The sequence below is a fragment of the Symbiopectobacterium purcellii genome (genome assembly GCF_019797845.1).
GTDB classification, from domain to species: domain Bacteria; phylum Pseudomonadota; class Gammaproteobacteria; order Enterobacterales; family Enterobacteriaceae; genus Symbiopectobacterium; species Symbiopectobacterium purcellii.
This window is the reverse complement of sequence record NZ_CP081864.1, coordinates 1-230,686: the sequence shown is the minus strand read 5'-3', so window position 1 is coordinate 230,686 and position 230,686 is coordinate 1. Positions and strand designations below refer to the sequence as shown.

Below are 230,686 nucleotides of genomic sequence, written 5' to 3'. Positions count from 1 at the left end.
CGGGTGGTATGACGATGTGCTGATTCGAATTTGCGAATATTTCCAAACCATCCCGACCTTTCTGTTTTCAATGGTGCTGGTCGCGCTGCTCTCTCCGTCGCTGGGCAGCGTGGCGCTGGCAATCGGCCTTACGTCATGGACCGAAATTGCGCGTCTGACCCGCGCCGAAGTGTTCAAAATCCGTCACGCCGATTATGTACTGGCCGCCGAAACCATGGGCATCTGCCATCTCAGCATCGTGCGTCAGCACATCCTGCCGAACAGTGCCGCGCCGGTCATCGTGATGATTTCCGTGGTGATTGCCCATGCCATTCTGGTCGAAGCCGCCCTCGCGTTTCTCGGTCTGGGCGATCCCAATACCGTGTCGTGGGGCGCGATGATTCGCAACGCCAGACCGCTACTGAGAACCGCCTGGTATCTCATCGCACTGCCGGGATTGGCAATCTTTATCACCGTCATGAGCTTTACGTTGTTAAGCAACGGCCTTACGGACCTGCTCAATCCACATAAGGGTAATCCGCATAAGGGGGTAACAAAATGACCGCACCGCTGCTTCAGGTTCAGGATCTCAGGGTTGCGTTTTCGGCCCATCATGCGGCACCGCAGCGCGTGGTGCACGGTATCAGTTTCGATCTTTTCGCTGGTCAAACGTTGGCACTGGTGGGGGAATCCGGCTGTGGTAAAAGCGTGACCGGCCTGACGTTGATGGGGCTATTGCCCGAGGCGCACAGCAGCGGACACGTCTTGCTGGGTGGCACCGATATTTTGCATACCACGCCGCGCCAGCGCCGTCAGCGCGGTGGCCCGGCATTGGCAATGGTATTTCAAGACCCGATGAGCGCGTTGAACCCGGTATTAACCATTGGCAGTCAGTTGGTTGAGGCAATCCTGGCCGCCAGTTCACTTTCCCAGCGCGAGGCCAAGACGCGCGCACTCGATCTGCTGCTGCAAGTGCGAATTCCAGAACCCGAACGCCGTTTTAACGAATATCCGCACAAGCTCTCTGGCGGGATGCGCCAGCGGGTGGTTATCGCACTGGCACTGGCTGCGCGTCCGGCCGTATTGATTGCCGATGAGCAGACCACCGCACTGGATGTCACCATTCAGGCCCAGATACTGCAACTGCTGGTGAGCCTTAAAGACGAACTGGACATGTCCCTGTTGCTGATTACCCACGATCTGGGCGTGATCGCCGAAACGGCCGACCGCGTCGCCGTGATGCGCCACGGCGTCATCGTTGAAGAGCAGGATGTGTTTTCCTTTTTTGATGGCCCACGCCACCCCTATAGCCGCCAGTTGCTGTTGGCGCGCCCCCAACCGCGTGCGCGTCACGGCACAAGGCCACGCCTCCACAGCATCAATGATGTCCGCAACACCGAGGAGGCAGCGTAATGTTACAGGTGCAAGATTTACAGGTGACCTACCCCACCCCGCAAGGCAAGGCGTATGCCGTCAATGGCATCAACCTTGAGGTTGCAGCGGGCGAAACGGTCGGTATTGTCGGTGAATCCGGCTGTGGCAAATCCTCATTGGCTCGCGCCGTGATGCGGCTGTTGGAACCGAGTGCCGGGCGCATTGTGATCGGTGACGTGGACGTAACCTCACTCCCGAAACGCAAACTGCGCCCGTTGCGTCAACGCATTCAGATGGTGTTCCAAGATCCGGCTGCATCCCTCGATCCGCGTTTCACGGTGGGACAACTGATTGGCGAGCCGTTAACGCTGACGGAAAAACACCGGGCTACGCGCGATAAACGCGTGCTGGCATTGATGGATGACGTCGGGTTACCCGTTGCGCTGTTCGACCGTTTCCCACACCAGCTTTCCGGCGGGCAGCGTCAGCGGGTCGCCATTGCACGCGCCATCGCACCCCGTCCGGACATCATTGTGCTGGATGAGCCGGTCTCCGCACTGGATGTCTCGTTGCAGGCGCAGGTATTGAATTTGCTGGTGGATTTGCAGCAGCAATACCGTATGGCATACCTGTTTGTCAGCCATGATATCGGTGTGGTGCAGCACATGGCGGACCGGATCGCGGTGATGTATTTGGGACGCATTGTGGAAATAGCGCCTTATGCCGACATTATGGAATCACCGCAGCATCCTTACACTCAGGCATTACTTCAGGCGATCCCGGTGATGGACCCGCGCCGTTCACGCATTGCCGATAAACAGATACTCACCGGGGATGTACCCAGTCCGCTCACTATCCCCAGCGGGTGTGCGTTCCATACCCGCTGCCGTTTTGCGACCGATCGCTGTCGCCGCAGCGTGCCACCCTTGCATTCCAGCGGTTCGGATTCTCTCGTTGCTTGTCATTTATCCGCACCGTCAACAGAAAGCCCGTGAAATCACAACAATAAAAGCCTTAACCACGTATTACACACCAGTAAGGGGAAATTTCATGCCTAAGTACATCCGTTTTCTAAAGGACATTCGTTTTCTGACACGCCTGTTAATAGGGACTCTGCTGTTGGGCGGCAGTCTGGCCTACGCCGCCGAACCGGTGCGCGGTGGCACACTGATCGCGGTCATCAATCCAGCACCGAGCGTGTTGAGCAGTGCCATTAACAATCATTTCTCGGTTAACGCGGTATCGCCCAATGTGTTCGATGGTCTGCTTTCTTACGACAAAGAGATGAACCCGCAGCCGAGCCTGGCGCTGAGTTGGGACACCTCCGCAGACGGTCTCTCCGTGCGCTTCAACTTGCGCCCCAATGTAAAATGGCACGATGGCGAACCCTTTACTTCACAGGATATTCGTTACAGCGCGTTGGAACTGTGGAAAAAACTGCACCCACGTGGACGTACCACCTTTGCCAATCTGGTGGATGTAGAAACGCCCGATCCACTGACAGCGATCTTTAAACTGTCTCAACCGTCACCGATCTTGCTCAGCGCACTGAGTGCGGCAGAATCGCAGGTATTGCCCGCGCATCTGTATCAGGGCAGCGATCCGCTGAAAAACCCACACAATATTGCGCCGATCGGCACCGGTCCGTTCCGTTTTGTGAGCTGGCGTCGGGGCGAGTTCATCGAGTTGGCGCGTAATGAAAACTATTGGGATCAGGGCAAACCCTATCTCGATAAGCTGATTTTCCGCCTGATCCCGGACGATGCGTCACGCGCTGCGGCGTTTGAAACCGGAGAGGTAAAATACGGTCCGTTCGATCCGGTTCCACTGGCCGATATTGCCCGGTTGAAAAAAAATCCGACGCTGAAAATTACCAGCGAAGGCTATAACTGGCTCTCGCCATTCTTTACCTTTGAATTCAACACGCAAGACCCGATTCTGCGGCAAGTCAACGTGCGACAGGCGCTGGCGTACGCGATTGACCGTCAGGGCTTGATCGACAGTGCGTGGTACGGCATTGGTAAAGTGGCTACCAGCCCTGTTCCGCATTATCAAAAATATTTCACCAATGATGTGCCACATTATGCCTATGACGCCAAGAAGGCGGAGCAACTGCTGGATGCGGCAGGCTACCCGCGCGGTGCCAACGGTGAGCGCTTCTCGCTGTTCTTCGACTATGAAGGTAATAATGAATCCTTGCAGAATACCGCAGAGTTTTTGCGCCAGAACCTGAAACAGGTCGGTGTAACGCTAAAACTGCGCACACAGGATACCCCAAGCTACTACCGTCGAATTTACACCGATTATGATTTCCAAACCCGTGCCGGGCAGTTCTCCGCGATGATCGATCCGGCCATGGGGCTATACCGCCTGTACGGCACTGACTCGATTGTCAAAGGTGTGCCCAACACCAACGGGGCGCGTTATTCCAACCCGACGTTGGATGCGATTATCAAAACCACACAAACCGATACTAACCCCGCTAACCGCCTGAAGGCGTTCCATGAATGGCAACGCATTGCGATGACAGATTTGCCTAACCTGCCGCTGTTCGAGTTACAGCGGCAGACCGTATACAGCGCGCACCTGCACGGCATCAGCGACACGCCAGACCAAACTTTCAGTTCACTGAAAAATGTCTGGCTGGATAAGGAGGGCCAGTAATGGCGCCCCACATTGCCGTTGTCGGTGCCGGCGCGGTGGGTGGGTTCATTGGTGCGCGTCTGGCCGCGGCGGGAGAAAACGTGACGCTTATCGACCGCTGGCGGGAACACGTAGACGCGACACGGCGCAACGGCCTGCGCATTGACGGTGCCGTGCCGCAGGATAACGCCATCGTACCGGTACGAATTCTGGCCGACGACGAGATTGACAGTCTGAAGGCACTGCCGCCACTCGATATCGTCTTCATCAGCGTGAAATCCTATGACACGCGCTGGGCTGCCGAAGTCGTGTTGCCCTATCTTCACGCGGATGCCGTGGTTATCTCGGCACAAAATGGCTGCAACGAGGCGACGCTGGCTGAGATTGTCGGCGCGCCGCGAACGGCTGGATTGATCGCCGCGCGCATCGGCGTTGAGCTCTCGGCGCCGGGGGTGATTCGCCGCCGCGTGGTACGGGGCAGCCCCGGTATTGATGTGTTTCGCCTCGGAGAATTGGACGGGCAGCGCAGTGCGCGTATCGAAACGCTGGCAACGTTGCTGCGGCAGGTGGATTCCGTCGCGGTGATTGATAATCTGGCTGGGGAGCGCTGGTCGAAACTGGCGGTCAATGCGATGCGCAATGGCGTTTCTGCTGCCACGGGATTGACCATTGATGCGTTGGACAGCCACCCGCAACTGCGGCGTTTTTCCATCGAGGTGGCGGGCGAGGCGGTGCGCGTCGGGCAACGGTTAGGCTACTCACTGACGGCGCTCGGTGTCATTCCCGCCGCACTATTTGCCGCCGCCGCAGACGGCAGTGCGACCGCGTTTGCGGAGATCGAACAGCGCCTGATCGATGCGGTGCAGCGCGGCGCAGCCGGACAACGGCCGTCCATGGGTCAGAATATTGTGAAAGGTCGCCGCACGGAAATCGATGAGATCTACGGACTGGTTATTCAACGTGCCGCAGAACTCGGCATCCCGGTTCCGGCAAACCAAACGGTGTATGACCGGGTGCGTGCCATTGAAAATGGTACGCTCACGCCCGCACCGGAAAATCTCTTGGGTGCCGTAGAGTAACGGTTATTCACTCAGTGCATCAGGCTGGCGGTGACGGGTCGTTGACTCGCTCACCGCCATCGGCAAGGTTGCCAGCCAATCGGATACTTCTTCAAGGCTTAGCACATCGGCATAGCGCGCATTGAGATCCAACAGGGTGAAATCCAGCAACGACTGGCTGCGATCCCCAATCACTTCGCGCGGCAACATCACATGGAACCCCATCTGGAACGCTTCAATAGCGGTGGCACGAATACTGCCGCTGGCGGTCACGCCGCCCAAAATAAGGGTGTCGATGCCCTGTTGCTTCAGCCACGCCGCCAAATCATGACCATAAAAATCGGACACATAGCAGGTGGAATGATTACGTTCAAAGAGCGCATCGCCCAGCGCTTCATCAATGCGGTTCAGGTAGGCATCTTCGGTCAGCGTGGTAATAAACGGGTATTTTTTACCCCACAGCCAGGAAAAGGGATGCTCTGGCCGATAAACCGTGCGGGTGAACACCGTCGGTAACCCACGCTGTGCCGCCATGGTCAGTAATCGATGTAGCCCCGCTTTATCAAACGGGGTATCAATGGCCAACGTCGAACCAGAATCCATATAGGCATAGGTCACATCCCGCACCAAAATTGCCGCTTTGGAACCAAAGCCGATTTTGTGGGCAAAACCGGTCTGTGAGAAAACACGCTGAATCTCGTTGGCAAGGTAACGGCGCTGGCCGCCGGGGGTGTAAACCACCTTCAGCCCATAGGTTTTGACTTCCCCGTTATCTTCCAGCCGACGCAGCGTGCTGGCGGAGATACCCAGCATTTTAGCCGCATCAGAAACCGTCAATAATTTATCGTACATTACATAGTGTCCCATTGACCGGAAAAGCGTGCTGTAGACAAAACCGGTGCTCCCTGCGCGTGTGATCGCGAGCAGCCTTCTGAAGAGAAGGCTGCTCGCTGCCGTTAACAATCAATAATGGCATCTGATCAACGGCAAGATGTCATCATCTGTTATGCCTGACAGCGTGGCGGCAGGCAAGCATGCCAGTCCGTTATCTGCTGGTAAAGCATACCCAAATCCACCAGCACCTGTTCATTACCGTGACGAGCAACCCACTGCATCCCAATTGGCAAACCCGTTGCAGAAATGCCCACCGGCAGCGCCAAGGTTGGCACGCCCGCGTTGGTAAACGGCATATTGTAAGCGGGAGACCCGGTCGCTGCCAGACCGTGCGGGGCTAATGTCGGCGTTGCAGGCGTCATCAGCATATCCACATCATCGAACAGGGCCGCCAACGCATGGCGATAACGGGCTCGCACCTGCTGCGCCTGTAGATACGCCTGCGCAGAAATAGCCAGACCTTGTTGCAGAAACTCCTGCAAATAGGTACCGAACAACGTAGGCGTCTGCAAGAAGGTGTCGCGATGATAGGCGGCGCACTCGGCCTGCATCACAATATGGTGCGCACGGCAGGCATCGTCGAAACAGTCCGGTAACGTGATACGTTTAAGCTTCACGCCACGCCCAGCCAGGGTATCCATTGCCTGCAAACAGGCCGCACCAATTTCAGCATCCCCTCCGGCATAGTAGGGATGCTCGACGATGCCCACCGTGTAATCGTGTTTCTCGCGCAGTTGCAACGGCGTATAGGGCAATGACAGCGTAGTGTCATCACGCGGATCCGGGCCAGAAAGTGCATTAAACACCAGCGCCGCATCCTCTACCGTCGTGGTAAAGGCCCCTACGTGATCCAGCGACCAACTGGCGGGAATCACCCCTGCCTTGCTGATGCGCCCATAGGTGGCTTTCAACACCGTCACGCCGTTGAATGCCGCCGGGCGAGACAACGAGCCCGCCGTTTGCGTGCCCAATGCCATCAGCGCCATACGCGCCCCCACGGCCGCGGCAGAACCGCTGCTTGAGCCACCGGGCGTATGCGCCGGGTTCCAGGCATTACCGGTCTTGGGCGGCGTCCCCAGATTGGCAAACTCGGTGGTGGTCAGTTTCCCCAGTAGCAAAGCCCCCATGCCATCGAGCTTATCGATCACGCTGGCGTTTTCACTGGAGATATTGCCCTCCAGCACCTTGGATCCGCCTTCCGTCGGTAAACCACGCGTGTGAAAGATATCCTTGGCACCGTAAGGGATGCCAAACAGTGCAGGCTTGCAGGCGATGGCCCCCATTTGTTGATCCAGTTCCAGGGCGCGCTGGCGCGCCCCTTCTTTATCAAGATAGCGCCACGCCTTAATATCGCCGTCGCGTTGCTCGATACGCGCCAGAAAATGGCTCAGCAACTCGCTCGGAGAAACCTTGCGCGCGGCCAGTTGCCGCCGGGTAGCGGCAATCGTGGCAAAGGGCGAGGTATCCAACATGGTTTTCATACCCACTATAGCGTTCATGCCTTCTGTCCTTGTTATGGCTTGGCAGCAAACTGACCGTCAACGATTTGCGTATAAGGTATATCCTGCGTGATGTTGCCGACAAATTTCTGAATATCAATCGCTGTGGTGAAGGCTTCTGGCGAAATGATGGCGTTTGCTGGGTAGACGTTACTGTCAATCATTCGCTGCACCGCCGCATCCACCACACTGCCTTCCAATGCGGCGAACTCCTGACGCGCCACCTGTTTGGCGACATCGGGGTTCTGATGAATAAACGCCAGAGATTCGTTGATGGTTTTAACAAAGCGCGCCACCAGTTGCGGGTTATCAGCAATCATTTTCTCTGAGGTGTTGATGGTAGAGAACGCGTACTCAGGATAGTCGCGAGTGAAATCGTAAATCACTTTCAGCCCTTGCCCCACCCCCTGATCCGCCTGAGGTTCATACACCACGGCGGCATCCGCGCGGCCCGCTAACAGAGGCCCGAGTTCCGAACCGTTTTGCACTTCGTTAATCGCCACATCCGTCTTCGGGTTTAGCCCTGTCTGACCGAGCAGGCGCAGCAACAGCGTGTTAGAGGTTCCCGGTGCCAGCCCCACCACCACACGTTTGCCTTTCAAATCCGCCGGTGAGGTGAATTTGAAATCCGGTTTAGCCACAATCCATACTGGCGCACTGTTGGCCACCGCGCTCACCGCCTTGGCCTTACCGCCCTTCTGCTGAGCGAACCCGACGTGCTCCGGACCGTGTACGGAGAACTGCGCTTCACCGGACAGCACTGCCGCCAGCGCAGTCGGGCCTGAGCCCGCCGAACGAATCGACGTCACGTCTATCTGATTTTTTTCGAAAAACCCTTGGTGTTTGGCAACATAGACCGGTAAGTACAACAAAGAGTGGAACGCCTCCGTCACCAGCACGCGATCGGACTTAGCATCAGCCGCTGACGCATTGACAGAACCCGCTGTAAACAGCGCCGCGCACACCCATGCAACGATTTTATTCATCTCACTTTCCCTCTTAACCAGTTAAGGAACAACGGAACGGATACCACTAGCGATGTGTGTTCTGGCGCTCCCAGGGCAGCAGCCAACGTTGCAGTTGAACCACCACCAGATAGAGCACGATGGCAACCAGCAGCAGCGTAAAGACACCGACCCACACCACATTGAGATTGAAAAGATTGCCTGCGACAAAAATCATTTTCCCCAGACCATAATCGGAAGAGATGAACTCACCGCCGATGTTAGCGATCAGAGCAAAACCGATGTTCAGTCGGAAAGCGGCGATAATCCACGGCAGGGTCGAGGGCACCACCACCTTACGGAAAATCTGGTTGCGATTAGCCCCGAGGGAGCGCATCAGGTTGACCTGACTATCATCAATCTGGTGCGTACCCTGCCACGCGGAGAGCAGCGCCACGACATAGGTGGCGATAAAGGCCAACGCTATTTTGGAAAACAGCCCGGAGCCGAACCAAATGATGATGATCGGTGCCAGAGCAATCTTCGGCAGGCTGTTGAGCGCGATGAAAAACGGGTCGAGAATGCGCGCCAGCGTCGGGGTATGCCACAGCAACAGTCCGGAAAATGAACCGAGCAAGCTGCCCAGCACAAACCCAGTCACAGTGGCATACACCGTGACGTAGGTGTTCTGAATCAGTTCACCGTTACCCACCAGGCGCACAAACTCCTGCCAAATCCCTGCCGGAGAGCCCATTAAGAACGCATTGACCACGCCAGTGTTTACCCCGAACTGCCACAGCGCCACAATGCTGGCAATCAGCAAGGCGCGCCAGCCATTGTCACGCAGTAGCGACAACCAGCGCTTTCTGCGCTGACTTCCCTGACGTGAACGACCCGAGGCCGTTTTATCAGCAACGACGGCAGACTTGTTCATGCATGATCCCCCAGTTGGATATCCATATCAGCCCAGATCGCATCGAAGAAGGATTGGAACTCGGGATCTTTGCGCGCGCCCATGGCAGAACCGTGCCGCTTGGCGAGGCCAATATCGTAGGTTTTCTTGTTCCAGGTCGGCCGCTGTGACATCACGGCAATACGATCGGACATGGCAATGGCTTCACCAATATCATGGGTGATCAACACCACGGTTTTACCGTATTCGTTAAGGATCGTCAGGATCTCCTCTTCCAGCACCAACCGGGTTTGGTAGTCCAACGCCGAGAAAGGCTCATCCAGCAGAATGATGTCAGGATCGATAACCAGCGTGCGGATCAACGCCGCACGTTGACGCATCCCTCCCGACAGCGTGGCAGGGTAAGCGTGGGCAAAATCGCCCAGTCCATACTTATCGAGGTAGGTCATGGCTCGCTCGTGCCGTTCCTTCTTCGGCATCTCGCTGATTTCCAGCCCAAGGCAAACGTTATCCAGAATGGTGCGCCACGGAAACAGCAGATCCTTTTGCAGCATGTAACCCACTCGCCCTTTGCCGGGCATGGCGTAGTACGGGTCGAACACCTGAATTTCGCCCGCTGTCGGAGGCAGCAGCCCCGCGATAATGTTAAACATGGTGGTTTTGCCGCAGCCGCTCGGCCCGACAATGCTGATAAATTCCTGGTGATAAATATCAAGGGAAATGTCTTTGATAACGTCGACTGCGTTATCGTCATGATCCAAAAATTGTTTTTTTACGCCTTTCATGGCAATCGCCACCGCGGGAGCGGCAGGATCGCCAGAAGGCATTTTTTCTCTTGCAGGTGAAAGGGTCATCATACACTCCTGACTAACGGCGTTTCCGACTGCCAAAACGCGAAGCCGGATAACAAGGATGTCGATTGCGCGCACTTCACCGTGCAATAACTTGTCAAACTTGTCTAATACAACAAACTTATCAAACTTGTCATTCTTTCCATCAGGTTGGCATCAACCCGCACCAGCAGGCGAGTACACTGCCCGTCTCTCCCTTTCAGGCATAAAAAAAGCGTCTGCCTAAAAGGCAGACGCTTGATAGGGTTGGCTGAACTCAATAGCCGACGGTAAAGCGCGATTTCAGATGGTTGCCCTGCTCCAGTTCATCCACCAGCGCGACGGAAAAGTCACCCGCCGAAATGGCGCTGTTGCCCGCCTCATCAACCAGCAGGGTATCTGTACCCAAACGGAAGTGCCCGGTGCGCGCTCCCGGCGTAAATAACGCAGAAGGGGACAGGAACGACCATGACAGCTCATCGTGCTGGCGCAGCGTAGCCAGGAATTCAGCGCCTCGTGTGGCTTCCGGGCGATAGGCATCGGGGAAATCTGGGGTATCCAGCAAGCGGGTGCCCGCCACTTCCAACGACCCTGCACCGCCCACCACCAGATAGCGTTTTACGCCCGACTGGCTGACAGCCTCAATCAGTTGCGACGGTTCGACCGCCTGAAAGCGCACCGCACTGATGGCGGCATCATGACCGCGCAGCGCGGCACTTAGCGCATCGCGTTCGCTGACATCTAACGCCAGCGGCGTCACGGCGTCATGCGATGGGATGGCAGCCGTATTACGCGCAATCGCCGTTACCTGATGGCCACGCGCCACCAACTCTTTCAAAATCTCGCTACCGGCCATGCCGGTTGCACCAATCAGGGCAACTTTCATCGTGTTCTCCGTAATCAGACAGTTTACCAAGCTCATCGGTTGAGCTTGCCACTGATCTTAGTGTAAGACATCGCGTGAACAAGATAAGGCCTGATATCCGAGCAGCACTGTTGCAGCATTCGCACCAATATCCAGAAATAGTCTGCGAATGCAGCGGGATTGGTACGAAAAAGGGAGCAATTCTGAGGCATCCCGGCAACCTACCAAACGAGTAGCGCCGGGATGATCGGATCGCTAAAGGCGTATCAGTTGAACGCCTGATTAAGCAGAATGGAGGTGATCACGCCCGTTGCCACCGCAATCAGCACGTAATTACCGTCGATATAACGCCACTGATGGCCTGGCGGAGGGCTGGGCAGGCCATAGCCGCGCCAGTCACGCACCCAGTAGCGATCGCCGCGGTACGGCCCTGGGATCGGATGCCCGGCACGAAAATCATAACCACGCCAGCGGAAATGGTCGCGCCTGTCTTCATAGCGCCCCCAGCCGCCCCTTGGGCCATTATCCCAGCGTGGGCCGTGGCCTCGGCCACGATCCCAACCGGGACCACCTTCGCCGCGCGGGCCGCCATCCCAATGACGTCCCCCTTCGCCTCTCGGGCCATCTGGGCCGTGCGCATAAGCAAAGGAAGCAGAGAGTGGACCGAGAACCAGAGCGGTCATGACGAGCGTCAGAATGGTTTTGCGCATGTGCGTATCCTCAAGATAACGACGGTAGCCGCCGTTGCCGCTACTATCTGCCTTCGCCTCACGCGCGAATATCTCCTGTATTCCTAATTACACGGCCCCTGACGCGACTTTACATTGCTTAACGCTTTCCTCACTCAGTGCCCTTGTGCAATAGCGAAAAGTACGGCCAAAACGCAGAAATCAGCATCTGGGCTATATTCATTTCAGTTCTAAATAATCGTCGAATGTGATTTAGAACCTTATGGCTTACGTCGTAGATTATTTAGCATCGAACGTTATATAACGTTCTCCACTACATAATAGGTAAACGCAATGAAAACACTGGCTTTGGCAGCATTCACTGGCGCACTGTTGATGGCGGGTACAGCAGTACAGGCACAAGACGACCTCAGCGCCATCAAGGCCGCAGGCGTACTCAAAATCGGTACAGAAGGCACCTATGCGCCTTACTCATTCCATGATAAATCAGGAAAACTTCAGGGCTTCGATGTGGATATCGGCCGGGCAGTTGCTGAAAAACTGGGGGTAAAAGCCGAGTTTGTGGAAGGTCGCTGGGACGGTTTGATCGCCGGTGTGGACGCCAAGCGCTATGACGCGGTGATTAACCAGGTGGGTATCACCCAAGAGCGTCAGGCCAAATTTGATTTCTCCAAACCCTATATCGATTCCAAAGCGGTATTGGTGGTGCGTAGCGACAACGATACCATCAAAAGCTTTGCTGACCTGAAAGGCCGTAAATCGGCACAGAGCCTGACCAGCAATTTCTCCAAACTGGCCAGCAGCCACGGCGCTGAAATTGTTCCCACCGACGGTTTCAACCAATCGCTGGAACTGGTGCTGAGCGGGCGTGCCGAAGCAACGTTGAATGACAATCTGTCATACCTGGATTTCAAAAAACAGAAGCCGGATGCCAAGGTCAAAGTGGCAGCAACCGCTACTGAAGGTGATCCTTCAGGAATTCTGGTACGCAAAAACCAACCGGAATTGGTGGCTGCCTTGAATAAAGCGTTGGATGAAATCAAAGCGGACGGTACCTATAAAACGATAGCGGTGCGATACTTTGGGGAAGATATTTCCCAATAATCGTCGCGTTCGAGGTCACTATTGATGCCACCATGGCTACAACTTATGGCAGACTCCTTCTGGAGTCTGCTTTCTGCTGGACTACAGTTTACCGTTCCACTCTCCATCCTCTCTTTTGTGCTCGGGTTAGCATTGGGCATTCTGGTGGCGTTGATCCGTCTCTATGGCCCCAAGCCGCTGAAATGGGTGGCGGATTTTTACGTGTGGGTGATTCGCGGCACGCCGTTGCTGGTGCAGCTGTTTTTAATTTTCTATGGGCTGCCTAATGCAGGCATCACGCTGGATGCCTTTCCGGCGGCGCTGATTGGCTTTACGCTCAATGTGGGTGCTTACAGTTCTGAGATCGTGCGCGGGGCAATCCTTTCCGTGGCGAAAGGCCAGTGGAATGCCGCGGCGTCGCTAGGCATGAATCGGCGTCAAACGCTGCGCTGGGTGATTATTCCACAGTCGATTTTTGTCTCTATCCCGCCCCTCTCCAATACCTTTATTTCGCTGATCAAAGACACCTCGCTCGCCGCCGTCATCACAGTGCCGGAGATGTTTCTGGCCGCCCAGCGTATCGTTTCTGTCACCTACGAACCCTTGATCCTGTATGTGGAAGCAGCGCTGATCTATTTGCTGTTCAGTACGGTACTGAGCAAGCTGCAAACCCGGCTCGAAACCTACTACCAACGCCACATTCCCCACTGATTTCGCCTTCCTGCCTCGTCTTGGGGCAGGTGGCTTTTCCGCGCGCCGTTCGTTCACCCGAAAGTGGGCACTTTGCACCCAAATAGCGCATCTTTTGCAGCAAAGTGCCATTTAAGTGCACCTCAACCGAATAAACCTTATCGCGACGCGGCAATTTTTCTATTTTCTTGTTATTTATCATCAAAATAAATTATTGGCATCGGTTTTGCTTAACCCTGTCACGGCACGCTACCGTCTGACATAACAACGGTGCCGACAGACAGGAATGGTGCAGCCGGATGGCTGCTACCGCACAGCAACACACAACGACTGAGCTACATAGGATCATTATGAAAAGAATGCTACTTTCCACGCTGGTTGCCGGCGCATCCCTCTTCGCCGCCATCAATCAAGCCCATGCGGGTGCAACATTGGATGCCATTCAGAAAAAAGGATTTGTTCAGTGTGGTATCAGTGACGGCTTGCCAGGCTTCTCCTATGCAGATGCCAGCGGGAAATACTCCGGTATTGACGTAGACGTGTGCCGCGGCGTGGCTGCCGCCGTGTTTGGCGATGCCAGCAAAGTGAAATACACCCCGCTGACCGCCAAAGAGCGTTTCACCGCACTGCAATCAGGTGAAGTTGATATTCTGTCGCGTAACACCACCTGGACCTCCTCCCGTGATGCCGGGATGGGCATGCTGTTTACTGGCGTGACGTACTACGATGGCATCGGCTTCCTGACCCACAACAAGGCGGGCCTGACCAGCGCGAAAGAGTTGGATGGTGCGACCGTTTGTATTCAGGCCGGTACCGATACCGAACTGAACGTGGCGGATTACTTCAAAACCCACAACATGAAATACACCCCAGTGACTTTCGACCGCTCTGACGAAAGTGCCAAGGCGCTGGAATCGGGCCGCTGCGATACCCTGGCATCAGACCAGTCTCAACTGTACGCACTGCGTATCAAGCTGAGCAAACCGGCTGAATTTATCGTATTACCGGAAGTTATCTCCAAGGAACCGTTGGGACCGGTAGTACGTCGCGGTGATGAAGAGTGGTTCTCGATCGTACGTTGGACCCTGTTCGCCATGTTGAATGCGGAAGAAATGGGTGTGACCTCGAAGAACGTTGACGCGCTGGCCGCCAAGCCGACCACGCCTGACATGTCTCACCTGCTGGGTCACGAAGGCAACTACGGCAAAGATCTGAAACTGCCTGCCGATTGGGCGTTCAAAATCATCAAGCAAGTTGGTAACTACGGTGAAATTTTCGAACGCAATGTCGGTATGGACAGCGAACTGAAAATCAAACGTGGCCTGAATGAGCTGTGGAACAAAGGCGGTATCCAGTACGCACCAGCAGTGCGTTAATCGCTAACAGAAAGCGGGTGCCGCGCCAGTGTGCGGCACCTCAGTATTCCCGCTTTTTCCGTGTTCCTGCTATTGAGGCACTCGCATGCAACAACGCCCAACCGTGAAACGTGATTTTTCACTATCAAATCCAGCGGTGCGCGCCTGGCTGTATCAACTTCTCGTCATCGTCATTGTGATTGCCGTGGCGGGTTATCTGTTGCACAACACCGTAACCAACCTGGCCCAGCGTGGTATTACCTCCGGCTTCGCGTTTCTGAATAACAGAGCAGGCTTCGGTATTGTCCAACACCTTATCGACTACCAGCAGGATGATACCTATGCCCGCGTGTTTCTGGTAGGGCTGCTCAACACGCTGTTGGTTTCAGCGCTCTGTATTGTTTTCGCTTCGGTGCTGGGCTTTATGCTCGGGCTGGCGCGGCTTTCGGATAACTGGTTGTTACGCAAACTGTCCACGGTTTATATCGAAACGTTTCGTAATATCCCACCGATTTTGCAGATCTTTTTCTGGTATTTTGCCGTACTGCGCAATCTTCCCGGTCCGCGCCAGGCACTTAACACGCTTGATATTGCCTTCCTGAGTAACCGCGGTTTGTACCTTCCCGCCGGAGAATGGGGCCCCGGCGCGCTGGGCGCGCTCTTCGCGTTGCTCATTCCGTTGGTGGTCGGCATTATTCTGTATCGGCGCAATAAACAGATTCACGCGCTTACCGGACAATATCACCGCACCTGGCCTATCGTTCTGGCACTGTTGGTGGTACTCCTTGGCGTGAGCCACGCGCTGTCTGGCCCTGCCCTGCACTGGGATATCCCGCAGTTAAAAGGGTTTAACTTCCAGGGTGGCATGGTACTGATCCCTGAACTGGCGGCGTTGACGCTGGCACTGTCAGTCTACACCTCCGCGTTTATCGCAGAGATCATCCGTTCCGGCATTCAATCTGTCTCCTACGGGCAACATGAGGCCGCTCGTTCCCTGGGGTTACCCAACCCGATCACGCTGCGTAAGGTGATTTTGCCGCAGGCGTTGCGCGTTATCATTCCGCCGTTGACCAGCCAGTACCTGAATATCGTGAAGAACTCGTCGCTCGCTGCCGCGATTGGTTATCCGGATATGGTTTCCCTGTTTGCCGGTACCGTGCTCAACCAGACCGGTCAAGCGATTGAAACCATTGCTATTACCATGTCGGTATACCTGATTATCAGCCTGATCATCTCCCTGCTGATGAACCTGTATAACCGCAAAATCGCGCTCGTGGAACGCTAGAGGCCGCTATGACGACATTGTCACAACCACAACCACACCGTCAGGCGCCACTGTTTGCATTGTGGCACTGGGCCAAAAAGAACCTGTTTTCCAGCGTCCCGAACGGTCTGCTTACGCTGTTCTGCTTCTGGCTGCTGTGGAACATTCTGCCCCCGCTACTCAATTGGACGCTGCTTCAGGCGAACTGGGTCGGTGAAACTCGCGCTGACTGCACCCGCGACGGTGCTTGCTGGGTGTTTATTCAGGCACGCTTCGGCCACTTCATGTACGGACTGTACCCAGCGGAGGAGATCTGGCGCATCAACTTTGCGCTGGTGTTAGGTCTACTCAGTATCCTGCCGATGTTCTGGCGTCGTATGCCGCGCCGTGGGCGCTATATCGCTATCTGGGCGGTGTGCTACCCGCTACTGGCCTGGTGGCTGCTGTATGGTGGATTCGGCGGGCTGACGCGCGTAGAAACGCGCCAGTGGGGTGGGCTGACACTTACCCTGATCATCGCGGCAATTGGTATCGCAGGCGCATTACCGTTGGGAATTCTGCTGGCGCAGGGACGACGTTCAACCCTGCCCGTGGTGCGTATCCTGTGCGTGGTGTTTATTGAATTCTGGCGCGGCGTGCCGCTGATCACCGTGCTGTTTATGTCCTCGGTCATGCTACCGCTGTTTCTCACCGAGGGCACAAGCATCGATAAACTGCTGCGCGCACTGGTCGGCGTCATCCTGTTCCAGTCAGCCTATGTGGCAGAAGTGGTCAGAGGCGGGCTTCAGGCATTACCGAAAGGGCAGTATGAGGCGTCCGCTGCATTAGGGCTGGTTATCCTGCCTCAGGCGCTGAAGCTGGTCATTCCAGGTCTGGTGAATACCATCATCGCGCTGTTCAAGGACACCAGTCTGGTCATCATCATCGGCCTGTTCGATCTGTTCAGCAGTATCCAGCAGGCGACCGTTGACCCTACCTGGCTGGGGATGTCGACCGAAGGCTATGTTTTTGCCGCCATGATCTATTGGATCTTCTGTTTCAGCATGTCGCGCTACAGCCAGCATCTGGAAAAACGTTTTAACACCGGACACAAGTCACATTGAGGCTCTTATGAACCAGAATGCATTAAAATCTGATAACTATATGATCACACTGGACAATGTGAACAAGTGGTATGGCCAATTCCACGTTCTGAAAAACATCAACCTGCACGTGAAGCAGGGGGAGCGCATTGTGCTGTGCGGGCCGTCGGGCTCTGGAAAATCGACCACCATTCGCTGTATCAACCACCTGGAAGAACATCAGCAAGGCAAGATCATGGTTGATGGAACCGAATTGGACGGAGATCTGCGCAATATCGAGAAGATCCGCGCCGAAGTAGGAATGGTATTTCAACACTTTAACCTGTTCCCACACCTGACTGTACTGCAAAACTGCACGCTGGCCCCTAGCTGGGTACGCCATATGCCGAAGAAAGAAGCGGAAGAACTGGCGATGCATTATCTGGAGCGTGTACGCATTGCCGCACATGCCCATAAGTTCCCAGGCCAGCTTTCCGGTGGACAGCAGCAGCGCGTGGCGATTGCCCGCTCTCTGTGCATGAAACCGAAAATCATGTTGTTCGATGAGCCCACTTCAGCGCTCGATCCGGAAATGGTAAAGGAAGTGCTGGATACCATGCTCGGGTTGGCGCAAGACGGCATGACCATGTTGTGTGTAACGCATGAAATGGGCTTCGCCAAAACCGTGGCAGACCGGGTGATCTTTATGGATCAGGGAGAAATTGTGGAACAGGCTGCGCCGGAAGCATTCTTCAGCAATCCGCGTTCAGAACGTACACGTACCTTCCTGTCGCAGATCCTGCACTAAGAGGTATTAAGAAGTATGACGGCCCGCGTCAGGCGTGGGCCGTTTACCGAATACACGCTATTTAAAGGTTGATACCCGCATCGGGAGATCCCATGCGCCTCCACTGCGGATGTAACGACAGCGCCCGGTCCAGCTTTTGGCACTGTACACAAAGGCTTTGCCATTCCATTGCCACGATTTGATGGACCAGCAATCCCCCACGCTACGCCCTCGCATAATCCATCCAATGGCACCATCCTGGTAGTCGTTGGCCATCATACATACGTCAATCAGCTGCGCAGGGCGCTTCATCAGGTTATCCACCAACCAGAATTTGGAACCCCCGTTATAGGCAGCCATCCAGCAAGGCGCGATAACCAGGGACTGTGCTTTATTCAAGCGAGCAATCTGCCAGGGCAAATGGTCACTGTTAAGTTGATCGTCGGTGCAGTCGAAAACATCTGCCCCTACCAAGGTTTTCATCAGCGCTGGTTTGAACCGGGCTAGTTCCTGTGCGGTCATGTCACGTGCCGCTTGGTCTGTGACGGGCGCTTTGAAAATCACCGGGGCAGCAATCGGGGCTTTAACGCCTGATTCCCCCTTCGCCCCCTTTCTATAGATCGCACCACGCGTACCAACACGCCCTTGCACTCTGTCCATGTGTAAAAGAACAGCGCTGGAACCGGCGTTGGAAAGGGGATACTCGGCCAGCTTATCTTTAAACACAATCGGCTTATCACGACGCAGCGCTCGAAGAAAAGCAGCATACTGCGTGGCATTCATACGCCAACGGCTCTTGGTTCTATCCGTGGCCTGCTGCAACACACCCAGTATACGACCATCAATGATCAATTGCGGCGCGCCACGTGTCGCCAGCACTTCATCGTCACCCAACCCATCGCTCAGCATGACCCAATTATCCACCGGCGTGCCAGCGCCAGCTTTACGCGTTAATAAAACGCTAACGCCAAAGGTCACACTGTCGGGAGAATAGCCCGACGCACGACAAGTCAGCGTGTTATCACACACCAGATCCCATTCTTTATGGGTGAAATACACGGAATCATAATTGGCGACAGCCGAGGATATCGTAAGACACAGGGCAAAAAACAGGCCAGCACAGAGCCTCTGTCGAGTCCGGACGCAAAACCGATAAGCAGCATTCATCACTGGAATTCCTTTCCAACGCATGAAGATAGATGTAAACCAAACAAAAAAACCCTCCGTCTTTCGACGGAAGGTTTTTTGTCTATCTGGCAGGGGCGGAGAGACTCGAACTCCCAACACCCGGTTTTGGAGACCGGTGCTCTACCAATTGAACTACGCCCCTAAATAGGGTGGCGGAACGGACGGGACTCGAACCCGCGCCCCCCTGCGTGACAGGCAGGTATTCTAACCGACTGAACTACCGCTCCACCGATACTTTTTCATTACCAGACACCGTCTGATAATCGATATAAAAACCTGGCAGTTCCCTACTCTCACATGGGGAAGCCCCACACTACCATCGGCGCTACGGCGTTTCACTTCTGAGTTCGGCATGGGGTCAGGTGGGACCACCGCGCTATCGCCGCCAGGCATATTCTGTTTCATCTCACCCGTCCTTTCGAGCCAGCAAGACCAATCTGTCAACAAGCTGAATTACGAGTAACGATTCTCTTCATCACCACTCACAACCACCAAAACATCTTCGGCGTTGTAAGGTTAAGCCTCACAGGTCATTAGTACTGGTTAGCTCAATGCATCGCTGCACTTACACACCCAGCCTATCTACGTCGTCGTCTTCAACGGCCTTTTAGCGTCCTCTAGGGACAAGGGAGAACTCATCTCGGGGCAAGTTTCGTGCTTAGATGCTTTCAGCACTTATCTCTTCCGCACGTAGCTACCGGGCAATGCCATTGGCATGACAACCCGAACACCAGTGGTGCGTTCACTCCGGTCCTCTCGTACTAGGAGCAACCCCCCTCAATTCTCCAACGCCCACGGCAGATAGGGACCGAACTGTCTCACGACGTTCTAAACCCAGCTCGCGTACCACTTTAAATGGCGAACAGCCATACCCTTGGGACCTACTTCAGCCCCAGGATGTGATGAGCCGACATCGAGGTGCCAAACACCGCCGTCGATATGAACTCTTGGGCGGTATCAGCCTGTTATCCCCGGAGTACCTTTTATCCGTTGAGCGATGGCCCTTCCATTCAGAACCACCGGATCACTAAGACCTACTTTCGTACCTGCTCGAGCCGTCACTCTCGCAGTCAAGCTAGCTTATGCCTTTGCACTAACCTCCTGATGTCCGACCAGGATTAGCTAACCTTCGTGCTCCTCCGTTACTCTTTGGGAGGAGACCGCCCCAGTCAAACTACCCACCAGACACTGTCCCCAGCCCAGATCATGGGCCCAGGTTAGAACATCAAACATTAAAGGGTGGTATTTCAAGGTTGGCTCCATGCAGACTGGCGTCCACACTTCAAAGCCTCCCACCTATCCTACACATCAAGGCTCAAGGTTCAGTGTCAAGCTATAGTAAAGGTTCACGGGGTCTTTCCGTCTTGCCGCGGGTACACTGCATCTTCACAGCGAGTTCAATTTCACTGAGTCTCGGGTGGAGACAGCCTGGCCATCATTACGCCATTCGTGCAGGTCGGAACTTACCCGACAAGGAATTTCGCTACCTTAGGACCGTTATAGTTACGGCCGCCGTTTACTGGGGCTTCGATCAAGAGCTTCTCCTTGCGGATAACCCCATCAATTAACCTTCCAGCACCGGGCAGGCGTCACACCGTATACGTCCACTTTCGTGTTTGCACAGTGCTGTGTTTTTATTAAACAGTTGCAGCCAGCTGGTATCTGCGACTGCGCAAAGCTTCAGGAGTAAATCCCTACACCTCGCACAGCGTGCCTTCTCCCGAAGTTACGGCACCATTTTGCCTAGTTCCTTCACCCGAGTTCTCTCAAGCGCCTTGGTATTCTCTACCTGACCACCTGTGTCGGTTTGGGGTACGATTCAATGTTACCTGATGCTTAGAGGCTTTTCCTGGAAGCTGGGCATCTGTCACTTCAGTACCGTAGTACCTCGTCATCACGCCTCAGTGTTAACAGTGACCCGGATTTATCAAAGTCACCCACCTACACGCTTAAACCGGGACAACCGTCGCCCGGATGACATAGCCTTCTCCGTCCCCCCTTCGCAGTAACACCAAGTACAGGAATATTAACCTGTTTCCCATCGACTACGCCTTTCGGCCTCGCCTTAGGGGTCGACTCACCCTGCCCCGATTAACGTTGGACAGGAACCCTTGGTCTTCCGGCGAGCGGGCTTTTCACCCGCTTTATCGTTACTTATGTCAGCATTCGCACTTCTGATACCTCCAGCAAACCTCACAGTTCACCTTCAACGGCTTACAGAACGCTCCCCTACCCAACAACGCCTAAGTGTCGCTGCCGCAGCTTCGGTGCATGGTTTAGCCCCGTTACATCTTCCGCGCAGGCCGACTCGACCAGTGAGCTATTACGCTTTCTTTAAATGATGGCTGCTTCTAAGCCAACATCCTGGCTGTCTATGCCTTCCCACATCGTTTCCCACTTAACCATGACTTTGGGACCTTAGCTGGCGGTCTGGGTTGTTTCCCTCTTCACGACGAACGTTAGCACCCGCCGTGTGTCTCCCGTGATAACATTCTTCGGTATTCGTAGTTTGCATCGGGTTGGTAAGTCGGGATGACCCCCTAGCCGAAACAGTGCTCTACCCCCGAAGATGAATTCACGAGGCGCTACCTAAATAGCTTTCGGGGAGAACCAGCTATCTCCCGGTTTGATTGGCCTTTCACCCCCAGCCACAAGTCATCCGCTAATTTTTCAACATTAGTCGGTTCGGTCCTCCAGTTAGTGTTACCCAACCTTCAACCTGCCCATGGCTAGATCACCGGGTTTCGGGTCTATACCCTGCAACTTAACGCCCAGTTAAGACTCGGTTTCCCTGCGGCTCCCCTATACGGTTAACCTTGCTACAGAATATAAGTCGCTGACCCATTATACAAAAGGTACGCAGTCACACCCATAAAGAGTGCTCCCACTGCTTGTACGTACACGGTTTCAGGTTCTATTTCACTCCCCTCGCCGGGGTTCTTTTCGCCTTTCCCTCACGGTACTGGTTCACTATCGGTCAGTCAGGAGTATTTAGCCTTGGAGGATGGTCCCCCCATATTCAGACAGGATGTCACGTGTCCCGCCCTACTCATCGAGCTCACAACCTGTGCATCTTCGTGTACGGGACTATCACCCTTTACTGTGCGACTTTCCAGACGCTTCCACTGACACACAAGCTGATTCAGACTCTGGGCTTTTCCCCGTTCGCTCGCCGCTACTGGGGGAATCTCGGTTGATTTCTTTTCCTCGGGGTACTGAGATGTTTCAGTTCCCCCGGTTCGCCTCATGCCACTATGTATTCATGACATGATAGTGCAACGAATTGCACTGGGTTTCCCCATTCGGGTATCGTCGGTTGTAACGCTTCATATCAGCTTACCGACGCTTTTCGCAGATTAGCACGCCCTTCATCGCCTCTGACTGCCTAGGCATCCACCGTGTACGCTTATTCACTTAACCTCACAACCCGAAAATGTTTCAGGTGTGAAAGCTTGAGAGAATCACAATAGTAGTAGTGAGCCACTATTGCTCGTTTCAATTTTCAGCTTGTTCCAGATTGTTAAAGAGCAAATATCGTAAACACGACTCGTAAGTCATCTTTACGTTATTGTCGGTTCCGCAGAACCGGTGATAATGTCTTTCACTCATTATCGGTATGGCGTCCCCAAGGGGATTCGAACCCCTGTTACAGCCGTGAAAGGGCAGTGTCCTAGGCCTCTAGACGATGGGGACACGAAAACCCGATTAACACAACAGCTCTAATCGGTTCGTATCAGCATGAGTCAGAGACTCATTCATCAACAGGTGCTTTTTGCTCAGCATTTTCATCAGACAATCTGTGTGAACACTTCACAGAATCAGTATCATTAGGTAAGGAGGTGATCCAACCGCAGGTTCCCCTACGGTTACCTTGTTACGACTTCACCCCAGTCATGAATCACAAAGTGGTAAGCGCCCTCCCGAAGGTTAAGCTACCTACTTCTTTTGCAACCCACTCCCATGGTGTGACGGGCGGTGTGTACAAGGCCCGGGAACGTATTCACCGTAGCATTCTGATCTACGATTACTAGCGATTCCGACTTCATGGAGTCGAGTTGCAGACTCCAATCCGGACTACGACGTACTTTATGAGGTCCGCTTGCTCTCGCGAGGTCGCTTCTCTTTGTATACGCCATTGTAGCACGTGTGTAGCCCTACTCGTAAGGGCCATGATGACTTGACGTCATCCCCACCTTCCTCCAGTTTATCACTGGCAGTCTCCTTTGAGTTCCCGGCCGAACCGCTGGCAACAAAGGATAAGGGTTGCGCTCGTTGCGGGACTTAACCCAACATTTCACAACACGAGCTGACGACAGCCATGCAGCACCTGTCTCAGAGTTCCCGAAGGCACTAAAGCATCTCTGCTAAATTCTCTGGATGTCAAGAGTAGGTAAGGTTCTTCGCGTTGCATCGAATTAAACCACATGCTCCACCGCTTGTGCGGGCCCCCGTCAATTCATTTGAGTTTTAACCTTGCGGCCGTACTCCCCAGGCGGTCGATTTAACGCGTTAGCTCCGGAAGCCACGCCTCAAGGGCACAACCTCCAAATCGACATCGTTTACAGCGTGGACTACCAGGGTATCTAATCCTGTTTGCTCCCCACGCTTTCGCACCTGAGCGTCAGTCTTCGTCCAGGGGGCCGCCTTCGCCACCGGTATTCCTCCAGATCTCTACGCATTTCACCGCTACACCTGGAATTCTACCCCCCTCTACGAGACTCTAGCTTGCCAGTTTTGAATGCAGTTCCCAGGTTAAGCCCGGGGATTTCACATCCAACTTAACAAACCGCCTGCGTGCGCTTTACGCCCAGTCATTCCGATTAACGCTTGCACCCTCCGTATTACCGCGGCTGCTGGCACGGAGTTAGCCGGTGCTTCTTCTGCGAGTAACGTCAATAAGCAAGGTTATTAACCTTACTGCCTTCCTCCTCGCTGAAAGTGCTTTACAACCCGAAGGCCTTCTTCACACACGCGGCATGGCTGCATCAGGCTTGCGCCCATTGTGCAATATTCCCCACTGCTGCCTCCCGTAGGAGTCTGGACCGTGTCTCAGTTCCAGTGTGGCTGGTCATCCTCTCAGACCAGCTAGGGATCGTCGCCTAGGTGAGCCATTACCCCACCTACTAGCTAATCCCATCTGGGCACATCTGATGGCGCGAGGCCCGAAGGTCCCCCGCTTTGGTCTTGCGACGTTATGCGGTATTAGCTACCGTTTCCAGTAGTTATCCCCCTCCATCAGGCAGTTTCCCAGACATTACTCACCCGTCCGCCGCTCGTCACCCAAAGAGCAAGCTCTCCTGTGCTACCGCTCGACTTGCATGTGTTAGGCCTGCCGCCAGCGTTCAATCTGAGCCATGATCAAACTCTTCAATTTAAAGTTTGATTTGCTTCTGCAAGAGAAGCGATGCTCAAAGAATTATTACTGTTAGTTCGTAATGAATTAACTGTTGTTCACTCTTCAAGACTTTTATTTTTTAAGCCCGTAGGCTTTACGATAAAGTCCTGTGAGTGCCCACACAGATTGTCTGATTAATTGTTAAAGAGCGTTGCCACATCAACCGTGGCGCGGGAGGCGTATATTACGCTGCACCGCTGAAAAGTCAACGTTAATTTTTCAATTTCGCGTTCGGCTTTCCTGTTTTACTTCTTACTGTTACCACAACCGCGTATCGCTGTTGCCGTGTCAGTGGAGGCGCAGTATAGACACTTCTCGCGCCCTGACAAGGGCTAATTTCAATTTTATTTCTGAGTGTCTACTATTCAGCCAAAAAGCCATTAAAGCGGCAGTTTTTCCAACGATTCAAAGCCGAAACGCTGTAAAACGGGCCACAGGGTCGCTACTTTAGGCGTGATCGTCATGCAATAAGCCAGATTCTTTTCCGTGCTCAGCACCGGTGGCTGCTCCAGGTTAGCGAGATGCCATGCGGTTCTTCTGGCAATTGCCGCCCCGGAATCCACCAGTCGCGTGCCGTTGGGTAACACCAACTGTAACTCTTCAGCCAAAAGCGGGAAGTGCGTACAGCCAAGCACCACAGTATCCGGAGGCTCAGGCAATTTCAGCCACGGGTGCAAAATTTGCTGCAACGCCAATAACGATACGTTATCCCCTTGCAACTTAGCCTCCGCCAGTTCAACTAACTCCGCCGACCCCAGCAGCAATATCTGGCAGTCCGTGGCAAAACGGGCAATCAGTTCATGCGTGTAGGCGCGTTGCACCGTGGCGCGCGTCGCCAGAACGCCGACGATACCATTGCGTGTCAGCTTGGCGGCAGGCTTCACCGCTGGCACTACGCCGACGACCGGGAAGGTAAAACGCTCGCGCAATGCGGGCAGTGAAATGGTGCTTGCGGTGTTACAGGCAATAACCACGGCGGCCAGTTGGTGGCGCTGTTGTACCGCAGAAACGATGTGAACCACACGCTCAACGATAAAGTCTTGCGGCTTCTCACCGTAGGGGAACGCTTCATTATCGAAGGCGTAGATATAATGAAGATCCGGCAGCAACTGCCGAATCTCGTTATACACAGATAACCCCCCCACGCCGGAGTCAAACACCAAAACCGTGGGGCGGGCGGGCAGGTTAGAAGGTGTAGCTTCCGTTGAGATAGTACTCTCTTCCTGCCGTTTGATAGCCATATGCTGTCTCGTACTCTTTATCAAACAGGTTGGCGATTCTACCACGAACAGTAAGATGAGAGGTGACAGGATATGATACTGCGAGGTCTACCGTGCTATAGCTTGGCAAACGGCGCTGCTCTGGGTTGTAAGAACTGGTTGCGTTGTCAAAACGCTTACCGTTGTATTGATAAGCGATATTGACATCGAAATCATACATGGTCCAATCCAACTGATACTTGGCTTTCTGTTTCGCGCGTCTTGCTAGCACTTCGTTATTGGCATCTTTGCGGGGATCAAGATACTCCAAAACAACGCTGTGGCTGAAAATACCCGTGCTGACAGTTCCCGTCCACTCGATACCCTTAATGGTAGCTTTATCGGTATTGAAGTACTTAAAATTCTCATCAGAATCAATCAGATTTTTAATTTCATTGCGGTATGCAGCCAAACGCCAGAAAAGTGGTCCCGTAGTTCCCTCAAGGCCAGCTTCCCATTGACTAGACTCTTCAGGTTTCAGATTGCTATTAGCCCACCATCCGCCATAAAGCTGACCAAAGCTAGGTGCCAGAAATGCAGTGCCATAGGATAAGGTAACGCGATAATCAGGGACGAACTCCCAGCCAGCCGATGTCTGCCAAGTATTATGGCGATCATATTGCGTACTATCATCGGTACGAACAGCCCCCTCCAACGTCAACTGGTCAAAATAACGCTGCTGTGCTGACAAATACAATCCAGTATTTTCGCGTGAATACGTTTCACTGCCCGTGCCCGGTTTTTTCTCTTCTCGACGCCAGTCTGCGCCACCACTGATCGTTCCTGAACCAACCTGGATGGCATTACCCCACAGCACGCTGCGCTGGGTAATCTCTGCAAGTGAATAACCTGTAGAGTAGTTACCATTTGTACTATTAAAGTTATAGTCCTTATAAGTCTGATAGCTCCCTACTAACTGAGAACTCCATCTTTCATGCTGAAAACGTAAGCCCGAATCAAAACTTTTGGAATAGAGTTGGCGTACATCACTATCGCTATCAGAATAAATCCGATCGTAATCAGTTGTGTTGTTGTAACCATAAGAGCGGAAAAATCCCGCCAAATCATCATTGAAGCGATGCTCAACGCTGCCCCAAAGCGATTTGCTGCGAAAACCGTCATTATCTGCATCAGCAGGTACTGTTGAAGAAGGATATACGTTGTATCCCTGGGTTTCGTCAAAAGCACCCGCCAATGTTACCGCTGTATTTTCCCCCAGATGTTGGCGAACACTCCCGTCATAAGTCTGAGTACGTTTTGAACCCACACCAGCCTGCAGTTTTCCACCATCACTTTCTTTTTGCGTAATAATGTTGATAACACCGCCAATGGCCTCAGAACCATACACTGCAGAGCGCGGGCCACGGATAAACTCGATACGTTGGACCAAAGAAACCGGAATCTGGCTGAAATCGATGCTACCGGTCACGCTTGTGGACGCCAAGCGCACACCATCCACCAATACCAATACATGGTTGGAGTTCGTACCTCTAATGAAGAGAGAACTCATTTGCCCACGGCCACCGTTCTGCCCAATATCCACCCCCGGCAAACGACGCATCACATCATTTAGGCTTTTAGGCTGCCAACGATCGATATCTTCTCGAGTCACGACATCAATAGGCGCCAGCACCGTATTCACCGGCTGTTGAAAACGGTTAGCGGTAACCACCATGGTGTTGTTGTCAGTTTGCTGTGCCCAGCCAGAAAAAGCCGTGGCAGAGAGCGCCGCCAGCAGCGATAATTTTTTATAAGACATGTAGTTAGCATCCAAATCACATTGCGGATGCCGCATTACCACAATCGATAGCTCGCGACGATCGTGAACATTGCGACGTAAACCGGCAGGTCTTCGGGCTCGGGTGACATTGCTGTTGCAATCAGAAACGACGACTTCCCACCCGCAGGCAGTGTCTGCATCTACTGCTGTCGTTTCCCTTCCCCTTACCGCTGCGCGTCAGCTCCAGATTCTCACTGGATTCCCTTTTAACTCACACTGCGTCAGTGCACAGTGTAATACCGGCACGCTATGCTACGATGGCCGCTTACGGATGTCTAGACTTCCGCGATGTGAAATTATTATCGCAGCAACAACGCTGGACATCCCTTTGAGATGCCCTACAATCCCGGCCAGTAAACTTCTTTTCCTCTTTTCACCGTTTTGAAGCCGAGAACACCATGACGCCAGAGAACCTGCCCATCGAACAGTATGACGACCTGCTTGCGGAAAAGACGGAACGTCTACGGCAGATGATGGTGCCCTTTGCTGCGCCAGAGCCAGAGGTGTTCCGTTCCCCGGTGAGTCATTACCGTATGCGGGCCGAGTTTCGCATTTGGCACGAAGGTGACGATCTCTACCACATCATGTTCGATCAGCAGACCAAACAGCGGATCAGAGTCGATCAATTCCCTGTGGCCAGTGCGTTGATTAATCAACTGATGCCCCTTCTGCTCGATGCACTGCGCAACGATGTGATACTGCGCCACAAGCTGTTTCAGATTGACTATCTGTCGACGATGAGCGGTGAAGTGGTGGTGACGTTTATCTACCACAAAGCGTTAGATGAGGCGTGGCAACAACAGGCATGCGCGCTGCGCGATACACTGCGCGCTCAGGGATTCGCTCTGCAACTGATTGGCCGGGCAACAAAAACCAAGATCTTCCTCGACAGAGATTATGTCGATGAGCGCCTGCCCGTCGCCGGGCGTGAGATGACCTACCGCCAGGTGGAAAACAGCTTCACCCAGCCCAATGCTGCCATCAATATCCACATGCTGGAGTGGGCGCTGAAGGTTACTGCGGGCTCAACCGGCGATCTGCTCGAACTTTATTGCGGTAACGGCAACTTCTCATTGGCATTGGCACGTAATTTCAATCGTGTATTAGCCACCGAAATCGCCAAACCGTCCGTCGCCGCAGCACAATTCAACATTGCCGCGAACCAGATTGATAACGTGCAGATTATCCGCATGGCAGCGGAAGAATTTACCCAAGCGCTACAGGGTCAGCGTGAATTTACCCGTTTGCAGGGGATCGATTTGTCCGACTATCAGTGCGACACCATTTTTGTCGATCCACCGCGTAGCGGCCTCGACGACCAAACGCTGTCCATGGTGCAGGGTTACTCGCATATCCTCTACATCTCCTGCAACCCGGAAACCCTGTGCAACAACCTGACCCAACTCACGACGACACACCGTATCACTCGTCTGGCACTGTTCGATCAGTTTCCCTATACCCATCATATGGAATGCGGCGTACTGTTAGAGAAGAAGGCTTAACCGCCTTCTTCATCGCGAACACGTGATCATCAGGATGCAGTTGCGTCGTCTACCGGGCGGCGCTTTTTAAGCCGCAAGCCAATCCAGAACACCAACACTACACACAGTAATGAAGGCAGGAAGTTGGAGCCAATCTGTGGGTATTCAACGCGAACCAATGCGCTATACAGCAGCAACCCCAGTAAAAAGCAGGCGGCGGCCAGCAGCGGGATGCCTTCAGGCATCTCAATATTGAGGTAACGCTGGTGCAGGCAGTAAACCGAGAGCACCAGCGCAACCAGCGGAAAGACGGAAAAGGGCACGATTGAACTGAACAAGGCGGCAAATGACCCATTGACCGATAAACCTGCGATCAATGCCAAAACCAGGGTGCCTTTTTCTTGATGAGGGTATTTTGTCATGATGTCTCCCGTAGTTTTCAACACTCAAGCGTTTTAAACACTCAGGAACATGATGGGACGCCTACCGCGTACCGCCTTAACAGAGGGAAACGCCACCTCCGGCTCGCTGCTACGCGTCAGACGTATTCACTTCCTTCTCATGTTCCTTTCTGTACCAGTAGTAAGCCCCTTTGGCAATCAGGCGTAATTGCAGCAACAGGCGTTCTTCCAATTGCCGCCGTTGCTCAAGCCCAACGTCCAACGCCTCTGCGCCAGCGCTAAACACAATCGTGACCATGGCTTCAGACTGGGCTTCCGCAAATTCACGCGGGATATGATTTTCTACTTCGAGATAGTCCGCCAGTTCCGCAATAAAATGCTGGATTTCACGGGCAACAGCAGCACGAAACGCGGCGGAGGTGCCCGAACGTTCACGCAGCAACAGACGGAACGCATTGGGGTTATTGCCAATGAACTCCATAAAGGTGGCGACCGATGTGCGAATAACGCTACCGCTTTTGGCAATGCGCTGGCGTGCCTGTCGCATCAGTTGACGCAACATCAGGCCGCTTTCATCGACCATCGTCAAACCCAATTCATCGACATCGCGGAAGTGGCGATAAAAAGAGGTGGGAGCGATGCCCGCCTCACGCGCGACCTCACGCAAGCTCAGGCTGGCGAAACTCCGTTCGGCGCTGAGTTGACTGAAAGCAGCTTCGATTAAGGAACGGCGAGTGCGTTCTTTTTGTTGTGCTCTGACACCCATATTTTGTGTTCCGACACCCATATTCAGCTGACACCATCCGCTTTCCTCTCCAGAAAAGCACTATAGCAAACTTTACTTGCGACATACTGAGACAAAGTTTTCCATATTGAAAATGAGACAGACGATTGTCATACCAGCAACAGGGATAAATTGGGTTATGAACGCGGCAGTGTTACAATAGCGTTATCGGCTTGTATAAAAACAGGATTACCCTACCATGACACAGCAAGCACAGATTCAGCAACCGTTTGATTATGATGCCATCATCATTGGTTCCGGCCCCGGCGGCGAAGGGGCCGCGATGGGGCTGGTCAAGCAAGGTGCCAGAGTGGCTGTCATCGAGCGATATAACAACGTCGGCGGCGGGTGCACGCACTGGGGCACCATCCCCTCCAAAGCGTTGCGCCATGCTGTCAGCCGCATCATCGAATTTAACCAGAACCCGCTGTATAGCGATAACGCACGCCCTATTCGCTCCTCGTTCTCCGATATCCTACGCCACGCCGACAGCGTCATCGGCCAGCAAACCCGAATGCGTCAGGGTTTTTACGAACGTAATCATTGCGAAATATTTTCAGGCGAAGCGCATTTCATCGATGAACACACGGTTGCCGTGCAGTATCCCGATAATATGCAAGATACGCTCACCGCCGCCCACATTATCATTGCCACAGGCTCACGCCCCTACCACCCGGCAAATGTAGACTTTGCACATCCCCGTATTTACGACAGCGATTCCATTCTGGAACTGGATCACGAACCCCAGCACGTGATCATTTATGGCGCAGGCGTGATTGGCTGTGAATATGCCTCGATCTTTCGTGGTCTGAGCGTAAAAGTGGATCTGATCAACACCCGCGATCGCCTGCTGGCGTTTCTCGATCAGGAAATGTCTGACGCCTTGTCCTACCATTTTTGGAACAATGGCGTAGTCATTCGTCATAACGAAGAGTTCGAATCGATCGAGGGTACCGCTGACGGCGTCATTGTTCATCTTAAATCCGGTAAAAAGATGAAGGCCGACTGCTTGCTGTACGCCAATGGGCGCACCGGCAACACGGAGACGTTAGGGCTGGAAAAAATCGGTTTGGTGCCCGATGGGCGCGGCCAGTTGAAAGTCAACAGCATGTACCAAACCGCGCTGGCACACATCTACGCGGTGGGCGACGTTATCGGCTATCCCAGCCTGGCTTCAGCGGCCTACGATCAGGGACGCTTGGCGGCGCAAGCCATCGTAAAAGGCGATGCCAGTGCACACCTTATCGAAGATATCCCGACAGGGATCTATACCATTCCGGAAATCAGCTCCGTAGGGAAAACCGAGCAGGAGCTTACGGCAATGAAAGTGCCTTATGAGGTTGGGCGCGCGCAGTTCAAGCATCTGGCGCGGGCGCAAATTGTTGGCATGAACGTGGGGAGCCTGAAGATTCTTTTTCACCGAGAAACCAGGCAAATACTCGGTATTCACTGCTTTGGCGAGCGTGCGGCGGAAATCATTCACATCGGCCAGGCCATCATGGAGCAAAAAGGCGAAGGGAATACTATCGAATATTTCGTTAATACAACCTTTAATTACCCAACGATGGCCGAAGCTTACCGGGTGGCGGCACTTAATGGATTAAACCGCCTGTTTTAATGCACTGTCCAAATAGTGCTGCATATGTTCCCGCACAGCGTCCGCCAATTGTTCATAGCGACCGCGCAGTGGCGATCCCGGGCGGTACACCAGCGCGACAGTTCGCTTCGGCTCCGGCTTGTAGCACGGTAAATAACAAACACCATCACGCTGGCGCTCATGAGGCACCGCCAGCGAAGGCAACAAGGTGATCCCACTGCCGGCGGCGACCATGTTGCGCAGCGTTTCCAGGCTGGTGGCACGAAAATGCGTATCTTCATCTGCCCCGGCCTGGAAACAGAATCCCAATGCCTGATCGCGCAGGCAATGCCCGTCTTCCAGCATCAGCAGTTTTTCACCGGCCAGATCGGACATGGCAACACGCTCACGGTTTGCCCACGGATGATCCTTATAAATCGCCAGTTTCATTGGTTCATCAAACAGTGGGACTTCGATAAATGCTTCCGATTCCTTGACCATCGCGAGAATGGCGCAGTCCAGCTTGCCGCTATCCAGATGTGCCAGTAACTGATGCGTCTGAGCTTCATGCAGGTACATTTCCAGCTTAGGAAACGTGCGGTGCAGCATGGGAATGATATGCGGCAGCAGGTAAGGTCCAACGGTGGGGATCAGCCCAATATGCAGCGGACCAGACATGGTCTCTCCCTGTTGGCTCGCCATCTCTTTAAGCACTTTGACTTCGCGCAGCACGGTTCTTGCCTGTTCGACCAGTAGCAAGCCAGCCTGAGTAAACAACACTTTTCTGCTGGTGCGCTCCAATAACATCACGCCCAGTTCATCTTCCAGTTTACGAATTTGACCGCTGAGCGTCGGTTGGCTGACATGACAGGAGTCCGCTGCACGCCGAAAATGACGGTGTTCAGCTAACGCCACCAGATACTCTAGATCCCGAATGTTCATTTATCATTACCCTTAACACGATAGCCAAAAACGATAGGTAGGACACCAATCAATGGTAAGCCCTATCAACAAAGAAAACGTTTGGTTCCCGACAACAACGGTATCTTATCGGTTAAAAAATATAACCAGCGACGGCGTTAAGAAAATGAAATTTGTTTCACTATTGAAATTTTATAAGACCTTCAATGCTGGATAATCATAAGATGCCAAATATTAAAAACACACAAAGCCGACACACTTTACCGAGGTAGTGGTAATAACATAGCGCATCAATAATGACATAATTATTTTACCCTGCAACATATCAATGAAGCTTGAATAAAAAGCGGAATCGGGCCGGCGAGTGACCCACATCGGTAGCGAAATTTAGTACTCCCTCAGCGTCAATCGGGTTAAGGCCCGGAAAAGACAGCAAACTGAGAAAGAATATTAATGAAAATATACCAGCAAGGGAGATGTCACTACTCGCGTTTACCGGCGGATAAACATGTCAGCAACGGTGATATCATTGATATCATTGATATCATTGATATCATCATAAGGTTATGGCGCGTTAAATCAATGCCTGATAATCCCCCAGCATTGCGCACTAAGCGAAAACAAGAACTGGAATCCATATTAAAAGATACGCGGAGATGTTTAGAGATTATTATCAATAATCCTCAAAAACATAACTTCAGTAAAATTCCTCGGCTGGATAAACTAGAGGAAAAAACCTATGGCTATATTCTTGACGAGCGAACCAAAGACTACGATACGGAATCGGATTCTGAGATGTCAGCCTATGAATCAGAGCCGGATCGCAGGGATCGCCCGACAACCAGCAAAGCAATAGGGGGAAAAAAAGGAAAAGAAAAACGCACGAAATGACAGTGGGCAACGGTTACGCACTGCCATGATATAGCCATCATACTTCAAGCTGCAGGCGCGTTGGCTGCACTCATTCACCCGAATTACTTACCTGAGTAAGCCTATCGGGATTCGTTCGCTCGCCGCCTTCCTGCAACTCGAATTATTTAGGGTATCGCTTTTGATCAGTTAACGGCAGGCCTTACACCCAGTGTATGGCAAATCGCATAACTCAATTCCGCACGGTTGAGCGTATAGAAGTGGAAATCTTTCACACCCTCACGGCTGAGGATTTTCACCATGTCCATGGCGATGGCCGCCCCCACCATTTTGCGGGTGTCAGCATCGTTATCCAGCCCATCAAACATGGCCGTCATCCAGTTCGGCACGCGCACGTTCGTCATGGTGGCGAAACGTTGTAACTGCTTGAAGTTGGAAACCGGCAGAATACCCGGCACAATCTCCACATCAATGCCCGTGGCGACGCAACGATCGCGAAAACGTAAATAGCTTTCGACATCGAAAAAGAACTGTGTGATGGCACGATTGGCCCCCGCATCAATCTTTTTCTTCAAGCCGATCAGATCGGCCTGCGCGCTTTTGGCCTCTGGGTGAACTTCCGGATAAGCCGCGACCGAGATATCAAAATCACCGACGCTTTTCAGCAGGCTCACCAAATCGGCGGCATACATGTCCGGTTTGCCCCCTTGCGGCGGTAAATCCCCACGCAGCGCTACAATATGGCGAATACCGCTCTGCCAGTAATCCTGTGCTATTTCAATTAGTTGCTCACGTGAAGCATCGATACAAGTCAGGTGCGGCGCAGCTTCCAGCCCGGTACGTTCTTTGATCGTCTTGATAATGCTGTGTGTACGGTCACGTTCGCCAGAGTTTGCACCGTAGGTAACAGAAACAAACTTGGGTTTCAGGTTGCTCAGGCGGTCAATTGAGTTCCACAGCGTTTCTTCCATTTCACTGGTTTTCGGCGGGAAAAATTCAAAGGAAACATTGATTTGCCCTTGGAGCTCCGCCAGGCTTTGATTCAGCGCTTCCCGCTGGTTTGCGTGAAAAAAACTCATACCCTTGCCACCCTTGTCGTCACGTTACCGTCATAATTTATCGAACGTCTATACGTTTAGACGTCTATATAGAAAATGACGTAATCTCAACCAAGAGTCAACGAATTTCGTTTAAAAGCTGTTGATGATTGCTCAAGGTAAATGAATTTTTTTCATCATACTGTCCCGCCCCGTGTTACAGGGCGGGAACGTCGTTGAAATGTACCGTATGCCCCTGCGCCGTTACCCAGAAAATAGCGTACTGCGGCGTTTCCTGGCTGATGTCAAAACCGGGGACAAAACGCAGCGCAGACTGGTGGTTGGTACCGCGCACCGTAGTAAAGGTGATGCCGCGCCAGTTACCGCTGGCAGGACGGTGCACATGGCCTGCGGCAATGTGCCGTACGTTGCCATAGCGCAGGCAGCATTGATGCAACGCATCGGCGGCGTCCGGTGCCAACCGCACTTCATCCAGCGACGGCAAACCGATAGGCATCGGCAGGTGATGCAAAAACAGCAATACAGCGTTGTTCTGAGCGCGGCGCAGTTGGTCTTCCAGCCACTGTAAGCGCGTGCTGCACAGGTTTCCGGCAACATCACCGCTTTGCAGTGAATCCAGAAGGATCACGCAATAATCGCCGAGGTTCGTGACATTTTGGATAAAACCGTGCTCATCGGACAACGCGGGAAACACCCGCAAAAAGGCCGCTCGGTCATCATGGTTTCCTAACGTCACACGCCAGGGAACCTGTAATGTGGCCAGCGTATCAGCGAGGGCAGCATAAGATGCCGCACTGCCATCATCGGAAAGATCGCCCGAAATAACCACCAGCGCCGCGTCACGCTGGTGCGTATTAATATCCGCAATCGCTGCCTGAAAGTGTTGCAGCGGATCGCGTCCGTGCAACATTCGGCCCGGCGTCGTTAAATGAAGGTCGGAGAACTGAATGATTTTCATGGTTTCCCTCTGTGCATCACAGTTTGTAGCTTGTTCAAGATATTCAGGCCGATTGACGGCGCACCAGTGGCGCGCTGACTTCGGCTTTGCTGTTCGGTGCCTGCGGGTGTGCTTGTCGACGTTCCAGCAACTGTAGCGCCTGTGCCGCCATTACCACCGGATCCTGACGGAAGGTGGTCAGCGAATAGGCATCCCAACCTGCGGCAGGGATATCATCGAAACCGATAACCGCCAGATCGTCAGGGACTGACAATCCACGCTGACGTGCGCAATCAATCACGCCAAACGCCATTAAATCGTTGATGCAAAACACGGCATCCGGCCAATCCAGCGGCGGCAGTGCAAACAGCGACTGACAGGCACCAAGGCCACCGGCGTAGTCTGAATCAACACCACGCACCGTACTCACGTCCAATCCCAGCGTGCGCGCTTCATCGCAAAACGCCTGCTCACGTTCAACAATGTTCGGGGTGGCTGATGCACAACCCATCAGCGCCACCTGCTTTCTGCCGTCAGCGGCGAACAAGCGCGCCGCCGTGCGTGCCGCTGTGTTATTGTCGATATGCACGCTGTCGCAGGCGTCGTCATTGCGTCCAATGACGATCAACGGCTGGCCGTTCAACTGCGCCAGTTCAACAAATTCCTGCGGCGGTGAGCCAGACAACACGATAGTCGCTTCAGCACGATGGCCGAACAGAATCGAACGTGCCGCCGCCATCGCGCCGCGCGTGTGTCCGGTGTTAATCAGCACCGGAATCGAACCGCGCTGAATGAGCGCCTGAGAAAGCGCGGCTACCAGATTGGCTCGAAAGCCCACTTCCGGCTGTGTGACCACCAATCCCACCAAACGGCTACCGTTCGCCAGCAGACCACGCGCCAGATCGTTGACCTGATAACCCAGTTGTTGCGCCGCCGTCATCACTTTGGCGTAGGTCTCTGCCGAGACGCTAGCGCCCGGTGTGAAACTGCGCGACACTGCCGAACGCGATACGCCTGCCCGACGCGCCACATCCTGGGCGCTGACATAACGCTGTTTGTTGATGCTCATTTACCGATCCTCGCCAGCACATCTGCTTTCAGGAAACGTTCCACTACCAGCATGAAAACGAGGGAAGGCACCAGTAATACCAGCGCGGTGATCGACGCAATCTGGTAATTGCCACCCGCCCCGGCGCTGTATAACATCAGCGGCATCATCTGCACATCCGGCGCGCCGACAAAGTAGCTTCCCGTGAATTCATCCAACGATTCCAGAAAGACAAATATGGCCGCCGCCATCAGCCCCGGAAGTGCTTGCGGCAGGGAAATATCGATAAACGTGCGCCACGGACCAGCCCCAATGGAGCGGGCGGCCTGTTCCATCTCGCGGCTGATATCAGCAAACGCCGCTGAAGCAATCCACACCGCAAACACCAATCCGTGCACCGTATGCACCAGCACCACGCCAAACAGCGTGCCGTTCAGCCCCCACTGATAAAACAGGCGAGCGATATTCACGTATACCGTCAGATTGGGAAACGCTTGTGGAATCAGAAAAACCAGCAGAATAACCCCGCGCGCAGGCAATGCCAGCCGCGCCAATGCATACCCGGCGGGAATAGCCAATGCCAGCGAGGCCAGCACGGTGCATATCGCCACCAGTACGCTATTGCCCAGCGCTTCCCAGGCAACGCTGCGCGCCGAGAACACGCGCCGCCAAAAGGCAAAACCCCATTCAGAGGGCAGAAGGTGCGGATAAAACCATTTCTCCGCCACTGCCCACAGCAGCAGGTTAGCCAACGGACCAAAGATAAGAAAAACCAGCACGCCCAGAATAAGCGCCGGGGCAATCCATCCCAATACGCGCCTCATGTTTTCTCCCTCATGCTGATACGCAGATAGATAACCGCAAATACCGCCGTCATCAACAGCGAGATGGCCCCCAGTGCGTTCGCCACGCCGTAATCACCATAGGCATTGATACGAAAGGCAATATTGGCGCTCAACAGCGTCGGGGATTGCGCATTGATCATCAGCGGCACCGACAGCACCGACATCATGGTCACGAAAGACAGAATCAGGCCGGTCAGCAACGTGTGCCACACCTGTGGCACCACAATTTCGAACAGAATACGCAGCCGACCCGCGCCAAGATTACGTGCCGACTCCATCGTTGCACGGTCCAGCGATGCCATCGCGCCAGAGACCAGCAGTGCCACAAAGGGCGTTTGTTTCCAGACAAAAGCAAACACAATACCGCGCCAGTCAAGCCAGTTGCTGGCGCTGGTGAGATCGACGATGCCGACCATATCCAAGGCGCCGTTTAGCCAGCCGTTTTTAGCCAAAAAGGTGCGTAAAATCTGTCCAGTGACGATAAAAGGAATAAACAGCGGCCAGCGATAAACCCAGCGCAGCAGGGCGACCCAACGCGGATTTTCACCCAACGTCAGGTAACCGCCGATCAATACGGAAAACAGGCCAATCAGTAGCGTAGACACGCCAACAATCAGCAATGTAAACAGAATATCCGGGGTATAGAGCGTCAGCGCGGTAACAAAATTCGCCCCGCCGATGCCCTGATCGCTGACAAAGGCTCCGCCAACGGACAGCCCGAGCGGCGCGATAAAGCACAGCGCCACCACCAGCAGCGCAGGCAGCACCAGCGCAATGCCTGCCAGACGAGAAGAAAAAGAAGGGAGTGGTAACATGAGGCTCTCCCCTTCCCGACCAGACAGTCGGGAAGGATGCTATCAATCAGGTCAATAGTGTGGGCGATTACTGCGCCATCGCGTGTTCATAAGCATTGAGGATCGCGGCGTTATACGGAGCGATAGGGAAGGTTTTTCCTTTGGTCGCCAGATCCTGTGGCGAGATATCGGTAAACAGACGCTGCCAGACTTCCGGTTTCAGTTCCGCTTGAACGTATTTGGCATCAATGCCCGGATACCAGTTGAAGCGCTCAACAATGCCCTGGGCCTGTACTTTCGGGCTGGTCGCCAGTTCGACAAACTGCTGGGCCAGTTCACGATTGGGCGCTTGTGCCGGGATCACGTAGTGCATCAGCTGGCCGGGCATGCCGGGAGCAGGCAGAAGGAGTTTAACGTTGTCCGGCAACTGGCCATTGGCTTTCCATGAGTAGAACATATCAACCCACACCGGACCGATAGCAATCTCTCCCCGGCTCAGCATATCCAGCGTACCCGCATTGCCCGGTGTCAGGGTGACGTTTTTATTGAACGCTTTCAGGCGTTCAAAGGCCGGTTGCCATTTCTGTGCTTCCGCTTCTTCAAACGGACCGTTCATCAGCTTATTGGCATCGCCGCCGTAAGCGTAAACCCATCCCATCACAAAGCTGACGCCCGACGCGCCCCCTTTAATGCCGTTATAGCCGAACTGTTTTGGGTGTGCTGCCGCCCACTGTTGCAGTTCGTCATAGCTTTTCGGCGGGTTCGACACCAGCGCCGGGTTATAGGCCAGTGCGGTTTGGCTGCTGAACATCGGCATCACATAGCCTTTGACGTCACTGCCCAACGCTTTGTCTGCTGCTGCCATGGTCACCAACGTGCCGCTCGCAATCGCATCACGGTATTGCAGCAGTTGGCCGCCCTTCACCATCGGGCCGACAAATTTTTCATGCACCACGGCAACGTCGGTATCCCACACTTTGCTGCCTGCGGCTTGTTGCGCGTTAAAGCGCTCGAGGATCTTCTGTGAACCCGCATCCCCCGGCCCAGTACCAACGGCTCTGACTTTGACGCCTGGATGCTGCTGTTCAAACAGCGATCCCAGATAGTCGTTCACATAATCGACCATGTTTTGATCGCCAGCCGTCAGCACGGTCAGCTCTTGCGCCTGCGCGGCAGAAAGTGAAGCGCCCATCATGAGCGTTACAGCAAAAATGCGTTTCATGTCAGTGGTCTCCAGTACAAGATTGGGTAGTCAGGTCGGGAAGAGGATCGTGAGAAGCACAAGCCAGTGATGTTGAAGCGAACGGGGCTGGCGTATCAGACGCCGGAAACAGGAACAGCGCGTCCGCCGGGATCTGCACCTCAACGCGTTGGCCGACGTCATAAGGCGCAGAGGCATGCACCTGCATCCGCCATACGCCACTGACAACCGTGTGCAGCCAATGACCGCCCGGATAGCTTTGTGCCAACACGGTGCCCTGACGCACCAGCATGCCGGGAGCCGCTGGCGGTGCTTGTGTCGCATCGTAGAGTTGTGCAGCGTCGGCGCGAAAGCGCGCCTCTACCGTGCCGGGTTGCAATGTCGCATTCCGAGGCACCAGCGCCGCCCCCTGCGCGTCGCCACGCAGCGTCAACCTATCGCCGTCATAATAGGCCTCCAACATCAGTTGGTTTTCAGCCCCCATAAACGCCGCGACAAAGGCACTGGCTGGGTGGTGGTAAACCTGTTGCGGGCTGCCCGCCTGCATCACGCGCCCTTGATGCAGGATGACGATGCGATCCGCCATCACCATGGCTTCTTCGCGATCGTGGGTTACGTGAATGGCCGTAAGGCCCAGACGTTGCTGCAAGACACGAATCTCGTCGCGCAGTTGCAAACGAATGCGGGTATCCAGATTGGAGAGGGGTTCATCGAGCAGCAAGATATCAGGCTGTATCGCCAACGCTCGCCCCAACGCGACGCGCTGACGCTGGCCGCCAGAGAGCTGTGCCGGTTTGCGCTCACCCAATCCGGTCAGTCCCAGCATATTTTCAAGCTGTGTCACACGACGGGCGATCTCCGCTCTCGGCATGCGACGTAATTTGAGTCCGTAGGCAATATGCTGCGCCACCGTCATATGCGGCCACAGCGCGTAGCTTTGGAACACCAGCGCCATACCGCGTTTTTCCGGCGGATAGTGAGTAATATCCTGGCCGTTGACCAGAACCGCACCCGCATCCGGTGCCGCAAACCCTGCGATAGTGCGCAGCAAGGTGGTCTTGCCGCAACCAGAGGCACCGAGCAGCGCGACAAATTCCCCTTGAGCAATCTCCAGGTGAATATCATTTAAAACAGGCGTAGTGCCGTACCCGGCATGCAGATGCGCGAGCGTAATGTGCGGTGTTAGCGCAGCGGAAGAAGACGTTCTATTTTGCACACCTGTGCACCCAAACAAACCTTTCGATGAAGCCGATTGTCCGGGGTAATGATGTCAACAACGTGTTAACGCCATGACATTTCAGTGACAGGGTGAAGTGGAATAGCGGTGGTCAAAAACCACCGCTAGCAAGAGAAGAGGCCTTACAGCAGTTGAGCCAATCGGTTGAGATCCGACTGAATCGCCCCAGCCGTTACATCGCGTCCGGCGCCCGGTCCGCGAATCACCAACGGGTTGTCGCGATACAAGCGGCTTTCGATCGCAAACACATTGTCACACGGCAGCAGAGAAGCCAGCGGATGGTCCGGTCGCACCGCTTCCACGCCCACGCGCGCTTTGCCGCTGACATCGAAACGGGCTACGTGACGCAGCACCAATCCCATCTCCTGTGCCGCTTCCAGACGCTGTACCATCTGCTCGTTCAGCGAATCGCCATTTTCGAAAAACTGATCGATAGAACCTGCTTCACAGCCCGCAGGCACCAGTGATTCCACCCGCACCTGATTGGGTTCGATGTCATAACCCGCTTCGCGCGCCAAAATCACCAATTTGCGCATCACATCCTGCCCGGAAAGATCGACGCGCGGGTCCGGCTCCGTCAGCCCCTGTTGCCAGGCCTGATCCACCAGTTCGGTGAACGGTACGCTGCCATCAAATTGCAGGAACAGCCACGACAAGGTGCCGGAGAAGATACCGCTGATGGCCAAAATACTGTCACCGCTGTCACGCAGATCGTGCACCGCATAGTTCACCGGCAGCCCTGCCCCCACCGTGGCGTTATACAGCCAGTGACGGCCCGTTTTGGCAAAGGCATCGCGGATCTGGCGATAGCGATCGCCGCTGGATGCGCCCGCAATCTTGTTGGCGCTGATCACGTGAAAACCGTAGCTGGCAAAATCAAGATAGAGATCCGACACCGCTTCACTGGCTGTCACATCCAACACCACCAGGTCATCGTAGGGGTGAGCACGCATCCACAGGAACAGGTCTTCACCATCGCGCTCCTGCGCTTCATCATCAAAGAAGGCCAGCACGCGACTGGCTTCCAGACCGTCGTAGTTCAGCAGGCTACGCGTGCTGTCTACCACGCCCGCCAGCACAAACTCAAAGCCGGTACGTGCCGAAATTAGCGCCTGCTCGCGGGCAAACAGCTCCAGCCAGCGGGAACCAATATTGCCCTTGCCAAACAGCACCAACCCGATCCGTTTTTCCGCGCGGAACAATGAGTGGTGCAAACCGCGAATCAAATGCTCCGTCGGTCCCACGCGCAGCACCGCCACCAGGCTGATGCCATCGTCGGACTGCCAGACAAACTCGATGGGCTGATCTTTTAACTGCTGATAAAAACGGTGGCTGTGCAGCGGGTTACGGCACACGCCAGCCCCGACCATGGCCACCAGTGCTAATCCTTCACGCAACGCGAACGTCACGGGCAATCCGGCCTGTTCCAATGCATGCCAGGCGCTATCCACCACTTCCGAGGTGTAACACAGCTGCACCAGATTGCGATCGGCGTGCACGCCAATCGCCAGCGGACGCACTTGCGCACGGCTGACGTATTGTTCGATCTCTTTGTGTACGCGCGCAAAATCATGCTGTGCAGGAATCTGTACGTCGATCAGGCACACGTCATCGTGGCTGGTGACAATCTTTGCCCCCGTGCCCGACGCTAACACACGCTCAATGCGCGTAGAGCCTTGCTCCGGGTTGTAACTGCAACGCAGTTGCAGATCGATATCGCTCGCAGACACCGGCTGCAAGGTGCGCGCATGCAGCACCGGTGCCGCCAGACGCGCCAGCTCGCTGGCCTCATCAAGGCGCAGCAGAGGCAGCAGACAGGCATCTTTCACCTTACGCGGGTCGGCACTGTAAACACCGGCCACATCGCTCCAAATGGTCACGCGTTCCACACCCGCCAGCGCACCGATCTGCGTAGCCGAATAGTCACTGCCGTTGCGTCCCAACAATACTGTCTCACCGGCCTCGTTACGACTGATAAAACCGGTCACCACCAGCCGTTGCCCCGCATGCTGCGTTAACAACTGTTGCAGCAGCGGCCAGGAGCGCCCTTCATCCACCTGCGGTTGTGCAGCCCGTTCAGCGCGTAAGAAATCGCGCGCATCCAACCAGCTGGCATCGATGTTGCTCAAGTTCAACACCGCCGCCATCAGGCGTGCAGACCAAATTTCGCCGTGCCCCACCACTTCGGCATAAACTGCATCGGTCACGCCGCCATCCAGCAGCGCCGCCAGACGCTCCAGATCGCGGATAAAAAGGGTGGTCAGCCGCTCTGCGGCATCCGCAGGCAGCAAACCGGCAATCAAATCGCTTTGGTAACGCCGTAGTGCCTGCTGCACCTGATGGGCAGAAAGGCGATCGCTCTGGCTCAGTTTCAACCAGCTAATCAGCTGATTGGTGGTACCGCCCGCCGCTGACACCACCATCAAATCGCCGGGGCGGCTGTATTCGGCCATAATCCCCGCGACGCGTTGATAACATTTCACATCTGCCAGACTGCTGCCGCCAAATTTATGCAGTTGGCGGCCAGACACTGCCGCTGATACGCCTAACGCACTCATGCTGCTCCCTCAGTTGCCACCCGGAATGCCCGATCCAGATCGGCCACCAGATCGTCACCGTCTTCAATGCCGACCGAAATACGCAGCAGGGTTTCGGAGATGCCTGCCGCCGCACGCGCTTCCGGTGCCATGCCTGCATGGGTCATGGTGGCCGCATGAGAAATCAGGCTTTCCACGCCGCCCAACGATTCTGCCAGCGTAAACAGTTCCAGCTCTCCCAGGAAACGGCGCAGGGTGTCTTCATCGCCGTCCAGTTCAAAACTCAACATGGCACCGAAGCCGGACTGCTGACGACGCGCAATCTCATGGCCGGGGTTGTTCGGCAGTGAAGGATGATAAAGTTTTTTTACCAGCGGCTGTGTTTGCAGGTAATCAATCAGTTGCAGCGCATTTTTTTGCGCAGCGGCCATACGAGGGCCAAGGGTACGCAACCCACGCAGCAGCAGATAGCTGTCAAACGCCGCCCCCGTCACACCGATATTGTTCGCCCACCAGGCCAGCTCCGTCACCAGCGCCGGATCTTTGGCAATCACCGTGCCGGCCACCACATCGGAGTGTCCATTAAGATACTTGGTGCAGGAGTGCACCACCAAATCGGCCCCCAATGCCAGCGGACGCTGCAACGCCGGGCTCAGGAAGGTGTTATCCACCACGCTGACCGCACCAGCTTCACGCGCAGCCTGACAAATGGCGGCGATATCCACCACGCGCAGCAGCGGATTGCTGGGGCTTTCCACCAGCACCAGTTTCGGTTTCTCTTCCAATGCCGCCGCCAACGCAGCCGCATCGCCCTGATCGACAAATTTTACGCGAAATGCGCCGCGCTTGTTCAAGCTGTCAAACAAACGGTAACTGCCGCCATAGCAATCATGAGGCGCAACCAGCAAATCACCCGGACGCAGAAAAACGGTGCACACCAACAAAATGGCTGACATGCCACTGCTGGTCATCACCGACCCAGCACCACCTTCCAACTCTGCCAATGCACGCTGTACCACATCACGCGTCGGGTTACCGCGACGCGAGTAGTCATGGGCTCTGGGCTGGTTGAAACCGGTGAAGTTGTAGGTGCTGGAGAGATGAATCGGCGGAACCACACAGCCGTATTGTTCATCATCATTAAGTCCGCTACGAACGGCAATCGTTGCTTGTTTACGCGTCATGGTCATTTTCCTAACTGGCGGCAGGGTATAGGCTGTCAAGAGTAATCCCAAGCTCAACGGACGTCAATACATCTAGACTTCTAAACTTCTTTGCGTATAGATTGAGCATTGACGGAAATCCCGTTAGAATTCCCCTCATATCATGACGGTTTTATCTTCCTGACTACTATATTTTTAAGGTATCCCATGGCTGAGTGGAACGGCGAGTATGTCAGCCCTTACGCTGAACACGGTAAAAAGAGCGAGCAAGTTAAAAAGATCACGGTCTCGATTCCGCTTAAAGTGCTGAAAATCCTGACTGATGAGCGCACCCGACGTCAGGTCAATAACCTGCGCCATGCAACCAACAGTGAATTATTGTGCGAAGCGTTTCTGCACGCATTTACCGGCCAGCCACTACCGGATGACCACGATTTGCGTAAAGAGCGCAGCGATGAAATCCCTGAGGTGGCCAAGGCGATCATGCGTGAGATGGGGATTGACCCGGATACGTGGGAATATTGATCTGTCGATCGGGCGATATACGGCTCTGGCGATAGAAACAATAAAGGCACCCTTGGGTGCCTTTATTGTTTATGCTCGGACGCTTATTTTTTGCTGCCCGGCACGCTGAAACGCTTGTTGAAGCGCTCAACACGACCACCGGTGTCAACAACACGTTGTTTACCGGTATAGAACGGGTGGCATTCGCCACAAACGTCCAGGTTCAGATCGTGACCCACGGTAGAATGGGTTTTGATAACGTTACCGCAAGAACATGTTGCAGTAATCGCTACATAATTTGGGTGAATACCTTTTTTCATGGCAAACCTCTGTTAAGGCCGTGTCGCTATCCAGCCCTGTTTCGCCAGACACCACACGAAGTTAAGCACTGTAAGCACAGCACTGTACATTGACGCTCTACGATCAGTATACGCTTCACCATCGCGCCGGTCATTACACCACGCCTAGCAAAGTCGTATAAAGGCGGCGAATCATACAGAAATTAGCCAGCCGATGCAATCAGGTAACACATTTTAGCCTGCAACCTGTACACTGGCGGCGCAAGCCCCCCCATGACGTTCACTGAGCGGTAACCTATCGTACCGTCGGACTGCGCTGGGCAGGGAAAACCGCCTAGCGCCAGAGTTATCAGCCGGAGAAAGCATGTCCATCGTTCAGGTCGCATTGCCCGTGCCGCTGGCACGCACATTCGATTACCTGCTGCCCGCAGGCATGACGCCATCGCCGGGCGTACGCGTCAGCGTGCCCTTTGGCAACCGCAAGGCGATTGGTATTGTCGTGGCGTGCAGCGATCGCAGCGAACTTCCGGTAGAACAGCTCAAATCCATTCACGATGTGCTTGATGCACAGCCTCTTTTCCCTGACAGCCTGTGGCGTATTCTGCTCTGGGCCGTGGGCTACTATCACTACCCGATTGGCGAGGTGTTGTTCCACGCCTTACCGATTTTGCTGCGACAGGGTAAACCGGCCCATCGCGCTCCGCTCTGGCAGTGGTTCGCCACCGAACAGGGCAAAGCCACACCGCTCGCCACGCTAGCGCGTGCGCGCAAACAGCAACAGGCACTGTCGGCCCTGATACAAGGGGCGCTGTACCGCCATCAGGTGAATGAATCCGGTCTGACAGAGACCGCATTGCAGGCCCTGCGCACCAAAGGGTTGTGCGATCTCAAGGCCATCGATGCGGAGGTGCAGGACTGGCGTCACCAGCCCATCACCCATGATGAACGGCTGCGCCTCAATACCGAGCAGGCGACCGCCGTGGGTGCCATCCGCAGCGAAGACAGCCATTTTACCACCTGGTTGCTGGCAGGGATCACCGGCTCCGGCAAAACCGAGGTGTACCTGAGCGCGCTGGAAAACGTGTTATCACAAGGCAAGCAGGCGCTGGTGCTGGTGCCCGAGATCGGCCTGACGCCGCAAACCATTGCCCGTTTCCGCGCACGTTTCATCGCGCCCGTGGATGTGCTGCACTCAGGACTGAACGACAGCGAACGCTTGGCCGTGTGGCTACGCGCACGCAGCGGAGAATCCGCGATTGTCATTGGCACCCGGTCCGCGCTGTTTACCCCGTTTGCCCGTCTGGGGATGATCATCATCGATGAAGAGCACGACGGCTCATACAAACAGCACGAAGGATGGCGCTATCACGCTCGTGATTTGGCCGTGTTCCGCGCCAGAGAGGAAAATATTCCCATCGTGCTGGGCTCCGCCACGCCCGCGCTGGAAACGCTCTACAACGTACAAAACGGTAAATACCGCCAACTCACGCTGCGCAAACGCGCGGGTAACGCGCAACCTGCACGCCAGCATATCCTTGATGTCAAAGGATTACCGCTCACCAGCGGACTGTCACAACCGCTGATTACCCGCATTCGCCACCATTTGGAACACAATAACCAGGTCATCCTGTTCCTTAATCGTCGGGGTTTTTCACCGGTGGTGATGTGTCACGAATGCGGTTGGATCGCAGAATGCCAACGCTGCGAGCACTATTACACTTATCACCAGCAGCAGCGTCAGCTCCGCTGCCACCATTGTGACAGCCAACGCCCGATGCCACAGCAGTGCCCCCACTGCGGTTCAACACATTTGGTGCCGGTTGGCCTGGGCACCGAGCAGTTGGAGGAATCGCTGACTTCGCTGTTCACCGATGTACCCATTACCCGTATCGATCGCGATACCACCAGCCGCAAAGGCATGCTGGAACAGCAACTGGCACAAGTGCGTCAAGGAGACGCACGCATTCTTATCGGCACGCAGATGCTGGCAAAAGGGCACCATTTCCCTGATGTCACGCTGGTAGCACTGCTGGATGTCGACAGCTCGCTGTTTTCTGCCGATTTTCGTGCCACGGAACGTTTTGCCCAGTTGTATACGCAAGTTTCCGGACGCGCCGGACGCGCCGGCAAGAGCGGCGAAGTGGTGCTGCAAACTCACCACCCCGACCACCCGTTACTGCAATTGCTGCTACAAAAGGGCTACGACGCCTTCGCCAGTCAGACGCTGAAAGAGCGCCAGAGCGTGTTTCTGCCGCCCTACACCAGCCACATTCTGTTCCGCGCCGACGATCACGATAACCAGCATGCGCCGCTTTTCCTCCAGCAACTGCGCAACCTGCTGGAAAGCAGCCCACTCAAGGATGATGCGCTCTGGCTGCTCGGTCCGGTTCCCGCCTTGCAACCCAAACGCGCCGGGCGCTTCCGCTGGCAATTGCTGTTGCAGCACCCTTCCCGCGCCACGCTTCAGCGTGTCGTTAAGGCCTCACGCCCGCTCATCCCGCTACTGCCCGAAGCGCGCAAAGTGAAATGGGTGTTGGATGTCGACCCTACCGATAACTGATCGCCGTCGTTAACACACCACGAAAAAATGCGAACGGTGCCGAAATAACGACATTCGTCACATCTTTTATGCAATCTGAGCAGCAAAACTTGCGCGCCATCTGTTAAGAGTGGGCAGAGAAACAGTATCCTTAGCAAAATGGGTGGTATAAGCCTGTCAGGCAAAAAAATCGGGCGGTGTGCGTGCCGCCGTCCTGTTCGCCAATCGCATACGATGCAAGGAGAACCGCGTTGGACTATAAAAATGACACCACGCCGGCGACGATGAAAGACGTGGCAGAGGTCGCGGGTGTGTCGACGGCCACGGTCTCCAGAACGCTGATGAATCCGGAGAAGGTCTCGAGCCAAACGCGTAAGCGGATTGAACAAGCCGTGCTCACCGTGGGTTACGCGCCGCATGCGCTTGCCCGTCACGTAAAACGCAGCGAGTCACGCACGCTGCTCGCGATTGTGCCGGATATTTGCGATCCTTTCTTTACCGATGTCCTGCGCGGTATCGAAGAAACCGCTGCAAAACAAGGCTATCTGGTACTGATTGGTGATTGCGCCCACCAGCATCACAAAGAAAAATCTTTCGTCGATTTAATTATCACCAAGCAGATTGATGGCATGTTGCTGCTCGGGGCCAATCTGCCGTTTAGCGCCAGCAAAGAGGAGCGGCGCAACCTGCCGCCGATGGTGATGGTCAACGAATTCTCGCCCGACCTGGAATTGCCGACGGTGCACATCGATAACCTCACCGCCGCCTTTGATGCCGTTTATTATCTGCACCGACTCGGACACCGCCGTATTGCCTGTATCGCGGGTCCCGAAAACATGCATCTGAGCGAATACCGCTTGCAAGGCTATATTCAGGCGCTGCGCCGCAGCGGCATTCAAGTGGATAATCAGTATATCTATCGCGGCAATTTCAGTTATGAAACCGGCGTGAACGGACTGATAATGCTGATGAAGCACCCGGCACCGCCCAGTGCCATATTTTGCCACAGCGACATGATGGCAATGGGCGTACTCTCTCAAGCGAAAAAAATGAAGTTGGATGTTCCAAAAGACCTGTCGCTGGTGGGTTTTGATGATATAGAGCAGGCGCAATACTGTTTTCCACCGCTCACCACCGTCGCGCAACCCCGTTATGAATTAGGGTGTGAATCCATGCACTTGCTATTGGAGCAGTTGCAGGGTCATACGGTGCCCAGCGGGTCACGGTTACTCAACAGCAAGCTGGTTATTCGTGACAGCACGGCCACGCCAAATTACGCTCGTTATCGGGTTTAAGAATTCCGGTGCTGGTCAAAGTTTTTAGGGTTCAGTAACATGCTCCCTAAATCTTTCATTTCATTTGCAGCGAAACGACAGTGGCACAACGAGATTACGTCAGCCGTGGGCGCTCAGGCGCGCGACGAAAAAAGACAACCAGTCGAAGAGGAAGTTCTTCGTCGGGCGTCTCTAAGTTCATGATAATGCTGGCCGTTGCCGTGCTGGTGACCTTTGCGGGCGGGCTCTATTTTATTGCCAACAACAAGCCTGCCGAGTCGCCCGTGCTACCGCGCAGCGCCACCAACAACGGCAATGGTCTGCCACCGAAGCCGGAGGAGCGCTGGCGTTATATTAAAGAACTGGAGAACCGTCAGTTGGGTGTTCCTGAGCCGACGGCCCCCAATTCCGGTGGAGAAATCAAATCACCGGTCCAACTCACGCAAGAACAGCGCCAACTGCTCGAGCAGATGCAGGCAGATATGCGCCGTGCGCCGACGCAGTTGTCAGAAGTGCCTTATAACGATCAAACGCCGGTGCCACGCTCTCAGGTTACCATCACTACGCCCAAAACCGTGGTGATACCACCGGTAGCAACCACGCCGACCGTGACCCCGCCGCCCGTGAGTACGCGTGCGCCCGTCGCCGCCCCCGTGACACAGCCCACCACGCCGAGACAGGAAACGCCAAAACCGGTGGAAACCGCGAAACAGCCGGAAACGCCCAAACCAGAAAAAGCACAGCGCTGGATGGTGCAGTGTGGTTCGTTTAAAACGCTGGAGCCGGCAGAATCAGTGCGCGCGCAGCTGGCTTTTGCCGGTATTGAAAGCCGCATCGCCAGCAGTGGCGGTTGGAATCGCATCACCTTAGGGCCGTATAAAGATCGCGCTACCGCCGACAAAATGCTATCGCGCCTGAAAGACGCTGGCGCAGCAAACTGCATTCCTCTCGCTGCTGGGGGTTGAAAACGCCTAAGCGGTCCCCATCTACAACATCAATATGCCCCACAGCACTGTGGGGTTCTTTTTCCTTATCTAGCGGGGATCGACACGTGACAACTATAGTAAGTGTACGTCGCAACGGCCACGTGGTGATTGGCGGCGACGGCCAAGCCACATTGGGAAACACGGTCATGAAGGGCAACGTGCGTAAAGTACGTCGTCTGTACAACGACAATGTTATCGCCGGCTTTGCAGGCGGCACCGCTGACGCCTTTACGCTGTTCGAGCTGTTTGAACGCAAGCTGGAATTGCATCAAGGCCATCTGGTCAAGGCCGCCGTGGAATTGGCAAAAGACTGGCGCACCGACCGCATGCTGCGCCGTCTGGAAGCGCTGCTGGCCGTCGCAGACGAAAACGCGTCGCTTATCATCACCGGTAACGGTGATGTAATTCAACCGGAAAACGATTTGATTGCTATCGGTTCTGGCGGCCCGTATGCGCAAGCCGCAGCCAGAGCGCTGCTGGAGAACACCGAGCTCAGTGCGCGCGAGATTGTTGAAAAGTCGCTGGGTATCGCAGGCGATATCTGCATCTACACCAATCAGTTCCACACGATTGAAGAATTAGCCTCCAAGGCGTAAGGAATGACATCATGTCTGAAATGACCCCGCGCGAAATCGTTAGCGAGCTCGACAGCTACATCATCGGTCAGCACAAGGCCAAACGTGCGGTGGCAATCGCATTGCGTAACCGCTGGCGCCGTATGCAACTTTCCGACGCGTTACGCCATGAAGTGACACCCAAGAATATCCTGATGATCGGCCCGACTGGCGTGGGTAAAACAGAAATTGCCCGTCGTCTGGCCAAGCTGGCCAATGCTCCGTTTATCAAAGTGGAAGCCACTAAATTCACCGAAGTCGGCTATGTTGGTAAAGAAGTGGACTCCATCATCCGCGATCTGACAGATGCGGCCATCAAGATGATGCGCCAGCAATCGCTGGAAAAAAACCGCTTCCGTGCTGAAGAAATGGCCGAAGAACGCATTTTAGATGCACTGATTCCCCCGGCAAAAAATAACTGGGGCCAGCCGGAAGAGCCGCAAGAACCTTCCGCTGCACGTCAGGCCTTCCGCAAAAAACTGCGTGAAGGGCAGTTAGACGACAAAGAAATTGAAATCAATCTGGCGGCTACCCCGATGGGCGTTGAAATCATGGCCCCTCCCGGCATGGAAGAGATGACCAATCAGTTGCAGTCCATGTTCCAGAATCTGGCAGGTCAGAAGCAGAAAGCGCATAAGATGAAAATCAAAGACGCCTTCAAGCTGCTGATCGAAGAAGAGGCTGCCAAGCTGGTGAACCCGGAAGAGCTGAAACAGCAGGCTATCGAGTCCGTAGAACAACACGGGATCGTATTTATCGATGAGATCGATAAAATCTGCAAACGCGGGGAAACCTCCGGCCCGGACGTCTCTCGTGAAGGGGTACAACGCGATCTGCTGCCGCTGGTGGAAGGCTGTACGGTCTCCACCAAACACGGCATGGTGAAAACCGATCACATCCTGTTTATTGCCTCCGGTGCATTCCAGGTCTCCAGCCCGTCGGATCTGATCCCCGAGCTGCAAGGGCGTTTACCTATCCGCGTTGAGCTGCAAGCGCTGACCACGGAAGACTTCGAACGCATCCTGACGGAACCGAGCGCATCGCTGACCGAACAGTACAAAGCGTTGCTGGCGACCGAAGGTGTGGATATCGTCTTCACCACGGACGGCATTCGCCGGATTGCCGAAGCGGCCTGGCAGGTCAACGAGCGCACCGAGAACATCGGCGCACGTCGTCTGCATACTGTTTTGGAGCGTTTGATCGAAGAGATCTCTTACGATGCCAGCGAAATGAACGGTCAAACTGTTACCGTGGACGCAGAATACGTGCGTAGTCATCTTGACGAGCTCGTAGCAGATGAAGATCTGAGCCGTTTTATCTTATAATCCCTACAATTCGGATTGTCCTGTTGCGCAAACGCTCTGTTTGGCAAATGATGGGAGGCTTATGCCTCCCATCATTTGCGTTTCTGGCCAGCGCTCATGGACTGGACTTTTCATTCACACATGCATGCGACAGACATTGCATTGAAAAAACGATACGTATCATGACCTTATTAACCCAAAGCAGCAAAACCAAAGCTTGGCTGGACAGCTTGCGTCCGAAAACGCTTCCCTTAGCGTTTGCCTCCATTGTGACGGGCTCCGCCATTGCCAGCTGGCACAACAATTTTAAACCGGGCATTGCTCTGCTGGCACTCCTGACCGCCGGATTGTTGCAAATCCTCTCCAATCTGGCGAACGATTACGGTGACGCGGTAAAAGGCAGCGATACCGAAACCCGTATTGGGCCATTGCGCGGCATCCAAACCGGCGTTATCTCGCTGTCGCAGTTACGTATGGCCCTGATTGTCACCGTGGTGCTAACCATCGTGTCGGGACTGTCGCTGGTTATCATGGCGTGCGAGAAGCCGTCGGATATCGTCGGCTTTCTGATCCTTGGGGTGCTGGCAATGGTCGCCGCCATTACCTATACCGTAGGCAACAAACCTTACGGGTATATGGGACTGGGGGACATCTCCGTCATGATTTTCTTTGGCTGGCTCAGCGTCGCAGGCTCCTATTACCTGCAAACCGGCCATTTCGACAGTATCGTTATGCTGCCTGCCACCGCCTGTGGTCTGCTCGCGACGGCGGTACTGAACATCAACAATTTGCGTGATATCGACAACGATCGGCTTAGCGGTAAAAACACGCTGGCCGTTCGCCTCGGTGCGCAGCGTGCCCGGTGCTACCATTCCCTACTGTTACTGACCGCGCCGCTGTGTCTGGCCCTGTTTGCCATGTTTTATCTGCACACGCTGGCTGGCTGTTTATCCTTACCCTGCCGCTACTGCTCAAGCAGGCTGCCTATGTGCGTCGGGAAATCAGTCCGTTCAGCATGCGCCCCATGCTGGAAAAAACCGTCAAGGGCGCGCTGCTGACCAATTTGCTGTTTGCGGTGGGTGTAATGCTTAGCTAAGCGGCGAGCATTTACTGATACGCATCAAGTTAACATTTGATGATTTTGCCAACACTTGCCTTTAAGGGATATACTCAGGATCCCGGCGGCAAACTGACGTTAATCCGATGAAATACGATACTTCCGAGCTGTGCGATATCTATCACGAAGAGGTGAACGTTGTTGAACCTCTGTTTTCCAACTTTGGAGGACGCACTTCCTTTGGTGGCAAAATCACCACGGTGAAATGCTTTGAGGATAACGGCATCCTCTACGATGTGCTGGAAGAGAGCGGCGTAGGCCGTGTACTTCTGGTGGATGGCGGCGGTGCTGTGCGTCGTGCCTTGATCGATGCCGAATTGGCTCGTCTGGCAACACAAAGCGCCTGGGAAGGCATTGTCGTCTACGGTGCGGTGCGCCAGGTAGACGATTTGGAAGAGTTGGATATCGGCATTCAGGCCATGGCCGCCATTCCAGTGGGTGCCGCCAGTGAAGGGGTTGGCGAAAGCGATATTCGCGTCAATTTCGGCGGCGTGACCTTCTTCTCCGGCGATCATCTGTATGCCGATAATACCGGCATTATCCTGTCGGAAGATCCGCTGGATATCGAATAGTTCGGCAAGCGCGTATTAATAAAAAAGGGCGCAATGCGCCCTTTTTTGACTTTTGCGTTTCTCGCTTAGACTTCTTCCATCTTGCCCAGCAGCGCGCGCAGGCGTTCCTGCCAGACAACCTGCTCTTCTTTCAAGTGTTCGTTTTCACGCACCAGCGTTTCACGGGATTCAGCGGCCTGCTGTACTTCCTGACTCAACTGACCGTTCTTTTCTTTCAGCTCTTCGATTTCCATTTGCAATAATGTAATGGTATCAATCGCCTGCTGAACTTTGGCTTCCAGTTTCTCAAACACTTCAAATGACATTCTTTAACCCCTTTTAATCGCAAGGCACCAATGAGGCGTACTATCTCCCCTTCCCATGCCAATCCCGTTTCACATACGCTCGCTATCACGCTTGCGTTAAGGATGGCACTCCACCAGCACGTCTCTTTCGTTCAGTGTATCGGTAAATTGTATGGGGCTGTCAGGGCGCTGTCTAGCAGGCATCCACTCTGATGGGAGTCTTGATCGTTTTTTTTGCCACCGCAATCAGTGCAAACTGAAATTACGTGCTTGCTTGCATCATAATTTGCACGCTACCTTTCTGCCCACCCGCGCTCATGTTAACAACGTTAACGCCGTCATTAACATGAAACGGGCGTAAGTAACCGTACAGTGGCGCTTTGATAGGCGAATACGCTCATTTTTATGACGAACAACACACATTTTGATTTCGATATTTCTCGTTTTCGAACATTAACGATAAATTCACATCGTCCACACATTTATACAGGGTCGCTCTATGTCAGCGGCCTGAACATTACTCTGTAGCCCCGTAAACAGGAAACCATTATGAGTCAATCAAGAGTGCCAACCTTAAAAGGCCAATGTATCGCCGAGTTTCTCGGCACCGGTCTGCTAATCTTCTTTGGAGTGGGTTGCGTGGCAGCGTTAAAACTTGCCGGTGCCAGCTTTGGTCAATGGGAAATCAGCGCCGTCTGGGGTTTAGGCGTCGCCATGGCGGTCTACCTGACCGCGGCTATTTCCGGTGCCCACCTCAACCCGGCGGTCACTATCGCCCTGTGGCTGTTCGCCTGCTTTGACGGACGCAAAGTGGTTCCTTATATCATTGCACAGGTGGCGGGTGCCTTCTGCTCTGCCGCGTTGGTGTATGGCCTTTATCACAATTTGTTCGCAGATTTTGAACAGACTCACAACATCGTGCGCGGTAGTGTGGAAAGTTTAAATCTGGCGGGCACGTTCTCAACCTATCCGCATCCGCAGATTTCCGTATTCCAAGCCTTCGTGGTGGAAATGGTTATTACCGCCGTACTGATGTGTTTGATTCTGGCGCTCACCGACGATGGCAACGGCGTGCCACGCGGTCCGTTAGCGCCGCTGCTGATCGGTATCCTGATCGCAGTAATCGGTGCCTCTATGGGGCCGTTGACCGGGTTTGCGTTAAACCCAGCACGCGACTTCGGTCCAAAACTGTTCGCCTATCTGGCAGGCTGGGGACAAGTGGCCTTCACCGGCGCGCGTGATATTCCTTATTTCCTCGTGCCGATTTTCGGACCGATCGTTGGGGCATGTTTGGGTGCCTTCGGGTACCGCGCTCTGATCGGCCGTAACTTGCCTTGCGATGTCTGCGAAGTAGAAGACAAAGAAACGCAGCGCACTGAAGCACGCTAAGCGACGCCCACGGCATACGCTTTTTTACCCGCTACACAACAGGATTAGAACCTATGACACCGGAAAAAAAATACATTGTCGCGCTGGATCAGGGTACTACCAGCTCCCGCGCCGTCATACTCGATCATGATGCCAACATCATCGCTATCTCCCAGCGCGAATTCACCCAGATTTACCCCAAAGCGGGCTGGGTTGAACACGACCCGATGGAAATCTGGGCAACGCAAAGCGCTACACTGGTTGAAGTGCTGGCCAAAGCCGATATCAGCTCTGATGAAGTCGCCGGTATTGGTATCACCAACCAGCGTGAAACCACGGTGGTGTGGGAAAAAGAGACAGGCAAACCGATTTACAACGCTATCGTATGGCAATGCCGTCGTACCGCTGATATTTGTGAAACCCTGAAAAAACAAGGCTTGGAAGATTATATCCGTACCAACACGGGCCTGGTGGTTGACCCTTACTTCTCCGGCACCAAGGTGAAGTGGATTCTGGACAACGTGGAAGGGGCACGCGAGCGCGCCAAACGTGGCGAACTGCTGTTCGGCACCATTGATACCTGGTTGATTTGGAAAATGACTCAGGGTCGCGTACACGTGACCGATTACACCAACGCCTCACGTACTATGCTGTTCAACATCAAGACGTTGGACTGGGACGACCGCATGCTGGAAGCGCTGGATATCCCGCGTATTATGCTGCCGCAAGTGCGTCCTTCTTCCGAAGTCTATGGTCAAACCAACATTGGCGGTAAAGGCGGCACGCGTATTCCTATCGCAGGTATCGCAGGTGACCAGCAAGCCGCACTGTACGGCCAGCTTTGCGTTCAGCCGGGCATGGCGAAAAATACCTACGGTACAGGCTGCTTCCTGCTGATGAACACGGGCAAAGAGCCGGTGAAATCCCAGCATGGCCTGCTGACCACCATCGCTTGCGGTCCGCGTGGCGAAGTGAACTACGCGCTGGAAGGTTCCGTATTCGTGGGCGGTGCCTCTATCCAATGGCTGCGTGATGAGCTGAAACTGATCGGTGAATCCATGGACTCCGAATATTTCGCCACCAAAGTGAAAGATTCTAACGGTGTCTACGTTGTCCCGGCCTTTACCGGACTGGGCGCACCTTATTGGGACCCGTATGCCCGTGGTGCCATCTTCGGCCTGACGCGCGGCGTGAATTCCAACCACATCATCCGTGCTACGTTGGAATCCATTGCTTATCAAACGCGTGACGTGCTGGATGCGATGCAGGCGGATTCAGGCACACGTCTGCAATCACTGCGCGTTGATGGCGGTGCCGTTGCCAACAACTTCCTGATGCAGTTCCAGTCCGATATCCTCGGCACCCGCGTAGAACGCCCTGAAGTGCGCGAATCCACCGCACTGGGTGCCGCGTTCCTGGCAGGTCTGGCTACTGGCTTCTGGAATGATTTGGATGAAGTGAAGAGCAAGGCAACGATTGAACGTGAATTCCGCCCCAGCATTGAAACCGTGGAGCGTAACTATCGTTACAGCGGCTGGAAGAAAGCCGTGGCGCGTGCTCAAGCGTGGGAAGATCACGAATAATTCCCGTAGGGAAAACAAAAAGGGCGCAGCGATAGCTGCGCCCTTTTTTATTAACCGGCAACGGGTAATCGCTCAGGCGTCAGCGCATTGATGCAGCGCTGTACCACGCCGTCGACGGGTGAGGCAATATCGACCGCCACCACATCCGGTTCGTCCGCCTGCGGCGTTTCCAGTGCCATAAACTGGCTTTTGAGCAAACTTTCCGGCATGAAATGGCCTTTGCGCTGCTGCATACGCGCTAGCACCAGCGCGTAATCGCCTGTCAGCCAGAGAAAGGTGATGCCATGATTATCTTTTCTCAGCCGATCGCGGTAGCGTTTTTTCAGCGATGAGCAGACCAAAATACCTGTCTCATTCTTTTGTTGCAGGCTAAAGACCACATCGTTCAACCGCTCGAGCCAAGGCTCACGGTCATCATCATTCAGCGCCTGCCCCTGCGACATCTTGAGTATATTGTGACGCGGATGCAGATCGTCACCATCGATGAACTTGGCCCCTAACCGCTGTGCCAACCGCGCACCCACGCTCGATTTTCCTGTGCTGGATACGCCCATGATCACCACGCATTGTCCTGCCATAACGGCTCCTTGTTACATTGCGTGTTTAAACGGCAACCAGCATGCCGCCATCCACAAACAACAAATGTCCGTTAACAAAATCAGAGGCGCGTGAGGAGAGATAAACCGCCGCACCGATCAGCTCTTCCGGGTTACCCCAACGCGCCGCGGGGGTACGTTTACACAGCCATTGGGTAAAGGCTTCATCCTCAACCAGCGCTTTGGTCATGTCGGTTTTAAAATAGCCCGGCGCAATGCCGTTGACCTGAATGTTATAACGCGCAAGCTCAACGCACATACCCCGCGTCAGCATTTTTACCGCCCCTTTTGAGGCAGCATAAGGCGTAATCGTATCTCGCCCAAGCTCACTCTGCATTGAACAGATATTAATAATTTTACCGCGTTGCCGTTTCACCATAAAGCGAGATACCGCCTGAGAAACCAGAAACACGGATTTCTGATTGACGTCGATCACTGCATCCCACTCATTTTCAGGAAACTCAGTGAAAGGGTGACGGCGTTGGATACCCGCGTTATTAATCAGCACGTCGATTGCGCCAATATTTCCCTCAATATCAGCAATGGCGTTATTTACGGCCTGACCGTTGGTCACATCAAAAGCACAGGCATAGGCCACAAATCCGGCATCACGTAATTGGCTGGCAGCATGTTCAGCACGATCGTCGGTAATATCATTGATAATAATATCGGCACCTTGCTCGGCTAACCCTTTGGCCAACAGAAAACCAATACCTTGTGCTGAACCGGTAATAAGGACTTTTTTATTCGTTAACGAAAAAAGATCTTTCATTATGCTTTCCCGATAAATAATAGAACGGCATGTCCTATTGATAGCGATAAGGAACTCAAAACCCACTGAGAAGAGGGCTCAATAAGTGATAATGTGGAGCGCCGCTGTCGTGAAAAATAACAGCGGCACAAATAACATCGCCAATGCCAGACGCCTTATTATCAAACCGGTTTATTGCCAGCAAAACTGTGAGGAAGATCACTCAATATCATGTTACGAAAGGAGGTTACTCTTTACGTGATCCGTTGCGCGTATTTCCACTGGAATATCGGCTACCGTTTGTTTCCCACAGGCTAACACACGAAAAACACTTATTATTTTCGCTCTCATCGCCATGTTACGAGAGGTATTCCAGTAACACGCTTTCCTTTTTCCAGAGCGGCAGTGCATAATCCTCGTTTTGAATCAGGCGACACTCGGGCTTTCCTGCATGAAGAACCAGCGCGTTACGTTACAGGACATCGCACAATTATCAGGCGTCACCAAGATGACCGTCAGTCGTTATCTGCGTACGCCGGATAAAGTCTCGCCTGAAACCGCCCAGCGCATCGCCCAGGTGATGGCAGAAGTGAATTACACCCCCGATGAGCGCAAAGAGGCGACACAAGCGCCTGCCCCGCGCATCGGCATTCTGGTGCCCTCTTTTAATAACCAGATTTTCTCCGATCTGTTGGCCGGGATTGAATCGGTTACCGCGCTGAACGGCTACCAAACGCTGGTGGTCAATTACAACTACGACAAGACACGGGAAGAACAGCAGATCGTTAACCTGCTGTCTTGTAACATCGCCGGCTTGATTCTTACCGACTCCGAGCACACGCTGCGCGCCAACAAATACCTCGATTCCGCCAATATTCCCGTCGCTCAGGTGATGGATCTGGAGCCGCTGCCAGGCCGCATTGTGGTCGGGTTCAACAATACGCAGGCCGCCTATGATATGACGGTGGCAATTCTGGCTAGCGGTAAACGCCACGTGCTCTACTTTGGTTCCATGTCCGATGTGCGCGACCGTAAGCGCTATCAGGGCTATAGCCGCGCCATGCAGGAAGCGGGATTAGAACCGATGCAAATTTCGCCCAACAAGGTCTCATCGGTATCCATTGGCGCTGATATGCTGGCACTGATACGTCAGATGTATCCACAGGTGGATGCCATCTTCTGTACTAACGACGATATCGCCGTTGGGGTGCTACAAGAGTGTCTGCGCCTGTCGCTTAACATACCGGGTCACATCGCGATTTCTGGTTTCCACGGCTTGGATATTGGGCAAGCCACCACACCCGCCATTGCCAGCGTTGTCACGCCCCGTTTTGAAATGGGCAAAGTGGCAACTGAGATATTAATCAAAAAAATCAATAAACTACCAACGATAGAATACGTTGATTTGCATTATCGCCTCTCTCTGGGCGGCACGCTGTAATCGCCCGCCAAATACCTAATCGCCACCAACAGGCGGCGTGATTCGCCGCCAAATGTCAGGCCGATCACGTTGCCGGTAACATCTTTTTTTAACATAATTTACAGTGATGTATGTCACAAAAATAAAAGTGGAAAAAGGTTCTCATATTTACAACGTCAACAATGCCTGATGACAGCGAAGTGCAAAATAAGTATCGGCAACAGTTATATTACCATTGATTAATTAATATTCACTCGGAGCACCTATTTCTAAAATAGATCTCAATGCAAGATGATGTGTATTAATAATACGCATCACGAAAACCCTTTTACATAACATTATGTGCCTTATCATTTGATTTGGCATTCAGGAATGTTTTTCAACATTATCCTGCTGCACGATAAGATGCAGATGATAACAATGCAAAATAAACAGGTAACCATGATGACGACTAAAAAATTAGCTGTTCAGCGTTGGTGGTATTTAATGCCCATCATTTTTATTACCTATAGCCTCGCCTATCTCGATCGCGCCAATTATGGTTTTGCGGCCGCGTCAGGTATCGAGGTGGATTTGGGCATCAGCAAGGGAACGTCTTCACTGATTGGCGCGCTGTTCTTTCTCGGTTATTTCTTCTTTCAGGTACCGGGCTCCATTTACGCGGTTAAGCGCAGCGTGCGCAAACTGATTTTTGTCAGCCTGATCTTGTGGGGGTTGTGTGCCGCCGCCACCGGGTTGGTCAATAATATCCCGATGCTGATGGTGATCCGTTTCATCCTTGGCGTGGTAGAAGCGGCGGTGATGCCCTCCATGCTGATCTACATCAGCACCTGGTTCACCAAAGAGGAACGCTCGCGCGCCAACACCTTCCTGGTACTGGGCAATCCGGTCACCGTGCTGTGGATGTCCATCGTCTCCGGCTACCTGATCAATGCGTTCGGCTGGCGTGAAATGTTCATTATCGAAGGTGCGCCGGCGATTATCTGGGCGTTTATCTGGTGGTTCCTGGTGCGCGATAAACCGTCCGAAGTCACCTGGATGAGTGCACAGGAAAAAGCGGATTTCCAGGCGGTGATGGATGCGGAACAAAAGAACATCAAGCCGGTACGCAACTACGGTGAGGCCTTGCGTTCACGCAACGTGATTATTCTGTGTGCTGTACATGCCTTCTGGAGCATCGGAGTTTACGGCTTTATGATGTGGATGCCGTCGATCCTCAAATCTGCGGCCTCACTGGATATCGTCTCCGTCGGCTGGCTCTCGGCACTGCCTTACTTCGCCGCCATTGTGCTGATGCTGACGGTCTCCTGGCTGTCGGACAAAATGCAAAACCGTAAGCTCTATATCTGGCCTCTGCTGTTGATCGCGTCGTTAGCCTTCTTCACCTCTTACGCCATCGGTGCGCAACATTTCTGGGTGTCTTATGCGCTGTTAGTGGTTGCGGCCGCCTGCATGTATGCTCCCTATGGCCCGTTCTTCGCGCTGATTCCTGAACTGCTGCCTAAAAACGTTTCTGGGGTATCGATTGGTTTGATCAACAGCTTTGGCGCGCTGGGTGCATTCCTCGGCGCCTGGCTGGTTGGTTACCTCAACGGCATTACCGGCAACCCGAGCATGTCCTATAGCTTTATGGCCGTTGCCTTGCTGCTCTCGGTATTGTTAACCATTACGGTTAAAGCACCGGGCAGTGAGAAAAAGGCGCAACTCGCCACTTCACACCGTTAATACGAATGACGCCGCTCTACTGAGCGGCGCAACGTTGTTGGCCCCATAGACCTAAAACAATCATTCCCGCGTAGACGCTGAGGAATCCTCAGAAATTTAGTCCAAGTCTCTTTGTTGTTGCCGTGAATGTTTCGTGCGCGTTAACCCACGCCGTTATTTGCTTCGTACATCGCACGCGCCCGACTCGGGGCGCCTAATCGCCCTCACCCCGATCCCCCTGGCTTTTCGCGCGAAATAACGCTGCTACGCGGTACCTTCGGGGCCCGAACCCACCGACAGGCCGCCAGCGATGACGAAGAGGAGCGCATTCGCAGCTCCCTTGATATCATCCTGCTCCCGCCCGCAGCGAGTGTGTTAAAATCGCGCGCAATTCCCCCTTTTCCTATTACACAACAGACAGGTATCCATGAAACGTGAATTGGCGATTGAGTTTTCCCGCGTGACAGAAGCTGCTGCGCTGGCAGGCTACAAATGGCTTGGCCGTGGCGATAAAAATGCCGCCGATGGCGCGGCGGTGCAGGCCATGCGCATCATGCTCAATCAGGTTGATATCAACGGGCAAATCGTGATCGGTGAAGGTGAGATTGACGAAGCCCCCATGCTTTACATCGGTGAGCAGGTCGGCACCGGCGTGGGCGATGCAGTGGATATCGCGGTCGATCCCATTGAAGGCACACGAATGACGGCAATGGGGCAAGCCAATGCGCTCGCCGTTCTGGCCGTCGGCGAAAAAGATACCTTTCTGCACGCGCCCGACATGTATATGGAAAAGCTGATCGTCGGTCCGCAGGCCAAAGGCGCTATCAACCTGGCGCTGCCATTGGCGGATAACCTGCGCAATATCGCCATCAAAATTGGCAAACCGTTACAGCAGCTTACGGTGATCACTCTGGCAAAACCGCGTCACGATGGCGTGATTGCCGAAATGCAGCAACTGGGCGTGAAAGTGTTTGCTATTCCCGACGGTGATGTCGCCGCCTCAATTCTGACCTGTATGCCTGACAGCGAAGTCGATGTGCTGTATGGCATCGGCGGCGCACCTGAAGGGGTGATTTCCGCTGCGGTGATCCGCGCGCTGGATGGCGATATGCAAGGTCGCCTGCTGGCACGCCATCAGGTTAAAGGGGACAGCGAGGAAAACCGTCGTTTGGGCGAGCGTGAGCTGGAACGCTGTGCAGAAATGGGGATTGAAGCTGGACGCATACTCACGTTGAGCGATATGGCGCGTAATGACAACGTGATCTTCTCGGCTACCGGTATCACCAAAGGCGACCTGTTGGAAGGGATTGCCCGCCGGGGTAACATCGCCACCACCGAAACACTGCTGATTCGCGGCAAATCACGCACTATCCGGCGTATTCGTTCAACACATTATCTCGATCGCAAAGATCCGGCGTTGCATGACTTCCTGCTGTGATCGCATGAAGTCACAAGGGCTATCCCCTAAATAATTCGAGTTGCAGGAAGGCGGCAAGTGAGTGATTCGGGTGAGCGAGAGCAGCCAACACGCCTGCAACTTGAAGTATGACGGGGATATTGCATTGATTGTTTCACTGTTGTTAAAAAATCGCGTATCGTAAAGGCCCTCTCCCCTAGCGCACTGTTTCGTAAGGGGGATGGCCTGAGTGGCCGAAAAACATCAGGAGCAGAGCACTATGGCAGAGTGGGTAACCGGTAACGTTATTCAGGTAACAAATTGGACGGACAGCCTTTTCAGCATTCAGGTTCAGGCGCCAATTGCCGCGTTTACGGCGGGTCAGTACGCCAAGCTGGGGTTGGAAATTGACGGCGAGCGCATTCAGCGCGCCTATTCTTACGTGAATGCCCCCAGTAATCCCACTCTTGAGTTTTATCTGGTCACGGTGCCGGATGGCAAGCTCAGCCCTCATTTGCACGCGCTGCAACCCGGAATGCCACTGGAAATCACCAAAGATGCAGCGGGTTTCTTTGTGCTGGAAGAAGTTCCTGACTGTGACACGCTGTGGATGCTCGCGACCGGCACCGCCATCGGCCCTTATTTGTCGATTTTAGAGGAAGGGAAGGATCTCGAGCGTTTCCAGCACATCGTATTAGTGCACGCAGCGCGCTTTGCCAATGACCTTAGCTACTTACCCAAGATGCAGCAGCTACAGCAGCGTTACGGCGACAAACTGCGGATACAAACGGTCATCAGCCGGGAAACGCAGGTCGGCTCCCTGACGGGGCGTGTTCCGGCGCTTATCAGCAGCGGAGCGTTGGAGAATGCGGTCGGATTGACACTTAATGCGCAAACCAGCCATGTGATGCTGTGTGGTAACCCACAAATGGTACGTGATACCCAGCAATGCCTGAAAGAGCAACGGGAAATGACCAAGCACCTGCGGCGCCGTCCGGGGCATATTACCAGTGAGCATTATTGGTGAGAGGATTCGGTGTGGCTGGCTTACCCCTGTCTGGCCGTTTAGGCCACGCGGTGTTTTTTACGCGCTACTGAAACGTTATTTTTCAGAAAAATAGCTAAGCCAATCATACACATCATCAAACAGCTGATGATGGACAATAATCGTTTTATTTTCACGACATATCAGCCCTTCACGTTGCCACAGTGCCAGTATTCTGGAAATGGTGACGCGAGTCACGTTGATGATTTGACCGTACTCCTCGTGGGTCAACGTCAGCGGCACAGTATACCAGCCTGCTTTAGGCTCAATCCCACCGTCTAATAACATGCTTTTCAGCAGAATTTTAAGACGTTGCGCGGGTTCGCAGCTGGTGTTAGTGATTACCGCCTCCAGGCTGCTCTCCTGCTTGGCCACGACGTGACGGCATATTTTTATCGCCAGTTCAGCATCCTGCCGCATGGCATCCAGTAAAATATCAGGGGGCACCACCAGAATATCTGCATCCCGAATCACGATGGTGGTAACATTAAAATATTGTTTGGTAATACAAGTGATATCCCCCATCGTGCGTTCAGGCAGCACCAGTGAGAATGACATCGGATTATTTTCAACATAGTTGGCATAATACATACAGAGCCCATTAACCAAATAGAATAAGCGCTGCGATTCCCCACGACTCTTGATAATGGTGCCTTTCTTATAATGTTCCTGAGTGCCATACCGTTGATATAATTCGCGGAGCTCAACAATATCTTTCGGGTATATCCAGGGTATTTGATGGAAAATGTGTCTCATTTTTATTTCCCTGTTTGGTGGAATGATATAAGCACATCAAAAGATAATTCATTGTAAAAAAATAAATAATTCAGTGTCGCGTAACGTTATACGCATCAGTTTGCCGCGTCCCGGCTGGAATTACTACCGCGTCAAACCACATTTTGTTAACTTCGTGGCATTCATTTACCCGCGTGTTTTACGCCTGATAACCGCAAGAATAAATGAAGGTAAATAGCGTCGTTGACATGTTGCAGAAAATAACCGATGAGAGAAGAAATCAAATGCGTTTGTTGGAAATAATGTTATGAAATGATTAAGCGTTATTATACCCGTCATGCTTCAAGTTGCAGGTGCATTGGCTGCTCTCGTCCACCCGAATCACTTACCTGAGTAAGCGCATCGGGATTAATGAATCTCATCCCTGAGATTCACCCTGCGGGCCAGCGCAAGCGCTGTTCAAATCTGTTCCAGACAGATTTGTCACTCACTTGCCGCCTTCCCGCAACTCGAATTATTTAGGGTATACAACCAGAGGTTGATTCACCCGGGCTGAATCAACCCGAGTGAATCTGTGAATGCGTTTTAGAAAGCAGACAATTAGCTCTTTTTATCGCTGGCTTTTATGACCAGTGGTTTTTGTGCTCCCAGGTCTTGCGCAATATTCTCCGCCGCAATGCGCGCCGAGTTGATGGCAAAGCCAACGGTACTGCCCGCCATCACCAAATCGTAACTGTCACCGTACATGCCCCCGGCATCGTTGCCGATCACGTACAGACCAGAAACCGGGACGTTTTTATCATCAACCGCCTGCAATTTTTCGTTCACCTTCACGCCGCCCAAGGTGCCGAGTGAGGTCGCTACACTCTTCACCGCATAGAACGGTGCTTTCGCAACGGGGCGCAGATAGCGGGCATCCTTCACGAAATCTTCATCGTGGCGAACGTTGCAAAACTGGTTGTAACGCTCAATGTTGTCTTTCAGCGTTTGGTAATCCATGCCGGTTTTTTGCGCCAGCTCTTTGATGGAATTTGCACGGAACGCTTTTCCTGCGGCCTCGCCTTTGGCGAAGTGCTCTTCCAGTTTGGTGAGTTTGGTGGCAACGGGAACCATCACGCCAACGCCGACATCAATGCCGTGATCGATCATGTAGTTTTTTGTGTCTTCGTCATACAACACAAACATGGTTCCACCCTGGTTTTCCAAGGCATTACCCGCAAAGGGGCCACTGTTCGATATTGGCTTCGTTGGTGAATCGTTCGCCCTTGGTGTTCAGCCACAAATGGGGCTGTTTGGCAGAAGCCGCGTAATGGTTGGTGGTGGACTCCTTTGATGGCCCCGGACGATAGGACATATTGATAAATTCACGGCCGTCTTTTGCCGCGCCGGCTGCCCAGGCCATTTTAATACCGTCACCCACTTTCCCTGGAATACCGACCACTTCCACATCAGGAAAGCGCGTATACTCCGTCAGCATCTCTTTATTGCTGCCGAAACCACCGGTGGCAATAACCACGGTTTTGGCATTGATACGAATGGCTTCACCGGCAGCGCTTTCGGCCATCAGTCCTACCACTTTTCCTTTTTCATCGGTGATGAGCTGTTTGCCTGCTGTTTTCACCAGCAGTTTCCCACCCTTGTCGGCAAAATGCTGTTGCAGAACATCAATCACTGCGCGCCCACGGCCCTGATAAATATGCCAGGTATAATAGCCGCCGGGATAATTCGAGGTCAGTTTCTCAAAATGGACGCCGAGCGCTTGTAGCCAATCGATGGTATCCGCTGATTTATTAATATAATTGCGTACCAGCTTGGCATTAGGTCGCCAGTGGCTGTAATCCATCACTAACTTAAAGGCCTGATCGCGAGTAAATACATGATTATTTTCCCGCTGTATTTTACTTTCTACCGCAAATATCCCTTCCGAAAATTGTCCGGTTCCCCCGGTCTGCGGAAGTTTCTCCAGATTAATGACCTTCAGCCCCTGTTCGGTTAATGCATAGGCTGCCGCAGACCCTGATGCCCCGGCACCCACCACCACCACATCCGTATCCATGACTTGTTCCGCATGGGCGGCCATGCCAAAACACGAAAGAATAGCGGCAGTTAAAATTGATTTTACGCTCATTTCGCTCCCCTCAATACTCTGTATTATTATGTTGAAACCGATGTAATTTACACACTGGTTAACGGGTTATATATCAAGAGAAATCGTCACTTACGTATACCGTGATACATTATTGCGAATATTTTAAATACTGTTAATAACCTCTCATTCTGGTCGATAATATTTATTCACTCTACAACCACAAATAAACAACAATGCGTAATATAACGCTAACAAAGAAAAGATATTGTATCTTCTCTCATCAACACATTTATTCTCAAGGTGAATACCACTTACTGACAGAAGGGGTCAACAAGGGTGTGCCAGCACGAGCCTTTTGACAATCACGCCCAAATCCCGCTTTAATCAGACAAGCGCCCGTTGTCAGAGCCTCCCTTCTTGCTCTGACAACGCTCTCTTTTGAAAACGGAACACTTCAATAGCGGAACTATGACTATACGACTCGTTGCCCCAGCGTTACTCCTGCTCTTACTGACGTCTGGACCGGAGGTTCACGCGCAACCCCTTGTGCCGTCAAAAGACGCCACGGTGGCACCGTACCTGCTGCCCGACGCGCCCACGTTCGACCAGACTATCCCACAATTTCGCACGCGCTATAACCTCAGCAACCCCTCATTACCGATAGGGGAATTCCGCGCGGTGGATACCGGTGAGCCCGCCGGACCGCTGACGCGGGCTGCGAGCAGAATCAATGCCCAACTCTACGCGTCAACTGCCCTGGAGCGAGGCACTGGCAAAATAAAAACCATGCAACTGACCTACCAGCCTCAGGTGGGCGATCCTGAAACCGGTGCTCGCCGCGCCCAAGCTATCCAGTATATGGCCGCGCTGCTGCGCCACTTTATTCCCTCGCTCTCCGAAGAACAAAGCAGCAAGAAGATCACGGAATTGCTGGATATCGGCAAACGTCAGGGCTTTTACCAACAAACGGAAGGCGCATTGCGATATGTAGTGGCAGATAATGGGGAAAAAGGGATAACATTCGCTGTTGAACCGATTAAGCTAACGCTATCTGAACCGTGATCGCGCTGGCATTGAGTGATGAAAATCCGAGCTTCTCGCGGCTTTGGTCTCTATACTGTCTGAAAAATAAAATTACTTGCTATCCCTATCCGGAGGAAAAAAGATGCGTCATCCATTAGTCATGGGTAACTGGAAGCTGAACGGCAGCACGCACATGGTTATCGAGCTGATCGCCGGTTTGCGTAAAGAACTCAGCACAGTGACTGGCTGCAACGTCGCCATCGCGCCGCCCGAGCTGTATCTGGATCAGGCAAATCATCAATTGGCCGGTGGTCGCATTGCCCTCGGCGCACAGAACGTCGATGTTAACCTGTCCGGCGCCTTCACAGGCGAAACCTCTGCCACCATGTTGAAAGATATCGGTGCAAAATACATCATCATCGGCCACTCCGAACGCCGTACCTACCACAAAGAAAGCGATGCATTCATTGCGAAAAAATTTGGCGTGTTGAAAGAAGCCGGACTGATCCCCGTGCTGTGCATCGGTGAAACCGAAGCCGAGAACGAAGCCGGTGAAACCGAAGCGGTTGTCGCCCGTCAGTTGGATGCGGTATTGAGCACATTGGGTGCGACCGCTTTTAACGGTGCGGTTATCGCCTACGAACCCGTATGGGCGATTGGCACCGGCAAATCAGCAACACCTGCTCAGGCACAAGCGGTGCATAAGTTTATCCGTGACCATATCGCCAAGCAGGACAAAGCGGTCGCCGATCAGGTCATCATTCAGTACGGTGGCTCGGTCAACGCGGCCAACGCGGCTGAACTCTTTACGCAGCCGGACATCGACGGCGCACTGGTAGGTGGCGCGTCGCTGAAAGCCGATGCTTTTGCCGTGATCGTAAAAGCCGCCGCAGAAGCCAAGCGCGCGTAATACGGTAATACTGCAACAGCGTGTCTGTTTTACAGATGCGCTGTTTTACCCTCTCGTTTCCGCCCCTCGCTGTACTCCTTTTCTGAAACTCTTATGCCGCCTAACCCCAGGCACTTAATCCTTCGCAGTGAATTTTTCACGTTACTAAATTAAAAATTGTATTTCTGAAAAACAAAATCCCCATTTACGGGATTAAATATTTTAAATGTCTGAATATTTATTATTTTCTATAAAACCCGCCTTTTACCTTAAAACGTATACGTCTCAAATCACACCCTAATCATCATGCCACGCTGTACTACGCTCTATGAAGGGAGAAAGCGCCTCAATGATGCCATCCCTATCAAATTGATAAGTAAGGAAAATGGCGGTCTATTACGGAGATATCACCATGCCCTTTGACGAATCCAGCAATACTTTCAGCCCCTATGTTTCAACCGGACATCTGCCGGACCAGGACACCGTGACACGATTGATACAAGAAGCCCACCAGCGTTTCGGGCAAAACCACGAGGGCTTTGTATCTAAGGTTTATCCTGCACTTGAACGCGTTCCCCCCGCGCTTTATGGCATTTGTATGGTCGGCGCCAACGGTGCGGTACACACCGCAGGTGATGTGGATTATGAGTTCACCATCATGAGTGTATCGAAACCCTTTGTCTTCGCGTTGGTGTGTCAGGCACTGGGTGCCCGCGTCGCACGCGAAAAGCTGGGCGTAAACAGTACCGGTATGCCGTTCAACTCAGTCACAGCGGTTGAGTTCACCGCAGACGCTCGCACCAATCCGATGGTGAATCCGGGGGCAATCGCCACCACCAGCCTGATCCCCGGCAGCACCAGCGACGAGAAATGGAATTTTATTTACAGCGGATTATGCGGTTTCGCGGGCAGAGAACTCACCCTTAACGAGGAAGTGTATCAATCCGCCTGTGAGACCAATTTCCGCAATCGCGGTATCGCCAATTTGCTTTACAGCTACGGACGGCTCGGCTGCGATCCGGCCATTGCCGTTGATTTATATACCCGCCAATGCTCACTGAACATCAGCGCTCGCGATCTGGCGGTGATGGGAGCAACGCTGGCCGATGGTGGCGTCAACCCCATCACCCGCGATCGCGTGGTCAACAATGACGTGTGCCATTACGCCCTCGCCGTAATGGTTACCGCCGGACTGTATGAGACATCCGGCGACTGGCTCTACGACATCGGCCTGCCCGGCAAGAGTGGTATTGGCGGCGGCATCGTCACTGTCTCGCCCGGTAAGGGCGGTTTAGGCACCTTTGCGCCCTTGCTGGACGGCGCAGGCAACAGTGTCAAAGGCCAGTTGGCCGCACGCTTTCTTTCCCGCAGCCTGGGTATGGATATGTTCGTCTCCGAACCTTACACCGAACAAGGCTAATCATCGTTACCACGCCAACGACGTAAAAATTCACAAAATGACAAGGATAATAAGGGGATAACCATTATGGTGAATCAATCAACACCGCACACAGTGACAGATGAGAAGGCGTCATGGGCACCGATGATCGCCATCGCCCTCGCCCAGATCCTGATGTCATTCAACGTCGCCTCGCTTCCCGTCGCGCTGGGCGGTATGGTGAACAGTTTCAATGTGCCGCCCACCACCATTGCGACGGGTATCGTCGTCTATTCACTGTCCGTCGCCGGTTTCGTGATGTTGGGTGCAAAACTCAACCAGCGATTTGGCCCACTGATCATCTTCCGCTCTACCGTGCTGCTGTTCGGTGTTGCTCAGGTGATGATGACCTTCAGCCCTAACGCCACCATCATGATCAGCGCACAAGCGCTCAGCGGCCTCACTGCGGCAGCGTTGGTGCCCTCGCTGGTGGCGTTGATTGCGGAGAATTATCGCGGTGCACAACAAGCCACCGCGCTCGGCACACTGGGTTCGGCCCGCGCCGGTGCTGGTGTGGCCGCATTTTTGATTGGAGGGGTACTGGGTACCTATATCGGCTGGCGTCCGGCGTTCGGTCTGCTGATCGTCTTGTCCGCCGTCATTTTCTTTCTCAGCTTCCGCATGAAAGCGGATAAGGGCCGACCGGAAGTCAGCATCGATATTGTCGGTGTGGTACTGGCGGCAAGCGCCATCATTCTGATGTCGTTCGGCTTCAACAACCTTAACCGTTGGGGTATGGGTCTGGTACGTGACGCGGCGCCTTTCGATCTGCTGGGCTTATCTCCGGCGCCCTTTATGATCGCGCTGGGTATCGTGCTCGGTCAGCTCTTTGTGGTCTGGACGCGACGCATAAAAGAGAAAGGCAAAACCCCGTTACTGGCGCTGGAAGTGATCACCTCCCCCACAGAGCGGGCCGCCGTGGTCGCCATGTTTGCGGTGGTGGCGCTGGAAGCAATGTTGAACTTTTCCGTGCCGCTCTACATTCAGATTGTGCAGGGCAGCACACCGCTGGCAACCGCCATCGCCATGATGCCGTTCAACCTGTCCGTATTCTTCTCCGCAACGCTTATCGTGCGTTTTTACCACAAGCTAACGCCGCAAAAGATTGGCCGCTATGGCTTTATCCTCTGCACCCTTTCGTTGCTGTGGCTCGCTTTTGTCGTGCGCAACAACTGGAGCGAGTTCGCGGTACTGTTTGGACTGGTGGCGTTCGGTATTGGTCAGGGCTCGCTGGTCACCCTGCTGTTTAACGTGCTGGTGAGTGCTTCTCCGAAAGAGTTGGCGGGCGATGTTGGCTCACTGCGCGGCACCACCAACAATCTGGCGAATGCGATTGGTACCGCCGTGGCCGGTGAGCTGTTGATCGGTCTGCTCAGTTCCAGCGTGATGCGCAACATTGTGCAAACCCCGGTGCTAACCCCAGAAATTCAGGCACAGGTGAATCTGGATAATATTAACTTTATCAGCAATGACCGTCTGCTCACCGTGCTGTCGCAAACCACGGCAACACCGGAGCAAGTGGCGGAAGCGGTGCGCGTTAACGAGGAATCGCGCCTGAAAGCGCTGAAGTTTGGTCTGCTGATCATGGCCTTCCTGTCCATGATGGCAATCATCCCGGCAGGCCGGCTGCCCGGCTATCTGCCCGGTGAACTGCCTGCGGATAATCTGGATAAAGAACCGACTAAATAGGTCACTGTCAGATAACAAAAAGGCTCCGGTTGTTACCGGAGCCTTTTTGATGATAGAAAAACCGGCTTAACGCACTGAAGGGATCTGCTGAGTAATGCAGTGAATGTTGCCACCACCCAACAGAATTTCACGCGCGGGCACGCCCACAATGGCGTAATCCGGAAACATCTGTTGCAGCAGGTCACGCGCCGTATCATCGGTACGCGCATCCAACAACGGGAAGATGATTTGCTGATTGCTGATCAGAAAATTCACGTAAGACCCCGCCAGACGCGAGCCGGCTAAACGTTCAATTGCATCACCCGATGCGACACCCGCCGCTTCCTCTTCCGTCGCATAGAGCGGACCCGGCGCAGGCAGCTTCCAGATCTTCAGCGCACGCCCTTGCGCATCCCGAGCTTGGGATAAGACCTGATACGCTGCGACAGAGCGCGCATACTGTGGATCATTTTCGTCATCCGTCCAGTGCAACGCCACTTCACCGGGGCGCACAAAGCAGCACATGTTATCGATATGGCCGTCGGTTTCGTCGTTATACACCCCATCTTCCAACCAGATAATGGTGGAAATATTGAGGTAGTCACGCATCAACTGCTCAATCTCAGCCTTGCTCAGATGAGGGTTGCGATTCGGGTTCAACAAGCATTCTGCCGTGGTCAGCAGCGTGCCTTCTCCATCAACGTGAATAGAGCCGCCTTCCAGAATCAACGGAGCCGCATAGCGTGCGTCGCCGTGGTGCGCCAGCACCTGCTGTGCGACCTGTTCATCCTGTCGCCAGTCGTCGTACAACCCGCCCAACTCACCGCCCCAGGCGTTAAACTGCCAGTCGATACCCCGGCGCTCACCGTTACCGTTTAGCACCACCGTCGGTCCGGTATCACGCATCCAGGCGTCATCGCTTTCCAGCGCAATCAGCGTCACCGTTGCAGGCATCAGGCTACGTGCCTGCGCCATTTGCTGCGCTGGCACCCCCATAATCACCGGCGTCTTCTGACCAATCGCCTGTGCTACAGCAGCGAACGTCTGCTGTGCAGGCAAGGCGTTGTTGCGCCAATTATCCAGCCGATAGGGCCAGATCATCCACACCGCATCATGAGGTGCCCATTCGGCAGGCATAAAAAAGCCATCCTGGCGCGGCGTAGAAGTGAGAGTCGAAGGTGACATCGATTATCTCCGGGTCTTGCCGTCAGAGGTAGCGAGCGCCGTGTACATCTCCGGGCGACGATCGCGGAACAGCCCCCAACTGGCGCGTTGAGCAGCAATTGCGTCCAGATCGAAGGTGTGCACCAGCACGGTTTCATCCGTTTTGTTTGCCTGTGCCAACAGCGCACCCGTTTGATCGGCAATGAAGGAGGAACCGTAGAAGGTCATTTCCAGCCCATCAATATATTTGCTTGCTTCAGTCCCAATACGGTTAGAGGCAATCACAGGCACCAGATTGGCGGCCGCGTGACCCTGCTGCACCCGCGTCCAATGCGGCTGGCTGTCGATATCCGGGTAAGCCGGTTCAGAACCGATAGCGGTCGGGTAGAAAATCAGCTCTGCGCCCTGCAACGCCAGGCTGCGCGCGGTTTCCGGGAACCACTGATCCCAGCAGATACCCACACCCACCTTGGCGTAACGGGTTTGCCACACCTTGAAGCCGGTATCGCCAGGGATAAAGAACTGTTTTTCCTGGTACGCTGGGCCATTGGGGATGTGAGTTTTACGATACACATCCAGCACGCTACCGTCGGCGTCAATCATCACCAGCGAGTTGTAGTAGGCGTTATTGGCGCGCTCAAACAAGCTCAGCGGCAATACCACCTCAAGCTCAGCCGCCAGTGCGGAGAAGTGTTTGATAAGCGGGCTGGTCTCCAGCGTTTGCGCCAGAGCATAGTGCTCAGGACTCTGATCGATACAGAAGTAAGGCGCGGCGAACAGTTCCTGAATCAGAATTATTTGAGCACCCTTGGCGTGCGCCTGTCGCACCAGTTTTTCGGCATTCTCAATATTCTTGGGCAGATCCCAGGAACACGCCATCTGCGTTGCGGCAACGGTCACTTTTGTCATGCGAAGACCTCTATTATCTCTCTATTACGCTGGCTCAACGCCAGCCCTACCCGTTTAAGTGTACGACCTATTATGGCTTACGCAGCACCCGCTGTACACGCGCCTGCTCCCAGCGCTGCCAACGATCGCGCAACCAAAATACCTTCACCGCCTCCAGCAACAGAAAACTGCCCCAGATCAGCAGTGGCCACAGGAACCAGTGGGAACCCGGCGATGTCATTCGGTTCACCACAAACAGCACCAGATTGACCACAACATAAATGACAAGCGAACGCCAGAAACGGCTCTCTTGCCGCACCTGACGTTTTGCTGCTTGCACGCGCCGTTCAAGCGATTCTCCGCTCAGGGTCTGCTCGCTCTCTTCCGTCATCAACTCGGTAACATTCACGCCAAACGCTGCGGCGATAGCGCCGAGCGTATCCAGACTGGCACGCTCACCATTCTCGATACGCTGAACGGTTCTGACACTCAAGGAGGAGAGTTCCGCCAGTTGCTCCTGGGACCAGGCGCGGGCAAGGCGTAGTGTTTTAATCGGATTGGTATTCATGGTTGTTTTCCTCATGGCTTTTTTTTCAAAGAACGAAACACAGCCCCAACCTACGCCCACGCATCTGCCGTGAACACGACAGCGACCTGACAGCAACCTGACACGCTCCCGACAGGCTACCGCATCAAGAAAACAACCACCCTGTCGTCATGCGGCGGGATGGCTTTTAGTGCGAAAGAACACAGACACCAGATTTAGAACAGCTTTCTTGCCGTCTCCAGCCAATCGAGTTTAAACGGACGCTTCATATTTTCGATGGCATCAATGATATCGTGGTGCACCATTTTTTCGTTCTGAATACCGACGCAGCGACCGCCATAGCCTTGCAGCAACAACTCAATGGCGTACGCCCCCATACGCGACGCCAGAATGCGGTCATAGGCTACCGGGGAGCCGCCGCGCTGAATGTGACCCAGTACGGTGGAACGCGTTTCACGCCCGGTTTCTCTTTCAATATAGCGCGCCAGTTCATCGATATCGCAGATGTGCTCAGTAATGGCGACGATGGCGTGTTTTTTCCCTTTAGCGATACCCGCTTTGATTTCACACACCAGATCTTCCGGTTTGAACGCTTCTTCCGGCAAGACAATGAACTCGCAGCCCCCGGCAATCGCCGCAGCCAGTGTCAAGTCGCCGCAGTGGCGGCCCATCACTTCCACGATGGAAATACGTTGGTGAGAAGAAGAGGTATCGCGTAAGCGGTCGATGGCTTCCAGTACGGTTTCCAGTGCGGTGAAATACCCAATGGTGTAGTCGGTCCCTGCCACGTCGTTATCAATGGTGCCCGGTAGACCGATACACGGGAAGCCCATTTCAGTCAGGCGCTTGGCACCCATATAAGAACCGTCACCGCCGATCACCACCAGCGCATCCAGACCACGGTTTTTCATGTTCTGTACCGCAACTTCACGCACCTGATCGTCGCGAAACTCGGGGAAACGCGCCGACCCTAAAAAAGTGCCGCCGCGATTGATAACATCAGACACGCTGTAGCGGTCCAACTGCTCCATGCGATCCTGGTACAAGCCCTGATAGCCATCATAGATACCGTAGACTTCCAAACCTTCCGTCAGCGCCGCGCGTACTACGCCGCGAATCGCCGCATTCATGCCTGGCGCATCGCCACCGCTCGTCAATACTCCGATTTTCTTGATCATGACAACCTCTGGACTTGTAGATGTAGTTTTGCAGGATGTTTCTATCTGACGGGCCGCCGTGGCGAACCGTCGCTCACCTTTTTAGGCATATTATAACAAATGTCCTGAGCTGAATTGATTCAGGTCAGGCAAAATAATGCCGCACAATCCATTTTCTATCACATTTCTCAAACAAATACAGGCTGGATCACACCTCGATGCGCCCACGCTGTTCTTCCGGTACGGCAGAAGAAGGGTCTTGATGGATCAGAATATCAGCACCGGGAAAACGCTCACGTAGCGCCTGTTCCAAACTGTCCGCAACCTCATGTGCCCGAACCAGCGGCAGCGCATCATCCATTTCCAGATGCAGTTGAATAAAACGGGTAGGCCCTGAACGCCGGGTACGCAGTTGATGTGCGCCATGAATGCCCGGCCAGCCACGAATCAGCGCAACAATGGCCTGCTGCTCTTCTTCTGGCAGCGCGCGATCCAGCAGCGATTGCACTGCGTCATAACCGATGCGCAGCGCGCTGTAGAGAATATAAACCCCGATCCCCAACGCAAACAGGGCATCGGCATAAGTGATACCGCGCCAGCTCAACACCAGCGCCACCAGAATGGCACCGTTCATAAACACATCGGACTGATAGTGCAATGAATCGGCGCGTATCGCCTGACTCTGGGTTTTGCGTACCACCCAGCGTTGAAACGTCACCAGCAGCAGCGTTGACACCAGAGCAATCACTGTGATGACAATCCCCACCTCTGGCGCATACAGCGGCTGCGGCGCACCGAGCCGTTGGAACCCGGTCAAGATAAGGAACAGCGCGGAACCGGCAATGAACATGCCCTGGGCAATGGCAGCCAGTGACTCTGCTTTGCCATGACCGAAAGCATGCTCATCATCAGCGGGTTGGAGGGCATAACGCACGGCCAGCAGGTTCACCAGCGACGCGCTGATATCCACCAGTGAATCCACCAACGAGGCCAGTAAACTGACCGAACCGGTGTACCACCAGGCGAAGACTTTAATGATAAATAGCAGCAGCGCCACGGTTGTCGCAACCACTGCGGCGCGCGTTACCCAATGCGCATACTGCGAATCCATCACGCACCTCGCCTCAACAAAACCGACTATCCCATCATGACATTACTTCATGACAGCATGGCTAAACACCAGCGCATAGCGCCGAAAGATGAACAGGCCCCACAGCAGCGCAATACCGCCCAGCGCGGCCCCGACAAAACCAATCTCGTTCATGCCGACATGCGTGATGATCTGGTTACCCAACAGCGCACCGCCGCCGATACCCACATTATAGATGCCGGAGAACAATGCCATAGCAACATCCGTGGCATCGGAGGCCAGCGTCAGGACTTTCACCTGCATACCAAGGCTCAGCGCCATGATAACGATGCCCCACAGCACGCAGACAATGGACAATCCCAATGGATTTTTTGCCATTGGCAGCAACAGCGCCATGCACAACGGCAACGCCGCGATGCTCGCCATCAGAAAACCCATCGGATAGCGGTTGCTGTAGCGGCTGAAGAGCATGCTGCCGATGATACCGGCACCGCCAAAAATCAGCAGCAATACGGTGGTGAAGTTTTCGCTTAATCCAGCGACCCGCTGCACAAAAGGTTCGATATAGCTGTAAGCGGTAAAATGGGCGGTCACTACCAGCACCGTCAGCGCATAAATGCACAGCAACGCCGGGCGTTTGAGCAGCAATGGCAGACTTTTCAGTGAACCGGAATGGCTGCTGGGTAGCGGAGGCAACAGCTTCATTAACACTAACAGAATCGCAACGGCCACCACGCCAATGCCACTAAAGGTGACGCGCCACCCCATATACTGCCCGATCAGTCGGCCGAGCGGCAGGCCCAGTACCATTGCCAGTGCGGTGCCGGTTGCCAACAAGCTCAGCGCCTGCGCTTTCTTGCCCGGAGGTGCCAAACGCACAGCCAACGATGCCGTGATTGACCAGAAGATGGCATGTGCCAGCGCTACACCGATACGCGCCGCTACCAACACCCAGAAATTCCAGGCCAAACCGGAAATGATGTTGCACACCGCAAACAGGATAAATACCTTGATCAGCAACCCTCGCCGTTCCATATCACTGCACACCAGCATAAAGGGCAACGACATGGTGCCCACTACCCAGGCATAAATCGTGATAATCAATCCCACCTGTGCGGCGCTCATCGAAAAACTGGCGGCGATATCGGACAACAAAGCAACGGGCGTAAATTCAGCGGTATTAAAAATAAAGGCCGCCATAGCGAGGCTGATAACACGAAACCATGCTATCGAACGGGATGAAAGGGTCATGGGCTGCACACTACCAGATATCAACAACGTAGAAAGAAAATCGACAGCGCGTCGCGCCGCTGGGAGGGGCATCGAACGCTGTACGCGAGTAGAAAGGGGGCAAGCTACACCAAAGACAGAGCCGACCCCACCAAAATCTGCAAAGCAGATCACATTTTACGCTGAATCGAGGTGGGCTGTGGTACTTTTTTTAGGCAGTTAATCGACGAACAGCGCCAATTTTAGGTGTCAACTCAGGCGTAATCACTGAGCAGAGGGATGAATTTACTGGTTTTATCTGGCATTTCGCTCCCTAACACCCCACTGTTTTTGAAAGCCTTTTCCTAAAAAACAGCAAAAAAAAGCCCGTCATCATGACGGGCAAAAGACAGGGATGGTGTCTATGGCAAGGAAATCAACTTCTTACTACTCTCACTACACACTACTCACTACAGGGTTACTCAGGGATTCGGTTCACTGTTCAGCGCCCCAAAGGGGGGACATGGATGCTTCAGCCTGGGATAACTGCTGCCGCATCTCGTTCATTCGCTGTTGATATCGCTGTTCAAGAACTAATTTTTGGTCTGAATTCAGCAAGTTATACATTTAATTTCGCACGCGTGTCATTTCTATCTGGCGCTCAACCTGCACTTGCATCATCTGCGAAATCTGTTTTCTGACGGCCGCTTCATCAAATTTCTCAGCGGTCACCAAAGTGTGCATTTTTTCTATATCATTTAAGTGCAGCACGGGCGCGTCTTGCCTTGCCTGTTGCATCAGGTCACGCAGGTGTTGACGCTGTTGCTCCGTCAGTTTCACACCGTCAAACAGACCGCGCTGACTGATGGCGTTTCGCAAGGCTGCATCGCCATGGTGCCAACTGGGTAGTGACGCACTATCGCTATCGGCTACTGATACGTTAACGACACCGAACATCAGCAATGAAATGAGAGAGATTTTTATGCGCCGTAGCATCATCACCCCCCGGTATAATGCGCCAATCTGTGAATCAATGAACACAAGTCTAAACACCTTGCTGCAAACATGCGTCAGAGGATGTAAAACTACGTAAAGTCATGGAATAGCGTCGATCTATGACGTATTTTGCCCCTGGAGGTAGCCTAATCATGAACAAGATTCTGTTGGTGGATGACGACAAAGAACTCACCGCTTTGTTGAAAGAGTTGCTCGAAATGGAAGGCTTTAACGTTGTCGTTGCCCACGATGGCGAACAGGCATTAAACGTATTGGACAGTACGGTAGATTTGCTGCTGTTGGACGTCATGATGCCGAAGAAAAACGGCATCGACACCTTGAAAGAGGTGCGGCAGCAGCATCAGACGCCCGTCATCATGCTAACCGCACGCGGTAGCGAACTGGATCGCGTTCTGGGGCTGGAACTGGGGGCAGATGACTATCTGCCTAAACCGTTTAACGATCGTGAACTGGTGGCCCGCATTCGCGCCATTTTACGCCGCTCATCGTGGACTGAGCAGCAGCAGACCACGGATAACGGTTCACCGACCGTTGAAGTGGACGGTCTGCGCCTCAATCCGGGGCGCCAGGAAGCGAGCTTCGACACCGAAGTGCTGGATCTCACTGGCACCGAGTTTACGCTGCTCTACCTGCTGGCGCAGCGGTTGGGACAAGTGGTATCGCGCGAACATCTCAGTCAGGAAGTGCTGGGTAAACGTCTGACGCCGTTCGATCGTGCGATAGACATGCACATTTCCAACCTGCGACGTAAACTGCCGGAACGTAAAGACGGACAACCCTGGTTTAAGACGCTGCGCGGACGTGGTTATTTAATGGTATCAACAAGTTAAGATAGGTATCTGCGGCATGATCGACAGTTTGACTTCGCGCATTTTCGCCATTTTTTGGCTGACGCTGGCGTTGGTGCTAATGCAGGTGCTGATGTTGCCCAAGCTGGACTCACGCCAGATGACGGCGCTGCTGGAAAATGAGTATCGTCAGGGCGTGATGCTGGAGCAGCATATCGAAGCCGATCTTGCCGCCGATCCGCCCAACGATCTGTTTTGGTGGCGACGCCTGTTTCGCGTGATCGAAAAATGGTCACCGCCGGGGCAGCGTCTGGTTTTCGTCACAAGCGAAGGGCGCATTTTCGGTACGCTGCAAAAAACCGAAATGCAGATTGTGCGTAACTTTATCGGCCAGTCCGATAATGCCGACCATCCGCAGAAGAAAAATTATGGCCGGCTCGAGCTGCTTGGGCCGTTTTCCGTGCGCGACGGTGAGGATAATTACCAGGTTTACCTGCTCCGCATGGCGAACAGCCCGCAGTCCGATTTTATCAATTTGCTGCTGGACCGCCCGCTGCTGTTACTGATTGTCACCATGCTTATCAGCACACCGCTGCTGCTCTGGCTGGCCTGGAGTCTGGCAAAACCGGCGCGTAAGCTGAAAATAGCCGCCGATGAAGTGGCGCAAGGCAACCTGCGCCAGCACCCCGAGCTGGAAGCAGGGCCGCAAGAATTTCTTGCCACGGGCGTCAGCTTTAACCAAATGGTCAGCGCGCTGGAACGCATGGTGACCGCGCAGCAACGTCTGCTTTCTGATATTTCCCATGAGCTGCGTACACCGCTGACACGTTTGCAATTGGCTTCCGCGTTACTGCGTCGTCGCCAGGGCGAAAACAACGAGTTGAACCGCATTGAAACCGAAACGCAGCGGCTGGACAGCATGATCAACGATCTGTTGGTATTATCGCGTAACCAGCACAAGAACGAGCTGGGGCGTGAATATATCCGTGCCGATGAACTGTGGGGAGACGTGCTGGACGATGCCCGTTTTGAAGCCGAGCAAATGGGTAAAACGCTGGACGTGCCCTATCCACCTGGCCCCTGGCCGCTGTTCGGTAACCGTTCTGCACTGGAAAGCGCCTTCGAAAACGTGGTGCGCAACGCCCTGCGTTACTCAAACACGCATATCAGCGTCGCCTTTGCCGTTGATAATCAAGGGATCACCATTAACGTTGACGATGATGGCCCCGGCGTTAACCCTGAAGATCGCGAGCAAATCTTCCGTCCGTTCTATCGCACCGATGAAGCGCGCGATCGGGCATCGGGCGGCACGGGGTTAGGGTTGGCGATTGTGGAGAATGCGATTACGCAACATAAAGGCTGGGTTAAAGCAGGAGACAGCCCGTTAGGGGGGTTGCGTCTGACCATCTGGCTGCCGCTGAACGAACGCTAAGCACAAAACAACGACCTGGGGTGCGGCGCGTATGCGCCGCCCCGCTAGCGCATACGCTGAATGACTTGCAGCAGTTCTGCTATCGCGTCTTCCCCGCCATCGTCCAATACCGCCTTACGCACGCAACCGTTGGTGTGATCGGCCAGCAATTGGTTGGCGACAGCGTTAAGGGCGGAACGCGCCGCAGAAATCTGGTTAAGGATATCAACGCAATAACGGTCTTGCTCGATCATCTGACCGATGCCGTTCACCTGACCGTTGATCCGGTTGAGCCGGTTGAGCAGCGCTTTCTTACGCGGCTGAACCACACGGCGAACGCCCGGTTCATCGGCAGAATTGGCCGCTTCCGTGGCAGCGGCACAAAACTCGCATTTACGCGACGACGTCAAAGCCGAGTCCTTCGACAGTGTCGCGGAAGACGTCTGGGTTGGCTTTTTCTGTCTCATTGTACTCCACGTTTACCAGACCGGTTTCCAGCGTGACCTGCACACCCTGAACCCCATTGAGCGCTTCCAGCGCGTTCTTGACCTTACTGGCGCAGCCGCCGCAGGACATACCTTGGACGTTGATTGTAGCATAGGACATAAAATACTCTCCATTTCACATTGTGTGACACCGGGCGGAGCCGGAAGGCTCAGAATATCAGTCGCGCCGGGTCGGTTTCCAATGACGTAACAGCAGTGAATTGCTCAGCACTGAAATCGAACTGAGCGCCATGGCACTCCCGGCAATAACCGGATTCAGTAACGACAACGCCGCCAGCGGAATGCCCAGCACGTTGTAGAAAAACGCAAAAAACAGATTCTGTTTCACCTTGCCAAGCGTCGCACGCGACAGGCTGATGGCATCCAGCAGGCTATCAAGACGGTTACGCATCAGCACCACATCCGCCGTATCCAGCGCAATGTCCGAGCCCGCGCCAATGGCGAAGCCCACATCCGCCGCCGCCAATGCAGGCGCATCATTGATACCGTCGCCCACCATACCGACACAGCGTCCACTGGCCTGAAGGCGCTGTATCTCCGCCGCCTTGTGTTCCGGCAACACCTGAGCCACCACGTTGGTGATCCCCACCTGTTTGGCGATTACCGCCGCGGCACGGGGATTGTCTCCCGTCAACATCATGACCTCGATGCCTTGATGTTGCAGGTCGGCGATCGCAGTGCGTGCATCGTCGCGCACCTTATCTGCCAGCGCAATGTACCCCAGCAGAAGGCCAGCGCGCGCCACAGCAATCACCGTTTTTCCCTGTGCTTCCAGTGTGGCAATCTGCGCCTGATCGAGCGCGATGTCATTTTCATCCAGAAAACGCGGTGACCCCAACAGCCAGGTTTCACCGGCGACGTCACCTTTTACTCCCCGGCCAATCACCGCCTGAAACGCACTCACCTCGACGGCTTCCACACCGGCATCCCGCGCATGCTGTACCAGCGCTTGTCCGAGCGGGTGCTCAGAATGCTGTTCCAGAGAAAGCGCGACACGCAGCAACTCGGCGTCGGCCACCGCAGCGTCTGGCAGTACGTCGCTGACCGAAGGTTTACCTTCCGTGATGGTGCCCGTTTTATCCAACACCAGCACTTGCAAGCGCTGTACTTGCTCTAACGCATTGGCATTGCGGAACAAGATACCGGCACGCGCCCCCTGCCCGGTACCCACCATTATCGCCGTCGGCGTCGCCAACCCGAGTGCACAAGGACAGGCAATCACCAACACCGCCACCGCACTCACCAAACTGGAGGCCAAATCCCCGCTGATAAACCAGTGTGTCAACCAGGTCAGCAGCGCGATGGCAACCACCACCGGCACAAACACCGATGAAATTTTATCCGCCAGACGCTGTACCGCTGCTTTAGAACCCTGTGCATCTTCTACCATGCGAATAATGCGTGCCAGTGCCGTATTGCTCCCCACACCGGTGGCTTTGACGCGCAGCATGCCGCTTTGATTTAGCGTCGCACCAAACACCTCGGCACCCACCGCTTTCACCACTGGCACACTTTCACCGGTGAGCATCGATTCATTGACCTCTGAGAGACCATCAAGAATGACGCCGTCGACAGGAATACTCTCACCGGGACGCACCACAAAGATATCGCCACTGTGCAGACTGGCCACATCGCGATCCACAATCTCACCGTCCATTTCCACATGGGCGATGGGCGGTTGCAGGTTGAGCAAGCCTTCAATGGCGGCACCGGTTTTGGTTTTCGCTCTGCTTTCCAGCAGCTTACCCAACAGCACCAGCGTAATGATCGCGGCGCTGGCTTCAAAATAGAGGTGACCGTGCGGCGTGGTCAGTAATGTAAACAGACTGAACAGATAGGCTACGCTGGTCCCCAGTGTGACTAGGACGTCCATGTTGGAAGTGCCGCTGCGTAATGCGCTCCAGGCGCGGCGGTAGAAATGACGTCCGCTCCAGAACTGCACCGGCGTGGCCAACAAGGCTTGCAGCCAACCGGGCAGCAGATGCCCACTGCCGAAAAACATCCCGACCATTTCCGCCATCAGCGGCACAGTGAGCACAGCCGCAATCAGAAACTCGCGGCGTTCGCGCTGCCAGGCACGTTCGCGCCGTTCGCGTTCCTCACCGCGCTGGCCGCCCTCGACCACATGAGCCTGAAAGCCACCTTGCTCAATCGCGCGCACCATCTGTTCCGGGCTAACCACGCCGGGACGATAGCGCACACTGGCTCGGCTGCTGGCAAACAGTACCGTCGCATGTACATCCGGCAGGGCTTCGAGTGCCGCCTGAATACGTTCGGCACAGCGCTCGCTGCTCATGCCAGAGAGTTCCAACGTGAGATTCTGCTCCACCACGTCAAAACCGACTTTATGAATCGCCGCGACCACATCCTGCACCGTACTGCTTTCCCCTTGCAGCCGGACACGCGCACGCTCGCTGGCGAAATTAACGTTGGCTTCCACCCCCGGCAAGCGGTTCAACACACGCTCAAGGCGTACTGCACAGGCCGCGCAGGACATGCAGCTAATGGGAAGGTGCAATGAGAGAGGATCGCTAGCATTAGTCATTTCGTTGTTATCCTTAGACTTTCCGTTAAAAGGCGTCGATATCAGCCTTGTCGGTGAGGGGATAACACTCCCCCTGATTTCGCTAACAATATACCCCATACGGGTATATTGTTAGCGAAATAGTGCTAAATATGTTTATACCCTAAATAATTCGAGTTGCAGGAAGGCGGTACGTTCAGTCCCATCACGCCAGCGGACAGAGGCAAACCATCACAGAACACAGAAGCCTGTCGTGACTCGAATTTCAGTCATCTGCCTGTTGTGTTTTGCTGCTCCTTCAGTAGAGTGAGCGGTATTTCCCGCTATTTATCAGGGCAGTCAGTTTGAGTAACGTGTGGTGCGACCGCGTTGCTCCTTGTCCGTCAAACAGGAAGTGATAATGAAAGGTGTTTCCTTATTGGCTGGCGCACTTGCACTTCTTTTCAGCGGCCAAGCGTTAAGTTCAGGTGATGATGTATGCGGATTTTCCGATGCCGAATGCGGCATTGCGGCGCTGCCTTATCTGGAGCCCAATAACGACACCCGCGTCAATCTGATCCTGCTGCAAAGCAGCCGCCACCATTTGGCCCTTCCACTGCCACAGCCATTGCCCGATCAGACACGAACCCGTGTGAACCCGTTTACCGCCTATCGCGTTATGGGGCTGACGGCCAGTGAGAGCAGCGAGGACGACACCACGGCAGACAGTCTGAATCAACCCTCACCGCTGGCAGCCAAAGCCAAACAGCTAAACCTTCCTCCCGAGGTGCAAGCGCAGATGGATACGCTGGCGCCGGAAGAGAACGAAGGCCGTCACATTTCCAACGATATCAGCGCAGTCGAAGCCTTTTTTGATGTACTGCTGGCAGATACCCAACTCACCGAACCACAGCGCATCGCGTTGGCACAAGCCCGTATCAACATGCTCTCTTCCGCTACCACCTTAGCCACCATGACCCGCGATCTCGCGACGCTGCCTGCGGATGGCCATGTCGGAGAGCTCAAGCAGTATTTGATTAACGCGGTGGCCTTTTATCAGGGCCTGTTTGAACAGGCCAACAGTGGCTTTCAATCGCTCACCACGGCCAACCAGCCGTGGGTGGCCGAAACCGCACGCTACATGTTGATTCGCGTCTCGCTGAATCAAGCCATGGAAAATGCGCTGGATGAATACAACATGTTCAATGTCGATAAGGCGGACAAAGAGCAAGGTCGTCGCGCGGTCGAACGTATTGACGCCTATCTGCAAGCCTACCCGAAGGGCCGCTATGCCGATTCTGCCCGTGGCCTTTATCGACGCGCCTACTGGGTGATCGGCGATGAAAATGCCTTGTCGGCACGCTATCAGCGCGTGATTGCCGCGCAGAAAGATCTGGATGCGTTGCAGACCATCAATAACGAAATCGACAATAAATTGCTGGAAAGCAGCAGCTTTATTCAGACGCCAGACGCACCGTTGCTGATGCTGGTGCAAGATCTGAAACGGCTGCGCAGTGATAAAGGCTGGATGCAGTGGCCTGCGTTGTCAGAAGCCGAACTGATCGCCCAGCAGGCGATGTTTGACGATGCCGGTATGCAGCAGCAGTATCGCTACCTGCACGCCGCCTTCCACTATTATCAGCAGCGGGATGCGGTGGCCACGCTGGCGTTGATTCCCGAAGAAACGGGCAAGGATCTGACGGACACCACCCATTTCAGCCTCCAGGTACTGCGCGGTTTGGCGCTGGAGGCCGAACACGGCTGGCAAGCGGCAGAAACGCACTGGCGGCACCTGCTGACGTTGAAAACCAACGAAACGCAGCAGCAGTATCTGCAACTGTCGCTGGCAGAAACGCTGGTCAAAGCAGGCCACCCCGAGGCTATTTTTGCACCTGACAGCCCGGTTAAAAATCTGCGTTTTCGCTCAGCGGTGCTGAAAAGCGCTGCCAATGCCGACCTGCTGCGCCAACAAACCGGCGAACAACAGACCCATGAAGAACGCGCCGTGGCACTGCACACGCTGCTGACCCAATCGCTGGTACACCGTGACTATGCGGCCTATCTCAAAGACAGCGAGCTGTTACGCACCATTGCGCCGTTGAAAAGCGCAGAAAACGCCAGTTGGAATATGGAAGACCTCACCGCGTTCACCTGGGATGGCAGCGATACCGAAGAGGGGTATCAATGCCCGGCGCTGACCACGGTGGTATCCACGTTAAATAAACGGCCGAATGACGCTCACGCCACCAATTGTCTGGGGGAATTCTTTTTCCGTACGGGCAATGAAGTTGGGTTCGATTGGGGTGAGAGCAATCAGTTGGAAGCCTTAACCAACACACCCAGCCAATTCAACGGGAAAGCCTATTCCCGGTTGGATGCCTACCTGAAAGTGATTGCCGATCCGCAGGCGCCGCCGGAAGACAAAAGCTACGCGCTTTATCGCGCCATCTACTGCTATGCACCCAGTGGCATGAACGATTGCGGCACACAAGAGATCAGCAAGGCAACGCGCAAAGCCTGGTTCACCCAGTTAAAAACTGAATTCAAAGGCAGCCAATGGGCCACGCAGCTCAAATATTATTGGTAGTCGCCTGCGTTCTGTTCACGAACCTCGCCCATGCTGAACGCGTCAACGCCGCCCATTATCAGGATTTCTGGTTATGGGCGGCCGTCAAACCACAACCGGTGCTGCATCAGGGTGAAATCGCCCGCCGTCAGGGGAAAACCGTGTTTTTACGTCAAGGATTACCGGCCAGCACGCTGCGGGTAGACAACCTGTGGCTCTCCTACCGCATTACCATGTTGGATCTTTCGGATAAACATCTGAACCGGATGCTGAAAGCGCAGGCGCGCTGGCGCGCATTGGGTAACCAGGTGAACGGTATCCAGATCGATTTTGATGCCCGTAGCTACCAGTTGGCTCGCTACGTGAAATTTCTGCAAACCCTACGCCAGCGTTTACCCGCCGATACACAGCTCAGCGTCACCGGTCTGTTAGACTGGGCCAAAACCGGGGATGTCGGCACGCTTAACCGGCTGGGCGGCGTTATCGATGAATTGGTGGTACAAACTTATCAGGGCCGATCGACGGTGACGCGCTATGCGGAATATCTGCCCGCCCTGATGAAACTGCAAATTCCCTTCCGCCTCGGCCTGGTACAGCACGGGCAATGGGACGAACGCTGGCAGCGTCGTTTGGCCGCCTCGGCGTATTACCGTGGCAACGTGGTGTTTCTCGTCAATCCGCCGCCAGAAAGAGCCGTGTTCAGTAAATAGCAGCGCGTTAGCTGCCGCCGCCAAATCCGTTTTGCCGCCACGCTTCGTAGCTGATGATGGCAACCGCATTCGAGAGGTTGAGGCTGCGATTGTTCGACTGCATGGGAATGCGAATACGCTGTTCCGGTGTAAAACCGTTACGAATCGCATCCGGTAATCCGGCGGTCTCCGAACCGAACAGCAGCACATCCCCCGGCTGATAGTCCGGTTGATCGTAAGGACGGCTGCCTTTGGTGGTACAGGCAAAAATGCGCTGACCGGCTACGGCAGCCAGAAAATCCTGATAATTTTTATGGCGGCTGACATTCGCCAGATCGTGATAATCCAGCCCGGCGCGACGCACCTTTTTCTCATCCAGATCGAAACCCATCGGTTCAATCAGATGCAGTTTGCAGCCATTATTGGCAACCAGACGGATGATATTACCGGTGTTCGGAGCAATTTGTGGCTCATAGAGCGCAATATGAAACATGAGAATTGGTCGACAAAAGCGTTTTCAGGCCGCCAGTATATAACACGCCGCCTCTGCCCCCTAAGCAGGAATTCAGACAACATGCCGCGACGTTTTTCAGCCAGACGCGTACACTGTATACAGGAGGTACGCATCATGACCCGTTATCTGATTCCAATCGTTTGTCTGGCCTTGGTGTCGCTGGGCACGCAGGCAAATACACAAAGGCTCACCACCCAGCAACAACAGCTTGAAAACACCATTCCCAGTCAGCAACGCCTGCAACAGCAAATGCAGCAGAACCAACAGTTGCAGAAACAGCAGTTGAATCAGGATATTCAGCGCCGTAGTGAGCAGCAACAGCAAGAGTTGCGGCGTCAGCTCCAGCAAAATCAGCAGCGAACGCAGCAAAATCAGCCCCGCTACTGATACGCTACAGACTCACCCCCATCAGCGCCAGAATCAGCGGCGTGGTCAGCGCCGCCAGCGCTGTCGATAGCAGCAGGCTGGCGGCAATGGGGCCGCCCAGCACGTTAAACTGGCGCGACATCAGGTAGAGGTTAACCCCTACCGCCATTGAGCCCAGCAGAACCACCACGCGGGTTTCCATTTCCGGCAGCCCAAGCATTACCGCCAGCCCCCAGATAACCAAAGGCTGCACCAGCAGTTTGAGCACACACACCACCGCGCTGATTTGCCAGCCATCGCGCACCCGGTATTCCGCCAACCCCATACCGAGTGAAATCAACGAGAGTGGCACCGCCGCCTGTGACAACATCCCTACCGGCTGATCGACAAAGTCCGGCAGAGAGAACCCGGTCAGGCTGAACAGCGTGCCGGACAAGATGCCGATAATCAGCGGGTTCTTCAGCACCCCGACCGCCGTTTTGCCAAATCCTTGCAGCGACAGCGAGCCATTGCGCGCCCACTCCACCGACACGGTGACCAGCGTCCACAAAATCAGGCCGTTAAACACCAACACCAGCGCTACGGAAGGCACGGCTTCTTCGCCAAGAATCGTGGTCGCCAGCGGCAACCCCAGCATAACGTTATTGGAAAAAATACCGCTCAGCGCAAAAACCGAGCCGGAGACGCCATCCAAATCAAACACCTTGCGGGCAACGATACGGCCAATCACGAACACGATCAGGCAACTGCCGAAAAACGCGATCAGCAACCGGGCATCCACCGGGGGGCGTTTGGAAAAATCACTCATCATGCGGAACAGCATGGCAGGCAGGGCGACAGAGAAGACAAAGCGACTGACGCCATCGGTAAACGCAGTGGGCCATTTGGCAAACCGGATCAGGCTGTAGCCAAGAATAATCAACACAAACAGCGGCAGTGAAATCACCACCTGGTGCCAAAAGGAGAGTACAAAGGGGGCATAGGGTAATCCTTCAATGCCTCACTCAGCAGCGCCAGATAGCCTGATTAATGTAAGCGCCCACTAACAAGTCCGGACACATCAGGCAACCTCGCGCATACGGAAAGGCGCGCCATCACCGGCTTGTTAGACGAATTATTATCTCCCCTGAGCATCGCTCAGGGGATGTGGGCGGATTTAGCCGGCGACAAATTCCGCGCCGATTAAATCTATCCGGTCTGTACAGATGCAGTCAACGCCCCAGGCCAGCAAATCACGCGCGCGCGCTGGCGCGTTCACGGTATAGACCAAAATGCGCAGTCCCGCCGCTTTCAGTAGCGCCACCCGTTGCGCATCCAGCAGCTCATGGTTGAGGTGAATGGAAACGCAGCCAAGATCGCGCGTCAGACGCAGCCAGTCCTCTTCCCATTCATCCAGCAACAGCCCACGCGGCAGCGCTGGCACCGCCAGCTGTGCGGCGGCCAGTGCTTCAACGGAGAAAGAAGAGAGCAGCGGCTCAATCGGGTGATCGCGCCACAACTGCGCCGCCGCTTGCGCGACCATGCGACCGGTGAGGGTTTCTTGCCCGGTAGTCGGTTTGATCTCGATATTGGCCGCTAAGCCGTACTGCTTGCAGCGCGACGCCACCTCGGATAACAGAGGTAAGCGCTCACCAACAAATTGCGTGTTGTACCACCCACCCGCGTCCAACCCCACCAGCTTATCCCAAGGCAAATCGCCCGCCACGCCCCAGCCGTTAGTGGTTCTCTCCAACGTATCATCATGCAGCAAAAAGATTTCGCCATCCTGAGAGAGCTTGGCATCAAATTCGATCATTTTATGCCCGTGATGCGCCCCCATATCGATGGCGGCCAGCGTGTTCTCCGGTGCCAATGCGCCGCCGCCGCGATGGGCGACAATTGCCGGATAAGGCCACTGTTTTTCCATTATTCCACCCGCAATCCGCTTTCAGTATCAAAGAAATGCCACGCCTGCGCTGGCAGAGCCAGCCACAAGGTGTCGCCGCGCGCCGGGCACTGCTCGTGGGAAAGGCGCACCACTACCCGCTGTTCCCCCCATGCACCGTGCGCCAGGTTATCCGCGCCCAGCAGCTCAAGGGTGGTCAGCAATAGCGGTATGCCACCCGCCTCACGCGTGGTCAACTGAATATGCTCCGGTCTGACGCCCAACGTCAATGCCCGTCCGCCCCACGCGGGTTTTGCCACCGGTAACGGCAAGACAAACTCCGCGCTGAACATAAACTGCGTGCCGTCATCGCTAATCCGCCCAGCCCACAGGTTCATGGCCGGAGAGCCGATGAAACTGGCGACGAACAGCGAGGCCGGGCGGCGATAAATTTCCGTCGGCGGCCCAATCTGTTCGGCAATCCCTTTGTTCATCACAATCACGCGTTCTGCCAGCGTCATGGCTTCCACCTGATCGTGTGTGACATACAGACTGGTGGTGCGCAAGCGCTGATGCAGTTGCTGGAGCTCAAGCCGCATCTGCACACGCAGCTTAGCATCCAGGTTGGAGAGCGGTTCATCGAACAAAAATACCGCGGGCTCGCGCACGATAGCACGGCCCATGGCGACACGCTGACGCTGTCCGCCGGAAAGCTCGCGCGGTTTACGCTGTAACAGCGGCAAAAGCTCGAGAATACGCGCAGCATCTTCAACACGCTGGCGGATTTGCGCCTTACCAAACCCGCGGATTTTCAGTCCATAGGCCATGTTGTCATAGACACTCATGTGCGGGTACAACGCGTAGTTCTGGAATACCATGGCGATACCGCGATCTTTCGGTTCCCGCTCGGTCACCCGTTCGCCATCGATATAAATATCACCGCTGGTGGTGCGTTCCAATCCGGCCACCATGCGCAGCAAGGTTGATTTCCCGCAGCCAGAAGGCCCCACCATCACCACAAACTCACCGTCTGCCACATCCAGATCGATGGGCTGAATTACCTGTGTTTTACCGTCATAGGATTTGGTGACGGCCTGAAGTTTTAAACCTGCCATATTGTCTTATTTCTCACTATCCACCAGACCACGCACAAACCAGCGCTGCATCAACAGCACCACCAACAGCGGCGGCAACAACGTCATCAACATCGCCGCCATCACATGGTTCCACTGGGTGGCGACATCGCCAGAGGCGATCATGCTTTTCAGCCCGGCCACAGCGGTGCCAAGGTTGACGTCGTTGACGATCAGCAGCGGCCAGAGATACTGGTTCCAGCCGTAAATAAAGGTAATCACAAACAGCGCCGCCAGATTGGTACGCGAGAGCGGCAACACCATATCGAAAAAGAAACGCATCGGGCTGGCACCATCAATGCGCGCGGCCTCCATCAGTTCATCCGGTAACGTCATAAAAAACTGCCGAAATAGAAAAGTGGCGGTAGCCGACGCCATCAGCGGCAGCGTCAAACCGGTCATGCTGTCCGTCATGTTCAAATGGGCAATCACTTCCACCGTCGGGAAGATACGCACCTCCACCGGCAGCATCAGCGTCAAAAAGATCATCCAGAAGAACAGCGAGCGGCACGGGAAACGAAAGTAGACAATGGCGTAAGCAGAGAGAATGGAGACGGTAATTTTGCCGAAGGTAATGGCTAACGCCATCACGGCGCTGTTGAACAGCATCTTGCCGAACGGCGCGTTGTTCGAACCGGCACCGTGGTGCCAGACATACACCAGATTGTCCCACAGCTGCGTGCCGGGGATCAGCGTCATCGGCGTCTGAAATACCGCCTGATTGTCCAGCGTTGCCGCCACCACGGCGACATAGAGCGGAAACAGAATGGCAAGTACGCCGACTACCAGCATCAAGTGGCTGAAGATATCCAGCCCACGACGATTTTCGATCATCGGTGCCCCCTTAATAATTGACCTTGCGTTCCACAAAGCGGAACTGAAGGACTGTCAACCCCACCACCAGCAGCATCAACACCACCGACTGCGCCGCAGAGCTGGAAAGATCCAGACCGGCAAACCCTTCACGGTAGATTTTGAAAATCAGGGTAGTCGTGGCCTGCATCGGCCCACCCGCCGTGGCAGCATCGATGATGGGGAAGGTGTCGAAAAAGGCATAAACCAGATTGACCACCAGCAGAAAGAAGCTAACCGGAGAAATCAGCGGCAGCACCAGATTGAAAAAACGGCGCACCGGGCCTGCGCCGTCAATGGCCGCCGCTTCCACCAGAGAGCGCGGAATGGACTGCAACGCAGCCAGAAAAAACAGAAAGTTATAGCTTATCTGCTTCCAGATTGACGCCAACACCACCAGAAACATCGCCTGTCCACTGTGGGTGGCGTGATTCCAGTCATAACCCCACTGACTTAAGCCATAGGTGATTAATCCGCCAGGGCTGAACAAAAACATCCACAGTGCGGCCGCTACCACCGGCGCTACCGCGTAAGGCAGAATAAACAGGGTTTGGTAGAGGCGGCGACAGCGCAGCACATAATCCACCAACGCCGCCAGCAGTAACGACACGCCCATGCCGCACACCGTTACCAGTGAACTGAACACCAGTGTGGTATAGAACGCGTCCAGATAGTAACTGTCATTCATCAGGTGGCGGAAGTTTTCCAGACCGACAAACTCGCTAGAGAGGCCAAAGGGATCAATACGTTGCGTGGAGTACAACAGCGCCTGACCAGCAGGCCAGATAAAGAAAATCACCGTAATAGCCAGTTGGGGAAACACTAACGCATAAGGCAACCAGCTACGGCCAAAGACAGGGCGGGATGAGGTCATGCCACATACTCAATCTAAGAAGGGGAAAACAGGGCAACAGAAGTTGCCCTCCGCCATTCCCGCCTGCGCGGGAATGACGAGAAAGTGCCTGAAACCTTACTTGGTGGACTGCTCGAAGCGACGCAACAACACGTTGCCACGCTCAACCGCGGTATCCAACGCTTGCTGCGGCGTTTTCTTACCGGTCCAAACGCTTTCCAGCTCTTCATCCACGATGGTACGGATCTGCGGCATATTGCCTAAGCGCAACCCTTTGGTGAACGCCAACGGCGGCTTGTTCAGCATCTGACGCGTCGCAATGTCCGCACCGGGGTTCTTCTCATAAAAACCCTGCTGCTTGGTCAACTCATACGCAGCGGTAGTGATCGGCAAATAGCCTGTCTTCTGGTGCCATTCGGCGGCCATTTCCGGCTGCGCCAGGAACTGCATAAACTGCGCGACGCCTTTGTAAGTGGCATCGTCTTTGCCGCCCATCACCCACAGGCTGGCACCGCCAATAATGGCGTTCTGCGGCGCGTTCGGCACCTCAGCGTCATACGGCATCATTCCTACGCCATAGTTGAATTTGGCGTGAGCGCGGATGTTAGCCAACGAACCGGACGATGCAGTGGTAATGGCGCAATCACCGTTGTAGAACTTCTCAGTCGACTCATCCTTGCGACCGTAGTAGGTGAAGTCCCCTTTCTTGTTCATGTCCTGCAACAGCTGGATATGTTTGATTTGCGTCGGCTTGTTGAATTCCAGCACCGCATCCGTGCCGTCGAAGCCGTTGTTCTTGCTGGCAATCGGCAACGCATGCCAGGCGCTGAAGTTTTCAATCTGAATCCAACCCTGCCAGCCGCTGGCGTAGCCACACTTCATGCCTGCTGCGCGTAGCTTGGCCGTGTACTCCGACATTTGCTGCCAGGTTTTCGGTGGTTGTTCCGGGTCCAGCCCGGCTTTTTGGAAAGCGTCTTTGTTGTAATAAAGCACCGGCGTTGAGCTGTTGAACGGCTGTGACAGCAAGTGCCCCGTTTTCGCGTCGGCGTAGTAACCGGAGACGGTTGGCACAAACACGCTCTCATCAAAATCGATCCCGGCATCTTTAAATACCTGATACACCGGTTTGATCGCCTTGCTCGCCATCATGGTAGCGGTGCCCACTTCATACACCTGAAGGATGGCGGGCGCGTTACCGGTGCGGTAAGCCGCAATCCCTGCCGCCAGGCTCTGCTCGTAGTTGCCTTTGTATACCGGCACAATTTTGACATCGGGGTGCGATTGGTTAAAACGCGTCGCCAGTGAATCCACCGTTTTCCCCAGTTCGCCTTCCATCGAATGCCAGAAAGGGATCTCGGTCACTGCGTTGGCGTTAGCCTGATACGCCAACGTCAGCGCCACCAGAACTGCCGCATTACGCAGCGTCCGTGTCTTAAGCGCGTTAAACATGCCTGTCTCCTGCCATAAAGGTGAGCACCTGTGCAAAGGGGTGCGTTTCTTGGTCGAGGGGTAACATGGCACGGACGCATGACAGCAAGATAACCAAACGATGACACCCGCATGACACCCTGTCCGTCACGCTTGCGTAGCAGAATTACCGACAAGATTTGTGGCCCATATCGCGGTCCGGGATAAATGTTTACCGACGGAGTGCCGATACCAAAGACATCATCTGTTTTTTTACTCATTTACCGCGTGAAATCACACAGCAAACGAATAATAAAGTAAATAAACCATTGATGATGCAAGCATAACTATCACTGTGCGTGCGTAACACCGTTCTCATGAATGGACGCATTGAGCAATGCCAGGATGACTCACCTCTTCTTATGCCGTGCAGAGGCGAACCTGCTTTACCGACAAACTCGAAAAAAAATGGGGAACATATGCAGCGCATACGCAACATCAAATTGGGAACATTACTCGGCAGTGGGTTTGCTGCTGTGATCATTATCGGCGTGCTGGTCGCGGGTTTTGGCCGCATGCACCTTGCCGGTTTGGGCCAAACCACCGACGGCCTGGCCAAACAGCACCTGAACAACCTGTTTGTATTACAGGAACTGAAAGACAACCTGAACGTCACCATTAAAGCCACGCTGCGCATGCTGCTGATGACAGACAAAAATGAGCTGAGCGACAGCCAGGCATTGATTGAAAAAACCAGCGCGCAAAACGGCAAACTGGTGGAGCAACTGGAAGCCAATCTGCATGCCAAAGAGATACGCGCCATCTTGGGAGAGCTTCAGCAAAATCGCGTCGCCTTCGCCAAACTGGGACGTGAAGCGATCGGCATGACGCTGACCGATCGTCAGACAGAAGCGGCGGTGCTGGTGAAAGGTCAGTTGGAACCGGTGCAAACGGCCATGTTCGGCAACCTCAACACCATGATCAAACTGCAAAAAGATCTCACGACCCAGATAGCGACCAATGCCGTGGCTGAGGCCGAGGAGGATGGTAACAGCCTGCTGATGCTGGCGGCCCTTTCCGCGCTGTTAGCCGCCGTTATCGCCTGGTTTATCACTCGCCATATTAAAAAGCTGCTGGGCGGCGAACCGCTCTACGCGATGCAAGTGGTACAAGAAATTGCGCAGGGTAATCTGGCCGTTCCGGTAACGCTCGCCGACGCGGATAACAGCAGTCTGCTGGCCGCCATGAACCATATGCGTGACAGCCTGAGCAAACTGGTGATTCAGGTGCGGGAAAGCAGCGAGTCTATCTCGACCGGTGCCAGTGAAATTGCCGCTGGCAGCACCGATCTCAGCCAGCGCACCGAAGAACAGGCCGCCAGTCTGCAACAAACGGCGGCCTCGATGGAGCAGATCAGCCAGACGCTGCGGCAAAACACCGATACGGTACGCTCCGCCACTGAGCTTGCCAACACCGCCAGCAGCACTGCCGCCAAAGGTGGAGAGGCGGTGGGCAATATCGTGCGCACCATGACCGACATTCGCGACAGTTCCCATAAGATCAGCGACATCATCACCGTGATCGACGGCATTGCCTTCCAGACCAACATTCTGGCCCTGAACGCCGCGGTGGAAGCGGCTCGCGCCGGAGAGCAAGGCCGCGGCTTCGCCGTGGTGGCAGGTGAGGTGCGTTCGCTGGCACAGCGCTCGGCGTCAGCAGCCAAGGAGATCAAAACGCTGATTCAGGATAGCGTTAGCCGCGTAGAAACGGGCTCGAAACTGGTCACCGATGCCGGAGAAACCATCGATGAACTGGTGCGTCAATCACGTCATGTAGCCGATATGATTGATGAGATTGGTGTCACCACCCGCGAGCAGGGTTCTGGCATTCATCAGATCAATGATGCCATCACCCAATTGGATCAGGTCACACAACAAAATGCGGCGCTGGTGGAGGAATCCAGCGGAGCGGCAGAGAGCCTGAACGATCAGGCGCGCCATCTGGTTGAGCTGATGAGCGCCTTTCAGGTAGAGGGTGGCGCATTCCAGTACCGTGCATCACCGCGTCCCACCGCAGCGCCGATGGCACTGGGGCATAAATAACCGCACCACGCTATATCGGCGGCATCGTTTATAGCAACACACCAGAGAAACATACCGCTAACGTGATACTAAATACACCTTGCGCGAAAGCGTTATTCTTTTTTCTTAAATCAAATTAAAGGAATATTTGATTACATTCATCATAAAATTATAAAACAAAAAGAAAATAAAGCGGTAAGCCGCCAGTCACTATTATTTCCCTCACCGGTAAAACTACCTATTTTTATCCGTTTATTTTTCCTGAAATATTCCTAATAATGGCGCGTTATTTCGCCCAACAAAAAAATAGCGTTTTTCATCGCCGTTATTTGCATAAAACATCCCTCCCCCTATGGCGTAAATACGGCATTAAAGAAATTCGCATCCCACAGGACATTGTTTAATTAAGGAGCGTTATGCGCATTATAAAAACCATGAAGATCGGTACCCTACTAGGCGCGGGCTTTAGCGGCGTTATTATTATCGGTCTTTTGGTCGCCATTTTAGGTCGGTCACAGTTGGTATCCCTGGGAAATAACATGGAGGCGCTCTCCAGCGACTCGCTTGCCAATCTGCTGCTGATTCAGGATGTGAAAAGCAGCTTTGACACCGTCGCCCGCACTGTGCGCAACATCGCTCTACAGCCCGATCGGCAAAAAAGAGTAGTGGAAAAACAGCTTGTTGATGAGCGTATAGCCCACAACACGGCCGTTTTAGCCACGTTGGATAAAAACCTGTCAACGCCTGCCGCTCGACAATCGATGCAACAGCTTAACCAGGCGCGCCCTGCCTACATCCAGGCGGTAAACGAGGCACTGGTATTGGGGCTCTCCGACGACCCGAATGAACATGCCCGCACCGGTGACACCATTCTCAATCGCATGGTGCCTACGCAAAAACCGGTGTTCGCCGCGCTGGACAGCATGGTGGAGGTGCAGAAAGCGCAGGCGTTGGCAACCACGCAAAGCACCATTGCGCAGGCCGAGCGAGGTGGGAATCTGATTCTAACGCTGGCTATCGCGGCGGCGTTGCTAGGGGCATTGGTCTCCTTTCTGGTCACCCGCACACTGCGCCAACAACTGGGCGGTGAACTTGCCTATGCAACCCACATTGCCCAAGGCAATCTGGCGGTGGAGATTACGCTGCGCGCCAACGACAGCAGCAGTATGCTGGCCTCTCTGAATGAGATGCGCAACAGCTTGAGCGACATGGTGGATCAGGTGCGGCAAAGCAGCGAAGCTATCGCAACAGGCTCCAGCCAGATTGCCGCAGGCAGCGCCGACCTCAGCCAACGCACGGAAGAGCAAGCCGCTAGCTTGCAACAAACCGCCGCCGCCATGGAGCAGATTAGCCAAACGGTGCGCCAAAGCGGCGAGACCGTACGCAACGCCACACAATTAGCCCATCAGGCCAGCACCACTGCCGCCCAGAGCGGTGAAGCCGTCAATCATATTGTGTCAACCATGAAGGATATCGCCGCCAGTTCCAGCAAGATTGGCGATATTATCGGGGTTATTGACGGCATTGCTTTTCAGACCAATATTCTGGCGCTGAACGCGGCGGTCGAAGCAGCGCGCGCCGGGGAGCAAGGGCGCGGCTTTGCCGTGGTTGCCGGAGAAGTTCGTTCACTGGCGCAACGTTCTGCGTCTGCGGCCAAAGAGATCAAAACGCTGATTAGCGATAGCGTTGAGAAGGTGGGTAGCGGCTCACAGCAGGTTGAACATGCGGGAGCCACCCTTGAGGCATCCGTGCGTCAGGCCCATAGCGTCGCAAACCTGATTGCCGAAATCGGCGTTACCACGCAGGAACAGGAAGCGGGCATCGCACAGCTCGATCAGGTCACACAGCAAAATGCCGCGCTGGTGGAAGAATCTGCCAGCGCCGCTGACAGCCTTAACGAACAATCGGCCAGTCTGGTTGATTTGATGCACGTATTTCGCTTGCGCGCGGGCAGTCATGTACAACGCCAATCGTTAGCGCCGCAGGCACCTGTAAAAACCATCATAACGCCAACGCCCAAGCTAATGCAGGGTGCACAGTGGGAACGTTTCTAACCTAATCACTACGGCTCCCGACACGGTATTTAATGGCGGGAGTTTCACACCAGTAAAAAGTACGCTTTTTTGATAGTTTATATTATCACTCACTAAGCAAAATTAAATGAAGCGCAGGCCCGTGCACCAGAAACGATTTTCCTTAATACAGCACAATATCTTTCCGCACTAAACCAAGCGGACGCCCCATTCTATTATTTACCGCTTTTTATCACGCTTATCTTTTCAGCAAATATTCATTAATAATCACGCACAAGACGCGCGTTAAGGACGCAGCCACACATCAGGACGCTTTACTCTAAATAATTCGAGTAGCAGGAAGGCGGCAAGTGAAGGAATCCCGATGAGCTTACTCCGGTAAGTGATTCGGGTGAGTGAACGCAGCCAACGCACCTGCAACTTGAAGTATGACGGGTATATAAGGAATAGGGACACTTATGCAATTTATTAAAAAGATGAAAGTCAACACCATGTTGGGCTCGGGCTTTGCGTCAGTGATTATCATCAGCGTGTGCGTGGCCATTCTTGGTCGCTCTCAGTTGATTTCACTGGGTAAAGATATTGAACTGCTCGCCAACCGTTCGCTTAATAATCTGTTAATCACGCAGGAATTAAAAACCGGATTTGATGCCGTCGCCCGTTCCGTGCGCAATATGGCGCTGTATCAGGATCGTGCCCGTAAACTGGAAGAGAAGCGGGTGATTGACCTTACGATTGCCCGGAATACTGAGCTACTGGAAACATTGAACCACAATGCCAGCATTCCCGCCGGGAAAGCACTGTTGGCACAGCTTGGTCAGGTACTCCCAGCCTATATGAAAGCGGTCAGCGAAGCCGTTGCCCGAGAACTCAGCGATAACGCGGAAGAAAAAATGAAGCTGGATGAGATGCGGCGCGCGCAGTTACCGGTGTTCAAAACGCTGGATGAAATGATTGAACTGCAAAAAGCTCAGGCGATAAAGCTGGCCCAACAAGCCATGGCGCAGGCCAGCAATGGTGGAAACCTGATGTTACTTCTGGCGCTGCTGGCAACGGTGCTGGGTGCGCTGATCGCCTTCCTGATAGCCTATACCTTGAAAAAACAACTGGGTGGCGAACCGGCCTATGCAACCCTCATTACTCAGCAAGTCGCTCAAGGTGATTTAGCCACAGCGATTACCTTGCGCGCTAACGACAGCAGCAGCATGCTGGCCGCCATGAACACCATGCGTAACAGTTTGAGCGCCATGGTGGAGCAGGTGCGGCACAGTAGCGAATCCATCGCCACCGGCTCCAGCGAGATTGCCATCGGCAGTACCGATCTGAGCCAACGCACAGAAGAGCAGGCGGCAAATTTGCAGCAAACTGCCGCCGCAATGGAACAGATAAGCCAGGCGGTACGTCAAAACGCCGATGCGGTACACAGCGCCACACAGCTCGCTAATCAGGCCAGTGCCACAGCGGCGAAAGGCGGAGAAGCCGTTAACCAGATCGTGGCGACCATGAAAGCCATTACCGCCAGTTCCGGCCAAATCAGCGATATTATCGGCGTAATTGATGGCATTGCGTTTCAAACCAATATTCTGGCGCTAAACGCCGCCGTCGAGGCCGCCCGTGCGGGCGAGCAAGGGCGCGGTTTTGCCGTGGTGGCCGGTGAGGTTCGCTCACTGGCGCAGCGCTCGGCCTCCGCCGCCAAGGAAATCAAAACGCTGATCCATAACAGCGTCGAAACCGTGAATGCCGGATCTACGCTGGTTGAAGAGACCGGTAGTACCATTGCATCGTTGGTGGCTCAGGCAAGTGAAGTCGCCCACCTGATCGCCACCATCGGGGGAACCACGCGGGAACAGGAGTCGGGCATCGAGCAGGTTCACAGCGCAATCAACCAGCTCGATCGCGTGACTCAACAAAATGCCGCGTTGGTCGAACAGTCGGCCAGCGCGGCCGGAAGCCTGAACGATCAGGCAGCCAACCTGGTAGCACTGATGCAAATGTTCCGTATTGCCTCAAGCAGCAAGGCATTACCGCCCCACACCACGCCCCAAAGCTCCCCGCCAGCGCGCGAACTCCCGCTACCACAGGGCAGCCGGGAGAACTGGACACAGTTTTAGCGCACAGGCTCCCAGACCACGCTGGGAGCCGCCTCAGGCGTAGGCCAACACATCACGCTCTGCGGCAACCGTATTCACCAGCCGCCCAATCTGGCTGATTTCCACTTCCACCACATCACCTGCTTTCATAAACAGCGGCGGCGTGCGTTTTTTCCCCACGCCCCCCGGTGAACCGGTGATGATAACGTCCCCCGGTGCCAGCGGCGTAAAGCGTGAAATGTAGGCAATCAGCTCCGCCACGGAGCGCACCATATTGTTGGTGGTATCATGCTGCACGCGCACACCGTTCAGGAAGGTGCTGATATCCAGCTGTTGCGGATCGCCAATCTCGTCTGCGGTGACCATCCAGGGACCAAACCCGCCGGTATGGCGCCAGTTTTTGCCGGAGGTAAACCAGGTGTATTGCATATCGCGCACCGAGCCATCCATAAAGCAGCTGTAGCCTGCCACCACGTCCAGCGCCGCTTCACAACTGACGTTATCCGCGTGTTGACCGATCACCACGGCCAGTTCACCTTCATAGTCAAACTCGTTGCTCGATTCCGGCTTCATCAGCGGCTGACGGTGGGCAGACAGCGTATCGGCAAAACGGATAAACAGGGTTGGCGCGTCAACGGTCTGTTGGAATTCGATGCGTTTTTCCATGTAGTTCATGCCAACACACAGAATTTTTCCCGGCTGTTCGATCACCGGCAAAAAGGTGACCTGCTCAAAGCGAAAGTCCGGCGCGCCCTGCACCGCCTCAAACTGTTTCAAGGCACCGGCGCGCAGTGCCGCGGGAATATCCGCATAGATGTCGGAAAAGCGCCGCCCCAGATCGATGATGCCGTCAGCATCGATGCGCCCATAGGTTTTTTGCCGGGTTTCCGGGTTAATAAAACTTGCCAGTTTCATAGGTTACCTTCAATGTTTCAGACTGGCGCAGCGCGCCAGAACTTATTTGATAAAACGAATCTGCTAGTTGATGGCCGCAATCACCGGCGCTTTGCGCGCGTTGTAGACCTTCTTGTTTTGCTCGAACAGGTTATTACCGTGGGTGTCGATCGAGATAATCAACGGGCCAAAGGCTTTCACCCGGTTTACCCACAACGTTTCGGGCATGCCAAGATCGCGCCACTGGGCATCCTCAATCTCTTCAACGCAGGTCGCGGCAAGCACCGCACAGCCGCCGGGGAACACGGCGTGCACCGCCTTGAAGGTTTTGCAGCCCTCTTCGGTGTTCGGCCCCATGCCGCCTTTACCGACAATCAGCTTCACGCCGGTTTGTTCGATAAACTCTTTCTCGAATTTTTCCATGCGCATGCTGGTGGTTGGCCCGATGGAGATCATTTCAAAGCTGCCGTCGTCCTTTTCCACCACAATCGGCCCGGCGTGGAAAATGGCGCCACCACGCAGATCGACCGGCAATTCGCGGCCCAGCTCAATCAGACGGCGGTGAGCAACGTCGCGGCAGGTCACCAGCGTACCGGTCAGGTACACCACGTCACCAATGTTCAGTTCGGCCAACGCCTCGTCGCTAATCGGGGTAGTAAGCACTTTTTTCATAGTACGGCGCCTTTATGGGAAAGAATTTCATAGGACAAATCAGCAGAGAAGCGGATGGTGCCGCGACGGTGCGCCCAGCATCCAGTCGACACCGCCACGCCAATGGTGGAAGGGTGACGCGCAGAGGACTCGATATTGACCCCCATCACCGATGAGGCTCCGCCCAGTCCTTGTGGTCCCAGACCCACGCTGTTCAGCCCCTCTTCCAGCAGTTTCTCCATCTTCGCCGCATCAGCATTGGGGTGTGACGAATCCACCGGGCGTAGAATCGCTTTTTTCGACAGACGCGCCGCCGTCTCCACCGACGTCGAGACCCCGACGCCAACCAGCAGTGGCGGACAGGCATTCACGCCGTAAGAGGTGATCACATCAAACACGAACTGGTTAACACCTTCATAGCCCTGGCCCGGCATCAATACTTTCGCGGCCCCCGGCAATGAACAGCCGCCCCCCGCCATATAGACTTCAATGGTGCAGCTATCATCATGAGGAATTATTTCCCAATCGAGCCACGGAATACGCGATCCGGTATTAGTACCGGTATTTTTCTCAATAAAGGTTTCGACCGCATTATGGCGTAATGGCGCTTTTTTCGTGGCTTCTTCGGTAGCCGTCTGTAATATGCCTTCCAGTTCGCCCAAATAAGGGAATGCCGCGCCTGCTGTAATAAAATACTGAATAACGCCAGTATCCTGACAACAGGGGCGGTCTAATAGATCCGCTTGCTTTTGGTTTTCAAACATCGAGTCATAAACCACTTTGGCAAGCGACAGTTCATCTTTTTCCTTACTGCGTAATTCTTCCAGTTTCTTGATGACATCGGTTGGCAGGCGTTTGCCAACGTACCCGGTAAAGCGGGTCATTATCTCTGTCAATGTCGACACATCATTTTGAGACATCACACAACCTCCAATAAAAAACAGATACGGCTTTATTTCGTTGAATGGGTTAATTCAAGTTTTGCTTCGTCACGACGACGACGCACTTCAATAGACAGGGTTAATAGCGCGGAAACCACCAACATGCCCGCGACGCAATACAGCGCAATGGAAAAGCTACCGGTGTTGCTTTTCAGCCAGCCGATCAGCGCGGGGCCCGCAAAGCCGCCCAGATTACCGATAGAGTTGATGGCAGCCAGTCCGGCAGCAGCGGCAGGCCCGCTCAAGAAAAGCGACGGGATACTCCAGATCGGCGGTTTACAGGAAGAAATTCCCATATTGGCCATGATAAGTGCGGCAATCGCCAACGGTAACGACTGCGCCCAGCCCGCCAGCACAAACCCGGTGCTCGCCAGTAAGCAGGCGCTCACCACATGCCAGGTGCGCTCTTTGGTTTTATCGGAATGACGCGCCCACAGTACCATCGCAATCGCGGCCATGGCCGAAGGCACCGCATTGACAAGGCCAATCTCCATGGTGCTCAAACCAAAGGATTTAATGAACTGCGGCGACCAGATATTGAGAGAATAAAGCCCGGCAGAGGTGCCGAAATAGACCACCGCCAGCGTCAGAACACGAATATCCGTCAGCCCTTTCCAGATACTGACTTTAACTACGTCACCTTTGTTCTGTTTTTCCGCCGCCAGCGTCGCCACCAACCACTGGGTTTCTTCCGCCGTCAACCAGCGGTTTTTCTCCGGCTTGTCGTTAACATAGAATCAGGTAAACACCCCCATTAGGGTCGCCGCGACGGTACAAATCAGGAACATTAACTGCCAGCCCGCCAGACCAAGCGCACCGTGCGCGCTAAGAATAGCCCCTGCCAGCGGTGAGCCAACCATCGCAGAAATCGGGGCGGCGGCCATAAACAGGGCGATCATCTGCGCCCGCCGTTTCATTGGAAACCAGGTGCTGAGGTAGAGAATAATGCCGGAGAAAGAACCGGCTTCCGCGACACCCAGCAAAAAACGCAGAATATAAAAACCTTCTACGGTTTTCACAGTAATCATAAATGCGGTGATCACGGCCCAGCTCAACAAAATACGCGTCAGCCAAATACGTGGACCGACTTTCTGCAAAATAATGTTAGAAGGTACATCCGTAAGAAAATAACCGAGAAAAAATAAACCCGCACCCAAACCAAAAACCGCATCGGAAAAACCTAAATCCTGATTCATGGTTAACGCGGCAAAACCAATATTAATACGGTCAAAAAAGCCGACAAAATAAACCACCATGACATAGGGTATAATCCGCCAGGTGATCTTTTTCAGCGTCACACTTTCAATATCTGTTTTCATTATGCATTCCAGAATAATAGGGTAAGAGTAGGAAAAAAATAATAAGACTGGTTAATACACGTTATTTCTGATCAGACTATGCGTCAGAACCGTGGCGGGATCATTCACCTGGGATTATATAAATAATTTGCATAATCCAGCGGCGTCATCAGGGCGGTGCTGAATTCGATGATGGCGATCAATATTCACCTATTTTTAATGTGGAAATGCGATAAAAACACACAGCTGAGATACGGGTTATTAACAATCTCCCCCGTTTTGCGTCTTACGGTTCTGTGATAGGGATCACCGCCAACAACGTGAGCGTTTTTTCACCGCTTGTTCAGGCTAAAAACGGCGCTATTATCTACGCGCTCGCTCTACCTACTACTGAGGGTTGCCCATGGAACTCCGCCAGTTGCGCTGCTTTATTGCGGTGGCAGATGCACTACACTTCGGCCACGCGGCCCAGCAGCTTGATATGCTGCCCTCCGCCCTCGGACGTCATATCCGCCTGTTGGAAGAAAGCCTCAATGTGCGTCTGTTTGTGCGCTCCACGCGCAGCGTGGCGCTTACGGCACACGGCCACAAGCTGTTGGAAGAAGGGAAGAAAATCGTGGCTGAGGTGGATGCGCTGGAAGCCCACTTTCGCCGTCAGGGACGCCTTCAGGCACACACCCTGCGCATTGGGGCCATCGACAGCGCGGCGATTGCGCTGGTGCCTCACCTGCTACCCGCATTTCGTCACGCCTGCCCCGATGTGGATGTGCGCATCGATGAAAACAAAACGGCGCAACTGCTGCCCAAGTTGAAATCCGGCCAACTGGATATGGCATTTATCCGCCCGATGAAAGAGAGCGATCCGCAACTCACTACCCGCTTTCTGCTCCATGAAAATGTGGTGCTCGCCATCGCCGAGCGCCATCCGTTAGCGACGCGCCGCAGCGTGACCATTGAGGATATCGCCACGCTGCCGCTGATCGTACCGGCGCGCCGCGCACGACCGCACAGCCACGATGTCACCATCAAGCTGTTCAACGCGGCCGGGCTTAAACCGCATATTGTGCAACTTGTCGATGAAAAACAAACCATCCTCAGTATGGTGGCAAGCAAAGTGGGGGGAGCCATCATGCCGCGCTGGGCGGCGCGCATGGCAACCCCGCACGTGCGTTTTGTGACTATCGATCATGGTGAAGGGGCGTTTACTGCCTTACCGCTGGCGGTGGCGTGGGTAGGAAATGCGCCAGATGCGGCGCGCGATGCGTTGCTGGAAATCGTCAGTCAGGAACTGCCGCATCTGATTCGGCAACTGTGCTGAGGCGCGGTTTAACGTCGGAAGCAACCGCTGCCCACCGGCAGCGGTTTTGGTACACCACTCAACTTAGAGTGCGCGTTTCAGGCGAGCAACCGCCTCGTGCATCTGCTCATCCGTTGCGGTAGCAAACGAAAAACGCAGCGTGGCGTAATCAGGGCGTTCCGGGAAGAAGAATTCACCCGGCACGAACACTACGCCCTGTTCCAGCGTTTTTTCCAGCCACTGCGTGGTGTTGAACGGCTCGCGGAAGCGCGCCCACAGGAACATGCCGCCTTTGGGTTTGTTGAAAGCGATCACATCGCCCAGCTCTTGCTCAATCAGCGATCCCAGCAGTTCACCCTTGTGCTTGTAGGCTTCGCGAATCTTGTCGATTTGGGTCGGTAAACGCCCCGATGCCAGATAGTATTCCGCGATGGTTTGCGACAGCGAGCTGGCATGCAAATCTGCCGCCTGCTTGATGGTCGCCACTTTATGCAGCAGCCACTGCGGCAGGATGGCCCAGCCGAGGCGCAGGCCCGGCGCCAGAATTTTTGAGAAGGTGGAGGTGTAGATCACCGCATCGTTGTGGCCCAGCATCTCTTGCCCAAGCTGGAACAGCGTCGGGTTGCGCTCGTCGGTGAAACGCAGTTCTCCGTAGGGGTCATCTTCAATGATCACAAAGCCGTAGCGATCGGCGAGGGTAATCAACTGGCGACGACGGGCTTCATTCAGCACCACGCCGCTCGGATTACCAAAGTTCGGCACCAGATACACCGCTTTGATGCGCTGGGTGTGCAGCAGGGTTTCCAGCTCGTCCACCACCATGCCGTCTTTGTCAGACGCGACCGACATCACGCGCGCTTCTGCCAGTTCCAGCGTTTGCAGTGCCGCCAGATAGGTCGGGCGTTCCACCACCACCACATCATTCGGGTCAATCAGCGAGCGCATCACCAGATCCAACGCCTGCTGCGAGCCAGCCGTGACCACCATATCGTCGGCGTGGGTTTTCACACCGCGCAGCGCGCACAGTTCAGCAATACGCACACGCAGCGTATCGCTGCCTTCTGTCAAACCATACTGAAACGCATTTTTCGGCTGCTCGGTAATCGCACGCTGGGTCGCCTGGTTTAATCCCTCAAAATCAAACAAGGCATCTGAAGGAATTCCCCCAGCCAGAGAAATCACATGATCCATCTTGCTGTGTTTCAACAATTCCCGAATCGCCGAGCTTTTCAGTCTCGCCATACGCTGAGACAGTAATCCTTCCGTTGCCATTTTCATTCTCTTGATTCATCAGATAACACGATGGGCCAGACAACGCTGGCCCACCCAGACACGACGATTGTCGCGCAATATTGGTCGCTCAGACAGGGTTATCCACCGAGATAGGCAGAACGCACGGCCTCATTTGCCAGCAAGGCGGCACCCGTATCTTCCAATACTACCCGACCATTCTCCAGCACATAACCACGATCCGCCAATTTCAGCGCCTGATTCGCATTCTGCTCGACCAGGAAGATAGTCATCCCTTCTTCGCGCAGTTGAGCGATAGTATCAAAAATCTGCAAAATAATAATCGGTGCCAGCCCCAGAGAAGGCTCATCCAGCAGCAGCAAGCGCGGTTGGCTCATCAGCGCGCGTCCGATAGCCAGCATCTGCTGCTCACCGCCGGACATGGTGCCGGAACGCTGCGCGCGGCGCTCATACAGACGTGGGAACAGATCGTATACCCGCGCAATGCGCGACTGATACTGCTCCTTGTCAGCAAAGAAGCCCCCCATCGCCAGATTCTCTTCCACCGTCATGCGTGAAAACACGCGGCGGCCTTCCGGCACAATGGCGATAGCTTCACGCATGATCTGCGCCGTTTGCCACTGGGTGATGTCTTTTCCATCATAAATGATGGAGCCCGCCGTCGCACGCGGATCGCCACACAGGGTGCCGAGCAGCGTGGTTTTCCCCGCGCCGTTGGCGCCAATCAGCGTCACGATTTCACCCTGTTCGATGTGCAGACTCACGTCATGCAGCGCCTGGATTTTTCCGTAATGCGCTGAAACCTGATTAAATGACAACATAGTGCTTATCCTTCCCCGAGATACGCGCGGATCACGTCCGGGTTATTACGAATTTCAACCGGTGTTCCCTGCGCCAGAGGCGTTCCCTGATTCACCACGTAAATGCGGTCGGAAATGCCCATCACCAGCTTCATATCGTGCTCGATCAGCAGCACCGACACCTGGTGACGATCGCGCAACTCAGCAATCAGGTGATCCAGTTCGTCGGTCTCTTTCGGGTTCAGCCCGGCAGCTGGCTCATCCAGCATCAACACTTCCGGGCGCGTCATCATGCAACGCGCAATCTCCAGACGGCGCTGCTGACCATACGCCAGATTGCCTGCCTGACGGTTAGCCAAATCAAGCAGACCAACGCGCTCCAGCCACATGGCGCCCAGCTCTTGCGCTTGGGCTTCCGAGCGACGGAAACCCGGCGTTTTCAGCAGGCCGGCAAACACGCCGCTTTTCAGGTGTTGATGTTGCGCCACCAGCAGGTTTTCAATCACCGTCATTTCGCGGAACAGACGCACATGTTGGAAGGTTCGCACCACGCCCATCCGGGCAATCTGCTGTCCCGGCAGCCCTTCAAGATGGCGGTCGCGCAGCATGATGGTGCCGCCCGTCGGGCGATAAAAACCGGTCAGGCAGTTAAACACCGTGGTTTTACCCGCACCGTTCGGCCCAATCAGAGAGACGATTTCACCCTGATTCAGATCCAATTCCACATTGTTGACCGCCAGCAAGCCGCCAAAGCGCATGGTCAGGCCACGAACCGATAATAATGGTTGCGTACTCATGCCTGTTCTTCCTTCTTCTCAACCTTCAGCTTCATCTCTGGGCGCTTCATCGGCAACAGTCCTTGCGGACGCCAAATCATCATCAGCACCATCAGCGCACCCAGCAGCAGCATGCTGTACTCGTTCAGATCGCGCATCAATTCACGCGATACCACCAACAGAATGGCCGCGAGGATCACCGCGAACTGAGAGCCCATACCGCCTAACACCACAATGGCGAGCACGAACGCTGATTCAGCAAAGGTAAAGGATTCCGGACTGACAAACCCCTGACGCGCGGCAAACAGCGTGCCAGCAAAACCGGCAAACGCCGCACTGATGGTAAACGCCGTCAGTTTGATACGGGTTGGGCTTAATCCTAACGAACGACAGGCAATCTCATCGTCACGCAGCGCTTCCCAGGCACGCCCCAGCGGCATACGCAATAACCGGTTGATGACAAATAGGGTGGCGATAACCAGCAGCAGCGCCACCAGATACAGGAAAATGATGCGATCGCTGGGATCATACTTCAGGCCAAACATCTCGTGGAAGGTGCCCCAACCGTCTTCGCTAACCCGGCGACTGAACTCCAGCCCAAAGAAGGTAGGTTTGGGAATCTGGCTGATGCCGTTCGGGCCACCGGTAAACTCCGTGTTGTTGAGCAGCAGGATACGCACGATTTCACCGAAACCGAGCGTCACAATCGCCAGATAGTCACCGCGCAGGCGTAACACCGGGAAACCAAGCAGGAAACCGGACAACCCAGCCGCGATACCCGCCAGCGGCAGACTCTGCCAGAAGCCCAGCCCGTAATAATGGTTCAGCAGCGCGTAGGTGTAAGCGCCAATGGCGTAGAAACCACCGTAGCCCAACACCAGCAAACCCGACAGCCCCACGACAACGTTCAGCCCCAGGCCCAGCATGACATAGATCAGCGTCAGCGTGGCGATATCCACCGAACCGCGCGACACCAAAAACGGCCAGGCCACCGCAATAATAATCAGCACCGCCGCCAGCACTTTTTGACGCGGCGTACTGCCGTCAAAGCTCGGAAGCACCAGTGAGGCACCACCGCCAGACAGTTTCCGCATTACGCTTTGGAAGAAGGGGCGCAGCAGTTGGAAGAAGAACACCACCACGCAACCCACGCCGATCAGGTTCCAGCGCACGGCATCTGCCCCACGCACCACCAACGTAGTGCCATCCAGCCCCAGTTGCATTCCCATCAGGAACGCCGCCAGCACCAGCAGCGTAAACGCCGATATCACCGCATTTAACAGGTTGAGCTGCTTCATACTTTCTCAACCTCCGGGCGGCCCAGAATGCCGGTTGGCATCACCAACAGCACCGCAATCAACAACGCGAACGACACCACGTCTTTGTACTCCGTACTCAGGTAGGCACTGGTCAGGGCTTCCGCCACCCCCAGCACCAGGCCGCCAATCATGGCACCCGGGATGCTGCCGATCCCGCCTAACACCGCGGCGGTAAAGGCTTTCATGCCCGCCATAAAGCCGATATAGGGGTTGATCACACCATAGAATTGGCCCAGCAACACGCCAGCGACCGCCGCCATCGCCGCACCGATCACAAAGGTCAACGAAATCACGCGGTCAGTGCTGATGCCCAGCAGGCTGGCCATTTTCAGATCTTCCGCGCAGGCACGGCAAGCGCGCCCCATGCGGGAATAGCGAATAAAGGTGGTGAGTGCCAGCATCGTGATGAAGGTGACAATCCAGATGGTCACCTGCATGGTGGTAATGGTGGCGGCGAAACCGTTGCTTTCCCCGACAACCAGTTGACCATGCACCAACGTCGGCAGTGCCACATCGCGCGAACCTTGCGTCAGGCTGACGTAGTTTTGCAGAAAGATGGACATCCCGATGGCGGAAATAAGCGCAATCAGGCGCTTGGAGTTACGCACCGGCTTATAGGCCACCCGCTCGATGCTCCAGCCGTAAGCGCTGGCGATCACAATGGCCGCGATAAATCCGGCACCGATCAGCACCCAGCTGACGTCGATACCGATCATCATCAGTGCAGCGATAACGATAAAAGAGACATAGCTACCGATCATGTAGACCTCGCCGTGGGCGAAGTTAATCATGCCGATAATGCCGTAAACCATGGTGTAGCCAATGGCAATCAGCGCATAAGTGCTGCCCAACGTCACGCCGTTGAACATTTGCTGAAGGAAATAGAGGAACTGCTCGGACATACCTTTACCTTAGAATTAACCTTTACACCTTAAGATTTTGCCCCCACGGCCTGAAGGCGGTGGGGGCATCGGTGTTCAGGAACTGAGTGGGCGGCAGCGATTATTTTGCGCTAGAAGTGCCGTCTGCATGCCACTCGAATACGCCAAACTCAAACCCTTTCAGGTCACCTTTTGTATCCCAGCTCAACGGACCCATTACGGTCTCCACGGTGTTGGCTTTCAGGTCTTTTGCGATAGCTTCCGTTTCTGCACCGCTGCGCTCCATCGCGGTGGTCAGAGACTGCAACGCGGCGTAGGTGGTCCAGACGAACGGGCCGGTCGGATCCAGTTTTTTCGCTTTCAGCGCATCCACGATCGGCTGGTTAGCAGGAACCTGGTCATAACGTTTCGGCAGGGTCACCAGCATACCTTCAGACGCCGCGCCCGCGATGTTGGACAGTGAGGAGTTGCCCACCCCTTCCGGTCCCATGAATTTGGTGGTCAACCCAGCCTGACGCGCCTGACGCAGAATCTGGCCCATTTCCGGGTAGTAACCGCCAAAGTAAACGAAATCCACGTTCTCTTTCTTCAAACGCGCCACCAGCGTGGAGAAATCTTTATCCCCAGCGGTTACGCCTTCAAACAGCACCACGTTGGCACCTGCTTTTTTCAGGCTGTCCTGAACCGAGCGAGCCAGACCTTCACCGTACTGCTGCTTGTCGTGTACCACAGCGATACGCTGCGGTTTAATGGTATTCACGATATAGTTAGCGGCGGTCGGGCCCTGATCGGAATCCAGACCGGTGGTGCGCAGCACCAGTTTGTAACCACGGGTAGTCAGATCCGGTGCAGTCGCCGCTGGCGTAATCATCAGCACGCCTTCGTCTTCATAGATATCAGAGGCCGGCTGGGTGGAAGAGGAGCACAGGTGACCAATCACGTAACGAATGCCATCGTTAATCACTTTGTTGGCAACGGCAACCGCCTGTTTCGGGTCACACGCATCATCATATTCCACGGCAACCAGTTTGTTGCCCTTCACGCCACCTTTGGCATTGATGTCAGCAATCGCCTGACGCGCACCGATAAATTCCATGTCGCCATACTGGGCAACCGAGCCGGACATGGCACCGACAACGGCAACTTTGATGTCTTCTGCATTAGCCATCTGTGCGAACGCTGCTGCCATACACCCTAACAGTACGACTTTACCTTTAGCTACTTTCATTCGATTCACCCTATCTGTCGTTATGGAGTTCGCCTGCAAACCTGTATCAACCCGCCGTACTCAATCTTTTTCTTATAAGTAAGAACAGGTTAGGCTTTTTATTAGCTATACTTCGCTAATAAGGAGTTATTTTTCATGTCATTAAACAGGAATTTTATGCTGCAAATCAACTATCGCTACTAGAAACAAGCGGTGTAAACAGCATAAAATACCAGCCTTATAAGCCACTATTTATTTTATATATAGTCAGTTATGCTGCTTTATGCAGCAATGGGCAACTCAATACTCGAAAAATCATCGGTGAGGAAAACATTTTCCCTATTAACCGTACAGAAAAACTTACACAACTGTTTATCTACATCGCTACTACATTATGCTTTAGGCTACAGCTATGCTTTATGCAAACGCATTGAGAGGGTTATCGAAATGAAGCTCGCCGTCGAATGTCTCTCGTTATTCAGCGACCAGGATAGAATTGATCTCGCCAAGATTTGGCCCCACCAGAATCTCGACCTACTGGAACAGAGCCTTGATCTGCACCAGCGCCTGTTTGCGTCACGCTTCAATGGCCGCTTGCTGGCAGCAGTAATGGTGGAAATTGATGGCGAATACGCGGAACTCGATGATCTGATGGTCAGAGAAGCCACGCGTCGCCGCGGCGTTGGCCTGCACCTGATTCAGGAAGTGGTGCGCCAGTTACCGGGCGTGAAGGAATTTTGGCTGACAGCCGCCGATCATGCTGGCGTGAATGAGATCGTGCTGGACCGCTTTATGGAAAGCTGTGGATTCTTTCCCGTGTCAGGCGGGTGGCTCTACACCCGAAGTTAACTGCTAACCAATGGCATGACGCGCCAATACGCCAGCAGAGCAAAGTCATGCCGAACCAGTACGCGTGATGGCACAACCCACGCGTACTGGTATTACCCTTCCTTATAAGCAGCTCATTACACGCTCTTCAAAAATCGCTTCTTCTACTACGAAAACGCATCCTCTGAATAGCGGATCAGATATATTTCTTTCCTCCTTACCTCATTGGAAAACGATCAGATGCAGATTAGATCTGCGAGTACGGGCACGCATAATCCCGTCCCGCAACAGAACTCCTCTCTTATTAACGTCTACAATAAGAACCTATTAACAATACAGAATGATATTGAAAGCCAACCGGAAATGGCAGTAGAGACACGACGTGAAATTAATCATAAATTACGAGCCGCCATCACCAAACTGGATGAATTTTATGAAAAAAATTGAAAACGAGATAAATCCTGCCTCGGTAGCAATGAAAAAACTGCAACTATTGCGTATTAAATATTCCCTTACGGCAATAAAGTGTGGCGACACCGATTGGGAAGTCTTTCAAACATCCGAGTTTTTACACCGTAATATTGAGGATTTTATAACATCCGCCCATTGCACGTTAACGTTGGATGAGCAAAAAACACAGCGGATTGATTCAACGCTAAGAAATACCGTATGGCTAAGCTGCCTGTATAATTTCTCTCGAGAACTTGGCTACAGAAATATTGACGCACCACAAAACAGAGAGAATAAACTCTTTTATGACGTTTTCACTCGTTTAACAACATCACAAGTGCACGATAACCTGGCCTGTGGTATCGCCAACGCACAAGCGGCGCTTGCATTATGTCAGCTCTCCTTCGGTGAGGAATGCGCACAGCAGGACGTGCTCTATTGCAGCTTAAAAGAGGTTGTCGGATTTTATGATGACTATCTGCAAGCCCGGCAAACAGGAAAAGAAGTAGATTTTCTGATGAAAAACGGCTACTTCAAACGCGGACAAACCTTAATCCCTGCGAATATCAAACATGATATCGCGCTAAGCTACTATGAACAGGTGACTGAACATCTGTAATGTTGCATAGGGTTAGCATAAATTCATCAGACCAGCCCAAGCTGGTCTGATTTTTAAGAGCAAAGGGTTTTGCACGCGGGGTGCCCTTGTGGCGTGCGAATGGCTGCGGTTCATCAGCCCCACGGCAGATAACGACGCAGCATTGATCGAGTATTGTACGTGACGAATCGTAACGCTACGCCATGTAAATCTACGGGTATCCTACGCCTCCCTGATGTTCTCACTTCATGCAATTATTTTTCTACTTTGTGATAAAACACTTCATTCGTTAATCTAGGGTACAGATGACGGTATATCTCCACTTCCCTATGCTAACAAATCTTGTTGTAGTTCCTGTCATGCAAAGCTCGTTAGAACACTATTAACATTAATAAATTTATAATAAAGACTGTGAAAGGAGTTCATTATGTATGAAATTTTAAAAAAATTAAATAACAATAGACATTAATAAACACATTCACATCAGGGAGAAAAAATGAAAATAACATTATCAAATATTTACCCATCATATTATAACCAGGAAAAATCGATTAGTAATGTATCAAAATACAATTCTGATTTACTCAAAATAGAAAATAAGATCTATCAAAAAAGAGAGCTTTGTGATACACAAATAAATAGATTGAATGATGAACTCTCAGTTAGAATTGAACATTTAAAAACACTAAACAATGCCTGGATGCGTCTACCTTATAAAAAAAGACCCAAAAAAGAAGATATAGAATACTTGCAGATTCTCATTATAAAATATGCAATGAATATCATCGGGACTGGATATACGACATGGGAACGATTCAATACCGCATCGAACATCTACAAAGACATACTACTCCTTATGTCATCACACCATTATATAGTCACCCATGATGAGACACGTAAACAACATATTGAACAAGAACACATTGAGTTAAGATGGTCATATTGCATACAGAACTTTCTTATTCAACTGATATATAATGACACACCACTTGAAAAAAATTTCTTACCCCCTGAATTTGAATATAGGAATCAACATGACATAGGCATTACCGAACGTGTTAGTAATAGCATTACTAACGCAAGGGTAGCTGAATTTATTTTCAATGATATATTGACGAAAAGAGTTGATGAGAAGGATTACGAAATACTTGCATTGCATATAAAAAAATTAAACGATTTTTATTTTATGTATATAATGTCAAAAACGCATGGTGAGTATTTTCATTTAAAGAAAGAATACTATTCAATAACAACAGAAACCGAATTGTTTATCCCCCAGGAAATCAGGGATGAAATCACATCTTACGCTGACTAAAACACCCCCTACTTATCCTTCAATAAGCGCAACAAAAAAGGCCAACATACGTTGGCCTTCTCACTATCCGGAATAAGGGCTACTGCTTCAGGCTTCAATCGCTGCCCGCAGTTTCTTCATGGCATTTTTCTCTAACTGACGCACACGTTCTGCGGAAACGCCGTATTGATCGGCCAGTTCCTGCAAGGTCGATTTGTTATCGTCATCCAACCAGCGCGCTCGGATAATATGCTGGCTACGTTCGTCCAGTCCTTCCAACGCATAGGCAAGCTTGTCCGCTGCGTGGTTATCCCAGTTATCTTCTTCGATGCCATCAGCGAAATCAGACGATTTATCCTGAAGATAGAGCATGGGTGCCATCGCCTGACCATCATGCGATTCGTCATCCGGTGTGGGATCGAACGTCATGTCTTGCGCGGCCATACGCGATTCCATCTCACGCACATCTTTGCTGGTAACACCCAATTCACGGGCCACCAGTTCTACTTCGTCCTGATTAAACCAGCCCAGACGCTGTTTGGTCTTACGCAGGTTAAAGAACAGCTTGCGCTGCGCTTTGGTGGTCGCGACCTTGACGATACGCCAGTTACGCAACACATATTCGTGAATTTCGGCTTTGATCCAGTGCACCGCAAAGGACACCAGACGCACACCCATTTCCGGGTTGAAGCGGCGCACCGCTTTCATCAGGCCGATATTGCCTTCTTGAATCAGGTCTGCCTGGGGCAATCCATAACCCGCATAGGTACGGGCCACGTGAATCACAAAGCGCAGATGCGACAGGATCAGCGCTTTCGCCGATTCCAGATCGCCCTCGTAATGCAGCCGTTCAGCCAGTGCCCGCTCTTCCTCCGCCGTCAGCATCGGATAGGCGTTGGCGGCACGAATATACCCTTCCAGACTGCCCTGGGGAACTAAGGTGAAAGTTTGCATATCTTTGGTCATTCGACCCCTCTTCAATTAGCGTGAGTGAATAAAATACAGCGTTAAACCTCACATTATGTACAACAAAACCGATGCACCTGACTGCTGCTCCGGCACAAAGCTTTGACTACGCCCTATGCCAAGAGTTCCTTCTGTTCACCGACTGACCCTATTTTATCGCCTGACGGCGACAGATCAAGGCGTACCTGTCGATGATTTTATTCAACCCTCAGCACACCAAGGCACCAGAAAATCCTACCAGAAAAAACTCACTCTGGTGTAAAGCGACGTAAATGTTGCACGGTTGCCAGCCATGCCGCCAGCCAGCCAATCATCCCGGCAATCAACAGCAGCAGCAGTGATTCATCCCAGGTGAGCCCGGTCACGGCAAAGCGCGTACCAAACACCGTCGCGACCTGATCGACCACGGCAGAGAGCTTCCAGACCAACGCCTGCGACAGAATCAACGACAGCAGCGCACCGCCGCCGCCCAACAATGCGCCACCGTTGAGGAAGGGCCGTAAAATAAAGCCGTCCGTTGCCCCAATCAGCTTCATGACATTGATGGTTTCACGGCGGCTGAAAATACTCAGTCGCACGCTATTACCGATGACCAGGAACACGGCAACAATCATCAGGATACCGATGGTTGCGGCCACCTGACCCACCAGTGAGGTCAGCGCCACCAAGCGCGCAAACCAGCTGTCGTCCATACGGACTTCACTCACACCGTGCACTGCCGCCACGCGATCGCGTAACGAGGTCAGCGTCTGTGAGCTTTGGAAATTCAGCTTTGGCGTGATGATGGCAACGGCGGGCAGCGGATTCTCTTCCAGCATGTCCAGCGCACCACCGAAACCAGACCAGTTGCGAAACTCACCCATCGCTTCATCACGGGACAGGTAGTTGACCTTCTCTACCCCATCCTCAGCCGCAAGCGTGTTAATCACGCCCTGCGCCGCATCATTGTCCAACGCTTTATCCAGATACACCGTCAACTGCGGCGTGGGATACCACTGCTCCGCGGCCTGACTGACGTTTTTCCACACCAGATAGCAGATACTCGGCAAGGTCAGCGAGATGGCAATTACCATCACGGTCAGCAGCGTCGCCAGCGGCTGGCGCAGCATATCCGCCAGCGTATTGTCCCAGGCGTAACGCCACTGTTCTTGCCAGCCACCGCGCAGTGCCTTTTCCTTACTCACGCGGGGTTTCGCGTTACGGGAATTAGTCGCCATAAACGCCTCCCAGCATACGTCCTTGCGACAGCGTCAGTACGCGATACTGACGGCTGGCAATCAGCGTCGTGTCGTGGGTTGCCATCAACACCGTAACGCCAACGCGGTTAAATTCTTCGAACAGACGCAGAATATCCTGAGACAACGCGTTATCCAGGTTACCGGTCGGTTCATCTGCCAGCAGCACCGTAGGTTTGTTCACCACCGCACGGGCAATGCCCACGCGCTGCTGCTCACCGCCGGACAATTGAATCGGGTAGCTCTTGGCCTTGTCCAGCAAACCCACCTTATCGAGAGCGGCCGACACACGGCGGCGGATATCTTCACTGCTCGCCCCAGCAATAATCAGCGGCATCGCCACGTTATCGTAGACAGTGCGATCCATCAGCAAATGGTGATCCTGAAAGATCATGCCGATCTGCCGGCGCAAGAAGGGCACTTCACGCTTTTTCAAGCGGCTGATATTGTGCCCGCTAAACAAAATCTGGCCCGCGCTCGGGCGCTCTATGCCACAAATCAGTTTCAGCAGGGTACTTTTCCCGGCACCAGAATGGCCCGTCAGAAACGCCATCTCCCCAGGGAGCAGATGGAAATCCACCCCCTGCAACGCCTGACGTCCACCGAGATAAGCCTTACTGACTTGTTCAAAGCGAATCATCCGTTTTCATCCTCTCGGGCAAGCTGTTTATCCTCACGAGACATCAATCTTCGCGGGCAAAAAGCGCCTCAATAAAATCGTCAGCCTTAAAGGGACGCAAATCATCAATACCTTCCCCTACCCCAATATAGCGGATAGGAATCGCAAACTGATCGGCGATGGCGAAGATCACCCCGCCTTTCGCAGTGCCGTCCAGCTTGGTCAGAGTGATGCCGGTCAAGCCGACGGCATCGTTAAACAGTTTCGCCTGGCTGACGGCGTTTTGTCCGGTGCTGGCGTCCAGCGTCAACATGATTTCATGCGGCGCGGACTCATCCAGTTTTTTCATCACGCGGACAATTTTCTTCAACTCTTCCATCAGGTGCGCTTTGTTCTGCAAGCGTCCTGCGGTATCAGCAATCAGCACGTCAGCACCGCGCGCTTTTGCCGCCTGAATGGCATCAAAAATCACCGAGGCGGAATCCGCGCCCGTGTGCTGCGCAACCACGGCCACGTTGTTGCGCTGACCCCACACCTGCAACTGCTCCACAGCGGCGGCACGGAAGGTATCCCCGGCAGCCAGCATCACCGATTTCCCCTGCGCCTGGAACTGACGCGCCAGCTTACCGATGGTAGTGGTTTTCCCGACGCCGTTAACACCGACCATCAGGATCACGTAAGGGGTTTTTCCGTCGATGTTGAGCGGCTCGTCCACCTTATTAAGGATAGCGCCCATCTCTTCTTTCAGTTTCACCAACAGCGCATCGGCATCTTTCAGTTGCTTACGGCTGGCGTGCTCTGTCAGGTCGGTAATAATCTTGCGCGTGGTTTCCACGCCGACATCAGCAATCAATAATTGCTCTTCCAGTTCCTCGAACAGATCGTCATCTATTTTCTTACCGCGAAACAATCCGATAAATCCGGAACCGAGGTTTTCTCGGGTTTTTACCAGGCTGCGTTTTAGCCGAGCGAAAAAGCCCTCTTTGGTCGGCCTTTCCTGCTCCTGTGCAACGGGCACCGGCTCTGCAACGTCCGTTATCACTTGCTCATCGGCACTGTCCTGTGATGGCAGAACATCTTGTGATGACAAAACATCTTGTGATGGCAGAGTATCCTGCGCTTCTGCATGGTCTGCCGTCTCAGCGGTTTCAACGACATCAGCGACGCGCGGCAATTCTGGCGGCGAAACGGTCGGTTGTTCGAGCACCTGCGCGCGGTGAGCCTCAGTTTGCACATCAGGCTCATCGTTTGGGGTTTCGGCGTGAACCTCAGATACCACAGGCACATCACTGTCCTGAGGCTGCGCCACATCCTGCTGCTGTTCTGCGTCTTGCGGTTGCTCGGTTAGCTCCTCTTCCTGACGCCCTAATCCCAGCCAGGAAAAGAAACCGCGTTTTTTCTCTTTTGTCATATCGCAATCGCGTCCCATGCTGCTGCTCACAGCAGCGCTTAAATAATTGAAGTCAATAGCCCGGTCTCGGTCGAGCCCAGAGTCTACCACTTTCCGCCCGGCAGCAACACGCACCATGGCAGGGCAGGTGGCGACAATCTCGGTAACGAAGTATGTCATCGCGATAACCGGGGAGGCCAAAACCACGCGTCACCGCAGAGAAACCTGATATTAACATTCCTTCCCCTCCTAACCCTCGTTAGAATAGCGCCTACCTATTACCAATAGCGAATCTCAGCACCCGGCAACCCGGTGTTCTAAAGTAAACAGACGATGGCAAAAAAAAATGCACCTGCACAGGCAGGCCAAATCCGCATTATCGGCGGCCAGTGGCGCGGACGAAAACTTCCCGTGCCAGACAGCCCTGGGCTGCGACCCACCACCGATCGCGTTCGTGAAACGCTGTTTAACTGGCTGGCGCCGGTCATTCAGCAGGCCCGTTGCCTGGATGGCTTCGCAGGCAGTGGCGCATTAGGGTTTGAAGCGCTGTCACGTTATGCGGCACATGTCACCCTGCTGGAAAACGAACGCAGCATCGCCCGGCAACTGGAACAGAATGCGGTGCTATTGAAAGCGAGCAACGCCCGCATCATCAATACCAATACGTTGAACTGGCTGGCACAGGCCGGTGAACCTTATGACGTGGTGTTTCTCGACCCCCCCTTTCGTCGGGATTTATTGAACCAGACGCTCAGTTTGCTGGAACAGCAGGGCTGGCTGGCACCCGAGGCGTGGATTTACGTGGAAACCGAGGCCGAGAATGGCGAACTCGAGATTCCCGTAACCTGGACACTACACCGCGAAAAAGTGGCAGGACAAGTGGCTTATCGGCTATATATCCGCCAGGCTACGACCACACAGCATGAAGAGGCAGACGATGATTTGGATTAACCTGGGCCGGATATTGATGATCGGCGTGTGGGGCTTTTTAATTACCAACCTGATTGCGCCCTTTCCTCGTCCGCTGAACATCTTCATGATGGTCGCGATGGGGTTTACGCTGTTGATGCACGGTTTTCAGGTACTGTTGTTACGTGCCAGTCATGGTAAAGAGCAGGGGCCACTGAGCCGCGCACTGGAAGCACGTATTTTCCTGTTCGGGGTGTTTGAACTGCTGGCGTGGCAAAAAAAGATGAAGGGTGTTCAACCCACTGGCAGGGCAAAAAAATAGCCCTATGCGGGTACGAAGGACACAAAGCGTGAGCCCTGTACCTGCAATCTGCCCGTCATACCTAACGCCAGCGTTCGATATTGGGCATCGCTCAGACGGCAGGTAAGGTTTTCCCCTGCGGGCAATAGCCTAAACGTCGCCGCATAGCGCATAGGAAGATCGGGATTCATCGGCTGCGCGCGCGTGCCCCGCGCCAGCGGTATGGCGCGCAGCGCGGCGATCTCAGCCTCTACCGTGCACAGCGGTGCGGCATCGTCCTCTGCGCGCTGGCGCCGTTGCCGCAAAAACTGTCGCCACCCCAGAAACAAGATCAGGCTGACAGCCAACGACCACCAATGGGATATTTCCCACGACATCAGGGCTTTTTCCCGGACAGGAAAGGGAAAGCGGTAACATTGTCGCCCAAGTCGGAAATGCGGGCTGCCCCTTTCTCCGTCACGGCATCGATACGGATCACCGCTTGCAGCGGAATAAAGCTGCGATTTACGCCGGAAAACTCGGTTTTCAGCTTCTCGGTGGAAGGGTCCACCAACAGGGTGGAGGGGCCGTCGAAAACAAAATCCGCAATCTCGATAAAACCAAACAGACTGCTTTGCACCAACTCCCGCACGTAAAGCTGATAATTTTTGCCGTTATTCATAAATTGAATCCGGTAGAGCGCTGACTCATTGCTCATGCAAAAACCGTCCCCCTTCAATGGTATCGCGAAGATATATATACAAAAAACGATCATAATTGCCGCCAACATAGCATGAAGCGCGTGACTTCGCACTTGTCACACAGCGTGTTGTTCATCCCGCGTGCGATCTCCTACACTGAATGATGAAAAATCCAATAAGGTGATAAGGATACCCTATGCTCTGGTCGTTTATTGCCGTTCTGTTTTCAGGTTGGCTCTACGTCGATGCCAGCTACCGTGGACCCGGCTGGCAACGCTGGCTGTTCAAGCCCATTACCATCGCGCTGCTGCTGGCGCTGGCCTGGCAAACGCCGCTGATGAGCGTCACCGGCTACTTTATCGTGCTCGGCCTGTTAGCAACGTTAGCGGCGGATATCCTGCTGTTGCTGCCCACACAGCGCATGCTGTTCGCCATCGGGGCCTATTCCGCCTGCCATCTGCTCTACACCATCGGGTTTCTGGTGGCAAAAGCGTCACTCACGTTTTTCTGGCCGTTGCCACTGTTGCTGCTAGTCATTATCGTGATACTGCTCGCCATCCTGTGGTCACGGCTCGACACTCTGCGCTGGCCGGTCGTGGCATTTGTCGTGATGAATGCGGTCATGGTGTGGGTGGCCGGGGAACAGTATTTTGCGCTTGGCAGCAGTAATAACCTCTCCTGGTTTGCAGGCAGCGTACTGCTCTTTATCGCCCACAGCGTCTGGCTGATTCACCATTACCGCTTTCCGTTTCGCGCCCATCAGGCGATGGTGGCTGCCGGTTATTTTGCGGGCCATTTTTTAATCGTGAGGGCGCTCTATTTTTAATCAGCGCTGAATATCAAAAGCGCTGTGCAGCTACTGGCAGCAGTGATAAAGTCGTGGATGAGAACCACTATCATCAAACAGGAGAGCATGATGCATTCTCATCACCAGACTCACCATGGCCACACTCACCACGATCATGGTGCCAACGCTTGCTGCCAGCGCCATGCGCAACACAGTAGCCATGCCGATCGCAGTTGCTGTGCGGTTAAACACAGCACCACAACCCTCTCTGCGTGCGACACCACACCCAGCGCGGAACACAGCGCGTCTGACGGTGGAGAGAGCGGGGATTCCGGTGACCCCGACGGTAGCGACAGTGACGCCTCCCCCACTTCCGGCGTGCGCTTCAGCTGGATTATCCGCGGGATGGATTGTCCCAGTTGCGCCAAAAAGATCGAAAACGCCATCACCCCGCTTCCCGGCGTCATTCAAGCAAGCGTTCGCTTCGCCACCGAAAAACTTATTGTTGATGCACAATCCGATATTCGTACACAGATTCAACGCGCCGTAGAGCACGCTGGGTTTACCTGGCAAGATACGTCCCCTGGCGCAACCGTCCCAACAGCCCACGCACCCGCCGAGCCCCCTTTACGCCGTCTCTTGCATGAACACGGTTTTCTCATTCTGTTTGCGGTGTTAACCGCTGCCAGCGGGATACTTTCGCTGTTTTCGCCGCGCGCGTCAGAAATAGCCTTTGTTGCCACCACGCTGCTGGGGCTGATACCGCTGCTCGGACAGGCGATTAAACTGATTCGCAGCGGCACGCCCTTTGCCATCGAAACGCTGATGAGCGTCGCCGCGCTAGGTGCCTTGTTGATTGGTGCCACCAGCGAAGCCACCATGGTTATTTTGCTGTTTATGCTGGGAGAGCGCCTGGAAGCCTACGCTGCACAGCGCGCCCGTCGCGGTGTCAGCGCGTTAATGGCGCTAATGCCGGAAACCGCAACGCTGATCCGTGCCGGTCAGCGTACTCAGGTCAGCATTGCAGCACTGCGCCCCGGCGATGTGATCGAAGTGGCACCGGGCAGCCGATTGCCCGCCGATGGCGAACTGCTGGTTCCCCATGCCAGCGTCGATGAAAGCGCATTGACCGGGGAATCCCTGCCGGTAGAGCGTGAGCAGGGCGATAAAGTCTCGGCAGGCAGCCTGAGCGTCGATCGCCTGATACAGCTGCGCGTGATCTCCGAACCGGGCAACAGCGCCATCGACCGCATTTTGCATTTAATTGAAGAAGCGGAGAGCCACCGCGCGCCGATAGAGCGTTTTCTCGATCGCTTTAGCCGCTATTACACCCCGGCCATCATGCTGCTCGCCGCGGCGACCATCGTGATACCGCCACTGTTGTTTGGTGCGCCGTGGCAAGAGTGGATTTATCGCGGCCTGACGCTGTTGCTCATCGGTTGCTCCTGCGCGTTGGTGATCTCCACCCCAGCGGCTATCACTTCTGGCCTGGCGGCCGCTGCCCGGCGCGGCGCGCTGATTAAAGGCGGCGCGCCGCTGGAGATTCTGGGCACCATCAATACCATCGCCTTCGACAAAACCGGCACCCTGACACAGGGCCGGCCTCAGGTGACGGATGCGATACCCGCGCAGGGCGTGAGCACGGCAGCGCTGCTGGCACGCGCGGCAGCGATCGAGGCAGGTTCACACCACCCTCTGGCGAAAGCGATTGTCCAGCATGCCCGTACGGTTGCCCCGATGCTACCCGTGGCAACGGCACAGCGAGCACTGGCAAGCGTAGGGGTTGAAGGCGTCATCGCAGGCAAAACCCTCAGCGTCAAAGCACCCGCTAAAATTTCACCCGAGGCGCTCGACGCCGACTGGCGCGACCGCATCCATTCCTTGGAAAACGACGGGAAAACCGTGGTGGTGGTACAGGAAGAAACGCATATCATTGGCTTGCTGGCACTGCGTGATACCTTGCGTGCAGATACCCCGCAAGCGATTGAGGCACTGCGCACACTGGGAATTCGCTGCACCATGCTCACCGGCGATAATCCGCGTTCAGCGGCAGCCATCGCGGCGACGCTGGGCATTGACTATAAAGCAGGGCTACTGCCTGCCGACAAAGTCGATGCTGTGCGCGAGATGAACCAGATCCATCCGACGGCAATGGTGGGCGATGGCATTAACGATGCGCCAGCGATGAAATCGGCGGCGATCGGCATTGCTATGGGTGGGGGCAGTGACGTTGCGCTGGAAACCGCCGATGCAGCGCTCACGCATAATCGGTTAAGCGAACTGGCGGGCATGATTCGGCTTTCTCGCGCCACGCGCAACAATATCAGGCAGAACATCACACTGGCGCTGGGGCTGAAAGCCATCTTTCTGGTGACCAGCCTGTTGGGGATCACCGGGTTGTGGCTCGCTGTGCTGGCTGATTCCGGTGCCACGGCGCTGGTAACCGCCAATGCACTGCGCTTATTGCGCCGCGAAAAACCACAAGACGCGAGATAGCGGCAAAAAAGCTACTTCTTGCGCAGGAGGTAGCGGTAGGGCAGTGATGCCGTCTCCTGTGCCAGAAGTTCGTGCTCCATATAGACACAAAAGCCCGGTATATCGCGCGTGGTTGCCGGGTCATCCGCCAGAATAAGTAGCGTCTGCCCTGCCTCCATCTGACGCACGGTTTTACGCACCATCATCACCGGTTCCGGGCAGCGCAGCCCCTGTGCATCGAGGGTTTTATCCGGGTTGGTGAAGGTGTCGGTCATCATTATTCTCGGCAGTGACATAAGGGCAAGATAACGACCGCCCGGTGTGGCAGTCGTCAAAACCGCCCTAGTTTACGCCGCAGATTTTCCTGCGCAACCTACGATATCGATTGCGCATAAATTCGCCATTGCAATCCCCGTCTAACAGCGTATCATGCCGCGCGCTGCTCCTTGTGCCGGTCGTATTGATCCCTGTATCAGCCGCATTGAATAAGCAGTATGAATTACGTGCCATAATGTCATTGTTAACGGCACCACTTGGGTTCCCTCACCCCAATCACTAAAAAGGTCACATTGCCATGTTTCATTTTACTGCTCAGCAGCGGCTTAGCGCGCTTGTCTGGCTGTCGTTGTTTCACATTCTGATCATTACCTCCAGTAATTATCTGGTGCAGTTGCCGATCTCCATCTTCGGGTTCCATACCACCTGGGGTGCATTCACCTTTCCGTTTATCTTTCTGGCCACCGACCTGACCGTGCGTATCTTTGGCGCACCGCTGGCGCGCCGAATTATTCTGACGGTGATGGCGCCCGCACTGGTGATTTCCTATGTGGTATCCGCGCTGTTTTATCAGGGAGAGTGGCAGGGGTTCAGTGCGCTCGCCAGCGTCAATATCGTGGTTGCGCGTATCGCGTGTGCCAGCTTTATGGCTTACGTGCTAGGGCAAATTCTGGATGTGCATGTGTTTAACCGCCTGCGCCAGCGCAAGGCGTGGTGGGTCGCTCCCACGGTCTCCACGCTGTTTGGTAATTTAAGCGATACGCTGGCCTTCTTCTTCATCGCCTTCTATCGCAGTACCGATGCTTTTATGGCGGCAAACTGGGTGGAGATCGCATTGGTCGATTACACCTTCAAACTGCTGATTAGCCTATTGTTCTTCTTGCCGATGTACGGCGTGATGCTCAATATGCTCCTCAAGCGTTTGAGCGAATCCCACAGCCATCCCGCATTGCGCGAGCCGCCGTCGGCTGAACAATGGCGCTGATGGCTGATAGCCCCTCCACCGCGTGTGGAAGGGCTATCTCAGGAACCGTCCTAAATAGGTTTTGTGACAACAAAACGCTTGAGTTTCACCAGTGAATAGGGTGCGATATAGCGGTTTACCCGTGCATGCCTGATAACAGAGAAGGACGCTTATGCCGAAGCTAGTGAAATATCTTGGAATTACGTTGCTTGCCGCACTATTGGCCGCCTGCGACGGTAAGAAAGACGACAATGCGGGCCACGCTGGACACGATGCCCCGGCCGCGCAAGCCGCCAGTCAAACCATCTCGCTGCTGTCTGGCAACATCGCGTTCACGCTGCCTGCGGATATGCATGATCAAAGTGGAAAAGTGGGTTCGCAATCCAACAACATGCATGTCTACGCCAACGATAATGGCCAGCGCGCCGTGATTGTCATTCTGGGCGATAGCAGCAACGAAACCCTGCCGGTATTGACACAGCGCCTTGAAGATCAGCAACGCGCCCGCGATGCCAACTTGCAGGTAGTGACCAATAAAGCCGTTGAGATTAACGGCCATGCGCTGCAACAGCTCGATAGCATCTCCAACAGTGGCAGCGGCAAGCAGGTTTACTCTTCCGTGCTGCTGGGGAACGTGGCGAACCAACTGTTGACGCTGCAAATCACGTTGCCTGCTGATAATCAGCAAGCGGCGCAAACCGAAGCCGAGAGCATCATTCGCACGCTGACGTTGAAGTAATGATGATGAGGCCGCTTACGCGGCCTCTCTTCTTGATACGCTCAGCTCGCCTTGACCACGTTTTTCCCCGCAATGCGCCCAAACACGATGCAATCCGTCATGGCAACGCTGCCCAAAAGCACCGCGCCGTGTACCCCGCCTGCGGCTTCCCCGGCGGCATACAATCCCGCGATCGGCTTCAAATCAAAACCAATTACCTGCGCGTCTTTATTGATCGCCAAGCCACCCATGGTGTGGTGCACGCGCGGCCAGAGACGCGCCACATAGTAGGGCGGCGTGATATTGGGTGAGGCATCTTTGAAAATCATGCCACCGAGGTCAGGATCGTTTTCCAGATGCTGCTCCACATAGCCATTCCAGCGTTTCACCTGTTCGACAAACGCTGCCACTGGCATACCGTACGCCTGCGCCACCTCTTCTAACGTGTTGTAGGTTTTGAGCGAGCCATTTTTCAGCGCGCCGTTCATCTGTCCTTCATCGACCATTTTCAGCGTGTTGGTTTTGTCGGCGATAATCAACGCCGGATGCCCCAATTGAATAATGGCATCGGCACGCTCTTTACGGTTGCCGGTTTCTTTAAAGAAGCGTTTGCCGTTGGCAGGATCGACCATCAGGCCATAACCCACCACCCGTTCAACAAACTGCGGGATATAGCCGAAACCCTGTTCATCCGGACTGGTCCAGGGGCCGAGTTGGATCCAATCCATCTGCGTCGCCAAGGCACCGATCATGCTGGCCGCCATCAGCGCTTCTCCTGTCGCACCCGGTTGGTTGGTGGAGGTGAACGCATCCGTCAAGCGTGGGTCGTACATTTGCCGTAACGCAACGCCTTGGGAGAAGCCGCCGGATGCCAGCACCACGCCTTTGGTTGCACGGATAAACGCAACGGAGCCGGAAGCATCATCGGGAAACTTATAGCCACGCCGCACTTCCGCCCCGAGCACACGTCCTTGGTTGTCAATAATCAACCGCTCCAGCTTAGTACGCTGTTCGATCACCACGCCCAGCGCTTTGGCCTTCTGGTACTGTTTCACCACCAGCCCGGAACCGGAGCGCTCCTTCAGTTGGTGAGCGCGCTTCACCGCGTGGCCGCCATGATAGTTGACCCGGTCAAACTCAGCGCCGAGGCTTTTGGCCCACTCCAGCGCCTCCACCGAGTGATCGGCGACGGTGCGCGCCAGTTCGGGGTAGTTCAGCCAGTTCCCCGCTTTCATCATGTCCTGATACATCAGCTCCGGGGAATCCTTGATGCCCAGCGCCTGCTGCATGCTGGAGCCTGCCGCCGACAGATCCCCGCCGTTGAGTATCGAGTTTCCGCCAAACAGCGGCATTTTCTCGATAATCAGCACATTAGCCTTAGCGTTACGCGCTTCAATGGCGGCGGCTAATCCGGCAAAGCCCGTACCAATAATCAGCACATCCACGGTGGTGTCCCAGTTCTGTGGCACCGGTGCAGGTGGTGCCACCGCAGCGGCAGGGCGAGACAGCGCCATGCCGCCCAATGCCCCCATCATGATACCGGTAGATTTGAGGAAGTGACGGCGCCCCTGGGGAGTTGGGTCTTGCTTGGTGTTTTTACTCATAAGATTATCTCCATGTTCAGAAACATCGAATCGAGCTGAGAAAAAATCCATTGCAATCAAAATATAACGAAAATTGGCGTGGTGCAGCGAGCAGGCGGAACACGGTGTGCGCTCGCACCTTGAGTCGGCGGCGATGCGCTATTTCACCATGAAAAGTAAGGGATTAAACGTGATGTTTCGCCCAATGTCGGGAATCTTTGCTGAACGTTCGGATACGTGTGTGTCGTATCCAGGTAAATCAATCCCATAAAGAAAAAATGGATTTCTCCGATATAGCTTGAAACATAACCTCATGGAAGAAAAAATGACTAAATATTATTCCGTTATCATGCTCACATTCTGCCTTGGCCTGACAGGATGCCAATCCTTCGCCGAGCTAGGGAGACAGGAGCGAAACATACCAGTCTACAAAGACCCACCACAGTCCAGTGAAAATCTAGCGAGAATCCGCTTTGTGGGGAATGTTACAGGAACCTCTCTGCTGCAAAAAAGCGACGTTCCCCAAGAAGAACGCGACCTTGTGGCGCATACCATGTTGGGTTTCTATAACGATACGCGGGATATCGGGATACCGAAGCTGAGTTATCGTCCGCAGGACTATAAAGGCTACTACTTTGAAATAAAGGTAAAACCTGAACCGACGTTAATAAAAATAAGTACTGATGTCGGCCCAAACGGTGCCTGCCACACCGTTTTCCTTATCACGCCTGAAGCAGGAAAGGATTACGATCTTAATTACGATCAGAAAGAAAACAAAAAAGTATGTGTTATGCACTTCAACGAAATTGTTCGTGACGCTACGACAGGCGTGACCGTGCTAAAACCCGCCCCTTATCGGGCCAAAAAATATCAATACACACTGAGCTTCAATGACTAGTTTACTAAAAACCACCTACATGCTTTCTATCGTGTTGTCGCTATCAGGGTGTGTTCTGGACAGTGTGCGTAGCCACTCATCTGCACTGGAAGAGATCGATAACGGCAACCTTCACACCTTGTTTATCAACGGGAAAACCACTAAGCGCGACGTATTAACAAAGCTAGGTCCTCCCATCAACAACCAGGGCGATATCGCTACGCCGCTATGGTTGTACCACTATCGACATGAAAAAAAGCCGCTCTTTCTGCCGAAAGTTGGCCCACTAGCAGGCCAGGACAAGACGCTATCACTGCGATTTGATGAGAAAGGCGTATTGGTCGACGCGGTTTTGATCGATAAAGCCGCGAACTGATCGCCTCACCGTCACACCGGTTCATGGTTGAATCAGTGTGACTGATGTAAGCATACCGTCGCGGTAAGTAAACGCTTATTGCCGCGACGAGAGGGTTTCTTCCTGCGCTAAGGTGATGCCACGGCGACTCAGACGCAGCGTCATCAACAAACCGACGCTCACCAATACCGCCGCCGCCAGATAAATAGCGCCCACGCCGGTGTAGCCCATCATCACCCCTGCCAATGGGCCGACCAGCCCAAGGGATAAATCGAGAAACAGCGTGTAGGTCGCCAGCGCACTGCCCTGATTTTGCGGTGCAACCACTTTGACCGCCAGAACACCGAGCGAGGGGAACACCAGCGAGAAACCGGCACCGGCCAGAAAAGCGCCCAACTCCGCCATCAGCGGCAGCGCTGCACTCCAGATTAACAGCAGGCCAGTAATTTCTACGGCAAAACAGACGATAGCCACGCGCAGTCCGCCAAAGCGGTTAATGCTATTTGGAAATAGCAGACGCACGCCGACAAAGGCGCAGCTGAAAATGGTCAGGGTAAGCGCGGCGCCTTCCCAGTGTCGATCGGCATAGAACAGGGTGATAAACGTGGCGATCACGCCAAATCCGACGGATGCCAACGCCAGCACAATGCCGTAAACCCACACTTTGCCCAGCACTTCGCGAAACGGCAGCTTTTTACCCGGCGTCACTTTCGCCGCCTCACGCGGCAACGCGAGCAACACGAACAGCAGCGCAATGGTGATAACGGTATATGACACCAGCTTTAACCCACCGATGTGATTGATCCATACCCCGAGCGGTGCGCCGATCGCCATCGCGCCATACGTCGCCACGCCATTCCAAGAGATCACCCGCCCGATATGCCGGGACCCCACCACGCCCACGCCCCACAGCGTCGCCCCGGTGCCTGCGAAACTTTGCCCCGCCCCCAGAATCAGGCGGCCGATGCACAGCAATGTCAACGCCATGATGGGTGAACTGTCGTTCCAGGCCGCCAGCGCATAAAACACCCCGCTGACCACGGCACCGCATAGCCCCAACACCACCACTTTCTTCGGCCCCTTCTCGTACGCGATGCGTCCGGATTGCGGTCGACTCAGCAGCGTAGTGAAGTACTGTAAACTGATCACCAATCCAGCCCAAAAGGCGCTAAACCCCAGATGTTCATGCACATAGCCCGGCAATACCGCAAGCGGCAGCCCAATGGTCAGATAATTGGCAAAGTTGAACATCACCACGGAAAAAATACGCAAATTAAGGCGCAACGCGCTTGGCGCAGACTCTGAAGCAGGCATGAAAGGTTTTACTCGATTAACGGCGTGGCAGCATCAGCGCAATAGCGCCAACCAAACAGACCTCAAGCGGTCTTTAATGAGTATAAACAAGCGTCAACACGCTTTCATCGTAAATGTGCGCCATATCATCACTTGAGTGATTATTCAGTGTAAAATCTTTTACAGATTGAATTATGGCGCAGGTCATCCTGATTTTTTTCTTTGCACGTTTTTATCGTCCAGCTTACACAGCAAACCTATCAAAGACACAAAGAACGCCTTCCTCTGTCGATTGTTGGTTATAATCAATCCATCGCTGTACGACGCTTACGGTTAAATTTATTTATATAACCCCTTGATTACAGGCGTCGGCTTTTCATTGAACAGGAGGAAACGGATGCCCGCACCGGTCGATCCGCATCGTTCAACATCCACCGCGTCATCAGCACAGAAGGTGACGTCTTCATGGCTTTCCCGATGTAAGCGTATTGCACAACGGGTTCAGGCCATCCCTAGCATTGCACACCTGATCCGTGCCGGGGAGCGTTTCAACGATCGCATGGGAAACCAGTTTGGCGCTGCCATCACCTATTTTTCCTTTCTGTCGCTGATCCCGATTTTGATGGTTTCCTTCGCTACTGTCGGTTTCGTGCTCGCCTCCAACCCCGATATGCTGACGCAGTTGATTGACCGCATCGTCAACAGCATCAGCGATCCCAACCTGGCGCTGACATTAAAAAATACGGTAAAGACCGCCGTTGAACAGCGCACCACCGTTGGTGTCACCGGGCTGCTGATCGCGCTCTATTCCGGTATCAGTTGGATGGGTAATTTACGTGAAGCGATCCGCGCCCAATCCCGTGACGTATGGGAACGCAAGCCGCACGAAGAAGAAAAAATCTATTTTCAGTACGTGCGGGATTTTCTCTCCCTGATAGGGCTGTTGATCGCGCTAACCATTACGATGTTTCTCACTTCGGCGGCGGGTACGGCACAAAGTGCCATCGTTTCTGCACTCGGGCTAGAAGGCATCGAATGGCTGCGGCCCCTGCTGCGCGTGATCACACTCACCATCTCTATTTCCGCTAACTATTTGGTGTTCCTTTGGATTTTCATGATATTGCCGCGCCACAAGCCGAAGCACAAAGCGCTGCTGCGCGGCACGCTGCTTGCCGCCGTGGGGTTTGAGGCCATCAAATTCGCCATGACGGTCGCGTTGCCAAAACTCGCCAGCACCCCGTCCGGGGCCGCTTTTGGCTCGGTGATTGGCCTGATGGCCTTCTTCTACTTCTTTGCTCGCCTCACGCTGTTTTGTGCGGCATGGATTGCAACGGCGAACTATAAAGGCGATAAATCAGCAGATGACACACCACGCTAACCAATAACGGGAGATCCCATGCCATTTGTTAACATCAAAATCACGCGCGATGGCGCCACCACAGAGCAAAAGCGCCAGTTGATTGCAGGCGTCACCCAATTATTGGTCGACGTTATGGGTAAAAATCCGGCCACTACCACCGTTATCATTGATGAAGTGGATACCGACAACTGGGGGATGGGCGGTGAAAGCGTCACCGAATTGCGCAAGCCGAAGTCCTGATATTTCGTGCGTTGAGCGCCAGAAGGATCGGGAGTGGTCAATTTTCCAGATCCAGGTCATGAAAAAATAAAACATCGTTTTAAGACTATTGACTCAATGCCTGCGAACGTTGAGACTGGAGCCCATTGCTCTCTTTTTTGATGACCTTTTTCTTCACTTTTTCGAACGGGCCAGCTTCTGATGACCACTAAAAACATTGCCGTGATTGGCGAATGCATGATTGAACTGTCGCAAAAGGGCGCGGATCTCAACCGCGGCTTTGGTGGCGACACCCTGAACACCGCCGTGTATGTCGCTCGCCAGGTGAATACCGACGCTCTGGGCGTCCACTACGTGACCGCACTGGGCACGGACAGCTTCAGCACGGAAATGATGACGGCCTGGGAAAAAGAGAAGGTTGGCACATCACTGATTCAGCGTCTGGACAACAAGCTGCCGGGCCTGTACTTCATTGAAACCGACGATACCGGTGAGCGTACCTTCTACTACTGGCGTAATGACGCCGCCGCGCGTTTCTGGCTGGACGGCAAAGATGCCGATGCCATCTGCGCGCGTTTGGCCACCTTTGACTATCTCTACCTGAGCGGTATCAGCGTGGCGATCCTTAACCCTGCCAGCCGCCAGCGTTTGCTGACGTTGCTGCGTGCCTGCCGTGCCAACGGTGGCAAGGTTATTTTCGATAACAACTACCGTCCGCGCTTGTGGCAAAGCAAAGAAGAGACACAGCAAGCCTACAGTGACATCCTCGCGTGCACCGATATCGCCTTCCTGACACTGGATGACGAAGACATGCTGTGGGGCGAACAGCCGGTGGATGCCGTGCTGGCACGCACACACGGTTTCGGTGTGTCTGAAGTGGTCATTAAACGCGGCGCAGACTCCTGCCTGATTTCTGAAAACGGCCAGCCGTTAGTGGATGTTCCGGCGGTGAAATTGCCGAAAGAGCGCGTAGTGGATACCACTGCGGCGGGTGATTCCTTCAGCGCAGGCTATCTGTCAGTTCGTCTGTGCGGCGGCTCGACGGAAGCGGCGGCCAAGCGCGGTCACCTGACTGCCAGCACGGTGATTCAGTATCGTGGTGCCATCATCCCGCAGGATGCCATGCCAGCCTGATAACAGGGCGCTACAGCGAAAAAGGGAAGCCAGATGGCTTCCCTTTTTATTGGGCGAGATAACAACCAGGCTCATTACTGCACTGGTTTTGTCTGCGCCGCCGCTTCCGACGGTGCGGTCGATGTAGCCTCCAGCGCAACCGGAGGGGTCATGATTTTACTGTACGCCTCATACAACGCCTTGGTGTTGACTTCCTGCTCACCCTTTTGCTGTTTGAGCATCAGCGTGGTTTCCTGAGAAAGCTGCTGGTGCAGTTCCTGATTCAGCAACGGTAGCGTCAGTTCAGAGAGATAAGCCTGACGCAACTTCTGATACTGTTCCGGTGCAATATCCACCACGCCGTTACGCTGCGAGCGCAAGCGCTGCTGCATCAACACATCGGTGCTGGTACGGGCGTAGGTCGCAAACAGTTTGCTGAGTTCGTCGCTCTTGCGCGCTATCAGCGCATCAAACGCTTGCTGCGTAAGCCCCTTGTCACGCAAGGTCACCAGCTCTTTTGCCAGGAAGGTCACCGCGGCCTCGGCGTTCTCGCTGTTGGGGCTGTCCAAATGGATGCCACACTGCGCACGGGTATAGTACACATCGCAGTTAACGCGCACGCTGGTTTCTTTAAGCCCACTCTTTTCCAATGCCTGCTGCACATGCCAGAACAGCGCTTCACGCGCCACATCGCTGTGCCAATAGCGGGTGAGCGCCTGCGATTCGCGGATAGGGTGCCAAGGCATATCCCAGACCAGCGAAAGCGTATCGCGTTTCGCCTTATCGAGCATAAAGCCAATCGGCTCCGCAGGCAGCGGTGCGAGCGTCGGCATAGGAGCCGGTGTCGCGCGTTTGCCTTCCAGCGAGACAAACGCTTTACTGATAAGCTCGTTTATCTGGCGACTTTCTACATGCCCTACCAAGTACAGCGTCATCGCATCAGGGGTATACCAGGCCTTGTAGAACTGCGACATCATTTCAGCCGTTGGCCGTGCTTTGACATTCTGTGCCGGATCGTGCGCCAGCAGAGACGATCCTTTCAAGCGATAGCGCCATGTCGGATCCTGCGGATCGGCCGGAACGCTGACTACCTGATCGGGGATACGTAACGCGTTAGCGATACTGCCATCATCAATCTTGATGCCCCCTGCCGTTTCTGCCAGCCAATTCAGCGCATCTTTAAGCAATTCAGGCCGATTATTGGGCAAACTGAGGTTGTAGGAGGTGTAATCATACGAGACGAAAACGGGCGGCAGCGGCTTAGCACCGTTAGCCTCCGGTATCAGCAACGAAGGAAGCTGTGCAACCGGTAAATTATCGCCCGGCGTCAGTGCCAAACGAGAAATAAGGTGCGCAAAGCCCGACTGCTGAGCGCTCTCAGCCAGCGAACCTGCGTTAACCACTAAACGTAATTCAATCCGATCCCCAGGACGCTGCGGCGTGGTCAGTAGCTGCCACGTGAAGCCATTATCCAGCTTTCCCTGCTGCCAGGCAGGATCGGGTTGTAGTGTTTCAGCTTGCACGCTGCCACCAGCCAACGCCAGCAACACTCCACCAACTAAGAACCCTATTTTGGTGCCCTGCATGTGAACCCCTACTTAACTGACTATCCAACACAGTAAAAGATGATTGTTACAATAAGACCTGTGCACTCTCTCACCGCCCAATACGCCTGTCCCTTTCAGGATGCGCCAGCGGAGGTATTACGGGGAAATCAGAGCGATCAGTTTACCCTTACGTTAGACCGCACACTTTTGCCTATGTCACTCAATACGATGAAATAATTTTGGAAATAGAGACGAAATGATGACCAATAAGCGGTTTTTGATCGTTATGCCCCCGATACAGACCGTGCACAACGCGATTGCCTGGCCGCAACCTTATGAAAAATTCCCCGTGATGGCAAGCCGCAATCACGGGGAATCATGAGAAGCGAGAACGGGATAGCCCGTCATCACTGCACCACCGGGGGGATGGCGCAGGGTAAAACCACGTTATGAAAGTACAGTCGGTGCAGACGTATCGTCTTTTTTATTCCCGGAAAGTTCGCTTTCCAGTTGCTTTTCATCCAACTCGCCCACCCACTTGGCAACCACGATTGTCGCCACGCCGTTACCCACCAGGTTGGTCAGGGCACGCGCTTCTGACATAAAGCGGTCAATACCCAGAATCAGCGCCAGACCCGCCAGCGGCAGATGCCCGACAGCAGAAATGGTCGCGGCCAGCACGATAAACCCGCTACCGGTGACGCCAGCGGCACCTTTCGAGGAGAGTAGCAGCACCACCAGCAACGTAATCTGGTGCCAGATATCCATATGACTGTTGGTAGCCTGCGCAATAAACACCGCCGCCATGGTCAGGTAAATAGAGGTGCCATCCAGATTGAAGGAGTAGCCGGTAGGAATCACCAGACCCACCACCGATTTTTTACACCCCACTTTTTCCATCTTGTTCAGCATGCGCGGCAGTACGGATTCTGACGAGGAGGTCCCCAGCACAATCAGCAGTTCTTCACGGATATAGCGGATAAATTTGAAAATGCTGAATCCGGTAGCGCGGGCAATGCTGCCCAGCACCAGGAAAACAAACAGCAGGCATGTAATATAGAAGCAGATGATCAACTGGCCCAATTGCACCAGTGAGCCGACGCCGTATTTACCAATGGTAAACGCCATCGCCCCGAATGCGCCGATCGGAGCCAAACGCATGATCATATTGATCACGCCGAAAATGGTGTGTGAGAAGCTGTCAATCACGTTGAAAATGACGCGCCCTTTCTCACCCAAACGATGCAGCGCAAAACCAAACATCACCGCAAACAGCAACACCTACAAAATGTTACCACTGGCAAACGCACCCACCACGCTCGCAGGAATCACATCCATCAGAAACGCGACCACGCCCTGTTGTTGTGCCTGTTGGGTGTAGACCGCTACCGCAGAGGCATCCAAAGTGGACGCATCAACGTTCATGCCTGCACCCGGCTGCATGATATTGACTACCAGCAGGCCGATAATCAGTGCCACGGTGCTGACAACTTCAAAGTAGAGCAGAGCGACAGCGCCAGTGCGGCCTACCGACTTCATGCTTTCCATACCGGCAATACCGGTCACCACGGTACAGAAGATGACGGGGGCAATCACCATCTTGATCAGTTTAACAAATCCATCGCCCAGCGGTTTCATTTGCGCACCCAGTTCCGGGTAGAAATGTCCTAGTAGGATCCCTATCGTAATCGCTGTAAGAACTTGAAAATAAAGACTTTTGAAAATAGACACTTTCATATACTTATCCTATGGTAGGGAAACACATAGGGTCGCAAACGACGCCTCTGTGACTGCGGCGAAAAGTAACATTGCGGTAACAGAGTGGAAATGTTTTATAACTTTAGTTTGTGAACACAAGGTTAAAAATAAGAGCTGAATCACATCAGCGAGAATGCAAAAAACAAACGTACAAGCCATTTTTTTGCAACACATAACGCTAATATAACCAGTCCACTCTTACAAAGAAGTAAAAAAAGCCATAAAATACAATTGAAATATTAAAATACCTTTATTTTATAAGGTTAATAGTTAGTGTTATCAGACGGTAACAGGAATGTGCGCGATTATCGCTGCGATTTTTTGGGGGGTGTCATAGCATCCGTGTTAGATTGAGCGGCGTCATCCGCATCCGTTATCTGCTGCGCTAACCGCTGCTGATTGAGGTTATAGCTGCGCACCAACGCGCCCAGTTCATCATCCTGATGATGTTTTGGCGGCGTCAGACGGTGTTGTAATAGCTGCTCCGTCGGTACCGCCTGCAACTCGGCGATCACCGCCCGCAGCGGATGAATCATCAAGCGGTTGATGCACCAGGTCACGGCGACAGAGAGGATCAGCGCCAGCAAGAAGTAAGTCGCCAGCAGCATGGAAAAGGTGCTGACGATAAACTGAAACATACGGTAGGAATCCGCTTGCAGCACCAGCGTCGCCAGCGGCGCCGATGCCGGTGCCTGCGGCAGCGCATAAAGCGGCACAGCGATACGAATGGGTAATTTGAACACGCGCGCCAGCCACGCCGGCACCGGGCGTTCGCTCGGGAAGCGTGCGTGCAACGTTTGCAGGTAGCCGGGCAACATCACATCGGCACGGCTCAGAAATGCCACGGGCAACAGGTTATCGAGGATCGCTTCAACGCGAACCACATCGCCGCGCAACACCGCCTCCGCCAATGGTTCACGCACGGAAAAAGCGATGCTCTCCAGTTGCCTGGCATAATCGTCACGCCGCTGCTGCACGAAGTGAAAAAGTTGTATCACAATAAACAGACTGAGCGTCACCACCGCCACAGCGGAAACCGCCGTCATCTGTTTGATTGTCAAAGAGCGTCTCAGCCGCAAACCTTTTCTCCGTCGATGGCGCTTGTGTAGTTGTAGCCCGGTGTACCGGGCACGATCGCGCTAGTATAGGCCAGCTTAAGCGCGTCTCAATGCCCTTTTATAACCCCAATGGGATTTCATCTTTATCCGAACTGTGGCGCACCGGCGCAGAGGGGAGGAAGCGCGCAAGAAGGGCGGGCGGCAGACCCAAGGCGAGTCTGCCTGATTGACCAAGTATTACTGCGGGTAAGGCACCCAATCACCGCCGTTGAGGCGGATATAGACCTTGTCCTGATAAGGCATAACGATGGCATTTTCGTTTTCAGAAATGGCTTCGGTTTGCGGAAGTTCCTGCGTCAATGCCTCCCAATCAATGCTTGGAGCCACAAAGTTTTTACCGTCCACCAGACGAGACACCAGCGTCGAAACGGCTAAATAGCTGCTCGGTGTTTTGACTTCAAGCGGTGCACCCTGATGCGGTGCCGCCGCGCCAAACAGTTTCATGCCGACCGGAATATGGGTAATGCTGGGGCTTGGGATATCACGCAATCCGGACATCTGCATCTTATCCCCTTCCAACGCAGCGCCGTGCTCCGGCACCACCACCACCAGCACCTTGCGCCCCGATTTTTCCAGCACGTCAAAGAACGCATTCAACTGATCTAACAACGTCTTGGCACGTGGTGCAAAGTCCGCCGAGGTGTTGGTGCCCACCAGACGGTTGCCATCGTGTAAGGGAATAACGTTGAAGAAGGTAGCACTACGCGCAGCACCTTGTTGTGTGGTGCCCGAGAGCCAGCGGTTGAGCAATTCCAGATCGTTATAAATCGGTTCGCCATCGAACGAGGTGATCTGATGGCTAATACCTTGCTGTGACAACAGCTGTGACTGCATGTCACCCTCTTCACGCACCTCTTTGAGGTAGTTGCCGAACACGCCGGAGTGATCCATCATCAGCTGTGATTTAAAACCAAGGTTAGCCAGATTATCAAATAGATAGCACTCGCGATTGGCCGGTTGATACAACCCCTGATGCGATGTTTGCCCACAACTGGCGCGCAGCAAACGAATCGATGCCGGGCCGCTGTAGGCGGTTGCGGAGTTGAACTGGGAGAACATCACATCAAAACGTTGCCACAACGGATGGGTATCGAGATGAATGGCTTGCAAATCCGACCAGGAGAGCGAGCAAATATTGATAATCAGCACGTCAAAAGGCTGCGAGTCCGCAGGCAGCGCAGCCGGAAACGCGCTAACGCGCGATTTTTCCCGCGTGTAGAACTGATTAAGATAGGCCGTCAGGTTCTCATTGGTGGGGGGCAAGGTCGCCGCTGCGGGCGCGCTTTCCTCACTGGAGGGCGCGGAGGTTCCGGAAGCCACCGATGATGATGGCAGCAGTGCAATCGCGGGTCCACCCAGCGTAAGAATATTCAGCCAGGCTACTGCCGCGACGGTAAACACCGTAATGCGAATCCACTGCGACAGGAATAGGTACGCCACCAGCAGCACGAAACCTGCCCCAACCATCTGCCAATTGATAAAGCGGTTCACCAGTTCAAGCAGATACGCGGCGCTAAAGCCCGCGACCTGACTGCCCTGGCTGAGAATGCTGTTCACTCCTGGCAACCAGGTATCGTGATAAAACAGAGCAATACCGATAGGAATGGCAATAATATTGCGCACCCGGTGCATGCCTTCCACACGTAACGGAAACAGCAGAAACGCCAGGAAGACCAGGTTTAAAAACGGGTGAAAATTCAGATAACCAAACCACAGCAGAGCGAATTTCAACAAAAAGTAGAAATTCCACCCACCCAGTCCGCGCCAATAGCGCCAGAGTTGTTGTTTCGGCGACATACTGTTTTTTGCATCCATGTTATTTATCCGCCTGTGACTCAGCGTCGTCACGAACCCACACCCCGTCAGATTTCAGGTAGCGTGGGCGTAACAGCCGGTTTTTCCAGTACTGATAACGTGGTGAAAGGTAACGCTGCACCAGATAGCCCAGGGGAAAAAAAACCAGCGCACTCAGTGCAATAATCTGGAGGATATCGCTGAGCATCATGGTGTATTCCCCTCCGAAGATGCGTCAAACAGCGCCAGCCCAGTGGGCTCACGACGAATCGGCACTGATGCCGGGCGCTCCTCGCGTGGCAGCACCACGGACTGGACGGTGCTGGAGACCACGCTCTCCTCACGCCCTTCCGACAAGGATTTCACTTCGATAAGCATCTGGACATCCTGCGACCACACCAGCCGATTGCTGAAAATTTCGTTGACGGGCAGACGGAAAATGGATTTCAGCGCTGTCTCCAGTTCATTGGGACGGCAGGTCGAAAGATAAATAAACAGGCGTTGCTGCGCCACCGTCACCACATCGCCAAAACGACGCAGTTGGCACAGCGTCAGCGCCTGTTCTGCGGCTAATCCCGGCACCGGCCGCAGCGCCACCAGAATGCCCTTTCCCCCTTCCGGCATCAGGGAGTGCTCTATCAACATGCGCACAGCGTTACTGAACGCCGCCTGCGGCAGATAGCCTTTGAATTGCAAAGGCCGCATCGTGGTCAGCAACGTCTCCACATCGGCAGGCACATGGCGTCCAAAGCGTTGTCCCTGAACACTTTCCAACCGCGCCAGAAAACGGGATAACGGCTCAGAATGGGCGACGACAATATTCGCACCGCAGGCGAGCAGCAGCCGCTCATCGCTGGATCGCAAGCAAGGTCGCATCTCGCGAATCATGATTTTCAAGGCGTTACCGCGTTGACGGCGCAAGCTGTGCACCCAGCGGGCCAGCATATCCACGTCTTGCGTTTGTTGCAGCGCAAAAATCAGCGTCGCGGAGTGTGTCAGTTGGGCGTGCTGCGCCAGTTCGGCGTTACTGTCCAGCAGTTGCCAATGGTCGGATAATGCAGGCGCGCCTTCCAGCACGCTGCGTTCCGCATAAAACTGGTTTTCGTCGTTTAGCAACGGCGTGATAGACGCAGGATCGTCGTCCTCATCGCGTAGCAGTTGCCATCCCTGCGTTTGCGGCGTCATCAGCACCGCCAGATTGGCGTTAATACCGCCGCCCTCACTCCACCAGGCAATCAGATATTGGGCGCGATCCTGCTGCCATTGCAGGTGCGCCAGTCCATATAGGGTGCGGTGCTGCGTGGTCAATATCCCGCGTAATCGCCCCACGCCGCTGCCGTGGGCCACCACCACCAACGCACACTGCCGCTGCGCCAACCAGGCTCCCACGCGGACAATCCAGCGCTGAAGCTGCTCGGCAGAAAAATCCTTCCACTGCGTCGCAGGCAGCAGCAACACAAACAGGCGCTGACGCGGCGCGGTCGCGCGGGTGACATCGTTGGTCAAGGCCATCAATGCCGCCTTACTCTCCGCTAAACGGTAACGAGAGAACTGAGCCAGCGCAGTGGGTAATAATGGGGTAAAAGGAGTGTCATCAGCGGCACCGCTGCGAATAAGGGTCACGCGCGCCTGTTCTGATTGCGCACCGATGCATTGCCGACAAAGTAATTCGGCATCCACAGATCTGTCACAGTTAATCCAGTACAGTCCAGGAACCTGCATGGTGGTTAATTCATCCTGGAGTTCCCGAAGCCCTAATAAAAAGCGTGGCACCATGGGCGTTGTCTTTATCGTTAAAGAGATGGAATAACACGTTGCACGCAGGCCGAACCACGTAGAACAGCACTACGCACAGTCCCTTGTTGAACCGTTCTTGGCAAGTACCGAGTATAGTTACGCTATTCACAAATAACAAAAATTGCACCGCTATAATAGGAAAACATTTTTTCACGATTACTCGCAAAATTTTTACCAAATTTGAAAAAGTGTTCTATTACTTAATAGGTAATATTTCGACTAATGACAAGGGTATAGCACTGTGTTCTCTCTGCTGAATATCAGCGATGAGAGGGCGCGGGAATGTATTTGTCAGCACGCTATTTTTACCCTAAATAATTGGGTTGCAGGAAAGCGGCAAGTGAAGAAGCACCGATAAGCTTACTCAGCGAAGTCATTCGGGTGAACGAACGCAGCCGATGCATCTGCAATGTGAAGTATGACGGGTATATTATTTGAATAAGCATCATTGAGAGGCATAGGGAACCGTGGAAAATAACGCTACTCACAAAAATGCTATCACTCTCGCAGACCATCATGATGACTTGAATGTGTTGCGCCGCGCGTTTGCCTTGCCTCCCATTGCTTATATCGATATTACGCATCAGGCGCGTCTGACACAGATGATGGCGCGTTGGCCATTGCTGGCCGAATTGACACATTATCCCGCCCTTGAATCACAGCACACTGAACCACAAGGATAAAAGGCATGCCGGTGATTGCAATGCAGGGGATTCGTGGCGGCGTTGGCACAACGTCGTTGACGGCAGGCTTGGCCTGGGCGCTGGAGCAGCTTGGCGAACCGGTGCTGGCTATCGATTTCTCACCGGACAACCTGCTGCGCTTTCATTTCAATATGCCAGCGTCTAGCTCGCGTGGCTGGGCACGTGCCGAGTTGGACGGCGACGCTTGGCACCGGGGTGCCATGCAGTATCTGCCCAAACTGGCGTTTATCCCCTTTGGCACCCTCGCCTCAGAAGAGCATGAAACACTGGCCCTACGCCTGCAACACGTGCCTTCTTTTTGGCGTGATAATCTGCGCCATCTCGCCGGGCTTGGCCGCTACCGATGGGTGTTGCTCGATCTGCCCGCCGGGCCTGCCACGCTGGCGGTTCAGCAAGCATTGGCGCAGGCAGACCGCGTGTTTACCGTTATTGTGCCGGACGCCAATTGTCATATCCGTTTGCACCAGCAACCGCTGCCCGCTGACTGCCATTTTTTAGTGAACCAATTCGCCACTATCAGCACATTACAGCAAGATCTGCATCACCTGTGGCTGCACACCCTGCCTAACCTGCTGCCATTGGTCATCCACCGCGATGAAGCGGTCGCCGAAGCCCTCGCCAGCAAACTGGCCACCGGAGAGCACAGCCCACAAAGCCTCGCCGCCGAAGAGATGCTGACATTAGCCAGCTGGTGCCTGATCAACCTGACAGCGGAGGCGCCATGAGCACTGTGCTCAATCTGCTGCTGGTGCCCCCAGCCTATTCGGCGATACGCCAACGCTACCGTGACTATCTCAAACAGGGGGCCACGCTGTTCACGGCGGGCATGGGCACGCTGTTATCGGTGCTGGCCTGGACGTTTTTGCGTCTTGAGTCACCCAGTTGGCAGCGGATTCGTAGCCAACGTGCCTTCTGGTTTCCCCATATTTCACCGCATCGCCCTCGTCCCGCCGATCCTTTGCGTTATTTGGCACAGGGGCTATGGCTGTTAGTGGTGCGTAACGGGCAAATCCCCGCTGCCCGGCGTAACCGGTTTTCGGCACTGCCGCGCTGGCGTCAGCGCTATCTCAATATGATGCAGCAACTGCCGCAGCGCTTGGGTACCCAAGATACGTCTGTGGAGACGAAGAAACCGCCCATCTCGTCGCTGGAAACGCTGTTGCTGATTCTTCTCGCCCTTGCTACTACGGCGCTGGCGATATTGTGTATTACCCAACCACTCGATCTGCTGGCGCAGTTTGTGTTTATGCTGCTGCTGTGGGGCATTGCCATGTTGGTGCGTCGGGTGCCGGGACGGCTGCCGACACTGATGATGATCGTGCTGTCGCTAACCGTCTCCAGCCGCTACCTGTGGTGGCGTTATACCTCTACCCTCAACTGGGACGATCCACTCAGTCTGATCTGTGGTTTGCTGTTGCTGCTGGCAGAAACCTACGCCTGGATAGTATTGGTGCTCGGCTTCTTCCAAACCCTTTGGCCACTCAACCGTCAGCCAACGGCACTGCCTGAAGACAGCCGGGAATGGCCCACCATCGACATTATGGTGCCGACCTACAATGAACCGATGAGCGTAGTCAAACCCACACTTTACGCGGCATTGGGGATCGACTGGCCGAAAGATAAAATCAATATCTACCTGCTCGACGATGGCAATCGTAAAGCGTTTAAGGCGTTTGCCGACAGCGTCGGCATACATTACATCGCACGCCCGACGCATGAACACGCCAAAGCGGGCAATATCAACCATGCACTGAAGCAGGCGCACGGCGAGTTTGTCGCGATCTTTGACTGTGACCACGTACCGACGCGCTCATTCCTGCAACTCACCATGGGCTGGTTCCTCAGAGACCGCAAGCTGGGCATGCTGCAAACGCCGCACCACTTCTTCTCACCGGATCCGTTCTAACGCAATCTGGGCCGCTTCCGCCGCACGCCGAATGAAGGCACGTTGTTCTACGGGCTGGTGCAGGACGGCAACGACATGTGGGATGCCACCTTTTTCTGCGGCTCGTGTGCCATTCTGCGCCGCACCGCGCTGGATGAAGTGGGCGGCATCGCCGTGGAAACCGTGACTGAAGATGCACACACCTCACTGCGTTTACACCGGCGCGGCCACACCTCGGCCTATATCCGTATCCCGCAGGCCGCCGGGCTTGCCACCGAAAGCCTGTCGGCGCACATTGGCCAGCGTATCCGCTGGGCGCGCGGCATGGTACAGATTTTCCGTCTGGACAATCCGCTGTTCGGCAAAGGGCTGAAACTCGGGCAGCGTCTCTGTTATGCCAACGCGATGCTGCACTTTCTGTCCGGCATTCCGCGTCTGATTTTTCTGACCGCCCCGTTGGCCTTTCTGCTGCTGCACGCTTACATCATCTATGCACCGGCACTCGCCATCGCGCTGTACGTGCTGCCGCACATGATCCATTCCAGCCTGACCAACTCACGTATTCAGGGACGCTATCGCCACTCGTTCTGGAGTGAAGTGTATGAAACCGTGCTGGCGTGGTATATCGCGTGGCCTACCACAGTAGCGCTGTTCAACCCGCACAAAGGCAAGTTTAACGTTACTGCCAAAGGCGGACTGGTCGAGGATGTACACGTCGACTGGATAATCACTCGCCCATACCTGTTTCTGGTGGTGCTCAATCTGTTTGGTTTAGCCTTCGGTGCCTGGCGCATGGTGTATGGCCCGCCAGAAGAAGTGATGACGGTGATCATCAGTCTGGTATGGGTGGCCTATAACATGACGATCCTCGGCGGTGCCGTCGCGGTTTCCGTAGAGGCCAAGCAGGTGCGCCAGTCGCACCGTGTGGAAATCGCCCTCCCGGCCGCCATTCTGCGCGCAGACGGATTCCATTACGCCTGCACGCTACGCGACTATTCAGACGGTGGCGTCGGCATCGAAATGCATGCCGATGGGCGGTTAAAAGAGGGTGACAAAGGATCGCTGCTGCTGAATCGCGGCCCGCAAGAGTATGCCTTCCCGTTTGAGGTCACTCGCGCTTTTGGCAACAAGATTGGCCTGAAGATGGTCAACCTTTCGACACAGCAGCACATCGATTTTATTCAGTGTACCTTTGCACGCGCCGACACCTGGGCGCTGTGGCAGGACAGTTTTCCGGAAGACAAGCCGATGGAAAGCCTGGGGGACGTATTGGCATTAGGGTTCAGGGGCTATTTGCGCATGGCGGATTACGCTCCGCCGCTGATTCGCGGCGTGTTCGTCGCCTTTACCTCTGCCATCGCCTGGTGTGTCTCCTTTATCCCGCGCTATGTCGGGCCACCCCCGGCATTTGTACCAACGGAACAGGCGTAAAAAGACGCAGCTAAATACAACGGCCAGCACGGCCCTTAACCGTGATGATGACATGATGACAAAAAAAATAACCTGGTTTACCGCTCTGGCTCTGGGCATGGTGCCGTTATCTCAGGCTGAAACCACAGCCCTGTCGCTCACGCAGACCAACAATGCTGCGGCCGCCCCCGTAGCCAACCAGCAGTTGCCGTTTAAGCAACTGGCACCTGCGCCGGGCAGCGTCGCATTGCGGGGAACGTCCCCTGTCGGCTATATCCAGTTTGGCGTGCGTCACGATGAAGTGGTGACGCAAGCGGCGCTACAGTTGGAGTTTACCCCCTCACCGGCATTGACGCCGGTCGAGTCACATCTCAAGGTTTATCTCAACGAGGTGTTGATGGGCGTGATTACCATCACCAAAGAGCAAGTAGGCCAACCAACGCGGACAACCCTGCCGCTGGACCCGCGCTATATCACCGACTTTAACCGCGTGCGACTGGAATTTGTCGGGCATTACAACAACATATGCCAAGACCCATCCAGCAGTAACCTGTGGCTGAATATCAGCCAGGCCAGCTCGCTCAATTTGCAGATGCAAAAACTGCCGCTGAAAAACGATCTGTCATCATTCCCGATCCCGTTCTTTGATGCCCGCGACAACCGGCCGCTTACGCTGCCGATGGTGTTTAATCAGCAACCCGATCTGGGACAGCAGCAGGCTGCTGCGATCCTCGCGTCTTGGTTCGGTGCCCGCGCACAGTGGCGCGGTCAGTCCTTCCCGGCGCTGTTCAACCAACTGCCCGACAGCCACGCGGTGGTGTTCGCCACCAATGCGCAGCGCCCGGATTTCCTGCGCGACTACCCGCCGGTCGATGGCCCGACGGTGGAGGTCATCAGCCATCCGCAGAACCCTTACGTTAAGCTGTTGCTGGTGCAGGGCCGCGATGACAACGACCTGATCACCGCCGTTAAAGGGATCGCACAAGGTAACATCCTGTTCCGTGGGCAAAATGTCAGCGTCGATCGCGTTGAGCAACTGGCACCGCGCCAACCCTACGATGCCCCGAACTGGATCCGTACCGATCGCCCGATGACCTTTGCCGAATTGCAACAGTACCCAGAGCAATTGCAGAGCAGCGGTATCGATCCCGACCCGCTGATGATGACGCTGAATTTGCCGCCAGACCTGTTCCTGATCCGCAGTAAAGGTATCGATATGCACCTGAAATATCGCTATACCGCGCCGCGCACGCTGGATGGATCGCGTCTGGCCGTCAATCTGAACAACCAGTTTGTTCAGGCCTTTAATCTGGTCCCCGAGCGCGAGAAAAATGCGCTGGTACTGCGGCTGCCGATTACCCAAGGGCTGCTGGATTCGGATAAAAACCTGTCCATTCCGGCGCTGAAACTGGGCACCGTCAACGAACTGCGTTTTGACTTTGATTATGCCACCGTCACCACCAGCAATATCTCGTCGGATCGCTGCGAAACTATCGCCCCCATCGAGAACCATGCAGTTATCGACGGCAACTCCACCATCAACTTCTCCGGTTACCGCCATTTTATGGCGATGCCGGACCTGCGCGCCTTCGCCAATGCCGGTTTCCCCTTCAGTCGGTTGGCCGACTTATCACAAACCGTGACGCTGATTGATAAAGCCCCCCATGCGGAACAAGTCAGCGCGCTGCTTAATGCCGTCGGTAACATCGGTGCGCAAACCGGCTATCCGGCGTTAGCGCTGCAGCTGACCAACGACCCGGCACAGCTCAGTCAGGTGGATAAAGACATTCTGTTGATCGGTTCACTGCCTGAATCGCTGCGCGACGAAGCCAAAGTCGGGCTGCTGACTGAAACCACAAAGAGTTGGGTCAAGCTGCCGGTACGACAAACCGCGCTGCCGGATGAAGGCTCGCCCAAAACGGATGGCAGACCGGACAGCAGAACCGACATTCGCGCCGAAACCGCCATGGCCACCCTTATTGGCACACAGTCCCCCTATTTTTCCCAGCGCAGCATTGTCGCGTTGCTGGCAGACAGCCCGCAGGGCTATACCCTGCTCAACAATGCGCTGATCGACAGCACCAAACGCGCCACCGTTTTCGGCTCAGCGGCCGTCATCCGCGAGTCGGGTGTTAGCAGCTTGCGCGTGGGGGATATGTACTATGTGGGCCATCTGCCATGGTGGGAACGCGTCTGGCACGCCTTGGCGCTGCACCCGCTCTGGCTGGCCGGCATGTCCACCCTGGTCACGATCATTTTCGCCTGGTTGCTGTGGCGCGGCCTGAAAGTGCTCAGCCGTCGTCGCCTCTCGGCTGACGAGAAGGATTAACCGATGGGTATGCTGTGGCGTGCGCTGTTGTTGACGCTGCTGCTGGGCGGTCACGCCGTGGCCGCCACAGGCGTCTGTCACTGGCCTGCGTGGGAGCAGTACCAACGTGATTACATCAGTGCGGAAGGGCGCGTTATCGACCCGTCGACCCCCAGTCAGATCACCACGTCCGAAGGGCAGAGCTACGGCCTGTTTTTCGCGCTGGTGGCCAATGATCGGGCGATGTTTGAGAAACTGCTGCAATGGACCGAAAACAATCTGGCCTCCGGCGATCTCAGCGCCCACCTTCCCGCCTGGCAATGGGGCAAAAAGATACCGCAAGTCGATAATTCGCCTTGGGGCATCTTAGATCCCAATTCCGCCTCCGATGCCGATTTGTGGATTGCCTACAACCTGCTGGAAGCCGGGCGGCTGTGGCAAAGCCGTCGCTTTCTGACGCTCGGCACGCTGCTGTTGCAACGCATCGCCCACGAAGAAGTGGCCGATATTCCCGGTCTGGGCGTAATGCTGCTGCCGGGTAAAGTCGGGTTCGTGCACGGCGACCGGTGGCGACTGAACCCCAGCTACCAGCCGCCCCAATTACTGGCGCGTTTCTCTACGCTAAACGGTCCGTGGAAAGCGATGCGGGCGGTGAACCTGAGGCTGCTAAAAGAGAGTGCCCCCCACGGTTTTTCACCCGATTGGGTGGTTTGGAACCAGCAGCTGGGTTGGCAAGCGGATGAAACCAAACCCAATATCGGCAGTTATGATGCCATTCGCGTCTACCTGTGGGCAGCCATGTTGGCATCAGAGAGCGAAGAGCATGCCGCGCTGGTCGCCCATTTTCAGCCGATGGCGGTCCTGACAGCGCAATCGGGCACGCCGCCCGAGCAGGTCAATACTGCAACCGGGAAAGCGCAAGGCACAGGCTCGGTGGGGTTCTCCGCCGCGCTGCTGCCGCTGTTGGCCGCCAATCCGACGGCACGCGATATGCAGCGCCAACGCTTGCACGACGCACCACCGGACAACAACGCCTATTTTTCTGCTTCTTTGACGCTGTTTGGTCAGGGATGGGATGAACAGCGTTACCGATTCAATCAACAGGGTGAACTTTTACCTTCCTGGGATAAGCGATGCGCAACTTCACCATAATCGGCGCTGGATTATTTTCATTAGGCCTGACGATGATGCCGCTCACGGCGGGGGCCGATACCGTGACGATCTGGTGCGGCAATCCCTGGCACGACTGACGCTGATTGACCCCGATAGCCCGGACGTGATCGCCGCGCAGCTGCGATTGGCGCTGCGTCAGGGCGATCAGGCGCAGGCACGGCAGCATCTGGAAAAGCTGCACAGCGTTGCGCCAGATTCCGAGCAGTACCGACAGTCCGCGATGATGCTGGCCCTCACCCAACAGGACACGCGTCAGAAGTTGGAACAGGCGCGGTTACAAGCCACCGCCGGGCGTTATGAAGAGGCGAAGAAAGCCTACGATGAACTGTTCCACGGCGAGCCGCCGACGCTCGATCTGGCCGTTGAATACTGGCGTCTGGTCGCGCGCCTGCCGGGACAGGAGCCTGTGGCAATTCAGCAACTGGAAGCGTTGGATAAACGCTACCCCGGTAACGTCAATTTACGGCTGACGCTGGCGCGCCGCCTGTTCAGTCAGGATCGCGATGCCGAAGGCTACGCGATCCTGCAAAAACTGGCAGATGATCCGGTTGGACGCGGTCAGGCAGCGGGTATGTGGATGGAAATGGTTAAACGCATGACGGTGTCGCCGCAAAGCATCGCGCAACTTAACCGTTTTCTCACGGTTTTCGCAGACGATCCCAGCGCAGTTGGCGCGCAGCAGGAGCGGGAGCGCCAGCAAAAGATGCTGGACGATCCCGCCTATCAAGCGCGGCTGCGCGGACTGGCAAGCGTCGAGCAAGGCGCCAGTGGCAGCGCGACCATCGCGGATTTGAGTAAGGCATTGGCCGAAACCCCTGACGATCCCAACCTGATTGGAGCACTGGGCATGGCCGCGATGCGCAACGGCGATCGCGCCAAGGCACTGGCCCTGTTTGAGCAAGCGAAAACGGCCGACATCAATAAGGAAAACGGTGACAAATGGGATGTGCTCATCAAAAGCACCCGCTACTGGTTGGAAATTGATGCCGGCGATCGCGCACTGAAAGCCAATAATCTGGCGCAGGCCAAACAGCACTACCAGCAGGCGCAGCAGGTGGACAACAACGATGGCTACGCCCTGAGTGGCTTGGGGGATGTGGCGGCGGCCCGTCATAACGATACCGCTGCCAAACGTTTTTATCAGCAGGCATTACAACGTGAACCCGCTAACGGCGGTGCGATCCGCGGTATGGCCGCCCTTTATGGCCGTCAATCGCCACAGGCGGCACTCGCCTATATCAATAACCTACCGGCCACCCAACAGCGACCGCTGCAAGAGACGTTGACCGCCCTCAAGCGCGACATCACCACCCAGCAAGCCGACCAGTTGGCGGAGCAGGGGAAATGGCCCGAGGCGGCAGAGGCTTACCGGCAGGTCTATCAGCCTGCCGCCGATGATATCTGGTTGCCCTATCACTACGCGCAGGTGCTGCGTCAGCTCAACCAGAATGCACAGGCCGATGACATCATGCAGCGGATGGCAAATACGCCTCCCGCCAGCCCTGAACGCGCTTATGCTTACGCACTCTATCTGTCCGCGACCGAACGCGAAACACAGGCACTAACGCATTTGCACACGCTGCCCGAGGCGCAGTGGAACGACAATATGCGAGAGCTGGCGCAGCGGCTCACTACGGAGCGCACGCTGGTACATGCTCAGGCGCTGTATGACGCTGGCAATGAAACCGGTGCCGTCAGCTACCTGCAACAGCAGCCCGCCAATACCCGCATTTCGTTGATGTTGGCAGACTGGGCGCTGCAACGAGGCAACGCCGCCGATGCGCTGGCACGCTACCGTAAGGTGCTGGCGCAGGATGGGCAAAATGCCGATGCCCAGCTAGGGGAAGTGGACGCGTTAATCACCATCGGACAGCGCGATGAGGCCCGGCAGCGTTTGCAAACGCTAAAAATAGCCGATGACAGTTCGCTCAATACTCAGCGCCGTGTCGCCAATGCCTGGTATGCCGTCGGCAACGTGCCGTTAGCCAACCAGACGCTGCAAGCCGCAAAAACCAGCGCGCAGAAGGCCCCACCCAGTCAGATTAAAGCGTGGATCTACCGCGATGCGGCACGTTTGGAAACAGAGCAGGGACAATCCGCCGCGGCGCAGGCCGATTACCGCCAGGCGATGGTTGCCAGCGGCATCAGCAGCACATCGCCACAGGATAACGACAGCTACACCCGTTTGACGCGTCCGCAGCAGAGTGATGACTGGCTGCAACGCAGCATTCGTGCCGATGCGGCCGACCAGTATCGGCAGCAGGACATCAACGTGACTCTCGGCCACGATTACTGGCGCTCCAGCGGCACAAACGGTATCTCCAACCTGAAAGCCCACGACACGATACTGCAAGTCGATTTTCCGCTCTATCAGGGTCGTGGCTTCGTGCGCACCGATACCATTTCAATGAATGCGGGACGCTTTAACACCAACAGCAACGGCGCATTCCGCGAGGTGTTTGGCACCTGTGCCACCCTGGACTGCTACAGCGGCAGAACGCAAAAAACCTCGGGCACTGGCGTCGCCGCAGGCTGGAAGAACGATCGCTGGACGACAGATATCGGCACCACGCCCATCGGGTTCGACGTGGTAGACGTGGTCGGCGGCGTCAGCTACAGCGGCGACTGGCAACAGTTGGGCTGGACGGCCACAGCGTCGCGTCGCCCCATCTCCAGCTCACTGCTGGCCTTCGGCGGTGCCAAGGATCCCATCACCGGCACAACATGGGGTGGCGTACGCGCTACCGGTGCCAGCCTGGGACTCAGCTACGATCGCGGTGAAGCACACGGCGTATGGAGCGATTTAGGCTTCCACCAGATCACCGGGAAAAATGTGGCGGATAACCATCGCGCCCGCGCCATGGCCGGTTACTACTATAAGCTTATCAATGAAGACGATCGCCGCCTCACCGTCGGGGCGAACACCATGTGGTGGAGCTATCAGAAAGATCTCAGCGGCTATTCCCTCGGACAAGGGGGCTATTACAGCCCGCAACAGTATGTCTCGTTTGGGCTTCCCATCAATTACCGCCAGCGCACCGAAAACTGGTCATGGGAATTGGGCGGCACCGTCTCCTGGTCTTATGCCAAGACCAAAAATCAGCGCCGCTATCCGTTAGGCAGTCTGGTCAGCAGCGCCGGATTAACCACCTATGAACGGGATCGCATGGAAACCGGCAGCAGCAGCACAGGGGTCGGCTACACGCTGTGCGCCCTGATCGAACGTCGCCTCACGTCGCACTGGACGCTGGGTGCCGCCATCGATATTCAGGAAGCAAAAGACTACACGCCGAGCCACGGCATGCTCTATTTGCGTTACTCATTCGCGGGTTGGCAAGGAAGTCTCGACAGCCCGCCGCAACCACCCACACCGTATTCGGATTTTAAATAGCGCGCAACGCCGCTAAGGCCGGCGCAGGAGGGATGATGCGCATCGCCATTTTAGGGGCAGTGGGCAACGCTGGCCGCCTGCTGGCACAGCAGTTAGCCCCCGAGCTTGACGATCGCGCCGAGCTATTGCTGGTCGGCCGACGTGACGCCCCGCTGGCGGCGCTGTGTGAGCAGATAAACCATCAGGCCGGGCGTACTCTGGCCCACACCGCCTGCGCCGATTTAAGCGATCTGCCGCGTATGCACGCCGTGCTGGCGGGCACGCAGTTGGTGGTCGTCACGGCGGCGCTGGGCGAACACACCGCGCCGCTCGCCGCACTGGTGCTCGAGATTGGGGCTGACTGGCTGGATATCATGCTCTCCACCCCCGCTAAATGGCAGGCGTTGACGGCGCTGGCACCCGCGATGACGCAACAGGGGCGCTGCTTTATCACCGATGGCGGTTTTCATCCCGGCCTGCCAGCCGCCATGGCGCGCTGGGCCGCGAACCGCATGGATACGCTGACGCAGGCAGAAATCTATGCCGCACTGCGTATCGACTGGCAAGCCGGTTCGCTATCAGACGCCACCCTTGCCGAGGCGCTCGACGAATTCACCGCCTTTGATATGCATATCTGGGCACAAGGACGCCGCCGTCGGCTCAACCTGTTTGCACTGCCAAGGTTTACGTTTGCGGTGCCCATTGGACAAAAAGCCTGTACGCCGATGCCGCTAGGAGAAATGCAGGCGCTTATCGCCGCGATACCCACGTTGCAGCGCGCCAACTTTTACATTGCCGGTTTTTCCCCGCTGTGCGACTGGCTGCTGCTGCCCGCTATCGTGATGTTAACACGCTGCGGGGCACGCACGCTGGCGCTGCGCACCTTGCGCCATATGTTAACGCACTACGCCTCTTCCCCACCGCCCCATCAGTTGGAAATCACCCTGATGGCAGAAGGGCGCGTCGCGAAGGATAACGTCAGCATGACGCTTTCTCTCTCCGGTAGCGACCCTTATTTGATGACCGTACTGCCCACGATTGCCTGCATTCGCCAATGGCTGAGCGATCCGCCATTCCCCCCCGGCTTGCACCATCAGGCGATGATCGTTGAACCGGAACGGTTTTTCGACGATTTGCACCACACGACGCTGACGTTATCTTCTCGTGTCACCTCTCTCACAGAGTAAACAAGCCACACTTTCCTTACCGCTTCAGCACAAAAACGGATAGGATGGCGCGTTACGCAAACCACCTCGGGATGCGTGCGTCAAAATCAATAAGAAAAACCTATGGCAACGGGTGTGATAATGCGTAGAAGTGAAAAGATCATCAGTGAATACCTTGCCCTTTCCTCCAAAGAGCAGATCGCCTATCTGCGCCGTTTTAATCAGAACCTTGACGCAGAGTTACGCGACTTCTTTCTGTGCATCGCCCTCGACAAAACACAAGAGACGTCGCTGCGTAAAGAAGCGATGAATGTCACCAGCCTGTTCAAAGGCCATAGTAACGACAATGCCACCAAGAAAGCGTTGTATCATCTGATACGCACGCCGAACGCGGAGATTCAGATTCATGCTATCGGCGCATTAGGATTGATGCACATCGATGAGAGCGATCTGCGCTATATCACTCACCTTGCACAGCACAGCGAAGATGAGCGGGTGCAGGCGGCTGCCAACGCGTTTATCGCCAATCGACGCGATATCGCCAGCGCGTTGTAAGGTATGACTTATTGATTCGATAAAGACAACGCATTAGCGATAACGATCACACTTTTGTACCTTATGCCTCATACCAACACATGAGGATAACGTGATGTCTGTCATTAACACGCAAGTCAAACCTTTTAAAAACCAAGCATTCAAAGACGGAAAATTTGTCGAAGTCACCGAAAGGGACATCGAAGGCAAATGGAGCGTGTTCTTCTTCTATCCGGCTGACTTTACCTTCGTTTGCCCGACCGAACTGGGCGACGTGGCTGACCACTATGCAGAATTCAAGAAACTGGGCGTAGAAATCTACTCCGTGTCTACCGACACCCATTTCACGCACAAAGCCTGGCACAGCAGCTCTGATACCATCGCTAAAATCCAATACACCATGATCGGTGACCCGACAGGCCAACTGACGCGTAACTTTGAAAACATGCGTGAAGACCAAGGTCTGGCAGATCGCGGAACCTTTATCGTTGACCCGCAAGGCATCATCCAGGCCGTAGAAATCACCGCCGAAGGCATTGGCCGTGACGCCTCTGACCTGCTGCGCAAAGTGAAAGCAGCACAGTACGTTGCCTCTCACCCTGGCGAAGTGTGCCCAGCCAAATGGAAGGAAGGCGAAGCCACGCTGGCACCGTCTCTGGACCTCGTTGGCAAGATCTGATTTTTGCCCGTTGCAATTGGGTGCGTTGTACCCAATTTCTGACTGCTGACAGCGCACGCTGTTCGGTGAAGTGCGGCGATGGGGTCGTAGCGGCGTAAGCCGCCGGAGCGCCCCTCGTCGTGATTCACCGGGAAACACGGACTCGCCTAAAAGGGTTTGTCAGCAATCTTAATTCCCCGCTTTGTCGCACCACGTAAGGATGACCCATGCTCGACAACAATCTGAAAAACCAGTTAGCCGCCTATCTGGAAAAATTAACCAAACCTGTCGAGTTAATCGCCACGCTGGACGACTCGGCCAAATCCGCTGAAATTCGCACGCTACTGACGGATATCGCCAGCTTATCGCCGCAGGTGACCTTCAAAGAAGATAGCGCCAGCGCCGAACGTAAGCCCTCATTTCAGATAACCAACCCCGGCTCGAACAGCGGTCCGCGTTTTGCGGGCTCACCGATGGGCCACGAATTTACTTCGCTGGTGCTGGCACTGCTGCAAACCGGCGGCCATCCGGCGAAAGAGGCGCAGGAACTGCTGGAACAGGTGCGCGACATTGACGGCAGCTTCCATTTTGAAACCTTCTATTCGCTGTCGTGCCATAACTGCCCGGACGTGGTTCAGGCACTGAACCTGATGGCGATCCTGAATCCCAACATTACCCACAACGCGATTGATGGCGGCGTCTTCCAACAGGAAGTGCAGGACCGCAACGTGATGGGCGTGCCCACGGTATTCCTGAACGGTGAACACTTCAGCCAGGGCCGCATGAGCCTGGGTGAAATCATCGCGAAGCTCGACACCGGTGCCAGTGACAAACAAGCGGCCAAGCTCAATGCGCGTGACGCTTACGATGTGCTGATTATTGGCAGCGGCCCAGCAGGCGCAGCGGCTGCCGTGTATTCCGCGCGTAAAGGCATCCGCACTGGCCTGATGGGCGAGCGCTTTGGCGGCCAGGTGCTGGATACCGTGGATATCGAAAACTACATCTCGGTGCCGAAAACCGAAGGTGCCAAACTGGCTACCGCGCTGAAAAGCCACGTTGATGACTACGATGTGGATGTGATTGACCTGCAAACGGCCAGCAAGCTGATCCCGGCCAAAGCGCCCGGTGAACTGCACCAGATTGAAACCGCCTCTGGCGCGACGCTGAAAGCACGCAGCATCATCCTTGCTACCGGCGCACGCTGGCGCAACATGAACGTGCCCGGCGAAGATCAGTACCGCACGCGTGGGGTGACCTATTGCCCACACTGCGATGGCCCGTTATTCAAAGGCAAGCATGTTGCCGTGATTGGCGGTGGCAATTCCGGCGTGGAAGCGGCTATCGACCTGGCGGGCGTGGTGAAGCACGTCACCCTGCTCGAATTTGCCCCCGAGCTGAAAGCGGACTCAGTATTGCAAGCCAAAGTGCGCAGCCTGCCAAACGTAGACATCATTCTTAACGCACAGACCACGGAAGTGAAAGGCGACGGACAGAAAGTCACGGGCCTGAGCTACCTTAACCGTGTCGACGATACGCAACATTCACTGGTGCTGGAAGGGATCTTCGTGCAGATCGGTTTACTGCCGAATACCCAATGGCTGGAAGGCAGCGTGGAACGCAACCGCATGGGCGAAATCATCATCGATGCCAAATGCGAAACCACCGTTAAAGGCGTGTTTGCCGCCGGTGACTGCACCACCGTACCTTATAAACAAATCATCATCGCCACCGGTGAAGGAGCGAAAGCCTCGCTGAGTGCGTTTGATTATTTGATTCGGACCGCGTAACGCGCATTGGCGAGTACCGTGCAATACTTTGTGCACGAATACTCGCCTGTTCTTCTCGAAGGTTATTCAAATCCCATGCCTTCTTTTATTCGTGCAACATTCGCTTTAGACGTCAGCCTTTCGACTAAAGTAAAAGCAACATTAATTGCCGTTGCCGGGCTCTGCGAAGTAATGATATTGACGTCTACGACAATGGGTTGTTGAATTACATTGACACCCATCTCTACTAATTGTTTTTGACGCTTGCTGCTCAGATGATACGTCGTGCCATTTCTTCCTTGAAGAACACCACTCTTTGCTATTGATAACGCACCAACACAGACAGAAGCGATAATTTTATTTTTGGAATCAAACTTGCGAATTACATCAAGCAGCCGCTCATCGAAAGCATCATCATAGAAACCAGCTCGACTCAATCCTCCAGGTATCACGATGGCATCAAAGCTATTTTCATCAATTTCATGCAGTTGATATTGCGGTTCAATAGTGAAATTCCAGGCACATTTAACTTTTTCACGTATACCAACGGTTACTAATTCTATTGGTTCTAATCCGTAAGTTGTCGTCCAACCCATAACGTCTGCAAACACACTCGCTTCATACTCTTCTAAACCTTGGCAGAGGAATAAGATAACCTTCTTCATCCCATGACGTCCGTTATGTCTGTATATAAAAACAGTATAAATAGACGAGCAGTTCAAAACAACCACGGTATGAGATGACTTATTTTCTGCTGATTTACACCCTATGATGCAAGGTATGTCCACGCTTGGCACCAAAAGGTGGGATTGATGGGTTCCACGCTAAGATAACAATGAGGTCACGACAGAAAGAATGATGGCGTATCAGCAAGCATTGCAGCAGTTATTATTAAACGACCCGATCAGAATGAAGGCGCTGCACGCCGCGCGGGCGTTAGCACTGCGTGATGGCTGGATCGGCGCTGGATTTGTGCGGGATGCCGTGTGGGATCACCGGCACGGGTATGGGCAAAGGCCGGTCTCTGGTGATGTGGATGTTGTCTGGTTCGATGCCGAACGTGATGACCCGGCTTACGATCGCGACCTGGAAGAGAAGCTGGATCGACAAGCGCCTGAATTCGACTGGTCGGTGAAGAATCAAGCCAGAATGCATCAACGTAACGGCAATAATCCCTATCACTCAACAGAAAATGCGCTGCGGTATTGGCCTGAGACCGCAACGGCTGTCGCCGCCAGAGTGGGAGATAACCATGTTATTGAGATTCTTGCGCCCTATGGGCTCGACGATCTGTTTGAACTGCGTCTGCGACCGACGCCGCCCTTTGAGCATGAAAAGTTAGCGGTTTTCAGGCAACGCATCGTTGCCAAACGGTGGATGGCGCGTTATCCCCTGTTGCAGTTGATCGTTCCCGCCTAATCACAACAGGTGAATGCGGAATTATCATTATTTTCTCATTACTGATTGACGGTTGAGGCCGATCTTTTAATCCAGACACTGGTGCATGCAGTCAATGAACATGTTCATCGCAGGGCTCACCGTTCTGCCTGCATGATAGGCACAAAGCGCAGTAATCGATGGCGGAGTCTCGGAAAACGGCAGCTCCTGCAACTCGCCCGACGCCAGTTCCCGCAACACACTGAAACGTGGCAAAAACGAAATCCCCAGATTGCTGGCCACACATTGCTTTATGCTCTCGATGCTCCAGAGTTCAATGGTGTTCTCAAGCGTTATCTTTCTCTCGCGAAGCGCAGACTCAAAAATTTGTCTGAACACACACTGAGGCTCATTGATAATGAAGCTGACCGGAATGTGCTGCTCCCTTTGCGTAAAATCGACGTGCTGAAGCTGCGGGGATGCAACCAGCACCAGCTCCTGCTGCCCGAAGTATTCCATGTGCAGCGCATCATCATTCCCGACGCGATAGAAAATGCCCAGATCTGTATGGTCAGCCAGCAGAGAATCACGAATCACATAGCAGTTGACCGACTGAAGCGACAGGCGAACTTTTGGCGCTTTTTCCCTGAATAACCTGAGAACGTCCGGCATTTTATAGGCCAGCAGCGTTTCCCCTACCATGATCCGCAAATCCCCGGCGATATCTTCCTCGCGGGAAGAAATCTGACGGATCCCGTCCAGTACACGCGTCAGCTCCCTCACCCTTGGCAGCAGTAATTTCCCGGCGGGTGTTAATACCATACGGCGACCCACTTTCTCAAAAACCGGATACGCCAGTTCCTGTTCTAGCTGCTGGATCTGAAAAGTAATGGTCGATTGGGTACAGCACAGTTTCCGGGCGGCTTGCGCAAAGGAACCTTCCTCAACCACCGTTTTAAAGGTAATGAAGCGACGCAGATCCATACAGCCCCCGAACATATCGAAATATTGAAAATCTGATATTGAAAACATTCGCTTTTTTGAATGTTCCTGGACGGATAATATGCGGCAGGACTAAGGAGATCACAAGTGACATCAACCATTATCAGTGGGTTTTTAACCTACACATTGATTACCGCATTGACCCCCGGACTCAACAATATCCTGGCGCTTAGCTCGGTAAATCAGTATGGCCTGCGCCGCAGTATTCGCGTGTTTATGGGCATGAGCGCGGGGTTTCTGGTGCTTATGCTTGCCTGCGGTGCGTTTACCTTTACGCTGATTAGCCTGCTTCCTTCATTAACCCGATGGCTGGTTTGGATCGGTGCGGGATATATCCTCTGGCTGGCATGGCGTATCGCTTCCCATTCGCCAACCACATCAAACGGTAGCGGGCACCCGCTCAGTTTTTGGGTAAGTTTTTGGCTGCAATTTGCCAACGTTAAGATCATTCTTTACGGTATCATCGCCTTGTCAGCATTCGTTTTACCCTATACACAGGATATTTTTTGGGTAACGGCGGTCAGCATCCTTTTGGCGGTGATTGGCTGTGTGGGAAATCTGGTCTGGGCGCTGGCGGGGCATCTGTTCCAGTCGCTTTTCCGCAGGCATGGTCAGGGGGTCAATCTGGTGCTGGCCCTGTTGCTGGTTTACTGTGCCGCCCGGATGTTTTTCTGACGCATTCTACATTGCCCAGCCTTACAGTCTGTCCCACATTGATTACATGTGGGTTCTGCCACCTTTGACTCAAACCGAGTCATGCCCATGACCTGCATGGGCGATATCGCGCGGAATCATTTCGCCCCATCCTACAACCTATAGCAGAGAGGTTGCCCGGTCACAGCGTCCTCAGCATGCAGATGCCGCAGCTGTTATGGCCGGTATTGCCCAGCCTTTCCGGAAGATGACGAAACCCGAACGCTTCATAGAGTCGAACGGCATCCTTCAGTTCGTCGAGCGTTTCGAGATAGCAGGCGCGGTACCCCATGTCAGCGGCCTGTGCAATGATAAAGGCAATCATACGCCTGCCCATCCCCATGCCTTTAACGTCACGGCTGAAATAGAGCTTCTGCATTTCACACGTTCCTTCCTCACCGGCAAGCGGTGCGATTCCAGCGCCTCCGATAATCTCGCCATTAGCCTCGGCAACCCAGTATCCGGTGCCGGGCTGGCTATACACCTCGCTTAACCGCTCAAGCTCTGGATCGTGGAGGCTGACGCCCTCCAGATGGTCGATTTTATTATCCCGAAAGCTGTTGCGGATGATCGCCGCGATAGCCGCATTGTCTCTGGCCTCAATGGACCGGAATCGCATTCCCGCTTCACGCTGGCGGCGTGCGTTGCGCAAACTGCCAGAGAATCGCGTGATAGTTTCCAAAAAGTCCGCGACCTCTTGCTCTGCGGATGAAGCGAGGGCTTCCTCAGTGAACCGGTCAGCATTCTCTTCCAGGAATAACAGCCGCTGTTGCCCGGTTTCGCTCAACCGGAAGGTTGACGCTCTACCATCCTGATCGTCATGTTCCCTCAGCAGATACCCCGCCTCCATCAGGCTTCGAAGCGCACGGCTCATGCTGGCCTTTTCAACGCAGAGCCGTACAGCCAGCTCGGTTGCACCGGAAGGCTTACTGTTCAGCTCAATCAATATGTGGCTCTGCAGGGGAGATAACGCCGTTCCGCTGCTTTTACGGCTGAGCATCCCCAGCTCTCTGACCATTTCGCGCAACGCTGCACGGAACTGGCGTACTTCATTTTTTTTCATCAACGTGGCCTGCCTTGAATGACTGTGTATCATGGCTGAACATTCACTCACCCCGGTCATCATTCATTTTTTTATTATTTTTGAACAGACGTCGATAAAAGCACGCAATTTAGGTTGATTTCTTGAGGCCTTCGAAAAATAGAGGAAGAGACCGTCATGTCCGGGGGAAAAATCGAGAAGTGCGGCGTCAAGCGTGCCGTTTGCCAGTTCGCGTGAAGTATGAAACGTTGATGAATAGATTAACCCCACGCCCTTAACGGCAAGGCTGCGCATCAACTCACCGTCATTGACCGTAATTAAACCCGTTGGCTCAATTCTTATCAGCTCTTTATTATTGATAAACTCCCAGCGATAAATATCCCCTTTTTCAGGGCGGCGAAAGCGAATACATTCATGCTGCGCCAGATCGCTGGTGACGTGGGGTTTTCCATGCTTACTGAAATACTCAGGCGATCCAAAAACGGCCCACTTAAACGGCGGAGAAAGCCGTATCGCAATCATATCTTGTTCAATGTACGAGCCGATCATAATACCGGCATCATAGCCCTCTGAAATAAAATTTCCGTGGCGATTGCTCACCGTAATATCAATATTCAGGTTTGGCCATGCCTGACGGAAGGCGGGTAACAGGGGCTCTATCACATGGGGAATGGCAAGGCGTTCAACAATCAGTTTCAACGTCCCTGAGGGCTTTTGTGATGATTGCGCGATGTCTTCAAAACTGGAGGTAATCGCTTGTGCAGCGGGTTGTATGCGTTCAAGCAACTGCTGACCGGACTCGGTGAGCGACATCTTGCGCGTGGTACGATGGAAAAGCAGCACACCCAGACGCTGCTCCAACCGCTGGAGAGCCAGGCTCACAGCCCCCGGCGTCATCCCTAAATCGAGAGCGGCTTTACGCACACTGAGTCGCTTTGCGATCGCCAGGAATTCCGCCAGGCCGTCAAAGCTGTCGGTCTTTCTCATATCACCCTCTACCCGTATCGCTATCGATTCACTGTAGATTACCTAATTTATCCATGGTAACGGGAAAAGATTACATCGTTTTTTTAAACACCATGTCCGCTTTGTACCGTCTTTTTACCCCCCGTCCTTTCAGATAGAGTCAGCCATACCCCACTTACTGAAGAGGTTTGCTATGTCGATGTCCAAATTCTGCGCAAGCGTTAGCGCCGCCCTATTCCTACTTGTCACGTCATCCGTCGCCTTTGCGCAAAGTCATCAGAAGGCGGATAAGGTGCTTATTGTGGTATCAAGCCTCGATAAAAAAACGCCGTCACTGGTGGGGGGATTTTGGTTTCCGGAATTAACGCATCCGGTTGACGTTTTTGATAAAGCCGGGGTGGATTACGATATTGCCAGCCCCAAAGGTGGGCTACCACCTTTCGATGGATTCGATCTGAAAGATCGAGCAACGCTTGATTTCTGGACCAGTGCAGAACACCGTAACAAGTTAGCCAACACCCTCTCACTGGATAAGGTTGAGCCGGAAAAATACGCCGCCATCCTGCTGGTCGGCGGGCATGGCCCAATGTGGGATTTTGTGAATAATCCCCAGTTAATTAACCTGGTCAAAACCCTGTATGAAAACAACAAGATTATCAGCGCAGTTTGTCACGGCCCGGCCGGGTTGCTGAATGTGAAACTCAGCAATGGTGATCGGTTAATCAAAGGTCGTCATATTACCGGGTTTACCGCTGAAGAAGAGGCGTCTCGTCACTATGACAAGATTGTTCCGTTTGAGCTGGAAGCGGCGTTGAAAAAGGACGGTGCGATTTTCGAGGAAGCCCCTATTTTTGAAAATAACGTGGTCGTTGATGGGAGGCTGATCACCGGGCAAAATCCGGCCTCTGCCAAAGCACTGGGCGAGGCGGTCGTCAGCGCGCTGCAAAATAAAGCGTGACAAGCGATTCAGGTGTGCATCAGGCGTTATTGCCTGATGCATTACCTTTCGGCAATACCGGGAGACGAAAGCAGCGGTACTCCCCGTAGCGATTTAAGCAACCGCTTTAGACGATCTCCGCATTCAAGAGATCGGTACCGTAAGAGTTGTCGATGGTGCACAGCCAACGGTTATCGCTTTCCTGGCGAAAGACATAGGTAGCACGGCGCGTTGTCTCTACCGTCCCGCCTTGTCCGTCGGGAAAACGCAGCAAGGTCTCCATAATAACCAGCGCATTTCCGCCACCTTCAATCACCTGCATTTCGCCCTGTTGCACGACAAGTTGATCCTGAAAGTAATCAGAGATGGCAATAAAGGCTTTCCTGATATTCTCTTTTCCTTTCACGATCATGCCTGGCTTCACCACCAGCGCGGCGTCTTCAGAATAGTGATCCATCAGTGAGTCAAAATCTCTCTTGGAGATTGCCACATCACAGGATTCAATGATGTGGCGTAACGGATGTGAGTGCATGCAAATTTATCCTGCTAAGTGACTGTCTGTGTTTACTCTATCACCAAGTCACCCGCATGATCAGATCCGGTTATTCCTCTCAACGCATAGGTATTGTGCGCTATCACGCCGCCGACACCTGCCACTCACGCCCCGGAATCGCCTCCAGCAGTTGCCGGGTATAGGCATGCTGCGGCTGCTGATACACCTGATAGGTCGGCCCTTGCTCCACAATCTTGCCGGATTTCATCACGATAATGCGATCGCACACTTGCGCTGCCACACGCAGATCGTGGGTGATAAAAATCAGCGACAAACCCAGGCGTTGCCGCAAATCCGCTAGCAGCGCCAGCACCTGCGCTTGCACTGAGACGTCTAACGCCGATACCGGTTCATCAGCCACCAGAATCTTCGGTTCCACCGCCAGTGCGCGCGCCAAGCCAATGCGCTGGCGCTGACCGCCGGAGAATTCATGAGGATAACGGTGTATCGCGCCAGCATCCAGCCCCACCAACGCAAACAGGGCTTTGACCTTCTCCAGCGCCTGCGCGCGCGGCACACCGCGAATCAACAATCCTTTGGCAGCGATCTCGCCCACCGTTTGGCGCGGGTTCAGTGAGGCAAACGGGTCCTGAAACACCATCTGAATATCGCGACTCTGTTCACGCAGCGCACGGGATTTCAATTGGGCCAGATCGTGCCCATCAAAGTGAATTTCGCCGGAATCCGGCTGATATAACCGCACGATGCAGCGCGCCAGCGTCGATTTACCGGAGCCGCTTTCACCGACAATGCCCAGCGTGCTGCCCTGTGGCAGCGTCAGGCTGACATCCTGCACCGCAGCCACCTGCCGCTGGCGACGACGAAACAGCCCCGGCTCGCGGAAGGTTTTATTGATGTTTTTCAAGGTGAGCAACGCGGGCTGCTCTTGCGTCGGGCGCGGCAGTGCCGGATGCAGCGACGGCACGGCGGCAATCAGCGAACGGGTATATTCATGGCGCGGTGCATACAACACCTGCGCCGCTGGGCCTTGTTCCACCAGTTCACCGTGGCGCATCACCGCCACGCGATCGGCAATATCAGCCACCACGCCGAAATCGTGGGTAATGAACAGCACTGAGGTACCGCGCCGCTGCTGCAACTCGCGAATCAGGCGCAGAATCTGTGCCTGTGTGGTCACATCCAGCGCGGTCGTCGGTTCATCCGCAATCAGCACCAACGGTTCGAGCGCCAGTGCCATCGCGATCATCACGCGCTGGCGTTGGCCACCAGAAAGCTGGTGCGGATAGGCACGCACCGTGGCGGTCGGGTCAGGAATATGCACATCTTCCAACAAACGCAGCACGCGCGCATCCACGTCCTGCCTGGTCAGTTTGGGCCGATGGATAAGGAACATTTCGGCAATTTGGTCACCCACCCGGTGCAGCGGATTAAGCGCCGTCATCGGATCCTGAAAAATCATGCCGATGCGCGCACCGCGCCACTGCCGGAGCTCTTCTTGCGTCAGTTGCAACAGGTCACGCCCTTCAAAGGTAATGCTGCCCTGCGTCGGTTGTACCCGCTCCGGCAGCAACCCCATGATGGCGCTGGCGGTCATGGATTTGCCCGATCCGCTCTCACCCACCACGCACAGAATTTCGTTATAGCGTAAGTCCAGCGACAGGTCGCGTAATGCCCAGGGGCGATCGGCATCCTGCGGCAACGCCACGCTGAGATGATTAATGGATAACAGTACGCTCATCGGTTTCTCAGCCTTGGATTCAATGCATCATTCAGCCCTTGCCCCACCATGGAGACAGCGAGCACGGTCAATAAGATAGCCACACCGGGAATGGCAGAAACATACCACTCCTGCCGTAAGACACTGCGTCCGCCACCAATCAGGTTGCCCCATGAGGGCACGTTGGGATCGGACAAGTTCAGGAACGCCAGCGCGCTCTCCAAGAGAATCGCCACCGCCATGATCACACTGGCATACACCACAATTGGCGGCAGCGCGTTAGGCAAAATTTCCCGAAACACGATGGGCATGTCACGCATCCCCAATGAGCGCACCGCCTGCACGAACTCGCGGTGGCGCAGTGACAGAAACTCAGCCCGCGTTAGCCGTGCCGCAGGCGGCCAGGAGACCACGCCAATCGCCAGAATCACCGTCGACAGCGTAGAACCAAACACCGCCACCAACACCAGCAGCAACAAGAAGTTAGGCAGGATTTGAAACGCTTCGGTCAGGCGCATCAGCATGTCATCTACCACGCCGCCGTAAAAACCGGCCAATGCACCTACCACGATGCCAATGGCAATCGCGATGGCCGTCGCCACCACGCCAATGGTGAGTGACACGCGCGCACCGTGGAAGATCTGCGCGGCAATATCGCGCCCGGTATGGTCCGTGCCTAACAGAAAGCGGGCGTTGTGCAACGGCCACTGTAACGGACGCCCGGCCAGGCGCAGCGGATCGGCCGGGAAGAACCAGCCCGCAGAGAGCGCCATGCCGATCACCAGCACCAGCAAGATCAAGCCAAACAACGCGCTCGGGCTGCGCGCGTAGCGTTTAAAAAAGTTCACCATCAGCCTTCACCTGCAATACGGGGGTCCAACCGGGCATACAGCAGGTCCACCAGAAAATTGATTGCTATCACTAACAGCGCAGAGACAAACACGATGCCGAGCAGGGTATTCAAGTCACGCTGCATTACCGATTCATAGGCCAATCGCCCCAGCCCCGGCAGCGCGAATACGCTCTCTACCACCACCGAGCCGCCCAGCATGGTGCCGGTTTGCAACCCAATCAGCGTCACCAGCGGCAACAGCGCATTACGCAGCACGTGGCGCACCACAATGCGTGTCTCCGGCACCCCCTTGGCGCGGGCGGTGCGCACAAAATCCAGCGTCGACACTTCCAGCATCGATGCACGCATAATGCGCAAATAGATCGTCAGAAAAATCAGTGCCAGCGTTAACGTCGGCAGCACCAGATGGTGGGCGATATCCAGCACTCTGGCCCAGCCCGTCAGCCCACTGGCGATAGTTTCAAACCCACCGGAAGGGAGCCAGTCGAGGTAGATGGAAAACAGAAAAACGCCCATCAGCCCGAACCAGAATGAGGGCGTGGCATAGCAGAGCAGGCCCAGCAGGGAGATCACCGTATCCTGCCAGCGGTTAACCCGACGCGCGGACACAATGCCCAGCACCATCCCGACCGGGATGGCAAAGGCGAGCGAAGTACCCATTAGCAACAGCGTCACCGGCAGACGCTCAGCAATCACACTGGCGACTGGTTTGCCGTAAATGGCCGACTGCCCGAGATCGAGGTGCGCCAATCGCCACAGGTAGTCCCACAGCCGCACCGAGGTAGACTGGTCGAGCGCATAGTAGCGGCGCAGTTCCTCAATCATGGTGGGATCGGCACCGCCGACCTGTGCCACCAACGCATCAACGGTATCGCCCGGTGCCAGTTGCAGCAGCAGAAACAATCCGGCCAGAATCAACAGCAGCGCAGGTAGCGCTGCTGCCAAGCGGCGACCGCTCAGCAGTAACAGCCTCATCGGTGCTTAACCCTCTAACCAGGTGTTATGCCAACTGCTGGAAGGCCAGCGCGCCGTGTTCAATGCGTTCTTCACCTTCTTATTGATAACAGTCTGGAACTGGCGCTCGGTGGCAAACCACACCGGGAATTGTTCGTTCACCTGCGCGACCAGCGCGGCATACAGGTCGCGACGCTTTTGCGGATCAACTTCTGACGCGGCATCATCAATCAGTTTGTCGATAGCATCAGACTGCCAGCCGTATTGGTTGGTCCAGGGAGCCCCCGCCGGGCTGCCGGAGCGCAGCCACACGGTGGTGGACACCGCCGGATCGCCGCGATACTGGTGCCAGCCGGTGGCGATATCAAAGTTGTGTTCTTTGTAGACCGCCGTCAACGCACCCGCGTAGTCGTAGTTGGCAATCTCCACTTTGATGCCCACTTCCGCCAGCGATTGTTGAATAAAGGTGGCAAACAGCGGCACGTCTTCACCGTTAACAATCTGCACCAGCTTCAGCGTAAAACGCGTGCCGTTAGCCTGGCGGCGGTAGCCTGCTTGATCCAGCAACGCTTCCGCTTTTTTACGATCGAACGGATAGGGCTGCTTGCTGTTCGCCGGATAGAAGTTGGTGGCGGTAGACGGAATAATGCCGGTGGCAGGCTTACCCTGCCCATACAGGAAGTTTTCGATAAAGAACGGCACATCGATAGCGTGAGCAATCGCGCGGCGCACACGAATATCGGCAATCTCTTTGCGCCGGAAGTTAAATTCCACCGTGTTGTTGAAGATGTTGCCTTCAGAGCCGCGCGGTGTAACCTCGAAATCCGGGTGGCGTTGCAGACGATCCAGGTCGGCCAGTGAAAGCTGCGAATAGGCACTCAGCTGTACCTGTCCGGTTTCCAGCGCGGCGGTGGCAGCGGATTTGTCGGTGATGATGCGCCAGACAATACGTTCGATATAAGGCTGCCCTTCACGCCAGTAGTCCGGGTTGCGCGTGGCCACGATATATTGTCCGCGTTCGTACTGCACAAACTTGAACGGTCCGGTGCCGATAGGCGCCGTGTTGGCCGGGTTCTCCAGCACATTAGTGTTTTCATACACGTGGCGTGGCACCACATAACCGAGATCCGCCAAGGCGCGCAGCAGCAAGCCAATCGGCATCGGGCGTGAATAGTTGAACACCACGGTGTGGTCATCCGGCGTGTCTACCGTTTCCAAATACTGTTGCACCGCGGTGCCGTAGTTCAGGTGTTTTTTCCACAATTCCAGCGCATTGTACTGCACGTCGCTGGCGGTGAATGGCTTGCCGTCGTGCCATTTAACGCCCTGACGCAGCGTAAAGGTGATACGTTTGCCGTCCGGCGAGGTTTGCCACCCGGTTGCCAGTTGCGGCACCACGTTGCCCAGTGCATCCAGATCCACCAGAGATTCAATAATCTTGCTGGTGACGATGTATACCCCGGTCGATGCACGCAGCGCCGAGTTAAGAATACGTTGCTCAGAAGCCAAATGAACGCTAAGCGTGCCCCCTTTCACCGGGGTGCCCGCTGCCGTCGCCCCCGTTCCCTGCGCGGCAGATAAATAAGAGGTAAAAGGCAAGGTCGCCGTCACGGCGGCCGTCGAAAGCAATAAGCGTCTGCGGGTAATATTCATCAATCGTCACTCGAATTAATAGGAGAATAGCGCAGAGCATAAAGTCAGTAATAATTATTATGTAAATGATGTTTCGTCATATCGAAAGAGGAAATTGGCATATATCATTTTTTGCATCGCTATATTCATTTTTCAGAAAAGCAAAGATAAAAAAATCACTACCTAACTGTAGTTAATCTCTTTTTAATACTCGAATACTGTTTTTATTGGGTGAAAAAAATAATGGCTACATTACGCTGGGATCATGCCGTACATTATGTCAACCATCTGGATGACGCGATTGCTACTTTTACCGATAACCAGTTGGTTGCTTTTCCCGGTGGCGCGCACCCCGGTTGGGGCACCCACAATGCGCTCAGCTATTTTGGCCTGACCTACCTCGAATTCCTGAGCATTCGTGATGTACAGGAGCTGGAACAGGCGCAAGATTTTCTGCTGTCCCAGGACGCAAAACGCCTGCTGCCACAACAACAGGTGCTCTATCGCGTGGCATTACGCAGCGACGATATTGATGCCACCCATCAGGCATTGCTGGAGCAGGGGTTAACGCTGTCGCCGATTGTGGAGGGCAGACGCCATGACAAGCAGGGCAATCTTATCGAGTGGCGCATCTTCACTGTCCGCGGGGATTTCCAGGGTGTGCCTTATCCCTTTGTTCTGCAATGGAAAACCAATGACGCTGCCCGTCTCGATTTCCTGCGCACCAACAACATCGACAGACCGCATCCGGTGGGTCAGGCTCGCCTTCAGGCGGCCGTCTTCACGGTACAGCGTCCAGAACAGGTGGCACAGCACTGGCAAAGGGTGTTCTCGTTCTCCGCCAGTGAACACACACCGACCACCCTGTATATTGGTTAACAACAATTTATTTTCCAACCGGGTGAAGAGAACCGCCTCACGGCACTGCACATCGCCACAGATAATGACGCCGTTAAAGGAACGTCGGTGGTTTTGGGCGGCGGCGAATATCAATTTGTTTAATATTCACGCATCCGATTAAATAACTATACCCTAAATAATTCGAGTTGCAGGACAAAACGTTAACGTTTTGAACAGCGCTTGCGCTGGCCCTTTAGGGCGAGACGCATTTATGCGTCTCGTAACGCGGCAAGGGAGAGAATCTCGATGAACTTACATAAGTAAGTGATTCGGGTGAACGAGTGAAGCCAACGCACCCGCAACTTGAAGTATGGCGGGTATATCAGATAAAAAGACAGCACTATGAATAATAAAATTGGTTTTATTGGCTGCGGCAATATGGGCCGCGCCATTCTGTTAGGGTTAATTGCCAGCCACGTGGTTTCACCGCAGCAGATTATCGCTTACGACATCATTCCTGATATTACCGATGGGCTTGCCAGCCAACACGGCATTATCGCCGCAACCAGCAATGCCGATGTGGCGCTTCAGGCAGATATTATTTTTCTGGCGGTAAAACCGGATGTGGTGAATCGCGCGCTGCACGACATTGCCGATGTGCTTAACCCCAATCAGGTTCTGGTGTCAATCGCCGCGGGTATCTCACTTGAGGCGATCGGTGCGGTGATAGGCGCGGAGCGCAAGGTGGTGCGTGTCATGCCGAACACCCCGGCGCTGGTGCGTGAAGCCATCTGTTCCGTGACACCCAACGCACAGGTGACCCCCGAAGAGTTGGAGCAGGTCAACACGTTGATCGGCAGCATTGGTCGTTACGAGCAGGTGCCGGAATACCTGATCCACGCCGTCACGGGCGTCGGCGGTTCGGCTCCTGCCTTTGTGTTTATCCTGATTGAGGCAATGGCCGATGCCGCAGTGGCTGGCGGCCTGACGCGCAAACAGGCGTATCAGTTTGCTGCACAAACCGTGTTGGGCTCCGCCAAGCTGGTACTGGAAAGTGGGCAGCATCCCGGTGCGCTGAAAGACAACGTCTGCTCCCCCGGCGGTACCACCATTGAAGGCGTCGCGGTATTGGAAGACAAAGGCTTCCGCGCGGCCATTTATCAGGCGGTGCGCGCCAGCACCTTGAAGTCCGTGCGCCTGTCGCAAGACACCAAACCGGCCTGATGTTCATTCGATCGAGAGAAATGCTATGGCACACATTCATTTTATTGGCGCAGGGCAAATGGCAGAAGCCATTATCCGCGCCGCACGGGTCAATCCGGCGCTGACGGATGCGCAGTTCAGCATTGAAGATATCGATGCCGAGCGCGTCGCCACCCTGACCCACACCTATGCCTTGCCCGCTCAAACGCCGGATAGCGCGTTGGCACACGCGGATCTGGTGGTGATTGCCGTTCGCCCGCAGGATGATATTCCGGCCGTGGCACAGCGCATTAACCAGCTTGCTTCCGCGCACAGCACGGTTATCTCCATTGTAGCCGGTGTTACGCTGGCACAGCTGACGGCACTGTTGGGTGAAACACGCGCCATCGCCCGCGTGATCCCAAACACCCTGACAGACACGGGCTACGGCTATAGCGGCGTGACGCTGAATCAGCATGCGCAGGCTGAAACGCTCGATGGATTCTTTACTGCGTTCGGCAAAGTACTGTACCTGGAAGAACGTTTGATCGATGTCTTCACCGGTTTTGGTGTGGCTGGACCAAACTATATTTACTACTTTATCGAATCGCTGACCGATGCCGGCGTGTTGGCCGGGCTGCCGCGCCCGCTGGCAACCAAAGTAGTGCAGGAAAATCTGCTGGGCGCAGTGGAAATGCTGCGCGTGAGCGGAAAGCATCCACGCCAACTGCTGGATATCAATAACTCGCCCGCAGGCGTTGGCATGCACGGTTTGTATGAACTCAACAACAGTGATTTCGCAGCCGGACTCCAGCGCAGCGTGCTGGCGGCCGTGAAACGCACCACCGCGCTGGCTAATTCTCGGTAAACCCTCATCGTACCGGTCGAGCGCATACCGTGCGCAATGCGCTCGACCAGCACGAAAATACCTTGCCTGTGCCACGCCATGGATGGTAAGAAAAATAACGTCACTCCCCCCTAAACCCCGCCAACGGGGAATAGTCGTATTGGATTAACACCGGGATTCACCATGGCTTTGTTTGCCTCACCGGGCGCAGACTCTTTGCTGCGTCAACGTTCTTTTGTTGCATTTTGGCTGGCCCGCACCGCGTCTATGTTTGGTTTTCAGATGCTTAACATCGTGGTGAGCTGGCAAATCTACTCTGTCACCGGTCGCGCGTTCGATCTGGGCCTGATTGGTCTGGCACAGTTTTTACCTTCCGTGCTGCTGGCACTGCCTGCTGGGCATATCGCCGATCAGTTTGACCGCCGACGTATCGTATTAATCGGCCAGTTCGTGGAGTGGTTCGCCATCGCGCTGTTGGCGATACTGGCGTTTACCCAGCCGCCGGATGAGTTAACCATTCTTGGACTGGTGCTACTCATCGCCATCGCCAAAACCCTGGAAGCCCCGGCAATGCTTTCTATGCTGCCTGCGCTGGTGCCTCCCAACATGCTGGCGCGCGCCATGGCAGCAAACTCGGCGGCGGGACAAGCCGCCATGATGGTCGGCCCGGCGCTGGGTGGCTTGCTGTACGTGGCGGGTGCAGGCACCGTGTATCTCGCCGCCGCGCTGCTGTATCTGATCTCCATGTTGATGGTCAGCCGATTGCGCTATGTGCAAGAGCCCGTGCGGCGCGTACCGGCCAGTTTCGCCACACTGTTTGCTGGCGTGCGCTTTATCCGTGCCCGACCGGATGTGTTGGGCGTGATTTCTCTCGATCTGTTTGCCGTATTGCTGGGCGGGGCGACGGCGCTGTTGCCCATCTTTGCCAAGGATATCCTGCACACCGGCCCGTGGGGGCTGGGGCTGCTGCGCGGCGCGCCTGCCGTTGGGGCGCTGCTGATGGGCTTTTGGCTCACCCGGCATGCGATGGAGCGTAACGTCGGCAAGATTATGTTCGCCTCCGTGGCCGGTTTTGGTGTCGCGACGCTGGTGTTTGCACTGTCTACTCAACTGTGGCTGTCGTTGCTGGCGCTGTTTGCCCTCGGGGCATTTGACATGGTGAGCATGGTGATTCGCGCCTCGCTGGTGCAGCTTGATACCCCAGACGAGATGCGCGGGCGCGTGAGTGCGGTCAATTCCATTTTTATCAATACGTCGAATCAACTGGGCGAGTTTGAATCCGGCCTGCTGGCCGCGTGGTTGGGGGCGGTGCCCGCCGCGGCGCTCGGCGGCATTGGCACGCTGTTGGTAGTGGCTCTGTGGATGAAATGGTTCCCGTCACTGCGCCAGCGTCAACGGTTGCATAACGAACCTACGCAGGAGGCCAGTGCGGCTTAGCGTATTCAACACCCCGCCTCTCACGAGCCGTGGAGAGGCGGATGTTGATGATAAGTCACATTAGACGGGCAAAACCGTCACGGATCTCCTGCTCGGGCAGTTCCAGCCCGATAAAGACCATGATGCAGCAACGCTTTTCTTCCGGCAGCCACTCTCTGTCCCAATCCGCGCTGTACAGGCGCTGCACGCCCTGAAACAGCAGACGGCGATCGTCACCATTGATGGCCAGTATGCCTTTGTAACGTAGCAGGTTATCAGCGTAGTTGAGCAAGAAGCCTTCCATTACATCAGACAGCGCCGCGAAATCCACCGCGTGATCCAGTTCCACCACGATGGACTCCACGTTGTTCTGCTGCGGTGCCACGAAACGGAACCGCGGCGATTTCACCGTCAGAGTGTCGTTAAGCATAAAGCCATCGACGTTGAACAGCAGGCTAAGATCGATCTCGCCGTTGACCACGGTGTAAATCGGCGCGCGCGCGTTGATACGCTGTAAACGCTGTAGCAGCGCGTCATCCTGACCTGCCACGTCAGTTTTGGTTAGCAAGATGCGATCGGCGTAACCAATTTGCGATTGGGCGATGGTGAACTGATCGAGCTGTTGCTGCGCATGCACCGCATCCACCAGCGTGATGATGCCATCCAACATAAAGCGTTCACAAATCAGCTCGTTGGAGAAAAAGGTTTGGGTGATCGGGCCGGGGTCGGCCATGCCAGTGCACTCAATCACAACGTGATCGAAATCCAGCGCGCCTTTATCGATACCGTCCACCAGGTCGAGCAGCGCATCTGCCAGTTCATTGGCGCGGGTGCAGCAGATACAACCGTTACTGAGCGTGGTAATGGTGCTGGCACGTTCACCAATCAGCACATCATCAATCGGCACTTCGCCGAACTCATTCTCAATGACGGCAATTTTATAACCATGGTCGGCATTGAGAATATGCCGGAGTAGGGTGGTTTTGCCTGCCCCAAGAAACCCGGACAGAATGGTGACATGAATTGGCTGCGTCATCGCGGCTCCTGATAATAATGCGTTTTCTTCCTGTGCAAGCGAGGTTAACAGCAGCGCATGCCGCCTTTGCCATCGCCACCGTAGCGGGCCTGTTGCCGCTCACGGAAGAACTCTTCGTAGGTCATCGGTGGTTGATCGGGATGGTTGGTCTGCATGTGCTGAACATAGGTTTCATAGTCCGGAATCCCAATCAGCATGCGCGCTGCCTGTCCCAGATACTTTCCCGCTTTGCCAAGATTGCCAAACATAGCTGGTCTCCTAAAAAATCACCCTGTATATATCATACCCTAAATAATTCTAATTGCAGGAAGGCGGCAAAGGAATGAACCCCGATGAGCTTACTCAGGTAAGTGATTCGGGTGAATGAGTGCAGCCAACGCATCTGCAATTTGAAGTATGACGGGTATATACGGGGTATTCCGGCTCGTCATTTTTCCCGCCGCAATCTGCGGCGGGAATCGGCCTATCAGTGACCGTTAGAGATCTTCACGCCGCCTGCCGGAACCGGTACATAATCGGTTTCGCCATCGGTACGTTTATCGTCCTGACGCGCTTCAATCGCCACTTTCACACCGTAGGCAATGATGCTGTACACCACGAACAGGAACAGGATGCTCAGGCCCGCGTTGGTGTAGTTGTTGATAACGATGTGGTTCATGTTGGCAATCTGCTGTGCACTCAAGTCAGCACCGCCCTCGGCAATCTTCTGTTTAAACATGTTCGCCATGTAGAAGAAGCCTTCCAGTTGCGGGTTGTCGCTGAACAGTTTCAGGCCCAGCGCCCAAGTGGTGCAGATCAGCAGCCACACAGCAGGCACCACGGTGACCCAAATGTACTGCGCGCGTTTCATCTTGATCAATACTACCGTACCCAGCACCAGCGCCACAGCGGCCAGCATCTGGTTGGAGATACCGAACAGCGGCCACAGGCTCTTCACGCCGCCCAACGGATCGACCACACCTTGATACAGCAGGTAGCCCCACAGACCGACACAGCCCGCCGTACCGATGATACCTGCCACCAGTGAATCGGTTTTCTTCAGGAACGGTACGAAGTTACCCAACAGATCTTGCAGCATGAAGCGGCCAGAGCGGGTGCCGGCATCCAGTGCTGTCAGGATAAACAACGCTTCGAACAGGATACCGAAGTGATACCAGAAGCCCATGTTGGCACCAGGAATAATCTGGTGGAACACGTGAGCAATACCGACTGCCAGCGTCGGCGCGCCGCCTGCGCGGTTCAGAATAGAAGGCTCACCGATATCTTTCGCCGTTTGCATGATCTGCTCAGGTGAGATAACGAAGCCCCAAGAGCTAACGGTCGCCGCGGCGTGCGCAGAGACCTCTTGCAACTGCGCCATGATCATCGGCGCATCGGCCGTACCCAACTGGTGCAGGTTAGGCATGGTGATGCCCAACGCCGCCGGTGGGGTGTTCATGGCAAAGTAGAGGCCCGGTTCAATGATGGACGCCGCCACCAGCGCCATGACGGCAACGAAGGATTCCATCAGCATTGCGCCGTAACCGATAAAGCGCGCGTCGTTTTCATTCGCCAGCAGTTTCGGGGTAGTGCCGGAAGCAATCAGAGCATGGAAACCAGACACGGCACCGCATGCGATGGTGATAAACAGGAACGGGAACAGGGTGCCTTTCCATACCGGACCTGTGCCGTCAACGAACTGCGTTACCGCAGGCATTTTCAGATCCGGGTTCAGGATCACGATACCGATAGCCAGGCCAACGATAACGCCGATTTTCAGGAAAGTCGCCAGATAGTCGCGCGGAGCCAGAATCAACCAGACCGGCAGCAGAGCAGAAACAAAGGCATAACCCACCAACGTAAAGGTAATGGTGGTGTCTTTAAAGGTTAACGCCGGGCCCCAGTACGGATCGTGAGCGACCACGCCGCCAAACCAGATAGCCATGACCAGCAGCACGATACCGATAACGGACACTTCCGCTACGCGGCCTGGGCGCAGGTAGCGCATGTAGATGCCCATAAACAGCGCGATCGGCACCGTAGAACATACGGTGAACACGCCCCACGGGCTTTCTGCCAGCGCTTTCACCACGATCAACGCCAGTACTGCCAGAATGATGATCATGATCAGGAAGCAGCCAAACAGCGCGATGGTGCCCGGAACCGGACCCAGCTCTTTCTTGACGATTTCACCCAGTGACGCACCGTTACGACGAACGGAAAGGAACAGCACCATGAAATCCTGCACGGCGCCGGCCAGCACCACGCCCGCCAGCAGCCACAGCGTGCCCGGCAGGTAGCCCACTTGCGCCGCCAATACCGGCCCTACCAGTGGGCCTGCGCCTGCGATAGCCGCAAAGTGGTGACCGAACAGAACGTTACGGTTGGTCGGCACATAGTTCAAGCCATCGTTGTTCACCACCGCAGGCGTTGCGCGGGTTGGGTCCAACTGCATAACTTTCTGTGCAATATAGAGACTGTAGTAGCGATAGGCCACCAGGTAGACGGACACGGAAGCGACGATAATCCACAGTGCGCTCACGTGTTCGCCACGGCGTAGTGCAACCACGCCAAGGCAAGATGCCCCGATGACGGCAAGCATCATCCAGGGAATGTGTTTGAGTATGGTACTGCTTTTCATAAGACATCCTTCAGGCAAATTAAGTCTTAATGGTCTGTTTTTTAATCTTTATCGAACAATATCGAGCATCTACCACGCCGTTGGCGTCCATGTTGGACAAGGCAGGAATCGTTGACTGTTGGGGTGTGGTGATAGCGCGACGATACGGGAATGCGAGCGAGCGCGCGGAGCCAATTTGTATCGACGGTGGCATAGCGTATTAAGCGGTTAGAATTACACGCTAAGCGGTTGAGGAACATGCAGCGTCAGGCACGCAGTGCCACACTCAATGCACGGGTGGCAACGCTTTTACCTGCAATGCACGAATTTCAATCGTGCGGCGATAGGCCTTGAGCGGCGTAGCGCTGCCAATGCCGAGCGAGGCAAATTTCGGTTTATGCCGGAGCACGCGGGAGAAAATTGTCCTGCCATACCTTTTGATATCGACCCGCCAACCGCTTTCATGTTGACTGACCACCACATCCATGTTGATAAAGCGCATCACATCTAGCGGCAATGTGGTGTCGATTAACCGAACCTTTTCGTCCCCCTCATGGATATCCATAAAGTAGGCGTTATTCACCCTACCGAGCGCTAGCGAAACGTGGCCTTGCTTGTCGGTTAAGGTAAAAAAATGGATTTCCGGATAATAGGCATTAACGCGTATGGAGAAACGAACCCTGGCGTTAGGGGCAGGCATTTTACGTTTCAGAAACAGGTTTAGCGCATTGCAGTTATCGTTACTCTTGGGAATATCCAATACCAGACTATTGATACCGTTAACCGACTCAAAATACGCCAACATGCAGGCATGCAACTGGCTGTAGGTAATGGGCTGCAAGCCACCACCGTGCATATCGCTGATCAGCTTAAATCCGCGCAGCCCGGCTGGGGAAAGCGTTTTAAGGTTTATTTGATGGCAGAGGTTAACTGCCGAAGGGATGGGATTGGAGAGCGCCCGCTTATGTCTGCGTTGCAGCGGCACCGCTGCTGGCGATGGTGTAGACGCCCCATCGTGTCTGAAGCAAGCATGATAAATAAGCGTGACGCTGGCGGCTAATGCCGTACCGATCGCGCTGCCGATCGCACCGAGGACACAGAACTACGCAGCGGCGAACGTTGCGTAGACAGCGCCGTTGTGGCCACCGACCCGGCCAGCACAGGCAGCACCGCCTCGCTATTGGCAATTTTTACCGCCGATGAGCGCATTGCAATGGCGTTAATAGGTAACCTTTTGATGTTGCCGACATGCTGCGCCATGTGCGAAAGCTGCTGCCAGTAGAGATCAACCCGGATTAACAGATTGGCAAAAAAAACCGGGACGCGCAGCAGCCTGTGCTGAGGTGCTGGTTCTTGCGTCATCCAATACCGGGTGGAAATCGCCAGCAGCCCGAGCGCCAGATAAATCGCATGGCAAGAGGGGCTTTGCACCTGAGACAAGAACTGGGAAAAATAAGGTATTCCGGTGTAGTCGAGCAGCGTTTGTCGAATGAAATCAGCCAAATGGGCAATCATATTCCCTTCATGGAGCATCTCAACCGACACCATCCCCAGCGTATTGAGCAGTGCCAGATCGATATCCCGCTGCTCGGCGATGGCGATATACAGGCTGTGGGCAACCGTGATAACCCCCAACGGCAAGCCAGGCAGCAGTCGCGCCACCCCCGAGGCAATCAGCGCATTCTGCTTCACCTCACCAAGAGACTGGATCAACTGTTTAACGGCGCGCCGACAATCTTCGGTAAAAGGCACCAGATGCTCTGCGGTTTGTGCCAGCACGCGTGTGTCTGGCGACGCACCGGCACGAACATTGAACCAACGTTCATCAACGCACTGTTCTCCCCCTGCATCAAACCATAACTCGTGATGGCCCGTGTCGGCAGGCGGGGGCGTGGGCGCATAGGCATAAGAGCGAGCAGAACATGACGTCGCGTGCATAGATTACATCCTTTTAAAAATATTCATACGCGGCGACAGGCAGAGCTACAGACATTGTCGCTTTTCTGCAATTTTACGGTCGTCCCTCCGATATCGGATTGCAGAAAAGCGGCATAACAACAGGGTGTGATGAGGTTTCGTTAAGATGCGCTACGTGGGCGCGCCCACAAGGCAAGACGTCCACCAAACACATTGACCAGCAGCCCAACCATGATCAGCAGCGCGCCAGCCACCTGAAGCAGGGTCATGTGTTCATCAAGAAACAACGCAGCGCTCAGCATGCCAAATACCGGCACTAACAGCGTCAAAGGGGCAACGCGCCAGGTTTCATAACGCCCTAGCAGACTGCTCCAGATACCAAATCCCATGATGGTGGCAACAAACGCCAGATAGCCCAGCGCCAGCACCGTTGTCATGTGCATGTTGGTCAGGCTGGCAACTACCGCCTCCTGACCGTCGAACAACCAAGAGCAGAGAAAGAATGGCCCAATCGGCACCAGCGCACTCCACACCACCAGCGACATCACGTTCAAACCCGCACCGTGGCGGCTCATGATGACTTTATTGCTGATATTGCCGAATGCCCAGGAGAGCGCACCGCCCAACGTGAGCAGCAGCGTGAGCAGCGTCAACCCGGTGGTAGTCTGGTTCAGCATGCCACCTTCCGCCAGCACAAACATCCCCACTGTCGCGATGGCAATGCCAAGGAAATGGTTCCAACGCAGCGCTTCACCCAGCAGCAGCGCCCCCAGCAACAGGGTGAAAAAGCCCTATGCTTGCAGCACCAGCGAAGCGATACCTGCTGGCATACCGAGTTTTATCGCCAGAAACAGAAAGGCAAACTGGCCGAAGCTGATGGTCATGCCATAGGCGACCAGCCAGCGCAGCGGTAAACGTGGGCGCGGCACAAAAAAGATGGCAGGCAGCGCCACCAGAGTGAAACGCAGCCCCGCCAGCAAAAACGGTGGCATCCCCTGCAACCCGACTTTGATAACCACAAAATTAACGCCCCAGGCAACCACCACGCACAACGCCAACAGCCAATCTTTTACCGACATTTCATTCCCCAGCGGATGAGCGACAGCCCCGCTCGCGCTCTTTCATCATCCTAAAATGAAACATCGCTCACAAAAACACAAGTAAGTGAATCTTATGACCACAGGGCATTGCTCGAGGCTGAGTGAGTGATCATCAACGTTTTAGCAAAGGTCTTTCGCCTGGATGGGGATAAAAAAACAGAACAGAGTAGCCTACAATGGGGAACGGTTTCCGGTTGGCGGCCGGGTTTTGGGTCGTCGCTAACGCCGCGCAAGGCACGGCGTCCATTCCTCGGAGGAAGGTTTCTGTATGAATATTGATCTGTCAGGAAAAACGGCGTTGGTCACCGCGTCCAGCGGTGGCATTGGGTATGCCATTGCGGCAGGGCTGGTGGAAAGCCATGCCGAGGTGATCGTGAATGGCCGCAGCAGTTCGTCGGTTGATGCGGCGCTGTCCCGTTTGCAACAGCAGTACCCGCAGGCCCGTCTTCGCGGTGCGGTGGCCGATCTGGGCAGTGCCGAAGGGGTAACAGCACTGCTGGATCAGGTGCCGTTCGTGGATATTCTGGTGAATAACGCCGGTATTTACGGTCCGCGTGATTTCTATGATACCGACGATGCGGTGTGGGAAGACTACTGGCAAACCAACGTGATGTCGGGCGTTCGTCTGTCACGCGCTTTCCTGCCGGGTATGGTGGCAAAACAGTGGGGGCGGGTGGTGTTTATCTCCTCCGAATCCGCACGTAACATTCCTGCTGACATGATCCACTACGGCGTATCGAAAACGGCACAGTTGGCGCTAGCGCGCGGGTTGGCAAAACGGGTTGCCGGCTCTGGCGTAACGGTAAACAGTGTGCTGCCAGGTCCTACGATTTCTGACGGCTTTGCCACCATGATGCAAGATGAAGTGGCGCGCACGGGCAAATCCCTTGAGGTGCTGGCGCGGGAATTCGTGATGGCGCATCGCCCCAGTTCGGTTATCCAGCGTGCTGCCAGCGTGGAAGAGGTCGCCAACATGGTGGTCTATATCTGCTCGCAGCAGGCGTCTGCCACCTCGGGTGCGGCGCTACGCGTTGATGGCGGAGTGGTCGACGATATTCTTTAACGAACAGAACGCGTTCTTCAGGTAAAAAAAACGCGGACTGCTTTTGCCCGCGTTTTTCATCTCAAACGAACCCACTACGAACTGGCTTCATCCCTGTCGACAACAAAGCAGGCAATCAGTTGATCGCCATAGGCTTTCAACGTCGGCTGGAACTGGACGCAGGTATCAAAACGATGCTGGCAGCGCGCGTTAAACGCACAGCCCGGTGGCGGATTGAGCGGACTGGGCAGTTCCCCGATCAGCTTGATACGCTCACGGCGCAGCGCCGGATTCAGACGCGGCGTCGCTGATAGCAGCGCTTGGGTGTAAGGGTGGCGCGGGTTGTTGAAAATCGCCTCCTTGCTGCCTTTCTCCACGCAGCGACCCAGGTACATCACCATCACTTCATCGGCAATATGCTCAACCACCGAGAGGTCATGGGAAATGAACACGTAGGACAAACCCAGCTCTTGTTGCAGGTCCATCATCAAGTTCAGCACCTGTGCACGCACTGACACGTCCAGCGCCGACACCGGCTCATCGGCAATCACCACATCAGGGTCCAGCATCAGACCACGCGCAATGGCAATACGCTGACGCTGACCGCCGGAGAACATATGCGGGTAGCGGTCGTAATGCTCGGTTTTCAGGCCGACTTTCGCCATCATCGACAGCGCTTTTTCACGACGCTCCGCCTTCGACAGATCGGTGTTGATCACCAGCGGTTCTTCCAGGATCTGCCCTACTTTCTTACGCGGGTTGAGCGATCCGTACGGGTTCTGGAATACGATCTGGATCTTCTGGCGACGCAATTTCTGCGCGGCGGGATCCGGTTTCAGCAAATCCTGCCCCTGATAGTAAAGCTCACCTTCAGACGGGGTTTCGATCATGGTCAACAAGCGACCAAGGGTCGATTTACCGCAACCCGATTCTCCCACCACCGCCAGCGTTTTACCGCGTTCCAGCGTAAAGGAGACGCCGTCCAACGCTTTCACCGCCCGCTCGGGGGCAAATAACCCTTTTTTGACCGGATAGTGTTTTTTTAAATCAATCGCCTGCAACAGGTAATGCTGCCCGGCGGCATTCATGCTCTGGCTCATGCGACGGGCCTCCCCTCATCATCGAGCGGTGTATGACATTTCACCTGACGGCCCGGAATATCACGCAACTCGGGCTCTGCTTCGCGGCACCGCGCACTGGCGTAGGGGCAGCGAGGATTAAGCAAACAACCCAACGGTCGGTCATATTTCCCCGGCACCACGCCGGGCAGCGAGGCCAGACGCGCTTTATCAACCGCAAACTCTGGCAACGCACGCAGCAACGCCTGAGTATACGGGTGGCGCGGCGCATGGAAGATATCCGCCGCTTTACCGGATTCCACCACCTGACCGGCATACATCACGATGATGTGATGCGCCGCTTCCGCCACCAGTGCCAGATCGTGGGTTATCAGGATCAGCGCCATGTTTTCACGCTGCTGCAATTCCAGCAGCAGTTCGATGATCTGCGCCTGGATGGTCACGTCCAGTGCGGTGGTCGGTTCATCGGCGATCAGCAGTTTGGGCCGACAGGCGATCGCCATCGCGATCATCACGCGCTGACTCATCCCGCCTGACAGTTGGTGCGGATACACGTCTAAGCGCGAAGCCGGATCGGGAATCCCTACCTGCGTCAGCAAATCGATAGCACGCTGATAGCGCGTTTTACGATTGCCTCCCTGATGCACCTTGATGGCTTCCATAATCTGGTAGCCCACGGTGTAGCAGGGGTTAAGGCTGGTCATCGGGTCCTGAAAAATCATCGCCACTTCGGAGCCAACCAATTGACGCCGTTCTTTTTCCGAAATGCTTTTCAGATCGCGCTGGTTGAACTCCAGCCTGTCTGCCATCACCTTGCCGGGGAAATCAATCAACCCCATGATAGCCAGCGAACTGACCGATTTACCGGAGCCGGATTCGCCGACAATGCCGACCACCTGCCCCTGTTCTACTTTGTAACTGATGCGGTCAACGGCGCGGAACGGGTTATTCCCTTCGCCAAAATGCACCGACAGTTTTTCTACATTGAGTAATGCCATCTCTTCCCCCGGATCACTGCTTGAGTTTGGGGTCGAGAGCGTCACGCAAGCCGTCCCCCATCAAGTTAAACGCCAACACCGCGAGCAGGATCGAAAGGCCTGGGAAGGTTACGACCCACCAGGCACTTTGCGCAAACTGCAACACGTCGGCCAACATGGTGCCCCACTCAGGCGTTGGCGGCTGAGCCCCCATGCCGAGGAAACCCAATGCAGCCATGTCGAGGATGGCGTTGGAGAAGCCCAATGACGCCTGCACGATGAGCGGTGCCAGACAGTTGGGGAAGATATTGATGAACATTTGGCGCATTGCGCCAGCCCCCGCCACGCGGGAAGCGGTAACGTAATCGCGGTTGACCTCGACCAGCACCGCCGCGCGCGTCAGACGCACATAGTGCGGCAGCGCCACGAAGGTCAGCGCCAGCGACGCATTGACGATGGACGGCCCGAACACCGCCACCAGCACCAACGCCAGCAGCAGGCTGGGCAGCGCCAGCATGATATCCACCACGCGCATGATGACGGTATCGACCATGCCGCCAAAGTAGCCCGCCATCAGCCCGAGTACCACGCCCATAATCAGCGACAGCACCACCACCAGACAGCCGACCAGCAGCGACAGGCGTGCACCGTACATCAGGCGCGAAAGGATATCGCGGCCCACATCGTCGGTGCCCAGCAGAAACTGCCAGCTACCGCCTTCCTGCCACACGGGAGGACGCAGCAACGCATCGCGGAACTGCTCTGCTGGGGCATGCGGTGCCAGCACGTTGGCACCAATGGCGATAATAAACATCAGTGTGACGTACACCAGGCCCACGACGGCGCCTTTGTTACGTTTAAAGTAATGCCAGAATTCCTGTAACGGGGTCATCGGCACGGGCGCATTATCAACAGCCGGTTCAGTGAATTGAGTCATCTTCGCCTCTCCCCTTATTTCTTGTGTCGAATGCGCGGATTCACCACGCCGTACAACAGATCGACCAGCAGGTTGACCAGAATAATCATGGTCGCCACCAGCAGCACGCCCCCCTGCACCACCGGATAGTCGCGGCGTTGCAGCGCATCAATCAGCCAGCGCCCCAGTCCCGGCCAGGAGAAGATAGTCTCGGTCAGAATCGCTCCTGCCAACATCGTTCCTACCTGAAGGCCGATCACGGTGACCACCGGTAACATCGCATTACGCAGCGCATGCACTACGATGACACGCAGGCGACTCAGTCCTTTGGCACGTGCGGTGCGAATATAATCCTCGCCCAGCACTTCCAGCATGGCAGAGCGTGTCATGCGCACGATCACCGCCAGCGGGATGGTGCCCAATACCACGGCGGGCAAAATCATGTGCATCACGGCATCGATAAAATCACCCGGCTCACCGAAGAACAGGGTATCAATCAGCATAAAGCCGGTCAGTGGCAGACTGTCGTCGAGAAACACCGTATCGCTGATACGGCCCGAAACCGGCGTCAGGTTGAGATTGACCGATACCAGCATGATCAACATCATGCCCCACCAGAAAATCGGCATGGAGTAACCGGTCAGCGCCAGACTGACAGACGTGTGATCGAAAATAGAACCGCGTTTAACCGCCGCCAGTACGCCAACCGGAATACCGGCAGCCACGGCAAACAGCATCGCGCAGACACCCAGTTCCAGGGTGGCCTTAAAGCGCGGCACAAACTCATCCCACACCGGGATGCGGCTCTTAAGGGAAATACCCAGATCGCCGTGCAGCACACCGTTGATGTAGGTGACATATTGCTGCCATAGCGGCTTATTAAGCCCCAGCTCAGCCAGCAGCTGCGCATGGCGCTCAGGAGAAAGGCCGCGTTCGCCGGCCATAATCATCACCGGGTCGCCGGGGATCATGTGCACAAAGGCAAACGTCAGTAGGGTAATACCAATAAACGTTGGGATAACCAACCCCAAACGCCGGAGTATGAACTGAAACATATCCCGAACTCTCTGTATATAAGTGCCTGACGGCTCATAGGCTGACAGGCTTATCAATGCTCACAGCTAGATTTTTACGGGCACCAAAGCCCCGCCCCAAACGCACCAACGGTACGTTCAGGGCAGGGCCAGGGTGCCCATGAAATGGCAGGCTGAATTAATCCAGGGTCACGTTATTGAAGCTGTGTACGCCACGCGGCTCGATCACATAACCTTTCACGTTCTTACGGATAGGCTCATAGACCGTGGAGTGAGCAACAATCAGCGCAGGAGCCTGATCGTGCATCACAACCTGTGACTGTTTGTACAGATCAATACGTTTCTGGTGATCGGACGTTTCGCGCGCAGGCTGAATCAAGTCTTCAAACGGCTTGTAGCACCACTTGGAGTAGTTAGAGCCTTTTTCTGCCGCGTCACAGCTGAACAGGGTCGCGAAGAAGTTATCCGGATCCCCATTATCGCCCGTCCATCCCATCAGCACCGTCTGATGTTCACCCGCTTTGGCGCGTTTCAGATACTCGCCCCACTCGTAGGTGACAATCTTGGCTTTCACGCCCACTTTGGCCCAGTCAGACTGGATCATTTCCGCCATACGGCGTGCGTTCGGGTTGTACGGACGTTGTACCGGCATCGCCCACAGATCCACAGTGAAGCCATCAGCCATACCGGCTTCTTTCAACAACGCTTTGGCTTTTTCCGGATCGTAGGAGTAATCCTTCACGTCGTCGTTAAAGCCCCACATGGTCGGTGGGATCAGGTTCTTGGCCGCCTGGCCAGCGCCCTGATACACCGCGTCAATGATGGCACCTTTATTGACCGCGTAGGTCAGTGCCTGACGCACTTTCACGTTATCCAACGGTTTTTTCTGCACGTTGAAAGAGAGGTAACCCACGTTCAAGCCGGGTTTTTCCAGCAGCGTGATGTTTTTGTCTTCTTTCATGCGGGACAGATCGGCCGGGTTAGGGTACGGCATGATCTGGCACTCATCTTTTTGCAGCTTGGCATAACGCACGGACGCATCCGGCGTGATGGAGAACACCAGGCGATCGATGCCCGGTTTCTTACCCCAGAAGCCCTCAAATGCTTTATAGAGAATACGGGAGTCTTTCTGGTACTGCTGCAGTTGGAACGGACCGGTACCGATCGGGTTCAGGTCGATCTTCTCCGGGGTGCCTGCTTTCAGCATGTTGGCACCGTACTCTGCGGACATAATCGACGCAAAGTCCATCGCCAGGTCAGCCAGGAACGGCGCTTCCGGGCGAGTCAGCTCGAAACGAACGGTATAGTCGTCCACTTTTTCGATTTTGCTGATAAGCTCCGGCATGCCCATGCCTTGATAGTATTCGTAGCTGCCGCCAGAGACTTTATGATACGGATGGTTCGGATCTTGCTGACGCAGGAAGGAGAACAGCACATCATCCGCATTGAATTCACGTGTTGGCTTGAACTCTTTACCGTCCTGCCATTTCACGCCTTTACGCAGATGGAAAGTATAGGTTTTGCCATCTTCGCTGATGTCCCATTTTTCTGCCAGGCCCGGCTCAATTTCGGTAGTACCGCTTTTGAATTCAACCAGACGGTTATAAATAGGAATCGAGCTGGCATCAAAGGTGGTGCCGGACGTAAACAGTTGCGGGTTAAAACCTTCAGGAGAACCTTCGGAGCAATAGACCAGGGTTTTTGCCTGGAGGCCGGCTGCCACAGACATGGCCAGCAAGCCGAGTCCGATTTTGAGCACCCTTGATTTTGCCAAGGATTTTTCCATTACGTGTACTCCATTGTGGATGTTGTGTGTTGATGAAAGTCAGACCAGGATATTTTTACTCGCCGCCGACAAGAGGCCGTTCTCATCAGCATCGACGCAGCGCGTCATGTGGTGGCTGTGGTCTGTACTTTTTTGCCCGAAGGCTATATCCGTCATCATTCAAGCTACAGGTGCGTTGGCTACGCTCGTTCACCCGAATCACTTACTTGAGTAAGCTCATCGGGATTCACTCTCTTGCCGCCTTTCTGCAACTCGAATGATTTTGGATATTAAATTCACTTAATAAGGAGGGCGACGAGGCAGTATATGAGAGTGGCCTGCGGATAGGTTTGCGAACCCGGCATCAGCCTGACAATCCGTTGTCCCCCCTTCCAACCCCGTCAATGTGGCAAAAGATCACCCTAACGTCAATATAATGGGTGTGGATTTACAAAATCGCCACTTATTCACCAATAGCATACAATCTGTAAAACATCAAAAAACATCAAAAAACATCAAAAAATACAATCATCTTGCCAGATAATAATCTTTAAATTTTTGTTAATACAGAAATTATCACCACAAAAAAAACATGAAAAATCTTATGTCAAATGATGAATCAATGAGCAACAACGCTTGTTAAAAACGTTAATGTCAGGTAAAAATTCCGAAAGAACATAAGAATTAGTGATAACAATCACAGACATCATTAGCCTGACGCTAACTAGGGGCTGTTGACAATTAACACAGCCAGACGAATGCAGCAGCGAGCGCAACGAATGATGCGAAGCGTTTTGAGAGTTTGTCGAAGCGTGTAGCTACGCGTCGAAATTGCTTGATACGGCAAAAGAAACGTTCGATCAAATTGCGTGAAGCGTAAAGATGTTTGTCCAGTGGGCGTTGCTCACGGCGATTCTCTTTGCTGGGGATGACAGCCTGAATGCCTACCGACTCCAGATATTGTAGAATCACATTCGTATCGTAGGCTTTGTCTGCAGCCAAGCTTGAAGGTTTCAATTCACCAAGTAAAGGCAATGCTTCTCTGGTGTCGCTCTTTTGACCACCAGTCAAACTAAAACGGGCAAGCATGCCCAGCCCATCAACCAGAGCGTGAATCTTGGTTGTCAATCCCCCGCGAGAACGACCAATCGACTGGTCACCGTTTTTTTGGGAGCGCCCGCTGCATGCTGATGAACCCGTACGATAGTGCTGTCGATGAAGATTTCCTCGAAATCGGCATCGCCCGCAAGTTCAGCAAAAACGGAATGCCATATTTCTGCCCGTGACCATCTGGCAAAGCGTTTGTACACACTGTTCCAGAGTCCGAAATCGGGTGGTAAATCTCTCCATGGGCTTCCAGTTCGGGCGATCCATAAAACCGCTTCGACAAAAAGCCGATTATCTGCTGCTGTTCGTCCCGGCTCCGAATCCTTTCCCGGCAAAAACGGGCTAATCCGTTCGTATTGGTCATCACTGAGCATCAATCTTGGCATTCTGCTTTTCCAAAAAAGACAGAATGTAAACAGATTCTTTTACAAAAAAACAGGTTCTTGGCGATGATTGTCAACAGGCCCTAGTTACGCTACATGAAAAAACTTCTCACAATGAATCCCAGGTAACCGTCAGCCGAGAAGCGTCAAATAATGACAAAATAACCACACAAAGCGTATTTTTTTAATTTTAAATCTCATTCTTTAATTATATTACCGATAGAATAATTTAATAATTAATTTTGTTTCTCATGAAAAACGCCCTTGAGAATAAAAAATAAATTTAATTACATTAATTTGAGATAACTTATTTAAAAAAGAGTTGTCGCAAGCCTCACAATTACTTCATTTGCTCATGGATGTTTTATTATATTTAACATTTAATCATGACAGGTTACTCAGAGATAATATATCTACTGACTCAACTATTCATCTTAAGCACCACCTTACTCTTTGATAGTAAAACACTTAGCTTTCTAACAATAAAAACAACCCGTAAATATATAACCCGTTTACGCGGAGTAAACATAATGAAAAGAACTGAAACCGATGTCCTCTACGAGAGCACGCTCGCTGCCGACTCAACGTCGCAACTATCGTTTTTCACCCAACTGTTAAAAATTAAAATTGGTGCAGTACCCGTTGCATTATTTATTGCTATCGCGGCTGTAGTTTTTGCTGCTGCGTACGAAGGCTATCTGCCGAAAAATATGATCGGTGGCTTTGCCGTTATTATGACGCTGGTTTTTTTGCTGGCGCATATTGGCCATACTATTCCGGTATTTAAAGATGTCGGCGGCCCGGCAATCCTGTGTTTGATGGTGCCCTCTATTCTGGTCTACTTTCACCTGTTTAACGACAACACCATGAAGACCGTGCACCTGCTGATGAAGGAAGCAAACTTTCTCTACTTCGTCATCGCATGCCTGGTGGTCGGCAGTATTTTAGGCATGAACCGCAAGATCCTGATTCAAGGGATGGTGCGTATGTTTGTGCCGCTGGTCATCGGTACCGCCACCGCGGTGGTAACGGGCCTGCTGGTCGGTAAACTGTGCGGCTACAGCCTGTATCACACCTTCTTCTTTATCATCGTACCCATTATTGGCGGCGGTATTGGTGAAGGCATTTTACCGTTGTCATTGGCTTATTCCGCACTGTTGGGTCAGGCACCGGATGTCTATGTGGCGCAACTGGCCCCCGCGGCGGTGGTGGGCAATATCTTCGCCATTTTCTGCGCGGGCATCCTATCTCGTCTCGGTATGCGCCGTAAGGATCTAAACGGCGAAGGGCGTCTGGTACGCAGTGACGAAGAGCAGAACCTGTTCACGGTAAACGACACACCAAAACCGGTGGATTTCCATCTGATGGGTGGTGGCCTGCTGATGATTTGCGCCTTCTTTATCGTCGGTGGCCTGTTTGAGCAGCTGGTACACATTCCAGGCCCGGTACTGATGATCCTGATTGCCGTGTTCTGCAAATACAGCCGCGTTATTCCCGCTAGCATGGAAACCGGCGCACACAGCGTCTATAAATTCGTCTCCAGTTCACTGGTCTGGCCGTTGATGATTGGCTTGGGAATGCTCTATATTCCGCTGGAAAGCGTGGTTGCCGTGTTCTCCGTTGGCTACGTTGGCTACGTTGGCTACGTTGGCTACGTTGGCTACGTTGGCTACGTTATCGTATGCGGCTCAGTCGTACTTTCTATGGCGCTGGTCAGCTTTTTGATTGCACCGCGTCTGAACATGTATCCGATTGAAGCCTCCATCGTCACCACCTGCCACAGCGGCCTGGGTGGCACCGGAGACGTCGCCATTCTTTCGGCGTCCAACCGCATGTCGCTGATGCCGTTTGCACAAATCGCAACGCGCATCGGTGGTGCCTCTACCGTGATCGGTGCGACGCTGCTGATGGGCTGGTTGTTGTAAGGAAATCCCGCGTGCGGCGGCCTCGATAGAGATGAAGCCCAGGGATGGGTCGAATAACGAGCGCAACCCACGCACCTGCAACGTGAAGTATGACGGGCACAGACTGCTGACAAAAACTGTCACTGCGCCTGATTAGCATGGCGGTCTACTACTCAGGAGATCGCCATGCTATCCGCCGATATTTCAATTCTCTATGTCAGTAACGTAATAAAAAGTGCCGATGTCTACACCGGGCTATTTGGCATCAAACCCGTAGAAAAAAGCCCTACCTTTGCGCTATTTGTGTTTGAAAATGGCTTTAAGCTCGGTCTATGGTCATGCTACACCGTAGAACCTGGCGTCAACCAGATTGCCAACATACCTTCGGGTGAGATTGTGTTTACGGTGCAGAATAAACCAGAGGTTGATGCGCTTTATCAAACCTGGGGGACACAGCATCAAGTCGCCGTTATCCAAAAACCAGCCAAGCTCGACTTTGGTTATTCGTTTGCCGTTCTCGATCCTGATGGACACCGCCTCAGAGTCTGTTTTCTTGAAGAGGAGGCATAATCGTTGAACCCAAGGTAATATAAAACAGAGCCGCGACACGGTGGGGATAGTTCAGCGTGTCGTGGTCTTCCTTATTTCACATGAACGTACTGGTCACTCGCAATACTGGCGTAGCGCATCTTGTTTCTCCAGTAGCAGATGATAGAGAGAACCTCGCTGACCACTAGCACCGCAAAGAATATTCATGGTTGAAAAAAATCACCTCACATTATCCCAAAGACGCTTTCACACATAAGAAAGCGATTAATTCGCACACACAAAAACTAAATAGCAAAGCGTTTCATTTCATCTGTCTAAAATATTATATTTACACCTATTTAACTGTCATCATAAGGTGTTTTTCAAAAAAAAAATCCCTGGTGCTGAATACCAAAAATCAGGTGTCATTCAACTAGCAAACCTAGTTATAATAAACGATGATGCTATGATAACACCCTCTTACATAATATATCATCAACGCTAACATTATAATGTAGAAAACAGGTAATATAATGCAATCAAAAAATGATCTTGCTGAAGAAGAAATAGATAACCATCTGAAAAAAATTAGTAAAAACTTAAACTACTTGATGTCATTAAAAAATACAGATACGCAATCAATCAGCGATCGAACCAGCGTTGGCGTTGCGACCATTAACAATCTCAAGAAGGGGCATGGCAACCCAACAATTATGACACTGTCGTCAATAGCCGATTTCTTTCAAGTAAGCATAGGGGATTTAACCGACAACAATCTTTCAGAAGAATCTAGCGCTCATGGAAAAGTAAAATCCTTACCTTTGATAAGATATGATGAAATAGATGGCTATCTCGCCAAGACCTTCTTTGCGACAAAAACTTACTCAACAGAAGTTGATAACCTACAAGATGATTCCTTATTTTGCATAGAAATATCAAACAACGCGCTATCACCAGAGTTTGAAAGAGGAACCATCTGCATTGTCTCAGCTAATGAAAATGTTTGTGATGGCGATATCGCATTAGTAAAAATCAAAGAATATCCCATATGCTTTCGCCGCGTTTTTTTGGGTGTTAATGGGTTTCAGTTCAGCAATATTTCTCTAGAGTCAGAGATTAACATTACTGAATGTACCGAATATGTCATCATCGGCGTATTGCTTAACAAAATAAACAGGTTGAAATAAATGGAATCTTATTTATTATTTATAATAAAAAAAATAAAACATGTTTTCTCTCCGGCCTTCATTTATACACTTGATAGAACAGTTGACTATACAACTGAAATAAACTGGGTTTTTAAAGAGTATGGCACTCATACTTTTGTAAAAAAGAGTTGGGCGCAACTCAAAGACGGTGATTTCCTACGACAGGTAAACCCAAGAGATATAGCGCTTATCGCTGAGATTGAAGCAATTAGAAAAATAAATAGCGATAAATTTTATATTAGCAAAGAAGGTAGAATGGATATATGGACTTTAACCAGCAAAGGAAAAAAAATCACTATTACTGGTCAAGAATTTATCAAAGATCGTGAAATTGTAAACTGTACAGACGTCATGGATGCGTCAAGAATAGCCTATCATACCGGATTTAAAAAAGGCAGAGAGATCGCTGAATATCTTTCCACGCCAAGTTTATCAAAAAAAGAAGGAGGTAAACCCACGTTAACGATCATTAAATAAAATGTGTTTCTATAAATAGATTTTCATCAAAAGAGATAATGCTGAAACCAGAATTAGTCACAATACTCACAGTGGATGCCCCATTTTCCCACTGAGAGCACAGCGCAGGAGAAACAGATATCAGAATGTTATCTACCTTACGCTGAAACAAGGTATGAGCATGACCCGTACCAATAAATTTTACTGGGCTATCATGACAAATACTTAGCAAGTCATCGGCATTCACCAGTTTACAGACATCAACTAATGGCGTACCAACAGGAAGCAGATGGTGGTGTAAGAAAATTGCAATATTCTCACATGCCGTGCCTGCTAAATCCTCCCGCAGCTTATACAATGTCTCTTCTCTTATTACCCCATAGTCTTCGCCCGGTACAACACTGCTTAAACCAAATAAGGCCCATGATGCAGTAGATAGCTGCTCAACAGTTACTGCATGCTTGGCGGCTTTCATTGCAGCCTCTAAACGTGCTATATCATCGTGGTTGCCGGGCAAAACAGCATAAGGAAGACTCAGCCTGTCCATATTTTTAAAAAACAGTTCATAGCTTAATGAGCCGCCATCATGAGAAATATCACCGGTAACAATGATACGATCAACATTAAATATTTTTCTATTTTCATTAAAATAGCTGATAGCATTTATAAAATTTTTATAATGAATTTTTGCCTGCACGCTATTTTTATCTGAAAAAAGGTGTGTATCAGTGATATGTAAAACTCGCATTTAATTTTCCTTATCTTTTTTAGCACCATAAACATTAAATGGGTTATACGATGTTTTAAAATCGAAATGATTTATTTTTTCTACTCTCTTCACCAACCCTACCAAATATATTGCCAAAGGCAATAACAAAATAGATATAACAACTTTATAACTCCATGTGGTAGATATTATATTCACCAACTCATCAAAAGAATACTTGCCCGAGAGACTAATAGGATAAGATGTCAGCAATAATGCAGCTTGAGTGCACATTGAACCGAGAACATAACGGACAAAAAACCATTGACCGGAGAATATCACCTTCATTTTAGAGATAATGAAGCCGTTTATAAAATAAGAAATCGGGACTGAAAGCCACGACCCGATCATTACGCGCCAAAAATCATAATAAAGCCCGTAATAGTGTTTTGAGATATCATTGTTATTAATTTGAATTAATGCATTTATATTTAATAAAATAACATATAAAGACTGACAAAAAACCATGATCCATATAGAGCGGACAGCCAGTCTGTATCCATAAACCTCAGTCAGCAGCGTTGAAAACAAAAAGCAAAATGAAAAAACAATACCGCTCGCTGTTATTTTAAAATCAGCTATTTCATAAACTTTATATACAAGCGTATCGCAAGTTACCATTATGGTCACATTTAAACCAACAAATAGACCATACAGTTTGAGGTCAGAGCGCATCCATACTCCTCTACTATTATATTTTCTTACGCTATCTCTGGCTAACGGACAGTCGCTGCAGAAGCCTGATTCTGAAAACGAATCAACTTTAGCAACTGCCGAGTAAACTTAGCATCATCAGTGATTATTTATTTATAGAAAATACTTCTTTATTGAGCCTTGATTGAAATATAAAAAGAGGACAATGCTGTGTGGAGATGCCAATACCAAACCGATGATAATGCGCGGATAAAATAGAAAGAACAGGATGGTTACAACATCGCGCTATCGTCTACACGATAGCGCGAGGAGATAAGCAGCATACTACTCGCAATACTGGCGCAGTGCGTCTTGTTTCTCGGGCAGCAGGCGGTAAAGGTAGACAGGGCGGCCGGTCGATCCGTAGAGGATATTGGTGGCAAGAATATTAGTATCAGCAATATATATCAGATACTTACGGCAAGATACGCGAGAGATTCCAATCGCGTTCGCCAGCATTTCCGTGGAAAACTCAGCCCCCTGGTTGCCTTCAATCCATTCGCAGACGGTGCGTAGCGTCAGGCTGGTCAGCCCTTTCGGCAGTTTTTTACGCTCGCCGGCCACGCCGCCGCTGGTGCGACGAATCAGGCTATCAATATCCGACTGGGCAACAAATTCTCGATGTTTCAGCAGATTCGCTTCTTCGCGGTAGGCGGTCAGCGCCTGCTCAAAGCGAGAGAACTGGAACGGTTTGATCAGGTAATCGACTACGCCGTAATGCAGTGCTTTCTTGATGGTATACACATCACTGGCGGAGGAGATGATAATCACGTCCGTTTGTTCGCTGAACTCACGAATGGTCGGCAGCAGATCCAACCCGTTATCCTGCTGCATATAGATATCGAGCAGCACCAGATCGATCTCGGAATCGGGTTGCATCAGTAAATTTCGCGCCTGCTGTAAGGTTGGCACCGTTGCGTAACAGTTGAAACCGGGCACCTGGCTCAGATAGGAACGGTTAAGTTCTGCAACCATGGCATCGTCATCAACAATCAGTACATTTATCATGGTTAAACAGCCTTGGCTTGATAAGGGATATTCACGAAAAACTGTGTATACACCTCAGGTTCCGACTCAAAATCGATACTGCCGCCCACTTTTTCCAGGCTCTGCTTGGTCAGGTAAAGACCGATTCCACGCCCGGATCCCTTGGTGGAGAATCCTTGTTCATAAATACGGTGCTGATTTTCCAGCGTAATACCGGGGCCATCATCGCCCACGATGCAGTGCAAGCGCCCATCCTGATGATGGAAGCTCACGCTGATTTCTCCGTTTTCCATGTTACTCATTGCATCCATGGCATTCTCAATCAGGTTGCCCAAAACGGTGATCAACTCATTGGTGGCATCCATATCGTCGGTTTCGGGCAACAGGCTCTCTTCGGTTATTGACAGCTGTATGCCGAGATCGCGCGCCCGGTTGATTTTACCCAGTAAGAACCCGGCAATCACTGGCGATTTCACCTTGCGAATAATCGAGCCAATTTCTGCCTGATAGTTGTTCGCCGTTTTTAAAATATAGTCTTCCAACTGCGAATAGTATTTCAAATGCAGCATGCCCAAAATCACATGCAGCTTGTTCATAAACTCGTGGGACTGTGCTCGTAACGCATCGGCGTAATAGGACATCCCCGTCAAGCGCTGCAACAACTGGCCAATTTCAGTCTTGTCGCGGAACGTGGCGATAGCACCAATCACGTTACCTTTCACCGTCACTGGCACGGTATTGGTTAGCAACAAGTTGCCGTTGATATTGATCTCTTCATCACGCTGAGCGATACCACTTTCCAGCACTTGCCTGAGGCGAAGGTGCTCCATCCACTGCTCGCTGATGGTTTCTGCCGAGGCATTGGCCGCCATATTGCCTTGTCGGAACAGCCTGCGCGCTTCATCGTTAATCACCGTAATACGGCCGTTTTCATCCACGGCAATCACCCCTTCCTTGATCTGTTTCAGCATAGCGTTGCGCTGCTCAAACAGATTGGAAATCTCATAGGGTTCAAACCCCAGCATGATGCGCTTGTGGATTTTCACCAGCACCAGTGTGCCGAGTCCGCCAACCAACGCTCCGGCCAGCAGCGCCCAGGGGATCATCCAACGGTTTTCACTGATCACTTTCTGCACGCTGGTCAGCGCAATGCCTAACGCCACAACGCCGACCTGCTTGCCATCATTATTAAAAACCGGGGTAAACACCCGCAACGCCGGGTCTAGCGTGCCGCGGTTGATCGACGTATTTTCCAGCCCAAACAGTGCAGGGTAAATGTCGCGCCCGGCAAAATGTTCACCGATGCGTTCCCGTTCCGGGTGGGTATGACGCACCGTGTCCATGTCGGTCACGGTGACAAACAGCAGTTGATTGCGGTGCGTGATGGTCTCAGCAGCGCGCTGCACCGCTTCGGCGTTACCTAATCCTTGCAACTCATCAATCACCACCGGGGAAGCGGCAAAGGTGCGCGCGATGGCAAACGCCTTGTCGCGCAAGCTGTCTTCGGAGAGTTGGTTAATGCGGAAAAACAGCAGAGCATAGACCACCAGCAACACTGCGCCTAGCACGACAGAGACCATCAGAAAAACGGAGGTTCCCAGCTTCATCGGTGCTTTTGTCCTGCTCATGTCTTGCTCCGGAATCACCTTGGATATCCTTATCTTAACCTGTTTTGCCGTATTTATCGTCCTGCGTTATTGCCCCGCGTTACGGGGCAACGAAAATCGCAGTCTGACGGGGATTACCAGAATCCCAATACCTTCCACCACATGCCGCCAATACCCAGCCAGATAGGAATCACGACCAGGCTGATCAAGAAGCCAATTTTCCACCAGGTTGACAGCGGCATATAACCACACCCAAACAGGATCGGTGCCGGACCGCTTGAGTAGTGCGTGGTGGACATGAACAGGTTACTGAAGATACCAAACGCCAGCACGGTCAACATCGGCGGTGCGCCTGCCGCTAAGGCAATGGAAACAAAGATGGCATACATGGCGCTGATATGGGCAATCGCGCTCGCCATCAGGTAGTGGCTGTAGTAGTAAACCAGCAGCAAGATGCCAAGCATCGGTAACCAGTGGAACCCGCTGACAGCGTTGCCGGCCAGTTGCCCTAACCAGGCAATCAACCCCATCTTGTTCAGTTGCCCTGCCAGCGTCATCAGCACGGCGAACCATACCACGGTGTGCCAGGCTTCTTTCTCGCCGACCACGTCATCCCAACTCAGCGCACGGCTCAATAGCAGCACGCTAAGCCCCGCCAACGCAGTCAAGGTTGCATCGATATTCAGCGTGGAACCCAACACCCAGAAGGTAACCAGACCCAGGAATACACCTAACACCACCCACTCATCGCGCGTCATACGCCCCATTTCACGCAAACGCTCCACGGCAATGGCACGCATTTCCGTAGTTTGTTTCAATTCAGGCGGATAGAAGCGATAGATGAGATAAGGGATCAGTGCCAGAGACAGGATACCCGGCACCAGCGTTGCCAGCGCCCAATCGGTCCAACTGATGTGAATACCGAGCTGCGCCGCCAGTTTTGCCACCATCGGGTTACCGGCCATGGAGGTCATGAACATGGCGGAGGTAATGGCATTACACTGGAAAATGGACTGCACCAGAAACGCACCGATACGGCGCTGGGTGCCTTTCTCTGGCGTAGAATCATAGGCCTCAGCGATAGAACGGAACAGCGGCGTGATGATCCCACCGCAGCGCGCCGAAGTGGAAGGCATCGCCGGGGCAAACAGCAGGTCAGTGAACACCAGGCCGTAGGCCAGACCAAGCGAGCTGTTACCCAGTTTACTGATGAACAAGCAAACCGATACGACGACCAAAGCCAGTTTTGATAAAGCCGCGCGAGATAAAGAAGGCGCAGGCAATCATCCAGATGGTCGGGTCGCTAAACCCGGCCAACACGTCTTTAATCGAGAGCAAGCCAAGGATCGCCACGGACGTCAAACTGAACATCGCCATGGCACCGAGGGGATACGGGGAGAGGATAAGACCAATAACGGTGGCAATGAAGATAGCCATTAGGTGCCAGGCATCAGGCTTGACGCCCTCTGGCACGGGTAATAACCATAACGCGACAGCAATACCGATAATGATGAGGAGCTTAACTAACCTGCTACTGTTTGCAGACATAAAAACACCACGCTAGAAGATTAAAACGGAATTCGTTTTTTCCACCCAATGCAGTGCGGAGGAGCAGTGTTTCGTTATTCTTCCTTCATCACCCCGATTACCAATATCTTATTCTCTTGATTGTCATTCTAATTCGGTAATAAGGATATTTTGTAAAGCGGATACATCAGCAGCAGAAAAAAAGGCGAGAAAACAATTGGTCAGGGTATTTTTCTCGCCCCATCAAATCGTATGATTAACGTAGAATATAATAGAGTAAACGGCAGTTTAATGATCGTTATTTTACTTACTAAACCGATTTAATAGTTTAAATATATTATTCATTTAGCATGATGTGTTCTGAAAAAAAGCGTGATCAATCACGGGGTAATAAATGGAAATTAAGTTATTAGAAAAAGTGATGCACTAAATAAGATAATATACCCTAAATAATTCGAGTTGCAGGACAACACGTTAACGTTTTGAACAGCGCTTGCGCTGGCCCTTTAGGGCCAGCGAATGAATCCCGATGCGCTTACTCAGGTCAGTGATTCGGGTGACAAATCTGTATGGAACAGATTTGAACGCCGCTTGCGGCGGCCTCGTTAGAGGTGAGGCCCAAGGATGGGCCGAATAATGAGCGCAGCCAACGCACCTGTAGCTTGAAGTAGGACGGGTATATCGCGATAAATAATACCGCATTATTCTCTTGCCCACATCATTATCACTTACAGGCTCCAAAATAATACCGCCAGCAGTTGAGGGGACATGATGCGCAAAAACATCGCCAGAGGATAAACCGTTGCATACGAGAGCGCGGCAGCCCCACTGGTGGCGTGCAATCCATTGGCAAAAGCGAGTGCAGGCGGATCTGTCATTGAGCCTGCCAACATTCCACACAACGTCAGGTAATTCATTTTCCCGAGCATTCGAGCCAACACACCGACGATTAGCAGTGGAATGATGGTAATGCAGGCACCGTAGGCTACCCACCAGATGCCCTCACCGTATAACAGGGTATCAAAAAAATCAATCGCCGCCCGATTTTAGCCCTACCACGGAAAGAAACAGCACGATACCCAATTCGCGCAACGCCAGATTCGCACTGGGCGGCATAAACCAGTAGAGCTTCCCAATGCCACCGATTCGCCCGAGGATCAGCGCCACCACCAAAGGCCCTCCGGCTAATCCAAGTCGCAGAGCGACGGGGAAACCAGGAATAAACAGGGGCACCGAGCCTACCAGCACGCCAAGACCAATGCCGATGAACACCGGCAGCATTTGCACTTGCTGTAGCTTCTGCTGGGCGTTACCCACAATATCCGCCACCGCATCGATGGCTGCCTTGCGTCCCACCAGGTTAAGAATATCGCCAAACTGCAAAGTGGCATTATTACTGGCAACCAATTCAACACCGGCACGGTTGAGCCGCGAGATCACCACGTCATAATTCTGTTTCAGGTTCAACTCACGGATTTTTCGCCCAAGCACTTTGTCATGGGTCACGACCACACGCTCAACGTGCAGATCCGTACCACGCGTGGAGAGCGACGTATCCACCTCATCGCCCATCACCAGACGTGCCTGATCCAAATCATGCCGGGCTCCGACCAGATGCAGATAATCGCCCAATTGAATCAAGGTGGCAGGCGCAGGCACCATCAGCGTATCACCGCGTTTCAGGCGGGAACAGACAATCGCATCGCTATTGAGCATCGGCACATCTTGAATGGCCAATCCCTGTAAGTTCGGGTTGTTCACCTTGATGTTCATGGTTTGCAACTGCTCATGGTGATGACCATTGCTGTTATCAAATTGCCTGGCTTCCGCCTCAACCATGATGCGAAACCCTACGCGCAGCAGCCACATCACCAGCAAGATGCCGCAGATGCCTAGCGGATAAGCCATTGCATACCCGGTTCCCATCAGGGTGACCTGTGCCGGATTAGAGCCTAAGTCGGTCAGGATCTGCTGCCCAGCGCCGAGAGACGGCGTATTGGTCACCGCACCGGAGAAAATCCCCAAAATAATCGGCAACGGCACGGCAAACAGTTTGTGGATGATGATGGTGACGATACAGCCCAACAGCACGGTCAGTAACGCGAAGCCGTTTAGCCGCAGGCCAGAAACGCGTAAAGAAGAGAAGAAGCCGGGCCCCACCTGAATGCCGATGGTGTAGACAAACAGGATAAGCCCAAACTCCTGAATGAAGTGCAGCATGTCGTTGTTGAGGGTGAACTGGAAATATTGGGCAAAATGGCCGACCACAATGCCGCCAAACAGCACGCCGCCAATGCCCAAGCCAACGCCGTAGATGCGCCAATTGCCTATCCACAACCCCAATACTGCTACTAACGCCAGCATACTCACGGTCAGTGCGATATCACTCATAGCCGTATCCTTGTGCAGCCGTCTTTCGCTTGAAAATCAGTCTAGACCTACGCGACAAAAGCGCCACTGACAGGCAGTCTGGCAGAAGGGGAAGCGAGAATCCGTGCCTTCCAGCACAAATCCTTATGGGTGATAGGGAAATAAAAATCCCCGGCAAAACCGGGGATCGGTAACAAACGCTGCGCGTTATTTTACGGATTAAGCATCGCTGGCCGATTCAGGCGCGTGCGTCAACTCAGGGCGGTTGCCGCCAATGGCGATATGCTGCGGTTGCAGTTCTGCCGGTACTTCACGCACCAGATCAATATGCAGCAAACCGAGTTCAAATTTCGCCTCGGAAACAGACAGGTGCTCCGCCAGCGTAAAGCTCAGGGTGAACGGTTTAAACGCCAGTCCCTGATGCAGATATTCCACTTTTTTCTCCGGCAGCGTCGGCGTACCGCTTACCGTCAGACGTGGCCCTTCCACTTCGATCGCGAGTTCGCTTTGCTGAAACCCGGCCAGAGCCAGCGTGATGCGATAGTGGTTGTCGTCTTTTTTCTCAATGTTGTAGGGAGGAAACTCAACGGCCTCCTGACTGCCCTGCATTGAACTGGCCAATTTGTCAAAACCGATCCACTGACGCAGCAGCGGTGATAAATCATAGTTACGCATAATGTGACTCCTTCTTTGAAGCGAGAATGTGCCTTCAGAGGAGCAGACAGGCTCCACCGAATTCGCCCCCTAACGGCGGGCGGGCGTTAAAACTGGGTGCTAAACGTTAACGTCGACTTACTTGATATCAATACGGCGCGGCTTCATCGTTTCCGGCACCACGCGCGCCAGGTCGATATACAACAAGCCATGTTCCAGATTGGCACCGGTAATTTGAATGTGCTCAGCCAACTGGAATTTGCGCTCAAAATTGCGCTCAGCAATACCCTGATAGAGATAGTTACGTGTTACCGGCTCACCGCCGTGTGCGCCTTTCACAATCAGCAGATTGTCATGAGCGGTAATCTCCAACTCATGCTCGGCAAAACCCGCGACAGCGATGGCAATGCGGTAATGGTTGTCATCCACCAGTTCAACATTGTAGGGAGGATACCCACCGTTACCCTGACTTTGTCCGGCTTCCAGCAGATTAAACAGACGATCGAAACCGATGGCGGAACGATACAGGGGAGAAAAATCGAAATTGCGCATTACAGCCTCCTAAACATTCAGCGAGGATTGATATGAGCCTTCTTTGATAGACAGGCCCTACACCCCATCGGCTACCCTGTCGGCATAGCGTCATAATCTGGGGCTACAATAAAGATGGGGACCGGGCTCAAACTTTCAAGGCCGCGATCGAATCAATTTTTCCTTTTCCGAAAAATTTATCGGAAAATGAAGTACTACCACCACAGCACAAAACATGACATCTTACTTATAGCCTGTTATACCGTGGCAAGGCCTGGCGTGAGCCGACCATTTCTCAATGGACAGCGATATGAAAGTACTGAGACGTACTGCACTCTCTTTATTGATAGCAGGAAGCGGACTGGCAGTTACCGGCGGCTGTTCCAGTGTGATGACGCACACCGGTCCCCATCAGGGTTACTACTCTGGTACGCGTGCGGATATGGACGCCCTGCACGGTGAAGATGCCAGTTGGGCCATGACGCCACTGGTTATCCTTGATATGCCGTTTTCTGCCTTTATGGATACCTTGCTGCTGCCCTATGACTATTCGCGCTCCGGCAAAGAAAAGCCGGACGATTCGTTACGCGCACGCATCCACCACGATGAAGCACTCCCCATCATCCCCGCAAGTGCCGTGCAATCCAGCACTGCGCATCCCTAGCCTGTTTGCCATACGGTCTATCAAACAGACCGATTTTTGACAAACATATCTTTATTTATCAGCATAATAGCGCCGTTATTTCGGGGGCATATTGCCACCTGAGCGTCTATGGATATGAAGTTAATGAAGCTAGACAGTCTTTCCCGCTTGTTTCGCGTCAGTACAGGGGAATTTATACCCCACGTGCTTCAAAAATCTCACCGCCTGAGCCAACTTGATCAAATAGATAATGACGGTATTGAATTGACACGTTGCGAGCGTATGCCGATGCCCCCCGCGGGTACGGTGGCTTTTCGCCAAGCTACGCGTGTAAAAAGCATATGGCTTCATGCTCCTCAGAAAATGATTGTGATCGGGGAGGAAGAAAAAGCGCTGTGAGACGTTGAATGGTAGGCATTGACAGGCCGTGTGGCCTGCATTTCCAGTTTACGCAATTGGTTATCCCATAAAGTTTATACAATATAAAATATATATTTGTTAGGTTGAATTTCATTCGCTCATTTTTGTTTTTTTGATCTTCAACCAGGGGGTTTTATGTCATGGTTTACCCGTTTGTCTCGCTGGGGAGGCAACGCCCTGCTGCTTTCAGGATGGCTGGCTGCCAGCGCACACGCTGCCACCACGCCGCAGCGCGGCGGTACACTGACGCTGATACTGTCCAGTGAGCCATCCACATTGGTTTCACTCGCGACCGTCGCTCAGCCAGCGATTGCGGTCAGTGGCAAAGTCACAGAAGGGCTGCTGACCTACGATTACGACCTTAATCCACAGCCGCAGCTGGCAACGTCCTGGGATATCAGTCCCGATGGCAAAACCTATACGTTTCATTTGCGTCAGGGGGTGAAATGGCACGACGGCCAGCCTTTTACTTCCGCTGACGTGGCCTATTCCATTCAGTTGCTAAAACAAATCCACCCACGCGCCAGAAGCACCTTTGCTAACGTTAACGACATTAAAGCCCCCGATGCGCTGACTGCCGTCTTTGAGTTATCACATCCGGCCCCTTATTTGCTGCGCGCGTTTGCCGCCGGCGAAACACCGATTCTGCCAAAACACATTTATGACGTGCCGGGTAGCGATCCGCTGAAGAATGCCAATAACAATGCGCCAGTCGGCACCGGTCCGTATATTTTCAGCGAATGGGTACGCGGTAGCCACATTGTCTATAAACGCAATCCCAACTATTGGGATAACCCAAAACCCTACCTGGACCAGTTGATCGTCAAGTTCTCGCCGGATGCCGTGGTGCGCACACTGGCGCTGGAAACCGGTGATGCAGACATCGCTTACCGAACGCCGGTGGCGCTGAGTGAAATTGCCCGTTTGAAGAAAGAGGGTAAGCTGGGCTTTGACACCAAAGGGAACAATTACTCCTACAGCGTCGCATCGCTGCAATTCAATCTGGATGACAAGATTTTCAAAGACCTGCGTGTGCGCCAGGCGTTTTCTCACGCCATTGACAGGGATGCACTGGTGCGCATTGCCTACTTCGGTCTGGCGACGCCCACGGCATCTCCCGTTGCCCCCGGTTTGAAAACCTTCCACGATCCGTCGCCGACCCCGTACCCCTTCGATCTGGCGGCCGCTAACCGCCTGCTGGATGAAGCCGGATACCCGCGCGGCGCAGACGGCACTCGCTTTAGCATCACGCTGGACTACAACACCTACGACGATGCTTTCCGTCGTATCGCCGATTTCACACGGGCAGCATTGGCGAAAATTGGGGTTGCAGTAACGCTGCGTTCATCGGACATTTCATCGCACACCAAACGCGTGTACACCGATCGCGACTTTGCGCTGGCGTTAAACATGTTTGCCAACTTGTACGATCCAACCGCAGGCGTACAGCGCCTCTACTGGTCGAAGAACTACCGCGTCGGGTTACCGTTCTCCAACACCTCGCACTACGTTAACCCCGAAGTCGATCGCCTGCTGGAAGCCGCGCAGACGGAGAACGACAATGGCAAACGCATCGCGCAGTTCCGTCAGTTCCAGCACATCGTGATGCATGACGCGCCTGACATTAACCTGCTGTCGCCGCAGTTCATCACCATTTACAACCCGCGCGTTCACGACCATTCGCCAACGGCAGATGGTGTTGAAGGGAATCTGGCGGGGGTATGGGTAGAACCTAAACCCTGAGATGCTCCCCGCGGCATCCGCGGGGAGGCTAACCGGATCAGTCCGCGTGCAAGGAGGCACGCGCACCGTTCAGGTGACGAGCCAGCAGTTCCGCGCACAGATCACCGTCGCGCGTCTCGATGGCGCGCAGAATTTTACTGTGCTCTTCAGCCACGCGCTGCCAGTCACCACTGCGCGCATTCCACTGATTTCCTTTGAAACGCGTGCGATACAGACGGGCATTGAGATTATTGTGCAGCTCGATCAGTGTCGCATTGTGCGAAGCGTGCACCAATGCCTGATGAAAGGCTTGGTTGGCATGAAAATAGCGCAGTGACTCTCCTGCGTGAAACGCCGCCATCAGCGCCTGTTCCTGCTGCTGTAGCGCGTGCAGATCGTCCGGTGTCGCTTGCAATGCCGCCAGTCGACCCGCCAGTTTTTCCATTTCGGTATACACCACCAGCATGTCTTCGATTTCATTCGCCGCCAGAGACGCTACCACCACGCGCTTATTGGGGCGCAGATCCACCAACCCCTGGGCCGCCAGCATTTTCAGCGCTTCACGCAGCGGGGTTTGCGAGATTTGCAGGGTGCTGCAAATGCTTTGCACATTGATGGGATCGCCGGGCTGCAGGATGTCCTGCACGATCAGATCGCGCACATAGTCCGCCACGCGGTCGGTCAGTGGCCGCCGGTCAACCACCACGACGGGAAGGGGGGCCGGGCTGGCCCGGTTTGTTGCGTCAATCTGATCCATAGCGCCCTCATTGCTGATTTATCGGCCAGGATAACCACTCTGCCATATGCGTTAAATGGCAATGCATAGCTGATAAAGTTTATACAATATAAAATATATATTTGTTAATTTGACCGCAACTTAGCCAACCATGATTGGCTTGTCAACGGCAAATAAAACAGAAGGAATCCTCATGCATCTGCCCATTGATACGTCGGTTTCCTGGCTGAAAATGCCCTTGCCGAAACGCATCCCGCAGGTGGTATAACATGAGCACACATTACGATGCCGGTATCGCGCAACAGTTTGCCGAGCAATACACGCTGCCGCTAGAAACGCTGCGCCGTCGCCAAAGCATGAAGTGGCAGTATCACGCGCTGGAGATTCTCCCCGCCTGGGTGGCGGAGATGGATTTCGCCCCAGCGCCTGCCGTTGCTGACGTATTACGTCACTGGTATCTGGCTCAGGATACCTGCTACCCTTACCGGCAACGCGACCGGGCGGAGCATTTGCTGGCGCGCGCCTTCAGTCGCTATACTGCACGCGAGTTTGACTGGGAAACCGACCCAGCCAACGTATTGGCACTCAACGAATTGGTGCAGGCAGTCTATTTGCTGATTCTGGCATTCAGTGAGCCAGGTGACGGTATTGTGCTGCAAACCCCCAGCTATCCACCCTTTTATGATGTCATCCATGACACCGGCCGCCGCTTACAGGCCAGCCCCCTGGTGGACAACGGTCAGGGCTATGAAATCGATTTCGATCATCTTGCCAACCAGATTGACGCCAACACGCGCATCCTGCTGCTGTGTAACCCACACAACCCCACCGGTCGCGCACTGCGGCGTGATGAACTGGAAAAGCTGGCAGCACTGGCCGAAGCCCATGATTTGATCGTGATTGCCAATGAGATTCATGCCGATCTGGTGTATCCCGGGCAGGAACATATTCCGTTTGCTACGGTGGCACCGGGACTTGCGGCACGCACCATCACCCTGAACTCAGCCAGTAAGAGTTTCAATATCGCCGGGCTGCGCTGTGCACTGATGTACTTCGGTGACGGCGCGCTAAAACAGCGCTTTACCCAACGTCTGCCCGCCCGGATCTTAGGCTACCCCTCCGGTATCGGCATTGATGCTACCGTGGCCGCCTGGGATCGCGGCCACAGTTGGTTGGAAGGCGCACGCCATTATCTGCTGGAGCGGCGTGATCAAGTGATCACCACGGTGCGCACCGCCCTGCCGGAGGTGCGCGTCCACCCCCCCGAAGCAACCTACTTCGCCTGGCTGGATTTTAGCGATCTGCACTTACCTGGCGCCGCAGGCGCGTATTATCTAGAGCATGCCAAAGTGGCGCTCAGCGCGGGTGAAACCTTTAACCCCGGGGCAGAAGCTTTTGCACGCCTCAACTTCGCCACGTCAAAGGCGCTGCTGCAACAAATTCTGGACGCAGTGATTGCCGCCTCCCGGCGCGCTTAACGGAACCCTAATCATGTCAGACATTCACACTGGCTTTGCCACACCACCGGCCACACTCGGTATTTTGATGGTAAAAACCCATTTTCGCCGCTATCTGGGCGATATTGGCAACCCCGGCACCTGGCCGTTTCCGGTACGCTATTGGGTGGTGGAAGAGGCCATCCCACAGCGGATGGGCCACCTCGATCAACACGATTTGCTGGAGCCGTTTAAACGTGCAGCGCAGGCCCTCATCGACGAGGGCGTTGATGGGTTGACCACCAGTTGCGGCTTCCTCTCCTACTATCAGCAAGAGTTGGCAGCCTGGTCGCCGGTGCCGATTGTCACCAGCAGCCTGCTGCAATATCCGCTGGTACAGCGCCTGCTTCCCGCTGGGAAAACACCGCTGATCTTGACCTTCGACGATCGCGCACTGCGCGGCGATTATCTGGAAAAAGTCGGTATCCCCAGCGATGCGCACGTGGTGGGGATGGCCCCGGATTCCGAGTTTGTGCGTTCAATTCGTGACGGAGACGACAGCGTCCCGTATGCTATTTTACAGCAAGAAGTGCTAGCCACCGCGCAGCAGGCGCTGGCGCGCTACCCGCAAACCGGGGCGTTGGTGCTCGAATGCACCAACCTGGCCCCCTTCAGCGCCACGCTGCATGCTCACTTTGGTTTGCCGGTATTCGACACCGTATCGTTGGTACGCTGGTTCTATAGCGCGCTGCAACCGCGCGCTTATGATGGGGGAGACAATTGGTGCCGGTAACAGGTTTTCATCAGGTAATCCCTTCATGACACAACGCTATGACGTTATCGTGATCGGCGGCGGCATCGTCGGCCACGCCATCGCTTATGGTTTGCAGCGCCAACACGCCCATACTGCGATTCTCGACGGCGGCGACACCGATTTTCGCGCCTCGCGCGGTAACTTCGGCCTGATTTGGGTGCAGGGCAAAGGCGTCAATTGTCCACCTTACAGCCAATTATCCTGCCTTGCCTCCACACGCTGGCCCGACTTTGCGCAGCGCCTACGCACTGAAACCGATATTGATTGCGGCTTGTCTCAGCCCGGCGGCATCAATTTCTGTTTGACGCCAGACGCTCTGGCCAGCGCCATACGCAATGTCAGTAAGCTGCAACAGGGCAATCCGGATTTTCGCTACGAGGTGTGGGATAACGCCACGCTGCGCCAGCATGTGCCTGAAGCATCACGCCACATAGCCGGTGCCATCTATTCGCCCCATGACGGCCATGTCAATCCGCTACTGACGCTGCGCGCACTGTCCTGCGCCTTTCAGGAGACGGGCGGGCACTATTTTCCGTCCCATCCGGTCAGTGAGATTGAAAGCCATCAGGACGGTTTCACCTTGCACACGCCGCAGGGCAAATGGCACGCCAAACGTATCGTGCTGGCCGCCGGGCTGGAAAATGCGCGCCTTGGGGCACAGGTCGATCTCTCTATCCCGATTGAACCGGTGCGCGGTCAGGTATTGGTGACCGAACGGCTGGCTCCTTTTCTGCGCTATCCCTCCAACCTGCTACGGCAAACGCAGGAGGGCACGGTGATGAGCGGGGACTCGCAAGAGCATGTCGGGTTTAACACTCAGACGCAGCCAGAGGTTCAACAGCAGATTGCCCAACGGGCAATACGCGCTTTCCCCTGTCTGGCCCACGCGCAAATTGTACGCACCTGGGGCGCGTTGCGAATCATGACGCCTGATGGTTTGCCGGTTTATGATGAATCCCGTCGCTACCCCGGCGCTTTTGCCGTCACCTGCCACAGCGGTGTTACCCTGGCAGCGCTGCATAGCGAGCTGCTCCCTGCGTGGATTTTAGGCGGTGCACTTCCTTCGCTTTTCGAGGTATTTCATGTCCAGCGTTTCCCGGTTCCAGCCGCTACCCACGGTTGATGCACCGCAAATCACCCTGTGGGTGAACGATGAGCCCATTACCGCACGCGCTGGCTGGACGCTGGCCGCCGCGCTGCTGGCAAACGGCATCACCACCACGCGCCATACTGCCATTGATCAGCAGCCGCGCGGCCCGTTTTGCATGATGGGCGTCTGCTTCGAATGTCGTGTCACGGTAGATGATATTCCCAACGTGCAATCTTGCATGACGCCAGTGCGTGACGGTATGCGAGTGACCCTGCCTCGGGGCCCGAGAGTGTTATCATGACCCAGACCACAACAGTGAATACCTGCGACCTGCTGATTATTGGCGCAGGCCCGGCCGGGCTGAAAGCCGCGCAGATCGCCAGCGCAGCAGGCTTGTCCGTCTGGCTGGCCGATGAAAATCCGTTACCGGGCGGTCAACTACTGCGACAGGTTACCCAGTCTCCGTTTGCCAACCCACAAACCCTGTTCGGCAAAGAGTACAGCGAACGCCGCAGCCTGGCAGACGTCGCCTTCTTACCCCACGTGCGCTATCTGGCGCGTACTGTCGTCTGGCAGGTGACGTCAGAGAAACAGGTCTATCTGCTGGAACAGAGCGAGTCCCCACGCCAGCATGTGGTGCAAGCCCGTTTTATTCTGCTAGCAACCGGCGCACAAGAGCGCAGCTTCCCGCTGCCGGGCTGGACATTGCCCGGTGCGATGACGGTGGGTGCCGCACAGCTGTTAATGAAATCAGCGGGATTGTTGCCCCCGGCGGACAGCATTCTGGTGGGCAACGGTCCACTGTTGTTGCTGTTCGCCGCGCAGGTGATCCGTGCGGGAGGCCGAATTCAAGCGGTGCTGGACACCACGCGCACGCAGGATTATCTGCGGGCGCTGCCTCGGTTGCCAAAAGCATTACGGCATACGTCACGCGATCTGTTCAAAGGCATCACACTGCTGCGCGAACTGCAACGCGCCAAAGTGCCTTATTATTCAGGCGTCACCGATATTGCCCTTGAAGGAGAAACGCAGGTCACCGCCGTGCGTTTTTCACATCGAGGCCATCCAATACAGCGCACTACCTCAACGGTATTGAGCCATATCGGGGTGATCCCAGCCACGCAGTGCGCCAATGCCCTCGGTTGTAAACTGGTTTGGGATGATGAGCAACATTACTGGCAGCCGGAAGTGGACGAACGTCAGGAAAGTAGTCAATCCGGCATCTATCTGGCGGGGGACGCGGGCGGCATTGAGGGGGGAGAAGCGGCAATACTCAGCGGACAGTTGGCCGCATTAAGCATTGTGCATGCAGCCGGCAAGCTCGCAGAAGATGACTATCAGCAACAACATACTGCACTGCGGCAACAGCGCGCCGCGCTGCGTTCGCTGCGCCCCTTTCTGGCAGCGCTTTACCCCATCCCCAAACAGGCACAAAAACCGCACGACGACGTGACCATCTGCCGCTGTGAACAGGTGAGCGCCGGGGAAATTCGTCAGGCCGCGCGCGCGGGTTGCATCGGCATGAATCAGTTGAAGGCATTTACCCGCTGCGGCATGGGCCCCTGTCAGGGACGGATGTGTGGGCACAACGCGGCGGTTATTCTGGCCGACACGCAGCAGCGCCACGTATCAGAAACCGGATACGCGCGCGCCCGTTTTCCCCTTAAACCTGTCACCTTGGCGCAATTGGCGCTCAGCAGTGACGATAGCGAGACATAAATAGTCGTCAGCGATTGACACGGTACGTTTGGACGCGGACAGTGCTGCGCCATCGGGTACGGCGCACAGGGTATAGGCGTTAAATCTCTTCAATACATTTATCGCCGATGACCTCGGCGATTTTCAATTGTGCGAACGCTTCTTTAATAAATTCGCACCGGTTCAATTTATCTGCATTACGTCCATGAATAAACGACACTTCGATAAGGGTACGGTAGTGACGATTATCCTCATCGAGCCACTCCTCCGTCCCTGCAATTTTATTATCTTTCACGGTGAGTCGATCGGCATAAAAACCGGAATATAAATAATAGCGACCACAATAATAATTATCGTGAGCCACACAAACGATATCCCAATATTGACTCAACAACGCGTTAACATCTTCCTTATTTCTATTACTGCCAAAATATAAAAAATAGGATCGCTTCACGCAATGTGCCTCTTGTTTTTTTAATCGCGTATTACACTGTGTGTTCAGTACCCGCAAACACGAAAACTGACGGGGTTGCCAATCAGTAGCCATGCAAAAAAGTATAATCGTATCAAGAGTATACACATATCACATGACGATTTTCTTGCATTTTCGCGGTGATTACCGCGATATGAAGCGGATTTTTACGAGGAAAGGTCGCTCAATGCCTGACGCCGATGAATTAACGTCATGGGAATAATGGCTCGCGCCAGCGGATTTTCTCCGTGCAAGGCGCGCTGCATCAGCGTAAATGCCTGCTCCGCCCAGGCGTCTTCATCCTGCCGCATTGACCAGAGATTATTGGCGAGAAAACCCAACATGGCGTGCTCATCGAAGGTGCCAATATTCATGTCGGCGGGGATTGCGCCATAACGTTCACGCAGCGCGCTCAGAACCCCTTCCAACACGGGCAAAGATGACGCGATAAAGGCTTTAGGCGCGTGGGCATGACGTGCAAGAAAGGTTTGCATCATGGCGACACCGTCTTCGCGGCGGTTGTGTTCGGCCTGCAAAATCCACTCCGCCGGCGCCTTGATGCCGTGTTGCAGCAACGCCTGCTGATACCCTTTCAGGCGCTCCTTTATCGCCGGCTGCCGAGTGTCTCCCGCCATAAAATAGAGCGGCTCATCGCAGAGTGTCGTCCCTTTGTCGAGGCTGCGTGCCAACATCGCCTGTGCCAGTTGAACACCGCCCTGCAAGTTATCACTCACTACCAGAGAAACGTCTTCTGCACCGAAATCACGGTCCAGTACCACCAGCGGGCGGTTGACCATTTTCACATGGTGCAGTTGTGTTTGACGCGAAGAGGGCACGACAAACAGGCCGTCCACGTTGCGTTGCAGCAGCGCGTCTACCAGTTTGTTTTCATACTTTGCATCGCTGTAGGTACAGCTGATCATCAACTGATAGCCTGCCGCCCGGCAGCGGATCTCCAACTTCTCCGCCAGCGTGGAAAAAAACGGGTTGGAGAGGCGGGGAATAATCAGACCCAGCGTGTCGGTTTTATTTAATTTCAGGCTGCGCGCCGTGTAGTTAACGGTATAACCATGCTCCGTCACATAGTGGGTTATCCGCTGCTGCGTCTTGGCGCTGATACGGTATTGCTCGGCTTTACCGTTCAGCACCAGCCGAACGGTGGTGATGGAGAGATTTAAATCATTGGCGATCTGCTCGACCGTTTTTGCCATAGTGAGATCCTGAATAACACTCCATCGCGAAGGGCGTTTCTCCGACGGGAAACGCCGCTCGCAGTATAACATCGCACTACCACGCGACCAATAATGCGCGAAGGTTTATACCCCCGGCTGATTACTCTGCGCGTCCTGCTTTTTTTTCAGCCCTTTTTGACGCCAGTTTTTCCACATCGGTGACACGATAGGCAGGAACAGGGTCAATACCGCAATCACAATGAACGTGGCACACACCGGGCGCGTAAAGAATATCGATACATCCCCTTGCGACATCATTAATGAGCGCCGCAGGTTGGTTTCTGCCAACGGGCCAAGGATGATACCAATCACAATGGGCGACATGGAGAAATCAAGCTTGATCAGGATGTAAGCCACCAGCCCGGCTCCCATCATGACGAAAACGTCAATCATGCTGTGGTTAACGGTGTAAGCGCCCACGGCGCACAGCAGCAAAATCACGGGCACCAGCAGCGTGCGCGGCACATCCATCACCTTAACGAACAGCTTCATGCCCATGAAGCCCAGCAATCCCATAAAGATATTCGCCATCATCAGGCCAATAAAAATGGTATTGACTTCAACTGGATGCTCAGTGAACAGCTGTGGCCCCAGCGCCAACCCTTGCACCAGAAACGCCCCCATGATGATGGCCGTCGCGCCATCGCCCGGAATACCCAACGTCATCAACGGCACCATACAGCCGCCCGAAACCGCATTGGCCCCGGCTTCAGGTGCGGATACGCCTTCCGGCGAACCTTTACCAAACTCTTCCGGGTGTTTTGACCAGCGTTTCGTTTCGTTATAGGCAATCCAAGATGAGATATCGCCGCCCACGCCGGGAATGGTGCCGATGCCAGTACCGATCACGGACGAACGCACCCAGGTCGGCAGGCAGCGTTTGAAATCAACCCAGCTCGGTAAAATACGGGTGATTTTCGCTACCGGTTTCTGCATGATGCCGCCTTCTCGGAAGTGCTCCTCGGTGCTGAGCAACCCTTGGGAAAAGGCGAACAAGCCAACCAGTACCGGAATAAATGAGATACCGCCCATCAGGTAGATGGAATCAAAGGTAAAGCGCATGCCGCTGGTCATCGGATCCAACCCAATCGTGGCGATCGCCAGCCCGATACCGCCGCCGATTAACCCTTTGATCATGGACTGCGATGAAACACTGGTAATGATACTGATACCGAAAATCGCCAGCGCAAAGTATTCCGGCGCAGAGAATCCGGTCGCAACGGTCGCCAGCATCGGCGCTATCACAATCAACGCGATAGTACTGAATATGCCGCCGAACAGCGATCCCATCGTGGACAGCCCCAGCGCGCGCCCGGCTTCGCCTCGCTTGGCCATCGGATAACCATCCAGCACGGTGGCGGCTGAGGCGGGCGTGCCCGGTGTACTGATCAGTATCGCGGTGATAGAGCCGCCATAAACGGCACCGCAATACACCCCTAGCAGAAGAAGAATCCCGCTCACCCCTTGGAAGGAGTAGGTCAGCGGTAATAACAATGCGATACCCATATTGACCGTCAGGCCGGGGATAATTCCGATCAGGATGCCCGCAAGCGCCCCGAGAAAAATCACGGCAATCGTGTCAAAGCTGAATACCACGGAAAACGCGGCAAGGACTTCGTTCATGATACTGCCCTTCTTTATGTTCGCTATGTTCGCTACAGGTTTGCTACACGCCAGCGCCTACGGAGATCATCTGGCTGAAAAGACCTGACGCTAGAAGCCCAAATCACTGAATTCTGCCGTCGGCAACGGCGAGTTGAACAGATAGGTGAAAAACAGGTAGACCGCCGTGACGATCAGCAGCGTGGAGAGTGCAACAAACCAGACACGCTTTTCTTTCATCAGCACCATGGTGCAGGGAATAAAAATCACTGCCGATATAATGAATCCTGCCCAGGCCATTACGATGCCATAACCCACCGCCAGCGCACCGATCAGGTAGGCCTTGCGCACATTCACCGATGAGAAATCGATGCTTCTGTCCGCCATCAAACGGTTTTTCAGCACCACACCCCATTGCAACACGCCTAACAGAATAAACAGGCACGCCAGCCCAAAGGGCCAATAACGCTCGCCCGGAACGCCATATTCATCAAACATCGACATATCACGGGACAGGAACAATATCAGCAGGCCAAACCCCAAGGAAAACAGGCCAACTAACACATCATATTTGCGCATAGCAATTCTCCCGCTTGTCGGCACCGGGCCGACAAGCGTATCGACAGCGTTATTTCTTCAGCGTATCGGCAATAAGCTGTTTGTAGAGCTCATCATCTTCACGCATCATGTTGTAAGCGTCCTGTCCGACAATAGTCACTGGCATGATGCCCTGCTTTCTCACCGCATCCTGATAAGCGGGGGTATTGACCACTTCGGTAAAGGCTTTCACCAGCTGTTCGGCCACTTCCGGCGGCACTTTCGCCGTGGTCGCCAGCACTGCCCAGGCGCGCATCTTGACGTTCACATCCAGCCCTAAGGCTTCTTTGATGGTCGGCACGTCAGGCACCAGTTCAAAGCGTTTCTCATCCATCACCGCCAGCACCTTGAGAATGCCAGCGTCAACCTGCGATTTCACCGCGCCCGGCGTGGTCAGCACCGCATCAATGTGCCCACCAATCAGCGCAGCAATCGATGGTCCGGTGCCTTCGTTATAGGGAATGTGGTTGAATTTGGTGCCGGTGGTTTTCTCGATGTTCACCGCGGCAAGATGGTAAATCGCGCCCATGCCAGAGTTACCCACCTTGAGCTTGCCCGGCTGCTGCTTAGCAGAATCGATAAATGCTTGCAGCGTGTCAAAGCCCGCATCGGCACGCACCACGATAGCGACCGGGTCGGCGATGGTGGTGGCCAGCGGGGTGAAATCTTTATAGGTGACCGGTGATTTGTTCTGGTGCGGGAACATCGCCAGTTCTACCGTGGTCATCACCAGTTTATAACCGTCCGGTTTCGCTCGGGCGACTTCAATCAACCCAGTGATACCGTTGCCTGCCGGTTTGTTTACCGGGACAAAAATCACCCCTTTCGGCAAATGATCCTTGGAAAATTCAATCAGGGTTCTGGCAGAAGTGTCAGTACCACCGCCGGGGTTTTTAGGAATAACCACTTCGATGTTTTTCTTGGCATAGCCGATCGTCGAGGGTTCCGCGAACGCCTGGTTCGCGCAGAACGGCATCATTGACGCCAAAAGCAGGAGCAAGGTCTTCTTCATTGTATTCTCCGTTCTTATTGGTAGGGTCGGATAAAAAGGGATAACTTACTGCATAATGTTGATTTTCTGATAAATGATGTTGGTTCGGTTCCAGGTATATGTGATGTGAAGCGCATTTTCCTGGCAAACGATCGCCGGATAAGAAAATTCGCCGTTCTCCGTTTCCAGTGCGCCCGCCATTTCCCACTGTTCACCGTTATCGCGGGAAACCGCCACCGACAGCGGATAACGCTGGTTCCAGTTTCCGGTGATCGGGTTAAACACCAGCACCAGACTGCCATCCGGTGTGCGTACCACATCGATCCCGCTGTTATTGTTCGGTAAAGCCGTGGCGTAGGCGGAACGCCAATGCCTGCCGTAATCGTCTGAATCACTGCGGTAAACCTGTCCACGGGTACTGCGCATCAGCACATGCACGTGGCCCGGTGACGACTCCCACGCTGTCGGTTGAATCACGCCGTCCCACTGGAACACGCGGTTCAGGTCATTCTCCCACAGCGCATTCTGCTGCAATCCCTGCCAAAGCGGCTGTTCTTCGCTCGCGGCCGGAGCCTGATGTTGTAAAGGAATCGCGGCTTTCTGCCACGATAAGCCGCGATCGGCGCTGATATCGACAAAAGCATCCCAATAGCGCTCATCCTCCACCGATCCCGGTGCCAGCCATTCGCCGTTCGACATCACCAGCAGCTTGTTCTTCACCGGACCGCGCGGTAACGCATCGTTTTCCACTAACGCCGCCGGCGTGGAACAGCTCACGCCGCCATCGTCAGACACAGCAACCCGCGTCAACCAATGGTGCACATCCGGGCCCACCTTATAAAACAGCCAGAGCCGCCCGGCTTGCCAGTGCAACACCGGATTCCAGTGGGCCAGCCCCGGTTCAGCAATCGCCCGCTGTGGCGGTAACCACGTGCCCTGCTCACGGCGTGACAGCCAGATGGCGGTGTCGCCAGCGCCCTCTTTGGTGCCGGCAAAGTAGGCCACAACCACTGTATCCTGCGGCAGCAAGGCCAGGGTAGACGCATGGCAATTGGCGAAATCGCGTTGATCCGCAGGCAACAGCGCTTCTCGCGTCAGTGTGGTCAGCATCAGCATCTCCTTTTATGGCTTCGTTACACGCTGGCCCAACGATTCTCCCAGGCGCATCATGCTATCAATGGCGGCCGGGAAGAAGGTGGAGGCATAACCCGCGCTGTTACGCACTCGGCAAGCATGGGTCGCAAAATTCCCCACCTGCTGCTGGAAGTATTTGGCGCAGGCCGGGTAATCAAGGTGTTCCGCCAACGCCGCTGTCGCCAGATAATCTGCTAATGCCTGCGCCTGTTCCGGGTGGGTGCGCCAGTTTTCATACAGCCAGACATAAAGCTGCGGATGAAAATTCGCCATCACGCCGCTATAAGCCTGACAGCCAGCCTGGAACGAGGCCAACAGCGTCTGGCTATTGGCGTTCGCCAGGTGCAGGCGGCTACCCTGTGACAGCGCCAGACGGCGACGGATGGTGGGTAAATCACAGCAGGTATCTTTGATAAAGGTGTAACGCTGACTCTGCGCACACCAGGCAACCGTCTCGTCTGACAACAAGCGTTTATAAGGATACGGACATTCGTAAATCCCCAGATCCACTGACGTGGGTAACTGCGCGGTCAAGGTTTGCAGCGCCTGCAAGGCCTGCTCGTCGGATTCGCCCTGCAACGCCAGACGGTTACTGATGAGAATCAGGCCATCCACGCCGCTCTGGGCTACGCCGTTAAGTTGATCAACCTGCTGTGCCACGCTGTTGGCCGTATGGCCAGAGGCCACCACCGGCACACGCCCATCCACCTGTTGCACAATAAAGCGCACCAGTTGCTGTGTTTCACGATCGCTCAGGAAAAACATCTCACTGGATTGGCAAGCGGCAAACAGACCGTGAACCCCCGCCGCCAGATACCATTCGATCAGGCGAGCCAGTGAGTCATAATCAATTTCCCGCTTCTCATCAAACGGCGTCAGCATTACGGGCCAAATGCCGACATACTTTTGCTGTGCATCCTGTTTCTGGGCCATGGCGATTCTACCTTAACGAATTATAATTTTTAGCGTTTTCCCCGGTATTGCCCGGCGCATACCGAGAGGTAGCGCCGGGATAAACCCCACAGGCGAGAGCCACAAACGCCGAGCATGCTCTCGCCTGACAACCTGTTATTTTGACAGTAACTGCCAGGCATCCCCGGCGGTATAAACCTTGATATTCTGCGTCAGCGCCCGAGCCACGAAGGCTTGCAGCACTTCCGGCAGCAATGCCTCGTCAACATAGGCGATGGTCAGGTGGTTACTCTGGTGCCCAGCCATCAGGTCATTGCGGCTCACGCCATCCAACACGGCATTGAGCAGCGGCCACTCGTAGTTGGTGGCGCGGCGGCGGCGCTCGAACTCCCCTTCGGGCAGCTCAACACCGGTACCGGTGCCAATATGCATCACCACCTGGGTGCCCTCATAGTGCGCGCGCGCCCAGATAAAGCGTCCGGCTTTACCCTGTCCGGCAATGGTCGAACCGCCGTACGGGAAGAACATGGCAGGCTGGCGATACCCGGTGGCCCCGGCAATACCGCCCTTAAGGTGAGCAAACGGCACCGCACCGGAGATTTCCAAATCCCAGTAGAAGGTGCCCTGATAGTCGCTTCCCCAGCGAATATCATGCAGTGTGGTTTCTGCTGGTAGCCCCAAACCTTCGAGCAGTTGTCCCAACATCACCTGCGGAATGGCACTGCCCATATCCACTTCATTCACGCAAGGAATAGCGCGATCGGGCCAAATGGTGTCACCGTTTTCATCAGGGATCGGGAAACGCTCCTGATTACCGATGGCGCCTTCCGCGAAATCAGAGGCCGCACAGCTGTCTTTCAGACCCTGCTGATACTGCACACCAACGGCTGAAAGCCCAAAGCGTTTCACAAAACGCGCCATCGCAATCATCATGGCGCATTGTTCAAGCACCTGTTCGCGCGTCAGTTCACGGCGGCCGTCTTCACCAAACTGGAACTGCATGCCACGCACTTCATACCATGCCAGACACGCTTCACGCAGCGCGGGCGGGACTTTTGCCATCTCCACCAGCAGCGCCGACTGCGACAGGGATTCCACCGGAATGCCAATATCCACCATCGCTTTAAGCGGGAATACTCCATTGATCATCCCCATACAGAAGGTATCAAACAGCCCGACAATCGCCTTGTGACGTAAAATATGTTCCCCCACCTGACGACCGATCTGTCCCGCTTCGCTGGCAACCACCGGATGAGTCGGTGCAACCGGACGCAGATAGTCGGTTTTGTGGCTGACCGCACCATCGCGCAGCCAGGTTTCCAGACCTTGATGGAAGAACGCGTCATCAAAGGTTTCTGACCACAGGCGTGAGAACGGGCGCTCCAGACTGGTCAGGCATCCCGCCATACACAGCATCCCCACCAGTCCCGGCCAGGTGCCATCAAAGTTTGCCAGCAGCAGAATCGGGCCACGGTGATGCACCAGCGATGGCGCGATGTGGTGGGAATACTGCCACGCCGTCAGTAGCACAATTACCGGTGCGTCCGGATCAATGGCGGCGAACAGATCGCTCCCCTCTTTCTGGCTGCTGATAAAGCCGTGACCGCGTTCATTATTCACCGCGTGCGCACGCTTCATCTGATAACCCAGTTTTTTCAACGCCACCCCCAGACGCGCTTCATAGTCACGCTGTGTCGGCCAGCAGGTCACATTAGCGGGCTCGCGCAGGTCGGCGTTGGTCACCAACAGCACCTCATTTGCCTGTGCGCTAAGGGTGGCGGGGGAAGGGGGGAGATGTAATTTCAACATGTTCTGCTCCTGATTCAAATAAACGCTCTCGAGGCTGCCGCCGCGCGACAGCACCCGGTTAATCCTGCATCAGCCGTTGTGCGCGCTGCACATCGTCATACATCTGGAGATAGACGCCATATTTAGCCGCATGGAACGCACCGTACTGCGGATCTGTAGCAATGGTCGCGCCAGCGCGCACCAGCGCCGCCGCCGCTTCCGGTAGTGTCGGGTAACATTCCGCCGCCACTGCCCCCAGCAACGCCGCACCGAGCGTGACCGCATCTTCTTCGCTCGCCAGATGAATATCGCAACCCGTGATATTGGCGTATTCCCGCAGCCAGAGCGGGTTCTTGGTGGCCCCACCGCACATCACCACGCGGGTAATCTGATGCCCGGCCTGATTCATGCTGTCGATGATATGGCGCGTACCGTAGGCAATGGCTTGTAAGGTGGCGAGATAGAGCCGCGCCAGCGCATCCGGCCCGTGTTCCAGCGTCAACCCGTAGACCGCGCCGCGCGCGTGTGGGGTGGCGCGCGGTGAACGATTACCATGATGGTCAGCCAGCACGTGCAAATGGCGGGTCGGGAAGGGCTCACGCTGCTCAAGATCGTCCACCCAGTGGTTCAAAAGGGTATAAACACTGATGCCCTGCTGTTCGGCTTGCTGTTGCGCGTCGGTCCAGCTCGCGTGTTGACGTAGCGTCCATTCCACCAGTGCTCCGGCGGCACTTTGTCCGCCTTCACTCAGCCAGCCGTTGAGCAACCTCGCCCCCCAGTAGGGTCCCCAGACGCCGGGCACCATCACCGGCTCACGATTCACCAGCATATGGCAGTTAGATGTACCGCTGATCAGCGCCAGGCTACCCTCGGGCTGACTGCCCACCAGCGCCAACCCGCCCGCATGGGCGTCGATCATGCCGCTGGCGACAGCGACATCGGTGTTCAAGCCGCACGCCAGCGCCACATCAGGCTGTAACTGTCCGGCTTTGACGCCCAGATCCAAAATAGTGGTGGGAATTTTTTCGGGCAAATCATCAAGACCGACGGCCTGTAACAACGGCTGACTGAAACGCTGTTCATGCGCCAGGTAGTTCCATTTGCAGGTCAGGGTACATACGCTGGCAACATCCGCGCCGGTGGCGTGCCATACCAGATAATCCGCCAGATCGAACAGCCGCCAGGCCTGGCGATAACGCTCAGGGAAATGGCGCTTGAGCCACAGCACTTTTGGCAGTTCCATCTCGATACTGACTTCACCACCGACATAGCGCAGCGCGTCATCGCCGGTCGCATTGATGTCAGCGGTTTCCTGCGCCGCGCGGTGATCCATCCACATGATGATGTCGCGCGTGGCGTCCCCGTCTTCAGCGACGGAAATACGCTGCCCTTGTGCGCCCACCACCACCAGCGAGCAGGTGGCATCAAAACCAATAGAACGCACGCGCTGCGGCGCAACACCGGACAGCGCGACCGCTTCTTTGATAACCGCGCAGACGTTCTGCCAGATCTCAGCAGAAGATTGTTCAACCACATTGGCGCGAGGATGGAACTGGCTAATAGGACGGACGGCAAACGCTAACCGCTGGCCACGACTGTCGAAGACACCGGCCCTGACGCTGGCAGATCCGACATCCACGCCGATAAAGCACGCGGAGCTCACTGAAGAGGGGTTAACTCCTTTTTCAATAACGGTTTTTCCGCTGAAATCTGCGTTAGTCATTGCGTTAACCTCATTGCTAACTCGAGTTAGCAATCTATTTCAAGGTAAACACAGACTCAACGGGTTTCGCCCTGATTTGTGAGATTGATCAGGGTGCAAAAAATAACCGATTGAAAGTAATCAGGTTAATTTTGATAAGTGCTAACAATTGGATAACAAAACCGTGTCTGTTGGTAAGGTACGGCACTGGCATCAGTGCGGCGGTACGCATAAGACAAAAATCCTGAAACCAACACTGTCAGCGACATGAAACAAGATAGAAAAGAAAAACCATTACAAGCCACCTCATCATCGGCATAACCACAGTGATAAATATCACAGATAACAATACAAACAGCATCAAATGTTAATCAAATAAACAGAGATAATGATTGCGACGAATAATGAAAAGAAAAGCAAGATAATGTAAATAAGATACAGCAAAAACACATAAATTTATGATTAATAACAATAAAATAAAACTCACCCATAAAAAACAATTTCAAATTTATTGAAAGAGTTCCTCAACAACATCCGTTTTTTATTTTTTTAGCATGGGCGTAACATTCCCCTCATCGAAAGACATGGTCTTTCAACAACACATTCAAAAACAGGATAAGACATCATGAAAAACGTAAAAACCATCGCTGCTGCTGCCGTACTTGCTTCCCTTTCCTTTGGTGCTTTTGCTGCTGAAAGCGTTAGCGCTCAACAAGCCACTAAATACCAGGAATTCGGCGTCATTTCCGTAAGCGGTGCGCATGACCTGAGTTCACTTCAGGAACAACTGGCTGAAAAAGCTGATAAAGCAGGCGCGAAAGCCTTCTCTATCACCAACACCACCGGTAGCGACCTGCTGCGCGGCACGGCGATTATCTACAAATAATCACCTGCGATAGCCCAAAAAAAGGCGCTTCTCCGTGAGGAAAAGCGCCTTTTTTTATAACCAGAAAAACTCAGTTCGTTGTTTTCAGAACAAATTTTTCAATCGCGTAGGCCACACCGTCTTCCGTATTGGGACGGGTGACAAACTGGCTGATCGCCTTGACCTCATCAATGGCGTTCCCCATGGCAACCCCAGTGCCCGCATAGCTAATCATGGCCAGATCGTTTTCATGATCGCCAATCGCCATCACGTTTTCCGCTGTCAGTCCAAGATACTCCGCCAGCAAACGCACACCCTCGCCTTTGTTAACCCGCTTATCCATAATTTCTAAATAGTAGGGGGCGCTCTTGATAATGGTGTAACGCGCTCGCGCTTCGTCAGGAATATGGCGAATCGCGTTATCCAGAAGCTCTGGCTCATCAATCATCATCACTTTCGGGAAGGTCAGCGTGCTGTCCATCTCCTCAACGGCCCGGTATTTCAACGGCATGCCTGTCAGGTGAGATTCATAAACGGTATAGCGACTGATGTCTTTATTGGCGGTATAGACGGTGTTGAAGTCTAACGCGTGCAGGTGCACGTTCAAGGTGCGGGAAAGCGCTTCGCAGTAGAGATAATCGTCAAAGCTCAGCGGCGTTTGCGCCACACATTCTCCGGTATCGGTACGCTGAACCAACGCGCCATTGTTGGTAATGCAATAGCCGTCGGTTTTATCCAGCCCAAGTATCTCCAGATAGCGTTTTACGCCAATAAAGGGCCGCCCGGTCGCCAGCACCACGTGCACTCCCTGATTCCGCGCCGCCGCAATCGCCGCACTTACTGCGGGCGAAATCTGGTGTTGCGGGTTAAGCAACGTGCCATCCATATCAATTGCAATCAGCTTTATCGTCATGCTTCATCCTGCCGTAATGGTTTTTTTGCATGCTAACGCGAGTTATCGCCGTGAGCCAGTGAAGGATAAAGATTTACGGAGTTCTGCCGATGATCATGCTGTGATCCTTATCACATAAAACAGACTTTTGCATGAAGGGATACAGCGTAAAAATGAAAATTAACCTATTGATTTTTGAACACTAAATTAGATTTCTGACAAAATAGCTATCCCAGGGAGGATAACCACCATGTCTAAATCCCTACAGCCTTATGCGCCACCCGCGCCTGCTACGCCTCTCTCACACAGCGCGCTTCATGCTCAAGCACCGCACACCCCTTTTGAAAATAAAAAAAAGACGCTCTCGACGCGCATGCTCATGCTGTTGGCAGGTATCGTGACTATCGGCCTTGGTTTTGCTATCACCATCGGTTTATTGATTTGGCAGTCGACACAGCAACAAAAAAACGATGCACAGCAGTATCTGGCCCAAAGCGCCTATACCAATAGCTATCTGGTGCAACGCAAACTGGATCTGGCGTTAACGGTGGCACGCAATCTGGGGCAAAGCGTACTCAGCCTGCGCAATAGTGGCCACGCCGATCGCGACATGGCGGACACCCTGCTGAGAAATGCACTGCAAAATAACCCTGATTTTCTGTCAATGTCGCTGGCATGGGAACCGAACGCCTTTGATGGCAACGATGCGCAATTTGCCGGACAACCCGAGCACGATCCGAACGGCCGCTATGTGCGCTATGTCGATCGCGACACGGCGGGCACCGTGGTGCTGCACAATCTGACTGACTATGAAACCCCCGGCAGCGGCGACTACTATCTACTGCCGCGCAAGATGAAACAGGAGGTGATTCTTGAACCCTACAGCTACCCCTATAATGGCGTAGAGGTGCTGCTCACCTCGATAGCGGTGCCTATCGTGGTTGACGGCACCTTTCTTGGCTCGGTAACGGCAGATTTTTCATTGGATACGCTGCAACAGCTTATCAATGCCATCAAGCCCTATAAAGGCACCGGTTACGCCGAGTTGTTATCACAATCTGGTGCCTATATCGCCTACCCCGATAAGGCGCAGGTGACCAAACCCGCCGCCCATGCTGACAGCCTGCTAAAATCAGCGTCTGAAGGGGTCTCGATACGCACCAGCGCGGAAAACCCGGTATTCAAAACGGCATCCTACGACCTCACCATTCCGGTGACCATTGGTAACACCGGCACGCCGTGGATATTGGGGCTGTCGGCTCCCATTGATGCCGTGCTTGCCGAAACGGAGCGCCAGCGCAATATCGCGTTACTGCTGATGATCATCAGCATTGTTGTAGTCTCTGCCGCACTGGGCGTCATCTTTACACGGAAAGTGTTGCGCCCCATCGGTGGCGAACCGGCAGAAGCGGCACGCATCGCGTTGTCCGTGTCCAATGGGCAACTCACCAACACCATCCCGGTGCAGCCCAAGGACACCCGCAGCCTGTTCTATGCGATTCACACCATGCAAAATCAGTTGCGCGATATCGCTCAGCAATTGCTGACCACCAGCGAATCGGTGAGTCTTGCCGCCACAGAAATCGCCGCAGGCAATATCGACCTGAGCTCACGTACCGAACAACAGGCAGCCGCATTACAGCAGACAGCCGCCAGCATGGAGCAGATCACCGCGACGGTAAAACTGAATGCCGACAATGCGCACAGTGCCACCGCACTGACGCAAAACGCGACCGACATCGCTCAGCAGGGAAATACCATCGTAGGGCAAGTCGTCAGCATCATGGATGATATTGACGACAGTTCACGTAAAATCGCCGACATTACCAGCATAATTAATGGCATTGCCTTCCAGACCAACATTCTGGCACTGAATGCGGCGGTGGAGGCCGCCCGTGCGGGCGAGCAAGGGCGTGGCTTTGCCGTGGTCGCCAGTGAAGTCCGCAATCTGGCACAACGCAGCGCCGCAGCGGTGAAAGACATCACCGCGCTGATCGGAGAATCTTCTTCGCGCGTTAAAAATGGCGTCGAACTGGTACAGAGTGCCGGTCACACCATGGAAAAGATGTTGGATGCCATCGCGTCGGTTAAAACCATCATGGATGACATCGTTGCCGCATCCGATGAACAATCACGAGGAATCAGCCAGGTAACGCAAGCCGTGCATGAAATGGACGGTGTTACCCAGCAGAATGCCGCACTGGTGCAGGAAGCTACCGCCGCCGCCGCCTCGCTGGATGAACAGGCGCGACAACTGGCGCTCACGGTAAAAGTGTTTCGTTTGTCCTGATCGGACACAGGCAGGCCGAGCCCCCTCGGTCTGCCTGAGGTCAAAAACCACGCGCGAGAAAGTGCGAAAAACACAAACAATATGTTACGCTTGTCTTAACTTCGCCCTCTGGACGTGATCTCGCCGCTTTCCACTTAGCAGCGCCACTCAACGCCCGCATTGATGTCGTAACACAAACATGAAAACGATGAAACTTCCTCTGCTCGCCCAGATCTCCTGTGCGCATTTGGTCAGCCATTTTCACATCATGGTGCTACCGGTGCTGATCCCGTTGCTGTCTGCCCAACGCGGTATCAGCTTCGTTGAACTTGGGTTGGCGATCAGCGTCTTCAACATCGTCTCCGCCTGCGTGCAAACGCCCATCGGCTTTGCCGTGGACCGTATCGGCGCGCGACGCACGTTGGTTGCCGGACTGACGCTCGGTAGTCTGAGCTTTATGTCGCTTGGGCTAACGCCGCACTACCTCTGGTTGCTGATCGCGATGGGGTTCGCCGGTGTGGCTAACGCGGTTTATCACCCGTCAGATTATGCCTTGCTCTCGCGTGGCATTGATGACAAACGCATGGGGCGTGCGTTCTCGATCCACACGTTCTCTGGCTTTTTGGGCAACGCCATTACGCCGGGCATTTTGCTCGCGGTGGCAGCGTGGCTCAGCATTAACGCCGCCTTTATTGTTTCTGGCGTGGTGGGATTACTGGTTGTCGTGATGCTGCTGATGCATAAAGACGAGCCGACGCGGCTCAAATCAACGGCCCCCAAAAGCGGTGCCGCCCCAGCACAAACCAGCGCTCGCGCGCTGTTTTCACTGCCCATCATGGCGCTGCTGGGTCTCTTTTTGATGCTGAGCCTGAGCACTAACTCGATCCAGAACTTCTCGGTCACCGCCTTGGTCACCGGCTACGATCTGCCCTTATCCGATGCCAATGCGGTGCTGACCGCATTTTTGTTTGCCAGCGCTTTTGGCGTGCTGGCGGGCGGCGTGCTGGCGGGCGGCGCACTGGCCGATAAAACCGAGCGCCACGGTCTGGTCGCCACTGGTGCATTGGCCGTCACCGCCGTACTGGTGGCAATTGTCGCTATCTATCCGTTGCCAGCCATGGTGCTGGTGCCACTGCTGGCGGCCGCGGGATTTCTCTCCGGCATGATCGCCCCTTCGCGGGATATGCTAGTGCGCGCGGCATCGCCGAAAGGCGCAGAAGGACGGGTGTTTGGTATTGTGTCCACCGGATTCAATATCGGTGGGGCTGCGGGTCCCGTGCTGTTCGGCTGGTTGCTGGATAATGGTCATCCCCATGCCATTTTCTGGTCTGCGGTCATTTTCATGCTGATCACCGCCGCTATCACGCTGGTGCAGGAAATGCGGGCCAGCAAGCGTCGCGCCGCCGCCGCCGCCTGACCACTAAAAAAAACCGCCGCGTAGCTCAGGCTGCGCGGCGGTTGTTTGTTTCACTACACCCTATTCGATATCCATCATCAGATATCAATGTTAGCGGCTTTCAACGCGTTCTCTTCGATAAAGGCACGGCGCGGCTCAACCGCATCACCCATCAGCGTAGTAAACAGCTCATCCGCCGCCATGGCGTCTTTAACGGTCACGCGCAGCATGCGACGGCTTTCCGGATCCATGGTGGTTTCCCACAACTGCTCCGGGTTCATTTCGCCCAGACCTTTGTAACGCTGGATGTTCAAACCACGGCGTGACTCTTTCACCAGCCACTCCAGCGCTTGTTCAAAGCTGCTAATCGGCTGTTTGCGCTCACCGCGTTCGATGTACGCCCCCTCTTCGAACAGGCCACGCAGCTTCTCACCCAGCAGTACGATTTTGCGGTATTCGCTGCCACGCACAAAGTTGGCATCCAGCACATAATCGGTATCTACCCCGTGTGTACGCACGCGCAATACCGGTTCGGCAAACTCTGGGTTATCGCTCAACGTTCCGCTGTAGCTGCTGCCGTGCACATCGTCTTCATTGAGGGTTTTTACCAACGTCGCCAGCCAGTTTTCTACTTTGGCACGGTCTTGTAGATGGTCTTCTGTCAGCGTGTCCTGGTAAATCAAGGCATTCAACAACGCACGCGGATAACGACGTTCCATACGATCGATCAAGCGCTGTACGCCGTGGTGATCTTTCACCAGCAGTTCCACTTGTTCGCTTTGCAACGCAGGTGCCTGAGCATTGATGTGCAGCGCCGATCCATCCAGTGCCAGTGCAATCTGATACTGGTCCATCGCTTCATCATCTTTAATGTACTGTTCTTGCTTGCCTTTCTTCACCTTGTACAGCGGTGGCTGGGCAATAAAAACGTGACCACGTTCGATGATTTCCGGCATCTGACGGTAGAAGAAGGTCAGCAGCAGCGTACGAATGTGCGCACCATCGACGTCGGCATCGGTCATGATGATGATGTTGTGATAACGCAGCTTATCTGGGTTGTATTCATCGCGGCCAATGCCACAACCCAGCGCGGTGATCAGCGTGCCCACTTCCTGAGAAGAGAGCATCTTGTCAAAGCGCGCTTTCTCCACGTTAAGGATTTTACCTTTCAGCGGCAGAATGGCCTGATTCTTACGGTTACGCCCCTGCTTGGCAGAGCCACCCGCCGAGTCCCCTTCCACCAGGTAAAGTTCAGACAGCGCCGGATCGCGTTCCTGACAATCCGCCAGCTTGCCCGGCAAGCCAGCCAGATCGAGCGCCCCTTTGCGTCGTGTCATTTCACGAGCCTTGCGGGCCGCTTCGCGCGCGCGCGCTGCATCAATAATTTTGCCGACCACGATTTTGGCATCACCCGGGTTTTCCATCAGGTAATCGACCAGACGCTCGTTCATCAGCGATTCCACCGCGGTTTTCACCTCGGAAGAGACCAGTTTATCTTTGGTCTGAGAGGAGAATTTCGGGTCCGGTACTTTCACCGACACCACGGCAATCAGCCCCTCACGCGCATCGTCACCGGTCGCGCTGACTTTGGCCTTTTTGCTGTAGCCTTCTTTTTCCATGTAGCTGTTCAGCGTACGGGTCATCGCACCACGGAAACCGGCCAGGTGTGTGCCACCATCGCGCTGCGGAATGTTGTTGGTAAAGCAGTAAATATTTTCCTGGAACCCATCGTTCCACTGCATGGCAATTTCGACGCCGATATCGTCTTTTTCTGCGCTGAAATAGAACACCTGCGGATGAATCGGCGTCTTGTTGCGGTTCAGGTAGTCAACAAACGCCTTGATGCCGCCTTCATAGTGGAAGTGATCGGCCTTACCCTGCTCACGTTCGTCACTGAGACGGATGGAAACACCCGAGTTCAGGAACGACAGTTCACGCAGGCGCTTGGCCAGAATTTCGTATTCGAAATCAGTCACGTTGCTGAAGGTTTCCATGCTCGGCCAGAAACGCACGGTGGTACCGGTGCGTTCAGTGTCACCGACTACGGCCAGCGGCGCCTGTGGCTCACCGTGGCGATAAATTTGGTGGTGAGTCTTACCCTCACGATAAATGGTCAGTTCCAGCTTTTCAGACAGGGCGTTGACCACGGAAACCCCTACGCCGTGCAGACCGCCGGACACTTTATAGGAGTTATCGTCAAACTTACCGCCGGCATGCAGCACGGTCATGATCACTTCGGCCGCAGAGACACCCTCTTCTTCATGAATACCGGTAGGAATACCACGGCCATCATCCTGCACCGAAACCGAGTTATCTTTATGAATGGTAATAACAATGTCTTTGCAGAAGCCTGCGAGCGCTTCGTCGATAGCGTTGTCCACAACCTCGAATACCATGTGATGCAGGCCTGTGCCGTCATCCGTATCACCGATGTACATACCCGGGCGTTTACGTACCGCATCCAGCCCTTTCAATACTTTTATACTTGAGGAGTCATAAGAATTCGACATCAACGTTTCTCGCTCATTTTAGTCCTGTAATTGAACCGTTATTTTACCCTGTTCCACGCGGAACATCTTGCCCTTTTCACCGATCATGTCATCTATCTGTTCAGCGCTGATCGCGCTGACAAATACCTGAGCCTCGGTAGCTTTTAACCGTTCAGCCAACAAACGGCGGCGGGTACTGTCCAGTTCGGAAGCAAAATCATCTATCAGATAAATACACTTGGCAACGCTATGGCGAGTGAGGAACTCCCCCTGCGCCAATCGCAACGCACACATCAATAACTTCAACTGTCCACGCGACAGCATATCCTCCACCGCAACGCCGCCTGCACGGATACGAAAATCCGCTTTGTGCGGCCCCAGTGCGGTATAGCCCAACTGCCGGTCGCGCTCAAACTGCCGTTCCAGCAGTTCGGCATAGTCGCTCTCTTTGTCCCAGCCGCGCTGGAAAGAGAAGCTCAACGAAAACTCCGGCAAAAACTGCGCGCAGGTCGCGGTAATGTCTGCGGTGATCGCAGCGGTATACTCCGCCCGCCAGGCGCTGATGCGCTCGGCCAGCGGAATAAGTTCCTGATCCCAGGCACGCAGTTGACGATACTGCCCCATCTGACGCAACGCGGCATTACGCTGGCGCAATAACCGTTTCAGGTTGCTCCAGGCCGCGAAAAAGCCGGGCTCATGGTGGAAACAGCCCCAATCGAGAAAGGCACGGCGGTATTTTGGTCCACCGTTGAGCAGCGTGAAACCCTCCGGCGTGATGAGCTGAATCGGCAGTAACTGCGCCAGATCCGCCACCTTGTGACCATCGCTGCCATCAATACGTACGGTACTGTCGCCCAGCCGGTTTTTACTCAGACCTATCGAGCGTTCGCGCTCCATACCCTCCAACCGACCATGCAGAATAAATTCGGGCTGTTCATGCCGAATCACGCGCGCCGCCTGGATAGAGCGAAACGCACGACCGTGCCCCAACGTGTAGATGGCCTCCAGCACGCTGGTTTTTCCGCTGCCATTCTCCCCCACCAAAAAATTGAATCCGGGGATGAGCGCCAAATCGGCAGAGACGATATTACGGAAATCTTTAATCAGAAGGCGGGTGAGAGCCATGGACAACCAGATCCTGTACGCGACAACCTGCACAAATGCCGACGGCAAGCGTCGGCATTCACGCAAAAAAGAGGGCAGACCACGCGCGTCCTACTACAGACGCATCGGCATGACAACGTATGCCGCCGCCTTGCTGGCACCGTCTTCAATCTGCACGCTAGAGACAGAATCGGTCAGCAGCAAACGGACATCTTCGCACTTCAACGCATTCAACACATCCAGCACGTAGCTGACGTTAAAGCCGATTTCCATTTCCGTGCCGTTGTACTGCACGTCCAGAATCTCTTCCGCTTCTTCCTGCTCCGGGTTATTCGCGGTAATTTTCAACTGATTTTCAATCAGGTGCAGGCGCACACCGCGAAACTTTTCGTTTGACAGGATCGCCGCACGCGCAAATGCCTGTTTCAGCAAATCGCAGCTCGCTTCCAGCGCCTTGTCCGGGTTTTTCGGCAATACGCGGCGGTAGTCAGGAAAACGCCCATCAACCAGCTTGGACGTAAAGATGAAATCCCCGACGTGGGCGCGAATGTTGTTGGTGCCGATCTGTAACTGCAATGGCGTATCACCACCGTCCAGCAGTCGCAGCAGCTCAATCACCCCTTTACGCGGCACGATCACCGAGTGGGACGGCAGCGACTGACCAATCGGCATGGCGCATACCGCCAGACGGTGGCCGTCGGTCGCGACGGTGCGCAGCTCTTCCCCTTCGGTTTCAAACAACATGCCGTTGAGATAATAGCGCACGTCTTGATGCGCCATAGAGAACTGCGTGGCTTCAATCAGACGTTTCAGCGTCGCCTGCGGCAACGAGAATGCCACTTCGCTCTGCCAGTCATCCAGGTTCGGGAAATCAGACGCCGGGAGCGTGGAAAGAGAGAAACGGCTACGTCCGGAACGCACCAGCATCCGGTCGCCTTCCAGCGTGATGGTAATTTCTGCACCGTCCGGCAAGCCACGGCATATATCAAACAGTTTACGCGCAGGCACCGTGGTCGCACCGGGTTCATGGGCCTGAGACAGGGGGATCTTCGCCACCATCTCCATTTCCAGATCGGTGCCGGTCAGCGACAATGCGCCGTCCGTCACTTGCAACAGCAGATTGCCCAGGATAGGCAATGTGGGACGGCCACCTAACGGGCCGCTCACCTGTTGTAACGGTTTTAGCAGATGCTCGCGTTCAATAATGAATTTCATAATATTATGAAGATAATGTTCTGATTAAATTAGAGAAATCTTCCTTGATGTCGTGGCTTTCCTCACGCAGCTGCTCAATCTTGCGGCACGCATGCAGCACGGTGGTATGGTCACGACCGCCAAACGCATCACCAATTTCCGGTAAGCTGTGGTTTGTCAGCTCTTTTGCCAGCGCCATCGCCATCTGGCGCGGACGTGCCACCGATCGGGATCGCCGTTTGGACAGCAGATCGGCGACTTTGATCTTGTAGTACTCCGCGACCGTCTTTTGAATATTGTCGATGGTCACCAACTTTTCCTGCAACGCCAACAGATCGCGCAACGCTTCGCGCACGAAATCAATGGTAATGGCGCGGCCGGTAAAATTGGCGTTCGCGATCACGCGGTTCAGTGCACCTTCCAGCTCACGCACGTTAGAGCGCAGCCGCTTGGCAATAAAAAAGGCCACTTCACCCGGCAGACGAATATCATTTTCATCCGCTTTTTTCATCAGGATCGCCACGCGCGTTTCCAGTTCCGGCGGTTCGATCGCAACCGTCAATCCCCAGCCAAAGCGTGATTTCAGACGATCCTCTACCCCATTGATCTCTTTTGGATAACGATCGGAGGTCAGGATGATTTGCTGATTGCCTTCCAGCAACGCATTGAAGGTGTGGAAAAACTCCTCCTGGGAGCGCTCTTTGTTGGCAAAAAACTGAATATCATCGATCAACAAGGCATCGACGGAACGGTAATAGCGCTTAAATTCTTCAATCGCATTGTTCTGTAAGGCTTTGACCATATCCTGTACAAAGCGTTCAGAATGCATATAGACCACTTTGGCATTTGGCTTACGCGCAATAATGCCATTACCCACCGCGTGCAGCAGGTGGGTTTTCCCCAAACCGGTGCCACCGTAAAGAAACAGGGGATTATAGGCTCCGCCAGGGTTGTCAGCGACCTGACGCGCCGCCGCGCGCGCCAGTTGGTTAGACTTACCTTCAACGAAGTTGTCGAACGAATGCTTCGGATTGACGTTGGAACGGTAGGTATGCTCCGTTTGCGTCGCCGGTGTGTCCCAACTGGGACGCACGGGTGCCTGCCTGACCGGCTGTACTGCCGCCTGCGGGCTGGCAGGCTGGCTGGCCGCCACCGCAGCCAGCGGCTTGCTGCCCACTTCAAAACGCAGCAAAGGCGCATCCATACCGCAGAAATCGTTCAGCAGGCCATTAATGTTATTGAGGTACTTGTCTCTTACCCAATCCAGCACAAAACGGTTTGGCGCATAGAGCGCCAACGTGTTGTCGTTCAGTTCCGCCTGTAACGGACGTATCCACATGCTGAATTCTGTGGCAGGTAACTCATCCTGCAAACGGGCAAGACACTGCTGCCAAAGCGAAAGTGACAC

General features: G+C 54.1%; 193 protein-coding genes, 3 tRNA genes, 3 rRNA genes, 10 pseudogenes and 1 riboswitch (1 of these 210 cut by a window edge). Of the genes and pseudogenes, 88 read left to right on the top strand and 121 right to left on the bottom strand.

Going from position 1 to position 230,686, the window contains the following annotated elements; all coding sequences use genetic code 11:
* The 5 genes in view from K6K13_RS01040 to K6K13_RS01025 are tightly spaced (at most 55 nt apart) and all read left to right on the top strand, a layout consistent with a single transcriptional unit that may run on beyond the window.
* On the top strand, positions 1–541 hold the 3' portion of the coding sequence (locus tag K6K13_RS01040) for an ABC transporter permease (protein WP_222159173.1). The gene continues 308 nt to the left of window position 1, outside the view; the window shows 541 of its 849 coding nt (coding positions 309–849); the start codon falls outside the window, past its left edge; its stop codon occupies positions 539–541.
* Positions 538–1,392: an ABC transporter ATP-binding protein gene (locus tag K6K13_RS23015; protein WP_252120386.1), complete on the top strand. Its 855-nt coding sequence runs from the start codon at positions 538–540 to the stop codon at positions 1,390–1,392. The genes K6K13_RS01040 and K6K13_RS23015 overlap by 4 nt, the downstream gene beginning before the upstream one ends.
* Positions 1,392–2,348 carry an ABC transporter ATP-binding protein gene (locus K6K13_RS23010; protein WP_252120385.1) on the top strand — a complete coding sequence of 319 codons (957 nt, stop codon included), beginning with the start codon at positions 1,392–1,394 and terminating at the stop codon, positions 2,346–2,348. Before K6K13_RS23015 ends, K6K13_RS23010 begins: the two co-directional genes overlap by 1 nt.
* A 55-nt stretch (positions 2,349–2,403) precedes the next feature.
* Positions 2,404–4,017 carry an ABC transporter substrate-binding protein gene (locus tag K6K13_RS01030; protein ID WP_222159172.1) on the top strand — a complete coding sequence of 538 codons (1,614 nt, stop codon included), beginning with the start codon at positions 2,404–2,406 and terminating at the stop codon, positions 4,015–4,017.
* Positions 4,017–5,075 (top strand): ketopantoate reductase family protein, encoded by a 1,059-nt coding sequence (locus tag K6K13_RS01025; RefSeq protein ID WP_222159171.1) that lies wholly within the window; start codon positions 4,017–4,019, stop codon positions 5,073–5,075. The genes K6K13_RS01030 and K6K13_RS01025 overlap by 1 nt, the downstream gene beginning before the upstream one ends.
* Before the next feature lie 3 nt (positions 5,076–5,078).
* Here K6K13_RS01025 and K6K13_RS01020 read toward each other — a convergent pair whose 3' ends face one another.
* The 7 genes from K6K13_RS01020 to K6K13_RS00990 form a co-directional block, all read right to left on the bottom strand.
* Entirely contained in the window at positions 5,079–5,906 is an 828-nt protein-coding gene (locus tag K6K13_RS01020; protein WP_222159170.1) for an isochorismatase family protein, read from the bottom strand.
* Positions 5,907–6,058: 152 nt separating this feature from the next.
* Entirely contained in the window at positions 6,059–7,447 is a 1,389-nt protein-coding gene (locus tag K6K13_RS01015) for an amidase (RefSeq protein WP_252120384.1), read from the bottom strand.
* A gap of 14 nt (positions 7,448–7,461) precedes the next feature.
* Positions 7,462–8,433: an ABC transporter substrate-binding protein gene (locus tag K6K13_RS01010; protein ID WP_222159169.1), complete on the bottom strand. Its 972-nt coding sequence runs from the start codon at positions 8,431–8,433 to the stop codon at positions 7,462–7,464.
* A gap of 46 nt (positions 8,434–8,479) precedes the next feature.
* Positions 8,480–9,325: an ABC transporter permease gene (locus K6K13_RS01005; protein ID WP_222159168.1), complete on the bottom strand. Its 846-nt coding sequence runs from the start codon at positions 9,323–9,325 to the stop codon at positions 8,480–8,482.
* Entirely contained in the window at positions 9,322–10,161 is an 840-nt protein-coding gene (locus K6K13_RS01000) for an ABC transporter ATP-binding protein (protein WP_252120383.1), read from the bottom strand. The genes K6K13_RS01005 and K6K13_RS01000 overlap by 4 nt, the downstream gene beginning before the upstream one ends.
* A 250-nt stretch (positions 10,162–10,411) precedes the next feature.
* Positions 10,412–11,020, bottom strand: a complete 609-nt coding sequence (locus K6K13_RS00995) for an NAD(P)-dependent oxidoreductase (protein ID WP_222159167.1) — start codon at positions 11,018–11,020, stop codon at positions 10,412–10,414.
* A gap of 245 nt (positions 11,021–11,265) precedes the next feature.
* Positions 11,266–11,709, bottom strand: a complete 444-nt coding sequence (locus K6K13_RS00990) for an RcnB family protein (RefSeq protein WP_222159166.1) — start codon at positions 11,707–11,709, stop codon at positions 11,266–11,268.
* A gap of 312 nt (positions 11,710–12,021) precedes the next feature.
* Here K6K13_RS00990 and K6K13_RS00985 point away from each other — a divergent pair, with 312 nt between their 5' ends.
* From K6K13_RS00985 to K6K13_RS00960, 6 genes are all read left to right on the top strand, one after another.
* A complete protein-coding gene (locus K6K13_RS00985; protein WP_222159165.1) occupies positions 12,022–12,792 on the top strand; it encodes an amino acid ABC transporter substrate-binding protein in 771 nt (256 codons plus the stop codon).
* A 24-nt stretch (positions 12,793–12,816) separates the two neighbouring features.
* Positions 12,817–13,482: an amino acid ABC transporter permease gene (locus tag K6K13_RS00980; protein ID WP_222159164.1), complete on the top strand. Its 666-nt coding sequence runs from the start codon at positions 12,817–12,819 to the stop codon at positions 13,480–13,482.
* Between the two features lie 329 nt (positions 13,483–13,811).
* Positions 13,812–14,837, top strand: a complete 1,026-nt coding sequence (locus tag K6K13_RS00975; RefSeq protein ID WP_222159163.1) for an amino acid ABC transporter substrate-binding protein — start codon at positions 13,812–13,814, stop codon at positions 14,835–14,837.
* Between the two features lie 85 nt (positions 14,838–14,922).
* Positions 14,923–16,101, top strand: coding sequence for an amino acid ABC transporter permease (locus K6K13_RS00970; protein WP_222159162.1), 1,179 nt, complete (start codon positions 14,923–14,925; stop codon positions 16,099–16,101).
* Between the two features lie 8 nt (positions 16,102–16,109).
* Positions 16,110–17,183: an amino acid ABC transporter permease gene (locus K6K13_RS00965; protein WP_222159161.1), complete on the top strand. Its 1,074-nt coding sequence runs from the start codon at positions 16,110–16,112 to the stop codon at positions 17,181–17,183.
* Positions 17,184–17,190: 7 nt separating this feature from the next.
* Positions 17,191–17,949, top strand: a complete 759-nt coding sequence (locus K6K13_RS00960; protein WP_222159160.1) for an amino acid ABC transporter ATP-binding protein — start codon at positions 17,191–17,193, stop codon at positions 17,947–17,949.
* A gap of 57 nt (positions 17,950–18,006) precedes the next feature.
* Here the strand turns inward: K6K13_RS00960 and K6K13_RS00955 are convergent, their stop codons facing one another.
* From K6K13_RS00955 to btuB, 9 genes are all read right to left on the bottom strand, one after another.
* Positions 18,007–18,987 (bottom strand): DUF1176 domain-containing protein, encoded by a 981-nt coding sequence (locus tag K6K13_RS00955; protein WP_222159159.1) that lies wholly within the window; start codon positions 18,985–18,987, stop codon positions 18,007–18,009.
* Between the two features lie 195 nt (positions 18,988–19,182).
* Positions 19,183–19,258 (bottom strand) — tRNA-Trp (locus tag K6K13_RS00950).
* 8 nt (positions 19,259–19,266) lie between these two features.
* Positions 19,267–19,343, bottom strand: a tRNA-Asp gene (locus K6K13_RS00945).
* Positions 19,344–19,390: 47 nt separating this feature from the next.
* Positions 19,391–19,506: ribosomal RNA gene (gene rrf / locus K6K13_RS00940) — 5S ribosomal RNA — on the bottom strand.
* A gap of 122 nt (positions 19,507–19,628) precedes the next feature.
* Positions 19,629–22,536: ribosomal RNA gene (locus tag K6K13_RS00935) — 23S ribosomal RNA — on the bottom strand.
* A 197-nt stretch (positions 22,537–22,733) separates the two neighbouring features.
* Positions 22,734–22,809: transfer RNA gene (locus K6K13_RS00930), tRNA-Glu, on the bottom strand.
* A 139-nt stretch (positions 22,810–22,948) separates the two neighbouring features.
* Positions 22,949–24,490 (bottom strand): 16S ribosomal RNA (locus tag K6K13_RS00925).
* Together the 16S, 23S and 5S rRNA genes with 3 tRNA genes alongside form the textbook arrangement of a ribosomal RNA operon.
* Positions 24,491–24,891: 401 nt before the next feature.
* A complete protein-coding gene (murI, locus tag K6K13_RS00920) occupies positions 24,892–25,752 on the bottom strand; it encodes a glutamate racemase (protein WP_222159158.1) in 861 nt (286 codons plus the stop codon).
* Complete coding sequence (gene btuB / locus K6K13_RS00915; protein WP_222159157.1) at positions 25,697–27,529, bottom strand: TonB-dependent vitamin B12 receptor BtuB; 1,833 nt, start codon at positions 27,527–27,529, stop codon at positions 25,697–25,699. The genes murI and btuB overlap by 56 nt, the downstream gene beginning before the upstream one ends.
* 67 nt (positions 27,530–27,596) lie before the next feature.
* Positions 27,597–27,809: riboswitch (cobalamin riboswitch) on the bottom strand.
* A gap of 139 nt (positions 27,810–27,948) precedes the next feature.
* Between btuB and trmA the strand changes: the two genes are divergently transcribed.
* Positions 27,949–29,052: a tRNA (uridine(54)-C5)-methyltransferase TrmA gene (trmA, locus tag K6K13_RS00910; RefSeq protein WP_222159156.1), complete on the top strand. Its 1,104-nt coding sequence runs from the start codon at positions 27,949–27,951 to the stop codon at positions 29,050–29,052.
* Positions 29,053–29,081: 29 nt separating this feature from the next.
* On the opposite strand, the gene K6K13_RS00905 is transcribed toward trmA, so the two are convergent.
* Positions 29,082–29,453 carry a YijD family membrane protein gene (locus K6K13_RS00905; protein ID WP_222159155.1) on the bottom strand — a complete coding sequence of 124 codons (372 nt, stop codon included), beginning with the start codon at positions 29,451–29,453 and terminating at the stop codon, positions 29,082–29,084.
* A gap of 109 nt (positions 29,454–29,562) precedes the next feature.
* On the bottom strand, positions 29,563–30,198 hold the full coding sequence (fabR, locus tag K6K13_RS00900; RefSeq protein WP_222159154.1) for an HTH-type transcriptional repressor FabR: 636 nt from the start codon (positions 30,196–30,198) through the stop codon (positions 29,563–29,565).
* A gap of 217 nt (positions 30,199–30,415) precedes the next feature.
* Here fabR and sthA point away from each other — a divergent pair, with 217 nt between their 5' ends.
* The gene (sthA, locus tag K6K13_RS00895; protein ID WP_434064590.1) at positions 30,416–31,834 is read left to right on the top strand and encodes a Si-specific NAD(P)(+) transhydrogenase; all 1,419 of its coding nucleotides are present in this window, start codon (positions 30,416–30,418) and stop codon (positions 31,832–31,834) included.
* On the opposite strand, the gene oxyR is transcribed toward sthA, so the two are convergent.
* Positions 31,817–32,734: a DNA-binding transcriptional regulator OxyR gene (oxyR, locus tag K6K13_RS00890; protein WP_222159153.1), complete on the bottom strand. Its 918-nt coding sequence runs from the start codon at positions 32,732–32,734 to the stop codon at positions 31,817–31,819. The genes sthA and oxyR overlap by 18 nt on opposite strands.
* A 432-nt stretch (positions 32,735–33,166) precedes the next feature.
* On the opposite strand from oxyR, the gene K6K13_RS00885 reads away from it, so the two are divergent.
* Positions 33,167–33,604 (top strand): hypothetical protein, encoded by a 438-nt coding sequence (locus tag K6K13_RS00885; protein WP_222159152.1) that lies wholly within the window; start codon positions 33,167–33,169, stop codon positions 33,602–33,604.
* A gap of 164 nt (positions 33,605–33,768) precedes the next feature.
* On the opposite strand, the gene metF is transcribed toward K6K13_RS00885, so the two are convergent.
* The 9 genes from metF to metB form a co-directional block, all read right to left on the bottom strand.
* Positions 33,769–34,662 carry a methylenetetrahydrofolate reductase gene (gene metF, locus K6K13_RS00880; RefSeq protein ID WP_222159151.1) on the bottom strand — a complete coding sequence of 298 codons (894 nt, stop codon included), beginning with the start codon at positions 34,660–34,662 and terminating at the stop codon, positions 33,769–33,771.
* A gap of 175 nt (positions 34,663–34,837) precedes the next feature.
* Positions 34,838–35,599 (bottom strand): phosphodiesterase, encoded by a 762-nt coding sequence (locus K6K13_RS00875; protein WP_222159150.1) that lies wholly within the window; start codon positions 35,597–35,599, stop codon positions 34,838–34,840.
* A gap of 43 nt (positions 35,600–35,642) precedes the next feature.
* Positions 35,643–36,647 (bottom strand): LacI family DNA-binding transcriptional regulator, encoded by a 1,005-nt coding sequence (locus K6K13_RS00870; protein ID WP_222159149.1) that lies wholly within the window; start codon positions 36,645–36,647, stop codon positions 35,643–35,645.
* The gene (locus tag K6K13_RS00865) at positions 36,644–37,450 is read right to left on the bottom strand and encodes an ABC transporter permease (protein ID WP_222159148.1); all 807 of its coding nucleotides are present in this window, start codon (positions 37,448–37,450) and stop codon (positions 36,644–36,646) included. Before K6K13_RS00865 ends, K6K13_RS00870 begins: the two co-directional genes overlap by 4 nt.
* Positions 37,447–38,286, bottom strand: coding sequence for an ABC transporter permease (locus K6K13_RS00860; RefSeq protein WP_222159147.1), 840 nt, complete (start codon positions 38,284–38,286; stop codon positions 37,447–37,449). Before K6K13_RS00860 ends, K6K13_RS00865 begins: the two co-directional genes overlap by 4 nt.
* A gap of 67 nt (positions 38,287–38,353) precedes the next feature.
* Positions 38,354–39,487 (bottom strand): ABC transporter substrate-binding protein, encoded by a 1,134-nt coding sequence (locus tag K6K13_RS00855; RefSeq protein WP_222159146.1) that lies wholly within the window; start codon positions 39,485–39,487, stop codon positions 38,354–38,356.
* 1 nt (position 39,488) lies between these two features.
* Positions 39,489–40,682 carry an ABC transporter ATP-binding protein gene (locus tag K6K13_RS00850; protein ID WP_222159145.1) on the bottom strand — a complete coding sequence of 398 codons (1,194 nt, stop codon included), beginning with the start codon at positions 40,680–40,682 and terminating at the stop codon, positions 39,489–39,491.
* 143 nt (positions 40,683–40,825) lie between these two features.
* Complete coding sequence (locus tag K6K13_RS00845) at positions 40,826–43,261, bottom strand: bifunctional aspartate kinase/homoserine dehydrogenase II (RefSeq protein ID WP_222159144.1); 2,436 nt, start codon at positions 43,259–43,261, stop codon at positions 40,826–40,828.
* A complete protein-coding gene (gene metB, locus K6K13_RS00840; protein ID WP_222159143.1) occupies positions 43,258–44,424 on the bottom strand; it encodes a cystathionine gamma-synthase in 1,167 nt (388 codons plus the stop codon). Before metB ends, K6K13_RS00845 begins: the two co-directional genes overlap by 4 nt.
* Positions 44,425–44,610: 186 nt before the next feature.
* Here metB and metJ point away from each other — a divergent pair, with 186 nt between their 5' ends.
* Positions 44,611–44,928 (top strand): met regulon transcriptional regulator MetJ, encoded by a 318-nt coding sequence (gene metJ / locus K6K13_RS00835; protein ID WP_196907435.1) that lies wholly within the window; start codon positions 44,611–44,613, stop codon positions 44,926–44,928.
* An 83-nt stretch (positions 44,929–45,011) separates the two neighbouring features.
* Here metJ and rpmE read toward each other — a convergent pair whose 3' ends face one another.
* Positions 45,012–45,227: a 50S ribosomal protein L31 gene (rpmE, locus tag K6K13_RS00830; RefSeq protein WP_195313079.1), complete on the bottom strand. Its 216-nt coding sequence runs from the start codon at positions 45,225–45,227 to the stop codon at positions 45,012–45,014.
* 343 nt (positions 45,228–45,570) lie between these two features.
* Between rpmE and priA the strand changes: the two genes are divergently transcribed.
* The 7 genes and pseudogenes from priA (at position 45,571) to rraA (ending at position 53,612) form a co-directional block, all read left to right on the top strand.
* Entirely contained in the window at positions 45,571–47,766 is a 2,196-nt protein-coding gene (gene priA, locus K6K13_RS00825) for a primosomal protein N' (protein ID WP_222159142.1), read from the top strand.
* A gap of 263 nt (positions 47,767–48,029) precedes the next feature.
* Entirely contained in the window at positions 48,030–49,040 is a 1,011-nt protein-coding gene (gene cytR, locus K6K13_RS00820) for a DNA-binding transcriptional regulator CytR (protein WP_434064625.1), read from the top strand.
* Positions 49,041–49,120: 80 nt separating this feature from the next.
* Positions 49,121–49,984 (top strand): cell division protein FtsN, encoded by an 864-nt coding sequence (gene ftsN, locus K6K13_RS00815; protein ID WP_222159140.1) that lies wholly within the window; start codon positions 49,121–49,123, stop codon positions 49,982–49,984.
* A gap of 86 nt (positions 49,985–50,070) precedes the next feature.
* Entirely contained in the window at positions 50,071–50,601 is a 531-nt protein-coding gene (gene hslV, locus K6K13_RS00810; RefSeq protein ID WP_195313083.1) for an ATP-dependent protease subunit HslV, read from the top strand.
* 11 nt (positions 50,602–50,612) lie between these two features.
* On the top strand, positions 50,613–51,944 hold the full coding sequence (gene hslU / locus K6K13_RS00805; protein WP_222159139.1) for an ATP-dependent protease ATPase subunit HslU: 1,332 nt from the start codon (positions 50,613–50,615) through the stop codon (positions 51,942–51,944).
* Between the two features lie 161 nt (positions 51,945–52,105).
* Positions 52,106–53,019, top strand: a pseudogene (locus K6K13_RS00800) (1,4-dihydroxy-2-naphthoate polyprenyltransferase).
* A 107-nt stretch (positions 53,020–53,126) separates the two neighbouring features.
* Entirely contained in the window at positions 53,127–53,612 is a 486-nt protein-coding gene (gene rraA, locus K6K13_RS00795) for a ribonuclease E activity regulator RraA (RefSeq protein WP_222159138.1), read from the top strand.
* Between the two features lie 65 nt (positions 53,613–53,677).
* On the opposite strand, the gene zapB is transcribed toward rraA, so the two are convergent.
* On the bottom strand, positions 53,678–53,917 hold the full coding sequence (zapB, locus tag K6K13_RS00790; protein WP_222159137.1) for a septal ring assembly protein ZapB: 240 nt from the start codon (positions 53,915–53,917) through the stop codon (positions 53,678–53,680).
* 528 nt (positions 53,918–54,445) lie between these two features.
* Here zapB and K6K13_RS00785 point away from each other — a divergent pair.
* Positions 54,446–55,285, top strand: a complete 840-nt coding sequence (locus K6K13_RS00785) for an MIP/aquaporin family protein (protein WP_222159136.1) — start codon at positions 54,446–54,448, stop codon at positions 55,283–55,285.
* 53 nt (positions 55,286–55,338) lie between these two features.
* On the top strand, positions 55,339–56,847 hold the full coding sequence (gene glpK / locus K6K13_RS00780; RefSeq protein ID WP_222159135.1) for a glycerol kinase GlpK: 1,509 nt from the start codon (positions 55,339–55,341) through the stop codon (positions 56,845–56,847).
* Between the two features lie 50 nt (positions 56,848–56,897).
* Here glpK and K6K13_RS00775 read toward each other — a convergent pair whose 3' ends face one another.
* Positions 56,898–57,425: a gluconokinase gene (locus tag K6K13_RS00775; RefSeq protein ID WP_222159134.1), complete on the bottom strand. Its 528-nt coding sequence runs from the start codon at positions 57,423–57,425 to the stop codon at positions 56,898–56,900.
* A 25-nt stretch (positions 57,426–57,450) separates the two neighbouring features.
* Positions 57,451–58,215, bottom strand: a complete 765-nt coding sequence (gene idnO / locus K6K13_RS00770) for a gluconate 5-dehydrogenase (RefSeq protein WP_222159133.1) — start codon at positions 58,213–58,215, stop codon at positions 57,451–57,453.
* A gap of 430 nt (positions 58,216–58,645) precedes the next feature.
* On the opposite strand from idnO, the gene K6K13_RS00765 reads away from it, so the two are divergent.
* The 4 genes from K6K13_RS00765 to fpr all read left to right on the top strand — a co-directional run bounded on the left by K6K13_RS00765 (position 58,646) and on the right by fpr (position 63,741).
* Positions 58,646–59,635: a substrate-binding domain-containing protein gene (locus K6K13_RS00765; RefSeq protein ID WP_222159132.1), complete on the top strand. Its 990-nt coding sequence runs from the start codon at positions 58,646–58,648 to the stop codon at positions 59,633–59,635.
* A gap of 420 nt (positions 59,636–60,055) precedes the next feature.
* Entirely contained in the window at positions 60,056–61,339 is a 1,284-nt protein-coding gene (locus tag K6K13_RS00760; RefSeq protein ID WP_222159131.1) for an MFS transporter, read from the top strand.
* 406 nt (positions 61,340–61,745) lie between these two features.
* Positions 61,746–62,756, top strand: coding sequence for a class II fructose-bisphosphatase (glpX, locus tag K6K13_RS00755; protein WP_222159130.1), 1,011 nt, complete (start codon positions 61,746–61,748; stop codon positions 62,754–62,756).
* Between the two features lie 238 nt (positions 62,757–62,994).
* Positions 62,995–63,741: a ferredoxin--NADP(+) reductase gene (gene fpr / locus K6K13_RS00750; protein ID WP_222160918.1), complete on the top strand. Its 747-nt coding sequence runs from the start codon at positions 62,995–62,997 to the stop codon at positions 63,739–63,741.
* A gap of 75 nt (positions 63,742–63,816) precedes the next feature.
* Here the strand turns inward: fpr and K6K13_RS00745 are convergent, their stop codons facing one another.
* The 3 genes from K6K13_RS00745 to K6K13_RS00735 form a co-directional block, all read right to left on the bottom strand.
* Complete coding sequence (locus K6K13_RS00745; RefSeq protein WP_350338145.1) at positions 63,817–64,515, bottom strand: Crp/Fnr family transcriptional regulator; 699 nt, start codon at positions 64,513–64,515, stop codon at positions 63,817–63,819.
* A gap of 579 nt (positions 64,516–65,094) precedes the next feature.
* A complete protein-coding gene (locus K6K13_RS00740; RefSeq protein ID WP_222159128.1) occupies positions 65,095–65,679 on the bottom strand; it encodes an FAD-binding protein in 585 nt (194 codons plus the stop codon).
* 25 nt (positions 65,680–65,704) lie between these two features.
* The gene (locus tag K6K13_RS00735) at positions 65,705–66,622 is read right to left on the bottom strand and encodes an FAD-dependent oxidoreductase (protein ID WP_222159127.1); all 918 of its coding nucleotides are present in this window, start codon (positions 66,620–66,622) and stop codon (positions 65,705–65,707) included.
* A 429-nt stretch (positions 66,623–67,051) separates the two neighbouring features.
* On the opposite strand from K6K13_RS00735, the gene K6K13_RS00730 reads away from it, so the two are divergent.
* The 4 genes from K6K13_RS00730 (at position 67,052) to K6K13_RS00715 (ending at position 71,622) form a co-directional block, all read left to right on the top strand.
* Entirely contained in the window at positions 67,052–67,645 is a 594-nt protein-coding gene (locus K6K13_RS00730) for a DUF1454 family protein (RefSeq protein WP_222159126.1), read from the top strand.
* Between the two features lie 103 nt (positions 67,646–67,748).
* A complete protein-coding gene (gene tpiA / locus K6K13_RS00725; protein ID WP_222159125.1) occupies positions 67,749–68,516 on the top strand; it encodes a triose-phosphate isomerase in 768 nt (255 codons plus the stop codon).
* A gap of 391 nt (positions 68,517–68,907) precedes the next feature.
* A complete protein-coding gene (gene glsA / locus K6K13_RS00720) occupies positions 68,908–69,915 on the top strand; it encodes a glutaminase A (RefSeq protein ID WP_222160917.1) in 1,008 nt (335 codons plus the stop codon).
* Positions 69,916–69,981: 66 nt separating this feature from the next.
* Positions 69,982–71,622 (top strand): MFS transporter, encoded by a 1,641-nt coding sequence (locus K6K13_RS00715; protein ID WP_222159124.1) that lies wholly within the window; start codon positions 69,982–69,984, stop codon positions 71,620–71,622.
* Positions 71,623–71,688: 66 nt separating this feature from the next.
* Here K6K13_RS00715 and aguA read toward each other — a convergent pair whose 3' ends face one another.
* From aguA to K6K13_RS00680, 7 genes are all read right to left on the bottom strand, one after another.
* Positions 71,689–72,786 carry an agmatine deiminase gene (aguA, locus tag K6K13_RS00710; protein ID WP_222159123.1) on the bottom strand — a complete coding sequence of 366 codons (1,098 nt, stop codon included), beginning with the start codon at positions 72,784–72,786 and terminating at the stop codon, positions 71,689–71,691.
* Positions 72,787–72,789: 3 nt separating this feature from the next.
* The gene (gene aguB / locus K6K13_RS00705) at positions 72,790–73,674 is read right to left on the bottom strand and encodes an N-carbamoylputrescine amidase (RefSeq protein ID WP_222159122.1); all 885 of its coding nucleotides are present in this window, start codon (positions 73,672–73,674) and stop codon (positions 72,790–72,792) included.
* A gap of 70 nt (positions 73,675–73,744) precedes the next feature.
* The gene (locus tag K6K13_RS00700; RefSeq protein WP_222159121.1) at positions 73,745–74,221 is read right to left on the bottom strand and encodes a 2TM domain-containing protein; all 477 of its coding nucleotides are present in this window, start codon (positions 74,219–74,221) and stop codon (positions 73,745–73,747) included.
* Between the two features lie 194 nt (positions 74,222–74,415).
* On the bottom strand, positions 74,416–75,378 hold the full coding sequence (gene pfkA / locus K6K13_RS00695; protein WP_222159120.1) for a 6-phosphofructokinase: 963 nt from the start codon (positions 75,376–75,378) through the stop codon (positions 74,416–74,418).
* Positions 75,379–75,565: 187 nt separating this feature from the next.
* Positions 75,566–76,468: a CDF family cation-efflux transporter FieF gene (fieF, locus tag K6K13_RS00690; protein WP_222160916.1), complete on the bottom strand. Its 903-nt coding sequence runs from the start codon at positions 76,466–76,468 to the stop codon at positions 75,566–75,568.
* Positions 76,469–76,510: 42 nt separating this feature from the next.
* The gene (locus tag K6K13_RS00685; protein ID WP_222159119.1) at positions 76,511–77,698 is read right to left on the bottom strand and encodes a sugar transporter; all 1,188 of its coding nucleotides are present in this window, start codon (positions 77,696–77,698) and stop codon (positions 76,511–76,513) included.
* Positions 77,699–78,283: 585 nt separating this feature from the next.
* Entirely contained in the window at positions 78,284–78,697 is a 414-nt protein-coding gene (locus tag K6K13_RS00680) for a Spy/CpxP family protein refolding chaperone (protein WP_252120382.1), read from the bottom strand.
* A 107-nt stretch (positions 78,698–78,804) separates the two neighbouring features.
* Between K6K13_RS00680 and cpxR the strand changes: the two genes are divergently transcribed.
* Entirely contained in the window at positions 78,805–79,503 is a 699-nt protein-coding gene (gene cpxR, locus K6K13_RS00675; RefSeq protein ID WP_222159118.1) for an envelope stress response regulator transcription factor CpxR, read from the top strand.
* A gap of 16 nt (positions 79,504–79,519) precedes the next feature.
* Positions 79,520–80,893, top strand: a complete 1,374-nt coding sequence (cpxA, locus tag K6K13_RS00670; protein WP_222159117.1) for an envelope stress sensor histidine kinase CpxA — start codon at positions 79,520–79,522, stop codon at positions 80,891–80,893.
* 44 nt (positions 80,894–80,937) lie between these two features.
* On the opposite strand, the gene K6K13_RS00665 is transcribed toward cpxA, so the two are convergent.
* From K6K13_RS00665 to K6K13_RS00655, 3 genes are read right to left on the bottom strand one after another with little or no spacing between them, the layout of a single operon-like run.
* Positions 80,938–81,282, bottom strand: coding sequence for a metal-sensitive transcriptional regulator (locus K6K13_RS00665; protein ID WP_252120381.1), 345 nt, complete (start codon positions 81,280–81,282; stop codon positions 80,938–80,940).
* The gene (locus K6K13_RS00660) at positions 81,266–81,478 is read right to left on the bottom strand and encodes a heavy-metal-associated domain-containing protein (protein ID WP_195313109.1); all 213 of its coding nucleotides are present in this window, start codon (positions 81,476–81,478) and stop codon (positions 81,266–81,268) included. Before K6K13_RS00660 ends, K6K13_RS00665 begins: the two co-directional genes overlap by 17 nt.
* Before the next feature lie 57 nt (positions 81,479–81,535).
* Positions 81,536–83,923 (bottom strand): heavy metal translocating P-type ATPase, encoded by a 2,388-nt coding sequence (locus K6K13_RS00655; RefSeq protein ID WP_222159115.1) that lies wholly within the window; start codon positions 83,921–83,923, stop codon positions 81,536–81,538.
* 379 nt (positions 83,924–84,302) lie between these two features.
* Between K6K13_RS00655 and K6K13_RS00650 the strand changes: the two genes are divergently transcribed.
* The gene (locus tag K6K13_RS00650; protein WP_222159114.1) at positions 84,303–86,468 is read left to right on the top strand and encodes a PA5441 family protein; all 2,166 of its coding nucleotides are present in this window, start codon (positions 84,303–84,305) and stop codon (positions 86,466–86,468) included.
* Positions 86,438–87,157, top strand: a complete 720-nt coding sequence (locus K6K13_RS00645) for a DUF3142 domain-containing protein (RefSeq protein WP_222159113.1) — start codon at positions 86,438–86,440, stop codon at positions 87,155–87,157. Before K6K13_RS00650 ends, K6K13_RS00645 begins: the two co-directional genes overlap by 31 nt.
* 7 nt (positions 87,158–87,164) lie before the next feature.
* Here the strand turns inward: K6K13_RS00645 and K6K13_RS00640 are convergent, their stop codons facing one another.
* On the bottom strand, positions 87,165–87,629 hold the full coding sequence (locus tag K6K13_RS00640; RefSeq protein WP_222159112.1) for a tRNA (cytidine(34)-2'-O)-methyltransferase: 465 nt from the start codon (positions 87,627–87,629) through the stop codon (positions 87,165–87,167).
* 135 nt (positions 87,630–87,764) lie between these two features.
* On the opposite strand from K6K13_RS00640, the gene K6K13_RS00635 reads away from it, so the two are divergent.
* Positions 87,765–88,037 (top strand): DUF2756 domain-containing protein, encoded by a 273-nt coding sequence (locus K6K13_RS00635; protein ID WP_222159111.1) that lies wholly within the window; start codon positions 87,765–87,767, stop codon positions 88,035–88,037.
* A 4-nt stretch (positions 88,038–88,041) separates the two neighbouring features.
* Here K6K13_RS00635 and K6K13_RS00630 read toward each other — a convergent pair whose 3' ends face one another.
* The 6 genes from K6K13_RS00630 to ugpB form a co-directional block, all read right to left on the bottom strand.
* Positions 88,042–89,013, bottom strand: a complete 972-nt coding sequence (locus K6K13_RS00630; protein ID WP_222160915.1) for an AEC family transporter — start codon at positions 89,011–89,013, stop codon at positions 88,042–88,044.
* A 159-nt stretch (positions 89,014–89,172) separates the two neighbouring features.
* Entirely contained in the window at positions 89,173–89,922 is a 750-nt protein-coding gene (ugpQ, locus tag K6K13_RS00625) for a glycerophosphodiester phosphodiesterase (protein WP_222159110.1), read from the bottom strand.
* The gene (locus K6K13_RS00620; protein WP_222159109.1) at positions 89,922–90,995 is read right to left on the bottom strand and encodes a sn-glycerol-3-phosphate import ATP-binding protein UgpC; all 1,074 of its coding nucleotides are present in this window, start codon (positions 90,993–90,995) and stop codon (positions 89,922–89,924) included. The genes ugpQ and K6K13_RS00620 overlap by 1 nt, the downstream gene beginning before the upstream one ends.
* Before the next feature lie 6 nt (positions 90,996–91,001).
* Positions 91,002–91,847: a sn-glycerol-3-phosphate ABC transporter permease UgpE gene (ugpE, locus tag K6K13_RS00615; protein ID WP_222159108.1), complete on the bottom strand. Its 846-nt coding sequence runs from the start codon at positions 91,845–91,847 to the stop codon at positions 91,002–91,004.
* Between the two features lie 10 nt (positions 91,848–91,857).
* Positions 91,858–92,739 carry a sn-glycerol-3-phosphate ABC transporter permease UgpA gene (gene ugpA / locus K6K13_RS00610; RefSeq protein WP_222159107.1) on the bottom strand — a complete coding sequence of 294 codons (882 nt, stop codon included), beginning with the start codon at positions 92,737–92,739 and terminating at the stop codon, positions 91,858–91,860.
* A gap of 96 nt (positions 92,740–92,835) precedes the next feature.
* Positions 92,836–94,167, bottom strand: a complete 1,332-nt coding sequence (ugpB, locus tag K6K13_RS00605; RefSeq protein ID WP_222159106.1) for a sn-glycerol-3-phosphate ABC transporter substrate-binding protein UgpB — start codon at positions 94,165–94,167, stop codon at positions 92,836–92,838.
* Between the two features lie 437 nt (positions 94,168–94,604).
* Here ugpB and K6K13_RS00600 point away from each other — a divergent pair, with 437 nt between their 5' ends.
* The 3 genes from K6K13_RS00600 to K6K13_RS00590 all read left to right on the top strand — a co-directional run bounded on the left by K6K13_RS00600 (position 94,605) and on the right by K6K13_RS00590 (position 100,350).
* The gene (locus K6K13_RS00600; protein ID WP_222159105.1) at positions 94,605–96,227 is read left to right on the top strand and encodes a methyl-accepting chemotaxis protein; all 1,623 of its coding nucleotides are present in this window, start codon (positions 94,605–94,607) and stop codon (positions 96,225–96,227) included.
* Between the two features lie 395 nt (positions 96,228–96,622).
* Positions 96,623–98,260: a methyl-accepting chemotaxis protein gene (locus K6K13_RS00595; protein ID WP_222159104.1), complete on the top strand. Its 1,638-nt coding sequence runs from the start codon at positions 96,623–96,625 to the stop codon at positions 98,258–98,260.
* A 437-nt stretch (positions 98,261–98,697) separates the two neighbouring features.
* A complete protein-coding gene (locus K6K13_RS00590) occupies positions 98,698–100,350 on the top strand; it encodes a methyl-accepting chemotaxis protein (RefSeq protein ID WP_222159103.1) in 1,653 nt (550 codons plus the stop codon).
* Positions 100,351–100,383: 33 nt separating this feature from the next.
* Here the strand turns inward: K6K13_RS00590 and K6K13_RS00585 are convergent, their stop codons facing one another.
* The 4 genes and pseudogenes from K6K13_RS00585 to K6K13_RS00570 all read right to left on the bottom strand — a co-directional run bounded on the left by K6K13_RS00585 (position 100,384) and on the right by K6K13_RS00570 (position 104,134).
* Positions 100,384–101,244, bottom strand: coding sequence for a fumarylacetoacetate hydrolase family protein (locus K6K13_RS00585; RefSeq protein ID WP_222159102.1), 861 nt, complete (start codon positions 101,242–101,244; stop codon positions 100,384–100,386).
* Positions 101,245–101,307: 63 nt separating this feature from the next.
* Entirely contained in the window at positions 101,308–101,895 is a 588-nt protein-coding gene (gene ttdB / locus K6K13_RS00580) for a L(+)-tartrate dehydratase subunit beta (protein ID WP_222159101.1), read from the bottom strand.
* Positions 101,892–102,794 (bottom strand): L(+)-tartrate dehydratase subunit alpha, encoded by a 903-nt coding sequence (ttdA, locus tag K6K13_RS00575; RefSeq protein WP_222159100.1) that lies wholly within the window; start codon positions 102,792–102,794, stop codon positions 101,892–101,894. The genes ttdB and ttdA overlap by 4 nt, the downstream gene beginning before the upstream one ends.
* Before the next feature lie 32 nt (positions 102,795–102,826).
* Positions 102,827–104,134, bottom strand: a pseudogene (locus K6K13_RS00570) (MFS transporter).
* 382 nt (positions 104,135–104,516) lie between these two features.
* On the opposite strand from K6K13_RS00570, the gene K6K13_RS00565 reads away from it, so the two are divergent.
* A complete protein-coding gene (locus tag K6K13_RS00565; protein WP_222159099.1) occupies positions 104,517–105,431 on the top strand; it encodes a LysR family transcriptional regulator in 915 nt (304 codons plus the stop codon).
* 63 nt (positions 105,432–105,494) lie between these two features.
* On the opposite strand, the gene K6K13_RS00560 is transcribed toward K6K13_RS00565, so the two are convergent.
* The 6 genes from K6K13_RS00560 to K6K13_RS00535 form a co-directional block, all read right to left on the bottom strand.
* Positions 105,495–106,682, bottom strand: coding sequence for an aminotransferase-like domain-containing protein (locus tag K6K13_RS00560; RefSeq protein WP_222159098.1), 1,188 nt, complete (start codon positions 106,680–106,682; stop codon positions 105,495–105,497).
* 98 nt (positions 106,683–106,780) lie between these two features.
* Positions 106,781–107,482, bottom strand: coding sequence for a high-affinity branched-chain amino acid ABC transporter ATP-binding protein LivF (gene livF, locus K6K13_RS00555; RefSeq protein WP_222159097.1), 702 nt, complete (start codon positions 107,480–107,482; stop codon positions 106,781–106,783).
* A gap of 5 nt (positions 107,483–107,487) precedes the next feature.
* Positions 107,488–108,258 (bottom strand): high-affinity branched-chain amino acid ABC transporter ATP-binding protein LivG, encoded by a 771-nt coding sequence (gene livG / locus K6K13_RS00550; RefSeq protein WP_222159096.1) that lies wholly within the window; start codon positions 108,256–108,258, stop codon positions 107,488–107,490.
* Positions 108,255–109,535 (bottom strand): high-affinity branched-chain amino acid ABC transporter permease LivM, encoded by a 1,281-nt coding sequence (locus tag K6K13_RS00545; RefSeq protein ID WP_222159095.1) that lies wholly within the window; start codon positions 109,533–109,535, stop codon positions 108,255–108,257. Before K6K13_RS00545 ends, livG begins: the two co-directional genes overlap by 4 nt.
* Positions 109,532–110,458, bottom strand: coding sequence for a high-affinity branched-chain amino acid ABC transporter permease LivH (livH, locus tag K6K13_RS00540; RefSeq protein WP_222159094.1), 927 nt, complete (start codon positions 110,456–110,458; stop codon positions 109,532–109,534). The genes K6K13_RS00545 and livH overlap by 4 nt, the downstream gene beginning before the upstream one ends.
* 100 nt (positions 110,459–110,558) lie before the next feature.
* Positions 110,559–111,665 (bottom strand): branched-chain amino acid ABC transporter substrate-binding protein, encoded by a 1,107-nt coding sequence (locus tag K6K13_RS00535; RefSeq protein ID WP_222159093.1) that lies wholly within the window; start codon positions 111,663–111,665, stop codon positions 110,559–110,561.
* A 426-nt stretch (positions 111,666–112,091) separates the two neighbouring features.
* On the opposite strand from K6K13_RS00535, the gene panM reads away from it, so the two are divergent.
* The 3 genes from panM (at position 112,092) to K6K13_RS00520 (ending at position 114,835) form a co-directional block, all read left to right on the top strand.
* Positions 112,092–112,493 (top strand): aspartate 1-decarboxylase autocleavage activator PanM, encoded by a 402-nt coding sequence (gene panM / locus K6K13_RS00530; RefSeq protein WP_222159092.1) that lies wholly within the window; start codon positions 112,092–112,094, stop codon positions 112,491–112,493.
* 412 nt (positions 112,494–112,905) lie between these two features.
* On the top strand, positions 112,906–113,541 hold the full coding sequence (locus K6K13_RS00525) for a hypothetical protein (protein WP_222159091.1): 636 nt from the start codon (positions 112,906–112,908) through the stop codon (positions 113,539–113,541).
* Positions 113,542–114,016: 475 nt separating this feature from the next.
* The gene (locus tag K6K13_RS00520) at positions 114,017–114,835 is read left to right on the top strand and encodes a hypothetical protein (RefSeq protein WP_222159090.1); all 819 of its coding nucleotides are present in this window, start codon (positions 114,017–114,019) and stop codon (positions 114,833–114,835) included.
* 87 nt (positions 114,836–114,922) lie between these two features.
* Here the strand turns inward: K6K13_RS00520 and rpoH are convergent, their stop codons facing one another.
* The 4 genes from rpoH to ftsY all read right to left on the bottom strand — a co-directional run bounded on the left by rpoH (position 114,923) and on the right by ftsY (position 119,045).
* Positions 114,923–115,780 carry an RNA polymerase sigma factor RpoH gene (rpoH, locus tag K6K13_RS00515; RefSeq protein WP_222159089.1) on the bottom strand — a complete coding sequence of 286 codons (858 nt, stop codon included), beginning with the start codon at positions 115,778–115,780 and terminating at the stop codon, positions 114,923–114,925.
* 248 nt (positions 115,781–116,028) lie between these two features.
* Positions 116,029–116,997 carry a permease-like cell division protein FtsX gene (gene ftsX / locus K6K13_RS00510; protein ID WP_222159088.1) on the bottom strand — a complete coding sequence of 323 codons (969 nt, stop codon included), beginning with the start codon at positions 116,995–116,997 and terminating at the stop codon, positions 116,029–116,031.
* Entirely contained in the window at positions 116,987–117,655 is a 669-nt protein-coding gene (gene ftsE, locus K6K13_RS00505) for a cell division ATP-binding protein FtsE (protein WP_222159087.1), read from the bottom strand. Before ftsE ends, ftsX begins: the two co-directional genes overlap by 11 nt.
* 43 nt (positions 117,656–117,698) lie before the next feature.
* Positions 117,699–119,045, bottom strand: a complete 1,347-nt coding sequence (gene ftsY, locus K6K13_RS00500) for a signal recognition particle-docking protein FtsY (protein ID WP_222160914.1) — start codon at positions 119,043–119,045, stop codon at positions 117,699–117,701.
* A 312-nt stretch (positions 119,046–119,357) separates the two neighbouring features.
* Here ftsY and rsmD point away from each other — a divergent pair, with 312 nt between their 5' ends.
* On the top strand, positions 119,358–119,975 hold the full coding sequence (gene rsmD, locus K6K13_RS00495; RefSeq protein WP_222159086.1) for a 16S rRNA (guanine(966)-N(2))-methyltransferase: 618 nt from the start codon (positions 119,358–119,360) through the stop codon (positions 119,973–119,975).
* Complete coding sequence (locus K6K13_RS00490) at positions 119,962–120,255, top strand: DUF1145 family protein (protein ID WP_222159085.1); 294 nt, start codon at positions 119,962–119,964, stop codon at positions 120,253–120,255. The genes rsmD and K6K13_RS00490 overlap by 14 nt, the downstream gene beginning before the upstream one ends.
* A gap of 2 nt (positions 120,256–120,257) precedes the next feature.
* Here the strand turns inward: K6K13_RS00490 and K6K13_RS00485 are convergent, their stop codons facing one another.
* A complete protein-coding gene (locus tag K6K13_RS00485; RefSeq protein WP_222159084.1) occupies positions 120,258–120,611 on the bottom strand; it encodes a DUF2500 family protein in 354 nt (117 codons plus the stop codon).
* The gene (locus K6K13_RS00480; RefSeq protein ID WP_222159083.1) at positions 120,611–120,931 is read right to left on the bottom strand and encodes a DUF1820 family protein; all 321 of its coding nucleotides are present in this window, start codon (positions 120,929–120,931) and stop codon (positions 120,611–120,613) included. Before K6K13_RS00480 ends, K6K13_RS00485 begins: the two co-directional genes overlap by 1 nt.
* Positions 120,932–121,110: 179 nt before the next feature.
* Here K6K13_RS00480 and K6K13_RS00475 point away from each other — a divergent pair, with 179 nt between their 5' ends.
* The gene (locus K6K13_RS00475) at positions 121,111–121,740 is read left to right on the top strand and encodes a lysoplasmalogenase (protein WP_222159082.1); all 630 of its coding nucleotides are present in this window, start codon (positions 121,111–121,113) and stop codon (positions 121,738–121,740) included.
* 90 nt (positions 121,741–121,830) lie between these two features.
* Positions 121,831–124,197 (top strand): zinc/cadmium/mercury/lead-transporting ATPase, encoded by a 2,367-nt coding sequence (locus K6K13_RS00470; protein WP_222160913.1) that lies wholly within the window; start codon positions 121,831–121,833, stop codon positions 124,195–124,197.
* Positions 124,198–124,208: 11 nt separating this feature from the next.
* Here K6K13_RS00470 and tusA read toward each other — a convergent pair whose 3' ends face one another.
* Positions 124,209–124,451 (bottom strand): sulfurtransferase TusA, encoded by a 243-nt coding sequence (gene tusA / locus K6K13_RS00465; protein WP_222160912.1) that lies wholly within the window; start codon positions 124,449–124,451, stop codon positions 124,209–124,211.
* A gap of 299 nt (positions 124,452–124,750) precedes the next feature.
* Here tusA and K6K13_RS00460 point away from each other — a divergent pair, with 299 nt between their 5' ends.
* Together K6K13_RS00460 and K6K13_RS00455 are read left to right on the top strand one after the other, a co-directional pair.
* Positions 124,751–125,437, top strand: a complete 687-nt coding sequence (locus tag K6K13_RS00460) for a 7-cyano-7-deazaguanine/7-aminomethyl-7-deazaguanine transporter (protein ID WP_222159081.1) — start codon at positions 124,751–124,753, stop codon at positions 125,435–125,437.
* Between the two features lie 151 nt (positions 125,438–125,588).
* The gene (locus K6K13_RS00455) at positions 125,589–126,155 is read left to right on the top strand and encodes a DcrB family lipoprotein (protein WP_222159080.1); all 567 of its coding nucleotides are present in this window, start codon (positions 125,589–125,591) and stop codon (positions 126,153–126,155) included.
* 41 nt (positions 126,156–126,196) lie between these two features.
* On the opposite strand, the gene K6K13_RS00450 is transcribed toward K6K13_RS00455, so the two are convergent.
* On the bottom strand, positions 126,197–127,738 hold the full coding sequence (locus K6K13_RS00450) for a flavocytochrome c (RefSeq protein WP_222159079.1): 1,542 nt from the start codon (positions 127,736–127,738) through the stop codon (positions 126,197–126,199).
* 292 nt (positions 127,739–128,030) lie between these two features.
* On the opposite strand from K6K13_RS00450, the gene K6K13_RS00445 reads away from it, so the two are divergent.
* Together K6K13_RS00445 and K6K13_RS00440 are read left to right on the top strand one after the other, a co-directional pair.
* Positions 128,031–128,615, top strand: coding sequence for a hypothetical protein (locus K6K13_RS00445; protein WP_222159078.1), 585 nt, complete (start codon positions 128,031–128,033; stop codon positions 128,613–128,615).
* Positions 128,608–128,970 (top strand): hypothetical protein, encoded by a 363-nt coding sequence (locus K6K13_RS00440; RefSeq protein ID WP_222159077.1) that lies wholly within the window; start codon positions 128,608–128,610, stop codon positions 128,968–128,970. The genes K6K13_RS00445 and K6K13_RS00440 overlap by 8 nt, the downstream gene beginning before the upstream one ends.
* Positions 128,971–129,045: 75 nt before the next feature.
* Here the strand turns inward: K6K13_RS00440 and K6K13_RS00435 are convergent, their stop codons facing one another.
* Positions 129,046–130,263: an MFS transporter gene (locus tag K6K13_RS00435; RefSeq protein ID WP_222159076.1), complete on the bottom strand. Its 1,218-nt coding sequence runs from the start codon at positions 130,261–130,263 to the stop codon at positions 129,046–129,048.
* 376 nt (positions 130,264–130,639) lie between these two features.
* Here K6K13_RS00435 and yhjD point away from each other — a divergent pair, with 376 nt between their 5' ends.
* The 3 genes from yhjD (at position 130,640) to kdgK (ending at position 132,955) form a co-directional block, all read left to right on the top strand.
* Positions 130,640–131,620, top strand: a complete 981-nt coding sequence (gene yhjD / locus K6K13_RS00430; protein WP_222159075.1) for an inner membrane protein YhjD — start codon at positions 130,640–130,642, stop codon at positions 131,618–131,620.
* 18 nt (positions 131,621–131,638) lie between these two features.
* Positions 131,639–131,842, top strand: coding sequence for a 2-hydroxymuconate tautomerase family protein (locus tag K6K13_RS00425; protein ID WP_222159074.1), 204 nt, complete (start codon positions 131,639–131,641; stop codon positions 131,840–131,842).
* 180 nt (positions 131,843–132,022) lie between these two features.
* Positions 132,023–132,955 (top strand): 2-dehydro-3-deoxygluconokinase, encoded by a 933-nt coding sequence (gene kdgK, locus K6K13_RS00420; protein WP_222159073.1) that lies wholly within the window; start codon positions 132,023–132,025, stop codon positions 132,953–132,955.
* Between the two features lie 74 nt (positions 132,956–133,029).
* Here kdgK and K6K13_RS00415 read toward each other — a convergent pair whose 3' ends face one another.
* From K6K13_RS00415 to bcsE, 6 genes and pseudogenes are all read right to left on the bottom strand, one after another.
* A complete protein-coding gene (locus tag K6K13_RS00415) occupies positions 133,030–134,520 on the bottom strand; it encodes a M16 family metallopeptidase (RefSeq protein WP_222159072.1) in 1,491 nt (496 codons plus the stop codon).
* Positions 134,521–134,928: 408 nt separating this feature from the next.
* Positions 134,929–136,218, bottom strand: a pseudogene (locus K6K13_RS00410) (dicarboxylate/amino acid:cation symporter).
* Positions 136,219–136,619: 401 nt separating this feature from the next.
* A pseudogene (locus K6K13_RS00405) lies at positions 136,620–137,318 on the bottom strand (adenylate/guanylate cyclase domain-containing protein); the annotation flags it as partial.
* A gap of 216 nt (positions 137,319–137,534) precedes the next feature.
* On the bottom strand, positions 137,535–139,172 hold the full coding sequence (gene bcsG, locus K6K13_RS00400; RefSeq protein WP_222159070.1) for a cellulose biosynthesis protein BcsG: 1,638 nt from the start codon (positions 139,170–139,172) through the stop codon (positions 137,535–137,537).
* Between the two features lies 1 nt (position 139,173).
* Entirely contained in the window at positions 139,174–139,362 is a 189-nt protein-coding gene (bcsF, locus tag K6K13_RS00395; RefSeq protein ID WP_222159069.1) for a cellulose biosynthesis protein BcsF, read from the bottom strand.
* The gene (bcsE, locus tag K6K13_RS00390) at positions 139,359–140,927 is read right to left on the bottom strand and encodes a cellulose biosynthesis protein BcsE (protein WP_222159068.1); all 1,569 of its coding nucleotides are present in this window, start codon (positions 140,925–140,927) and stop codon (positions 139,359–139,361) included. Before bcsE ends, bcsF begins: the two co-directional genes overlap by 4 nt.
* A gap of 488 nt (positions 140,928–141,415) precedes the next feature.
* Between bcsE and bcsR the strand changes: the two genes are divergently transcribed.
* From bcsR to ahpF, 10 genes and pseudogenes are all read left to right on the top strand, one after another.
* Positions 141,416–141,631, top strand: coding sequence for a cellulose biosynthesis protein BcsR (gene bcsR / locus K6K13_RS00385; protein WP_222159067.1), 216 nt, complete (start codon positions 141,416–141,418; stop codon positions 141,629–141,631).
* 5 nt (positions 141,632–141,636) lie between these two features.
* Positions 141,637–142,377 (top strand): cellulose biosynthesis protein BcsQ, encoded by a 741-nt coding sequence (bcsQ, locus tag K6K13_RS00380; RefSeq protein ID WP_222159066.1) that lies wholly within the window; start codon positions 141,637–141,639, stop codon positions 142,375–142,377.
* Positions 142,374–144,968, top strand: a pseudogene (gene bcsA / locus K6K13_RS00375) (UDP-forming cellulose synthase catalytic subunit). The gene bcsQ and the pseudogene bcsA overlap by 4 nt, the downstream one beginning before the upstream one ends.
* A 55-nt stretch (positions 144,969–145,023) precedes the next feature.
* Positions 145,024–147,276 carry a cellulose biosynthesis cyclic di-GMP-binding regulatory protein BcsB gene (gene bcsB / locus K6K13_RS00370; RefSeq protein ID WP_222160911.1) on the top strand — a complete coding sequence of 751 codons (2,253 nt, stop codon included), beginning with the start codon at positions 145,024–145,026 and terminating at the stop codon, positions 147,274–147,276.
* 3 nt (positions 147,277–147,279) lie between these two features.
* A complete protein-coding gene (bcsZ, locus tag K6K13_RS00365; RefSeq protein ID WP_222159065.1) occupies positions 147,280–148,407 on the top strand; it encodes a cellulose synthase complex periplasmic endoglucanase BcsZ in 1,128 nt (375 codons plus the stop codon).
* A complete protein-coding gene (bcsC, locus tag K6K13_RS00360) occupies positions 148,331–151,819 on the top strand; it encodes a cellulose synthase complex outer membrane protein BcsC (RefSeq protein WP_222159064.1) in 3,489 nt (1,162 codons plus the stop codon). The genes bcsZ and bcsC overlap by 77 nt, the downstream gene beginning before the upstream one ends.
* A gap of 35 nt (positions 151,820–151,854) precedes the next feature.
* Positions 151,855–152,985: a saccharopine dehydrogenase family protein gene (locus K6K13_RS00355; RefSeq protein ID WP_222159063.1), complete on the top strand. Its 1,131-nt coding sequence runs from the start codon at positions 151,855–151,857 to the stop codon at positions 152,983–152,985.
* A gap of 120 nt (positions 152,986–153,105) precedes the next feature.
* Positions 153,106–153,519, top strand: coding sequence for a HEAT repeat domain-containing protein (locus K6K13_RS00350; RefSeq protein WP_222159062.1), 414 nt, complete (start codon positions 153,106–153,108; stop codon positions 153,517–153,519).
* A 94-nt stretch (positions 153,520–153,613) separates the two neighbouring features.
* Positions 153,614–154,177 (top strand): alkyl hydroperoxide reductase subunit C, encoded by a 564-nt coding sequence (ahpC, locus tag K6K13_RS00345; RefSeq protein WP_222159061.1) that lies wholly within the window; start codon positions 153,614–153,616, stop codon positions 154,175–154,177.
* 206 nt (positions 154,178–154,383) lie between these two features.
* Complete coding sequence (ahpF, locus tag K6K13_RS00340) at positions 154,384–155,943, top strand: alkyl hydroperoxide reductase subunit F (protein ID WP_222159060.1); 1,560 nt, start codon at positions 154,384–154,386, stop codon at positions 155,941–155,943.
* Positions 155,944–156,005: 62 nt separating this feature from the next.
* Here ahpF and K6K13_RS00335 read toward each other — a convergent pair whose 3' ends face one another.
* Positions 156,006–156,587, bottom strand: coding sequence for a DJ-1/PfpI family protein (locus K6K13_RS00335; protein WP_222159059.1), 582 nt, complete (start codon positions 156,585–156,587; stop codon positions 156,006–156,008).
* A 193-nt stretch (positions 156,588–156,780) separates the two neighbouring features.
* Here K6K13_RS00335 and K6K13_RS00330 point away from each other — a divergent pair, with 193 nt between their 5' ends.
* Positions 156,781–157,341, top strand: coding sequence for a nucleotidyltransferase family protein (locus tag K6K13_RS00330; RefSeq protein WP_222160910.1), 561 nt, complete (start codon positions 156,781–156,783; stop codon positions 157,339–157,341).
* A 66-nt stretch (positions 157,342–157,407) separates the two neighbouring features.
* Here K6K13_RS00330 and K6K13_RS00325 read toward each other — a convergent pair whose 3' ends face one another.
* Complete coding sequence (locus K6K13_RS00325) at positions 157,408–158,283, bottom strand: LysR family transcriptional regulator (protein WP_222159058.1); 876 nt, start codon at positions 158,281–158,283, stop codon at positions 157,408–157,410.
* A 105-nt stretch (positions 158,284–158,388) separates the two neighbouring features.
* Between K6K13_RS00325 and eamB the strand changes: the two genes are divergently transcribed.
* Positions 158,389–158,976: a cysteine/O-acetylserine transporter gene (eamB, locus tag K6K13_RS00320; RefSeq protein ID WP_222159057.1), complete on the top strand. Its 588-nt coding sequence runs from the start codon at positions 158,389–158,391 to the stop codon at positions 158,974–158,976.
* A 160-nt stretch (positions 158,977–159,136) separates the two neighbouring features.
* On the opposite strand, the gene K6K13_RS00315 is transcribed toward eamB, so the two are convergent.
* The gene (locus K6K13_RS00315) at positions 159,137–160,057 is read right to left on the bottom strand and encodes a bifunctional helix-turn-helix transcriptional regulator/GNAT family N-acetyltransferase (protein ID WP_222159056.1); all 921 of its coding nucleotides are present in this window, start codon (positions 160,055–160,057) and stop codon (positions 159,137–159,139) included.
* A 63-nt stretch (positions 160,058–160,120) separates the two neighbouring features.
* Positions 160,121–161,023, bottom strand: a complete 903-nt coding sequence (locus tag K6K13_RS00310; protein WP_222159055.1) for a LysR substrate-binding domain-containing protein — start codon at positions 161,021–161,023, stop codon at positions 160,121–160,123.
* Between the two features lie 172 nt (positions 161,024–161,195).
* On the opposite strand from K6K13_RS00310, the gene K6K13_RS00305 reads away from it, so the two are divergent.
* The gene (locus K6K13_RS00305) at positions 161,196–161,960 is read left to right on the top strand and encodes a type 1 glutamine amidotransferase domain-containing protein (protein WP_222159054.1); all 765 of its coding nucleotides are present in this window, start codon (positions 161,196–161,198) and stop codon (positions 161,958–161,960) included.
* A 106-nt stretch (positions 161,961–162,066) separates the two neighbouring features.
* Here K6K13_RS00305 and K6K13_RS00300 read toward each other — a convergent pair whose 3' ends face one another.
* The 5 genes from K6K13_RS00300 to K6K13_RS00280 form a co-directional block, all read right to left on the bottom strand.
* Positions 162,067–162,471 carry a YybH family protein gene (locus K6K13_RS00300; protein WP_222159053.1) on the bottom strand — a complete coding sequence of 135 codons (405 nt, stop codon included), beginning with the start codon at positions 162,469–162,471 and terminating at the stop codon, positions 162,067–162,069.
* A gap of 103 nt (positions 162,472–162,574) precedes the next feature.
* Positions 162,575–164,191, bottom strand: coding sequence for an ABC transporter ATP-binding protein (locus tag K6K13_RS00295; RefSeq protein WP_222159052.1), 1,617 nt, complete (start codon positions 164,189–164,191; stop codon positions 162,575–162,577).
* The gene (locus K6K13_RS00290) at positions 164,188–165,021 is read right to left on the bottom strand and encodes an ABC transporter permease (protein ID WP_222159051.1); all 834 of its coding nucleotides are present in this window, start codon (positions 165,019–165,021) and stop codon (positions 164,188–164,190) included. The genes K6K13_RS00295 and K6K13_RS00290 overlap by 4 nt, the downstream gene beginning before the upstream one ends.
* A complete protein-coding gene (locus K6K13_RS00285) occupies positions 165,021–165,998 on the bottom strand; it encodes an ABC transporter permease (protein ID WP_222159050.1) in 978 nt (325 codons plus the stop codon). Before K6K13_RS00285 ends, K6K13_RS00290 begins: the two co-directional genes overlap by 1 nt.
* A 6-nt stretch (positions 165,999–166,004) precedes the next feature.
* Complete coding sequence (locus tag K6K13_RS00280) at positions 166,005–167,630, bottom strand: ABC transporter substrate-binding protein (protein WP_222159049.1); 1,626 nt, start codon at positions 167,628–167,630, stop codon at positions 166,005–166,007.
* A gap of 222 nt (positions 167,631–167,852) precedes the next feature.
* On the opposite strand from K6K13_RS00280, the pseudogene K6K13_RS00275 reads away from it, so the two are divergent.
* The 4 genes and pseudogenes from K6K13_RS00275 (at position 167,853) to K6K13_RS00260 (ending at position 171,915) form a co-directional block, all read left to right on the top strand.
* Positions 167,853–168,611, top strand: a pseudogene (locus K6K13_RS00275) (VOC family protein).
* Positions 168,612–168,851: 240 nt separating this feature from the next.
* A complete protein-coding gene (proC, locus tag K6K13_RS00270) occupies positions 168,852–169,673 on the top strand; it encodes a pyrroline-5-carboxylate reductase (protein WP_222159048.1) in 822 nt (273 codons plus the stop codon).
* A gap of 25 nt (positions 169,674–169,698) precedes the next feature.
* Complete coding sequence (locus K6K13_RS00265; protein ID WP_222159047.1) at positions 169,699–170,499, top strand: pyrroline-5-carboxylate reductase family protein; 801 nt, start codon at positions 169,699–169,701, stop codon at positions 170,497–170,499.
* Between the two features lie 162 nt (positions 170,500–170,661).
* The gene (locus K6K13_RS00260; RefSeq protein ID WP_222159046.1) at positions 170,662–171,915 is read left to right on the top strand and encodes an MFS transporter; all 1,254 of its coding nucleotides are present in this window, start codon (positions 170,662–170,664) and stop codon (positions 171,913–171,915) included.
* Between the two features lie 55 nt (positions 171,916–171,970).
* Here the strand turns inward: K6K13_RS00260 and yjiA are convergent, their stop codons facing one another.
* The 6 genes and pseudogenes from yjiA to K6K13_RS00230 all read right to left on the bottom strand — a co-directional run bounded on the left by yjiA (position 171,971) and on the right by K6K13_RS00230 (position 178,525).
* Complete coding sequence (yjiA, locus tag K6K13_RS00255; RefSeq protein WP_222159045.1) at positions 171,971–172,930, bottom strand: GTPase; 960 nt, start codon at positions 172,928–172,930, stop codon at positions 171,971–171,973.
* Between the two features lie 44 nt (positions 172,931–172,974).
* Entirely contained in the window at positions 172,975–173,178 is a 204-nt protein-coding gene (locus K6K13_RS00250; RefSeq protein WP_195313178.1) for a YbdD/YjiX family protein, read from the bottom strand.
* 218 nt (positions 173,179–173,396) lie between these two features.
* Positions 173,397–175,550, bottom strand: coding sequence for a carbon starvation CstA family protein (locus K6K13_RS00245; RefSeq protein ID WP_222159044.1), 2,154 nt, complete (start codon positions 175,548–175,550; stop codon positions 173,397–173,399).
* Between the two features lie 265 nt (positions 175,551–175,815).
* Positions 175,816–176,370, bottom strand: coding sequence for a hypothetical protein (locus tag K6K13_RS00240; protein WP_222159043.1), 555 nt, complete (start codon positions 176,368–176,370; stop codon positions 175,816–175,818).
* A gap of 215 nt (positions 176,371–176,585) precedes the next feature.
* Positions 176,586–177,467 carry a hypothetical protein gene (locus K6K13_RS00235; protein ID WP_222159042.1) on the bottom strand — a complete coding sequence of 294 codons (882 nt, stop codon included), beginning with the start codon at positions 177,465–177,467 and terminating at the stop codon, positions 176,586–176,588.
* 140 nt (positions 177,468–177,607) lie between these two features.
* Positions 177,608–178,525, bottom strand: a pseudogene (locus tag K6K13_RS00230) (EamA family transporter).
* 289 nt (positions 178,526–178,814) lie between these two features.
* Between K6K13_RS00230 and K6K13_RS00225 the strand changes: the two are divergent.
* Complete coding sequence (locus K6K13_RS00225) at positions 178,815–179,609, top strand: SDR family NAD(P)-dependent oxidoreductase (RefSeq protein WP_222159041.1); 795 nt, start codon at positions 178,815–178,817, stop codon at positions 179,607–179,609.
* A 74-nt stretch (positions 179,610–179,683) separates the two neighbouring features.
* On the opposite strand, the gene dppF is transcribed toward K6K13_RS00225, so the two are convergent.
* The 6 genes and pseudogenes from dppF to K6K13_RS00195 all read right to left on the bottom strand — a co-directional run bounded on the left by dppF (position 179,684) and on the right by K6K13_RS00195 (position 186,840).
* The gene (gene dppF, locus K6K13_RS00220; RefSeq protein ID WP_222159040.1) at positions 179,684–180,688 is read right to left on the bottom strand and encodes a dipeptide ABC transporter ATP-binding subunit DppF; all 1,005 of its coding nucleotides are present in this window, start codon (positions 180,686–180,688) and stop codon (positions 179,684–179,686) included.
* A complete protein-coding gene (gene dppD, locus K6K13_RS00215) occupies positions 180,685–181,665 on the bottom strand; it encodes a dipeptide ABC transporter ATP-binding protein (protein ID WP_222159039.1) in 981 nt (326 codons plus the stop codon). Before dppD ends, dppF begins: the two co-directional genes overlap by 4 nt.
* A gap of 13 nt (positions 181,666–181,678) precedes the next feature.
* Positions 181,679–182,581, bottom strand: coding sequence for a dipeptide ABC transporter permease DppC (gene dppC / locus K6K13_RS00210; protein ID WP_222159038.1), 903 nt, complete (start codon positions 182,579–182,581; stop codon positions 181,679–181,681).
* A gap of 14 nt (positions 182,582–182,595) precedes the next feature.
* A complete protein-coding gene (gene dppB / locus K6K13_RS00205) occupies positions 182,596–183,615 on the bottom strand; it encodes a dipeptide ABC transporter permease DppB (RefSeq protein ID WP_222159037.1) in 1,020 nt (339 codons plus the stop codon).
* 157 nt (positions 183,616–183,772) lie between these two features.
* Entirely contained in the window at positions 183,773–185,380 is a 1,608-nt protein-coding gene (dppA, locus tag K6K13_RS00200) for a dipeptide ABC transporter periplasmic-binding protein DppA (RefSeq protein WP_222159036.1), read from the bottom strand.
* Positions 185,381–186,100: 720 nt separating this feature from the next.
* Positions 186,101–186,840 (bottom strand): annotated as a pseudogene (locus K6K13_RS00195) (IS5 family transposase).
* Positions 186,841–187,379: 539 nt separating this feature from the next.
* Between K6K13_RS00195 and K6K13_RS00190 the strand changes: the two are divergent.
* The 4 genes from K6K13_RS00190 to K6K13_RS00175 all read left to right on the top strand — a co-directional run bounded on the left by K6K13_RS00190 (position 187,380) and on the right by K6K13_RS00175 (position 190,966).
* Positions 187,380–188,774 carry a 2-hydroxycarboxylate transporter family protein gene (locus K6K13_RS00190; RefSeq protein ID WP_222159035.1) on the top strand — a complete coding sequence of 465 codons (1,395 nt, stop codon included), beginning with the start codon at positions 187,380–187,382 and terminating at the stop codon, positions 188,772–188,774.
* A gap of 165 nt (positions 188,775–188,939) precedes the next feature.
* Positions 188,940–189,323, top strand: a complete 384-nt coding sequence (locus K6K13_RS00185; protein ID WP_222159034.1) for a VOC family protein — start codon at positions 188,940–188,942, stop codon at positions 189,321–189,323.
* Positions 189,324–189,814: 491 nt separating this feature from the next.
* Positions 189,815–190,468: an XRE family transcriptional regulator gene (locus tag K6K13_RS00180; RefSeq protein WP_222159033.1), complete on the top strand. Its 654-nt coding sequence runs from the start codon at positions 189,815–189,817 to the stop codon at positions 190,466–190,468.
* Complete coding sequence (locus K6K13_RS00175; RefSeq protein WP_222159032.1) at positions 190,469–190,966, top strand: hypothetical protein; 498 nt, start codon at positions 190,469–190,471, stop codon at positions 190,964–190,966.
* Here the strand turns inward: K6K13_RS00175 and K6K13_RS00170 are convergent.
* The 8 genes and pseudogenes from K6K13_RS00170 to ibpA form a co-directional block, all read right to left on the bottom strand.
* Complete coding sequence (locus tag K6K13_RS00170) at positions 190,959–191,693, bottom strand: metallophosphoesterase family protein (protein ID WP_222159031.1); 735 nt, start codon at positions 191,691–191,693, stop codon at positions 190,959–190,961. The genes K6K13_RS00175 and K6K13_RS00170 overlap by 8 nt on opposite strands.
* Entirely contained in the window at positions 191,694–192,386 is a 693-nt protein-coding gene (locus tag K6K13_RS00165; protein ID WP_222159030.1) for a VUT family protein, read from the bottom strand. It abuts the gene before it with no gap.
* A 303-nt stretch (positions 192,387–192,689) separates the two neighbouring features.
* Positions 192,690–193,412, bottom strand: a complete 723-nt coding sequence (gene dcuR / locus K6K13_RS00160) for a two-component system response regulator DcuR (protein ID WP_222159029.1) — start codon at positions 193,410–193,412, stop codon at positions 192,690–192,692.
* Between the two features lie 2 nt (positions 193,413–193,414).
* Positions 193,415–195,019 carry a sensor histidine kinase gene (locus tag K6K13_RS00155; RefSeq protein ID WP_222159028.1) on the bottom strand — a complete coding sequence of 535 codons (1,605 nt, stop codon included), beginning with the start codon at positions 195,017–195,019 and terminating at the stop codon, positions 193,415–193,417.
* Positions 195,020–195,132: 113 nt separating this feature from the next.
* Positions 195,133–196,546 (bottom strand): annotated as a pseudogene (locus tag K6K13_RS00150) (anion permease).
* Positions 196,547–197,253: 707 nt separating this feature from the next.
* Positions 197,254–198,916: pseudogene (locus tag K6K13_RS00145) on the bottom strand (putative transporter).
* A gap of 198 nt (positions 198,917–199,114) precedes the next feature.
* Positions 199,115–199,570 (bottom strand): small heat shock chaperone IbpB, encoded by a 456-nt coding sequence (ibpB, locus tag K6K13_RS00140; RefSeq protein WP_222159027.1) that lies wholly within the window; start codon positions 199,568–199,570, stop codon positions 199,115–199,117.
* Between the two features lie 117 nt (positions 199,571–199,687).
* Positions 199,688–200,101, bottom strand: coding sequence for a small heat shock chaperone IbpA (gene ibpA, locus K6K13_RS00135; protein ID WP_222159026.1), 414 nt, complete (start codon positions 200,099–200,101; stop codon positions 199,688–199,690).
* A gap of 289 nt (positions 200,102–200,390) precedes the next feature.
* Here ibpA and K6K13_RS00130 point away from each other — a divergent pair, with 289 nt between their 5' ends.
* The 3 genes from K6K13_RS00130 (at position 200,391) to K6K13_RS00120 (ending at position 202,886) form a co-directional block, all read left to right on the top strand.
* Positions 200,391–200,744 (top strand): YceK/YidQ family lipoprotein, encoded by a 354-nt coding sequence (locus tag K6K13_RS00130; protein WP_222159025.1) that lies wholly within the window; start codon positions 200,391–200,393, stop codon positions 200,742–200,744.
* A gap of 108 nt (positions 200,745–200,852) precedes the next feature.
* Positions 200,853–201,122: a hypothetical protein gene (locus tag K6K13_RS00125; RefSeq protein ID WP_222159024.1), complete on the top strand. Its 270-nt coding sequence runs from the start codon at positions 200,853–200,855 to the stop codon at positions 201,120–201,122.
* 156 nt (positions 201,123–201,278) lie between these two features.
* Positions 201,279–202,886, top strand: a complete 1,608-nt coding sequence (locus K6K13_RS00120; RefSeq protein ID WP_222159023.1) for an ABC transporter substrate-binding protein — start codon at positions 201,279–201,281, stop codon at positions 202,884–202,886.
* A 37-nt stretch (positions 202,887–202,923) separates the two neighbouring features.
* On the opposite strand, the gene K6K13_RS00115 is transcribed toward K6K13_RS00120, so the two are convergent.
* On the bottom strand, positions 202,924–203,622 hold the full coding sequence (locus tag K6K13_RS00115) for a GntR family transcriptional regulator (RefSeq protein WP_222159022.1): 699 nt from the start codon (positions 203,620–203,622) through the stop codon (positions 202,924–202,926).
* A gap of 248 nt (positions 203,623–203,870) precedes the next feature.
* Here K6K13_RS00115 and K6K13_RS00110 point away from each other — a divergent pair, with 248 nt between their 5' ends.
* Genes K6K13_RS00110 through K6K13_RS00090 form a run of 5 tightly spaced genes read left to right on the top strand, consistent with a single transcriptional unit; the run spans position 203,871 to position 208,660 of the window.
* Complete coding sequence (locus K6K13_RS00110) at positions 203,871–205,079, top strand: MalY/PatB family protein (RefSeq protein ID WP_222159021.1); 1,209 nt, start codon at positions 203,871–203,873, stop codon at positions 205,077–205,079.
* A gap of 13 nt (positions 205,080–205,092) precedes the next feature.
* Positions 205,093–205,830 (top strand): aspartate/glutamate racemase family protein, encoded by a 738-nt coding sequence (locus K6K13_RS00105; protein ID WP_222159020.1) that lies wholly within the window; start codon positions 205,093–205,095, stop codon positions 205,828–205,830.
* 25 nt (positions 205,831–205,855) lie between these two features.
* The gene (locus K6K13_RS00100; RefSeq protein ID WP_222159019.1) at positions 205,856–206,974 is read left to right on the top strand and encodes an NAD(P)/FAD-dependent oxidoreductase; all 1,119 of its coding nucleotides are present in this window, start codon (positions 205,856–205,858) and stop codon (positions 206,972–206,974) included.
* The gene (locus tag K6K13_RS00095; RefSeq protein WP_222159018.1) at positions 206,934–207,242 is read left to right on the top strand and encodes a (2Fe-2S)-binding protein; all 309 of its coding nucleotides are present in this window, start codon (positions 206,934–206,936) and stop codon (positions 207,240–207,242) included. The genes K6K13_RS00100 and K6K13_RS00095 overlap by 41 nt, the downstream gene beginning before the upstream one ends.
* Positions 207,239–208,660: an FAD/NAD(P)-dependent oxidoreductase gene (locus K6K13_RS00090; protein WP_222159017.1), complete on the top strand. Its 1,422-nt coding sequence runs from the start codon at positions 207,239–207,241 to the stop codon at positions 208,658–208,660. The genes K6K13_RS00095 and K6K13_RS00090 overlap by 4 nt, the downstream gene beginning before the upstream one ends.
* A 79-nt stretch (positions 208,661–208,739) precedes the next feature.
* On the opposite strand, the gene K6K13_RS00085 is transcribed toward K6K13_RS00090, so the two are convergent.
* From K6K13_RS00085 to K6K13_RS00045, 9 genes are all read right to left on the bottom strand, one after another.
* Complete coding sequence (locus K6K13_RS00085; protein ID WP_222159016.1) at positions 208,740–209,093, bottom strand: hypothetical protein; 354 nt, start codon at positions 209,091–209,093, stop codon at positions 208,740–208,742.
* A gap of 185 nt (positions 209,094–209,278) precedes the next feature.
* Positions 209,279–210,322 (bottom strand): LacI family DNA-binding transcriptional regulator, encoded by a 1,044-nt coding sequence (locus K6K13_RS00080; RefSeq protein ID WP_222159015.1) that lies wholly within the window; start codon positions 210,320–210,322, stop codon positions 209,279–209,281.
* A 105-nt stretch (positions 210,323–210,427) separates the two neighbouring features.
* Positions 210,428–211,966 carry a tripartite tricarboxylate transporter permease gene (locus K6K13_RS00075; protein ID WP_222159014.1) on the bottom strand — a complete coding sequence of 513 codons (1,539 nt, stop codon included), beginning with the start codon at positions 211,964–211,966 and terminating at the stop codon, positions 210,428–210,430.
* Positions 211,967–212,056: 90 nt separating this feature from the next.
* Complete coding sequence (locus tag K6K13_RS00070) at positions 212,057–212,524, bottom strand: tripartite tricarboxylate transporter TctB family protein (RefSeq protein WP_222159013.1); 468 nt, start codon at positions 212,522–212,524, stop codon at positions 212,057–212,059.
* A 49-nt stretch (positions 212,525–212,573) separates the two neighbouring features.
* Positions 212,574–213,554, bottom strand: a complete 981-nt coding sequence (locus tag K6K13_RS00065; RefSeq protein WP_222159012.1) for a tripartite tricarboxylate transporter substrate binding protein — start codon at positions 213,552–213,554, stop codon at positions 212,574–212,576.
* A 45-nt stretch (positions 213,555–213,599) separates the two neighbouring features.
* Complete coding sequence (locus tag K6K13_RS00060; protein WP_222160909.1) at positions 213,600–214,646, bottom strand: sialidase family protein; 1,047 nt, start codon at positions 214,644–214,646, stop codon at positions 213,600–213,602.
* A 9-nt stretch (positions 214,647–214,655) separates the two neighbouring features.
* Positions 214,656–215,600, bottom strand: a complete 945-nt coding sequence (locus K6K13_RS00055) for a dihydrodipicolinate synthase family protein (RefSeq protein ID WP_222159011.1) — start codon at positions 215,598–215,600, stop codon at positions 214,656–214,658.
* 135 nt (positions 215,601–215,735) lie between these two features.
* Positions 215,736–217,388, bottom strand: a complete 1,653-nt coding sequence (locus K6K13_RS00050; protein WP_222159010.1) for a signal transduction protein — start codon at positions 217,386–217,388, stop codon at positions 215,736–215,738.
* Between the two features lie 58 nt (positions 217,389–217,446).
* Entirely contained in the window at positions 217,447–219,030 is a 1,584-nt protein-coding gene (locus K6K13_RS00045) for an FGGY-family carbohydrate kinase (RefSeq protein ID WP_222160908.1), read from the bottom strand.
* A gap of 664 nt (positions 219,031–219,694) precedes the next feature.
* Here K6K13_RS00045 and bhsA point away from each other — a divergent pair.
* Entirely contained in the window at positions 219,695–219,955 is a 261-nt protein-coding gene (gene bhsA, locus K6K13_RS00040; RefSeq protein WP_222159009.1) for a multiple stress resistance protein BhsA, read from the top strand.
* A 70-nt stretch (positions 219,956–220,025) separates the two neighbouring features.
* Here bhsA and yidA read toward each other — a convergent pair whose 3' ends face one another.
* On the bottom strand, positions 220,026–220,847 hold the full coding sequence (gene yidA / locus K6K13_RS00035; protein ID WP_222159008.1) for a sugar-phosphatase: 822 nt from the start codon (positions 220,845–220,847) through the stop codon (positions 220,026–220,028).
* A 352-nt stretch (positions 220,848–221,199) separates the two neighbouring features.
* On the opposite strand from yidA, the gene K6K13_RS00030 reads away from it, so the two are divergent.
* Both K6K13_RS00030 and K6K13_RS00025 read left to right on the top strand, forming a co-directional pair.
* Positions 221,200–223,116 carry a methyl-accepting chemotaxis protein gene (locus tag K6K13_RS00030; protein ID WP_222160907.1) on the top strand — a complete coding sequence of 639 codons (1,917 nt, stop codon included), beginning with the start codon at positions 221,200–221,202 and terminating at the stop codon, positions 223,114–223,116.
* Between the two features lie 178 nt (positions 223,117–223,294).
* Positions 223,295–224,512, top strand: coding sequence for an MFS transporter (locus tag K6K13_RS00025; protein ID WP_222159007.1), 1,218 nt, complete (start codon positions 223,295–223,297; stop codon positions 224,510–224,512).
* Between the two features lie 77 nt (positions 224,513–224,589).
* On the opposite strand, the gene gyrB is transcribed toward K6K13_RS00025, so the two are convergent.
* The 4 genes from gyrB to dnaA all read right to left on the bottom strand — a co-directional run bounded on the left by gyrB (position 224,590) and on the right by dnaA (position 230,686).
* The gene (gene gyrB / locus K6K13_RS00020) at positions 224,590–227,001 is read right to left on the bottom strand and encodes a DNA topoisomerase (ATP-hydrolyzing) subunit B (RefSeq protein ID WP_222159006.1); all 2,412 of its coding nucleotides are present in this window, start codon (positions 226,999–227,001) and stop codon (positions 224,590–224,592) included.
* Positions 227,002–227,019: 18 nt separating this feature from the next.
* A complete protein-coding gene (recF, locus tag K6K13_RS00015) occupies positions 227,020–228,105 on the bottom strand; it encodes a DNA replication/repair protein RecF (RefSeq protein ID WP_222159005.1) in 1,086 nt (361 codons plus the stop codon).
* A 93-nt stretch (positions 228,106–228,198) separates the two neighbouring features.
* Positions 228,199–229,299, bottom strand: a complete 1,101-nt coding sequence (dnaN, locus tag K6K13_RS00010) for a DNA polymerase III subunit beta (protein ID WP_222159004.1) — start codon at positions 229,297–229,299, stop codon at positions 228,199–228,201.
* A 4-nt stretch (positions 229,300–229,303) separates the two neighbouring features.
* Positions 229,304–230,686 (bottom strand): chromosomal replication initiator protein DnaA, encoded by a 1,383-nt coding sequence (dnaA, locus tag K6K13_RS00005; RefSeq protein WP_222159003.1) that lies wholly within the window; start codon positions 230,684–230,686, stop codon positions 229,304–229,306.

Excerpts from the sequence above, each read along its gene's own strand:
- K6K13_RS23015 (WP_252120386.1), top strand. The coding sequence starts at position 538 with ATGACCGCACCGCTGCTTCAGGTTCAGGATCTCAGGGTTGCGTTTTCG.
- K6K13_RS23010 (WP_252120385.1), top strand. The coding sequence starts at position 1,392 with ATGTTACAGGTGCAAGATTTACAGGTGACCTACCCCACCCCGCAAGGC.
- K6K13_RS01030 (WP_222159172.1), top strand. The coding sequence starts at position 2,404 with ATGCCTAAGTACATCCGTTTTCTAAAGGACATTCGTTTTCTGACACGC.
- K6K13_RS01025 (WP_222159171.1), top strand. The coding sequence starts at position 4,017 with ATGGCGCCCCACATTGCCGTTGTCGGTGCCGGCGCGGTGGGTGGGTTC.
- K6K13_RS01020 (WP_222159170.1), bottom strand. The coding sequence starts at position 5,906 with ATGTACGATAAATTATTGACGGTTTCTGATGCGGCTAAAATGCTGGGT.
- K6K13_RS01015 (WP_252120384.1), bottom strand. The coding sequence starts at position 7,447 with ATGAACGCTATAGTGGGTATGAAAACCATGTTGGATACCTCGCCCTTT.
- K6K13_RS01010 (WP_222159169.1), bottom strand. The coding sequence starts at position 8,433 with ATGAATAAAATCGTTGCATGGGTGTGCGCGGCGCTGTTTACAGCGGGT.
- K6K13_RS01005 (WP_222159168.1), bottom strand. The coding sequence starts at position 9,325 with ATGAACAAGTCTGCCGTCGTTGCTGATAAAACGGCCTCGGGTCGTTCA.
- K6K13_RS01000 (WP_252120383.1), bottom strand. The coding sequence starts at position 10,161 with ATGATGACCCTTTCACCTGCAAGAGAAAAAATGCCTTCTGGCGATCCT.
- K6K13_RS00995 (WP_222159167.1), bottom strand. The coding sequence starts at position 11,020 with ATGAAAGTTGCCCTGATTGGTGCAACCGGCATGGCCGGTAGCGAGATT.
- K6K13_RS00990 (WP_222159166.1), bottom strand. The coding sequence starts at position 11,709 with ATGCGCAAAACCATTCTGACGCTCGTCATGACCGCTCTGGTTCTCGGT.
- K6K13_RS00985 (WP_222159165.1), top strand. The coding sequence starts at position 12,022 with ATGAAAACACTGGCTTTGGCAGCATTCACTGGCGCACTGTTGATGGCG.
- K6K13_RS00980 (WP_222159164.1), top strand. The coding sequence starts at position 12,817 with ATGCCACCATGGCTACAACTTATGGCAGACTCCTTCTGGAGTCTGCTT.
- K6K13_RS00975 (WP_222159163.1), top strand. The coding sequence starts at position 13,812 with ATGAAAAGAATGCTACTTTCCACGCTGGTTGCCGGCGCATCCCTCTTC.
- K6K13_RS00970 (WP_222159162.1), top strand. The coding sequence starts at position 14,923 with ATGCAACAACGCCCAACCGTGAAACGTGATTTTTCACTATCAAATCCA.
- K6K13_RS00965 (WP_222159161.1), top strand. The coding sequence starts at position 16,110 with ATGACGACATTGTCACAACCACAACCACACCGTCAGGCGCCACTGTTT.
- K6K13_RS00960 (WP_222159160.1), top strand. The coding sequence starts at position 17,191 with ATGAACCAGAATGCATTAAAATCTGATAACTATATGATCACACTGGAC.
- murI (WP_222159158.1), bottom strand. The coding sequence starts at position 25,752 with ATGGCTATCAAACGGCAGGAAGAGAGTACTATCTCAACGGAAGCTACA.
- btuB (WP_222159157.1), bottom strand. The coding sequence starts at position 27,529 with ATGTCTTATAAAAAATTATCGCTGCTGGCGGCGCTCTCTGCCACGGCT.
- trmA (WP_222159156.1), top strand. The coding sequence starts at position 27,949 with ATGACGCCAGAGAACCTGCCCATCGAACAGTATGACGACCTGCTTGCG.
- K6K13_RS00905 (WP_222159155.1), bottom strand. The coding sequence starts at position 29,453 with ATGACAAAATACCCTCATCAAGAAAAAGGCACCCTGGTTTTGGCATTG.
- fabR (WP_222159154.1), bottom strand. The coding sequence starts at position 30,198 with ATGGGTGTCAGAGCACAACAAAAAGAACGCACTCGCCGTTCCTTAATC.
- sthA (WP_434064590.1), top strand. The coding sequence starts at position 30,416 with ATGACACAGCAAGCACAGATTCAGCAACCGTTTGATTATGATGCCATC.
- oxyR (WP_222159153.1), bottom strand. The coding sequence starts at position 32,734 with ATGAACATTCGGGATCTAGAGTATCTGGTGGCGTTAGCTGAACACCGT.
- K6K13_RS00885 (WP_222159152.1), top strand. The coding sequence starts at position 33,167 with ATGAAAATATACCAGCAAGGGAGATGTCACTACTCGCGTTTACCGGCG.
- metF (WP_222159151.1), bottom strand. The coding sequence starts at position 34,662 with ATGAGTTTTTTTCACGCAAACCAGCGGGAAGCGCTGAATCAAAGCCTG.
- K6K13_RS00875 (WP_222159150.1), bottom strand. The coding sequence starts at position 35,599 with ATGAAAATCATTCAGTTCTCCGACCTTCATTTAACGACGCCGGGCCGA.
- K6K13_RS00870 (WP_222159149.1), bottom strand. The coding sequence starts at position 36,647 with ATGAGCATCAACAAACAGCGTTATGTCAGCGCCCAGGATGTGGCGCGT.
- K6K13_RS00865 (WP_222159148.1), bottom strand. The coding sequence starts at position 37,450 with ATGAGGCGCGTATTGGGATGGATTGCCCCGGCGCTTATTCTGGGCGTG.
- K6K13_RS00860 (WP_222159147.1), bottom strand. The coding sequence starts at position 38,286 with ATGTTACCACTCCCTTCTTTTTCTTCTCGTCTGGCAGGCATTGCGCTG.
- K6K13_RS00855 (WP_222159146.1), bottom strand. The coding sequence starts at position 39,487 with ATGAAACGCATTTTTGCTGTAACGCTCATGATGGGCGCTTCACTTTCT.
- K6K13_RS00845 (WP_222159144.1), bottom strand. The coding sequence starts at position 43,261 with ATGAGTGCGTTAGGCGTATCAGCGGCAGTGTCTGGCCGCCAACTGCAT.
- metB (WP_222159143.1), bottom strand. The coding sequence starts at position 44,424 with ATGACGCGTAAACAAGCAACGATTGCCGTTCGTAGCGGACTTAATGAT.
- metJ (WP_196907435.1), top strand. The coding sequence starts at position 44,611 with ATGGCTGAGTGGAACGGCGAGTATGTCAGCCCTTACGCTGAACACGGT.
- rpmE (WP_195313079.1), bottom strand. The coding sequence starts at position 45,227 with ATGAAAAAAGGTATTCACCCAAATTATGTAGCGATTACTGCAACATGT.
- priA (WP_222159142.1), top strand. The coding sequence starts at position 45,571 with ATGTCCATCGTTCAGGTCGCATTGCCCGTGCCGCTGGCACGCACATTC.
- cytR (WP_434064625.1), top strand. The coding sequence starts at position 48,030 with ATGAAAGACGTGGCAGAGGTCGCGGGTGTGTCGACGGCCACGGTCTCC.
- hslU (WP_222159139.1), top strand. The coding sequence starts at position 50,613 with ATGTCTGAAATGACCCCGCGCGAAATCGTTAGCGAGCTCGACAGCTAC.
- rraA (WP_222159138.1), top strand. The coding sequence starts at position 53,127 with ATGAAATACGATACTTCCGAGCTGTGCGATATCTATCACGAAGAGGTG.
- zapB (WP_222159137.1), bottom strand. The coding sequence starts at position 53,917 with ATGTCATTTGAAGTGTTTGAGAAACTGGAAGCCAAAGTTCAGCAGGCG.
- K6K13_RS00785 (WP_222159136.1), top strand. The coding sequence starts at position 54,446 with ATGAGTCAATCAAGAGTGCCAACCTTAAAAGGCCAATGTATCGCCGAG.
- glpK (WP_222159135.1), top strand. The coding sequence starts at position 55,339 with ATGACACCGGAAAAAAAATACATTGTCGCGCTGGATCAGGGTACTACC.
- K6K13_RS00775 (WP_222159134.1), bottom strand. The coding sequence starts at position 57,425 with ATGGCAGGACAATGCGTGGTGATCATGGGCGTATCCAGCACAGGAAAA.
- idnO (WP_222159133.1), bottom strand. The coding sequence starts at position 58,215 with ATGAAAGATCTTTTTTCGTTAACGAATAAAAAAGTCCTTATTACCGGT.
- K6K13_RS00765 (WP_222159132.1), top strand. The coding sequence starts at position 58,646 with ATGAAGAACCAGCGCGTTACGTTACAGGACATCGCACAATTATCAGGC.
- K6K13_RS00760 (WP_222159131.1), top strand. The coding sequence starts at position 60,056 with ATGATGACGACTAAAAAATTAGCTGTTCAGCGTTGGTGGTATTTAATG.
- glpX (WP_222159130.1), top strand. The coding sequence starts at position 61,746 with ATGAAACGTGAATTGGCGATTGAGTTTTCCCGCGTGACAGAAGCTGCT.
- fpr (WP_222160918.1), top strand. The coding sequence starts at position 62,995 with ATGGCAGAGTGGGTAACCGGTAACGTTATTCAGGTAACAAATTGGACG.
- K6K13_RS00745 (WP_350338145.1), bottom strand. The coding sequence starts at position 64,515 with ATGAGACACATTTTCCATCAAATACCCTGGATATACCCGAAAGATATT.
- K6K13_RS00740 (WP_222159128.1), bottom strand. The coding sequence starts at position 65,679 with ATGTTTGTGTTGTATGACGAAGACACAAAAAACTACATGATCGATCAC.
- K6K13_RS00735 (WP_222159127.1), bottom strand. The coding sequence starts at position 66,622 with ATGAGCGTAAAATCAATTTTAACTGCCGCTATTCTTTCGTGTTTTGGC.
- K6K13_RS00730 (WP_222159126.1), top strand. The coding sequence starts at position 67,052 with ATGACTATACGACTCGTTGCCCCAGCGTTACTCCTGCTCTTACTGACG.
- tpiA (WP_222159125.1), top strand. The coding sequence starts at position 67,749 with ATGCGTCATCCATTAGTCATGGGTAACTGGAAGCTGAACGGCAGCACG.
- glsA (WP_222160917.1), top strand. The coding sequence starts at position 68,908 with ATGCCCTTTGACGAATCCAGCAATACTTTCAGCCCCTATGTTTCAACC.
- K6K13_RS00715 (WP_222159124.1), top strand. The coding sequence starts at position 69,982 with ATGGTGAATCAATCAACACCGCACACAGTGACAGATGAGAAGGCGTCA.
- aguA (WP_222159123.1), bottom strand. The coding sequence starts at position 72,786 with ATGTCACCTTCGACTCTCACTTCTACGCCGCGCCAGGATGGCTTTTTT.
- aguB (WP_222159122.1), bottom strand. The coding sequence starts at position 73,674 with ATGACAAAAGTGACCGTTGCCGCAACGCAGATGGCGTGTTCCTGGGAT.
- K6K13_RS00700 (WP_222159121.1), bottom strand. The coding sequence starts at position 74,221 with ATGAATACCAATCCGATTAAAACACTACGCCTTGCCCGCGCCTGGTCC.
- pfkA (WP_222159120.1), bottom strand. The coding sequence starts at position 75,378 with ATGATCAAGAAAATCGGAGTATTGACGAGCGGTGGCGATGCGCCAGGC.
- fieF (WP_222160916.1), bottom strand. The coding sequence starts at position 76,468 with ATGGATTCGCAGTATGCGCATTGGGTAACGCGCGCCGCAGTGGTTGCG.
- K6K13_RS00685 (WP_222159119.1), bottom strand. The coding sequence starts at position 77,698 with ATGACCCTTTCATCCCGTTCGATAGCATGGTTTCGTGTTATCAGCCTC.
- cpxR (WP_222159118.1), top strand. The coding sequence starts at position 78,805 with ATGAACAAGATTCTGTTGGTGGATGACGACAAAGAACTCACCGCTTTG.
- cpxA (WP_222159117.1), top strand. The coding sequence starts at position 79,520 with ATGATCGACAGTTTGACTTCGCGCATTTTCGCCATTTTTTGGCTGACG.
- K6K13_RS00660 (WP_195313109.1), bottom strand. The coding sequence starts at position 81,478 with ATGTCCTATGCTACAATCAACGTCCAAGGTATGTCCTGCGGCGGCTGC.
- K6K13_RS00655 (WP_222159115.1), bottom strand. The coding sequence starts at position 83,923 with ATGACTAATGCTAGCGATCCTCTCTCATTGCACCTTCCCATTAGCTGC.
- K6K13_RS00650 (WP_222159114.1), top strand. The coding sequence starts at position 84,303 with ATGAAAGGTGTTTCCTTATTGGCTGGCGCACTTGCACTTCTTTTCAGC.
- K6K13_RS00645 (WP_222159113.1), top strand. The coding sequence starts at position 86,438 with ATGGGCCACGCAGCTCAAATATTATTGGTAGTCGCCTGCGTTCTGTTC.
- K6K13_RS00640 (WP_222159112.1), bottom strand. The coding sequence starts at position 87,629 with ATGTTTCATATTGCGCTCTATGAGCCACAAATTGCTCCGAACACCGGT.
- K6K13_RS00635 (WP_222159111.1), top strand. The coding sequence starts at position 87,765 with ATGACCCGTTATCTGATTCCAATCGTTTGTCTGGCCTTGGTGTCGCTG.
- ugpQ (WP_222159110.1), bottom strand. The coding sequence starts at position 89,922 with ATGGAAAAACAGTGGCCTTATCCGGCAATTGTCGCCCATCGCGGCGGC.
- K6K13_RS00620 (WP_222159109.1), bottom strand. The coding sequence starts at position 90,995 with ATGGCAGGTTTAAAACTTCAGGCCGTCACCAAATCCTATGACGGTAAA.
- ugpE (WP_222159108.1), bottom strand. The coding sequence starts at position 91,847 with ATGATCGAAAATCGTCGTGGGCTGGATATCTTCAGCCACTTGATGCTG.
- ugpA (WP_222159107.1), bottom strand. The coding sequence starts at position 92,739 with ATGACCTCATCCCGCCCTGTCTTTGGCCGTAGCTGGTTGCCTTATGCG.
- ugpB (WP_222159106.1), bottom strand. The coding sequence starts at position 94,167 with ATGTTTAACGCGCTTAAGACACGGACGCTGCGTAATGCGGCAGTTCTG.
- K6K13_RS00600 (WP_222159105.1), top strand. The coding sequence starts at position 94,605 with ATGCAGCGCATACGCAACATCAAATTGGGAACATTACTCGGCAGTGGG.
- K6K13_RS00595 (WP_222159104.1), top strand. The coding sequence starts at position 96,623 with ATGCGCATTATAAAAACCATGAAGATCGGTACCCTACTAGGCGCGGGC.
- K6K13_RS00590 (WP_222159103.1), top strand. The coding sequence starts at position 98,698 with ATGCAATTTATTAAAAAGATGAAAGTCAACACCATGTTGGGCTCGGGC.
- K6K13_RS00585 (WP_222159102.1), bottom strand. The coding sequence starts at position 101,244 with ATGAAACTGGCAAGTTTTATTAACCCGGAAACCCGGCAAAAAACCTAT.
- ttdB (WP_222159101.1), bottom strand. The coding sequence starts at position 101,895 with ATGAAAAAAGTGCTTACTACCCCGATTAGCGACGAGGCGTTGGCCGAA.
- ttdA (WP_222159100.1), bottom strand. The coding sequence starts at position 102,794 with ATGTCTCAAAATGATGTGTCGACATTGACAGAGATAATGACCCGCTTT.
- K6K13_RS00565 (WP_222159099.1), top strand. The coding sequence starts at position 104,517 with ATGGAACTCCGCCAGTTGCGCTGCTTTATTGCGGTGGCAGATGCACTA.
- K6K13_RS00560 (WP_222159098.1), bottom strand. The coding sequence starts at position 106,682 with ATGGCAACGGAAGGATTACTGTCTCAGCGTATGGCGAGACTGAAAAGC.
- livF (WP_222159097.1), bottom strand. The coding sequence starts at position 107,482 with ATGTTGTCATTTAATCAGGTTTCAGCGCATTACGGAAAAATCCAGGCG.
- livG (WP_222159096.1), bottom strand. The coding sequence starts at position 108,258 with ATGAGTACGCAACCATTATTATCGGTTCGTGGCCTGACCATGCGCTTT.
- K6K13_RS00545 (WP_222159095.1), bottom strand. The coding sequence starts at position 109,535 with ATGAAGCAGCTCAACCTGTTAAATGCGGTGATATCGGCGTTTACGCTG.
- livH (WP_222159094.1), bottom strand. The coding sequence starts at position 110,458 with ATGTCCGAGCAGTTCCTCTATTTCCTTCAGCAAATGTTCAACGGCGTG.
- K6K13_RS00535 (WP_222159093.1), bottom strand. The coding sequence starts at position 111,665 with ATGAAAGTAGCTAAAGGTAAAGTCGTACTGTTAGGGTGTATGGCAGCA.
- panM (WP_222159092.1), top strand. The coding sequence starts at position 112,092 with ATGAAGCTCGCCGTCGAATGTCTCTCGTTATTCAGCGACCAGGATAGA.
- K6K13_RS00525 (WP_222159091.1), top strand. The coding sequence starts at position 112,906 with ATGAAAAAAATTGAAAACGAGATAAATCCTGCCTCGGTAGCAATGAAA.
- K6K13_RS00520 (WP_222159090.1), top strand. The coding sequence starts at position 114,017 with ATGAAAATAACATTATCAAATATTTACCCATCATATTATAACCAGGAA.
- rpoH (WP_222159089.1), bottom strand. The coding sequence starts at position 115,780 with ATGACCAAAGATATGCAAACTTTCACCTTAGTTCCCCAGGGCAGTCTG.
- ftsX (WP_222159088.1), bottom strand. The coding sequence starts at position 116,997 with ATGGCGACTAATTCCCGTAACGCGAAACCCCGCGTGAGTAAGGAAAAG.
- ftsE (WP_222159087.1), bottom strand. The coding sequence starts at position 117,655 with ATGATTCGCTTTGAACAAGTCAGTAAGGCTTATCTCGGTGGACGTCAG.
- ftsY (WP_222160914.1), bottom strand. The coding sequence starts at position 119,045 with ATGACAAAAGAGAAAAAACGCGGTTTCTTTTCCTGGCTGGGATTAGGG.
- rsmD (WP_222159086.1), top strand. The coding sequence starts at position 119,358 with ATGGCAAAAAAAAATGCACCTGCACAGGCAGGCCAAATCCGCATTATC.
- K6K13_RS00490 (WP_222159085.1), top strand. The coding sequence starts at position 119,962 with ATGATTTGGATTAACCTGGGCCGGATATTGATGATCGGCGTGTGGGGC.
- K6K13_RS00485 (WP_222159084.1), bottom strand. The coding sequence starts at position 120,611 with ATGTCGTGGGAAATATCCCATTGGTGGTCGTTGGCTGTCAGCCTGATC.
- K6K13_RS00480 (WP_222159083.1), bottom strand. The coding sequence starts at position 120,931 with ATGAGCAATGAGTCAGCGCTCTACCGGATTCAATTTATGAATAACGGC.
- K6K13_RS00475 (WP_222159082.1), top strand. The coding sequence starts at position 121,111 with ATGCTCTGGTCGTTTATTGCCGTTCTGTTTTCAGGTTGGCTCTACGTC.
- K6K13_RS00470 (WP_222160913.1), top strand. The coding sequence starts at position 121,831 with ATGCATTCTCATCACCAGACTCACCATGGCCACACTCACCACGATCAT.
- tusA (WP_222160912.1), bottom strand. The coding sequence starts at position 124,451 with ATGACCGACACCTTCACCAACCCGGATAAAACCCTCGATGCACAGGGG.
- K6K13_RS00460 (WP_222159081.1), top strand. The coding sequence starts at position 124,751 with ATGTTTCATTTTACTGCTCAGCAGCGGCTTAGCGCGCTTGTCTGGCTG.
- K6K13_RS00455 (WP_222159080.1), top strand. The coding sequence starts at position 125,589 with ATGCCGAAGCTAGTGAAATATCTTGGAATTACGTTGCTTGCCGCACTA.
- K6K13_RS00450 (WP_222159079.1), bottom strand. The coding sequence starts at position 127,738 with ATGAGTAAAAACACCAAGCAAGACCCAACTCCCCAGGGGCGCCGTCAC.
- K6K13_RS00445 (WP_222159078.1), top strand. The coding sequence starts at position 128,031 with ATGGAAGAAAAAATGACTAAATATTATTCCGTTATCATGCTCACATTC.
- K6K13_RS00440 (WP_222159077.1), top strand. The coding sequence starts at position 128,608 with ATGACTAGTTTACTAAAAACCACCTACATGCTTTCTATCGTGTTGTCG.
- K6K13_RS00435 (WP_222159076.1), bottom strand. The coding sequence starts at position 130,263 with ATGCCTGCTTCAGAGTCTGCGCCAAGCGCGTTGCGCCTTAATTTGCGT.
- yhjD (WP_222159075.1), top strand. The coding sequence starts at position 130,640 with ATGCCCGCACCGGTCGATCCGCATCGTTCAACATCCACCGCGTCATCA.
- K6K13_RS00425 (WP_222159074.1), top strand. The coding sequence starts at position 131,639 with ATGCCATTTGTTAACATCAAAATCACGCGCGATGGCGCCACCACAGAG.
- kdgK (WP_222159073.1), top strand. The coding sequence starts at position 132,023 with ATGACCACTAAAAACATTGCCGTGATTGGCGAATGCATGATTGAACTG.
- K6K13_RS00415 (WP_222159072.1), bottom strand. The coding sequence starts at position 134,520 with ATGCAGGGCACCAAAATAGGGTTCTTAGTTGGTGGAGTGTTGCTGGCG.
- bcsG (WP_222159070.1), bottom strand. The coding sequence starts at position 139,172 with ATGGATGCAAAAAACAGTATGTCGCCGAAACAACAACTCTGGCGCTAT.
- bcsF (WP_222159069.1), bottom strand. The coding sequence starts at position 139,362 with ATGATGCTCAGCGATATCCTCCAGATTATTGCACTGAGTGCGCTGGTT.
- bcsE (WP_222159068.1), bottom strand. The coding sequence starts at position 140,927 with ATGGTGCCACGCTTTTTATTAGGGCTTCGGGAACTCCAGGATGAATTA.
- bcsQ (WP_222159066.1), top strand. The coding sequence starts at position 141,637 with ATGCCGGTGATTGCAATGCAGGGGATTCGTGGCGGCGTTGGCACAACG.
- bcsB (WP_222160911.1), top strand. The coding sequence starts at position 145,024 with ATGACAAAAAAAATAACCTGGTTTACCGCTCTGGCTCTGGGCATGGTG.
- bcsZ (WP_222159065.1), top strand. The coding sequence starts at position 147,280 with ATGGGTATGCTGTGGCGTGCGCTGTTGTTGACGCTGCTGCTGGGCGGT.
- bcsC (WP_222159064.1), top strand. The coding sequence starts at position 148,331 with ATGAACAGCGTTACCGATTCAATCAACAGGGTGAACTTTTACCTTCCT.
- K6K13_RS00355 (WP_222159063.1), top strand. The coding sequence starts at position 151,855 with ATGCGCATCGCCATTTTAGGGGCAGTGGGCAACGCTGGCCGCCTGCTG.
- K6K13_RS00350 (WP_222159062.1), top strand. The coding sequence starts at position 153,106 with ATGCGTAGAAGTGAAAAGATCATCAGTGAATACCTTGCCCTTTCCTCC.
- ahpC (WP_222159061.1), top strand. The coding sequence starts at position 153,614 with ATGTCTGTCATTAACACGCAAGTCAAACCTTTTAAAAACCAAGCATTC.
- ahpF (WP_222159060.1), top strand. The coding sequence starts at position 154,384 with ATGCTCGACAACAATCTGAAAAACCAGTTAGCCGCCTATCTGGAAAAA.
- K6K13_RS00335 (WP_222159059.1), bottom strand. The coding sequence starts at position 156,587 with ATGAAGAAGGTTATCTTATTCCTCTGCCAAGGTTTAGAAGAGTATGAA.
- K6K13_RS00330 (WP_222160910.1), top strand. The coding sequence starts at position 156,781 with ATGGCGTATCAGCAAGCATTGCAGCAGTTATTATTAAACGACCCGATC.
- K6K13_RS00325 (WP_222159058.1), bottom strand. The coding sequence starts at position 158,283 with ATGGATCTGCGTCGCTTCATTACCTTTAAAACGGTGGTTGAGGAAGGT.
- K6K13_RS00315 (WP_222159056.1), bottom strand. The coding sequence starts at position 160,057 with ATGAAAAAAAATGAAGTACGCCAGTTCCGTGCAGCGTTGCGCGAAATG.
- K6K13_RS00310 (WP_222159055.1), bottom strand. The coding sequence starts at position 161,023 with ATGAGAAAGACCGACAGCTTTGACGGCCTGGCGGAATTCCTGGCGATC.
- K6K13_RS00305 (WP_222159054.1), top strand. The coding sequence starts at position 161,196 with ATGTCGATGTCCAAATTCTGCGCAAGCGTTAGCGCCGCCCTATTCCTA.
- K6K13_RS00300 (WP_222159053.1), bottom strand. The coding sequence starts at position 162,471 with ATGCACTCACATCCGTTACGCCACATCATTGAATCCTGTGATGTGGCA.
- K6K13_RS00295 (WP_222159052.1), bottom strand. The coding sequence starts at position 164,191 with ATGAGCGTACTGTTATCCATTAATCATCTCAGCGTGGCGTTGCCGCAG.
- K6K13_RS00290 (WP_222159051.1), bottom strand. The coding sequence starts at position 165,021 with ATGGTGAACTTTTTTAAACGCTACGCGCGCAGCCCGAGCGCGTTGTTT.
- K6K13_RS00285 (WP_222159050.1), bottom strand. The coding sequence starts at position 165,998 with ATGAGGCTGTTACTGCTGAGCGGTCGCCGCTTGGCAGCAGCGCTACCT.
- K6K13_RS00280 (WP_222159049.1), bottom strand. The coding sequence starts at position 167,630 with ATGAATATTACCCGCAGACGCTTATTGCTTTCGACGGCCGCCGTGACG.
- proC (WP_222159048.1), top strand. The coding sequence starts at position 168,852 with ATGAATAATAAAATTGGTTTTATTGGCTGCGGCAATATGGGCCGCGCC.
- K6K13_RS00265 (WP_222159047.1), top strand. The coding sequence starts at position 169,699 with ATGGCACACATTCATTTTATTGGCGCAGGGCAAATGGCAGAAGCCATT.
- K6K13_RS00260 (WP_222159046.1), top strand. The coding sequence starts at position 170,662 with ATGGCTTTGTTTGCCTCACCGGGCGCAGACTCTTTGCTGCGTCAACGT.
- yjiA (WP_222159045.1), bottom strand. The coding sequence starts at position 172,930 with ATGACGCAGCCAATTCATGTCACCATTCTGTCCGGGTTTCTTGGGGCA.
- K6K13_RS00250 (WP_195313178.1), bottom strand. The coding sequence starts at position 173,178 with ATGTTTGGCAATCTTGGCAAAGCGGGAAAGTATCTGGGACAGGCAGCG.
- K6K13_RS00245 (WP_222159044.1), bottom strand. The coding sequence starts at position 175,550 with ATGAAAAGCAGTACCATACTCAAACACATTCCCTGGATGATGCTTGCC.
- K6K13_RS00235 (WP_222159042.1), bottom strand. The coding sequence starts at position 177,467 with ATGCACGCGACGTCATGTTCTGCTCGCTCTTATGCCTATGCGCCCACG.
- K6K13_RS00225 (WP_222159041.1), top strand. The coding sequence starts at position 178,815 with ATGAATATTGATCTGTCAGGAAAAACGGCGTTGGTCACCGCGTCCAGC.
- dppF (WP_222159040.1), bottom strand. The coding sequence starts at position 180,688 with ATGAGCCAGAGCATGAATGCCGCCGGGCAGCATTACCTGTTGCAGGCG.
- dppD (WP_222159039.1), bottom strand. The coding sequence starts at position 181,665 with ATGGCATTACTCAATGTAGAAAAACTGTCGGTGCATTTTGGCGAAGGG.
- dppC (WP_222159038.1), bottom strand. The coding sequence starts at position 182,581 with ATGACTCAATTCACTGAACCGGCTGTTGATAATGCGCCCGTGCCGATG.
- dppB (WP_222159037.1), bottom strand. The coding sequence starts at position 183,615 with ATGTTTCAGTTCATACTCCGGCGTTTGGGGTTGGTTATCCCAACGTTT.
- dppA (WP_222159036.1), bottom strand. The coding sequence starts at position 185,380 with ATGGAAAAATCCTTGGCAAAATCAAGGGTGCTCAAAATCGGACTCGGC.
- K6K13_RS00190 (WP_222159035.1), top strand. The coding sequence starts at position 187,380 with ATGAAAAGAACTGAAACCGATGTCCTCTACGAGAGCACGCTCGCTGCC.
- K6K13_RS00185 (WP_222159034.1), top strand. The coding sequence starts at position 188,940 with ATGCTATCCGCCGATATTTCAATTCTCTATGTCAGTAACGTAATAAAA.
- K6K13_RS00180 (WP_222159033.1), top strand. The coding sequence starts at position 189,815 with ATGCAATCAAAAAATGATCTTGCTGAAGAAGAAATAGATAACCATCTG.
- K6K13_RS00175 (WP_222159032.1), top strand. The coding sequence starts at position 190,469 with ATGGAATCTTATTTATTATTTATAATAAAAAAAATAAAACATGTTTTC.
- K6K13_RS00170 (WP_222159031.1), bottom strand. The coding sequence starts at position 191,693 with ATGCGAGTTTTACATATCACTGATACACACCTTTTTTCAGATAAAAAT.
- K6K13_RS00165 (WP_222159030.1), bottom strand. The coding sequence starts at position 192,386 with ATGCGCTCTGACCTCAAACTGTATGGTCTATTTGTTGGTTTAAATGTG.
- dcuR (WP_222159029.1), bottom strand. The coding sequence starts at position 193,412 with ATGATAAATGTACTGATTGTTGATGACGATGCCATGGTTGCAGAACTT.
- K6K13_RS00155 (WP_222159028.1), bottom strand. The coding sequence starts at position 195,019 with ATGAGCAGGACAAAAGCACCGATGAAGCTGGGAACCTCCGTTTTTCTG.
- ibpB (WP_222159027.1), bottom strand. The coding sequence starts at position 199,570 with ATGCGTAACTATGATTTATCACCGCTGCTGCGTCAGTGGATCGGTTTT.
- ibpA (WP_222159026.1), bottom strand. The coding sequence starts at position 200,101 with ATGCGCAATTTCGATTTTTCTCCCCTGTATCGTTCCGCCATCGGTTTC.
- K6K13_RS00130 (WP_222159025.1), top strand. The coding sequence starts at position 200,391 with ATGAAAGTACTGAGACGTACTGCACTCTCTTTATTGATAGCAGGAAGC.
- K6K13_RS00125 (WP_222159024.1), top strand. The coding sequence starts at position 200,853 with ATGGATATGAAGTTAATGAAGCTAGACAGTCTTTCCCGCTTGTTTCGC.
- K6K13_RS00120 (WP_222159023.1), top strand. The coding sequence starts at position 201,279 with ATGTCATGGTTTACCCGTTTGTCTCGCTGGGGAGGCAACGCCCTGCTG.
- K6K13_RS00115 (WP_222159022.1), bottom strand. The coding sequence starts at position 203,622 with ATGGATCAGATTGACGCAACAAACCGGGCCAGCCCGGCCCCCCTTCCC.
- K6K13_RS00110 (WP_222159021.1), top strand. The coding sequence starts at position 203,871 with ATGAGCACACATTACGATGCCGGTATCGCGCAACAGTTTGCCGAGCAA.
- K6K13_RS00105 (WP_222159020.1), top strand. The coding sequence starts at position 205,093 with ATGTCAGACATTCACACTGGCTTTGCCACACCACCGGCCACACTCGGT.
- K6K13_RS00100 (WP_222159019.1), top strand. The coding sequence starts at position 205,856 with ATGACACAACGCTATGACGTTATCGTGATCGGCGGCGGCATCGTCGGC.
- K6K13_RS00095 (WP_222159018.1), top strand. The coding sequence starts at position 206,934 with ATGTCCAGCGTTTCCCGGTTCCAGCCGCTACCCACGGTTGATGCACCG.
- K6K13_RS00090 (WP_222159017.1), top strand. The coding sequence starts at position 207,239 with ATGACCCAGACCACAACAGTGAATACCTGCGACCTGCTGATTATTGGC.
- K6K13_RS00080 (WP_222159015.1), bottom strand. The coding sequence starts at position 210,322 with ATGGCAAAAACGGTCGAGCAGATCGCCAATGATTTAAATCTCTCCATC.
- K6K13_RS00075 (WP_222159014.1), bottom strand. The coding sequence starts at position 211,966 with ATGAACGAAGTCCTTGCCGCGTTTTCCGTGGTATTCAGCTTTGACACG.
- K6K13_RS00070 (WP_222159013.1), bottom strand. The coding sequence starts at position 212,524 with ATGCGCAAATATGATGTGTTAGTTGGCCTGTTTTCCTTGGGGTTTGGC.
- K6K13_RS00065 (WP_222159012.1), bottom strand. The coding sequence starts at position 213,554 with ATGAAGAAGACCTTGCTCCTGCTTTTGGCGTCAATGATGCCGTTCTGC.
- K6K13_RS00055 (WP_222159011.1), bottom strand. The coding sequence starts at position 215,600 with ATGGCCCAGAAACAGGATGCACAGCAAAAGTATGTCGGCATTTGGCCC.
- K6K13_RS00050 (WP_222159010.1), bottom strand. The coding sequence starts at position 217,388 with ATGTTGAAATTACATCTCCCCCCTTCCCCCGCCACCCTTAGCGCACAG.
- bhsA (WP_222159009.1), top strand. The coding sequence starts at position 219,695 with ATGAAAAACGTAAAAACCATCGCTGCTGCTGCCGTACTTGCTTCCCTT.
- yidA (WP_222159008.1), bottom strand. The coding sequence starts at position 220,847 with ATGACGATAAAGCTGATTGCAATTGATATGGATGGCACGTTGCTTAAC.
- K6K13_RS00030 (WP_222160907.1), top strand. The coding sequence starts at position 221,200 with ATGCTCATGCTGTTGGCAGGTATCGTGACTATCGGCCTTGGTTTTGCT.
- K6K13_RS00025 (WP_222159007.1), top strand. The coding sequence starts at position 223,295 with ATGAAAACGATGAAACTTCCTCTGCTCGCCCAGATCTCCTGTGCGCAT.
- gyrB (WP_222159006.1), bottom strand. The coding sequence starts at position 227,001 with ATGTCGAATTCTTATGACTCCTCAAGTATAAAAGTATTGAAAGGGCTG.
- recF (WP_222159005.1), bottom strand. The coding sequence starts at position 228,105 with ATGGCTCTCACCCGCCTTCTGATTAAAGATTTCCGTAATATCGTCTCT.
- dnaN (WP_222159004.1), bottom strand. The coding sequence starts at position 229,299 with ATGAAATTCATTATTGAACGCGAGCATCTGCTAAAACCGTTACAACAG.